The sequence below is a fragment of the Paenarthrobacter aurescens genome, assembly GCF_041549525.1.
GTDB classification, from domain to species: domain Bacteria; phylum Actinomycetota; class Actinomycetes; order Actinomycetales; family Micrococcaceae; genus Arthrobacter; species Arthrobacter aurescens.
The window spans coordinates 284058-508569 of record NZ_CP157456.1; the positions used below are offsets into that span (position 1 = coordinate 284058).

The window sequence follows — 224512 nt, forward strand, 5'->3', positions numbered from 1 at the left end:
GCGTGGCCGTGTACCCGGGAAACATGGTGGTGAACCTGAACCCGCCCAATTTCTGCCTGCTCCTTCTGGGTATCTCCCAAGCCGCGACACTCCAAATACTCCGCAACAGCATCAGGGGGATTGCAGAGGCCCGCTGGGTTCAGACGGTCATTGCTGTGGCGGGACGGCGATCCATGACCGTCTACCTGTGGCACCTTCCGCTTTTGGTGGGCATGTCCGGGCTGTTGTTGCTGACCGATGTACCCAAACCACTTGCCGGGTCTGTTGAGTGGTGGTGGGCGCGGATACCTGTCTTCTGCGCGGTGGTCATCCTGTTGATCCCTGTGGCGTGGCTTTTTGGCCGCTTGGAGAACCGTCCGACGGCGGCCAGCCACGCCCGGGGTCCCTCGCGTGCCGCCGTGGTGACCGCCGTCGTCGTGGTTTTGGTCCCGGTGGCTGATGCCGCTTTCAACGGTTTAACGCTGGCGCTGTTGGGTGGGGGAGCGGCGTGCTTCGCCCTGGCGGTCCTTCTGCTGGGCAGGGTTCCGACGCCGGTGCTGCCGCCGCCGGTGGTCGAGGGGGCCGAACTTCGCGCTGGACAGCGGCCGACGTTGCCAGAGCCGGATTTACGTGCCAATCTCGAAACATGACCGAGTACACGGATTCACTGGCAGAGTCTTTCCGCCCTGGCGTCACCACAGTGCGAAATGACAAATTTCACCGCTACGAGTTGCATGTGGACGGGGAGTTGGCTGTGATTTCCCAGTTCATGGACAAGCCCGGTCACATCGATTTCATTCACACGGAAACAAAGCCCGGGTTCGAAGGGCAGGGCCTGGCACAGGTGTTGGCCCACTTCGCTTTGGATGACGTGGTGGCATCCGGAAAACGCATCATTCCGCATTGCCCGTACATTGCCGCGTACTTGAAGAAGCACGAGGGCTACGAACAAGACGTGGATTGGCCCGCTGAGAGGCCTGTAGGCCAAGCGAACAACGACTAGTCGGTCAGCTGTTCTTGCGCTGCCGGGAGGTGGCCTCAAACAGCCAATCCCGCCGTGTTCCGCTGAGTGAGACCAAGGCGTCGTGCTCATCCGAGATCTTCTGCCCCCGGCATATGGCGCTGACCCTCATGGCGCTGACCAGGCTCCCCCCGTGAAGGTGATCGGAGTCCGTCACAAGGTAGGAGAAGGTCCGCATGACTGACTGACCGGGCGCCAGGAGGGCAATCTCAAGGTCCCTCTGCACAGGTTCCGCTGTGTACTGGAGCGTCTCCATGCCCTCGTTGGTGAAGGAACGGGGAATCAGTGCCACATCCCTCAGGTAGCTGCCCGAGTCATTGGTGATCCACGCCGTGAAAATGACGGTATCGCCCGGAATGGCCCACGATCTGTCCGCTCCGTAGACCAACGTGACATGTCCGGAGTTCTTCTTCCGGACCAGCAGGGCGGAGCGCCAGTTCGGCAGGCCCCGGAACACCACGCCTTGGCTCAGGGGTGCTTTTTGATGGAGAGCGCGCGTCAATTTCAGGAGGGGGCGGGGGCGCCGGATGTCCATGATTCCTCGAATCGCTCCAGGGGGTGGGAAGTTCACGCCTGTCTAGTACCGCGAAGTGGGGAATCGTGATGCGAAGGATGCAAAAAGAAAAGTTGTCTACAGGTATGAAGAGGCCGATTCAAGTCACGCGGCATCTGATGTCACACTACTGTTTATGGATCAAGTATTTTCGGTAAAGGGCCATGGGGCTTCCCCAACCCTGGCGATGGCCGCTGAAAGCGATCCCCAGATCATTTCCATGGTGCGGCAGGGTGTCACGGAGGCCTTCGACGTGCTGTATGAGCGGCACGTGAAGATCGCTCTCTACCTAGCCCGTTCCCAGGCGGACAATCCCAGCGATGCCGATGATGTGGTGGCTGAGTCTTTCGCCGCCATTTTCCAGTTGTTGATCGAGGGCAAGGGGCCGAAGGAGTTCTTCCGCTCCTATCTCCTCACTGTGGTGCGCCGAACGGCCCACGACCGCAACCGCAAGGCCCGCCGAACGCCGATTGCTGCCGACGATTCCGTCCTGGATTCCGCTGTCCTGGACAACGATCCCGTCCTGAGCCATCTCGAGTCGAGCATCATGGCGAAGGCGTTCAAGTCCTTGCCCCAACGTTGGCAAGCAGTTCTCTGGCACCTGGACATTGAGGGCCTGAAGCCGGCAGCGGCGGCCCCTTTGGTGGGCCTCACACCCAACGGCGTCTCCTCATTGGCCCTGCGTGCGCGGGAAGGACTGCGTCAGGCATACCTTCAGCAGCACATCAGCCAGACGGTGGGCGATGGCTGTGAAGAGTTCGCCAGCCAGTTGGGAAAGTACGCCCGGAACGCCCTGAAGCGCACCTCGGAGGAGAGGGTCAACGCCCACTTGGATGGCTGTGCCAAGTGCACCGCTTTGCTGATGGAACTCAATGATGTCCAGGGCGGCATGAGGGCCATCCTGTTCCCGTTGGTGACGGGCATTTCCTTCACCCCCGCTGCGCTGGCCGCGCTGGGGTCATCCGCCACAACAGCAGCAGTGCTGCCGGCTGCAGGAGGGGCTGATGTTGCCGGCCAAACCGGTTCCGTCTTTGCCCGCAGTGCAGGCCAGGCGTGGAAGGTGTCCACCGCGATCATCGTGGGGGTGCTGGCGCTGGCGGGAGTCCTTGCCTGGTTGCTTCAGCCCAATGCCGCCACCGAGTCCGTTGTGGCAGGTGACGCCGGTGAGAAAGTCCCTCCGGTCCATGCGTCCTCTTCGCCTGCCACCCCCGATCCCGGCACAATGACTGCTCCCACCACAGCGCCGGGTTCCAGCGCAGCGCCACCGGATCCCACCCGGGCTTCCCCCAAGGAGGCGCCCGTGCCGGCGGAGACATCACCGGCCGGCGTCGTTATTCCCCCGGCGCAGGAGAAGCGCAGCGCCGTGGTGGTGGACTCCGGACTGGTCTCTGCCACCACGCCGGCAGGGTCCCAGTCAGCGGCCGCGACTCTCACGGTTGACGCTTCTTTCTCTTCGGCTGCCGGTTCAGGGCCGGCAGAACGCGAGCTGCGCGTGGAGTTTTCGCTGGAGGGTGATGGCTCTCCCACCACGGGTGAAGCAGTTTTTACCCTCCCGGACCAGGCAACTTTTGTGGCCGGTAGGACTGTTTCCCCATCCGGTTGGACCTGCACCAGTCCTGCCTCAGACCCGCGGCACGTCCGTTGCGTCACGTCGTCACTGACCGTCCAGGGACTTGCCTTCAAGCTTGGCGTTGCCATGCCGGAGAACGCCGGTAACGGGATGCTGAATTACCGATTCGGCGGCCAGGGCATTGCAGGAACATCGTTCGCCAACGCGTACCACTAGGCGTTTGCTGGTAGCCAAAACTTTCTGACATTTCCGCGTCATGATCCCGCCATCACCCGCACTTAGAGTTCGGGGCCCCTATGTTTTCGGTGCCCTTATTTGGATTAATTGAACTTTCAACCAGTGGAAATAATGGTTGAGTGCACTGAGGATGGCCCATGAAGGACGCACGTCCACGCCAGTTGTTGGCGGCGATGATTGCCACGTCCATTCTGGCGATGGGACTGGCTAACGGCATGGCGCCAGCTGCCGTGGCCCAAGCTCAGAGGACCGGAGCGCCAGCTGCCGTGGCCCAAGCGCCGGGGACACCGGGCATGGCCCAAAGCGGCACCACCGTCTATGGTGAGAGTTTCTCAAACGAGGACGCCACTGCAGGTGCCATCAGCATCCTGGATTACCAGGGCGGTCCTTCAGCGGCCAATGAAACGTACACCGCTGACGAGCCGTACACGCCGGCCGGTGAAGAATGCGATGGGTGGATCCTGAACTCCTCCACGCCTTTGCCGACGTCCGATTCCGGTTGCCTGAGGAACCAGCCGGGCGGTTGGGACCAGGTCCGGCAGATGGCCGTTGCGCTCGGCTTGGCTCAGGGGCAGAGCCCGGCTGAAGCCGCCGGAAACCAGGTGTTGTCCGAGTACACCAACAGTGCCGCCGGAACCATCCCGGCCGGCGTCCAGTTCCGGACCGAATCGAATGCCACTCCTGCCCTGGCCGGCCGTTACTATGCCGTGTCTGCGCACTTTGCCCAAGTGAATTGCCATGCAGCCCATGCAAGCCAGACCTTCAGCCTGCTGGTCAATGGGACCCGGCAGCTCCTCAGCGCCGGACTGGATCCGTGCGGCAGCAGCAACCAGGCCAGCGTTCATGTCACCAAGCTGCAATCCGCTCCTTATCAAGTCCCGTTTGGCACCCCCAACCCCACTCTTGGCTTGGAACTGCGGAATGAGACCACCACCGGCGCCGGCAATGATGTGGCATTCGACCTCCCGCAGATTGTGGACGTTACCCCTCAGCTGGACACAGCGTTCACTCCGTCCCTGGTGGGCCCGGGTGAATCGTCCCGGATGACGCTGACTGTCACTAATACCCGCGAGCTCGCCGCGAAGAACGACTGGTTTCTCACGGAGACCCTCCCCGCCGGAATGGTTGTGGCCGGAACACCCAACATTGGTGGCACGTGTGAGCAATCGCCGGGGACCAGCCCTTTGGTCAGGACTGCGGTGGCCGGAAGCAACACCCTTTCAGTGACTGGCGGGGACGTTGCCCAGGGTATGGCGTCGTGCACCTTCACGGTGGATGTCACTGCTGCTGAGGAGGGAATGTACGTTAGCGGTCCTGCCAACGCGGCCACCAACCTTGCCGCGCCTGCGGATACTGCCCTGACCGTACGCGCCCCGCGTCTTGAACTGAGCATGGCCCTGGACGCCGCCCGGTTGCTGAACACGGACCAGTTCACCCCTGAAATCCGCACAGGTTCCGCCGACGGGCCCGTGGTCAGCAGCAGTGCGAATTCCACCACCATGGGCTCCGGCGCCACCATCAATGCAGGCACGGGCGTGACGGGCGAGTACATTGCCACGGCCGGCACCACGTACTATCTCACCGAATCAGGCGGCAACCTGGGCGGCTATGACATAAGAATCACCTGTACTGACGCCCGCGGGCTCCAGCCGGGCCTGCCCAACGGCACTGCCTTCAGTGGTTCTTTTGCCCTGGTTCCCGTTGCCGGCGCGGACATCAGCTGCGTATTGACCAACACGGCAGATTCCGTGCCGGGCATGGAGTTCAGCTTCTCCGCTGATGCTTCGGGGCTCAGCTCGCCCTCAGTTGTGGGGGACCGGATCAGTTATTCGTTCACGTCGAAGAACACGGGAAACGTGCCGCTGACGGACGTCGTCATTAACAACGCCAAAGCTGGGGTATCGGCCGTGGCCTACACCTGGCCGGGCCTTCCGGGGCAACTTCTTCCAGGCCAGACGCTGACCGCCACGGCGTCGTACGCCATCACTCAAGCGGACCTCGACGCCGGTCATGTGGCCAATCGGGCTTCGAGTACGGGACGTCCTTCCGCAGGTTTGGCACTCGCTCCTTCTTCCCGTGACGTGGACACTCTTTTAGTCACGGCGCCGGCCATGCAGTTCACCAGCTCCTCCCAGAAGCCCTCTCAGGAGGGGTTGTCCGAGGTTGGCGACACCATCACGTACGCCTTCGCCGCGACGAACAGCGGCAATGTCACGCTCAAAGACCTCCGGATCGAGGCTCCGCAGGCCGGGCTTTCCGAGTTGACCTACACCTGGCCGGGCATTCCGGGCGTAGTCCTCCCGGGCCAAACGGTAACGGCTGCAGCAAGCTATCTGACTACCCAAGAGGACATCGACGCCGGCCACGTGGCCCGCCGCGCTACGGCCACCGGTACTGCCCCCACGGGACTTTCCGTAACGCCTCCGCCGAGTGAAACGGACACGCCACTGAACGCGGCTTCAGCTTTGGAGTTCAAGGCCACTGCGGACGCTTCGGATCTCGGCGATCCCACGGCAGTGGGTGAGGTGATCGTCTACAAGTTCACGCTCCGAAACACCGGGAATGTGCCCATGACGGCTGTTGTGGTCAATCACCAGATGCCGGGACTACAGCTTCCCGATTACGCTTGGCCCGGCGCCGAAGGGATCCTGCTTCCCGGTCAAACGGTCACCGCTACGGCGCGTTATGCGATCACCCAGGCTGACGCCGACGCCGGAAGTGTCACCACCTCGGCTACTGCAACAGGTACACCTCCCGGGGGTCCGCCGGTTACCACGCCAACCGCAAGCGTTCTTGTAACCTTTCCAGGCACTGCGGAAGCAGGAGGTGCAGCACCTGGCGCTTCCGATGGGCCCGGAGGCGGCGCGGCGGGTACGTCAGGGGGCTCGGACACCTCCGGTGAACGGAGTACTTCAGAATCGGGAACTTCCGGGTCCGGAAGTGCTGTTTCATCCCACAGCTTGGATTCCCCGGGTCAATCCGAAGGGTTCCTGGCCACCACAGGCGTTGTTCTCACCGTCCTGCCCATCGGCCTCGTGGTGATGGGGTCGGGGCTGCTGATGTTCCTCATGGGACGCCGCAGGAACCACCAGCCTTAAACTAGCCTGGTCTCGCGCTAGCCTTCGGCCCTCTTCTTTTGCCACTGCACCGCATGCCAGAAGAGGAGGGCCGCCGTCAGCAGCAGGCTGCCCAGAAGCACATAGGGTGTGTAGGACATCAGCATGTAGCCCAGCTGCGGCGAGTTGGAGAACTGTGTTGGTGCTGCCATTGCTGCCACTGTTTCATTCAAAGCCCAGATACCGAAAATTATCAACGCCGCATCCAGCACCCACACCGCAATGATGAACGGGTTGATGGCGCCATGCTTCCGTTCGGGGTCCGGCTGCTCGGGCACGTGAGGGCTGACTGCGGGTAATGCGTTGCCGTTCTCATCGATTTCACGGAAACCGATGCGCTCGTGAACATGGTCTTTCATGGGTCCCCCGACTGCTGCCCGCCGATAGTCCTTGCACTCTACTCCTGGACCCGCACATTTCAGTGGCTCAAAAGATGCCATATTTTGCACTGAATGGGGCTCCAAGGAAAGTCAATGACGCAGTACCCGGCGGTAGAAACCCGAGAAAACGCCTTCTAAGCGAAATAGGTCACAAAAGTTTGACGGAAAGGCTTACCTAAGTAAGGCTTGCCTTTGCTAACAAGCGCCCCAACGCAATGGAAGGAAGCTGACGTGACGTCACCTAGTGTCGAAGAGCGGATCGCTCAGGAGCAGGATTTTGGCTCCAAAGTGGAACTGGCCCTCGCTGCCACCAACCAGCTGTTCAACGCACGAAATTCACCCAGTTACGTCGCTCAGGTCCTTCAGGGGGTCAACGCGGTCTCCACCAAGGTCCAACGGACCTCCCAGCCGTTTACCGGCGTCGGGCATGCTGAGCTGAAAGCCAAAGTTGCTGCCGTTGATCTTGAGCGTCCGCTGCCGGACACTGCTGCCGCCCTGGAAGAGCTTGACGGGCTATACCTCAAGGACGCCATCTACTTCCACGATTCCCGCTATGCAGCTCACCTGAACTGCCCGGTGGTCATTCCGGCGCTGGTGGGCGAAGCAATACTTTCGGCCGTGAACTCCTCCATGGACACCTGGGACCAGAGCGCCGGTGCCACCATGATCGAGCGCCGCCTCATCGATTGGACCGCGGAGCGCATCGGTTTCACCGAAGACGCCGATGGCGTGTTCACCTCCGGCGGCAGCCAGTCAAACTTCCAGGCGCTGCTGATTGCCCGCAATCATGCGGTGGCCAAGCTGCGGGCGACGAATGGGGACGCACGCCTGCCGCACCTGCTGGACCGGCTGCGGATCTTCACTTCCGTGGACAGTCACTTCAGCATCCAGAAGTCTGCTTCCATGCTGGGCCTGGGCTTCGACGCCGTCATTGCCGTGCCCACCACCGAAGACCACCGCATGGATCCCACCGCCCTTGCGGCTGCTTTGGCGGAAGCGCACGACGCCGGGCTGGTGCCCATGGCTGTTGTGGCCACTGCCGGGACCACGGACTTCGGATCGGTAGACCCGCTGTCCGAGATGGCCGCCTTGGTTCGGGCTTATGATTCCTGGCTGCACGTGGACGGCGCCTACGGTGGAGGCCTCCTCGTTTCCGGCCGGCACCGTCACCTTTTGAACGGGATTCACTTGGCGGACTCCGTCACCGTTGACTTCCACAAGACCTTCTTCCAGCCCGTCAGTTCCAGTGCAGTCCTGGTCCGCAACGGCGCCATGATGGGTCACGTCACCTACTATGCGGACTACCTGAACCCGGAGAGCGCGGCGAAGGCCGAGATCCCCAACCAGGTGGACAAGAGCATCCAGACAACACGGCGCTTTGATGCTTTGAAGCTGTGGCTGACCCTCCGCATCATGGGCGCCGACGCAATCGGTGCACTCTTTGACGAAGCGATCGACCTCGCCGCCCGGGTGGGAACGTTGCTGGCTGACGACCCCGAATTCGAACTTGCGGCCGAGCCCCAGCTGAGCACGCTCGTATTCCGCTACCGGCCCACGGTTGAGGGCGCACCCTTGGGTGACGATGCTGCGGACGTCCTCAATCCCGCCATCCGCGCCGCAATCTTCGCTTCCGGCGAGGCCGTTGTTGCCGGCACCAAGGTGGCTGGACGCCACTACCTTAAATTCACCCTCCTCAACGCCGAGGCGAGCCTGAGGGATATCCAGGAAATCATCGAACTTATCCGCCGGACAGGCAACGTCCTGCTGGCGAACACCACGGAGGCCGCAGCGTGAGCACCCAAAACAACGGCAGGATTTACGACGTCGCAGGCATCGGCGTCGGGCCTTTCAACCTTGGCCTGGCCGCCCTGAGCGAGCCGGTTGAGGACCTGGACTGCGTGTTCCTGGACCGCCGCGAGTCTTTTGATTGGCACCCGGGCATGATGATGGAGCCGGCGCATCTGCAAGTGCCTTTCATGGCGGACCTTGTGACGCTGGCTGACCCGACGTCGCCATTCTCCTTCCTGAACTTCCTGAAGCAGACCGGCCGCTTGTACCGCTTCTATATCCGGGAAAACTTCTACCCGCTGCGTGCCGAATACAACCAGTACTGCCAGTGGGTGGCCGGCCAGCTCGAATCGGTTCGTTTTAGCACGGATGTGCTGGATGTGAACTACGACGACGGCGTGTACCGGCTTTCCGTCCAAGGCCCGAACGGCGCTGAGGTGCTTCGCGCCCGCAAGCTGGTGCTGGGCACCGGCACCTCCCCGTATGTTCCGGACTCCTGTGCAGGAATAGTCGAAGCCGGTGGACTTGTCCTCCACAACGCCGATTACCTGCCGAGGAAGAGTGAGCTGCAGTCCAAGCGCAGCATCACCATTGTTGGCAGCGGGCAGAGCGCAGCGGAGCTTTACTATGAACTCCTTCAGGAAATTGATGTCTACGGTTACCAGCTCAACTGGGTCACCCGCTCCGGCCGCTTCTTCCCTCTGGAGTACACCAAGCTCACTTTGGAGATGACCTCGCCGGAATACGTGGACTACTTCCACTCGCTCCCGGGTGAGCAGCGCGATTCGCTGATCAAGAGCCAGAAGAACCTGTACAAGGGCATCAACTCGGATCTGATCGACGATATTTACGATCTCCTCTACACCAAGAGCCTCTCCGGCATGGTGGACACCCAGCTGCACACCCACTCTTCGCTCACTGCCGCGGAGTGGGACCCCGCCACGGGCACACACACTCTCCATTTGCACCACGAGGAGCACGGCCGAGACTACTCCCTGGAGTCCGAGGCCGTGGTCCTGGCAACCGGCTACACCTATAAAGAGCCCGCGTTCCTGGCCGGAATCCACCATCGCATCCGCCGTGACTCAAAGGGCCGCTTCGACGTGGAGAGGAACTACGGCACCGGTGTTGTACCCGGCGAAATCTTTGTCCAGAACGCCGAGCTGCACACCCATGGCTTCGTCACCCCGGACCTGGGCATGGCGGCCTACCGCAACTCCTGCATTCTTCGCGAAATTACCGGCCGGGAGGTCTACCCGATCGAGCGCAGCATCGCTTTCCAGCAGTTTGGCGCACCCGCTCCCGCCGTTAATACAGAACCTGCCGGCGTCCCCGAAACCGCTGGAGCAACCGTATGAGCTTCACGTTCCGGCCCGTCCACCCCGTAACAGACGCACCCGTCCTCCACAGCTGGGTCAGTCAAGAGTATGCGCGGTTCTGGGGCATGGTTTCGGCCACTGAGCAGGACGTTGTGGAGGAATACTCCAGGATTGCGGAATCGGGCCATCACCAAGCGTTCATGGGGCTCGACGACGGCGCTCCGGCCTTCCTGATGGAGCGGTACCGGCCCGAGTCGTCGCCGCTGGCGGACGTCTACGAAGTCCAGCACGGTGATGTGGGCATGCACCTTTTGGTGTCGCCGCCCACGGGTGATCCGCAGCGCGGTTTCACCACCGCCGTCATGCAGTCTGTCATGGCCGAACTGTTCGCTGATCCCGCAACCCGGAGGGTGGTGGTGGAGCCTGACGCCCGAAACCACAAAATCCACGTCCTGAATGAAAAAGTGGGCTTCCGTCCGCACGGCGTGGTGACCCTTCCCGCCGTCGATCCCGCCGAAGACCATAAGCAAGGGCTGCTGAGTTTCTGTACCCGCGAGGACTTCCTCGCCACCCTGACCCCGATTCTGGCCGCGCCTGCCGCGGCGACCAGAGGAGAATCCCTGTGACCACAACTGCCGGTACGGCCGAACACGCCGAAACCACCATCAGCGCGGCCGCCGAGCCCGTTTCCCATCTGACCCCGGAACGTTGGGCCATTGCCAACCGGCATCTGGTCCGCAAGGCCATTGCCGAGTTCTCCCACGAGCGCATCCTGGTTCCGGAGTTGATCCGCCAGGAGGCTGCCGGCGTCGGGCTATTCAAGGTAGTAAGCGACGACGACGCTACTGAGTACCGCTTCCGCGCCCGGGTCCTGCAGCTGGAGCACTGGTCCGTAACAAGCGAATCCATTGTTCGGTTGCGCGACGGCCAAGAGCTTCCGGTGGACGCCTTGGATTTCATTGCCGAATTCCACGAGGCTCTGGCCATCCGTCAGGAAATGCTGCCCGTGTATTTGGAAGAGATCAGCAGCACCCTGGCCAGCCACGCGTACAAGCAGGGCAAGCCTTTCAGCTCCGCGGAACTGGCTGCGGGTGTCACGGGCGGGACTGACCGGGCCGCTGACTTCCAGGCCATTGAGCACAGCATGACCGAGGGCCACCCTTGTTTCGTGGCCAACAATGGCCGGCTTGGATTTGGGATCGCGGACTACCACGCGTTCGCACCGGAAACAGGCGCAACCGTGAAACTGCAGTGGATCGCGGTGCACCGCAGCAAGGCAGTGTTCACCTCCAGCGCGGGGCTGGACTACCGCACGCACTTCGAGGCCGAACTCGGGCCTGCCACCCTCGCCTGGTTCAACGCAGAGCTTTCCGCCTCCGGCCTGGATCCTGAGGAATACCTCCTCATGCCGGTCCACCCCTGGCAGTGGGACAACAAGCTGACAGTGACGTTTGCAGCAGAAATCGCCCAGCGCCACATAGTGAACCTTGGCACGGGCGAGGACTCGTACCAGGCACAGCAGTCCATCCGCACCTTCTTTAACACCGATTATCCGGAGAAGGCCTACGTCAAAACGGCCATGTCCGTGCTGAACATGGGGTTCATGCGCGGACTGTCGCCGCAGTACATGAAGGCAACGCCGGCTATTAATGATTGGCTGCAGGAACTGATCAGCAAGGACCAGGAGCTCCAGGACCGGGGCCTGGCCATGATCCGTGAAACCGCGGCGATTGGATACCACAACCACTACTACGAGGCGGCTTCGGCCAAGGGTTCCCCCTACCGGAAGATGCTCTCCGCCCTGTGGAGGGAAAGTCCACTGCCGTTGCTCAAGGACGGTCAGCAGCTGGCTACCATGGCCTCATTGCTGCACGTGGATGGTGCCGGAAACTCCGTGGTATCCGAGCTGATCCGGCGGTCCGGCCTGGCGCCCACCGAGTGGCTTCGCTGCTACTTTGAGGCCTACCTCGTACCGTTGGTCCACTGCCTTTACGAGTACGAGCTCGCGTTCATGCCGCACGGTGAGAATGTCATCCTGATCCTCGAGGACGGCGTCCCGGTCCGCGCGATCATGAAGGATATTGCCGAGGAAATTGTGGTGATGGGGGACCGGCTGGAACTTCCCGAGGAAGTCTCCCGCGTGAAGGCGGAGATTCCGGCCGAGGAGATGGTCCTCGCGATCTTTACTGACGTGTTTGACTGCATCTTCCGCTTCCTGGGGGCCATCCTTGTGGAGGACGGCACCTTGCGGGAGGACGAGTTCTGGGGGACGGCCGCTGCCGTGCTGCGGGAGTACCAGCAACGCCACCCGGAGCTTGCGGATCAGTTCGCCATGCATGATCTCTTTGCTCCGGACTTCGAGCTGTCCTGCCTCAACCGGCTCCAGCTGAGGAACAACCAGCAGATGCTGGACATCTCGGATCCCTCCGGCGGGCTGCAGATGGCAGGCCGTCTGGCCAATCCCTTGGCCAAGTTCGCGTAGCCGCTGGAGATAAATTCGCGTAGCCGCTGGAGATAAAGAAGACCAGCGGAGACACCAGGACCGCAGGAGGCCAGGAGCTTCCTGCGGTCCTTGCGTTTATGCGACACTCCAAGGGTTATTGTCAATCTGACGATAATCCTGCTACAGTCCTAATTGTCAGCTTGATAATAACGATGACAAAGGACAATCATCATGACACTGCTCGACTGGATGAATTCCCCGGCGATTCCCGATCTTTTTGGCAGCCCGGTGAGCTGGATCGAAATCATCGGTTTCGTTACCGGCGCCGCGTGCGTCTACGGTGTGGCCAAGCAGGAGCTGTGGAACTGGCCCATCGGAATCCTCAACAACATTGCATTCACCGTCCTGTTCCTGGGAGCGGGCCTTTATGGTGAAGCTGTCCTGCAGGTCATTTTCGCCGTCGTTGCCGTTTACGGCTGGTACAACTGGATCCGTGGCAAGGCCGGCACCCGGAGCCGGAATGATCTCCCCATCCGTGACGCCGGCTCCAAGGAGATACTCCTCGGCCTGGGAGTCACCGCAGTGGGCACGGCAGCCGTAGCGATGGTCCTCACCCACGGAACCGATTCCCAGGTTCCCTGGCCGGACGCCTTTGTGCTGACCGCGTCCTTGGTGGCCACCTACGGTCAAGCCAGGAAAATCTTCCAGCACTGGTACGTATGGATCTTCATTGATGTGGTTTCCATTCCGCTCTACTTCAGCCGCGGACTGACGTTGACCGCGCTCCTCTACATCGGATTCCTGGCTCTTTGCGTCTACGGACTCATCGATTGGAAGCGAGCACGAAGCGCTGAAACCCCGGCCACCCCCGAAGCCCTGACGGCAGGAGTCTGAGATGTTCAAGCAAGCCATGGTCATCGGCAAGTTCTACCCGCCACACGCAGGCCACGCACATTTGGTGACCACCGCCGCGGCGCAGACCGGGAAGGTGGCGGTCCTGGTGCTGGGCAGCCGTTTCGAGTCCATCACTGTTGATGAGAGGGTCAAGTGGCTGACCGCTGAACTTCATGACGTTGACGGAGTGGAAATCATGGGAATGCGCAACGACTGCCCCGAGGATTACCACTCGGACGAGATCTGGAAAGCTCAAACAGAGCTGATGCGGCTGGCCTTGAAGAGCCATGGCGTGACGAAAGTTGATGCTGTGTTCACTTCTGAGAAATATGGTGCCCGGCTTGCCGAGGCGTTCGGGGCAGAGAGTGTCCTGGTGGACCCCTCCCGGACTGCTTACCCGATCAGCGGCACTCAATGCCGCGAAGACCTCGCTGATGCATGGCCCTCCATCATCGCTCCCGCCCGCCAGGAACTGGCAACACGGATCATCCTGGTGGGCGCCGAATCAACAGGCACCACCACCTTGGCCAAAGCGCTCACTGAGCACTACCGGCCGAGGTTCCCCAGGATTGCCGATGTCCCCGAGTATGGCCGTGAATACACCTATGAAAAGTTCAATAAGCTCCGCTGCGGGACGCCCGGGGCTGGTCTGGAAGACATGGTGTGGACTCCCGAGGACTTCAGCGTGATCGGCGCCCGGCAGAACCAGATGGAAAACGCTGCAGCGGATGCCTGCCCCTTGGTGATAGCAGACACTGATGCGCTGGCCACCACCTTGTGGGAACGGTACTACCTCGGTGACGGAAGCTACGGATCCTTCCACGCAGCAGACGTCCTGCCGCGGAGGGATCTGTACCTGGTAACCGATCACGAGGGTGTGGCTTTTGAAGATGACGGCTGGCGTGAAGGTGAACACCGACGGGCAGAAATGACCGAGTGGTTCAAGGAAACACTGACCGGGGAAGGGCACTCCTGGGTGCTGGTTACCGGTGACCGGGAACGCCGGCTGAAGACCGCCATTGAGATGATTGACCTGATGATTGCCCAGCGGAGTGGGTTTACTTCACCTCCCTGGGCAACCCGAACAGTTGTGGCCAACACCGCCTTGGAAGGAGCGATGGCATGACCCAGGGATCAAAGTCAGCCAGGGAATTTCTGGAAAGCTACAACCCCGGAGATTACCCTTCCATAGCCCTTACTGCGGATCTGGTGGTATTTGCGGTGTCTGCGGGTACGTTGAACGTTGCTTTGGTGCGCCGGGGAGGGCATCCCTTCAAGGGTGCGCTGGCACTGCCCGGTGGATTTGTTGGGCCCGAGGAGTCTGCCGAACAGGCGGCGCGGCGGGAACTCGCCGAAGAGACAGCACTGGACCTGGGGAGCCTGCCGGTCCACCTGGAGCAGTTGGCAACGTACACCCACCCGGACAGGGATCCCCGGATGAGGGTGGTTACAGTGGCGCATCTGGCCCTGCTTGCAACTGACGGAACTGTGCTTCCGGAGATCGCCGCCGGCTCTGACGCCGCAGCTGCCGCGTGGCATCCTGTCCACCACATTCTCAGCAGCAATGAACTGGCCTTCGATCACCAGGCCATCCTGCAGGAGGGCCTGAAGCGGCTGGCCGGAAAAATGGAATACACCACTGTAGCCGCACGCCTGCTGCCGGAGGAGTTCACCCTGACGCAGCTCCGCACGGTCTATGACGCCGTGTGGGACACCGCCTTGCCCGCCGGAAACTTCACCCGCAAGATGATGCCTCACCTGACGGACACTGGCCGGAAAGCGAGGGCCGCTACCGGTGGTGCACCAGCGGCGCTGTTCACCGCCGCTGATCGGCACATTCATCCGCCCCTTGCCAATCCGGGCACCAACCCGGCAGGCAACCAGGCCAGCAAGCCGGCCAGCAAAGTGAAGGGACTAGTCTAGGCGCATGACCACTCGAGCCAATGAACTCACAGCCCTCGTCACCGGGGCCACCGCCGGGCTCGGCGCGGAATTCGCCCGCCAGCTCGCCGAAGCCGGACATCACCTGGTCCTGGTAGCCCGTGATGAACAGCGCTTGAAGGACACCGCGGAGGAACTTGAACGCGACTTCAGTATCTCGGCGGAGGTCCTGCCCGCGGACCTGACCACCGACGTCGGCGTTTCAGCTGTTGCTGACCGCCTGCGGGACGCGGCCCGGCCAGTGGATGTACTGGTCAACAATGCCGGAGTGGGGCTGTTGAAGTCCTTCGAACGAAATGACCTCGAGGAAGAGCGCCGGCACCTGAGGCTCCACGTGCAAACACCCATGGAGCTTAGCCATGCGGCCCTTGAATTCATGCTTGCCCGCGGGAAGGGCCGGATCATTAACGTAGCCAGCGTGGCCGCCTTCGCCAACAGGGGCAGCTACTCGGCGGCCAAAGCCTGGCAGGTGACTTTCAGCCGCTGGGCCAACATCGCCTACGCCGCATCCGGCGTGCAGGTTACAGCGGTTTGCCCCGGTTTCACCCACACCGAATTTCACGATCGCATGGGCATGGACAAAAGCGTGGCTCCGCGCTTCCTTTGGCTGACCGCCGAGCGCGTAGTGCGTGAAGGGCTGGAGGACAACGCCAAAGGCAAGGGTGTCTCCATCCCCACGCGCCGCTACAAGGTGGTCAGCTTCTTCGCCCGGGTACTCCCGGCCAAGCTGACGTCCGGCCCGCCACGGCGCCCAATTGAACGATAAACCAAAATAGTACCCGCGGGTATTCTCTTGTGGAGCTTCCGGCCTTAGGCTAGGGCTGGAGTGTAGCGCCGGGCACGGCTGTTACACGGGGGCTACAGCAGCGTGGCCCCGCAAACAGGGCCCCACAGCGGGGTTCGTTTACCCATGATCTACGCCGTGTCCGAAGCGGGTAGCGCATGGACGGGACAGCTCCAACGGAGGGCACCGGGCAGCAAGGAAAGCACGACGGCGGTTCGGTCGCGGTAGAGGACAGCGACGCACAACTGGTGATGCTGGTCCGGGGCGGCAGCCAGTCTGCGTTCGAGACGCTCTTTGCGCGGCACCGTTCCAGTGCCCGGACCGTGGCTGCAGCGCAACTGGACAACTTTGCCGACGTTGAGGATGTTGTGGCAGACGCATTCACCTCCGTTTACCAGGCCTTGGCCGCCGGGAAGGGACCCGACTCCTTCTTCCGCGCCTACCTTCTGACAACGGTCCGGCGTGTGGCCCACCGAATGAATCGGGATGCCACCCGTATCAGCCCCACGTCCGAGTCCTACATTTTGGATTCCGTGCATGCCCATGATGATCCGGCTATCGCCAAGTTTGAATCCTCAGCCGTGGCCCAGGCTTTCCGTTCCCTGCCCGAACGTTGGCAGGAAGTCCTTTGGTACGTGGACATCGAGGGAATGAAGCCGGCCGCGGCCGCACCACTTCTGGGCCTGAGCCCCAATGGAGTATCCGCCCTGGCCATCCGGGCGCGGGAGCGGCTGCGCCAGGCATACCTCCAGAACCACATCACTTCCTCCGCAGGGGAGGCCTGCGAGGAATACTCAACGCAGCTGGGCGCCTACTCCCGCGAAGGGCTCAGCAGACGCAAGCAAGCTTTGGTACAGGAGCACCTGGAAGGCTGCCCCAAGTGCACCGCCCTGCTCCTGGATCTCAACGACGTCCAAACCGCCATGCGCGCATGGATTTTCCCGCTGGTAGCAGGGGCAGCATTCAGCTCCGTCTTCCCGGCGCTGGCCGGGGCGGGCGACGGCCCTGGAACCCAGGGCACCGGCGGCACCGTGTCACAAGGCATATCATCCAAAGGCATCTCCCTCGCATGGAAAGTGGGCGCCGGTGCCTTAGCCGTTGCCGCTGTTGCAGCGAGTGCCGCCATGGCTTTCGGAGGTGCGGGATCGGACACCTCGGTGCCGCCGAAGGCTGACGCGCCGCCGGCCGTGGACCAGCCCACTGCACCAGAGCTGAAGCCGCCCGCGGTGGAGGACATTTCACAGAAGTATCCACTCTTTCCGGACCTGAGTGATCCGTCCAGCGGGACTCCTGAGAAGCCCGTCCTCTTCCCCTTCCCACCCAGCAGCAAACCAGGCACAGGCCTGCTGCCGAATCCGTGGCCGTCACCCGGGGAACCTCTGCCCCCGACGCTACAACCGCTGCCCACCATCACAGCTTCGGCTCCACCCACCGTTCCAGTACTCCCGCCCGCCTCAAACCCTTCCCCGACGCCCTCCGCAAGCGCCACCCCCTCTCCAAGCACCACAGCAACCGCCGGCCCGAGCCCCAGCCCCACACCGACTCCGAGCCCAGCCCCGAGCGAAACCCAGGCACCCGCTCCTGCGGTAACGGCCACGTTCAGCGCTGAGCAGGGGACAACGGCGTCGGATACCAACGTCACTGTCACCTTCAAACTCAAGGACCAAACGCCGGTGCCCTCCTCGGCCGAGGTGGTGTTCACCATTTCTGCCGGCACGGACATGATCCCGGGCAAACTGACTGCACCGGCGGGATGGAACTGTTCCAAGGAAGCGGCCGTGACCACGCAATTCCGTTGCACCAGCACCGCTGTGAACCCTGGGGAGTTGACCTTCGTCCTCGGAATTTTCAAGCAGGACGCAGGGGAGACGGCCACCCTTGACTATTCATTCAGCGCCGCCGGCATTGAAAAAGTCAGCTTCACCAATACCTTCTAGGGTTTCAGTAACTTGACCAGCCCCACGGGATGAAGCGGGTTACTATGACACTTCACTTGAGCCTGAGGGGGCAGAGCTATGAAAAACACGTCGTTGGCATTGGTAACGGCCATGGTTGTCAGTGGAATGCTGCTGGCCGGCTGTTCGGGAACCGGTACTACGGGCTTCAAAGCGTTGGAACGCGAGGCAACGGAGGCGGACACTCCGCAGCACGATCTTATTCCTGGGGACATCACACTGGAAAAGGTCCTTCTGGTTGCCGAGGCCAACGGGAACAAGTACTACCTGGGGCAAGGCGCGCAGGGCCGCCCGTCATGCCTGCTCGTTGAACATGCCAACCCGTCCTTCTCACACGGCGGCTGCAGCGATTCCCTCCAGGGCGAGATGTTGAGAATCAGTGGCCCCGATCAGAAGTCTGCTGTTCTGATTTCCGATGACTATGACTCCAGGGAACTGGAGTCGAGCGGATTGACCAAAATCCACCCGAACATCCTTGTGGTGACCAACTAACCAGCCGGCGGGCCAACCAGCCCGCCCCGCCGTGACCTCACCAGCACTGCCACGGCGATGCCCACCACGGCTCCCACGAAGGTCTCAATTGCGCGTTCCATGACCAGCACCCCCGGATCCATGGGCGCAGCCAGCTGCGCAATCAGCAGGATGACGGGCGTGAAGAACACCATGGCCCAGCCATAGTGCCTTGCCATGAACAGCTCGGTGGGAAATTGGCAGAGCACCACCAGCACAGCCAGCACCACGGTGGTGTGGCCGGGGAAGTAATGAAGCGGGGAGAGCGGACCGGGAAAAAGCACGACGGCGACTATCCCCAATCCGAGGAAGGTCCCCACGATTCTGTGGATACCCCGGTGGACGCGGCTTGGGAGGTCGGCTCCGGCAAGAGGCACGGCGGCCGCTGCCATGGCCCAATGCGGGTGGCCGCTGCCACTGAGAACTCCAATGGCCCCGGCTGCGCCGACGGCCAACGAATAGCGTGCTGCATGGACTAATGCGGCCTGGCTTTGCGGGCCGCGAAGGGCAGGAACGCCGCGGCCGGCGCCGGCCACCCATGTGCGGGATCGGAACCAGCCGCCGAAACCAACCACCAGGGAGAAGGCCGCCGACCCGGCTCCGATGAGTACCGCCGTCGTCAACGGAACACTGGTGGGCACGGAGGCGCAGGCGCCGAGGGCAAGGATGCCGAAGAAGGGGCCAATGGGCTTGAGCCGAACAGAGTCGGCGTACAAGGAGCCGGCGCCGGCGAACAGCGTGGCCACCAGGACCAACCACCACGAGTGGATGTGGTTGGCGGAAAGGAACACCCCTATGGTCAGGCCGCCCACCAGGAACAGGGCGGCCTGGGCTTGGTGTTTGAGCCTGAGTTGGTGGGTTTCGTTGCGGCCGTACATGCCGGTGAGGGCACCAAAAACCGCGTACATCATGAGGTCCGGGCGGCCGATGAGCAGGAGGAACATCCCGGGTACTGCAACACTGAGGGCCACCCGGACTGCCGAGAGGCGATCGTTGTTGGCGGGGCCCAAACGGTGGAGTTCACGGGCGTGGACCATCAATGCGGGCACGGGGAACACCACCAATCACTCAGGTTGTCCTTGAAAATTAGCAGCATCTCCCCGCACGCTGCCATAAGCCCGGTCACAACCCGTAGCAGAGGTGGGCACGCGCAGAGGCGAAGGTCTGGGAAGATCGAGGTATGCCCGTTGCTTTCGTTTGCCGCACCCGCTCCAGCATGTCACCGCAGGAGCTGTTCGATCTTTCCCGCAACATTGACGCCCATGTGGGCTCCATGACGCACAGCCGCGAGAAGGCAATTGCGGGTGTGACCACCGGACTGATCTCCGAAGGTGAAACTGTCACCTGGCAGGCCTGGCACCTCGGAGTCCGGTTCCGCATGACCAGCCGCATCACGCGGATGGAGGCGCCGTCGTCGTTCTCCGATGAGCAGGTGAAGGGCCCTTTCAAGTACCTCCGCCACACGCACGAGTTCCGGCCCGATGGCAACGGGACCCTCATGGTGGATACCGTGGAATTCGCTGCTCCGTTCGGCCCGCTGGGCAGGCTGGTGGAGAAACTGATCCTTGCCCGTTATTTGCAGAACCTTATTGAGAAACGCAACGGGTTCCTGGTGGCCGAAACCCGGCCCGGAATGGATTCCAGGCAATGATCAGGCTCGCGCGTGCGGACGATCTCCTGATGATGCAGGAGATTGAGCGTGCCGCGGGCGAAGCGTTCCGGGCTTTGGGAATGGACTCGATTGCAGAGGACGAGCCTCTTCCGGTTGATGAGCTGAGCAGCTATGCCGCGGCCGGCCGCGCCTGGGTGTCCGTGGACGGACTCGATTACCCGGTGGCGTACCTGTTGGCGGACGTTGTTGACGGTGACGGTCATGTGGAACAGGTCAGCGTCTACCCGGATCAGGCGCATCAGGGGCTTGGCAGGGAACTGTTGCACGCGGCGCGCGTTTGGACGCGGGGCCACGGAATGCAGCGGCAAACCTTGAGCACTTTCCGGGACGTGCCGTGGAACGCCCCGTACTATCGTCGCCTGGGTTTTGAAGTGCTCGACGCCGGCAGCTGGGGTCCGGAGTTGACCCGCCTCATGCAGCACGAAGCCGCGTTGGGGCTGACCCGTTGGCCGCGGGTGGCCATGTGGCGCCCCGCGGTCCCGCCCACGTAGCCGAGCCGCTAGCCCGCCACCAGCTCCACTTCGTAACTATCGGTGTTGAGCAGGTACGCCGCATAGTGGTCCGGACCTCCGGCGTGCGGATACTTCGACTCGAACATCTCGTACCAGCCCGCGTCCGCACCGAGCGCCCTGATCCGGTCCACATTCTCCCGGGTCCCGGCATGGAACGCCACGTGATTGACTCCGGGATCAGTGCGCCGGTGGGTAGTGGCAGTGGTGGCATCTGTCTGCTCCACCACCACATACGTGCCATCAAGCTTCCAGCTGCACCCTGTGGGCCACTCCTGGAATGGCTGATATCCGAGTTCACCCAGCAGCCAGCCCCACTCCTCCTTTGCCCGCTCAAGGAATGGCACCCAGATCTCAAGGTGGTGGATGGAACCCACAGGGCCGGCGGATTCCGCGGCAATCTCACGCATGGGCCGATTCTACGAGGTCCTGGCCGACTCCACATCGGCTACCCGCGGTGGATGTGGCTCGTCCTTCCTGAGCCTGACGCGAACGGCCGCACCGGCGCAGAAGATCACTGCGAGGCCGCCCGCTACGGTGATCCAGGTGATCGACTCGCTTAACAGCAGGCCTGCCCAGGCGATGCTCATGACCGGTTGGACGAGTTGGATCTGGCTGACCTGCGCCATGGGTCCGATGGCCAGGCCGCGGTACCAGGCGAAGAAGCCCAGGAACATGCTCACCACGCCAAGGTAGGCGAAGGACAACCATTGGAGGGGTGTGGCCGAAGGAATGCCCGGAAGCAGCGAAACCACCGTCAGCACGATCATGAGAGGTGAGGCGACCACCAGCGCCCAGGAAATGGTCTGCCATGCGCCGAGTTCCCGTGCCAGCAAGCCGCCTTCCGCATAGCCAATCGCGGCAGCAACTACTGCGCCGAGGAGCAGGAGGTCGGCCCAGTGCAGCGAACCGAAGCCGCCGGATTGAATCAGGGCGAACGCCACCGCTGCGATCACTCCAACAATGGTCAGTATCCAGAACAGCGGCCTGGGGCGTTCGCGTCCCCTGATCACCGCCGCGGTGGCCGTGGCGGCGGGCAGAAGTGCGATCACCACTGCGCCGTGGCTGGCCGAGGTGCTGGTGAGGGCAAAAGTGGTGAGCAACGGGAATCCGGCCACGATCCCTCCAGCCACCACCGCAAGGCGGATCCACTGAACGCCCTGTGGTAACCGTTGCCGTGTGAACGCCAGAGCCAGCGCTGCAAGAACGGCGGCCACCACGGCCCGTCCGGCGCCAATGAAGAGCGGAGACATGCCCTCCACAGCCACTCGCGTCAGCGGAACAGTGAAGGAGAAAGCGACGACGCCCAAGAGGCCCCACCAGATACCTGTTGATGTACGGGTGGATATCACTGGCTGCAAAAGAGTAGTAGCGCTACTATTAGGACTCATGAATAACGATAGCAGTTCGCGGATTGTCACGCGACTGAAAGACTGGATTGCGGGAGCAGCGCCAGGGGCGAAACTGCCATCAACCCGGCACCTGGTGGCCGAGTACCAAGCCAGCCCAGTCACCGTGCAGAAAGCACTGCGGACCCTCATGGGGCAGGGCCTGATAGAAAGCCGTCCGGGCGTAGGAACATTCGTGCGTGCCTACCGCACCGCCAGACCCTCGGACTACGGCTGGCAAACGGCGGCGTTGCGGGCAGCCCAAACCGCCCGACCCCTCAGCTCGGGGGCCATGCGGAGTGCGCCCAATGACGTCATAGCATTCCACTCGGGGTACCCGGACCGCGAGCTCCTCCCGGAACGCCTCGTCCGCGCAGCCCTCCTGCGGGCCGCCAGGGGAGACGCCGCCATGTCGCGGCCCCCGGCGCAAGGACTTCCCGAGCTTCAGACGTGGTTCGCGCAGGAACTCAGTACCTCAACCCCGGTGGGCGTCACGCCTCCCCAGCCCAGCGACGTCGTGATTCTTCCTGGAAGCCAAAGCGGGCTCAGCTCGATTTTTCGCGGCTTGGTGGGACACGGACAGCCGCTGCTGGTGGAATCGCCCAGTTACTGGGGTGCGCTGCTGGCGGCGGGCCAGGCGGGCGTGACCATGATCCCCGTCCCCAGCGGCCCGGAAGGACCTGACCCGGAAGAGCTGGACCGGGCGTTTGAGGAATCCGGCGCGCGGTTGTTCTACGCCCAACCCAACTTCGCCAATCCCACAGGGGCGCAGTGGTCAGCCGAACGAGGGGAGGAGGTGCTGGAAATCGTCCGGCGTCATGGAGCTTTCCTTGTGGAGGACGACTGGGCGCACGACTTCGGCATCACCGCCTCTTCAGTCCCAATGGCCGCCAAGGAAGACTCGGGTCATGTGGTGTACATCCGTTCACTGACCAAGAGTGTTTCGCCTTCCATCCGCGTTGCGGCCGTCATTGCCCGGGGACCGGCGCGGGAACGCATCATGGGAGCCCAGGCTGCCGAGTCAATGTACGTCAGCGGCGTGCTTCAGGCCGCAGCGCTCGACGTCGTCACCCAGCCCGGGTGGCAAACCCACCTTCGCGGACTCAGCCATCAGCTGCAGTCCCGCCGCGACCTCCTGGTCACCAGCCTCCGCGAACACGTGCCGCAGGCCCACATCAGCCATCTGCCCAAGGGCGGCTTGAACTTGTGGTTGCGGATGCCGGACGGGTTCGACGTGCACCAGCTCACCAGGGATTGTGAGGCCGCCGGGGTGCTGATCGCCGCAGGTACGGAATGGTTCCCCGCGGAACCGGAAGGGCCGCACATCCGGCTCAATTACGCCGGCCCCAACCCGGGCCGCTTCCCGGAAGGCGCACGGATCATCGGCGAGGCAGTCAAAGCGCAGTTGGGCGCTTAACAAGCCGTAGCCACCAACACCAAGGAGAGCGCCTTGGGGCTGGTGGCTACGGTGGGCGGCAAGCTGCCGCGAACTAACTGAATCGCTTGTAATAAGCGCCGCTGTGCAGAAGTTGCAGGCAGTGAGTTCCTAAGCGGGAGTCAGGTCCTTGTTGCCTTTGCCGAACACGGCGTCATCAATGGGCTGGCCGTCGAACGGCATCTCGTCCAGGTTGATGAGCGGGTTGGTGTCCTGCGTTGCTACGAGCTCGCGTGCCTCAGCCTGGGTGTCCACGCTGGGCATGGAGCCGGGCAGGGGACGCTGGGCGGATTCACGCAGGAAGTAGATGGCGATCGCACCAATCACGGACGTAGCCATGAGGTAGTACGCGGGCATCATGTCATCGCCCGTGCCTTCAATGAGGCCCTGAACAATGAACGGCGTGGTTCCGCCGAAGATTGCTACGGAGAAGTTGTAAGCGATGCCCATTCCGCCGTAACGGCTGGACGTCGGGAACAAGGCCGGCAGGGCCGAGGCAAGGTTGGCGATGTAGAACGTCACAGGGAAAGCGATCAGTGCAAGGCCGGCCAGCGTGGACCAGATCTCGCCAATGCCGATCAGCATGAAGGCCGGAACCGAGAAGACAATGGTGCTGCCTGCGCCAACCCACAGCACGGGGCGGCGGCCAATGCGGTCCGAAAGCTTACCGGTCAGCGGGATGCACACGGCCATGATCACCAGGACGGGAATGGTCAGCAGCGTGCCGTGGACGGGATCGTAACCCTTGGAATCAGTGAGGTACGTAGGCATGTACGAGGTCAGTGCGTAACCAACGGTGTTGGCTGCGGCTGCCAGGATCATGGCCAGCACAATCTGGCGCCAGTAGGCCTTCACGATCCCGATTGGTCCCTTGGCGACAGCAGCATCCTGCGAGGCTGCATCCTTGGCAGAGGCTTCCTGCGCGTCCAGGGTTGCCTGGAACTGGGGGGATTCCTCAATCTTGCTACGGAAGTACACGGCGATGAGGCCAAGCGGTCCGGCGATCAGGAACGGAATCCTCCAACCCCATTCCTCCATGGCGGCCTGACCGAGCGTGAGCTGGAGGACCGAGACCAGGGCGGCGCCGAGGGCGAAGCCGATGTAGCTGCCCATGTCCAGGAAGCTGGCGAAGTAGCCGCGGCGCTTATCCGGCGCGTACTCGCTCACGAAGGTAGTGGCACCGGCGTACTCGCCACCGGTGGAGAAGCCCTGGATGAGCTTCAGGATCACCAGCAACGCGGCGGCCCAGATGCCGATCTGCGCGTAGCCGGGAAGGAGGCCGACGGCGAACGTACTTGCCGCCATCAGCATCAGTGTTGCTGCGAGAACCTTCTGGCGGCCAACCTTGTCGCCGAGCCAACCGAACACCACGCCACCGAGGGGGCGTGCGATGAAGGTTGCGGCGAAGGTGCCCAGAAGGAAGAGTGTCTGGACGGACTTGTCTGCTTCCGGGAGGAAGACAGGGCCCATGGTGGTGATGAGGTAGCCGAACACGCCGACGTCGTACCATTCCATGGTGTTGCCGACGATGGTGCCGCCGAGCGCTTTGCGCAGCATCGGCTTGTTCACCACGTTGACGTCGGACTCTTTGAGCCGGCGCTTCGGGCGAAGCTTCGTTTTCTTTACTGCGTTTGTGGCGGCCGGGGTGGGGCCTGCCAATACCTGGTTCCCGGTGGCGTTCCTTGCGCCATCCGGAGAGACGGTGTTGCTTTGGTCTGTGGGCATTTGGGCTTCTCCTAGGGAGGTCATTTGCTTGCGACTTCTGCTGCCCCGCTCTGGGCAGGGTTTCAATTTTACGGGTTTTGGGCGGAAAACCCGAGCTGAGATCCGATTTTTGGCCCCTCAGAGGGTGCAAATTGCCTAGCTGTGTTGCATCTCATTGCCCGCTCTTGCCCTGCGATCATGCGGATCCGGGGCCGTTTTTGCCCTCTGAAGCATGTTGTTACCAAATTGTTTAGCTGAGCCCACGTAACAGGGGAGTTATGGGGCTAAAAGCTGATGGTTTACCCACGGCGGGACCTTGTGGAGGGTAACTCTGAAGAAGCTGCAGGCGAGGGGTTCACAAATCCGGCAGGACTTGGTTAGGGTATGAGGCATGGGAACACTGATTTTTGAGTAGACCGGCCTCTGCCTGAGCAGCACAGCCGAGTTTCACCTGACAAAAATCCACGCCTGTTGAGGCCCTGCCTCCATGCCGTTCCCGTTCTCGACGCCTTTTTCCCGAACCGCAACGATCATGGGATACGTGTCTCTTCAGGACTCACACTTTTAGGAGTCCACATATGACTGCCAACCCTTCCGACAACAAAAAGACTCCCACCGCCGGGGGCATCAAGTCCAAGCTGACCGACGCCCAAAAAGCCATGCTGGCGAGCAAGTCAGGGGGAGGTGCTCCGGCCGGCTGGCAAAGCACCGGCAAGGGGCACAAGCCCACCTCCGCCAGCGGCAAGCAAGCCAAAACCGAGAAGAAAGTCCGCTGGTAAACACTGCGGGCAAACATATTGGCAAGACAGGCACACTGGAAAGGAAGAACCATGACTGCGAATCACGAATCTGAGCGCATCAATCCTGAAGTTGCAAGCCACTTGGTGGAGTCCATGGGCATGGCGCCGATGCCCGAACCAACTACCCTCGCCGCAGCTCTGGGTACCGGGCAGAACCGGCAGTGGCCGGACGGCAACGGTAAACGCCGGCACCCGAAGGAACGCGATCAGGCCCACGGCCGCATGGGCCAGGGAGCAGCTGTAACGGCGATCCACAGGACCAGCCGCCCGCAGATGCCGCACTCCTCCTAACCGCACCACCCGAACCACCCGCGTAGCCAGCCCAACTGAAACCAGCACTTGTGGTTAGTTGGGCTGGCTTACGTCCTCGGGGGACTTGTCCGGACGCCACCCACGCCACACCGGATGACGTAGCCGGCCCGGGCCCGTCCATTCACCAAAAGTCACCTCTGCCACCAGCTCAGGACGCACCCACGTGGCACCGGCCGCGTCCTCCCGGGGTATGTCCGCGAACGGGGACTCGCTCACCACCCGCGGCTCCAAATGCTCCATGACGTCCCGGAGCTGCCAATCTTTGAAACCGGTACCCACCCGGCCCACGTAATGCAGCTTGTCGCCGTCGGGCACGCCCAACAGCAATGCACCGAAAGTCCCGCCGCGGGCCCCCGCGCCAGGCCGCCAACCACCCACCACCACTTCCTGGCTCTGCTCCAGCTTCAGCTTGATCCAGGACCGGCTGCGGCGGCCGATCACATACCGGCTGTCAGCCTTCTTCGCCATGACGCCCTCCAAGCCGAGCTCGCCGGCACTGGCCATCAAGTCCTCAACGTCGTGGTCCAACACCATGGAGAGATGAAGCGGGCACCCTTTTCGCAGGCGATCCGCAAACCCGGAAAGCCTCTCGCGGCGCTCGCGGAACGGCAGTCCGCTCAAGTCCGTTCCGTCGTCGTGCAGAAGGTCGAACAGCATGAGCTGGACCGGAACCGAGGCCCTTGCCCGCTCGATGTCGCCGGCCTTCACCAGGTTCATCCTCTGCTGCAACCGCCCGAAGTCCGGCCTGGACCCCTTGCCCAGCGCAACGATCTCGCCGTCAGCCACAAAGTCCCCGTCCGGCCAGCAACTGCGGTCCGTCAACTCCGGGTAGGTAGCTGTGAGATCGTTCCCGTTGCGGCTCATCAGCCGGATCTTGCCCTCCGTGCCGGTAATGATCGCCCGGATCCCGTCCCATTTCAGCTCGTACAGCCAATCGTCGCCGCGGAGATCGGCGATGGTCCCGGAAGTGGCGAGCATGGGTGTGTAGTTGGGCATAGGGGTGGGAGGAGAGGGCGCCGTTTCAGGGGACGAGGCCTTCGGCGGACTGCCTGGGGACTTCCGCCGCACTCCCGGCTGCTCCTTCATCAGGTGGATGAGCCAGTTCTGTCCCGTATTGATGAGCGCCAACCGCTTGGTGCCGCCCAGCCCACCGCCCGGCTCGCCGGTGAGGGTGGCGATCACTTCCTTGTCATCGCGCCATTTCTCGCAGGTGTACTCGCCGCGGTCCCAGATGGTCATGGTCCCTGCCCCGTACTCACCTTTGGGAATGACTCCCGCGAAGGTGGCGTACTCCATGGGGTGGTCTTCCGTGTGGACGGCCAGGTTGTTGCGCTCGGGGGTTTCCGGGACACCGCGGGGCAATGCCCAGGACGCCAGGACGCCGTTGTGCTCCAGGCGCAGGTCCAAATGGTACCGGCGTGCGTGATGCTCCTGGATGACAAAGATACCGCCGGGAGGTGGGGGGTCGCCCGGCTTCGGCTGCCCGGAGGACGAGCGTCCGGTTTGGGAGGAGGCAGAAACAGCCGACGACGACGGGAACGGCTCCGGGGTTTTGCCCGGATCGCGCATCCCCACGTATTTGGCGAGACGATTCTCCACGGTTACCACCCGCTCACGGGCGTCGCCGTCGTTCTCATCTTCACCGTGTGGGGGCAGATGCCGATCCGAAATGGGCGCGAAATGGTCCTTGCCCGTGGCAACCCGCTTCATCACGGCCAGGTAGTCGAGATGGTCCAGTGAAGGTGAGGCGAGCTCCCGCCAGGTCCGGGGTGCGGCCACCGTGGGGTGGGCTTTCCCGCGCAGTGAATAGGGGACGATAGTGGTTTTGTTGCCGCTGTTCTGGCTCCAGTCCACCAATACCTTGCCGTGGCGGAGGGACTTCTTCATATCACTGACCACCAGGTCAGGGTGGTCCGATTCCAAGGCTCGGGCGAGTTCTTTGGCGAAGGCGGACACTTGTTCGGACTTCAAAGTCCCGTCCAGGCCTGTGTAGAGGTGGATGCCTTTGCTGCCGCTGGTGACAGGCACGGGATCCATGCCCATGTCCTGAAGGATGGACCGGGCGAGTTTGGCCACTTCCACACACTCGGGCAGCCCTGCACCGGGCCCGGGGTCGAGGTCCAGGACAAAGCGGTCAGGGCGGAGCGGCTTCCCGGACGGGTCCACTTGCCACTGCGGCACGTGGATTTCCAGTGACGCAATTTGGGCCATCCAGGTGAGCGTGGCCAGGTTGTTCACCATGGGATAGACGTTGGTGTGGTCCGAATGCTCAATGGCGGCCCGGGGGATCCACTTGGGCGCGGAGTCCTCCAGATTCTTTTGGAAGAACACTTGCCCGGGATGTTCGGCGGTACCCACTCCGTTGACCCATCGCTTACGGGTGACGGGCCGGTTGGCAGCTGCGGGGATGAGGAAAGGAGCAACCGCAGCGTAGTACTCCAACACTTCAGCCTTGGTAGTGCCGGTTTCCGGGTAGATGATTTTGCCCAGATTGGTGAGGGTGAGCTCGTGGCCTTCCACGTTCACGCGCTCCTGTTGCTTGCCTGCCACCTCTTCTCCTCTGCTGTGTTGTGCTGTTGACTGGGTGCATGAGGGCCATTTGGAAGGGATCTATCGCGTTCGGTCTGGTCAACGTACCAGTGAAGCTCTACAGTGCCACGGAGGATCACGATATTGGCCTGCACCAAGTCCACAATAAAGATGGTGGGCGCATCCGGTACCAGCGGAAATGCGAAATTTGCGGTGAAGTTGTGGCGTACGAGGATATTGATAAAGCCTACGAAGAAGAAGGCCGCACAGTTGTCCTGACGTCCGCGGAATTGAAATCTTTGCCGGAGGAGAACAGCCGCGAAATTGAGGTGGTGGAGTTTATCCCCGCCGAGCAGTTGGACCCCATTATGTACGAGCGGAGCTACTTCCTGGAGCCGGATTCCAAGTCCCCCAAGGCGTACATGTTGCTGAGGCAAACCTTGGAGGACACGGACAGGATCGCCATTGTCCAGTACGCCTTGCGGCAGAAGACCCGTCTGGGGGCGCTGCGGGTACGCGGGGATGTGCTGTTGCTGCAGGCGCTGTTGTGGGGTGATGAGGTCCGGGAGGCCAAGTTCCCGTCCTTGGAGACCGACATCAAAATTTCGGACAAGGAATTGGAAATGTCCTCCGCTTTGGTGGAGTCCATGGCGCACGACTTTGACCCGGACGAATACACCGATGATTATCAAGCGCAGCTCCGGACCTTGATCGAGGCAAAACTGGAAAAGGGCGAGGCCCTGGATACCGAGGCTACTTTCGGTGCCACGGAAGGCGAAGGGGAAGGTGGCGACGTCATCGATCTCATGGAGGCCCTCAAGCGCAGTCTGGACAAGAAGCGGGGCAAGGAAAAAGCGGACGACGACGCTGCTGCCGCCAGCAAAACTGCCGGCAAGCCCAAGGCGCGGGCCAAGAAAAAGGCATAAACCGGCGTCGACCTTTGTTCAGCCACATTCTGCGAAAGCAGCGGCCGCCATCCGTGCTGCCGCTGCTTTTTCATTTCTTCCTTAGGTTTCAGTGGTTCCGCAGCATGTTGATGAGTTCGGATTTCTTTTTGTCCGAGTAACCTTTCAGGCCCAGTTCCTTGGCGCGGGATTTCAGTTTGTCCACGGTCCAATCGTCGTAATCGCCGGACTTTCCTCCCTTGCGTCCTACCTCCTTGCGGCCCTTGGCTGCGGCGGCGTTGGAGACGCGTGCAGCTTTTTCCTTGGACGCGCCGTCTTGGCGAAGTTCCTCGTAAAGATCCGGGTCCTTCAAACTGGAGTTTTTCTTGCCTGGCATGGTGTGGTCCTTTCTCTCTTAAGGGGCTAGGCGCCCGTTTCATAGTGTGGTTCTGCCACCGGCTTGGACTCCGGAGAGCCCCTCTCACGGAGGTACACAGAGGCTCCTACCAGGACGGCTACGGCAAGGAATTCACTTTGCCAGTTTTGGAAGGACTCGAACCAGAACTGGCTGGATCGGACGTACTCCCAGGTAGAGACCTCCGGAAGGCCATGGCTGAGCTGTTCCTCGTTGTGGGCGGCGGTGCCGCCGAACGCGTGCAGGGTGAAGGAGAGCAGGAAAAGCAGGGCCAGCAGGCCGGACAACGAATGCTCATAGACCTTCAGCACCCAGCCTCCACGCCTGACCGGCCAGGGGGTCTTGGCTGTCTTCCTGGCATCACGGGGATCTTCATCCTGGGGTGCGTCCTTGTCCACAGGTTTGGATTCGGATGAGCCTCGTTGGAACAGAAAGACGGTCAGGACCACGTACATGGCCATCTGAAGGAATTCAGACTCCCAGTTCTCAAAGACGGCTTCCCAGAAATTTCCTGACGTCAGGAAGTCGCCAAGGCCGGTTGCCGGTTGGCCGTGTGCTTGTTGTTCCTCGCTGTAATTGGCGGCCCCTGAAAAGATCATTCCGCCGAGGAACACCACAAACAGGCCCGCATTGACCAACAGCAAGCCGTGGTCCTTCACCCAGCTGCGCTTTTTGTCCTTGCCGGGTGCCTTGTGATGTTGAGTGGGTCGCAGCACCTGTTCACCCCTCCTTCGCATCTTCCTGGTCACGGTGTTCGTTCCCGACGCCGTTGCGGTAGCCATTGCCGTTGCCGTTGCCGTTGCCGTTCCGGATGGCGCGGCGGTGAAGCCACAGGGGCGTGCCCACCACCAGGAGCAGCAGCATCAGGATGATGAATCCACCGGCAACAATTCCCGCGGTCCGGCCTGCAACGAAGTCGAACACCAAAGTGGCCGAACCCACAATCAGGAGTGCCACGCCGCCTAACGCCCACTTGGTGACCACGTCGGCGCTGGACACGAGGGTTGCCTTGAGTCCCCTGCGGAACAAGCGGCGGTGAACGCTGACAGGAAGCACTATGAGCACAGTGGTCAGCGCCGCCACCATCACGTTGAAGAGGTAGAGGCTCCGTTGCCAATCGTCCAACTCTTCAAAGCGTTCCTGAAACGGCAGCGTCAGCAGGAAACCGCCCAGAATCTGGACGCCGGTCTGGAGCACCCGTAATTCCTGGATCAGTTCCATCCAGTTGCGGTCCATGCGCTCCTCGAGGGATTCATTGCGACCGGTTCTGGGAGCCTGCTCCGGCTCTACCATCTGTGCACCTCCGTGTGGGTTGGACGACCAATGTGATGTGGCGGACCAATATTTTGGTGAGCGCATGTATTGAGGGTGGCCCGTATTTCTGTGGACGGCGACCATACACGGGACTACGGTCGAACTGTCAGCACTCCTCGATTTCCCATCGGGGCCTCATCGCCATTTCCAAGGAGGAAGCAATGAGCCAGGACGAACACCGCGTAGATCCGGAGAGTGAACCCGGCGGCTACGGTACCCCCACACCTGAGCAGGAAATGCCTGGTCAGGGTGATGAACGCGAGACTCCGGAACGGCCGGCTCAGGGTGTCCCGGACGCTCCGGGTGATGAGTTCCCCACACCGCGGGATCCGGACGCTGCCCCACCACCCTCGGCCACCGGTAACGCCTCGGGCGGAGGATGATGTGCCGGAGGGCTGCTCCCGCCGCACTTGCAGCGGTGGGAACAGCCCTCGCGGCCTGTAAGTGCTTAAGGCCTGCCCGGTGATGGTCGGGTGGGGTCCGGATCTATACCGTGTGGCCTCTGCGGCCGGACATAAAGCTCAGCAACCAGCCGATGGCGGCGATGACGAGGAGGATGACGCCTACCCAGAGCAACCAGCTGAGGGCTTCGGTGAAACCGCCTACCAAGAGAAGAACAATTGCTACTACACCAGCAATGATCAGAAGCGTATTCATGGTCAGCACATTCCTTTCCGGGGAATCTTTGATGAATCGCCGATTCCCGTCCATGCATTCCGGTTTACTTCGATTTAGTTATGCCGGTACTTGGAGGCGTTCAGCGGCCTCAAAGTGCCTTTTCATGTATCACGTACCGGGCCTCGCCTTGAGGAGAAGTTCGCCAGTCGTGAACAGTAACACTCCTCATTGTACTACTAAGCATCCTTATGAAAGGCTTATTGCAGTCGTCACTTGATGATTGGGCAGTTGCCGCAGAAATCTTGCGGCGCATTTTTGGCTCACATGAACGTCCATGAGAGGAACACATGAAAGCGTCACAGCAGCTTGCAGACAACCTTCAGATTGTCCTGACAGACCTTATTGAGCTACAGCTCCAGGGAAAGCAGGCGCACTGGAACATTGTGGGTCCGAACTTCCGCGACCTTCACCTCCAGTTGGACGAGCTTGTCCTCGCCACGCGCCAGTTCGCTGACGATACCGCCGAGCGCATGCGTGCACTCCATGCCCTGCCCGACGGCCGCAGTGCCACCATTGCCAAGGGCACGCGCCTGGAAGAGTTCCCCGCCGGGCTGGTCAACACCAAGAACGCCGTCAAGCTCGTCACCGACCGCGTGGAACGTGCCGTCCAGACCATGCGCGATGTCCATGACGAAGTTGATGAGGAAGATCCCACCACTGCGGACCTGCTCCACGCTTTCATTTCCCGCCTTGAGCAGCTGGTGTGGATGATCAACGCGGAGATCATGAACGCCGGTGCTGCTGTGACGGACCCGGACGAGGCCTAGAGCTCACCGGACCGGCTCCATCACCAGTAGGGCAGAAGAACCATGCCCCGGCTTAAGCGCACTGACCTGTCCAAGCCCGGCATCGTCCGCCGCAAGGTAGGAAAAGGGTTCAGCTACAGGCACCCGGACGGGAGCCTGGTCAGCAAAGAGGATCGCCAGCGCATCAACGCGCTGGCGATCCCGCCTGCGTGGACCGACGTGTGGATCAGTCCTTTCGACAATGGGCACATCCTTGCCACCGGCGTGGATGGCGCCGGACGCAGCCAGTACATTTACCATCCCACGTGGCGGGAGCGTAAGGACACGGAGAAGTTCATTCGCGCCGCGAAGCTTGGGCTGGTGCTGCCGTCCATCCGCCGCAATGTCACCGTGCATCTGCAGAACTCCGATGATCCCCGGCAACAGACTCTGGCCGCTGCGGTCCGGTTCATGGATCTTGGTGCGCTCCGTGTGGGGTCCGAGGTCTACATGAAGCAGAACGGGTCTTACGGGCTCACAACGCTTCGGTGCCGGCATGCCCGGGTGGAAGGGAAGGACGTGTTCCTGAAGTTCCCCGGCAAGAGCGGCCAATTGTGGGACACCTCCATCCACGATCCCGGACTTGCAGCCTTCCTGGAGCCCCTTGCGCAGCGGCCCGGCAAAGAGCGTCTGCTGGCGTATCAAGCGGATGGGTCCTGGGTCAGCGTGGACGCATCCATGATCAATGAATATTTGCGCAGCATCGCCGGTGAGGCATACACCTCCAAGGATTTCCGTACGTGGAAGGGCACAGCGGCAGCGGCTCTTTCCCTGATCAAGTCCGGCCATGAAGGTACGCCGCGCCAAGCCATAGTCCGTGCCATCAAGGAAGCCTCGGAGCTGTTGGGCAATACTCCCTCGGTAGCACGCTCCTCCTATGTGGATCCGCGGATCATCGAGGCCTACCTCTCAGGCAAACTGGCCGACGTGAAGCCCACCGAGGCTTCTGTTGCAGCATTCCTGAACGGTGATAAGTCCTAGCTGGAAACAAAACCGGACTACAAAAAGAGCCTGGCGACACCCGCATTCGGGAGTCGCCAGGCTTTTTGTGGCGCCGGCCTGCTTAGGCGTCGTGGTCCGTTTCGAGGATTTTCACCAGGCTGTCCAAGGCGGCATCTGCACCTTCGCCTTCGGCGCGCAGCACCACTACATCGCCGTGGGAAGCGCCCAGGCTCATGAGGGACAAGATGCTGGCGGCGTCCATGGCGTCGTCGGCGGGTTCACCCTGACGCGCGATGGTGACGTCGATGTCCAGGTCTCCTGCTGCCTCGGCGAAGATGGCTGCCGGGCGGGCGTGGAGGCCTACGCGGCTGGCAATGGTGGCTGTACGTTCTGGCATTGGTGCTCCTTTTCATGAAGGGTGGCGGTTAGGGAGGTGGCTTTGTGGGAAGTCTAGACGTTTGACCTGAGAAGCTAGACGCTGACGGTGGCCGGGGCGGCTTCCGCTTCGACCGGCTTCTTGACTGCAAAGCGCTTCAGGGCGATGACGGCCAGCGCGCTGACCACCATTCCGGCGACGATGGCGATGATGAACATGGGCAGGTTGCCAATGGCGAAGAAGACGAAGAAGCCGCCGTGGGGAGCCTGGGAGGTGACCCCGGTAGCCATGCAGAGGGCGCCTGTCAGTGCGCCGCCCACCATGCTGGCCGGGATGACGCGCAGCGGGTCGGCTGCGGCGAAGGGGATGGCGCCTTCTGAGATGAAGGAGGCTCCCAGCAACCAGGCGGCCTTGCCGTTTTCGCGCTCGTTGAGGGTGAACAGCTTCTTGTTCAGGACGGTTGCAAGGGCCATGGCCAGCGGCGGAACCATTCCCGCAGCCATGACGGTGCCCATGATGAGCCACGGTGCCTGGTTGTCAGCGCTGCCGGCGCTCAGGCCAGCCACTGCGAAGGCGTAGGCAACCTTGTTGACCGGGCCGCCGAGGTCGAAGCACATCATGAGGCCCAGGATGATGCCGAGGACTACGGCGGAGGCGCCGCTCATGCCCGTCAGCCAACCATTCAGTGCCGCTGTAAGGCCTGCAATAGGTCCACCCAGAACCAAGAACATCAATCCTGAAGCAACAATTGAACCGAGCAACGGAATGATCACCACGGGCATGAGGCCGCGAAGCCAGCGGGGTACCTGCCACGTTCCAATGAGGTACGCAATGTAGCCCGCCAGCAAGCCTCCAATGATGCCGCCGAGGAAGCCTGCATCCATGAAATGGGCCACGGCTCCGGCAACAAAGCCGGGCGCAATGCCCGGCCGGTCGGCAATGGCGTAGGCGATGTACCCGGCCAATGCAGGAACCAGGAAGTACATGGACAGGGCACCGATCTTGAACGCTACAGCTCCAAGATAAATCGACAGACCGCCTTCAGGCAGGTTGCCGAAGTTGTTCTCCAACACCACCTTGTCCGCAACCTCAGTGATGTCGTAGCCGCCCAGCAGGAATCCAAGGGCAATCAGCAGACCGCCGCCGGCCACGAACGGAATCATGTAGCTCACGCCGGTGAGGAGTGCGCGCTTCAGCTTCTGGCCGATGTGCTCGCCCTTCTCTTCCTCTGCGCGCTCAGCCTGCTCTTCGGCACCGAAGTGCGGAACACGGCGTGCGTGCGGGTCATCCGCGGCTGCGAGTGCTTCCTGGACCATCTTGGTGGGCTCGTCGATGCCGCGCTTGACGGGCGCGTTGATGACCGGTTTGCCAGCGAAGCGTTCCTTGCCGCGGACATCGACGTCTACGGCGAAGATCACCGCGTCAGCTGCCGCAATCACTGCCGGGTCCAACGGCTTTGCGCCCGAGGAACCCTGGGTCTCGACCTGCAGATCCACGCCCATTTCCTTGGCAGCGGCAACAAGCGAGTCGGCCGCCATGTACGTGTGCGCAATGCCGGTGGGGCAAGCTGTCACGGCCACGATCCGCTTGGGCGCGGCAACCGGCGTCGTGCTGGCGGCGGCAGCGGCGGGTGCAGCGTCTGCAGGTGCTGCGGCAGAAGCGGGAGCAGCAGCCGGCTTATCGGCCAGCGCGCCATCCACGAGGTCCACAATGTCCTGCTCGGTTTCAGCCGCACGCAGTGCCGCGGTGAAGTCCTTTTTGATCAGCGAACGGGCCAGTTTGGACAGGAGCTTGAGGTGCTCCTGGTCCGCGCCGTCCGGGGCTGCGATGAAGAAGATGAGGTCAGCGGGCCCGTCCTTGGCGCCGAAGTCCACCTTGTGGGACAGACGCGCCATGGCCAGGGCCGGTTCCTGGACTGCAGCGGAGCGGCAGTGCGGGATGGCGATGCCGCCCGGGACCCCGGTTGCGGTTTTCTGCTCGCGGGCAAAGGCATCGGCAAAGAGGCCTTCAACCTCGGAAGCACGGCCGGTGGCGGCAACTTTGCCGGCCAGGACGCGGATGACGTCGGCAGGGGAGTCGCCCAGGTTTTGGTCGAGGGTGACCAATTGGGTTGTGATCAGCTGGGTCACTGTGAGTCCTTCTGGAGGGCCGTGATGGTTACGGCATGGGGGGTTGTCTGGTGGACTGCCGGGACAGTGGAGCCCGGCAGCGAAGCAGCAGCGGCACCATGTGCCACGGCTTGACGAAGGCAGTCCTGCGCAGAGCCGCCTTGGGTTGAAGCCAGCAAATAGCCGGCCAGTGAGGAGTCCCCTGCGCCCACCGTGCTGACGGCTTTGATGGGCGGATGCGTGGCAAGCCACGCTCCGTCCGCCGTCACCAGGACTGCTCCCTTGGAACCGAGTGTTGCCAGAACGGCGCCTACACCGCTGGCGACGACGGCGGCTGCGGCTTCGGCCGCTTTGGCCGGATCCGCCTCCAGTTCGTCAGCCGTGGAGACGTTGGTGAATCCGGCGGCGGCTGCGAGCTCGGCGAGCTCTTCCGCGTTCGGCTTGAGGAGGTCCGGCTTCCCTGCGGCATCGCCTGCCAAGGCGGCCGCGAGGGGCGCCCCGGAAGAGTCAATGGCGATGTTTGGGGAGGCCGTCCCGTCCGCGCTCGACCGAAGCCGGCGAGCGATGGTGGCGTAGAAATCCGCGGGGACTCCTGGTGGGAGCGATCCTGCGAGGACCACCCAGCTGGCGCCACGGGAGCGTTCCAGCAGCAGCCCGATCAGGGCTTCCTGCTGTTCACCGCTCAGCTCCGGGCCGGGTTCGTTGATCTTGGTGGTGACGCCGTCCGGTTCGGTGAGCGTGACATTGCTGCGCAATGCCTGACCTATGGGTAAGGCAGCGAACGGTACACCGGCGTCGTGCAGGCCCGAAAGAACCGGGTCCGAGTCCGCCCCTGGAAGGACTGCAAGGGTGTCCAGGCCGGAGGCCACGAGGGCGCGGGAGACGTTTACTCCCTTTCCGCCGGATTCCTGGTGAACGGCTACCGCGCGCTGAACTTCACCGCGGGCCAACGCCCCGGGAAGTTCAACCGTGCGGTCCAGGCTGGGGTTGGCTGTCAGGGTGACAATCATGCGATCACCACGTCAACGCCGGCATCAGCCAAAGCTGCTGCGAGCTCCGTGGACGGTTCGCTGTCTGTAATCAAGGTGTCTACATCTTTCAGGGTGGCGAACTGGACCAGGGTTTCGGCGTCCAGCTTGGAGGAGTCAGCCAGTGCCACCACTCGGCGCGCTGAGGTGACAAAAGCGGCTTTTACCGCTGCTTCCTCCGGATCCGGGGTACTGAGCCCGAACGTTGCGTGGATGCCGTTGGCTCCCACGAAGGCGATGTCCGGGCGAAGTTTGTGGGCTGCATCAACCGTGGATTGCCCCACGGCAGCTTGCGTTAGCCCGCGCACACGGCCCCCCAGGATTTGCAGTGCGATGCCCTGGGTGGAGGAGAGCTTTCCGGCGATGGGAATGGCATGGGTGATGACCACAAGTTCATCGGTTCCGGTGGCCGGTGGCGTCCGCTGGGCCAAAAGATCAGCGAGGGTTTCCGTGGTGGAACCCGCATCCAGGAGGACACTGCCCGTGGTGAGCTGGGGTATGAGGGAGAGTGCTGCGTTGGCGATGCGGAGTTTCTCCACCTGACGCTGGACGGCCCGCTCCAGGATGCTTTCTTCCCGGGTGCTCAGGCGATCTGAAGGGACAGCGCCGCCATGTACGCGCCTGAGGTTGCCGGAGACCTCAAGTGCCGCGAGGTCGCGGCGGATGGTTTCAGTGGTGATGCTGAAACGGTCGGCGAGGTCCGTGACACTCACCCGTCCGCGCTCCGCGACGAGTGCGGAGATCAGTTGCTGGCGCTCTTCGGCGAACACTTACCCTCCATTGGTCAAGCTGCTAAGTAGTGCATCCCGCCAAGTAGTCCATCCTGCTCGGCAGTGCAGCCACATCAGTGACTGCTGTCACAACGATGTGGAATTGCTTGACTCTATCTTTGATTATGTGGGTAAGTCAATAGAAAACAACACAAACAAAGATGTGGAACTGGGAACGGAAGCAGCGCAGCAACGGAACGCGGCAACACGGGCACGTCTAAACGGGCGCAGCAAAAAGGGCATGCCGCGCTCCCTGTAGCGCGGCATGCCCTTCGTTCGGATCCCAACTGGGGGAATTATGGGACCCGGTCTGAGGGGTGAATCGGGTTGCTGGCCGATTCAGCCTGAGTGATTACGTCAGAGGCCCGGCGGCCCTCCCGGCGACGGCTGCCCTGGTGTCGGCTGCTCTGGCGTCGGTGAGGGAACCTCAGGCCCGGGAGTGGGTTCCGGGACGGGCGGAGGTCCGGGTTCCGGCAAGGGAACCGGCTCGGGCGTGGGACCAGGCTCACGGGTGGGATCGGGATGTGAGGGGTCCGGCGGGAACTCGCTCATCATCAAGCGCTTCGCCGGTGCGGGGAGTGCTGGGGCCGAAGGCTTCCGGGGACAGTGGAGGGGTACCTGCTGGAATCCCATCCCGTACCGAGGTAATCGATAGGCAGGTTGTCCGGATCCGGCGGATCAGGAAGGCTGCGCTTGCCTGCTGTCCCAGGCTTTCCGCCTGGTTTTTCTGCTGTGGCTGAAGGCCCTCTGTGTTGAGATTCCGTGTGCATGCTATCCCTTCCGGTAGCTCCAGAATTCCTGGTGTAGCTCATCGTGCCTGGTCTCCTCGGCCACCTGGTCTCCTCAAGGCGTCCCGGTCCTAATCCGGGATTTCCATGCGGAATCCGCAATGACATCCGAGGATGCGTGTGTTGATCAGTACTTCGTACATCCGCAGCTGCGCACCCGGAGTCAGCACCAGGGGTGCCTGAAACCTGCGCAACTCGCAGCTTTTGGTTTTCATCGGCTCCCCGCAGTGCAGATATTGCCCGCCGAACTGGAGCACGCCCTGGGGGACGCCGGGGCGGTTCAGGACCGCAGCCACTCGTCGGACCGAGGCCACGTGGTCGTAGGAGTACTTGCAGGCATGGCATTCGTAGGAAACGTTCACCATGTTGGGCGCGGGCGGGTAGTGCGACTGGATTGAATTCACCAGAAGGTGCTGGTCCGTGTTGCAGCGCGAGCACCACAATGGTTCGTCTGGCGGTTGATGTGCTTCGTCCGGGACTCTGGACGCTGGCTGAGCCGGCATGGGTCTGTACCTCTGCATCAAAAAATGCGGGAAGCCCGTCTGCATGAGCTGGAAAGCCTGGGTCCTGTGATGGGGACTATACGATGATTGTGCACATAGGTGCACCACAGATGCAAGGATTCTGATTCCGTCGCCAAAAGGGTGACCAGCAGGCTCCGGGCCACCGTAAAATGAGGCATGGACGAAATGAACGTTGATTTTGCGGCGCCTGATGCTGTCTCTGCGCCTGACGATGTTTCGGTGCCTGAGCAACTGCAGGACCTGGTGATAGACAGCGAGGACGTGGGTGGTTTCCTGCACGAACTGGCCGTATTCTCGGCTTCCGCCGTGTCACAGGCCGTCGGCATGGATGTGCTCTGCGGCATCACCCTTAGTCGTCGCCGACGCACTGCAACGGTGGCCGGAAGCACCCACGAGGCCCGGCTGATCGATGAAGTTCAGCAGGCGTACGGCGACGGTCCCTGCCTGGAGGCCATGCGCAGTCACGGTACCCAGCATGTTCCAGACACGTCCATCGAAGAGCGGTGGAGCGAGTACTGCACTGTCATTGCCGAGCGTGGGCATCTTTCCGCACTCTGCGTGCCCCTGGAATTGGATGAAGGAGCCACGGCTGCCCTGAACTTCTTCGCACCACAGGCCCACGCCTTTGATGAGTCCACCATTCGCAATTGCGAACTCTATGCAAGCCAGGCCGAGCGGTCACTGCGGCTGGCCGTGCGGATCGGCGTGAAGCAGCAGCATGCCGATGACCTCCAGGAAGCCATGCAGACCCGCACGGTGATCGACCTCGCCAGCGGAATCATTATGGGGCAAAACCGGTGTACGCAGGAGGAAGCTTTCCAGATCCTGAAGAAGGCCTCCAGCACCCGCAACCAGAAGCTGCGGGATGTTGCGGAATCCCTCGTCAAGACGGTGGCCAAGCAAGCGCCCGTGGCCCATTTCGAAGCCTAAGGCCCGCTGGCCAGGGAATCATCAGCAGCCTCATCACTTGTGACGGCCGCCACTGGTGAACTACATTCATACTTGGGTTAAGCAGATAGCCCTTGGAGCCTCATGAGTTGGAACCATCCGAGATGGTCCAAGAACTGCACCTTTTTAGCCGTGGCCTTCTTCGGCCGGCTCACAGCGTGCCTCCATGCAGGCTCCTTGAAGGAGTAAAAGGAGAATGGCAATGACGCTTGGATCCCCGATTCCCGCCCCGCAGCCTGCAGATGGGCGGGCACCTGCAACTGCCGATACCGGAGCGCGCCCTTGGTGCTCCGTTTGCAATACCGATTCCTACATTTTTGTTGAGACAGTTGTGGAAGCAGCACCGAACCAGTCGGAGATCGTCGAAGTCAGCTACACCTGTAGCGAGTGCGATACGTTTTACGCCCACGCTGTCCGCCTCGATGCCCTGGTGCCAGCCATCCAGAGCGAATTTCTCTCCACATCCGCAGCCGGACTCTGGTTCAGCTGCACCCATTGCGGGGATCCCATGACCTTGGGCCGCCCCACCGAACGCATTATTGAGGCTCCCCGGACCACGGACGATCCGGAAAGTCCCAGCCTGCTTGAGGTGTATCTGCAGACCCAGGTGCTTCATTGCCGTTGCGGTTTCCAAATGGAGGTTCCACGCCACGTGGGATGACTGCCGTCTCTAAATAAGTAAACGGTGGGGAGGGGTGGCTGTGCGTACATTCGGCGTCGAAGAGGAATTGCTGATCGCTGATCCCGGGGACGGACTGCCGTTGCCCCTGGCCTCGGGGCTCTTGGATGCGGTGGCGCCGACCGAAGCTGAAGATGGCGCAGGCCCTGCTCTGAAGTCCGAGTTCAAGCAGGAACAGATTGAGGTCAACTCCCGTCCTTGCAGGACCGCGAAGGAACTCCGCGCCGAGATCCGGGCGGGCCGGGAGCTGGCCGATTCCGCCGCCCGGGCGGTGGGTGCACGCGTTGCCGCGTTGGCCACGCCCCCTGTTTTTCATGCCACACCCACCGCGGGCAACCGGCGCTACGCCACCATGGGCGAGGAATTCGGCTTGATTTCCCGTGAGCAACTCACCTGCGGCTTCCACGTCCACGTGTCCATAGAGTCCCCGGATGAGGGCGTGGCAGTGTTGGACCGGATGCGTCATTGGCTGCCGGTCCTGCTGGCGTTGAGTGCCAACTCCCCGTTCTGGATGGGAGCGGACACCGGATTCGCCAGCTACCGGACCCAGATCTGGAACCGGTGGCCCACCGCCGGCCCCATGGACGTTTTTGGCTCGGCTGAGGGGTACAAAGCCGTGTTGGAAGAGTTGCTTTCCACGGGGGTGCCACTGGATGAAGGCATGATCTATTTCGACGCCCGCCTTTCCCGCGGGCACCCAACCGTGGAGCTCCGGATCGCCGACGTCTGCCTTTATGCCGAAGACGCCCTGACCATTGCCGTCATCGCGCGTGCCCTGGTGGAAACGTCGGCGAGCCAATGGCGCAAGGGGGAGCCGCCGTCGGACATTCTGACTCCGGTGATCCGCATGGCCAACTGGAAAGCCAGCCGCTTCGGGGTCAACAACCAACTCCTGCACCCAATGGAGCAGGCACCCTATCCTGCGGCTGATGTAGCCGGCGCGCTGCTCCGGCACATCCGTGGCGCCCTCACGGCATCGGGGGACCTCGCGCTGGCCAGAAGCGGAGTGGCGAACATCCTCCGGCGCGGGTCCGGCGAGCGGCTGCAGCGGCAGGCTTACGGCCAACGGCGCCGGTTGTCCGACGTCGTCTCTGCCGCCATTGCCTCTACCCACAACTACGGCGAGCGAACCGACGCCGGACTCTTGAGTCGCTGAGAAGTACGGTCTTGTTCAGCCCTGATTGATGCGGATCATGTTGCCGGAGGGGTCGCGGAAAGCACAGTCGCGCGGTCCCCACGGCTGCTCGATCGGTTCCTGAAGCACTTCGGCGCCTGACGCGCGGAGCTTCTCGAAGGTGGTGTCAAGATCGTCCGTGGTGAACACGAGCATCGGCATGACGCCCTTAGTCAGGAGTTCCTGGATGGCGTCGCCGTCCGCTTGTGAACGTCCGGCGTGAGGCGGCGAAAGGACCAGTTCAAGATCGGGTTGGGCGTCGCTGCCGATGGTGACCCAGCGCTGGCCGTCGGAGCCGACGTCGTTCCGGACTTCAAAGCCCATGGCGTCCCGGTAGAAGGCGAGCGACTCATCGAGATCGTTGACGGTGACGTGTGCGTACTTCAGTGAAATGTTCATGCATCACACGCTATGGCAGCTATGACGCGGGCGCTTCTTCAATCCTGCTCAAGTTCCTGCTGGCCGTTCTTTCCGGACGAGTGTGCTGTTTGGCGATGCAGCTGGGCATGGCCTTGACGGCGTGGTGCTCGCGGGCGCGGTATTCGCTGGGGTTGATGCCTACGATCTCGGTGAACCGGCTGCTGAAGGATCCCAACGAGGTACAGCCGACTTCCATGCAGGCGTCCGTGACGGAGGTTCCTGCCCTGAGCAGGGCCATGGCCCGTTCTATCCGCCGGGTCATGAGGTAGTTGTAGGGCGATTCGCCGTAGGCGGCCTTGAACTGGCGGGAGAAATGCGCGGGGGACATCAACGCACCGGCGGCCATGGTGGGCACATCCAAGGGGCGCGCATATTCGCGGTCAATGAAATCGCGGGCGCGCCGTAGATGGGCCAGGTTGGCCAGTTCCTGCGGAGTCATGGCCACAGTCTACGGAGTCATGGGCGCGGTCTACTAGGCTCGTGCCCATGGAATCAGTGGTGTGGTCAAAGCCCGAAAACCAGCGAAAGGGCACTCCTTTGCTGGTGATGATGCACGGTTACGGCACCAGTGAGCAGCGGATGGTGAACCTGTTTCCGCACCTGCCCGGGGAGTTCAGCTGCGCGGCTCTGCGCGGCCCAAAAGTCATTGGCGATGACTACGGCTGGTTCCTGCTGGACTACTTCCTGACCAACGACTTCTCGGACGTCATTGCGTCCACAAATTCGGTGTTCAACTGGATCAACTCCGTCAAGGACAATCACAGCAGCGTCAGTCTGCTGGGATACTCGCAGGGCATGGCCATGGCAAGTACCCTCCTTCGCCTGCGACCCCATGCATTCAAGGCAACGGTGGGTCTGTCCGGCTTTGTCCTGGACAACGATCTCCTGGCCCTGAGCGAGTCCTTTGACACCCCTCCACCCTTCTTTTGGGGGCGGGACAAAGCGGATCCGGTGATCAATGAGGACGCCATAGCCCACACCGAGGAGTGGCTGAACGCCAACGTCGCCCTGACGGCGCGGACTTATCCGGGGATGGGTCACCGGATTGAGCCGCCCGAGCTGGTGGACGTCAGCGCCTTCCTGAAGTACTACGTGCTTGGGCCTTGAGTATCGGGACCAGAGCCTTGAATTAGAAGACATCCACCGCTTGAAATCAAGCCCTTAGTGAGATTCGCGTCACAATTTGGCCTTCGAGTGCACTCTATTGAATGACAAAATTGTAAGCGCTTACACTTTTGGCTGGTGCCCGGCGAGGGGCACGCGCCAAGGCGTCAGTCGAGGATGGAAAGGGTTGAGGCCGTGTTGCATGGTTAGGACTCACAGGGTGACAATCCAGGACGTGGCCGTCCTGTCCGGACTGTCCATTTGCACGGTGTCACGGGCCTTGAGAAATCTCCCCAACGTTTCTGACAAGGCTCAGCAACAAGTGACCGAAGCCGCCAGCAAACTTGGCTATAAGGCCTCAGCTGCTGCGTCCAGGCTCGCCGGTGGCAGCACGGGCTCGGTGGCAATCGTTGCCCCCACAGCTACAGCGTGGTTTTTTGCGCAGGCTGTGGAAGCCGCAGAAGAAGTCTTCGCCGACAGCGGCTATGACACAGTGTTGATTTGCCTTCGCAACAAGGCCGGTGTGAGGCAAAAGTTCTTTGCGGACCTAGAAAACCTCCCGCAAAGAGTGGATGGGCTGCTTCTGCTTAATGTTGACCTCACGCCACAAGAGGTGGAAGCGTTGGAATCCTGCGGGCTGGCTGTAGCCAGCGTGGGCATGGGAAATGTTCCGTGGGACAATGTAGGTATCGATGACGAACACGCGGCCTGGCAGGCTACCCAACACCTGCTGGGGCTGGGCCATTGGAACTTGGCCGTTCTCTCGAGCGATGAACACCCCGTTGTGACTGAGACTCCACGGTTCCGCGGCTTCAGGCGTGCTCTGGATGAACACCACCTCACCGTCCACCCGGACCTTGTGGTGGGAACCGGGCCAAGCATCGAGGACGGCAGGCGGGCCATGACTGAACTCATGACCCGCGGCGGTAGGCCCACAGCAGTGTTCGCGCACTGCGATGAGGCCGCGTTCGGTGCCTTGACGGCGCTCCGCGAACACGGCCTTTCCGTGCCCAAGAACGTGTCAGTGATCGGGATAGACGATCACCCCATGAGTTGGTTCCTTGGCCTGAGCACCGTGGCGCAACCCGTTGCCGACCAAGGCGCCTTCGCAGCAAACCTGCTGTGTGAACGCCTGCTGAATACTGAATTCCCCCATCAACCCTCCAACCACCTGCTCGATACCAAGCTCATCGAACGCAAGACCACGCGCCACAAGCGCTGAACGGAACAATGCACATGACTGATCTTCGTAATGCCTGGACCGGCGCTTCCGCGCTGTTGTTCGACCTCGACGGCGTGCTGACGCCCACTGCCGTGGTGCATGAGCAGGCGTGGCAGGAACTTTTCGATGGCTACCTGTCCGAGGCCGGTCACCCCCAGGGCTACCAGGAGAGCGACTACTTCGACCATATTGATGGGAAGCCGCGCTTTGATGGCGTTCGGGATTTCCTGGGCTCCCGCGGAATCACTCTGCCCGAAGGCCCCGTGAATGATCACCCGGACAGCGGAACGGTGCAGGGCCTGGGCAACCGGAAGAACGCCATTTTCAATGAGATTGTGAACTCCCGCGGTGTTGAGCCGTACGAGGGTTCGGTCAAGTTCATCAATGCGGCCGTAGAGCTGGGATTGAAAGTGGCGGTGGTGTCCTCATCCCGCAACGCCCCCGCGGTACTGAAGGCCGCAGGCCTTGACCACCACTTCGAGGTGGTGGTCGACGGCCAGGTGGCTGCCGGCGTCGGACTTCCCGGTAAGCCGGACCCGGCCACCTACGTCTACGGAGCAAGCCTCCTGGGCGTACCCGTGGAGGAATGCATCGTGGTTGAAGATGCAGTGTCCGGCGTCCAAGCCGGAGCCGGCGCGAATTTTTACGCCGTGATTGGCGTGGACCGCGGAGCAGGCCGCCAAACCCTGCTGGACGCCGGCGCCACGCTGGTGGTGGACGACCTCAACGATCTTCTCTAACCCTACTTTTTAGAAGGACTTCAACAGCCCATGGCACTCATCAGCTCCGATCGGCTTCGCTTCCCCTGCGAGCCCTGGAAGCTCGTGGAGAATATTCACGTCCCCGGTGACGAGGGAACGCTGGAAACGCTGTTCGCGCTTGGCAACGGACACCTCGGCATCCGTGGCTCTCATTCCACGGCGGGCGACGGCGAGCTTCCCGGCACGTTCATTAACGGTTTCCATGAGATCTGGGACATCAAGCACGCCGAGAATGCCTACGGTTTTGCCCGGACCGGCCAGAGGATCGTCTACGTGCCGGACGCCAATAATTTCACCGTTTCCATCGACGGTGAAGCTCTGAGCCTGGCCGAATCCACCGTGCTGGATTACCACCGCAGCGTGGATTTTTCCACGGGCATCTACGAGGAAACCATTACGTGGGCATGCCGCTCCGGGGCTACCGTCACCACGGCTGAGCGACGCGCGGTGGGCTTCGATGCCCGCGGATGTCTTGGCTTGGAACTGTCGCTGACAGCTGACCGGGACGTGTCCGCGGACATCACTTCCGGCGTCGTGAACCGCCAGGACCAGCCTGTAGAGGACCACTCGGTCCATGACCCGCGCCGCTCCGGCCGGCACGCGGGCCGGGTTCTGCTGCCGCTGCACCTCCACGGTGCGGACGGCTCGCTTCGCCTCGCTTGGGAGACCTCCGAGTCCCGCCAGCGCGTGGCCATGGCGGTAGACCACTGGATTTCCGCCGAAGGCCAACCGTTTGAGACGTTGGTGGCTGAGGACGACTCGTCCGTCCGCTACGTTCTGGCCATTCACGACGGCGATACTTTCCGTTTGGAGAAGTCGGTCAGCTATGTGGTGGCCGGCTCCTCGGACGCCGAAGACCGCGGGGAGAGCCTCGCGGCCGAAGCCGAAGCGAACCTGGTGTCCTTCGGAGAGATCCTGGCCCAGAGCAAGGCACACTACGAGCAATACTGGACCACGGCAGATATTTACATCGGCGGCCAGCCGGAGATGCAGCAGGCCGTGCGGTGGGGTCTGTTCCAGTTGGCGCAGGCCACCGCCCGCGCCGGCGTGGCGGGTATCCCGGCCAAGGGTGTGAGCGGTTCGGGCTACGAGGGCCACTATTTCTGGGATCAGGAGGTCTACCTCCTCCCGTACCTGACCTATACCAACCCCTGCGGTGCCAGGAAGGTGCTGGAGTCGCGGCACGCGATGCTTCCCGACGCCCGGGTCCGTGCCAAAGAACTCAGTGTGGACGGGGCCCTGTTCCCATGGCGGACCATTAACGGCTTGGAAGCAAGCGCCTACTACGCGGCTGGGACCGCCCAGTTCCACATAGCCGCCGCCATCGCCTTTGCGGCAAACCGTTACCAGTGGGCCAGTGGTGATCAGAGCTTCAACGCCGAACTCGGCGCCGATCTCCTCATTGAGACAGCACGCATGTGGGCCTCGCTGGGCTTCTTCGGCAAAGACGGACTGTTCCACATCCACGGCGTCACCGGACCGGATGAATACACGGCTGTGGTCAATGACAACCTCTATACCAACGTCATGGCACGCTTCAATCTGCGTGCCGCTGCCGCCCTGGAACACGAAGGTATCGCCGAGACGGAACGCATGGTGTGGCGGCAGGCGGCTGAGCGGATGTCCCTTCCCTACGACCCCCACCTCCAGGTCTTCAGCCAGGACAACGACTTCATGACGCTGGAGCCTTGGGACTGGAACACCCCCAAGTCCAAGTACCCGTTGCTGCTGAACTTCCACCCTCTGGTGATCTACCGGCACCAGGTCCTCAAGCAGGCCGACACCGTGCTGGCGATGTTCCTCCAGTGGCAGGACTTCACCGCCGAGGAAAAGCAGCGCGCCTTCGACTTCTACGATCCCATCACCACCGGTGACTCCACCCTTTCCGCTTGCGTGCAGGGCATCATGGCGGCCGAGGTTGGATACGGCGACGTCGCATTGCAGCACTTCACCGAGGCACTGTTCATTGACCTGGACAACTCGCACGGAAATACCATCGACGGCGTCCACATCGCCTCCACCGGCGGTATCTGGAGCTCCTTGGTGTGCGGTTTTGCCGGTATGCGGGACCAGGGCGAAGTGCTGCGCTTCGATCCCCGCCTCCCCACGGAATGGGAAGGCCTGTCCTTCCGGCTCAAGGTGCAGGGACGCCTGTTGGCTGTTGATCTCGCCCAGGGTTCCATCGCCCTGACGCTCGTCGCCGGGGAGGACTACAGTGACCAGCCGCTGCCCGTCGATGTCCGTGGTGATGAGGTCACTGTGGGGACGGACACGGTAACGGTGCCGCTGGAGACCGTGCCCGTCCCGCCCCCGTCGATCTTCCCCAGCGTCTTCCCGACGGCGGGACTTCCGATCATCCGGTAGGTCACCACGGGAGTTTCTTACTTGGACGCGAGGTCCATGGTGGTCAGGCGCAGCCACAACCACAGCCGTTTCTGCGGATCCGCCAGGTCCAGGTTGAAATCCCCGGCCAGGCGGGTCACGCGGTACCGGACGGTGTTGTTGTGTACATGGAGTTGGGCTGCCATGGCTGAGATGTTTCCGTTGGAGGCAAGGTAGGCGCGGAGGGTCTCCAGGTAATCGGTTTGCTGCTCAGCATCCCGGGCTTGGATCCTGGCGATCTCATCCGCGCCGCCCATCCCGTTGTCCTCAATGAACCCACCAATTTTCAAGAGGTTCAGCGGGATTTGGAAGTCCTCGTAGAGTGCCACGCCCTGCACTTTTCCCACGCCCTGCACTTTCTTCCGCAGGTAGTGCAAAGTTTGGATGGCCTCGGACCTGGACCGGGGCAGGTTTTCAATGTCGGAGGCAATACCGCCCACTGTTGCAATCACAGGGAATGGGCTGATGGTGTGCGAGTACGCCTCGATTTCCTGGATGATGCGCCCGTGCACGGCTCGTGGGGACGCCCCGTTGCAGGGCAGCAGCGCATAAACCACTGATCCGATCAGTGCGCTGTGGCTGGTTCCAAACTGCACGTTGCACACTGTGGTCACCAAATGCAGCAGCCGGTGGATGTCACGCACGGATTCCAGGCTCCCGGTCTCCGGCCGCACTATGGAAAAAGCTGCCACGGCCAGTCCGTTGGCCGTATCCAGCCCCAGTTGGGCAGCCGCGAACGAGGCATGCGGGGTGTCCTCCATCAAGGTGCGGATGAGGTCTGCATTGCGTCGTTCTCCGAAGTCGGAGGCAGAGCGGGCATGGAGCATGTGCAGCCCGGCCAAAGGCGCCATCCTGTCCAGGGCGTTCAACGCCGTGGCGCGTTTTTCCTCGCCAGGGTCAATGATCCAGATGGAACCCAGCAGCTCACCTCCAGCGCGGACGGCCAGCGCAAGGCGGGCCATGCCGTCGTCCAGCGCCGGGACCATCACCGCCCCAGGTGCGGCGTAGACAATCCTGAAGTCCTGATCGAAGGCCGGTTGGGTGGTTTCCTGCAGAGTGAGGGTAGTGATGCGGCGGAGTTCATCAATGGGTTGGCCCGGGAGCGTGGAGTAGCCAAGGATGCGGCCGAGGGGATCCACAATGCTCGCCGCGCCGTTGGTGATGGATGCTGCTGCATTGGCGAAGGCGTAGAGGTCTCCAAGGCGTACGCCGGACACGGAATCCGCCGCCGCACCCATCACTGAGGCACGGGCCAAAGCCACCAGCCGCGTCCAGTCGGCATTGTCCGGTGCCACCAGCACAGAGAGGCTGTATCCCACTGCTGCCGAACGCAACTGCTCCATTTTGGCGCCGTGGGCTTTAACGATCACTGCCGCCGCGTTGCTGTTGGCTGCCCTGTGGAGCAGCTGATCAAAATCAGGGGATCCGTACGTGCAGCCCACGGCAAGGATGATGCGGTTGTCAACGCTGGACCAGTTGTCCAGGGGATCGTACATCAGGACGTCGGAGACCGGATGCCCCAGGTTCTCCGGTGTGGGGTTGGCGTGGACCAGATCTGCCTGCATGAGCTGGATGCAGTCGGACAAGCGCACCGTGGATTGCTGCATTCCTGATTGGGAAAGTTCCGCCTGTTGGGCCTCTGGAAGCGACGCTGCTGTGTCCATAGCTGGACGTTATCACAAGCAGTTGAGGCATCTTGTAGAGGAATTCACATATAGAGCGGGAGAGATCTAGGTCACTATTGGGACAGGAGCTGGGCGGGTAACCCCAGCAGAACGTAGAGGACACACCATGAAACTCAAGGACATCAAGGCGCTCGCCTCGGTGCAGGGGCCGGCCCGATCCGTCCCGGAACGACTCTCACGCAGCTGCTACAGCATCGAAGACATGCGAAAGCTTGCAGCCAAACGCCTCCCCAAGAGCATCTTCGAATACATTGAAGGCGGCGGCGAAGACGAGGTTTCACTGCGCCGCAACCGGTCCTCTTTTGATGATTGGTCCTTCCTCCCCAAATGGGGCTCCGTGGACAACCTCGAGCTCAGCTCAATGCTTCTGGGCGGCCCCGTTTCCATGCCCGTGACGCTCTCTCCCACCGGCGGGACCAGGCTGTTCCACCCCCAAGGTGAGTCCGCTGTTGCCCGCGCCGCGCTCGCTGCCGGTATTCCGTACGGGCTGGCGCACCTCAGCACTACCACCATGGAGGACGTGAGTGCGGCCGCACCGGGACTGCGCCGGTGGTTCAACCTGGAGCCCACCTCGGACAAGGGCCTCCTGCAGGCAGTTCTGGACAGGGTGTCCAACGCAGGCTACGAAGCCCTGTTGGTCAACGTGGACTGCCGGGCAATCGGTCACCGCGAGCGCGACTACCGCAACGGCTTCACAGCGCCACCTTCCATCAAGCCGAAGACCGTTGTTGAGGGAATGTTGCACCCCTCATGGGCTTTGGGGTTCCTGGCCAATGACGCCATCGCTTTCCCCAACCTGGACGCGGAGGTTCCCGAGGGTCCTTTGGCCAGCTCTCCGGACATGTGGCGGACGCTGCTGGCGGGAGCCTATGAACCTACTGACTGGGACGATATCCGCGATCTGCGTGAGCGTTGGAACGGTCCGATCATCCTGAAAGGAGTGGTCAACCCCAACGATGCCGCACTTGCAGCGGCTATTGGGATAGATGCCATTCAGGTCAGCAACCACGGCGGACGGCAGCTGGACCACATGGCTGCACCGTTGGATGTCCTTGGGGACATCGTGGAAAGGACCTCTGGCCGCATGGAAATCATCGTCGACGGCGGCATCCGCCGGGGCTCCGACGTCGTCAAGGCATTGGCTCTGGGTGCGGACGCCTGCTCCATCGGCCGGCCGTACCTGTACGGGCTGGCTGCCGCCAGCGAAGCCGGCGTTGCCCACGTCCTGAAATTGTTCCGGGCAGAAATGACCCGCACCATGATGCTCCTTGGAGTATCCACCATTGAGGAACTGCGTACCGAAGGCCGGGGTTTGCTCCGGCACCGCAATGAAGCGTTCAACCGTACCGATCCCACCGTTATCCCTGAGGCCCCTTTGGGCTTTGAAGAAATGAGGACCCCCTGATGAGGAAGTTACCCGTGAAATGCATACCCGGCAGCCAACGCGCCAGGCCCGGCGTACCCGCGCTGGTTGTTACGGCAGCACTGTTGCTGTCCGTGACGGCTTGCAGCCCTGCCGGCAACGCATCGACGTCGAACCCGTCCGGCGACGCTGCCGGACCGGGCACCGGGGTTCCTGCGCTGGAAGTCAACCAGGCCGCCGTCGATCTTCTCCCGGAGTCCATCAAGGCCTCCAAAGTGTTGCGGGTTGCCATTCCCACCAATGAGCCGCCGACGCAGTTTTACCGGGAAGGCACTCAGGAAATGACCGGCACCAACCCGGACGTGGCCCGTCTCATTGGTGAAGCCCTTGGTGTTGAAGTGGACATTCAGGTGGCCAACTTCGACTCGATTATTCCCGGGCTCGCCGCAGACCGTTATGACATGACTGTCTCCTCCATGACGCCTACGGAAAAGCGCATGGAGGTCCTGGACTTTGTTGACTACCTGCAGGTTGGCAACGCGATCGCCGTCCCGAAGGGCAACCCCGCGGGCATCAAGGATGAGAACGCCCTGTGCGGGAAGAAGGTAGGCCTCCTGACTGGCTCCTACCAGCTGACCGTGAACGTCCCCCTCTATGACGAGGCGTGCGTGGCTGCGGGCAAGGACTCGATTCAGAAGAGTGAATTCCAGGACACCCGGCAGGCCATCTCGGCACTGACCAGCGGACGCTTGGAGGCAGTGCTGGCCGACTCGCCCATCCTGGATTACGCAGCAACCCAGAACCCGCAGATTGAGGTTGCAACCTCGTTCGAGTTTGCGCCTGTAGGCGTTGGGGTGCCCAAGGATTCCGGCTTGGTGAAGGCTGTATCCGCCGCGCTGGATGCGGTGATCAAGAGCGAGTCCTACGTCAAGGTTCTGGGCAAGTACGGACTTGAATCCAGTGCCGTCACCGACGCCCGCGTCAATTTTGCCCAGTAGGGGATCCCGGTAATGAAAGAGGTGACGGCTATGCATAAGCAACCATTAACGCCTGACACCAAGGAACCGGCCACAGCTGCTGGTGATTCGATCCCCGTGGTGCCGCTGAAGCACCCGGTCCGTTTGGCCTTGGCGATTGTCCTCATTCTGGTGGCGCTGGGCGCAGCCTGGGATGTTGCAGTGAACGAACGGTACCGGTGGGACGTTGTGTTGTCCTACCTTTTCGCGCCGCAGATTCTTGCCGGCGCCGGGCTGACGCTCCTGTTGACCGTGGTGTCCATGACCGTAGGTATTGCGCTGGGCACTTTGCTGGCGATCATGCGTCTCTCCGACAACCCGATCCTGAGCACCATCAGCCGCGGCTACATCTGGTTCTTCCGGGGAACGCCACTGCTGGTCCAGCTGATTTTCTGGTACAACATTGCGGCCCTCTACCCGGTGATTGCCTTCGGCCTTCCCTTTGGGGGACCGTCCATGGTTCTGGGCTCCGCCAACGTCCTGATTTCCCCCTTGGGCGCAGCGCTTCTGGGTTTGTCTTTGAACGAAGCCGCCTATATGGCAGAGATCATCCGTGGGGGCATCGGGTCCGTGGACAAGGGCCAGTACGATGCTGCCCGTGCTTTGGGCATGAGCGGTGGCAAGCTGATGAACCGGGTGATCCTGCCCCAGGCCATGCGCGTGGTGCTTCCGCCCACTGGCAACCAGGTCATTTCCATGCTGAAGGGCACGTCCCTAGTGAGTGTCCTGGCGATCTCGGACCTGCTGTACTCCGCCCAGATCATCTATGCGAACAACTACCAAACCATTCCGCTGCTGATTGTGGCCAGCCTCTGGTACCTGCTGATGACCAGCATTCTGAGCTTCTTCCAAAACAAACTTGAACGCAGGTACGGGCGCGGTTTCGACTCAGCACCGCGACGCCTCCGCAAGCCTAAGACAAGGACAGTATGATGACTACCGCCATGGTGGAAGCCCGGGGAGTCCGGAAAAACTTCGGCGTGATCGAAATCCTGAAAGGCATTGACCTCAGGGTTGAGAAGGGATCGGTGACGTGCCTGATTGGCCCGTCCGGTTCCGGCAAGACCACCTTCCTGCGCTGCATCAATCACCTTGAAAAAGTGGACGCCGGCCGGCTCTACGTCGATGAGCACCTGGTGGGTTACACCGAACGCAACGGGAAGCTCTATGAGATGAAGGAACGCCAGACTGCCCGCTCAAGGCTCAACGCAGGCATGGTTTTCCAGCGCTTCAACCTTTTCCCGCACATGACTGTGCTGGAGAACATCATTGAAGCACCCGTGCACGTGCTTGGACGTCCCCGCAAGGAAGTTGTTGCCGAGGCCCAGACCCTCTTGGACCGGGTTGGCCTGGGCAACCGCGGCCACTCCTACCCGCAGGAACTCTCCGGCGGGCAGCAGCAGCGGATCGCGATCGCCAGGGCGCTGGCCATGAAGCCCAAGCTGATGCTCTTCGATGAGCCCACATCCGCTCTGGACCCCGAACTGGTTGGCGAGGTCCTGGACGTCATGAAATCACTGGCTGAGGCCGGCATGACCATGGTTGTGGTAACCCATGAGCTCGGTTTTGCCCGCCAGGTGGCCGATCAAGTGGTGTTCATGGACGGCGGCGTGGTGGTGGAAAGCGGTCCGCCCGAGCAAGTACTGGGCAGCCCCCGGCATGAGCGCACCAAGGCTTTCCTGTCCAAGGTTTTGTAGCAGCCGTCCGCACCCGTGGCATCCCAAAAAGAAACGTCAAAGACACCCCGAAAGGTATTGATCACCATGACCCGACATCAAGTCACTACAGACCTTGCACCCAGCCCGGCCGGCCCCTATTCGCAGGCTGTGGTGGCCAACGGATTCCTTTTTTCGGCAGGACAAACGCCCCATCATCCCGCAACAGGCGAGCGCGTTGGGATCACCATCGAGGAGCAGACCATTCAGGCCATGAAGAACCTGAGCCAGGTTCTGGGCGCCCACGGTTTGGACTTCTCCCACGTAGTGAAGGCGACAGTGCACCTGCATCACCCGGGCAGGGACTTTGATGGCTTCAACGCCATTTACGAGCAGTATGTGGTGGCCCCTTACCCGGCGCGCACCACGGTGGGTTCGTTTCTGGGCGATTTCCTGGTGGAGATCGACGTCGTCGCTGTTGTTCCGTAGGCGCATCCAGGCACAGACGGCTGCCGTGTCAGGACGTCCGCGACGTGTGGTCCTCAATCAGCCCGCTCGCCGCGATCTCCCGTAGCGAGTAGATGGCTTTGGCTGCTGAGTCCTTGTCCTGGAAGCAGATGGAGAGAGCAAGTTCCGTTCCGTCACCATCGACGAGGCGGACCCGGCAATCACCTCCGGATTCTTCAAACAGCTCAAAATGGCCGGCCATCTAAGCGGCGCCCCGTTGCGGAGCGTTCGCAGGCATCTTCGCCTCCGGGGTCCGTTGCGGAGCGGCAGCGTTTCGACGCCGTTCCAACTCACAGTTGATCAACTCCAGCAGCGCCTGGGCAGGCTCGGACAGATGGTGGGTGTCGGGAGAGCCCAGTTGATCGCAGTGCAGGAGGACGTGGCGGATCCGTTCCAGTTCGCGGGACGGTACCAGCGGCCAGCGGTGAAACAACTGCCTGACGGCTATGGCTCCAAGGAGGGCATCGGGTTTGTTGGCTACTGCGTGGCTTCCATGGTTTGCGGCTGCTCGTCGTCGAGCAACGCTGGCCGCCGATGTTGCGACGCCATGGGCCAGGAGTAGTTCTGACTTGAGGGAATTGGGGGCCATGCGGACCTCCCTGATGAGTACTGAGGAAGCCGGCTGCGTGACTATGAAATTAGCTTACAGAATGTGAGTTATGTCATGTCAATCATTACGCGGCGGAACCGTCGTCGTGATTTATGCTTTGGCGCTCCTTGCAAAAGTGCCGCCCAATCCGGAGGGGTGGGCGGCACTTGCGCGGTTATCCGAGGTGGACGTGCGGGGTGTCCCCGCTGCCGCTGAAGGTTTTGCGGTCGATCCTGATGAGAAGCAAAGCGATGGGGGTGATCAGTATGGCCACAGCCGATGCCCACAGGAACACGAGCGAGTAGCCCGCGGTCAGCGCGTTCAGTGTCCTGCCGCCGGCTGCAGCGGTGGCCGCGGCCGCGATGGTGCTGAAGAGCGCGATGCCCAGTGAGCCGCCAATCTGCTGTGAAGCGTTGACCAGTGCGCTCGCCACTCCGGCGTCGTCCTTGTCCACCCCGAAGAGTGCCAGGTTCTGCATGGGAACGAAGACCATTCCCAGCCCGACGCCCATGAGAATCAGCGCGGGGAGCATGTTGACGGCGTAGCTGCCCTCGGGTGTGACCTGCGTGAGCCAGATCATTGCTGCAGCCACGAATACAGGTCCCAGCGCGCTGGGGATTCTCGCTCCCAGTTTGGGCAGGTTCTTCGCAACCAGGCCGGCGGTGATAATCAGCACCACGGTCATGGGCAGGGATGCAATTCCGGCAGCAAACGGAGCGAACCCCAGGACGATCTGGAGGTAGAAGTTGATGAACAGGATGCCACCAATGAGGACCGCTCCGGCCAGGAATGATGCCAGGAAGGCGGCGGCGCGGTTGCGTTCGGTGGCCACGCGCAACGGCAGCAGCGGGTTCTTGACCTTGCGTTCGACGGCGACGAACAGGACCAGCAGAACTACGCCCAGCGCTATGAAGCCCCAGGACTCGATTGCGGCCCAACCGTGTTCGGCATTGGCGAATCCATACACCAGCGAGCCCAGTCCCAACGCGGCAAGAGCGACGCCGGGCCAGTCGTACTTGGTGGAGCCGCCAGCTTTGCTTTCCCTCACCAAAGTCCAAACGCCAACGAGGGCGATCAAGGCAATGGGAACGTTGACGAAGAAGCACCAGCGCCACGAAACGAACTCGGTAAGGAACCCGCCCAGCAGCACGCCCGCGGCCGCGCCAATGCCGCTGATGGAACCGAAAACAGCGAACGCGGTGCCGCGATCCTTGCCGCCCGGGAAGGCGACCGTCAAAAGCGCCAGTGCTGCCGGGGCGAGCAACGCGGCAAAGACGCCCTGCAGTGCCCGTGCGCCGATCAACTCCCATGGCTGCTGCGCGAGTCCGCCCACCAGCGAGGCCACCGCGAAACCGGCTGAGGCTGTGATGAAGGTTCGCTTCCGTCCCCAGAAGTCCGAGATCCGGCCACCGAGCAGCAGGAAAGCACCGAAGACCAAGGCGTAGGCGGTAACCACCCATGCCCGCGTGGAGTCGCTGATGCCCATCTCCATCTGGAGGCGGGGCAGCGCCAAATTCACGATGGTGCCGTCCAGGACAACCATGAACTGGGCGAGGGCCAGGAAAGGCAGGGCCCGCCAACCTATGCCCTTTTTGTTGTTGTTGTTCCCCTCGCCGGTCAGGCTCGGGGAGCCGGACGTTTCGAGTAGTCGTGATGCCACGCGTCACCCATTCCCATCAGTAGTAATACTTATGAAAGTATAAGTACTTGAGGGTGTCTATGTAAGCGGCGAAGGAGTGACGTTCGTCCTAGTGGTGTTCAGAAGCCGGGGGCCGGGCCTGGTCCGGCGCCTTTTCGGGTTCCGCCAGGAAAGAGGCCAGCCGCTCCAGCGCAGGCAGGCTGGCCGCGATCTGATCCCGTTCTTCAGGGGAGAGGCGCTCGCTGGCTTTCGTCAGCGCATCGGCCCAGGCGCCTTCCAAAAGCGATTTGATGCGCCTGGATTCGTCCGTGGGGTGGAGGGAGACGTAGCGCTTGTCTGCTGCATCTTTGACCCGGGTTACGAGGCCGGAGGCCACCAGCTCACGCAACTGCATGCTCACATTGCTCAGTTGACGACCCAAACGGGTGGCCACCTCCGCCACCGTGACGCCAGGGTGGCTTTCAACAACCCGGAGGATCTCAAGCACTCCGTTGGAGATGGGGCGGATGCCTGTTTCGTTGAGCGACTTGCGCCGGATGTCAGACGAAATATCGATCATGCAGACGGCCAACGCCACATGGTCCACTGGCTTTTCTCCCATCCGTCAAGCATAGGTGGGTGGCATAGTGGAACCAGCAATATCTGCTGGGACATACACTCGCGGTAACGCGGGGCTTTTTGGGGGAAGTAATGAAGTTTGCCGTTCGGTCCGTCCTGCTCGCGGTAGTGATCACTACCGGGCTGGTTTCCTGCTCAACGCCGCAGTCCACGGAGGCCGCGCCCACACCGGTACCCTCAGCAACCGCGGTTCCTGCCGCCGTCGAAAAAGGCCCCCTCACGGGTGCCAAGGTCACCGACTCCTTTGGGAATGTGAACTTTTATACTGCGGTGGACGGCGACACTCTGACGGATGTAGCAGAGGCCTTTGACCTCTCCACGGGGAAGATCCTGCAATTCAACGAGCTCGCCATTGGAACGGCGCTACGGCCGGGAACCAAACTCCGCCTGATTCCGGCATCAGGTCCGGTCGTCGGGGCAAGCGGAGAGGCCACCGAGGATGCGAATGGCATTCCCACCAGCTACCGGATTGTGGAGGACGACACCCTGGCCGGAATCGCCTACAGGTTTGGAATCACCGGGAAACAGTTGGCGGAAGCAAACAAGGTCCCTTACGTCCACGAGCAAGGCAACAGCTATTTCATGCAGACCGGGCGCCTGATCCAATTGCAGAGAAACCCTGTGGACAGCAGGTCCGGCACTGGCGAAGCGGTCTACAATTCGTTCGGGCAGCCGATCTTTTATACAACCGTGGACGGCGACTCTTTCGACAGCCTCGGCTACAAATTCCGGTCCACCACCGAGCAATTGCTGATGTACAACCCAGCCCTTTCGGCTGCAAACCCCATCCCTGCCGGCACCAGGATCCGCTTGATACCGGGGGAGATGCCCATCGAGGGAGCGCGGGGAAGCTTCACCGCTGACGCTGACGGCACACCGCTGACCTACACGACGGCGGCGGGAGACACGGAGAGCCAGGTGGCCTTCCGCTTCAGTGTTGTGGACATTCGTTCTGCCAACTGGCCGCTTACTGGCGGCGCGGGATCCTGGTACGAGCTGACGGATGCCCCCACCGGGGAGTTGGTGCCCGGCCAGACCATCAGCATTGCCCTGGACCACCCGATCAACAGGTAGTCCCTGGTGAGGGCGTCAGGCTTCCTGTCCAGTCTCGTTTTCTGTCCAGTCACGTTTCCTGTCCAAGCGCGCAGTAGGCGGGTATAGTCAGCCCATGCTCTCCATGCGCCGATTTACTTGCCCCCGACCGGTCTCCGGTCGCGAGGGCTGGTTGGCGCGCGCCTAGGTCCTGGCACTGGAGTGAGTCGGGGGAGGAATGCCCCCTTCCGTTCCAAACCAAGGACCCGCAATGCCCTCTTATCTCACCCCCTTAGAGCTTCACGATGCCTTGAGCGTCAGGGATCTCTCCAACCCCGATCACGGCCCACACGCAATGCAGTCCCTCCTGGGCGGCGTGGTGCAGAACCTGCGCCAACACTGGGATGTGCCAGCAAGGATGGTGCGTCACAGCCCGCTGGTCAGCGTGGCCGACAATTATGACCGGCTGGGATTCAGCGCCGCCGATGTCACTCGCGATCAAAGGTACTCCCGTTACATCAGCCTCACCGTCATGCTGCGCAGCCACACCTCCGCTTCCATCCCATCCCTGCTGCGCTCATTGGATCCGGAGGAGCTATTGGACGAGCTGTGGGTCATTCCGGGCTTGGTCTACCGGCGCGACTCCATTGACCGAACCCACGTAGGAACGCCGCATCAGGTGGACCTCTGGCGGGTCTGCTCCACAAAGACGCTGGACTCCAGGCACCTGAAGGAAATGATTAATTCCTTGGTGGATGCCGTGCTTCCCGCCGCCCAATGGCGTGCTGTCCCGGCCACCCATCCCTATACCAAGGAAGGCATGCAGATTGATGTCAGGATGAACAATGAGTGGCTTGAGCTGGCCGAATGCGGGCTCATGGCGCCTCAACTTTTCCTCGATGCCGGTTTGGATCCTGGCGCTTGGTCCGGGCTTGCCCTTGGGATGGGACTGGACCGTGCACTCATGCTTCGCAAGGGCGTTCCGGACATCAGGTTGCTCAGCTCCGCCGATGCGCGGATTCAACGGCAGATGATGGACCTATCAACTGTCCCCGTGGAAATCGGTGTCCCATATGCCATCCATCCGCAGGGATTTGTCCATTGTGGTAGCGGAGGATGTGGACGCAGAACTGCTTGGCGACAGGGTCCGGACAGTCTTGGCGGGCCGGGCCAATGACTTGGAAAGCGTCGAGTTACTGGCTTTGACCACCTGTAACCAGCTTCCGGCGGCAGCGCGGCACCGGCTTCGCATCCGTGCCGGGCAGGCTAACGCCCTGATACGGCTGGTACTGCGCCCTCTTGGCAGGACAATGACCGATTCTGAGGCCAATCAGATTCGGGACGACGTCTACCTGGCTCTGCACGAAGGGCCGGTCAAGGATCTCATTGTGAAATGACATGCGGTTAGTCCAGCGCAGTTCGGTTGCTAGGCTGGACGTATGACCCGTCGCCTCGCAGCTCTGTCCGCCGTCCCCCTGTTGTTGCTGCTGGTCGGCTGCGGCGCTGTGGAGGAAGCTGCGACAACCGCTGCCAGCGACGCTGCGTCCAAGGTGGCATCGGCAGCCGCCGATGAAGTAACCAAGCAGGTCTGCGCCGTGGTCCAGGATGGCTTGGTCAGCGTTCAAGACAAGCAGGTACTGGCCGGCTTGGTCTCGGCCGCAAGCGCTGCCGGCGTTCCCGCAGAAATCACGACGCCGTTGAACCAGATCGCGGAGGCCGGAGACGAAGTGCCGGCGGAGTCGGTTCAGGCCCTGAAGGACGCCTGCGCGCCGTAGTTGACGAAGGTATCCGCGCCGTCGCTGACGAAGGTCTCGGAGGCCCACCAGAGGTACCCGCGGCGCTGATCGTGGCTAGGTTGGGGCCGAATGCTTTGTTGGTCCCGCCCGATGACCGGGGAGTGGCGGAGGCTTCGATCGGTAGCGGTGACCGGTGGGAGTACCAACTTCCATGGTGTGAATCTCGCCGGTGATCGTACTGCCCGTAGCGCCGGTGGTGCCCGTATCTTCCGATGTTCCCGAAGTACCCGTTGTGGCGGTCCACCCGGGGTGTTCTTTGGTGTGGTTGCAGGCTTCGCATAGCCCTGCACCGTTCGCGGGGTTCGTTTTCCCGCCGGAATGCCAGGACACCACATGGTCAATATGCCGGATGGGCGCATCACAATACGGCGTCCGGCACGTGTGGTCCCGGGTCTCGATGAACCGCCTCAGCTGGCCGGTGAAAAGCCGGGCCTTCGAATCCGTAGCAAGCAACTCACCCGTACCCGGCGCCGTGTAAAGCCGACGAAGCCACACATCGAATTCCTTATCAGGCAATGGTTGCGCCGCCTGCGCCTGATCCCGTCCGGCGGGTGCCCGCCCCGCAGTTGCTTTTCCGGCGTTTGCCCGCCCGGCGTTTGCCCGTCCGGAGTTGGCTGCCGGCCGTGAGTTTACGGCTTGCCCCAGTCGGAGGAGCTCCCGTGCCCATTCCGCCGGGACGATCCCGTACCCTCGAAGCCGTGCCGGTTCACTATCGCCCTGGAACAGGGTCCGGTCCGTCATGACCAGATCCAGGTTGATTCCCGAAAACCCGCCCGGGGTCCCGGTGATGCGTTCGACGAGGGTGTCGGCCATGACCTGGCCGCGGGTCGGGACAGCACTACCTGAACCGGAAGCACCACCCGAACCAGCGTCACCGCTGGAACGGGCCGAATCAGCCGCTTGGGTCAGTGCTTTATAGACCGCCACACCCTGGGCCACCGGCAACAGCGCCGTCAAATACGTCATGGTGTCCGGCGCCGGACGCAAACTCACCATCCGCTCAGACGCCGCACGGGCAGCACGCCCCGCCACCGACCGCGGATCACGACGATACGCAGCAGCCTTCGCCGCCGCCACAATCGCCCTGTCGCCCTTCCCATCAAAAGTCCCCGTATCCGCGGCGAGTTCCTCATCAACCGCAGCCCGATCCTCAACACTCAGGCAGGCCGTCTCCTTCACCAGCAGCGTGGCCCGCCACTCATTCAACAGCCCGGCCTGCAACGCCGCCAACGTCCGCGGCATCTCCACCACCAAAGCCTTAGCCAAACCCAACAACCGCGACCCACGATTCGGGGATTCCCGACGCGCCAACGCCACCTGCGCACCCACCCCTTGGCCACGCTCAGCCGCAGGAACACCAGCCTCGGCCTGCTCAACCCGCTGAGCAAGATCAAAAGCCACAGCCGCCCGGGCCTGCAGAGCAACAATCGCCGATTTCAGGTTTTCCAGTCCGTGGATCTGATCGATCAACCCACCATCTTCAGTGCTCAGACGGATGGAGCCCAGCAGGGAGATCAGGTCCGAAATCCGTGGCTCACGCGGGCCGCCCTCTGCTTTCGGAGCATGCAGAAGCGCCACGGTATCCGTAGCCACGCCCTCCACAATCTGCTCCATGCCCGCTACTCTTCCAGCGAGCAAAGCTCGCCAGAAGACGGCAATCCTCCTATGTGGAAAACCCCCCGGCATTAGGCAAAGCGCCAGCTAGCGTCGTGCCAGCACCGTCCGCGTCCGCACTGCAATTGCGGCACCGAGGACCAAGGCTGCAGCGACTGCCGCTGCGATAGCCGTGGGGAATGACTCGGGGGCATCCGCGCTGCGGCCGACAGTGATCCACACAAGGCCCCACGCGATAGCGGCTGCGAGTGCCAGCCGGCCGTGCCCTTTGATGGCCAAGGAAACGCCCACAACGGCTACCACCACCAGGACGCCCACGGACCAGATTTCGGGACGCAGGCCCAGCCCGGAGAAGCCGGAAGCCTTGAGCGCCGCTGCAATGTTTGCGCACACGGCCACGCTGGTCCAGCCCAGGTACAGCCCCAGAGTCCCATCAACAACAACAGCTTCAACCCAGGAATCCGCTCGGCTTTGGCTGTAGCGCAGGAAGGCGGTCACCAGCGTCACGAGCAAGGCAAGGATCACCACAACGCTGACCAGAAGAAGGCCTGCCTGAACGGACAGGATCCAGGCGGCGTTGAGGATCATGGACACAGCAACGATCCACCCGAGCGAGCGCTGCCGGGGATTGGCCCGCTGGGACGGCAGCCATTGCCACACCGTGAAGGCGAACAACCCGGTGTACACCACGGACCAGATGGAGAAAGCGGGTGTGGCGGGCGCCAGAAGTGTTGAGTCGGCGGCCAACGCTCCGCCGGCTGCCTGCGCGATGGGCGTCCCGCCAAAGACTCCGACGCCGATCATGGAACCGACGATGCACACCACCAAGCTCACGGTGACCGTTATCTGCCGCATGAGATCCGGGCTTTGAGTTTTCATGTGCTGAGCCTCTTCCTGGTGGGATGTGCGGGTGGGAAGTGCGGGGTCATGCATTCCGGGGGCAGGTGACTTAGTATCAAATTGCTAGCGAAACGAGCTTTACGCTTATCGAAGGAACATCGGATGGACGCGAATGGCCACGCAAAGGGCTATTGGTACGGCAAAGACCCAGGTCAGAAGGCCATAGCCATTGAGGTCTTGAACGCCCTGCGGGATTACCGCGCCTCCGAGCAAGCCATGCGACGCCGGACCCGTTCGTCCATGGGCATGGGCGAGAAGGACCTGTTGGCTCTGCGCTACCTGTTTGAAGCCGAGGCCTCCGGCAAAGTGATGAAGCCGAAGGATCTGGGTGACAAGCTGGGCATAACGTCCGCTTCCATGACAACACTGATTGACCGCCTGGTGGAGTCCGGCCATATTCGCCGCGAACCCCACCCCACTGATCGCCGCGCACTGATCCTGAAGGCCACTCCGGGCTCGGACCAGGAAGTTCGGCACACTTTGGGTGGGATGCACCGCCGGATGCTTGATGCGGCCTGCGCTTTGAATCCCGAGGAATCCAGGGTAGTGGTGGGCTTCCTGCAGCACATGCGCGAAGCCCTGGACACCATCGATGAAGAACCGGCCGACCCGGAAGAACCTTCAGACGCCCAGCACCCCACAGCATCATGAGGTGAGGCTCCACTGCAGGATGAAAATAAGCGTCACCAGGAATCCTGAACCATAGTTGAGCCAGATAAACCGCCGCCAGGCCACATTGGTGCGCGCCGCCGTCGTATCCGTCACGTTCCAGTACGGTGCGCAGTTGATGATGTACGGGATGGCGATGATGGCCGCGAGCGGCCCGGGCCACGGGGTGGCCAGCATGGCCAGGCCCGCAACAAGCCAGAGTCCGACGGCGAGCCTCACCGTCCGGCGGGCACCGATCACAGTTGCTATGGAACCGATTCCGGCCTGCCGGTCCGGTTCGATGTCCTGGACCGCGCCAAACGCGTGCGCAGCCATGCCCCAGAGGAAGAACGCGGCCAGGAGGATCAGCAGCCCGGGCGTCACATTCGTCCCGGCCAGCGCCAAACCGACGACGGCGGGACTGACAAAGTGCGTACTGGAGGTCAACGAGTCCAAGACCGGGCGTTCCTTGAAGCGGAGGCCAGCCACGGAGTAGGCCACCACGGCGAAGGCGCTCACCGCCAGGCTGATCCATGCCGCAGGCCCGCCCGCGAACGCCAGCACCAGCAGGAACGGGATGTTGGTGATGGCCGCGAGCCACAGCATGGGCCGGTGCAGGTGCGGTTGAAGCAGGGCGCCTTCCATGCCGCCCTTACGCGGGTTCTTGAGGTCCGACTCATAGTCGAAGACGTCGTTGATACCGTACATGGCCAGGTTGTAGGGGATCAGGAAGTAGAAGGTGCCCACAATCAGCACCCAGTCGATTTCCCGGGTGGTGAGCAGCATGGCCGCGGCAAAGGGGTAGGCGGTGTTGATCCAGCTGACAGGGCGCGACGCGAGGAGGGCCTGGGGGACGAGGCCCTTGAGACTGCCCGCCGGCTTGGAGCTCCGCTTGCGCGTGAGCCACATCCACAGGCCTGGCAGCGCAACAACGCCCGCCAACGGGTAGGCGAAGTCCTCGATGGGTGCCAGGCCGATCCTGAACCCGAGGATGTGTGAGGCGTCGTAGTGGAAGAGTTCCATGCCGATCATGACCGAATCGAACACAGCCGTGAGGACAGCCAAGGCCGCGAACGCGAGCCCAACGGCCTTCCAATGCTTGGCGGCTTCGCCGGACCGGGCACCCGACCGCGCACCCTGTCGGGCAAAGATCACTCCGGCCACCACGGCAGCGGCAATGAACGCGAGCGCGAGCCACAAATATGTCATACGTGCTCCCGCACTTTCTCATGGCGTTTAGCCGGGACGGCGTCCAGCAGCCGCCGTGCGCCTGTGTAGAGAACCATGGTGCACAGCACCAGGAATAGCAGGAAGACGGGTTCTTCGATGGGCAATTCGGGTGCGAGCAGGAGCCCGGTGGCTATGGTGCCTTCGCCGCGCAGGAAGATCCCCAGCCCGATTCCGGCCAGGTCCCAGCCGAGCAGGAACAAAACCCCGACGGCGGTCACTATCGCCGCTGCTTTGCCGTCCCGCCAGAAGAACAGACGGAAACGGTGATCGAGCAGGAGCATGCAGGCGATGCCCAGAAGCAGCGAGGCCAAGTAGAGAACACCCATTAGCCAATCCTGCTAGCTACAGGCCTCACAGTGGTAGGGCCGGTGCTGTGATCGCCGCGGATCCGCTTCAACACAAGCTCGGCGCTGATAAGGCACATGGGCACGCCAACGCCTGGAGCCGTGGTGGCGCCGGCGTAGTAGAGACCGCGGACACGTTTGGAGGCGTTTTGGGCCCGGAACATGGCGCTCTGCTTCAGAGTGTGCGCCGGTCCCAGCATGCCTCCGCGCCAGGAGTTGTAGTCACGTGCGAAGTCGGCCGGGCCGATGGTGTGCCGTGCAACCACGCGCTCGCGGAGGTCCGGGATGTTGGCCCACCGGGCGATCTGGTCAATGGCGGCGTCGGCTGTCCGTTCTATCAGCTCATCACCGCTGCCTTCCGGCCCGCCGGAGCCCAGTGAGGGATCGGCGGGGATGGGGACCAGGACAAAGAGATTCTCGTGGCCTGTGGGTGCGACGCCGGGATCGGTGGCGCTGGGTTTGCAGACGTAGATGGAAGCGGGGTCCGGAATGCTTGGATCTTCACCGAAGATGGAGGCGAAGTTGGCCTCCCAATCGCGGGTGAAGAACAGGGAGTGGTGGGGAAGGTCCGGCAGGGAACCCTTCACCCCCAGCATCACCAGGACGGCGCCGGGTCCGCTGGTTCGGCTCTGCCAGTACTTTTTGTTGTAGCTCCGGTCCCTGACGCCGAGCAGCTGTGTTTCGGTGTGATGGAGGTCCGCGCCGGAAACCACCTGATCGGCCACGCTGTAGTGCTCAACTCCGGAGTGGTCGCGCCACTTGACGCCGGTGACTTCCCGGCTGTCCTTGCCGGTAAACCATGAGGGAAGGTTCAGGCAGTCCAAGCGCCCGATTTTCTTGGGGTGGGCCGCTTCGCGGGTGGTGATCTTCAGGGCTTCGGCACCTGTATGGATCCTCACGCCGGCCTCGATCGCCAAGGCTTCCAGGCGTTCAACCAAGGCCCAAAAACCGCCCATGGGGTACTGCACGCCCTCGCCCAGGTCCAAGGCGCTCATCAGGTGGTACATGGCAGGAGCGGCGGATGGGCTGGTGCCAAGGAAAACTGCCGGATACCCCAGCACTTGCCGAAGCACCGGATGCTGGAAGCGCTGGGAAACGTATTTGTCCAGGGGGGTCAGGAGCAGTTGGGCCAGCCTGGGCAGGCTGCGCACTACCTCTGGTTGAAACAGTGCCTGCAGCTTGGTGAACGGGTTGTAAAGGAAGAACCGCTCGGCCATCTCCGTAGTGTGCTGTGCTGAGGCCAGGTAGGAGCGGAGCTCTTTGGCACTGCCTGGCTCAAGGTGTTCGAAGGTGTCCAAAACCTGATCGCTGCCAAGCGGGATGGTCAACGGGTCCGGCCTGACGCCGTCGTGGTTTGGTTCGCTGAAGACGCGGTACGCAGGGCTGAGCGTGCGCAGGTCCAGTTGTTCAGCGGTGCTGGTGCCGAGCAGTTCAAAGAAGTGGTCGAACACCCCTGGCATGAGGTACCAGGATGGTCCGGTGTCCCAGCGGAATCCACCGCGTTCCAGGCTGCCGGCGCGGCCGCCCACTTGTGCGCGCTGTTCGAGCAGCTGGACCTCGTGTCCTTCATGGGCGAGGAGGGCGGCGGTGGCAAGCCCAGCGATGCCACCGCCGATCACTACTGTGCGGGTCATTTGTGCAGCTCCATCCAGGTTGAGGCCACGGCGCGGGCCGCGAGCCCGGCTTTTACTGCATCCGGTACACGGACGCGGGAGCGGTAGAGCTCGTCCACGGTGGTCTGTTCAATGCGGTCCGTGAGCGCCTGGAACAGTGCCGAGGCGCTGCGCACGGCAGCCCGGGCGTCACGGGGCAGCAGGGGGATGACGGCGTTGGCGTCGGCCAGCTGGGCCCGGATGGTACGGACCCATTCCATACGGTCCTGGTCCTCCAGGTGGTCTGAGGTGCCTAGGTAGCTGCGGCCCAGGCGGGTGGTGTCATCGGCCAGGTCCCTGAGGAAGTTGATGTTCTGGAAAGCAGCGCCCAACCTGCTGGCGCCGTATTCCAAAGCCGCGGCGTCGCCGTCGTCGATTTTCTCATCCCGCATGAAGACCCGCAGGCACATCAACCCCACCACCTCCGCGGAACCGTGAACGTAACCGTCGTGGGCGTCAGCGTCAAAACGACGCAGCGGTGCGGACTGTGGCGCGGCTTCAGTCTGCTCGCCAAGGTCCATGCGCATGGAGTCAAAGAACGGATCAATGAGCGATTGGTCGATCCTGGCGGCGCGGGCAGTCTGGGCGAAGGCATGAATGATGAGGTCGCTGCTGTAGCCGAGCTGTACGGCCCTGTGGGTCTCGTCAATGAAGTGGGTCAGTGCCTCGCACTGTTCCTGGTAGCTGAGGCCCGCCTCGGCCGTCACTCCGTCAACGAGTTCGTCGGCCACCCGCACCAGGGCGTAGATGTTGCGGACGTGTTGGCGGTGCCGGGAGCCCAGCAAGCGGCACGCCAGGCCGAACGAGGTGGAGTAGGCGGAAATGACTTGGTTGGCGGCACGTTCTGCCGTGCGCGTGAAATGTGTAAACGAGGTATCCGTGGCCACGCTCATGACTGCCGTCCCTCCAGCTGTCCGGCGAGATCGAGCATCACGTTGCGCACGCTGGCCGGGATGGTGCTGGTCAGTTGATTGTTGAATGCCTGCATTTGTTCCTCGATGAGGCCTTGGACAAATGCTTCGGCCCCGCAGTCGCTCAGATGCCTGCGCACATGCTCGCCGTCTCCGACGCTCAGCTCAGGCCTGCCAAAAAACGGCTCAATGTCCGGCCACGCCATGGTGGTCCGTGCGTGGGCGATGATGGCCGTTTCCTTTCCCTCGCGGAGGTCGGAAAAGGGATCCTTGCCGTGGCGGCGAGGATCCCCGAAAGTGGACAGGAGGTCGTCCTGGAGTTGAAAGGCCAGGCCAAGATGCCTGCCGGCTGTTGCGAGCGCATTTTCGACGGCGAAGTCGGCGCCTGCCAGCGTTGCGGCGGCACGCAGGGGGAGTTCAAAAGTGTAGGTAGCCGTCTTGTAGCCACACATCACCAGGATTGTCTGAAGGTCCGGGGCAATAATGCCGTCGCCCAGGCCTACATCCAATTGTTCGCCTGCAACGGTCTCGTTGATGGTGTGTTCCAGGAGGTCCAGGAGCCTGAGCCGGAGCCCGTGCGGGAGGTCTGCCCGGGCGAAGGACTGATGCGTGGCGGCGAGCAGCATGTCGCCCATGAGGATTCCGCCGGTCTGGGCCCAGTGGAGGCCGCTGCCGGCGCGGGCGTTTTCGCCTGCTTCCGCGAGGAGGGATCCGATCAGGTTGGGGTGCCCGCGGCGGACGAGGTCGCCGTCGATCACGTCATCGTGGAGGAGGAAGGCGTAGTGCAGGAGTTCGATGGCTGCGGCGATGCTGATGGCGGTTTCGCGGCGGCGCGGTTCCTGAGCCTGGTGCAGGGCATCGTAGGTTTCCATCAGCAGCAGAGGCCGGACAAACTTACCGCCAAGGACGTTCTGGCCGGCGAGAGCCCACAGCCTGGCGAAGTCCGGGCCGTAGGCTGTCGCGGCGCTGGCCCGTTTGCCGATCAGCCCGCTGAGCTCGTTTTCGATCGCGGTGCAGAGCTCGGTCCGGCCGCGGACGGTGCTTGAGGTGATGGTCATGCTTCGGCCCCGGCCTGGAGTGGCAGGGCACCGGCCTCGAGCAGCTCGGGGAACTGGAGCCCAAGCCAGGGGCTGAACGCGGAAGGCGTGTGTTCCAGGGCGTCGGCGAGCAGTGCGGGGGAGATCCAGGCCCAATCGGCAACTTCTGCGGGGTTTGGCTTCAGGACGCCGGTGATGCGGGCTACGTAGACGGGGCAAATTTCATTCTCCACGATCCCGGTGGGGTCTACCGCCCTGTATCGGAAGCGGGGGAGGACCAGTTCTATCCTGGTGGCGTCCACGCCGAGCTCGAATTGTGCCCGCCGGAGGACGGCATCCTCAGAATCTTCGCCGGGGCCGGGATGGCCGCAGAAGCTGTTGGTCCATACCCCGGGCCAGGTCTTTTTCTCGGGAGAGCGGCGGGTCAGGAGAACTTCCCCGACGTCGTTGAGCAGGTAGCAGGAGAAGGCGAGGTGCAGGGGAGTGTCCAGTGTGTGGACTCCTGCCTTGGGCGCCTCCCCAATGGGCGTTCCGGCGTCGTCAAGGAGGACCACCATTTCTGTCGCGTTCATCTTGCGCCTACCTCCACACCTTGATTCTGCCCGAAACCCAATATTGCTAGACAAGCTAGAAGAAAGGCTACCATGTAGGAAGTTGGGTGTAACATACCAAACATGTCCAGATCCGAAGAGATACCAGAAGAAGCCGGGACCCCGGTTTCCGCCGGCATCTATCATCTGGACGCCAACGATCCCCATCAGGAACTGGTGGACCGCTCAGGCCTCTCCGGGGCTGACGTTGAGCAAATCAGCGAGCTCATGGCAGCCCTTGGACGGCTGCGCGAAGCAGAAGAGCGCCTCTCCGAAGCCTCACTGCGGTATATGAAACTCAACCAATCAGACATGCGCGCACTGCACTACCTGATTGTCTGCGCCAACCATGGCGTCATTGCAACACCCGGCGCAATAGCCTCCCGGCTGCATATTTCGACGGCGTCAACCACCAAGCTGCTCGACCGGCTGGAACGCGCGGGTCACGTCACACGGCATGCCCACCCCTCCGACCGCCGCGCACTCGCCATCGGCATAACCCCCGAAACGCACGCAGCCGCCATGAAGACCGTTGGCCGGCAGCAGGCCAAGCGGTTCCTGGCGGCAGCACGCCTCACTCCCGCTGAACGGGAAACGGTGATGCGCTTCCTTGATGACATGGCGCGGGAAATTGAGGTTACTGATGAGGCGTGGGCTGCTTCCGGGACATAGCCCGTACTGGCCCAGCACAGCACTGGCCCAGCACAGCTCAATACAGCACTGGCCCGGTACAGCGCAGCACAGCTCAATACAGGAAGATCGGCAGCCAGTCCCTGTTGTGCGCATGAACCAGTGCCAGGAACAGGACAAAGTCGAAGAGCAGGTGCACGGACACCACGTACGTAAACGACTTGGTGAGCTTGAACGTGTAGCCCTGCAGCAGCGCAAAGGGGAAGGTCAGCAGCGGGCCCCAGGACTGGTAGCCGATCTCCCAAAGGAATGAGGAGAACACCACTGCCTGCAGGAGGTTGGCCAGCCAGTCCGGAAAATGCTGGCGCAACAGGGTAAATGTGGTGCAGATGAAGAACAGCTCGTCCCAGATTCCCACCGCATTGACGCCCAGGAAGAGCCGCCAGAAGATCTCCGGATCCGAGGCATCCGGCCAGTTTTGGTAAACGCCCGTTCGGATCAGGTAGACCGGCAGGATGAAGTATCCCAGCGCAACAACGCCTATCAGGTACAGCTTCGCGGCCAACGGCCACTTACGGCCTGTGTTCACGGGAAACCTGATGATGTCCTCACGGTAAGCGAACCGCGAAACCAGCCATGGCACCAGAACAGCCAAGGCCAAGGCACCGCCCATGAGGGCCATGTGTTCGGTGCTGAGGTCAGCGTTGAGGGGCACCAGGCTGAAGATGGTCATGCCCGCGGCGATCAGGGCCAGGTGCCGCATGAGCCGGTGGTCAATGAACGCCGCAGACACCACACTGGCCGCCAGCAGGCCGTAGCCCAGCAGCCCGTTGCCCACGGCGAAAAGCGGCACACCGGACAAGGAGAGCAGTGCCGCCGGCAGAAGCTTCCAACTCAGTGCGGTACGGGCTGGTTCCGTTGACGTGGATGTCACCCCTCCAGCATCTCAGGGTCCGACGTCCGGCAACATGTTTTCCCTTGTCAGAAGTCATGCCGGTGTCTCAGAGGGCCCTGTTATCTGTAAGATTCGTGACAGGGCCCACACCTGATGGGCTATGGCATGGCTGGCTTCTGCCAGTGGGGGACACACAAAGGAATACTTAATGGCTCAAGACGCGGGCTCTTATGAACCGGAAAGCGGCAGCTCACCTGCGGAAAGCGGCAGCTCACCGACGGACAGCGCTGCGGAACCGCCGGCGGGCGAAAAGATGACCATGCGCGAACAAGTGCTGGACATCATTGAATCAATCCTTGCCGATGACGATTCCAAGAGCGAAAAGGTCAGGAAGAATCTTCGCGCAAGGCTTGATGCACGTCCCGATGACCCCGAGCGGGTTCTGCTGGAACACCTGCTGGAGACCCGCCAGGCGCCGGGCTCAGCTCCCAAGGTCCCCGTTCAGCGTGAAGCTGCCAGCCTGCACTTGGAGTCTCCGGATATCGCCCGGACCGTATCGGTCCCCGTCAGCCATGAGGTACGGGAGGGAATCCAGACCGTCCTTGCGGACAAGCTCCTGCTCACGGCCTTCCAGCCTGTCCATGCGCTGCCTGGCGGCGAAGTGGTGGGCGTGGAAGCGTTGACCAGGTTCGTCGGTGAAGATGGTGCCGGGGCCGATGTGTGGTTCAACGAGGCTGCGGCAGCCGGCCTCGGCACGGAACTGGAAATTGCGGCACTCCATTGCGCCCTGACGGCTGCACACGAGGTGCCGGACAACATGTCCGTGGCGCTGAACCTCACCCCCGCAACGTCCAGCGACCCCCGCGTGCGGAACCTCTTGGCCGCGGCGGCACTCGCCCCGGACAGAATTATTGTTGAACTGACGGGCAGCTTGGACGGCGTTGAAGGACAAACCGGCGACCACGGTTTGGGGCCGCTCCGATCCCTGGGCTTGCGGCTGGCCATCAGCGCCTCCGGAGCCGCATTGGTGTCCATGGAGCGGATTGAACAGCTGCGCCCGGACATCATCAAGCTGGACCGGCACTTAATTGAAGGAATCGAAAGCAACGACGGACAAAAAATCCGGGCCCGGGCCATCGTGGAGCTCGCCCGCGAAATTGGGGCGGACATCATTGCCGAAGGCATCGAAACAGCGGCAGAACTTGATGAAGTGACCGCACTGAAAGTCACTGCAGCGCAGGGATACCTCTTGGGCCGCCCCTCCGTGCACCCCCTGGATTGGTCCGCATGGAGCATCCGGGCGCAATCGGAAGCCCAGCCCGCCGGCTAGCCAACTCTCCGGCATTTGGGTGACTCGCGTAAAGTGGCATGCGGGGGTTTTTCGGTCCCAAGAAAATCGGGGACTGCTGAGGCAGGGACCCACCTAGCCAGGAAGTTCTTCGTTGATGGACAGTTTTTTCAGTATGCTCGCGGATCTTCGCGATAAAACAATCCCAGCGAGGTTGTCGGCCCGGATGAACTCCCCGCGCGGCCTTTTGTGGGGCTTCGTAGTGATTCACCTGGTCTTCCTGGTCTTCGCAGCGGTGCTCTCCTCACGCGGAGAAGCCTTCAGCGACACCTTCATCTACCGTGAGTGGGCGCTCGCAGGGTTCAACGACGCCAACCTGACCGGTGGACCCAGCCCCTGGGTGTACCCCATCCTGGCGCTGATTCCCATGGGCCTGGCAGCAGTTGCCGGCCCTGGCCCCTTCTTCTTCCTGTGGGTCTTGCTCACCACGCTCCTGAACGGGTGGGCGGTGCTGAAACTCACCGACCGCGGGCGTCGGCAGGAAGCAATCCCGGCTGCTTGGTGGTGGCTGGTTTTCGTTTTCCTCATGGGCTGGTTGGGGTTCGCCCGCGTTGACGGGCTGACTGCCCCCATAGTCCTTGTTGCGCTGGTCTACGGCGTTACCCGGCCCTTCGTGGCATCGGTCCTCCTGAGCATCGCCACCTGGGTGAAGGTTTGGCCCGCAGCGGTCATGCTGGCGCTGTTCGCCGTGGTCAGGAAACGCCTGCACGTTGTGGCGGCGGGCATTGCGACGACGGCGGTGGTGGTTGCGCTGGCTGCGGCAGTTGGTGCCGTACCCAAGTTGCTGAACTTCCTGACCCAGCAGGGTGACCGTGGCATGCAGCTCGAAGCGACGTTCACTACGCCTTGGCTGTGGTTGTCTGTCCTCGGCGTGGGGGATTCGCGCATGTACATGAACACGGACATCAACTCCATGCAGGTTGACGGACCCGGTACGGCAGTCATGTCCGTGCTCATGCAGCCGCTGCTGCTCCTGGCTGCTGCCGCGGTCGCCGGTTTGACCTTCTGGGCGCTGCACCAAGGCAAGCTCAACGGAGGCGTGGACCGCACCGAACTCCTTCTTTCCGGCGCCCTCACCCTGGTAACCGCCTTCATCGTTTTCAACAAAGTGGGTTCACCACAGTTCATGGTGTGGCTCGCGCCGGCCGTTGCCGTGGGACTTGCGCACAACTGGAAAGAGTGGCGTGTCCCGGCCACCATGCTGATAGTGATCGCGGTGGCCACCTACTTTATCTACCCGCTCTTCTACGATGCGTTGAGCCACAACAATCCTTGGATGGCCCTGGTCCTGACCATTCGCAATGTCCTGCTGGTGGTTCTCTTCTTCTGGTCGGCGCGCCGCTTGTACTCACTGGGCCGTAAGCCCTCCGTAGTCAGCGCCCCAGCGGGCAAGGAGCAGTAAGATTTCCGCGACGTTCTTTGACCGGCTGGTCCGTATCCGCACCCGGGTCCTTCCACCTGCAGTTGTAGCGTGGTTCGCCCGCCCTTCCAGCGTGTGGTGGGGATTCGCTGCGGTCCATTTCTACTTCCTGTGCTGGATGGCGTCCTTCTTCCTCAGCGGCAACACGTTCAGCGACACCGAGCAATACCGTCAATGGGCCATGGAGGGTTACAACCCGGAGAACCTCACCGGGAAAATCAGTCCCTGGGTCTACCCCGTGCTGGCCCAGATTCCCATCTTCCTGGCCGGGATCGCCGGCCCGGACCTCTACCTGCTGATGTGGACCTTGGGCATCACCGCCCTTAATGCGCTGGGCCTCTGGTACCTGACTCGCGGCCCCCGGCGGGTCACGGGGATCGCGCCTGCCTGGTGGTGGCTGTTCTTCACCGTGTTCATGGGGTATCTCAGCTTTGCCCGCGTTGAGGGCATCACAGCCCCGATCGTGTTGATTGCGTTGATCTGTGCGGCCCATAGGCCCGTTGTTGCCTCCATCCTTCTGAGCATCGCAACATGGATCAAAGTGTGGCCCGCAGCAGTCCTGGCACCCATGATTATTGCCTCGAAGAATCGCTTGCAGATGGTCGCTGCCGGGGTGGGCGTCACCGCCGTCGTAGCTTTTGGAACGTACCTTACCGGTGGCTTCAGCCACATCCTGGACTTCCTGATCAACCAAGGCGAACGCGGCATGCAGCTGGAAGCCACGTTCTCCACGCCGTGGGTGTGGCTGAGCGTCTTCAACATTGCCGGCTCCAAAATGGCGGACAACACTGCCATCAACTCCACGGAGGTCTACGGACCCGGTGCCGAGGTTGCCGCCTTCCTGATGCAGCCGCTGCTGATTGTTGCTGCGATCGCGGCAGCAGTGCTCCTGATCCGTGCGCTCAGGCGTGGGGCGGAGCGGGAGGAACTGTTCCTCGAGGGCGCGTTGATGATGACTACGGCGTTCATTGTGTTCAACAAAGTTGGCTCGCCGCAGTTCATTATCTGGCTGGCCCCGGTGATCATTGCGGGCCTGACCCACGACTGGAACCGTTGGAAGGTGCCGGCCGCTTTGCTGATGGCCATCGCCATGACAACGTTCGTGATCTATCCGCTGTTCTACACCCCGCTCATCCACGCCCACCCCGTGATGGCGGCAGTGCTGACAACCCGGAATGTCCTGCTGGTGGTTTTGCTGTGGTGGTCGGTGCAGCGGACCATCGAACTGGGACGGCGAGTGAACCAGGGCGAGGCCCCGGTGGTCCCGAAAGCGCTTTAGCGGATAGTTGGAGGGCGGTGGAGCAGGCGACGGTCAGTCTGCCCCACCCAGCGCGATAACTTGCCCTGAACCAGCAACCTGCGGGTATGGATGTCCAGGAACACCAAGTAGAACGCGAACAGCAGGGCAATGGCGAACGCCAACGAGGACAGGTCCACTGAGACCTCCACGAAGGACCACACCGAGAGTTGGTCCTGCGCACCGAAGACCACAAAGAACGTCACGCCCACGTAGAGGCAGCGCATCTGCCAATCGTCCCGGATCCCTGTTACGGCCAGGAAGGGAACAAACCACAGGATGTACCAGGGCTGGATGATGGGGGAGAGCAGCACGATCGCCGCGAAGGCAAGGGCCATTCTGCGGACCACACGGGAATGGTCTCCGCGGAACATCAGCACCAGGACCAGAGCCACGGCGCCCCACTTCATGACAGCCCGCAGGATGTCCGCCATCGCATTGCCGGGCAACCCCAGGGCGTTGCCCAGGAACTCGATCTGCTGGCCCAGGAAGCCTGACGGTGAGTAGCCTGTGAAGCCGGGGGTGGGGTCTGTGATGGCCCACGCCCAACCAAGCCCCAGGCCGTAAGGGATGCCGCTGACCACCAGAATGGCAAAGCTGATGCTTGCGGTGGCTGCCCAAATTCCAAACTTGCGCGGCCAGGACGCACCGGCGCCCGCCCACATCAGGCCAATAAACGGCAGCAACAAAACAGTGGCTGGTTTGATCCCGATGGAGAGCGTCACCAGCAGGATGCCAAGAAGCGGACGCTTTGTTGCTGCAAAGTAGGTTCCCGCAACGGCGAAGCCCACCATGATGGCGTCGTTGTGTGCGCTTGCCACGAAGCTGATGAGGAACAACGGGTTGGCCACCGCAATCCACAAGGCACGGGCACCGTTGATCCCGTGAAGCTCCGCGAGCTTGGGCACATACACAACGCACAGCAGCACCCCGGCTGCGGCCAGCAGGCGGAACAGCAGGACTGATACGTCCGGTTGGGCCCCGGTGATGGCAACCACCGCGTGGGCCATCCACAGGAAGTAGGGCCCGTACGGGGTACGGGCTTCCGCCCATGCCGGGTCCGCGCCCAAGGCGAACCAGTTGTTCAAAGCCGAAATGCCGACGTCGTAAGGGTCCTGGCCCTCCATCATCAGCCGGCCTTGGCCTATGTAGGCGTAGACGTCACGCGAATAGACAGGAACAGCGAAGAGCAAAGGCAGCGACCACGCTCCGATCGCGGCGACGATCGGTTTGAGGGAGTTGCCTTCCCAGGTGCCCATCCGTTGGCCCAGCCTCAGCCAGGACCGGACCAGCAGCATGGCACCCACGGTCAGGAGGACGGCGGAAACCGTGACGCCCCAACCCTCCGTGCGCAGGGCAATGACTATGGGGTGCCGGATCATGGGGGACCCGTTGGCGATCCAGCCGATGCCAATGGACCCGGCAAACATGAAAAGTGAACCGAGGAAGCCCTGCAAAATTGCGGGGTACGCTACGGGCTTTGTTGCCGGGGTTGGCGCTGGTGTTGGTTTGGGCGCCTTGGTAGGAAGTGGACCGGGGGTACTGCCTGTCGTCATGACTGGTCTGTTCCCCACTCACGGTATGGCGCTTCCAGGAAATGAAACGCGGATTGAAGCCGAAGAGCTTGTACTTGCGGCAAGTGAAATTTTAGCGTCGATCCAGCCAACACCACCACAGGCGCGGCAAAGGGTGACCGACTCCATAATCACGTGCTGCATCGGTGCCGGGTATTCCCCGCGATTCCTCACCGGTCCGGAGTACTTCCGAGGTCCCGACCTGTATATGCCCCTTAAGGCATGCTTGTTCCGAACACGGGGCCGGGCTCCGGCCGCTTAGGGTGCCTGCCGTCGTCGGCGTTACGCTGTGTCAGGCGACGCACCACCCACGGGAACAGATGCTCCCGGGCCCAAATGATGTCTCCCACCCGTGCTGCACGCCAACTGCGCTCCGGAAGGGGCTTGGGTGTCAGCGGCTCCAGGGAATGCGGGACGTTCAGGGTGTCCAGCACCATGATGGCCACGGTGTGTTGGCCCAGCGCTGAAAAATGAAGCCGGTCCGGGTCCCACATCCGCGGATCCGTTAGCTGCCGGAGCGCCCAAAGATCGGCGATCACCGCGTCATGGCGGGCGGCAACCACCCGAATGTTCTCGTTGTAGATGGCCACCTTGCCACGGGTACGGCCCAGCACCGGGGTGGCGCCCCAATCCGGTCCCGTGAAGAGCACAATGGTGGCACCGGTGGCGGCCAGCCTTGCCACTCCGTCGTCCAGTTCCAAGGCAAGCTTGTCCGGATCGCTCCTATGGAAAAGCAGGTCATTCCCGCCGGCATTAAGGGTGATCAGGTCAGGCTGCAGCTCAACAGCCGGGCCCACCTGCTCTTCGAGTATCTGGTGCAGCAACCGCCCACTGATGGCCAGGTTGGCGTAAGCAAAATCCTCATGGCCGGTGCTCAACTCTTCCGCTACCCGGTCCGCCCAACCACGGAGACCGCCGGGGCTCCTCGGTTCGGGATCACCCAAACCTTCGGTGAACGAGTCGCCCAAAGCTACGTAGCGGCTCCACGGATGCAGGCCAGCGGTCATGCCTCCATAGTGCGCTCACTGCCCGTGCGGCGCCAGAGTCGGCGCCAATGACCTCAGTTACCCATCAACCGCCGCATCTGCTCCCCGGCGTCGCTCCCTGGCGCCGGTGTATAGACCACTATGTGCAGGTCCGGCCTGTCCGAGGGCGAGACCTGGTGGTGCTCCATGTGCAGCACGCCCACTGCGGGGTGGTGGAACTGGCGCTCCCGGGACTCGAAACCCAGGATGTCGTACCTGTCCCAGCTCTCCTGGAATTCGGGGCTGGCATCCTTGAGCCTTTGCACCTGGTACTCCACATCCGGATCGCCCAGGCGCTGCCCGGTTTCGGCCCTGAACTCAGCCAGGAATCGCTTGCTGGTGACGTCCCAATCAGGCAGGAGGTTGCGGATGAAGGGGTCGGTGAAGACCAGCCACAAAAGGTTCCTGTCGGCGGCGTCGAAGGTGCCGATGTTGGGGTACAGCGCCTCATAAGCGCGATTCCAGCCTGCGATGCCCCAGTCCGGTGACAGTGCATAGGAAGGATTGGGGTCCAGGGCGTCCAACAGGCGCTGCACATGGGCTGGAGCATCGGCCGCCACCGGGCCCTTCGGCGGAGCGGACGAGTAGCCGCCCAAGGAAAGCACATAGCTCAACCCGGTGTCCGAGAGGTGCAATGTGCGGGCCACCGCCTCAAGGACCTGACGCGACGGGCTGATGTCCCGGCCCTGCTCCAGCCAGGTGTACCAGGTGACGCTCACTCCGGAGAGGAATGCGATCTCTTCCCGCCGGAGGCCGCGATCACGGGAACGGCCCACGGGCGGCAGGCCGTAGTCGGAGCGAAGGGCCTGGTTCCGTCGCGTCCTGAGGAAAAGTCCCAGTTCCTTGCGTCTTTCATCTTTCACTGTCCTAACACTATTACTCTGGTACTTTCACTACTAGTAGCAGCACCGTCTTCCACCCGCTGTAGAACAACAGCAGGATGGTATTCATGCCTGCACTTCGCTCCAGAACAGTTACCCACGGCCGGAACATGGCCGGAGCCCGCGCACTGCTGCGTGCCTCCGGTGTTGCCAACACGGACATCGGCAAGCCGATTATTGCCGTGGCCAACTCCTTCACTGAGTTCGTCCCCGGCCACACCCACCTCGCTCCCGTGGGCCGGATTGTGTCCGACGCGATCCTGGCCGCAGGCGCTGTGCCCCGTGAATTCAACACCATCGCCGTGGACGACGGCATTGCCATGGGCCACTCCGGCATGCTGTACTCCCTGCCGTCCCGCGACCTCATTGCCGACTCCGTGGAATACATGGTCAACGCGCACTGCGCCGACGCCTTGGTGTGCATCTCCAACTGCGACAAGATCACCCCGGGCATGCTCATGGCAGCGCTGCGACTGAACATCCCCGTGGTGTTCGTCTCCGGCGGTCCCATGGAAGCCGGCCGCGTAACGCTGACTGACGGCTCTGTCCGTTCCCTGGACCTGGTGAACGCAATAGCCGACGCTGTGGACGAATCCATCTCCGATGAAGACATCAACCTCATTGAAGAGAACGCCTGCCCCACCTGCGGTTCCTGCTCGGGCATGTTTACCGCGAACTCCATGAACTGCCTGGCCGAGGCAATCGGGTTGGCACTGCCAGGCAACGGCTCCGTGCTGGCCACCCACACCGCCCGCAAGGCGCTGTACGAGAAAGCCGGCGCCACCGTCGTCGAGCTTGTAAAGCGCTATTACGACGACGACGACCACTCCGTTTTGCCGCGCTCCATTGCCACCGCTGAGGCATTCGACAACGCCATGGCCTTGGACATTTCCATGGGCGGCTCCACCAACACCATCCTGCACCTGCTGGCCGCAGCCCAGGAAGCAGGTGTGGAATACGGCCTGGCCGAGATGGACGCCAAGTCCCGCCAGGTGCCGTGCCTGGCCAAAGTGGCCCCCAACGTTGCCGGGGACAAAACCTACTACATGGAAGATGTGCACCGCGCCGGCGGCATCCCCGCCCTGCTGGGGGAGCTGAACCGCGGCGGCCTGCTGCACAAGAACGTCCACTCCGTACACTCCAACGACCTTGACGGTTGGCTGGACGATTGGGACATCCGCGGCGGCAAAGCCACCGAGGAAGCCCAGGCCTTGTGGCACGCTGCTCCCGGCGGCGTCCGTTCCTCCACAGCGTTCTCGCAGTCGAACCAGTGGACCTCCCTGGATACTGATGCCGAGGGCGGCTGCATTCGCTCCGTGGAGCACGCCTACTCCAAGGACGGAGGCCTGGCTGTGCTCCGCGGCAACGTGGCTGTGGACGGCGCCGTAGTGAAGACCGCAGGCGTTGACGAGTCCATCTGGACCTTCGAAGGCCCGGCCGTTGTGTGCGAATCACAGGACGAAGCTGTGGAGAAGATCCTGAACAAGACCATCAAGGAAGGCGACGTAGTGGTTATCCGCTACGAAGGCCCCCGAGGCGGCCCCGGCATGCAGGAAATGCTGTACCCCACCTCGTTCCTCAAGGGCCGCGGTTTGGGCAAGAAGTGCGCGCTCATCACCGACGGACGCTTCTCAGGCGGTACCTCAGGCTTGTCGATCGGGCACATCTCGCCCGAGGCTGCTTCCGGGGGCGCCATCGCCTTGGTGGAGAACGGGGATGTCATCAGCATCGACATCACCCGGCGCTCCCTCCAGTTGCAGGTCTCGGACGAGATCCTCGCCGAGCGACGCGAGAAGCTCCTTGTCAACGGCGGCTACAAGCCCAAGGACCGCGAACGGCACGTCTCGCCCGCGCTCCGGGCCTATGCGGCCATGGCGCTCTCCGCTGACAAGGGTGCCGTCCGTGATGTCTCGCTGGTGGAAAACCTCTAAAGTCCGGAGCTAGTTGATGGCTGCCTTCAGTTCCTTGGCGGCCAGCTCGGGGTCTGCAGCGCCGTATATGGCGCTGCCTGCAACGGCGACGTCGGCGCCCGCCAGCTGGACCGCTGCAATGGTCCCGGCATTCACGCCGCCTGCCACCGAGAACGGGACACGGGCTTCCTCGCCTGCATTGAGCAGGGTACGCAAGTTGTAACCAGGCTGTGCCTGCTCATCCAGGCCGGCGTGGAACTCCACGAACTTGGCACCAAGCGAACGGGCTTCCTTGGCGCGGGATACTTTGTCCGCCACGCCTATCAGGTCCACCACGATTCCCTTGTTGTGCGCTTTGGCGGCCTTGACTGCGCCGGCAATGGTGGAGTCATCTGCGGTGCCCAGGACCGACACCAGGTCAGCTCCCGCTTTGAAAGCGATGTCGGCTTCGAGTTCTCCGGCATCCATGGTCTTCATGTCAGCGAAGACGATCTTGGTGGGGTGGGCGTCCTTGATGGCGGTGACGGCGGAGAGGCCGGCAGCCTTGATCAGCGGGGTGCCAAGTTCAATGATGTCCACGTGCTCGGCCACTTTGTGGGCCAGTTCAAGGGCGTCCTCGACGGTGAGGAGATCCAGTGCTACCTGAAGTTTCATGGGGTTCTTCTTTCTTGTGGAAGGTTTGGTTGGTGCGGGTTCAGATGGGTTACTCGAGGTTGGCGTGCCGCAGCCAAAGCTGTTCGGCAGGCTCATCGGTGCTCTCCCAGAGGGTTTGGAACACTGCTTCGGTTGCCAGGAAGAGGGATTGCTCGAACAGGCTGCCGGAGTACTGGCGGGAAAGGCTGGAGCCGTGATCGGTCTTCTGCGCGGCGGGAATGATTACCAGCGCATCGGCCAATCCGGCCAGGGGTGAGCCCGCATTGGTGGTCACCGCAGCGACGTCCGCGCCGGCGGCGACTGCTGTTTCCGCCGCCTTGACCACGCCCGAGGTAGTTCCTGAGCCGGACGCGACCAGCAGGAGGTCACCGGCGGTGATGGCCGGCGTCGTGGTGTCCCCGGCAATATGGACCGTCAGGCCGAGGTGCATGAGGCGCATTGCTGCCATGCGAAGAACCAGTCCGCTCCGACCTGCGCCGGACAAAAAGACCCGTTCTGCTCCCCGGATCCTCTCTGCGAGGTCTGCCAGCTGGCGGACATCGATCGCGTTGGTGGTGCCCGCTGTTTCATTCTGGATCAGTGACAGGTTGAGGGCCGCCCGGGCTGCTGTTTCGCTCAGGGAGGACCGTTCCGCAACGGCGTCCATATTCACTCCTTTACGTGCCGTTCTTTTGGTTCCCTTCCACCTTGGTGCAGTTTCCGGGTAGGTGGAACGCCTTTTTGTGACGGCATTTACTACCCCATTGGGTAGTTCCTCTCCTGGGAGGCACGTACTCTGACTGAATGCAGAACTGGACACTCCTCCACGCCGTCAGCGATCTTGCTGCGGCGCCGCTGAACCGCATTGCCGAAGTCCTCCGCGACGCCACACTCCCGTTTGTCCAGGCCAGCGCCTTGATCATCTTCACCGAGGAATGCACTGGCCGGCCCCAGAAAAAGGCGGGTGATGAAGGCGTGGTCAGCCGGGTGTCCATCACCGAACTGGACAGACTGGGATCGGCCTTGCCGGGCGAGGGCCCATGGCGAACTTCTGCGGTTATCGCCGGGCAGGAGAGGGAAGTCCTTGCCCTTGGTTTCGCACCCAGCCAAGCGCTGCTGGTGCTGACCGATCCCTCCGTTGCCGGGGGATCCGAAGGTGAAGAGGCTCTTCGCCTTCTCGACTACCTTTGGCGATTAACCGCAAGACGCATCCAGGAGAAAGTAACTGACGCGCCGCCGTCGTACCTGTTGGAATCGCGGGCAGCGTCCGCCGAGCGGATCCGTGTAACTGCCGAGCTGATCGACCAACACTCCACCACGCTTGAAACGCTGCTTGCGGCCCTGCGGTCCACCTCCATGAACGACGCCGCGGCGCGCGCCTCGGTGACGGACCTCGCTGTTAAAGCCCTGGTGGACTTGCGGACGGTCAGCGACCGCACCAGCGATCTGGTGGAGGAGCCGGTGGCGACGGCGTTCGAACGGCTTCGTGAGGACCTTCGGCCCCTGATGCACTTCAGCAATATCGATATGCAATTCATCGAGCCGCCCGCCAACGGGCGTGCACTCCCCGGCGAAGTTGCCCATGCTGCACGTGCTGTTGTTCGTGGCCTGGTCCTGGCCATCGCGGAGCAACCGGACGTCCGCCGGGTGCGGGCCCAGTGGGACTGCGACGGTGAGAACCTGCTGATCAATGTGCGCGACGACGGTCTGGGTGCACTTACGCCGGACTCGCCCAGCATCGCCCGGTTGCAGCAGCGGGTGCAGGCCGTTGACGGGCGGATGTCCCTTGAGGTGATGCAGGGCTGGGGTGCGGATATTTCCGTGGTGTTGCCCTTGGATCCACCGGCTTCGCCCGCAGGCGACGTCGCCGCGTGGGACCTGGCGCCGAGGGAACTGGAAGTCCTGCAGCTGCTCACCGCCGGGCAACGGAACCGGAGCATCGCAGGGGCGCTCCACATCAGCGAAAATACGGTGAAATTCCACGTCCGCAACCTCTTCCGGAAACTGAACGTGCGTTCCAGGACTGAGGCGATCGCCTTGGCGCACTCGGCCGGGCTCAGGTAGGTCTTCAGGAAATCCGGGCCGCCGCCGGCTCTTCGCCGCGCTTAGAGTGGCACGCTCAGAGCGGCGCGTCTATGCCCAGGTCTTCGAGTGCCCAAGACAGGATCCGCAGTTCGAAAGGATGGCGCTCCTGGATCTCGAAGACGTACGCATCGAGTTCAAAGACGGGAGCATTTCCACCGTGGGACCAGTAGCGGATCCACAGGTCTTCAAGATCGATGGTCCCGTGCTGAATGAGGGTTCGAGCTGTCCGGCGTGGATCTTCCATAACTGGTATCCCGTTGTAAGCGGCGGGTCGCTCTGGGAGCGAATTGATCAGGTTACTTATTTTTGAACTGTACCTTCTGCTCGGTTTCAGCGGCAAGAGGTGACGGGAAGCCCAAGTGTTCCTACGATTAGGCTCATGGAACCCACCAGAAGTGCCGAACACATCAGAAGCCTGCATGAACTGGTGGTCGGTAGTTCCGACATCCACGGAATCCTCAACGGGGTGACCGGCTTCGCCAGCGATGCCATGAGTAAGGTGGCCGGTGAGAATATTGACTGTGCCCTGACCTTGCGGCGCCGCAAGCGTACCGCCACTGTAGCGGGCAGCAGCGAGCGGGCCGTGTTCCTGGACAAAATAGAACAGGAACTCAAGCAGGGTCCCTGCTTGGAAGCCTTGGATGCCGGGCGTCCCGTACTGCTGGCTGACGTTGCCACGGATACCAACTGGCCGCTTTACAGCAGCGCTCTGGCAGCTGAGGGCGTCCACAGCGCATTGGGTGTGCCCATGGACCTGGGGGATACTTCTCAAGCGGTCATCAACTTCTTCGCACCTACGGCGGGGACCTTCACGGATGCTGTGATTGCCGAAGCTGCCGCCTTCGCAGATGTTGCGGGCAGTACCTTGCGCCTGGCCATCAGGGTGGAAACCGTGGAGCAGCTCAACGCCGACCTCAAGACTGCCATGTCCTCCAGGACGGTCATTGACCTTGCCTGCGGCGTCATCATGGCCCAAAACCGTTGCAGCCAGGAAGAGGCGTTCAATGTGCTGACCAAAGCTTCAAGCCATCGAAACCAGAAACTGCATGCCGTCGCGTCGGAAATCATCGCAAACCTCAGCGGAAGCAGTGACAGCCAACTGCACTTCGAGGACTAGGTTCCTGGATCGTCTGATTCCCGGCGGACCTAAGCGGCGTGGTCACCGCCGTTGAATGACGACGGCGGGGGCCGCCCGGCGTCGGGCTCTTCGGCATGGTGCCCGGGAACCGCGGTGACCCTCCGGGACCTGCTGCGCCCCACAAAGAGCATGGCCAGTGGTGCGAGCACCAGGAGCAGGCTCACTGTGCCCACACCGACGATGCCGGCAACGGCGACCAAGCCAACCATGAACAGAAGGTGGATGTCAGGAGCATCCGTGACCGACCATGTGGTGACGAATGCCGGACCTTGGGATAACTTCATGTTTTGCTCCACGGGGCGTCAGCTGCTCATTTTTCCTACTGCCTTTTAGTGTGCCGGGAAGCCAAAAAGTGTTGGTGAAAATCTTTTTCTTTTAGTACGCGTCACGTTTCCGCAGGTCAGAGCACATAACCATTGCCCATGTCGTTGAACCGCGTACTGCGCCGTTGCCCTTTTCGGCCGCGTTGCGTTTCACCGGCATCGTTAGCAGTGGTGGGTGTGGCGGGTTCTGGGGCCCGCCCGGGGCGCCATCACTGCGTAAACCGGGCTAGTGCGGTCGGTCGTCTGAGTCGCGACCGACCGCACGATCCCCGGTAGACGGCCGGGGTGCGTAAACCTAGACTGACCGCATGGCGCAGCCCAGGAACCGCATCTTCCGTTCTGTTTTCCCTGCATTGCTTGCAGCGGCCTTGATGGCAGGCTGCGCAGGAAGCGGCAACGGCCCCTTTGTAGGTGTGTGGGGTGATACCAGCGACGCCAAACAACCCTCCTTGGACCTGAAGTCCGATGGCACTGCCACCGGAACGGATGGTTGCAACAGGCTCACGGGCTCTTGGAAAGAGGACGGCAAGACCATCTCCTTCGGCGGTTTCGCGTCCACCCGGATGGCCTGCGAAGGCGTTGACACCTGGCTTTCAAACGCGGCCACAGCCAAGATCCAGGAAGACGGGAAGCTGGCAGTGTTCGGCCAAGGCGGGGATGAGATCGGCACCCTAACCCCCGGCAAATAGGGGATCCTGTTGTTTCAACGATCGTTGGGGGGAAACCGTGGTGGAAACAAACGTTGAGGGCGTCAAGCAGGCCGTTTCCACCGGAACCCTACCCGGATGGGACCAGGTTGACTCGCTGGTAGCGGCATCCCATGAGCGGAACCGTGCATGCAAGGACGGTGCCGTGGCTGACTACATTCCCGTTCTTGCGCAAGCGGACCCGAATCTGTTCGGCGTCTGTGTGGTGGAAGTCGACGGCGGAGTCCACGTCGCCGGCGAGGCCGATGCTGAGTTCTCCATCCAGTCCATCTCCAAAGCCTTCGTGTACGCCTTGGTGTGCCAGGACCTCGGCCATGCGGCCATGGCGGACCTTGTAGGAGTGAACAACACCGGGCTTGCCTTCAACTCCGTGATGGCCATTGAACTCAACCACGGCCACCCCATGAATCCCATGGTCAACGCCGGCGCGCTGGCCACCACGGCACTCATGCCCGGCAGGACACCGGATGAACAATGGGCTGCCATCCACTCCGGGCTGTCCGCCTTCGCAGGCCGGGACCTGGTGCTGGACCAAGAGGTCTATCGCTCCGAGATGGGTACCAACACCAGAAACCGTGCCATTGCCAGGCTCTTGGAAAGTTACGGCAGGATGGGGCGCGATCCTCTCGAAGTGGTGGATGTGTACACCAAGCACTCCTCCCTGCGGGTCAGCGCCCGCGACCTCGCCATCATGGGTGCCACGCTGGCCGATGGCGGGGTCAACCCGGTGACGGGACAGCGCGTGGTTTCAGCGGAGGTATGCCGGGACACCCTGGCGATCCTCGCCTCCAACGGCCTGTACGAAAGGTCCGGGGAATGGCTGTTCGAGATCGGGCTCCCAGGAAAGTCCGGGTGTCCGGTGGACTGCTCACGGTCTCACCTGGCAAAGCCGGAATCGGAACCTTCTCCCCACGGTTGGACGCCGCAGGCAACAGCGTGCGCGGCCAACAAGCCACGGCATATCTATCCCGGGTGCTGGGATTGAACATTTTCGCGTCCCACGCCTACGCACCAGGCGGAGGGTCCAGGAAGCATGGCGATCTCAGCGGCTGACGGATCCCGTTGAGCTGGACGTCAGCGGATTGGCGATCTCATCGGACATCATGCGTGCTGCAAAGAGTGCCACGAATGCCATGATGGGGCACACCAAGCCGGCAACGAAAAAGATGAGCCACAAGGGAACCACCTCCGCCAAAGGTCCGGCGAGCGCCATGGATACCGGCATCAGGGCCAAGGAAACGAAGAAGTCCAGGCTGGATATCCGGCCCAGCAGATGCCGTGGCACGCGCCGTTGCAACAGCGTGCCCCAGATGACCATTCCAACTCCCTCGGTGGCACCGAAAATCAGCATGGCAGCCCCGAGCACCCAGAAATTGTCCATGAACCCTATGGCAGCTACCGGCAGGCTTCCCAGCCCCCACGTCACCACCATCACGGTCAGGTATCGCCGGGGAAGCCGGAACGTTGCCGTGGCCAGGGCGGCAGCGGCACTCCCAACTCCCATGACTGCCAACAGGAAGCCGAACGTTCGTGAATCGCCGCCCAGTTGATCCCGGACGACGAACGGCAGCAGGACCTCGATGGGGCCGATCAGGAAAAGCACGGACAGGCAGGCCCAGATCAGGGTCCACAAGAGCCACGGCGTACGGATGGTGTAGCTGAATCCCTCCTGGAGGTCCTTGAAAAGGGAGGACTTGGCAGTTGTGGATGTCCCCGGACTTGCGGCGGCCGCACCGCCACCGCCCGGGCGCCGGCTCAGGAGGTTCACGATCCCAAACGCCAGCAAGTGGCAAACGGCCACTCCAGCCACGGCATGGGCCGGGGACAATACCGCCACCAGAATTCCTGCGATTGCCGGGCCCGCCGCCTGCTGCAGAACCGGCCGCACCGTTCCTTCCAACCCGTTGGCAGCCAAAAGATCATCGGCGGGCAGGATGCGAGGCAGCATGGCCGAATACGCCGGAAAGAAGAATGCCTGTCCCACGCCTATGACAAACGCACCCACGGCCAAATGCCACAGCTGAAGGACGTTGAACAAGGCGAGTGCTGTAATGGTGGCAATGACGGCCAGGTTGGCGCCTTCCACAGCGATGATCAGGAGCCGCTGAGGGAACCGGTCCGCCGCAATGCCGCCCGCCAACACAAAGCCCACCAGTCCGATGCTGGCTGCGGTTGCAACCAAGGACAGCTCAAGCGGGCCGCCGCCAAGGTGGATCACCTCATAGACCATCGCCACAGCCCACATGCCCGATCCGAAAATGGAAATGGACAGCGCGGAAATCAACACCCGGAATTCCCGGTGCGCAAAGGGACGCAGCGCTCGCAGCGAGGCCATCCCACTAGCCTAAGCCTGAGCGTTGAACCTGTGGAAGGCGCACTGATGGTGCGGTTGGCGGGCCTTCAGTTATGAAGCGCCCGACGGCGGGGCGTCGTCGTCCGTGTCCGCACCTTCTGCTTCCTGTCCTTGCTTGGACTGCTTCCGTGAGTGCACCCCAGTTTACGCCGGAGGATGGCCGGATTGGGGTCCGCTCTGCGCTGAATACTGTCCACATACGGCACCCTGCTGTCCACATACGGCACTCTGCTCTCCACATACGGCACCAGGCGGCTCTCGCATACCGAAGCCGTGACATAGGCTGAGGACAGCAGTTCCCCGTGAAACGACTAACTGCCAAGGAGAGGTGAAGATGCCCAAGCGCCCCAACCCGGCGGTGAAGATCGCCCAGGAAACAGCCCACAATGCAGTGTTTGATGCCCAAGGCAATGCCAAGCCCGGAGTGCACAACGTGCTGCTGAAAGCCGTGGAAGTCCAACGGCCCTTGGTGCTGGCAAACCTCCGCCGGCTCCAACGCCGCCACCCCAATGACTCCCCGGCTCAACTGGCCGCTAAATTGGAACGCCACTACCTGCTGGCCATTTCAGGCGGGGGTGCAGCGGTGGGTGCCACCGCCGTCGTGCCTGGTATTGGAACCGCGGCGTCGCTGGGACTATCCGCGCTCGCAACCGTGGGCTTCCTGGAAACCACAGCACTCTACGCCTCGTCCTTGGCCGAACTGCACGGGATCCGGCTGACTGATCCCGAGCGTGCACAGACCATGGTCATGGCCATCATGCTGGGAGAAGAAGGCACGTCCATGCTGGGCGCCCTCAGCGGCCAGTCGCTGGGCCGTGGCAAAGGAGTGACCAACGCATGGGGCCGGACGCTGACCAAGAAGATTCCAGGCAGTGGATTCGGCGTCATCCGCGACTCCATCCAGCGTGCGTTCCTGAAGAACCTCCTGAAACGGCAAGGTACCGCGTTCCTCGGACGCGCCCTGCCGTTCGGCGTGGGCGCTGTGGTAGGTGGGGCAGGCAACCTGATGATGGGCCGGGCCGTGGTGTCCACAGCCAAGGAAGCATTCGGTCCGCTCCCGGATACCGTACCCGGCGAGCTGCTCCCGAACGCGCCAAAGAATGCCCTGAACACAACGCTGGAAGGCGGTAGCAGTGGATCTGAACGCTGACCTCGGGGAGTCTTTTGGCTCCTGGACCATGGGAGATGACGCCTCGATGTTCCGCATCGTGAGCAGCGCCAACGTGGCCTGCGGCTTCCACGCGGGTGATCCCCTCACCATGCTGGACAGCTGCCGTGCAGCATTCGAGCTGGATGTCCGCGTCGGTGCCCACGTGGGGTACAGAGATCTGGCGGGCTTCGGCCGGCGTTCCCTGGATATGACCTTCGACGAGTTGTTCGGTGATGTCCTGTACCAACTGGGCGCCTTGGACGGCATGGCCCACGCGGTGGGAGCTTCAGTGGATTACGTGAAGCCCCATGGCGCGCTGTACAACAGGATCGTTCGCGACGCTGAGCAGGCCGAGGCAGTAGTGGCTGCCGTCCACGCCTATGATCCAGGCCTGCCGGTGCTGGGTTTGCCGGGGTCGGCGTGGCTGACTCTCGCTGAGGAATCCGGCCACCCGGTGTTCCGCGAAGCATTCGTGGACCGCGCCTACTTGCCGGATGGAACGTTGGTGCCGCGCACCCAGGAAGGTTCCGTCCTGCACGACCCCGAGGCCGTTGTAGCTCAGGCCGTGCGGCTCGCAACGCGCAAGGAAGTGCTGGCCATAGACGGAACCGTGGTGCCAGTGCAGGCCGATTCGCTGTGCATCCACGGCGATACGCCCGGTGCGGTGAACATGGCTGCTGCGGTTCGGGAGGGCTTGGAGAAGGCCGGCGTTGAGATTGAAGCATTCGCATAAATCCGTGTCCGTAAACCTGTGACCGGGGAGGCCTCGTGGGTGCGGTAGTAGTGGAGCCGGGACCGGGCACCATGGTTCTGAGCCCTGGGCAAGTACTGGACCGGGCCTCCATGCATTTGGCAAATACCCTGCTGGGTAACCCTGACTCTGCTGCCGGCCTTGAGGTGCTGCTGGGTGGGCTGAAGTTGCGGTTCGTCACGGGGTCGGCCGTGGCAGTTACTGGTGCCGAGGGCATGGTGACCCTCAACGGCAACGAACTGCCTTTGAACAAGGCGGTTCGGGTGGCGCCCGGGGCAGTGCTTGAGTTTGGCCGTGCCCTGTTTGGCCTCCGGTACTACGTGGGGATTCAGGGCGGAATTTCGGCACAGGATGAGCCGGCGCAAGAGAAGGCGCTACCCGCTGGTGCGGCTCTGACGTTCGGGCGGCCGCTTGGCCATGGTTTCCCCGAGGTGAACCATCCCGCCCGGCGTGCTGTGGATCCGGAACGCCCGGTGGTGGTCAGGGTTTCGCGCGGGCCTCAGGCAGCGAAGTTCGACGCCGGCACGTGGCTGCGCTTGACCAGTGAACCTTGGATTCTCTCGCCGGAATCGGATCGAGTAGGTGCGCGACTCGCTGGCCGACCCCTTGACGGTGCTGCTGCTTCCCTGGATGCCGCCGCCGAAGAACCCCAGCACCAACCGTTGGCATCGGGCTCAGTCCTGTTGCCGCCGTCGGGCCTTCCGGTGATCGCGCTTGCTGGCCACCCGGCAACGGCCCAATCCCCGGTCATCGCAGTGGTCCGGGAGGAGGACCTGGACCTGATCGGCCAAGCGCGGCCGGGCCAAATGGTGCATCTCTTGGGTTGAGCGGCTCTTGGGTTGAGTTCTACGCTGTACCTGTTCACACCTCAAAGGGGAGGCTGCCATGGCACAGGATCCAAGGCCCAGGTTGGAGCAACTGAACATCCTCGTGGGCGGATGGGACACGTCAGTACCGGGATTGGACGTCCCCGGCCATACACGTTTCGAGTGGCTGGAAGACGGAGGCTTCCTCATCCAACGTTCCACAGTAGAGCGGCCCGAGTACCCCAACGCGGTGAGCATCATTGGGGCCACCGGATCCGATGGCGCCTTCCAGCAGCACTATTTTGATTCCCGCGGCGTCGCCCGGATCTACGACATGACGCTCAAGGACAATGTGTGGACCCTCTTCCGGGATGGGCCTGACTGGCCCCAGCGTTTTGTGGGCCGCTTCAGCGCTGACGGCAACACCATCCACGCACGGTTGGAACGGGGAACGTACCCGGGAGGCCCAATGGAACATGACTTTGACATGGTTTACACCCGCGTTCAGGCCCATTAAGCGCGGGGATGGAGTCACAAAAGAGAGCCTTTGCAGCGTTTCTTGACCCAGTGAGCATAAAACGGGGATCTCTACCGTAATCTCAGGATCATGCCTCGTTTACTGCCCTCTATTGTGGCCACAACTGCGATCCTTGTTGCGTGTTCCGCGCTCTCTCCGTTCAATGGTCCGGCCCATGCCGCGCCGGACTTGCCAGCCACGATACAAACAGGCAGCAAGCCCCAGGCAGTGGCAGTTAACGAGAAGACCAACAAGATTTATGTAGCAAATTCCGGTGACAGCTCCATCACGGTCATTGATGGGTCCACAAATAGCACTACGGCTGTGAGTGCCGGTGCCAGACCATTCGCCCTCGCAGTCAACGCCGTCACGAATAAAACGTACGTGACAAACAACGACGGTAATTCGGTGACTGTGATCGATGGTGCAACAAATGCCACCGTCACCGTTCCGGTAGGCACTCAGCCTGGTGACATTGCTGTCAATACCAAGACGAACAAGGTGTACGTGACCCATGCCGGGGCCGGTTTGGTAACAGTCCTTGATGGTCTCACCCACGCAACCACCACTGTTGCTACCGGCTATATGCCCACGGATGTGGTGGTCAATGATGTGACCAATAAGGTCTACGTTACAAACCACTACTCCAACAGTGTGACGGTCATCGACGGACTCTCAAATGGAACCGTTACAGTCCCCACGGGAGAAGGTCCCAGGGACCTCGCGGTTAATGTTGTTACCAACAAGGTGTACGTACCCAACAGCTACGGCGGATCCTTGACTGTGATCGAGGGCGCCTCAAACACAACGTCAACCATCAGCCTTCCGGTTCCCCCGTGGTCACTCGCCCTGAATTCAACCACCAATAAGATATTCGCCGCCAACTACCTTGATGTAGGCGCCATTATCGACGGCACGTCTCACTCTGTGGTGGAAAAGAGTTTCGGCTCTTCAGCGATGGACATGGTTGTCAATGAATCCACCAACCAGCTTTTCGCCGTAAATCTTCCCACGAACACGGTCACGGTGCTGGATGGTGTCAGCAACACCACCAAGACGATCCCCGTTGGGGCAGGTCCCATTGCGCTGGCCCTCAACAAGGACACGGGCATTGTCTATGTGGCGAACTCCGAGAGCAATTCTGTTTCAGCCCTCCACGTTGAGCCCGGACCAGGTACGGAGAAAAATGACTTCAACGGTGATGGTCATTCTGATGTGTTGGCCCGTGATTCTTCGGGTGCGTTGTGGCTTTACCCGGGTAACGGTACTGGTGGTTGGCTTGCGCGTGTTCAGGTGGGTCAGGGTTGGAATGTGATGACGTCTATTACGGGCCCGGGTGATTTCAATGGTGATGGGCGTTCGGATGTTCTGGCCCGTGACGCCTCCGGGACGTTGTGGTTGTATCCGGGTAATGGCATGGGTGGTTGGCTTGCGCGTGTTCAGGTGGGCCTGGGTTGGAATGTGATGACGTCCATTACTGGTCCGGGTGATTTCAATGGTGATGGGCGTTCGGATGTTCTGGCCCGGGACACTTCCGGGACCCTGTGGTTGTATCCGGGTAATGGCATGGGTGGTTGGCTTGCGCGTGTTCAGGTGGGTCAGGGTTGGAATGTGATGACGTCCATTACTGGTCCGGGTGATTTCAATGGTGATGGGCGTTCGGATGTTCTGGCCCGGGACACTTCCGGGACCCTGTGGTTGTATCCGGGTAACGGCAGTGGTGGTTGGCTTGCGCGTGTTCAGGTGGGTCAGGGTTGGAATGTGATGACGTCCATTACTGGTCCGGGTGATTTCAATGGTGATGGGCGTTCGGATGTCCTGGCCCGCGATAACTCCGGGACCCTGTGGCTTTACCCGGGTAACGGCAGTGGTGGTTGGCTTGCGCGTGTTCAGGCCGGCCAAGGCTGGAACATCATGACTGCTGTGGTGTAAACGCACGGCAAACAACACAGCGCCTGAAGCAGGACTCCGCTGTCCTACAGTTTCTGCGCCAGCATGACCAGAATCCCGCTGGGACCGCGAAGATACGTCAGCTTGTAGACGTCCTGGTAGTTGGCCACTCCACGTAAGGGATGGCAGCCGTGCTTTGCGGCGATTTCCAAGGCGTGGTCAATGTCGTCAACGGAGAAGGCTACGCGGTGCATCCCAATCTCGTTGGGAAGAGTGGGGCCCGTCTCAATCGCATCAGGGTGGAGGTACTCGAACAGCTCGAGTTGGCCGTTGCCGTCCGGCGTCTGGAGCACTGCAATCTTTGCGTGGTTACGTCCAAGCCAACCGCGGTATCGGCCCACTCACCGCTGACCGTGTCCCGGCCCTGCACTGTGAGGCCGAGATCTGTGAAGAAGGCGATTGTTTCTTCAAGATCCCGGACCGCTATACCGACGTTCTCAAGTTTGATGGGCATGCGTTGAAGCTACCAAGACGGGCTGGATAGCTCCAGAGCTTTACCCAAACAGCAGGTGCGCCACCGTGAAGATCGCCAAGCCGGCCAGGGCACCCACCACGGTTCCGTTGATGCGGATGTACTGGAGGTCCTTACCCACCTGAAGCTCGATCTTTTGCGATGTTTCCTCGGCATCCCAGCGGGCCACGGTATCGGAAATGACGCCGGCGATGTCCGAACGGTACGTGTTCACCAGATAACCGGCAGCATCGCCGATCCAGGTATTGACCTTGCCCGCCAGTTCGTCGTCGTTGACCAGCCGGTTGCCGAAATCGCGGACGGCGCTTTTGAAGCGCTGGCTCAGCTCGCTGTCGGGATCGTCGACGGCGTTGAGCAGCGCGGTTTTCACGGTTCCCCAGGTGCGGGACGCCAGTTCACGGACCTCGGGGTCGCCGAGGATCTGAGCCTTGATGGATTCGGCGCGCTCGATCATGGCGGGATCGTGTTGCAGGTCCTGGGCAAGATCTGCGAGGTAGGCGTCGATCGACTGCCGTACCTGGTGGTTCTGGTCTGCCTGTACTGCGCGAACAAACTTTGCGAGTTCCACATACACGCGGTCGCCCACTAAACCGTCAACAAACGTTGGCACCCACAGCGGGGATCGATCCGAGACGAGCCTGTTCACTGTTGCGTGGTTGGCGTCCACCCAGTCGGCGGCACGGTCAACCAGGAGGTCAACCAAGGTGTGGTGGTGGCCATCAGCGAAGATGCGCTCGGCCATCCGGCCCACGGGCGGTCCCCAAGGCGGGGTGAGCAGGTGCTTGCGGACCATGCCCTCGATCACTGCCTGCACGTCGTCGTCGTTCAACACGGTGAAGGCACCCCGGATCACCGCGCCGCCTTCCTTGGCTACGCGCTCTGCACCGCCAGGTGCTGACAACCAGGTGCCTGCCTTGCGGGCAATGTCGATGCTGGCCAACTTCTCCTGCACAACCTCTTGGGACAGGAAGTTGCTCTCGACGAAGTCGCTGAGCGATTCACCGATTTGATCCTTGCGGCGCGGAATGATGGCGGTGTGCGGGATTTTCAGGCCCATGGGGTACTTGAACAGTGCCGTGACCGCGAACCAGTCGGCCAGCGCACCCACCATGCCGCCTTCGGCCGCCGCACGGACGTATTCAAGCCACGGGTACTGTTTCTGGAACGCGAACGCCACCGTGAAGATCACCGCCATGGCGATCAGCAGCGCCAAGGCCAGCCGTTTCATGCGGAGCAACGCAGCGGCCTTCTCAAGGTCGCCAGCGGAAAGTTCGACGACGGCGGAACGGCCGCGTGCGGGGGCGGAACCTGCCGCCGGTGTTGGCTTGGTGAGGTCTTCGGCTGGGATTTGTTCAGAGTTCACCTGCATTAGCCCAGCGTAGCCCCCGGGCGTGCATTGCCGTGGGCTAACGTGTCTGCATGACTAGCGACGACTTCGCCCCAAGCCGGCCCAAGGTCTATGCCCACCGAGGTGCCAGTGCCGCCTTTGCCGAGCACACCCGGGCCGCCTATCTCAGGGCCATTGCCGATGGCGCCGACGGTGTGGAATGCGACGTCCACCTGACCCGGGACCAACATGTTGTGCTGCTGCACGACGCGAACCTGGACCGGACGTCCACTGGCACGGGCCCGGTTGGTGAGCACACCCTGGAGCAGCTGCGTGCGTTGGACTTCTCGTCGTGGAAGGGTGCGCGGATTCCGGACGCCTACGGGGGAGTGTCCGATCAATTCCTGACGTTGCCGGAGCTGCTGGATATCCTCCGCGCTGCAGGGCGTGACATTGGTTTGGCCATTGAGCTCAAGCACCCCAGCCCGTACGGACTAAAGCTGGAGGACCGTGTTCTTGCCCTGTTGGAAGAAGAGGGCTGGACACCGGAGGAGTCCCGGTTGGAGAACATCCGGATCTCTTTCATGAGTTTTGATACTGATTCTGTTCAACGGCTGCTCCACAGCGTTCCCAAGGAATTCATCTGCCAATTGGTGGATGACTTTACGGTCAAGGAGATCCGCCAGGAGCTCGGTTTGGGCTTCCTGACCGGTGGAGCGGTGGCCAACGTCATGCGGGCTACGCAGCTCGAGGCCGAGAGGGTCCTCGACGCCGGTGAAGTGGGTATGGCCGGCCCGGGTATTGACTACGTCCGGGAGCACGCGCGAAACGTTCAGCGCTGGTTGGAGGCGGGACGGGTCTTCCGGGTGTGGACCGTCGACTCGGAGAAGGACGTGGCCCTGTGCCAGGGCCTTGGCATCCATGAAATCACCACCAACAAGCCGGCGCAGGTTCTCGCCCAGCTGATGGTCGGTTCCGGCTTTGGAGGTAACCCTGCTTGTGATTGAGTGGTCTCATGCCTTTTCGCTGGTCAGCCCAAGCAACCCGAACCACCTCTGCAGTAGCTCTGAGCGCACTGCTCCTGACCAGCGCCGCGAAGCATTTCCGCACGCCTAAGTTCTATTACCCGGTGGTGCCTGGGTACTTGTGCCGAAGGGATGAGCCCGGAAGCCGCCCCAACGGGCCCTTGGCAGTTATGTCCCGTGAGGAATGGGTTGCGGCATCGGGCCTGCTTGAGGTGACTGCCGCCGTCGGACTTTTGATCCCTGCCACGCGCCGGGTGGCCGCAGACGCCACCACTGCGATGTTCACCGCATTCCTTGCCGGGCATATAGATGCACTTCGGCGCGCCTATGGTCCGAAAGGAACAGCTGCCGAGCGGCGTATCCATACCGTGCGCCTGCCCCTGCAGATTCCGCTCATCCTGTGGTCGTGGAGCCTTCGGAAATGAGTACCAGCCCGGCTTCCATGAAGCTCAGGGAATCTCCTGCTTTTAAAGTTGCAGTGTCCCTGAGCATCGCCACTGGCTTGTATGGGGTGTCCTTCGGTGCCTTGGCAGTGGCATCGGGGTTCGATTTCTGGCAGACCATGGTGCTGAGCCTCCTGCTGTTCAGCGGAGGTTCGCAGTTCGCCTTCATCGGCGTCGTTGCCGGCGGTGGATCCGGGGTGGCCGCCATGACAGCCAGTGCGCTGCTGGGTCTTCGCAACGGCATTTACGGGATGCAGATCAACGCGATGCTCCGCCCTGGCGGGTGGAAGCGTTATGTTTCCGCGCACGTGACCATCGATGAATCAACGGCGACGGCGTCCGGCCAGTCGGATCCGGACGAGCAACGACGCGGGTTTTGGACAGCCGGCATTGGCATATTCATCCTGTGGAATATCTTTACGGCAATTGGTGCGCTGGCCGGTGACGCCATGGGCGATCCCAAACAATGGGGCTTGGACGGTGCTGCGGTTGCGGCGTTCCTGGCTCTGCTGTGGCCACGCTTGAAGGGCCGCGAACCCTGGGCGATTGCCGCCGCCTGTGCACTAGCCACCATCCTGGCCGTGCCGTTCGTTCCGTCGGGTGTTCCCATCCTGGTGGCGGCAGTAGTGGCCGGCGTGATCGGCTGGTTCAGCCACGCACGCATGGATGAAGGATTGGAACCGGACCTGGATCCCTATGCGGAGAAGCACCAGCGCGAACACGGGGGCAGGAAATGAACCTCTGGCTGTGGATCCTCATTGCCTGTGCTCTGGCGTACCTGACCAAGCTGGTGGGCTACTTCGTCCCTGCCAAGCTGCTGGAGAGCCCGCGGATCATGCACGTTGCCGGCACCATGACCATTGGCCTGCTGGCATCCCTCACCGTGGTGAACGCCGTGGCGTCAGGACAAGGCCTGGTCCTCGATGCCCGTGTGGGCGCCTTGGTTGCCGCGGCCGTTGCGCTGTGGCTGCGCGCGCCGTTCCTTGTAGTGGTGATTTCAGGCGCAGGAGCCGCAGCATTGCTGCGGCTCCTGGGTTGGAGCTAATTACCTGGCTGAGGTTAGCGGTACTGCTGACCACTGGGCTGTTGCACCGGCGGTTGCTGTACAGGCGGCTGCTGCATCGGCGTCTGGGCGTAGCCTTGCGGGTACGGCTGCGCATATCCCTGCGGGTAAGCCACGAATTGCTGTCCGGCAGCGGGTCCGAGGTAGCGCGCGGAGCCGTACGAAAGCATGGGCACGAAAACCACCGGCAACAGGACCAGGCCAACGGTGTATCCGGCGTCTTTTCCGAATGATTTGGCGAGGTCGTTCATGGACACGATGCTGAAGTAGATGCCTGCGAACGGGATGAAGAAGAGCAGGTACCAGTACCAGGGGCGGCCTGCGATTTCCAAGAGCTTTATTCCGTTGTAGACCGGCACGAAGGCACCCCACGCAGGCCGGCCGGACTTGGTGAAGATTCCCATGTAGAGCACGCCGACGATTGCGAAAATCACCGCAAAGTAGATCACCATGAACAGCAGGCCAAGGCCGACCGCGAGAGCGGAATCGGCTCCGCTGGAAGAGTATGAGCTCAGGGGAATATTCATACAACCGACCCTACGGTGCCCGTAGCTGGCCCGCCATGGGCAGGACTCACCATGGGCAGCTATCGGGCAGGGCGTTGGTGCCTAGACAGCCTCAGAAAAGGTCATCCCCGGGATACCCGACTGTTCCGGCAGCGGCCGGGACGGGCGCTCCGTGCGGATGGCGTCCTCGATCAACGCCACAGGACGCTTCCAGGCTTCGGACCCCGGCTCCATGGTGTCCACCGCGCCGATCAGCATGGCCACCAAGCGGACCATATCCTCGATGGTGATATCGCGTCGCAGGGAACCCTGCCCCTGGCCACGCTCCAAAAGAACGTTCATGGACCCGATCAGTCCACCGGTAATGCCTACGAGGAGCCCGCGCCTGCCGGCAACCGCGTCCAGGAGGTTTGCGTCGTCGCTGGCGACTTTCACCACGGCGTCGATCACGTTAATGAGCCCCTCGGCGGCGTCCATGCCGTCCAGGGCAGCCTCTGCTACGGGATCCACGTGCAATCTGAGTTGCCGTGACAGGGCTGCGAGAACCAGTTGCTCTTTGTCCGAGAAATTGCGGAACAGTGTTGCGGGGCCAACTCCAGCGGTGGCCGCGATGGTCTGGAGGGGTACTTCGGGGCCGTGTTCCCGGAAGCACTGCCGGGCGGCGGTAATGATCTTGTCCACATTGCGTGCGGCGTCGGCCCTGAGGGGCTTGCGTTCAGAGGGCTGTTCCATGCTTGTCAGGGTAGCAACGGAGCGCCGCCGCTCTGTTGTTACGCGGGAGTACGTTCTTATATGACAAACCGGTACGTGAAACACTGGATTTTATGTTGCTTGCATTCTCAGTCGCCCCTTCGGGCCAGCCCGCTTCCGCCGCCAACGGGGGACCAACCCCTGACGCTTCCGTGCACGACGCCGTCGCTGCCGCCGTCAAGATCGTCCGTGAATCCGGACTGCCCAACCAGACGGACTCCATGTTCACCACCATCGAGGGCGAATGGGACGAGGTGTTTGACGTGGTCAAACGCGCTACGGAGGCAGTTGGCCGCTACGGCAGCCGGGTGTCACTGGTGATCAAGGCGGACATCCGCCCCGGGTACAGCGGCGAGCTGACCGGCAAGGTTGAACGCCTCGAAGACGCCATTTCCGCCACGGACTAGATCCTTCCCCCGCGCTGCGGCGGGTGCCAGACTGGGGGCCATGATTGAACACGTTACCGAGCCTGGTTGGGTGGACGTAGAGCACTACCTCACGGACGTCCTCGTGCGCCCGGAACCTGCCCATAAGCGCGCCCTGACCTCCGCCGTCGAGGCCGGCATGCCGGCGATCGAAGTAGCCCCCAACGCGGGCAAGCTGCTCCGGATGCTGGTGCAGATGTCCGGGGCAAGGCGGGTGCTGGAGATCGGTACCCTGGCCGGATTCAGCAGCATCTGGATGGCACAAGGACTGCCCGACGACGGCAGGATAGTGACGTGCGAATTCCTCCAAAAGCATGCGGACCTCGCACGGGCCAATCTTGACGCCGCCGGAGTTGGGCACAAGGTGGACATCCGGGTGGGTGCTGCCTTGGACACGCTTCCCGCGTTGGCAGGCCAGGAGTCGTTCGACTTCGTTTTCATTGACGCAGACAAGGAAAATGATGCGAACTACCTCGACTGGGCCATCCGGCTGGGGCACCCCGGCACGGTGATAGTGGTGGACAACGTCATCTGGGACGGCGCCATCCTGGAGCCCGAAAGGGACCACGTGAATGCACCCGGTATTGTGGCTGCGCTGGAAAAGATGGGCCAGGATCCACGCCTGGATGCCACGGCCATCCAGACCGTGGGCAGCAAGGGATGGGACGGTTTTGCCATAGCGAGGGTGCGGTAAATGGATTTCACGATTCGCCAGGCTACGGTGGACGATGCCGGGGCCATGGCCCTGATGCACGTCCAGTCGTGGAAAGAGGCTTACGGTCACCTGCTCCCTCCGGAGTTCTTCGCGAAACAGGAAGCAGCCCTGCCCCGCAGGATCGAGCGGTACCGGGAATTCATTGCTGCAGGCCACACCCGGATGCTTGCCCATGATCCCGACGGTCAACTGGTGGGCCTCGGCGCAGCAGGTCCCGGTCAGGACGAAGACGGTCCCTGTGAGCGTGAGCTTTTCATGCTCTACACCCTGGAACGCATCCATGGCAGGGGAGTGGGCCAAGCCTTGGTTGATGCCCTGATCGGCGACGGTCCGGCGTACTTATGGGTGCTGGATGATAATCCCCGTGCCCAGGCTTTTTACCGGCGCAACGGTTTTGTGCCGGACGGTAAACGGCAGCTCTGCGACCCATCCTGGTACTCGCTGCCGGAACATCGCATGGTGCGTCCTGGCGTCGGGCCTTAGCAGGCTCAAAATGCGCGCAAGCTGTTCCCACCGCTGACCCATATGGATATGGTGATCACGGGCGGTGCGGCTGAAGATCGCCCGGGTTGAAATCGGGCGCCGAAACCGGAGCCTGAGTACGCCATTCGATTCTCGGGAGGAAGCATGTCTGATCCAGAGCAGGATCCAAACCAGCAGGAGGGCCCCGCGGACGGTGGGGCTTCCGGTGTTCCAGGTACTCACGACGGCGGTGCTGACGGTGGTGCCGATGGCGGCGCTGATGGTGGTGCCGAAGGTCCCGCGGACGGTGGGGCTTCCGGTGTTCCGGGCACTCACGACGGCGGTGCTGACGGTGGTGCCGATGGCGGCGCTGATGGTGGTGCTGAAGGTCCCGCGGACGGTGGGGCTTCCGGTGTTCCAGGTACTCACGACGGCGGTGCTGACGGTGGTGCCGATGGTGGCGCTGACGGTGGTGCCGATGGCGGCGCCGGACAACAAGGCAGCTGAGTTTGAGCTCTGCCAGCACTGATTTCCAGGACCCGGGCGCAGTGAAGAGCGCCGGGGTCCTGGAAACACGACTGATTGACATTGCACGGGAGAGGTTTGCCGGCGAGGTCTGGGGGCGCACTGCGCTGCTGAGCCGCGGAGTCAGCGACTTCTCCGATGTGTTCTCTGCCGGCGCGGTTGACGAGCTGGTTTCGCGCCGCGGTCTGCGCACCCCTTTCCTTCGCGTGGCCAAGGGCGGCTCCACCCTTCCGGAGTCCTCATTCACTTCCCCGGCAGGTGTTGGTGCCACCATCCCGGATCAGCTGGACGACACCGCACTGTGGCGCAAATTCGCCGACGGCGCCACCCTCGTCCTGCAGGCACTGCACCGCACGTGGGACCCGGTGGCGGGTTTCACCAGCCGGCTGAGCTCCGAGCTCGGACATCCTGTGCAGGCCAATGCGTACATCACCCCTCCTCAGAACCGCGGTTTCGACGATCACTACGATGTCCACGACGTCTTCGTTCTGCAGATCGAAGGAACCAAGCGCTGGATCATCCACGAGCCTGTGCACGTGGACCCGCTGCGAAGCCAGCCGTGGACAGATCACCGCTCCGAGGTAGCCGAGGCAGCCCAAGGCCAGGCCTACATAGACACTGTCCTGGAGCCAGGCGATGTCCTGTACCTGCCCCGTGGTTGGCTGCACGCCGCCCAGGCGCAAGGTGAAGTCTCCATCCATCTCACGTTGGGAGTGCACAACTGGACCCGGCACGCACTGGCCGAACAGCTCGCGCAGGCCGCGTTGGCAGCCCTTTGTGAGGACCCCGTGATGCGCGGATCCCTGCCGTTGGGTGTGGATGGGCCTGAGGAGGAACTCGCGGTGATCCGTGAGCGCCTTGCCGCTGCCGTCCTGCAGGCTGACACCACCTCGGCGTTCCAACGCTCAAGGAGAGGCCAGGCGCGCCCGGCCCCTCTTGGCCCGGTGGCGCAGCTCGCGGCCGTACAGGGCCTGGGGCCAGGCTCCTTGGTGAGGCTCCGGGATGCCTTGGAAGCCCGGTTGGAGGGCTCGCGCCTGTCCACCCGCGTTGGTTGGCTGGATTTCCCCGCAACAGACTTGCCGTCCGTGGAGCGACTGCTGGATGGAGGGGAACACCTTGCAAACGATCTTGGGATTGAACTTGTGGAAAGGCTGTTGCGCGCAGGAGTTCTCCTCCCCGCCGGGAACTGACAGTGCCGGGCAGTGACGCGGCTGCCGCCAGGGCGTTTTTCTGCTCCGATGACGCCCGGGTGCGGGGCGACTCCATGGCCGGAACGGCGTCACCGGGACTGGTGTGGGTCCTTATAGAGCACCGGGGCGGGTGGCCGCCCAGTGGCTTCGACGGCCTTGATCTTGAAAGCAGCACCAAAGCCCTGGTGTCCTCGGCAGCACGGGCGGCGGGTGCCCGCGTCCTCCTGGTGCGGCGTCCCGGTCCTCGCCCGCGCCATGGTCCCAAACGCTGGGCCGTCCTTCGCTATCAAAGCTCCGGTGCTTATCAACAGCTCTGGGGCGTGTGGGAGCGGGACGAGGACCTTTCAGGAATTGTTTCAGCGCTGGCATCCCCTGGAGAGACGGGCCTTCCGCCGGTCATCCTGATCTGCGCGCATGGCCGGCATGACCCGTGCTGCGCAGTGCGTGGCCGGCCGGTGGGACGTGCCCTGGGCGAGCGTTGGCCGGAGCTCGTTTGGGAGTGTTCCCATGTGGGCGGTGACAGGTTTGCCGCCAACGCCGTGGTGGTTCCGGACGGCGTGTACTACGGAGGGCTCGACGCCGGGTCATCCCTCACCACGATCGAGGCCCACCTTGCTGGCCGGGTTCACGCCGAATATCTGCGCGGATATACGGACCTTTCCCCGCTGCAGCAAGCGGCCATTGCGGCGGTGCTCGCCCGCTTCGGGCCAGCCGGCAGGCACGATTACCAGGTGACCGAGACCGTGCAGGAGGGCGGGCAGTGGCGCGTCCACGTCACCGGCAGTCCACCCCACCCGGCGCATATTGATGTGGAATTGAAGACCAACCGCTCAGCTCCGTGCCAGCTCACGTGCCTGGCGCCGTCCGTTGGCTCGGTGATGATCTACCAGTCGGCATCCATCCGAAGCAGCGTGCTTCAGCGGGGTTCCGAGTCCTCCGGCTGATCCAGATCCAGCGGCGATACGTCCTGCGGGGAGTCGAGGAGGCTCGGGGGTTTGGGCACGCGCGCCAGGAGGAGGCAGACGACTGTCAGCCAGGCGACCGCCACCGTCAACACCTCCGCCCACACGGATGCTCCTAGTTCCATGTAGAGATCATATGGCCGTTGATGGCAAAACTGTAAGTAGCCTTACTTTATTTGTGACTAACCTGGGTCATGCAGTGCTCCACTAGGCTTGGAGCATGACTCAGGCAGGGCGGAAGTAGTGGCGAAACGCGCTAAGGCGGGCAGGTCCCAGAGGTCGACGGCGGGAGTGGTGGAGGTGCCTGCCGGCACCCGCATTGACGGTCCGGCGGCTGGCGTCTACTACATCGATACCGGCGATTGCGAGTTGATCCAGGACCAGGACAACTCCAACGGCTGGCTGCTCAAGATCAACGGCGTCATGAGCTCCCACATTGATCTCGCGGACCCGCTTCTCCTCGAATTTGAGTACATGCGCTGGATTGCCGCGCTGGTGGAATCCCGATGGCCGCGGGAACTGAAGCCCAAACTCCGGGCCCTTCATTTGGGCGGAGGAGCGTGCTCCATGGCACGGTACTTCCATGCCGGATATCCGGAGGCGCGTCAGGTGGTGGTTGAGCTGGACGGGAAGCTGGCCGACTACGTTCGCGGCTGGTTCGACCTCCCCAAAGCGCCCCTGTTGCGGATCCGTGTGGGTGAGGCCCGGCAGGTTACGGAGTCGCTTAGCCCGGACAGCCGTGACCTCATTATTCGGGATGTTTTTGCCGGAGCCTTCACGCCACAGGCTTTGACCACGCGGGAGTTCACCGCCCATGCGGACTCCGTGCTTGCCCCCGATGGCCTGTACATAGTGAACTCCGGGGACGCCCCGGATCTGAAGAACGCCCGGGCCGACGCCGCCACCATCGCGGACACGTTTGAGCACACCATGATCATTGCCGATCCCGCCATGCTTAAGGGGCGGCGCTACGGCAACATGATCATGGCCGGCAGCCACGCACCTTTCGGCAACGATCCCACTCTTGCCCGCAGGCTTCTGGGTGGTGGCGTCCCGGCCCACATTTGGGACGATGCCAAGGTGCGTGCTTTCGCCAAAGGAACCCCGGTGCGGCACGATCCCCCGGTGGAGACGCCGGGGGAGGGCCCTTCAGCTTCGGCTGAGTGAGCTGTTCCAGGCTTCCCACAAATGGGCGTAGCGGCCCTCGGCTGCCAACAGTTCCTGATGAGAACCGGACTCCACAATGCGCCCCTGCTCCATGACCACCACGGTGTCCGCCGAGGTTGCCTGGGAGAGCCGGTGTGCGATCACCACTGAAGTCCGGCCCGCCAAAGCGGCCTCCGCAGCCTGGTCCAACATGGTGGCAGAACCCGTTCCGGCTTCTGCTGTGGCTTCATCGAGGACTGCGATGGGAGGGTCCTTGAGCATGAGCCGGGCCAAAGCAAGCTGTTGCGCCTGTTCGGGCGTGAGCTGGTGGCCGCCGGCACCTACGGAAGTGTCCAGTCCGTCGTCGAGCGCTGCAACCCAATCAGCTCCAACGGCCTGCAGGGCGTTCGAGAGCTGCTCCGCGGAAGCGTCCGGTTTGGCAAGCCGAAGGTCCTCGGCAAGTGTGCCGGAGAAGACGTGCACCTCCTGGCTGACCATCGCGATCCTCGAGTGCAGGTCCGCCGGCGCCGCGGAAGCAGAGTCCAGCCCGCCCACCCAGGCAGTCCCACTGCCAGGATGTTCCAGGCCCATGATGACCTTGGCGAGGGTAGTCTTCCCGGCGCCCGAAGTGCCCACAATGGCTACCCGCTCAGCCGGACGCACCGTCAGTGAGACGCCGCGGAGTGCAGGGCGCTGGCCGGGGTAGGCGAAGGTGACGTGGTCCAGGACGATTCCAGCTTCGCCGGCGGCCGAGGAGGCCTTGGACGCAGCAGCCGGCTCCGCGTACATGGTCAGTCCGAACATGCGTCCCAATCCTGCCGCAGCCTTCTGCAGTTCATCGAACTGCCCCAGGACCAGCCCGATCGGATCGAACAGCCGGTAGAAATACAGGGCGGCAGCAGTGGCCGCGCCGATCGTCACGGCGCCCTCGGAATGGAGCCAGAAGCCCACTAGCAGCACAGCGGAGAGACCAATCAGCTCCGCAAGATTGAGGCGGTTGTAGAAGCGGGTTAGGTAACCCACGCCACGCAGTGAGTGTCCGATGTTCTCCCGCGAAGCCGCCGCCACCAGATCTGCGTGGCGCGATCCAAGTCCCAGAGCCAGCACGGACGGTGATCCGTGAACGGTCTCAATAATCTGCTCGGTCCGGTTGGCCTCCGTGATCCTCACGGTGCGGTAAATGGGGGCGGTCCGCTTGAGGAACCATCGGAGGGTGAAGATCTGCAACGGGGCTGCAATCAGGACGGCCACCGCGAAGCGCCAATCGATCACTCCCAGGCCCAGCAGGGTCACGCCGATGGTGAAAGCTGCGCTGGTAAACGCCGGAAGAACCCCCGAGATTGCCTCGCTGACGGCTTCGACATCGCCGGACACGCGGGCCACGACGTCGCCGATCCCCGCCTTTTCGAGCTGATTCAGCGGTTTCCGGACGGCGGCGGCGAACACTTCTTCGCGCAGGCCGGCAAGGGCTTCCTCACAGATGCGCGCCAACAGGTTCTGGCCCAGGACTCCCAACAGCGCGCCGAGTCCACCGGCCAACAGCAGCCCGATCGCCAGCCACAGCAAGGACATGACATCCCCGCCGGTAGCTGCAATGTTGACCATCAGGCCCAGAATTGCCGGGGCGGCCAAACCGCAGCAGGAAGCAGCCAGCAGCACAAAAATGGTCAAGGTCAGCTTGCCCGGGCGCTGCGCCAACAGGCGCCACATGGCCTTCCGGGTTTGGCGGGGCGTGGCAATGGGCAGAATGTCCGCACTCACGAGCCCACCACCTCGCGGTAGCCGGCTGACGCCGCCAGAAGCTCGCGGTGCGTCCCTGTTTCCGGTGGCCCGTCCACTCCGCCCACCACCACCCGGTGACAAATGGCCAGCAACGTTGGGCTTGTGGTCACCAGAACAACGGCCTTGTCAGGGAAGTTGCGCAGGCCATCGGCGATCACCGCTTCGGTGGCGGTGTCGACGGCGGTAGTGGGGTCGTGCAGGACCAGCACAGGTTGGCGTTGGTGCAGCGAGCGCCCAAGAACCAGCCGCTGCCGCTGGCCGCCGGAAAGGCCCTGGCCATGGCCGGTAAGAACAGTTTCCGTGCCCTGGGGCAATTGCGAAATAAAATCCCCGACGGCGGCAGCGGCCATGGCGCGCTCGTCCAGCGGGGCCTCGGCTACTGACATATTGGTTTGGACGCTGCCCCGGAACAGGACGGCATCATGGGTGTCGGCAAAGACCCTGGAGCGGACCTGCAGGGGATCGAGCAGGGCGGCGTCCCGGCCATCAATGGAGATCAGGCCCGCGGGAGCGGGGATGCGGAAGCCGAGGGTATCAACCAGCTGACGCGCCTGGGTGCTGTCGGGAAGAACCACTCCTACGATTTCACCGATTGATGCGGTGAAAGGCGGGAAATCAACTCCTTCAGCGTCTGGCCGGAGCTCCAGCAGCGGAGCTGGACCACCTGTCAAGGCGAGGTCCGCCGCAGAAGCAGCTGCCGCCGTCGGACGTTCTTCCGCTTCCGGCGCGGGCACCGCCTCCGGTTCCTCCAACAGGACTGCGATCCGTGCCGCCGAGGCGCGTTTGCGCGCAAGCTCAACGCTGAGGAAACCCAGCCACGTCATGGGTCCTTGAACAAACTGTGCAACACCAACAACGGCCACCAACTGCCCCACAGTAATGGTGCCCTGGACTGCGAACCATGCTGCGAAGAACGCGATGCCGGCCAGGAAAGCGGCAGAAAGGGCGGTGCTCGCTCCCGTGTAGGCCGATTTGGCGCGGATGGCTTTCAGGGCAGATGCCAGTGAGGCGCGGCTCGCGGCACGGTAGCGGGCGATTGCTGCATCCTCGGCACCAAGGCCCTTGAGGGGGCGGGATCCTGTGATGAAATCGGTGGCCAGAGCACCGGCGCGGGCGGCCGTGGATTGTTCAACGTCGCTCCGGCTCTCCAGCGGTTTGGTGAGCCGGTGCATCACCAGCAGCATGATGGGGGTTGCCAGGAGGACGGCCAGCCCCAAGGGGACCGAAATCAGCAGGAGGGTCACCGCTGAGGTGATCACGCCCGCCGCCGCAGCCAGGCCGCCGCTGATCAGCCAGGAGAGTCCCGCAACCCTGTCCGCGTCCGAGGAGGCTATGGCCACGATTTCTCCGGGTGCACGTTTGGCGGCCATGCCACGCGGATGAAGTGTCCGCTCCACCACCAGTTGGCGGAGGTCATGTGAGCCGAAATTGAAGGATCTCTCAATGGCCAAGGTTCCGAATCTCCACGACAGGGCCAGCACCACGAACACAACTGCCAAGGCGCCGAGCCATCCAAGGAGGGCGCCGGCGTCGTTCGGTTCAATGGCGTTGTCCACGGCGGCACCGATGGTTGCCGGCACCAGAGCCTCACTGACCTGGTGCAGGGAGAGCCCTGCACAGCCTGCCACTAACAGCTTCCAGCGTCCGTTGGCGAACAACGTGAAGCTGAAGAGCCGGGAGACCTTCCAGGGTTGCTTGGTACGCCCGGGCGGGCAGGGCGGAGTGGCGGAACTGGAAGGCATGCTTAACATAGTAAGGCTCACCTAACTTTGAGAAGGCCAGATGACCCGCCAAGCTATATCGCAATCCGGACAGACCGTGGCAAACACCGAAGTGCTGCCGGACGCCCCCTCTGAGGGCGAGGCGATGTGGCCGGACTACGGCGTCTACACGGGTTATTTCGAGTGTGCGACGCCCGCAACCTGGACTGAACACGTCCACGATACTCATGAGCTGCTCTGGGGCGCCCGCGGCGTGCTGACGGTGGAGGCCGACGGCGGCTTCTTTGCCGTTCCTGCAACCTTGGGGCTCTGGATTCCTGCGGGTGTGATGCATGCGGTCAAGTCCACGCAGGGGACAGGGTTCTACTGTTCACACATTGATGTCCGGCTCGCCCCGGAACTGGCGCGCAGAACTGTCGCTGTGACTGTCCCTGCTGCCGCTCAGGAACTGCTGCGCCATATGAGCAACTTCGACATGGATGACTCCATTCGGAAATCTTCGGAGCAAGTGGTTCTGGGGCTGTTGGACGTTGTGGATGCCAGGCCGATGCTGTTGCCGATGCCCACCGACCCCCGCTTGGAGCTCATTGCCCGGGCGCTCCTGGATGATCCCGCCCTGGACCGTTCACTGGAGGAATGGAGCGTCCAGGTGTCCATCAGTGTCCGTAACCTGTCCCGCCTCTTCCATAAGGAAACGGGGATGACGTTTGCCCAATGGCGCATCCATGCCCGGGTGCGGGTTGCCCTGGGTTTACTGGCGGCCGGCTACCCGGTTTCCTCGGTCAGCAGGAGGGTGGGTTACAACAACCCGAGTGCCTTCGTTCAAGTGTTCAGAAAGGTCATGGGGCACACTCCGGGCTGGTATGTGGCCTCCCTTAAGGCCGGAAACCATCACTCTTTGGCCGGTTCTGAATAGAATCCAGCGGTTTTTCAGCTCATTGCGTTGTTAGGGTAGGTATACCTAACTTCGGCGGCCCGATTGAATACCTACAGCCGCTACCGGGAGCTCTCCGTCTCCCCTGAGAATCAAGAGGACCGCAGTGATTTCACGCTCTAAAACCATGTCTGCCGCCGTTGCGGCCATGGCATCCGCAGCCCTTCTTCTAAGCGGCTGCGCCACCACTGGTGCCAGCGCCACCGCCACATCCGAGACGCGGACGGTCCACAGTGAGGTCAAGGAAGTAGTCATGCCGGCCGAGCCCAAGAAGGCCCTGGGCATGTACACCACGGATTTGGACATGCTCATTACGCTCGGCATTCCGCTCGCCAGCCAGCAGCCCATCCGTGACAGCGGCTACTCGAGCTTCCCGTACTTCTTCGACCAGGACGCCCTCAACGGCATCACGCCGTTCACCAACTACCCGGAATTCAACTTCGAGGCCATCCTCAAAGCACAGCCGGACGTCATCCTGAACGGTCTGGGCTACGACAAGGAATTGGACGGGAAGCTCTCCGACATCGCCCCCACCTATACCTTCAACGGCTTTGACGGGAGCGACTGGCGTACCAAGTTCAAGACCGTGGCCGAGGCTTTCGGCAAGACGGAGCAGTACCAGGCGTGGATGGACAAGTACCAAGCCAAGGTGGACGACGTAAAGAAGCGCTTGGCTGAGGCCGGCAAGAGCAACCTGGTAATCGGCCCCGTGGACTACTACGAGGACCAGGTCTCGGTCAGCTGCTACGGAACGCCCTGCCTGGTCATCAGGGACCTCGGCTTGAAGGTTTCCCCGCTGGCTGACGGCGAAGGCGTCAAGCTCAGTGCCGAGCAGCTCGAACAGCTCAACGGAATCGACGCCATCATCACCACCGAGGTTCCAGAGAAGGACGGAGCCAACCCGGATGCCTTCGCTCCGCTGGCCAACAACAAGCTGTGGACTTCACTGCCCTTCGTGGCCAACAAGCAGATCCACACCTATGACCTCGAAATGATTTACGGCTCGCCGAGTGGCCAGTACGCCTTGCTGGAGAAGTTCGAAAAGGCGCTCCTGTCATGATGAGCATCTACCGGGCCGAGGTCATTTCCACACGTCTGTTGACCCCGGGAATGGTCCGGATAACCTTCGGCGGTCCCGGCCTGGCCGGATTTGAGACCACCGGTGTGGGCGACGAATACCTCCGGGTGTTCCTTCCTGATCCGGGCACCCATGAGGCGCGGCTGCCCATCTCAACCGGAGATTCCTGGGACTGGTCCAAAGACATCGAGCCGTCCGCCATGCGGACGTACACGGTCCGCGGTGTGGACGCCTCGGCCGGGACTGTGGACATTGACTTCGTAGTGCACGACGGCGGATTGGCAGCTTCCTGGGCGCAGCGCGCCAAGGTGGGTGACGTCGTCGGGCTCAACTCGCCCACTGGACTGTATGAACCTCCGGCCGGGCTGCAGTGGCAGATCCTGCTGGCTGATGCCACCGGGCTGCCCGCCGTGGCGCGGTTGGTGGAGCAGACCCCGCCCGGTGTTCGCACCCGTGTACTGATCGAGGTGGAGGATCCATCGCACCAACAGGAACTGACCCTCGGCGCCGGAACCGAAGTCGCCTGGATTTACGGCGGGAACGGCCACAGCCAGTCCCGATTGGGTGAGGTCCTGCGCTCCATGGAGTTCCCCGGCGGGGTGGGATACATCTGGGTGGCCGGCGAAACCAAGGTGCTGCGGGGAATCCGCAAGTACCTCCGGCATGAGAAGAAGCTCACGCCCGAGTCCTACAAGCTGATCGGCTACTGGACGGACAAGAGCGAGGCTTGGGAAGAGCGTTGGGAAAACCTCGACGCCGAAACCCGCCGCTGGTTTGACGAACTGTGGTCCAACGAGAAGCGCGATCGCGAGGAAATCGTGGACCTGCAGGACGCCAAGTTCGAATTGCTGGGCCTCTAAATGGCATCCGGAACCATGGCGCTGAGTTCCATAGCCGAAGCCTCAGCGGCTGACGTGCAGGACGCGGTGCCGGCTTCACCTGCTGGCGCGCGCCCTGCGGGCCTCGCCTCAGTGAACCGGTACCGCCTTCTGGGATTGCTCGCAGCAATTGGCGCTTTGGCCGTGGTTCTCTGGTTGAGCCTGGTAGTGGGCTCAAAGGACATTGACCTGGCCGCTCTCTGGCCCGCCATCACGGCCTACGATGCCTCGCCGGAACACGTGATCATCCACGATCTCCGCCTGCCCCGAACCGTCACCGGATTGGCGGTTGGTGTTGCCCTGGGCCTGTCCGGGGCGCTCATCCAGGCCCTGACACGCAACCCGTTGGCGGACCCCGGCATCCTGGGCGTCAACGCCGGTGCCGGGTTCTTCGTGGTCCTGGGTGTTGCGATCTTCGGAGTCACCACCATCCAGGAGTACATCTGGTTCTCCTTCCTCGGAGCTGTGGTTGCCACGGTTGCCGTGTACCTCATCGGGTCACGGGGGAGGGGCGGCACCACCCCGCTCCGGCTAACGCTGGCCGGCGTTGCACTCGGGGCAGTGCTGGGCGGAATCTCGTCCGGGATCACGCTGCTGCGCCCGGCCGTATTCGACAGCATGCGCAGCTGGAGCGCCGGAACGCTGAGCAACCGCACCTGGGAGATTTTCACTACCGTGGCGCCGTTCATTCTTGCGGGGACATTCATCGCCCTCGCCATGGCCCGGCCACTCAACGCGGTGGCTATGGGCGAAGACACTGCCAAGGCCCTCGGCGCCAACATTGCCGGCACCAGAGTGTGGACCATCATCGCAGTGACTTTGCTGTGCGGCGCCGCCACAGCCGCCGCAGGCCCCATCGGATTCGTGGGCCTCATGGTCCCGCACGTGGCCCGATGGTTCGTTGGCCCGGACCAACGCTGGATCCTGGCCTACACCCTGGTGCTCTCGCCAGTACTGCTCTTGGTGTCCGACATTGTGGGCCGCATTGTTCTCCGCCCCGGCGAAATGCAGGTAGGAATCATCACCGCATTCGTAGGCGCACCCGTCCTCATCTGGCTCATTCGACGCCGGAAAGTGAGCACTCTATGATGCGCACCGATCTCGCGACCCCCGTCCGGCAGGCACCAGCCATCGACTTCGGCCGGCGAACCCTCGCCGTCCGACGCTTTGGCGGACGCGTTTCCCTTCGCTTCGACGTCCGCACCCTGGTTGTCACCGCCGTCCTCGTCACCGCCGCCCTGGCGCTCGCCGTCGTCGCCCTCGGCCTGGGTGAGTTCAGCGTTGCGGTACCGGACGTAGTTTCGGCGCTGCTGGGCCAATCCAGCGGCGCCGTGCACATGGTGGTGGTGGAGTGGAGATTGCCCCGCGTACTCCTGGCCCTGTTATTGGGGGCGGCCATGGGTGTCAGCGGGGCAATCTTCCAGTCGCTGACCCGCAACGCGCTGGGCAGCCCGGATGTGATCGGCTTCAACACCGGCGCCTACACGGGCGCGCTGGTGGTCATCCTGCTGATGGGTGGCAGCTACTTTGCAGTGTCTGCCGGTGCGCTGGTGGGTGGACTGGTGACGGCGGCCTTGGTCTATTTGTTCGCCTACAAAAAGGGCATCCAGGGTTTTCGGCTCATCATTGCCGGCATCGCCGTGAGTGCCATGTTGGCTTCGGTGAACACCTACTTGATCCTCAAGGCATCTTTGGAGCAGGCCATGTCCGCTGCCGTGTGGGGTGCCGGTTCGCTCAATAAGGTCTCGTGGGATCAGGTGCTGCCGGTCGTGACCGTTTTTGTGGTTCTGCTGGTTGCGCTGTCTTTGTACGGCAGGCGGTTGGGGCTCTTGGAAATGGGCGACGACGCCGCCCGCGCCTTGGGTGTTCGGCTGGAAGGTTCCAGGCTGGTCCTGGCAGTTGTTGGAGTGGCCTTGACCGCCATGGTCACCGCAGCTGCCGGGCCGATCGCGTTTGTTTCATTGGCAGCCCCGCAACTGGCGCGGCGACTGACCAGGTCCGCTTCGGTGGGTATGGTTCCGTCGGGTGCCATGGGCGCGTTCCTTTTGGTGGCCAGCGACATCGTGGCGCAGAACCTCTTCGCGCCCATCCAACTACCTGTTGGGGTGGTGACCGTCAGCATTGGCGGCTGCTACCTCGTGTGGCTCCTTGCCCGTGAAGCGAAGCGGCAATGAGTGAAGAACTGAAGGAGATTGCTGTGACTGATGTGGTGGCTGCTGCTTTTGGTGCGTTGTCCGGGCCCGTCCGAGGAATCGGTTCGCGGCTCCACGCCGAGAATGTGAGCCTTGGCTACTCCGGCCGCACGGTGTCACAGGCGCTTGATGTGCGCATTCCCGATGGTGAGTTCACGGTGATCGTGGGCCCGAATGCCTGCGGAAAGTCGACGCTCCTGCGCGCGCTGTCACGGCTGCTGGAGCCCACATCGGGGTCTGTGCTTTTGGACGGCAAAAGCATCTCAGCCTACGGGGCCAAGGAAGTAGCCCGACGGTTGGGACTCCTGCCGCAAACCTCCATAGCGCCCGACGGAATTACCGTGGCGGACCTGGTTGCCCGGGGGCGCTACCCGCACCAGAAATTGCTTCGTCAGTGGTCCGAGGCTGATGAGGCCGCAGTAGTTGATGCGCTGGAGGCCACCAACGTGACTTCACTGTCCGGCCGCTTGGTGGATGAGCTCTCCGGAGGTCAGCGGCAACGCGTGTGGGTGGCCATGGTTCTTGCCCAGCAAACCCCATTGCTGCTTTTGGATGAACCCACCACATTCCTGGATATCGCGCACCAGATTGAGCTCCTGGAACTGTTCCGGCGGCTCAATCGCGAAGGCAACACCCTGGTGGCCGTGCTCCACGATCTCAACCATGCCTGCCGCTACGCCACGCACCTGATTGCCATGAAGGACGGGGCGGTGGTCGCGGAGGGTCGCCCAGCCGATGTAGTCACGGCCGAGTTGGTGGAGCACGTGTTCGGCTTGCCGTGCATCGTGATCGAGGACCCCGTGAGCCACACACCGCTGGTGATCCCGCTGGGGACTTGATTCCCTGCGAGGTGGTCTAGGCGCTACTTCGCCCCCAGCAACTCCTCCCGACTCCGCTCCGTTTCCTCCCGCAGGCCCTGCACGACGGCGGCTACCGCGGGGCGGCGCATGGAGTCCGGGCGGAGGACCATCCAGTAGGGGAGGAGCTCGGCGAAGTCGGCTGGCAGGAGGCGCACCAGATCCGGGTGCCGGTCGGCCATGAAGCACGGCAGGAACCCCACTCCTGCGCCGGCGCGGGTGGCTTCCACATGGACGAACACGTTGGTTGAACTCAGTCCGTCGCGCATGGTGGGGACCAGCCTGCGGGGAGCATCGAGGTCATCTACCTGGAGCATCGAATCCACGAAGTACACGAGCTGATGCTGCGTGAGTTCCTCGATGCTGGCCGGTGTTCCGTTGTCAGCCAGGTAGGCCCGTGAGGCGTACATTCCCAAACGGTACTCACCCAGGCGGATCGCTTCGGCCCGGTGCACCTGCGGCGTCCCTACCACCACTTCGATGTCCAGGCCCGAGCGCTGTTGCAAGGCCCTGCGCGTCACGGTGACAATCTCCACGCTGAGGCCAGGGTGCTCGCGTCGAAGCCGTGCCACGGCCGGTGCCGCGATGTAGGCGCTGAAACCATCGGTTGCGGTCATGCGAACGACGCCGGTAATCGGGTCTGGTGCGCGGTCGCTCGGCCCCAGCGCACCCACCGCAGCTTCGATCCGTTCCGCGACCAACACGGCTTCCGCACCCAATTCCGTCACTTCCCAACCACCGGCGGCACGTGCGAGGACCCGGCCTCCCAAGGACTTCTCCAGTGCCGCTATCCTGCGCGAAACGGTGGTGTGGTTCAGTCCCAAGGCTTGTGCCGCCGTCGTGAATTTTCCTGAACGTGACACGGCGAGCAAGATGAGGAGGTCATCGGGGTTCGGTTTCATATCTGCAATTCTGCACACGTAGGGTGCCGCTTTGGTCATTGAGCGCAAAAGAATCTGCAGCAATACTCAGTGGAGCATTTCGTGTTGTGGATCACATCACGTTCACAAGGGTCGAAGAGGACACTGAGGAGATGGATATGAGCGTAGAGCAGCGCTCCGCATCAAAAGCAGGGAAAGCCGGCGAAGGTTCCGGACTCAAGAAAATTGTGGCTGCCTCCATGGTGGGCACCGTAGTGGAGTGGTACGAGTTCTTCCTCTACGCCACGGCCGCCACCTTGGTTTTCGGCAAGTACTTCTTCCCCAGCACAGGCAATGAACTGGACGGCATCATCCAGGCCTTCATCACCTACGCCGTGGGCTTCGTTGCCCGGCCGCTGGGCGGAATCGTCTTCGGCCAGATCGGCGACAAGCTGGGTCGCAAGCCCACGCTGCAGCTGACAATCGTGATCGTCGGCGTCTCCACCTTCCTGATGGGCTGCCTCCCCGGCTTCATGGACATCGGCTACTGGGCCCCGGCCATGCTGGTGGCCCTGCGCTTCATCCAGGGCTTCGCCCTCGGTGGCGAATGGGGCGGCGCTGTCCTCCTCGTGGCAGAACACAGCCCCAACAAGTCGCGCGGGTTCTGGTCCTCATGGCCCCAAGCCGCCGTGCCGGTGGGCAACCTCCTGGCCACGCTGGTCCTGTTCGTCATGTCCAGCACCCTCAGCAGCGAAGCGTTCCTCGGCTGGGGTTGGCGCGTCGCGTTCTGGCTCTCCGCAGTGATCGTGTTCGTTGGGTACTACATCCGCACCCACGTCACCGAAGCCCCCATTTTCCTCGAAGCCAAGGCACAGGTGGAGGAGTCCAAAGCCATCAGCTACGGAGTTGGCGAGGTCATCCGCAAGTACCCCAAGGGCATCCTGCAGGCGATGGGTCTGCGCTTCGCGGAGAACATCATGTACTACCTCGTGGTGAGCTTCGCGATCGTCTACCTCAAGAGCGTCCACAAATACGACACCTCCTCGCTCCTGCTGGCTCTCCTGATCGCCCACGTCATCCACTTCCTCGTCATCCCGCAGGTGGGACGGCTGGTGGACTCGTGGGGACGCAAACCCGTGTACCTCGTGGGCGCAATCACCGGCGCAACCTGGCCGTTCTTCGCCTTCCCCATGTTCGACACCAAGAACGCCGTGATCATCGTCCTCGCCGTCACCATCGGCCTCTGCCTGCACGCCTTCATGTACGCCGGTCAGCCCGCCATTATGTCCGAGCTCTTCCCCACCCGCATGCGGTACTCCGGTGTTTCGCTCGGCTCGCAGGTCACCTCCATCTTCGCCGGCTCGCTCGCACCGCTGCTGGCAACCCAGTGGCTCAAAGACACCGGATCCTGGGTTCCCACAGCCATCTACCTCGTGGTCGCCTGCGCCATCACGGTGGTCGCTGTCATCTCACTGAAGGAAACCAAGGGCATCGCGCTGCAGGACGTGGACCAGGCCGACGCCATCCGCCACGGACTGACCACTGCCTCGAAAGGCTGAAACTGATGGACAACTCCTTGAACGGACGCAAAGCATTGATAACCGGCGGGGCGAGCGGAATCGGTGCCGCCTGTGCCCGGGCGCTCGCCGCCCGCGGGGCCAAAGTAGTAGTGGCCGACGTCGATGCCTCCGGAGCTGCGGCCCTCGCCGATGAGCTGGGCGGCACAGCCTGGACGGTGGATCTGCTGGACGTCGATGCCTTGGCCACCCTCAGTCTCGACTGCGACATCCTGGTCAACAACGCCGGCATCCAGAAAGTTGCGCCGATCGAGGAGTTCGAGCCCGCGGAGTTCCGCCGGATCCTGGCCCTGATGTTGGAGGCTCCGTTCCTCCTTATCAGGGCCGCACTCCCGCACATGTACGCCAATGGGTTCGGCCGGATCATCAACATCTCCTCGGTCCATGGGCTCCGGGCCTCCGCCTACAAGAGCGCATATGTCTCCGCTAAGCACGGGCTGGAGGGGCTCAGCAAAGTCACCGCCTTGGAGGGCGGCCAACGCGGTGTCACGTCCAACTGCATTAACCCCGGGTACGTCCGGACGCCACTCGTTGAGAAGCAGATCGCCGATCAGGCCCGGCTTCACGGCATCCCTGAGGCCGAGGTCCTGGCCAAGGTGATGCTCACTGAGTCCGCCGTGAAACGGCTTGTGGAGGTGGAGGAAGTGGCGTCGTTGGCTGCCTGGATGGCCTCCGACGACGCCGGTATGGTCACCGGCGCGAGCTACACCATGGACGGCGGCTGGTCGGCCAGGTAAGGCTCCGCCGTGTTCAGGGCCCGGCAGCTTAGAGTGTGGCATGGCTAAAGTAATGTCCTTGCGGGGCAAGCGTGCTGTGGCGACCGTGGTGAACCTTGCGGCTGTGGCAGCGTTCACGGTGATGCTGGTGGTCACCGGAGAGCAGTTGCACTGGGCAGTCATCATTGCTGTTGTTGGGGTCTTCGCTTCATATGTCGTCCTGTTATTTGACCCGGTCTTAGCAAGGCTGCGCTTCCAACGTTTGCTCCGACGCGGCCTTCTGGAGTGTTGGATCCGTTGCCATGAACCACAAGAAAACGGCCGGTTGGTGGGCTGGGAGCGCGGGCTGGTGTCGTTTCGGGCCCCAGCGGTGGACTTCGTCAGAACGGGACCCACCAAGCCGTCTCAAAAGGGGCTCTTCACCTTCCTGGTCAGCGGGAAGGCGGAGCCAAATCTCTGGGACCCTCACCCGAACGATGCACGATTTCTTGGCCGGGGTGTCCGCTCAATTCAGCTGGATACAACGTGGGGCGTCATTGACATGGCCGCTTTCCCCGAGGCCATGGAGCGGATAGATCGAGTGCTGTTCAGCCCCGAACCGGTGAGGTGACAGGCTTGAGACAATGTGAAGGTTGTCCACATAGACAACTTTGGCTCTGATGCTGGTTCGGAGGCGCTGGCAGAGTGGCTCTATGGACAGAATGCAGGGATCGCAGCACGTATCAGTGGCTTCGCCGCCGGATCTGCCTGCCGGTATCCCGGTTTCCTCGCCTGTAGCTCCTGAAATGGCTGTTGGCGCTTTGGGCGTTCGCGGACTCAGGCTTGCACTGCTGTCGCTTCCCATGAGCGCCGGCTCTTCTGAGCTGATAGATGAGATGCGCCATCTTGAGGAGCTGAAGTCTGCTGTTTCCGCCCGGCAGGCCCGGGCTGCGGTGGCGCTCGATCTTGCGCAGCGAGCCGGGCAAGCCCACGCGGGGGTGCCAGATTCAAAGTGCGACACAGGGGTTGCTGCACAGGTGGCGCTGGCACGGCGGGAGTCACCCAACAAAGGATCAAGGCTTTTTGGTCTTGCCAAAACGCTGGTCATGGAGATGCCGCGGACCATGGCAGCGCTGGAGTCGGGGCAAATAAACGAGTGGCGGGCCACGCTGCTGGTGAAGGAAACAGCCTGCCTGTCCGTCGAGGACCGGGCCGCAGTGGACGAGGAACTTGCCCCTGACTCCGGAACCTTCGACGGAGCCGGAGACAAAGCCATCATCGCCGCCGCAAAAGCAGCCGCATATCGTCGCGATCCCCGGTCAGTGGCCCAGCGGGCCAGTCACGCCGCCACGGAACGGACCGTCAGCCTACGTCCCGCACCGGACACCATGACGTACCTGACGGCGCTTCTCCCCGTTGCCCAGGGCGTAGCCGTCTATGCCGCGCTCAACCGGACGGCCGACTCCATGCGCTCCAGCGGAGACGCCCGGACCCGTGGGCAGGTCATGGCAGACACCCTGATCGAACGCGTTACCGGAACGCCGGGAGGTGTCTCAGGTATCAACCTCAACCTTGTGATGACCGATCGCGCGCTCTTCCAAGGCGACTCTGAGCCTGCCCGGCTGGAAGGCTATGGAATCGTACCCTCGGAATGGGCCAGGGCGCTTCTGGTTGAGGATCAATGCGGCTCTGAGGATCAGCCCCAGCCTGACCAGGAGCCAACGGATCGCAGCGGGTTCGCAGTGCTGCTCCGCCGCCTCTACACCGCTCCCGGCAGCGGTGAGCTCCTTACGATGGACTCAAAAGCACGCTTCTTCCCCCAACAGTTGAGGCGCTTCATCCGCATCCGGGACCACACGTGCCGTACGCCTTACTGCGACGCGCCCATCCGACACATCGACCACGTCATTCCTTGGCATTCAGAAGGCAGCACCAACCTCCACAATGGGGCCGGGCTTTGTGAAGCCTGCAACCACACAAAGGAAAATCCTGGCTGGTCCGCAAAGAGCATGCCCGGTGACGTGCACACGATCCGTGTCAGCACCCCCACCGGGCATAGCTACAAATCCAAAGCGCCACCGCTTCCGGGGCATAAGTCCACGCGTCTGAGAAACTAGCGCGCCTTCACAACCGGCATTTGCGCGGTCTCGTCCACCAGCTCAGCCCGGCGAAGGCCGCCCCCGCGAACCCACAGCTTGTAGGCAACGAACAGGAGGAGAAGCCAAGTGCCACCCACGTACAAGGCAACACGGGTGTCTTCGAAGACGCCCAGAATCACAATCACCATGGCCATGAACGCCATGGTCAGGATGGATGCAATGGGCCATAGCGGCGAACCGAATTCCGACTCCGGCAGTCCCTTGCGCTTGATCTCCCGCTTCATGGCCACATGCGAAGCGAGGATCATCACCCAAACCCAGACCGTAGCGAAGGTAGCGATTGAAGCGATGAGCACAAACACATCCTCCGGAATGACCGCGTTCAACACCACGCCCACCAGGAGGATGCCGCCCATCATCACCACGGTCATCCACGGAACGCCGTGCCGGGAGATCTTGCTGAAGCTCTTGGGTGCGTGCCCTTGCTGGGCCAACCCGAAGAGAATGCGTCCGGCCCCAAAGATGTCGCTGTTGATGGCAGAAAGCGCGGCCGTGATGACCACGGCATTGAGGATGTGCGGTGCGGCAGGGATCCCCAGACCATCGAAAATCTGCACAAACGGACTTCCGCTGCTGCCGATCTCGTTCCAGGGGAAGATGCTCATCAGCACGCCCAACGTCAATACGTAGAAGAGCAGCACGCGGACCGGCACAGTATTAACTGCCTGCGGGATCACCTTCTTGGGGTTCGTGGCCTCGCCTGCCGTGATGCCGATCGTCTCGATGCCGCCAAAGGCAAACATGACGACGGCGAACGCGGCCAGTAGCCCCTCAAAACCGTTCGGGAACAAACCGCCGTGATTCACCAGGTTCCCCAGTCCCGGTGCCACGCCACCGCCGTCCCCCGTTTGGAAACCGAAGACGATGATCGCTGCTCCGCCGACGATCATTGCAATGATCGCCACCACCTTGATGAGCGAGAACCAGAACTCAAGCTCCCCGAACACTTTCACGCTGAGCAGGTTCATGGCACCCAGGAACAGGATGATGGCCAGCACCCAAATCCATCTGTCCACCTGGGGGAACCAGAACCCCATGTAAATACTGAAGGCCGTGACGTCGGCGATAGCTACGATCGCCATCTCGAACACGTAGGTCCATCCGGTCACGAAGCCCGCGAATGGTCCCAGGTACTTGGACGCGTACTGGCCGAAGGAGCCGGATACCGGGTGTCGGACAGCCATTTCGCCCAGCGCACGCATCACCATGAACACGGCAGCGCCGCCGATGATGTAGGCCAGCAGGACGGCGGGTCCTGCTTTCTGGATGGCGGAGGCGGAGCCGTAGAAAAGGCCGGTGCCGATCGCGGATCCGAGCGCCATGAAGCGAATGTGACGGACGTTGAGGCCTCGGCTGAGCGCCGTACCCGCGGCTTGGAGGACAGAGCTCTCCGCAGCCAGCTTGGTTTGTTGCATAGTAAAACCTTCTCGTCTTTGGGAGGGGATCGCTATCCAGCAGATCACTTTTGACGCCCTTGTGATGGGACTCACGGGGGTTTGGTGTCTTTGATCGCAGACAGTCTCATGACTCTGTTTTTAGGAGTGGTAAAAGTCATAGTCCGTAGTCGGATATGATGACCGCGGACAGCTCGTCACAGGTCAGGCATCCCTCGCATCCGCGTCGCCCCCATTGAACTCCGTGCTGCCAATCGCATTCGTTACTTGGGGGACCCTTGTTATCTTCATTCCGCGCTACCCGGCGCCGTGTTACTGCTGCCCTGATTGCCGTTGCAGCTGGGGCTTCTCTGCTCTTCGCTGCTCCAGCCCAGGCCTACGACATTCCCACCTTTGAGGTGCCGCACGCCGCTCAGGCTCCTGTCCCGTTCGTGGAGCGGGCCACTGATACTGCCGGCGTTGTTGAGCTGTGGAAGACAGGTGGCCCTGCAACCCGCGCCGCTGCTGCGACCGCGCTGGTGGGTGGCGCCGATGCGCTTCAGGCATTCCTCGACGCCGGACAGGACGTCACGCTCGCCGCGGACCGCAAGCAGCTGGTCACCGAGCTGACGACGCGGGGAAGTGCGCATGTTCGCTCAACTGCGCAAAAGATCCTGGCGGCGAATGACCCCGCGACGATCGATGCGTTCCTTGCTACGGGCTGGGCCGAGACGTGGAAGGGTGACCTCAGAGTCGCTGCTACGTTCTTTCAGGAGTACGGCAATGTCCATGTTGAACGCGCCGCGGCCGAGAGTCTGGACAAGGGCGATGGGGCTATTGAGAAGTTTGTCCTTGAGGGCTGGCGCGCCAAGGTCTGGATGACGGACCGCATGGCGGCTTATGCGGTGTTGGCTTCCGAGAATCCTGCAGTCTCTGCCGCTGCGGAGGCCGCGCTGAAAACCGAAAACGGGGATGTGGTGGCCGATTTCCTTCGCTACGGCCAGTTTGTGGTTGCCGGTCACGACGCTGAGTTGAGGACAGTGTCCGGGCTGCTCCAGCAGGTCAAGGCCGATGTCGCAGCCAACCCCAACGGCACCGCAGCTGTTGCTGATCGCGCGAAGGCCGCCATAGAGAAAGCCAAAAATGCGGCATCAGCTGCGAGGGAAGCAGACACCGCCAGATTGATGGCCGATTGGAAATTCCAGTCCGCGCAGGCACTCCCACGTGCTGTTATCGACGGCGCAAGCATGATCACTGAGAAGCCACTACGGGAAGCCTTTGCCAAGGCAGCCAAAGAAGTGCCCGGTCTACTCGCAACCCTGACGGCCCCCGGTGCCGACCTCAACACCCTGATCAACGAAGCACGCCAAGCCACCTTGGACCTTGGGCTGGTAGGTACACCGGAGGTTCGGAAAGCCGCGGAGGCCGCGCTGCTGGGTGGCGACGCCGCGATCAAGGACTTCATCACCGTCGGGCACGATGCTGCAGAAACGTTGGATGGCACCGTCATGCTCAACGAGAGGCAGCGCGTTGCCCAGCTCCACGCTACGGGCGGCGAATACGTTCGCAAGGCGGCCTCGATAGCCGGAAAGTCCTGGAGTCACCCGGATACCCGCTACTTCCTTGAGTACGGATTGGCTCAGGCGCAGGAGCTCGACAACCGCATCCTCGCCTACCAGAAGCTGGACGATGCAGATCTGGAACTGCGGGTTGCCGCCAATATAGCCCTGGAAGGTAGCCGGGCAGACGCGCAAGCATTCGCTACGGTCTGGCAGTTTGCAGCCGCCGATCGAGACGCGGCAACCACTGCCCACGTTGCCTCTATCGACGCCATGATCGCCGAGCTTGTTGGGCTTGCAGACACAGCAGCCGTCGACGCCGGTAAGGCGGCCGACGCTGCCAAGGCCGCGGAAGAGGCACGCCAAGCGGAAGAGGCACGCCAAGCCGAAGCCGCACGCCAAGCGGAAGCCGCCGCGGAAGCTGCACGCCAGGCCGAAGCTGCCGCGGCCGCTGCTGGTGGACAGCCCGGCCAGGCTGGAGCCGGACAGGTTGATGTTTCACAGCACTCCGGTGCCGGAGCAGCCCCAGTGATCGTTCCTTGGCCCCGCGACTACGCTCCCGCCGTCGGACTTGCTGAAACAGGTACCCCGGCCGAGGCGGCCGCAACACCTGCCGCCACTCCGTCGCCCGCGCCGAGCATTTCGGTGCCGCCGGCCGCTTCAGCTGCCAAGGATTCCGCGTCGGTTGATTCCCAGTCCCAAGAGGCGGCCACCCCGCTGGCCGCTTCCTCTGCGGGGATGAGCGGATGGACTATTGGGCTGATCGTGGCGCTGGTCCTGGCTGCGGCGGGAGCCATTACGTTCCTGCTTCGGCGTAAGGGCGCAGCGTCAGCGTGAGGGAAGTAAGTCCACCGCTTAGAGGTTAAGGCTCAATGGGACGTGCCGGTCTGTAATCCGGGCGTCGAATTCCTGATGGCACTCGGATTACAGCGTCTGGATTCTGAGGTCAATCTCCGTTGCTGAGCCTTCCACCCGGAACGTGGTTCGGTATCCGCGGTGTCCCTCGGTCTTGGTCATGAGTAAGCGTGGCGTGAATTCGGTCGAGGTTAGACCCGAGATGATCTTATTGAACGTGGGCTCGGATCGGTCTTGGGTGATGATCTCAACGCTGAGTCGGTCGGGCCTCGTTGACCATAAGTCGATGCTGTCGGCGTTGCTGGCGAGAAAGATTCCAGCGCGACGGATGATCGCACTCACGGCCAAGTCTGATTCGTGTCCCTCGGGCCTGGTAGAAAGCGCCTCGACACGGTGGAGATATTGTTCTGTTCGGGCTCCCTGGAGCTCATCGTTTAAATTCGGGTGGCATGCTTCCTCGAATGCTGCGACGCTGATGCCCCTGACGATTACTGAGCATGGCCTAGCTAGGACATAGAACTCGATTCCCTGCGCTTGAGGCAAGGGTCGGTATCTTAGGCCCGGGTACCCATTCGCCAAGACTTGCTCGCCGGCATACCAGGATGGCAAAGAGTTGGCGAGCCTAGAGATCCGGTAGCGGGGCATGTTCGAAAAAGAGATTTCGAGTGATTCCTTGCCGGGGCAGATCCTAGTGATTCTCATGCCGTCTTGATGCCTGTCGGCGATGTGAAAGTAGCCTAGCTGCCGAAAAACTTGTCCTTCGAGGCGGCGTTGCCAAGCCCCGGCAGGAACAGTTACCGGATCACGGCTGGAGATTGCCAACAGGTGAGCGTGCGCTAGACGATGGGGCTCTTGAAGGGCTTGTGAACGGAGCCGTGCGCGACGAGTCAGCAGATGATGGGTAGACATGTTTTCCCTTGAGCGCACCGACCTGCGCCGTTGTAGGGAGCCAAAGCCCAACCTGCAAAGTTCTGAATGTCAGCGGCGTCCAAGACTGCTTAGCCGTCGGGTCACTGGTCGGAGCGTACCCAGGCGAGGGCGGCTGACCGCCCGCGACTGAGTGTACCGGATTCTGCCCACCACCTGGGGTCGCCTAGACTCAAGAAAAAAATAACCCCGGCCGCATCATGGCTCTGGTCCAGAGAGGCGGGTCCGGGGACTTCGGGATCAATCCTATCAAGGAGCCAGCTCGTGTCCAACTCCCAGCTGTGGTCGAACGGGGCGCACAACAGAGCTCTGGACGAGGCAGTCACACCCATTCGAATGGGAACGTATTTGGCTGCGGCCGGGCAAGACGTGAGCCTGGCGCGAAAACTCTACGTCTGGGACCGGGACATATCAGCGGCTGTGCTTGCTGATGTTGCGATTATCGAAGTGGCCCTGAGGAACTCAATGGCAAAGCAACTCCACTCGGCTTATGGGTTTGACTGGTACAAGCAGGACATTGGCCTTGACGGCCCAAGCCGAAGCAAATTGGCGGAAGCATGGGGCAGGTTGCCGCAAGGACGCAAAACGCCCGGGCACTTGGTTGCAGGACTGATGTTTGGCTTTTGGAAGGGTCTCCTGGAGCCCGGAGGCTACGTAGGAAAGGAGCCCCAGAGGTTTCACGTCTCTCACGACCAACTCTGGATAAACGGACTCTCGAAGTCGTTTCGAGGCGCCCGAGCCATTGCAGCGGCCGACAAAGTGAAATTCACTCGATCATGGACTCACGGGATCGTTGCCGTTGTCCATGCGGCCAGGAACCGCGCCGCTCACCACGAGCCGTTCGTGTCCGGATTTCCGCTTCCTGGACAGAGCACCAGGCTCACGGTTCAGGACGGACATGCCGCCTGCCTTAAACTTGCCGCGATGCTTGACCGGGATCTTGCGGACTGGCTCAAAACCACGACAAACGTATCCCAACTCATCGCCAACCGCCCGAAGTAGCGCGACTCCCGACGCCACGTGTCCGGCATTCCAGACACGCATGCGCGCTCAGTTCTGGCGATTGCCCTGCGCAGGGTGCACGCTTGAGTACGGGATACCGGACAGCCGTGTCCGGGATCCCGTACTACGTCAGAGCAGCGAGGAATAATGACAACGACGCCAACCGCCCATGGCAAAGCCACGTCCAAGGTCCCGGCCGCTGAGAATACCCTGCGCATTTTGAAACTGTTGGCCTCGCGACGCGGCCCCATGGCGGCGTCGAACATTGCAACAGCCCTCGGCTTGCCACGCTCCAGCGTGTACCACCTGCTGGGTGTGATGGAAGCGAATGGGTTCGTCCTGCACCTGCATGAAGAGCAGCGCTACGGGCTGGGTATCAGCGCTTTCGAGCTCAGCTCTGCGTACTCGCGTCAGGAACCCCTGTCCCGGCTGGGACGTCCCATGCTCGCTTCCCTGGTGGACGTGATCGGTGAGAGCGCGCACTTGGCGGTGCTTCACGGCCGGGATGTTCTCTACATCGTGGAGGAGCGGGCCAAGAACCGCCCCAGCCTGGTAACTGACGTCGGTGTCCGCCTGCCCAGCCACCTCACGGCGTCGGGCCGCGCGATTCTTGCCGCGCTGCCAAAGTCGCAAGTCCGCGCCCTGTATCCAAATGCGGCCGCCTTCACCTCACGGCATGAAGTTGAGTTCCCCATCATGAAGTACTCCGCGCTGTCATCGCATCTGGATCAAGTGCGGCAGCGCGGCTACGCCACGGAAAACGGCGAAATCACGCCGGGGTTCGGCTCAATCGCCGCCGCTGTGACGGACCATGTTGGATGGCCGACGGCGGCAGTCGCCGTCACGTTCTTGGAGGACAAAGTGCCTGCTGAGCAGTGGCCGGTTCTGGCCGCCCGCATCCGGAAAGCGGCGGACGAACTGTCGGTGCGAATCCACGGACGGCCCGGGGCCTGACGTGGCGCTCAGTCTCGACCGCTGGCTTCCTTCTCGACGAGTTTCCTGAAGGTCTCCAGCTCGCCTTGAAAGCTGCCTTTGTAAGAGCCCAGGGCGAAGAGCCGGCCAAAAATCCCGGCGATGAATCCGCGGGTGACGAATTCTTGGTGGATGCGTGTGCCCTGGCCCTCGGCCGTAAATCTCACATCTGACTCACCCTTCAGGATCGCGTTGCCGAAGCGGGTGCGGATGTGCCGTGGCGGCTCTGCGGCAAGGATTTGGGTGGGGCTTGCCATGCGTCCAAACCACACTGTATAGCGGCTGCCGGCCTGGTTGGGTGGGCCGGTGCGATCGGTGACGCGGGTGACTCCTCCGATCCATTCGGAGAACCGATCCAGGTCCGTCCACATCGCGAAGACGCGCTGGGGCGGCGCCGCGACGAGGGTTGTCACCCGGTACGTTGCCATGGGTCCAGCATGCGCTCATTGCCGAGTAAATGCGAGGGGTTGATCATGTCTGTAATCCCGGACAGCACCGCCTCAAAAGCCGTTCCGGCCGCACGGTAAAGGGGCTTTAGTAGAAGCAGAAGATCTTTCCTCCACCTACTTCCCACAGACGAAGGAGTCACCATGGCACCCGCCGATTTCACTTCTGGTGCCCGTCCGGTTAAGGCCGCCCGGGGTACCGAGCTCACTGCCAAGTCGTGGCAGACCGAAGCGCCGTTGCGCATGTTGATGAACAACCTGGATCCGGAGGTTGCTGAGCGTCCGGATGATCTGGTGGTTTACGGTGGCACGGGCCGTGCTGTGCGTAGTTGGGCTGCTTTTGATGCGATTACCCGGACTCTGGAAACCATGGAGAAGGACGAAACTCTTTTGGTGCAGTCGGGCAAGCCGGTGGGTGTGTTCCGCACCCATGAGTGGGCTCCGCGGGTGTTGCTGGCGAACTCGAATCTGGTGGGGGACTGGGCAACGTGGCCTGAGTTCCGCCGGCTCGAGGCTGAGGGTTTGATGATGTACGGCCAGATGACGGCCGGGTCCTGGATCTACATCGGTACCCAGGGCATCCTGCAGGGCACGTACGAGACTTTTGCCGCGGTCGGGAACAAGCTCTCTGCTGTCAGGCAGAACACCGCACGTCACCCGGCACCGGCAGCGGAGGGCTCCACCGAGGGGCCTTTGGCGGGGACCCTGACGTTGACGGGTGGGTGTGGTGGCATGGGCGGGGCCCAGCCGTTGGCTGTGACCCTGAACGATGGTGCGTGCTTGATTGTTGACGTGGACGAGACCCGTCTGCGCCGCCGCGCCGGGAAGCGGTACCTGGACGAGGTGGAAACGGATCTGGACGCCGCGATCAAGAAGGTCCAGAAGGCCAAGGATGAGCGTCGCGGCTGGTCCGTAGGGTATGTGGGCAACGCCGCCGAAGTGTTCCCGGAACTGCTGGCCCGTCACAAGGCCGGGGAGATCACCTTTGATGTGGTCACCGATCAGACCTCCGCGCACGATCCGTTGTCGTACCTGCCCGAGGGCATCAGCGTGGCCGAGTGGCATACCGAGGCTGAGGCTGACCCGGAAGGGTTCACGAAGAAGGCCCAGGCGTCCATGGCCCGCCAGGTCCAGGCAATGGTGGAGTTCCAGGACGCCGGGGCTGAGGTGTTCGATTACGGCAACTCCATCCGTGATGAGGCACGCAAGGGCGGGTACACCCGGGCGTTTGAGTTCCCGGGCTTCGTTCCGGCGTATATCCGTCCGTTGTTCTGCGAGGGCCTGGGCCCGTTCCGCTGGGTTGCCCTGTCCGGGGATCCGGAAGACATCGCCGTCACCGACAAAGCGATCAAAGAGCTCTTCCCGGAGAACAAGCACCTGCACAAGTGGCTCGACGCCGCCGCGGACCGGGTGGAGTTCGAGGGCCTGCCGGCACGCATTTGTTGGCTCGGCTACGGCGAACGCGCCAAGGCCGGGTTGTTGTTCAACCAGTTGGTGAAGGAGGGCAAGGTCAAGGCCCCGATCGTGATCGGCCGTGACCACCTGGACTCGGGGTCGGTGGCGTCCCCGTACCGGGAGACCGAGTCCATGGCTGATGGTTCGGATGCGATTGCTGACTGGCCGTTGCTCAACGCCCTGATCAACACCTCCTCCGGTGCCACCTGGGTCTCCATCCACCACGGCGGCGGTGTCGGTATCGGCCGGTCACTGCACGCCGGACAGGTCTCCGTCGCCGACGGCACCGACCTCGCCGCGGAGAAGCTCGAACGGCTCCTGACCAACGATCCCGGCATGGGCGTCATCCGCCACGTCGACGCCGGCTACGACCGCGCCGTCGAGGTCGCCAACGAACGCGGCGTCCGCATCCCCATGAACGAATCCCCAGAGAGCAAGTAAAAGTGACCATCCTCCCCACGAACCCCCTAACCTCGCAAGCTCGGCCAGGGAACCCTGTCCGCGTGGCCCCATCCAACGAACAGCTCACCGTCACCCTCGGCTCCAGTGGCGTCACCCCGGAAGACGTCGTCGCCGTCGCACGCCACGACGCCAAGGTGACCATCTCCCAGGAAGCCTTGGACAACGTTGCCAAGGTCCGTGCCCACATTGACGATCTGGCCACCAGTGACGTTCCTGCGTACGGCATTTCCACGGGCTTCGGCGCACTGGCCAACCGCCACATCCCCAACGACCTCCGCACGCAGCTGCAGAAGTCGCTCATCCGCAGCCACGCAGCCGGCATGGGCCCGGCAGTGGAACGCGAAGTGGTTCGCGGCATCATGTTCCTCCGCGCCAAGACGCTGGCATCGGGACGCACCGGCGTCCGCCCCGTGGTTTTGCAGACCATGGTGGACGTCCTCAACGCGGGGATCACCCCGCTGGTCCGCGAGTTCGGTTCGCTGGGCTGCTCGGGCGACCTCGCTCCGTTGTCCCATTGCGCATTAGTCCTCATGGGCGAAGGTGAAGCTATGGGTCCCGACGGCGAACTGTACGGAACCGCTGGCCAGCCGCCGGTTGCTGAGCTTCTTGCGCAGCATGGGATCGAGCCGGTCACCCTCGCCGAGAAGGAGGGCCTGGCCCTCGTCAACGGTACCGAGGGAATGCTCGGCATGCTGCTGATGGCCATTGCTGACATTCGTTTGTTGCTTGCGACGGCGGACGTCACCGCGGCGCTCAGTGTCGAGGCCCTGTTGGGTACCGACCAGGTGTTCCTGCCGGAGCTTCACGCTGCACTGCGGCCGCACCCGGGCCAGGCAGCCAGCGCCGACAACATGCTCCGCGTGCTGTCCAACTCGCCCATCGTTGCTTCCCACCGGATCAATGACACCAAGGTCCAGGACGCTTACTCGCTGCGTTGCGCACCGCAGGTTGCCGGTGCTGTCCGCGACACCGTGGACCATGCAGCGCTGGTCGCTTCCCGCGAACTCGCCGCAGCGATCGACAACCCGGTGGTCCTCCCGGACGGCCGCGTGACCTCCAACGGCAACTTCCACGGTGCCCCTGTGGCTTACGTTCTGGACTTCCTGGCCATCGCGGTGGCGGACCTCAGCTCAATTGCCGAGCGACGCACGGACCGCATGCTGGACCCTGCCCGCTCACACGGTCTGCCGGCGTTCCTCGCTGGCGACCCCGGTGTGGACTCCGGCCTCATGATCGCCCAGTACACCCAGGCCGGCCTCGTCTCTGACAACAAGCGGCTGGCTGTCCCGGCGTCAGTGGACTCCATCCCGAGTTCGGCCATGCAGGAAGATCACGTATCCATGGGCTGGCACGCTGCCCGGAAGCTGCGCAAGGCCGTGGAGAACCTTCGCCGCGTGCTCGCCGTCGAGCTGGTCACCAGCGCCCGCGCCATTGATATGCGGACGCAAATGTCCGACGGCGAACTCACCCCGGGTCCGGCCGGGACGGCGGTGCTTGAGGTGCTTCGCGAAGTGGTCCAGGGCCCGGGCGCTGACCGGTTCCTGTCGCCGGAACTGGAAGCGGCTGACCGTCTGGTTGGCTCCGGCGCGGTCCGTGCGGCCGCCGAATCCGCCGTCGGGATTTTGGCCTGACGTCGAATAAAACGCTCATTTGATGGGCATATTTGTCACGCCCCGGTCTTTGTTCGCAACGCAAGCACCGGGGCGTGGCAAATGTAGTAGAACTTATGGTGTACGTCACGTCCACAACAACGGTGTTGTGGGCTTGACGGTCAACCGTTCAACACAACTCAATACACAACAGAGAACATCCACAAAGGGGTAGAAGTTCAATGAAGGCACGCGGAGCAGTCCTGTCCAGGCGAAGCGCTCACACGGCTGTGGTAACCGACTGGAAGACGCTGAAGGTGGGCGAGAGGGTGGAAGTTGTCAAATACGCCCACGTGATCGCCACCGGTCTGATCGAGGAAGTCTCCGGCAGCGGGAACGTGGTGTGGCTTGAGCATTCGGGCCCGGGCGTTACCGAGGAGGGCAAGGAATTGTTCATGAAGTCCGACGGCGTGACTCTCCGCCGGGCGTAGGCGGTAGTTCGCTGAGGCAGAAGTTAAACAGAAACCGGGGCTCGTTCCCTTCCGCGGGTAGTAGATGCGGAAAGGAACGGGCCCCGGTTTTTGGCGTCGCTGCCGAAAAATACGTTGGGGTATCAGGCAGCGAGTACTTCGCGGGTCTGACCGAAGGGAACGGATTCGTCCAGAGCCACGGTGTAGGTGCCGGGCTCGTGCCGGGTCACCAGAATGCCGCAGTTAGCATCAGCTGCTGCGCTTTCGATCAGGGCGTCCACGGCGCGGTCGAGTCCGTCGTGGATTTCGTCCGCCCTTGAAAAGGACAGGCGGATTTCGCGTTCTGCAACCATTGCAGGGGTCATCGGGGGGCCTCCTATTACGTGTCGCATGCGAGGGCGACCCATCAATCATAGTGGGCCGTCCCGAAGATTTGTAAGATGACCGGCAGCCCAGTGATCCGGGTCTCATCTGCGGGTTGATGCAGGAAGGCCGATTGCGCGCACGGGAAGTGGGTCCGGCCGCTGGGGCCCAGTGGACGTGGTGGCGGGATTCGAACCCGCGTGCGCTGCTTTGCAGGCAGCTCCCTGGCCTCTTGGGTACACCACGTGCAAACCACACTAGGAGGCCTTCCTCCCGCCTCCCAAAGTTGGTTTCCCCGGCTTTCGCAGCGCTACGCGAGGTGTCCCTGAGCTACGGGAAGGTTGCCCCGCATTTCCTGCGATGACGGGTGTTGAGGGCTCGGGCGCCGGAGGGTCAGCCGCTTGTTTGTTGGGTTCTGCGTTCAGCTTTGGCCGCTTTGGATACTCCTGCAGCAACAACCAGCGTGAGAATCGCCGCAGCCATGTGGGTGTAGAGCAGCAGATGGATGTCACCGGCTGGCGCGGCTCCCTCAGCCTGGATGCCTTCGGTGGCCGTCTTCGGCGCGGGCTGACCGCCGTGCAAGTGCTCCAGCCCGGTGCCCGCGAAGTAGCCCCCAAAAGCGTCGAACCCCATGTGCAGCAGTTGCTGTGCCACCCCGGAAACCAGCAGCAAGAGCAGTGGCCCGTTGATCCAACGGGCAAGCAATTGAGCCGCCAGGCACGCGAGGGCGGCGAAAGCCAGGAGGACGGGTACGGCAGGGGCGCTGCCGCCGGCCACCAGGTGTGCGAGCAGACCCAGGGTAACGGCCACCAGGCCGGTCACCCATGCCCACTTGTCCTCCACAGACGTTGCACGCATCCTTATCCTCTCCTCCACACAGGCTATGCGGAGGAAGTTCCCGGGAACAGGCCCAACTAAACACAAGCGGCGCGCTTGAACAGGCGCGCTTGTGCTGGAACAGGCGCCCGGCTATGCCAGCAGCGTGTTCAACAGCCGGGCCGCCACTTTGGCAGTCCGGGAGTCGATGTCGAACTCAGGATTCAGCTCGGCCACGTCCACATGCAGCAACTTGCCGCTGGCTGCCACTTGCCGGCAGATGGCGCTGATCACCGGCAGCGGCACACCATAGGCGGCGGGCGCACTCACACCGGGTGCCACGGACGCCGGCATCACGTCCAGATCTATGGTCAAGTACAGAACGTCCACGCCGGCCAGGAAGTCAGCAACAAACACTTCCGCAGCTTCCGGAGTGCACAGCTCATCCAGGAGGTATTTCACGCCCAAACGCCGGGCCGTGGTGAAGAGCGACTGAGTGTTGTTGGGCTCTGAGATGCCGACGACGGCGTACTGCAGTTCGCGCCCAGCGGCGGCTTCCGCCTCGGCCATCTGCAGGAACGGAGTGCCGGAGCTGGGAATCGGTTCATCCCGGAGGTCAAAGTGGGCGTCCAGGTTCAGCACGCCCAGCCGCTTACCGCGGACGGCGTCCGAACCGGCAACACCCAGGTAGCTGGCAAACGCGGTCTCGTGGCCTCCGCCCAACACAACAGTGAGGTTACCGGCGTCGAGCAGTGCCGAGATGGCGAGCCCGGCGCGCTCTTGGCCCGCTTCCAGTGAGCCGCCCTCCACCACCACATCACCGGCGTCGAACACGTCACGGTCAAGATGAAAAGCCAGCGGACCCAGCGCAGAGCGGATAGCCGCAGGCGCTGCCGCTGCACCCACGCGCCCCTTGTTCCGCAGAACTCCGGCGTCGCTGCAGAAACCAATCACGACGGCGGGGCGCTGGGAGGCCGCCGCGCCGGAGACCGTGTGGGGTGCTACGGCTTGCCACCAGCGGCGATGCTCACTGCCCTCGCCGTCAAAGCGACCGGTCCATGGGGTGGGTGAGGCATCTACGCTGAGGGGGCTGGTTTCCATGCTTCAAGCACACCTGAACACGCAGGCCGAAACCAGCGATTCCGGGTGGGGGGTGTCTGAAATGCCGGACTCTCCTACTTGACGCCCAGCAGCTCTTCTACTGTTCCAATGCCGAAGAACAGCAGGAACGCCCCAGCCACAGCCCACATGAGCGGGTGGACTTCGCGGGCTCGGCCCTGGAAAGTGCGGATCAGGACAAAGGAGATAAAGCCTGCGCCGAGGCCGTTGGCAATGGAGTACGTGAACGGCATGAGGGCAATGGTCAGGAACGCGGGGATTCCCACTCCCCAGTCCTGCCAGTCGATCTTGCCCACCTGGGAGACCATCATGAAGCCCACCACCACAAGGGCGGGTGCCACGGCCTCAAACGGAACCAGGTTGATGAGGGGAGTGAAGAACATGGCCACCAGGAAAAGCGCGCCGGTAACGATCGAGGCGAGCCCGGTGCGTGCGCCTTCGCCAATGCCGGCGCCGGATTCAACAAAGATCTGGTTGGAGGAAACGGAGGCTCCGCCGCCCACGATCGCGCCGAGGGCGTCCACTTGGAGGACCCGGTCCACGTTGGGGATGTTCCCGTCCTTGTCCACGGTTCCGGCCTCGTTGGCCAGGCCAACCATGGTGCCCATGGCGTCGAAGAAGATGCTGAGGAGGATCACGAACGCCAGCAAAGCCGCAGCAATGAAACCGAGGTGCTCAAAGGCGCCGATCGGATTGGCCTTGCCAATCAGGGACAGGTCCGGGGCGCCCCATTCGCTGAGCTTGGGGGCCACCAGGGACCAGCCACGGGGATTGACGTTGGTGCCATCAAAGCTTGGGCCGATGTGAAGTGTGAATTCCAGGATCGCGGCCAGGGCAGTGGAAACCACAATGCCAATCAGGATGGCGCCGCGGACTTTGCGGACCACCAAGGCGATGGTCAGGATCAGGCCAACGGCGAACACCAGCGTGGGCCAGCCAAGGAGCTTGCCGTCCACACCCAGGCCCAGCGGAACGGTGGTTCCGGCGGCATCGGGGATGCGGCGGACGAAGCCGGCGTTGACCAGGCCAATGAGGGCGATGAAAAGGCCGATGCCCACAACAATGGCGGTCTTGAGCGCTTCAGGCACCGCTTTGAAGACCGCAGTCCGGAAACCGGTCAGCACCAGGATCAGCATGGTGATGCCGGACAACACCACGAGCCCCATCATGTCCGGCCACGTTAGGCCGGGGTGGGAGGCAACCGTGACCGCTACGAAGGCGTTGACGCCCAGGCCTGTGGCCACGGCGAACGGATGCTTGGCCCAGGCACCCATGAGGATGGTCAGGATGCCAGCAACGAATGCGGTGGTGGCTGCCACGGCGGTGAAGCCCAGCGAAGCACCGGTTGAGTCAGGTCCGGAGAGGATCAGCGGATTCAGCACCACGATGTAGCTCATGGCGAAGAAGGTCGCGAAGCCGCCACGGATTTCCCGCGAATAGGTGGATCCACGTTCGGAAATCTTGAAGTAACGGTCGACTGCAGAACCTTGTTTCAGCATGAAGGTCTCCGGGGATCGAGGGGAGTTTGCTCTCAAATCCTATGTTGTCCGGTGCGGGCCCTCCGCACGATTCGCCTAGTCTGTAAGGAAGCCAACACTAGGAGAAACCGCCCCATGCGTACCATCCGCCCGCTTCTGGCCGCCGTCGTCGCTGCTCTTGCTTTCGCTTCAGCCCTGCTGTTTTCGGCGGTGCCGGCTTCCGCGCACGATGTCGCCGAGTCAACCACGCCGGCTAACGGTGCCAGCGTGGCTGTTGTCCCGGCGTCGGTCTCCATCACGTTCAACAACCGCCCCTTGGCGATCGGTTCCGGTGTTACGGTGACTGCAGGTGGCGAGAATTGGGCTGACGGACCGGTGGAAATCATCGATAACCAGGCTGTTCAGAAGCTTCGCGAGGGCGCCCCCGCCGGCGAGTTCACGGTCACATGGCGCGTGGTCAGCTCCGATTCGCACCCTATTGAGGGCACCTTCACGTTCACGGCCGCCGCAGGAGGCTCGACGACGGCCAGTGGTACGGCGGGCGCCTCACCAGCGGCTACGGCTTCCTCCGCCGCGGTACCCACCGCAGGTACGGCTGCGCCCGGAACCGCTGCCAACAATGAACCGGCCGCCGATGCCTCCGAGCCTTTCCCGTGGAGCATCGTGGGCTTGGCTGTTGTAGCAGTTGGCCTTGTTATTTATCTCGCTGTTACCGCGCGGAGAAAATTGGCGGCGTCGAACGACTCAGATGGCGGCACTCCCGCGGAATAGCGGGGTTTTCTACGTAGCTGCGAATATCTCGGATCGGTTACCGCGACACGCCAGAAGGGCACTTCCCGTTACTTAAATGTGACTTCGCGGGAATCATCGCGTACGGTAGTACCTGTGCCTGTTCCACGTAGCGGGCACTTCCGGTCTGATTGCCTAGCTCTGCCGCAGTCCGGAATCCGTTCGCAGACAAACCTACGGCAGAGACGGGGAACCCAATTTAGGCCGCTTTCGAGCGCGCCTTGGGGTGAAGTCACGAAGCTTCCGCTCAACAGCGGGGGATAGTGGCCGGGTGACTCCCATCCGAATCCGACAGCTAACCTCGCAGGCATCGGGAGAGGCTCTTTCATGTCTTCACGCATTCTTCGCGGCCGTCGTAAGGCGGACAGCGTACGTCCTAATCCGTTCATCTCCATCTCGAAGGCAGTAGCCAGCAACGCTTCCGGCGCTGGCCGTCAGGCCGCTGTTATCGCAGCAGCCTCGGGCCTCGTTTTGACCGGCTCCATTGCTGCTCACGCAGCTGAGACCCCGGTTCAGCGCGATTCCAGCCCCGCAACGGTCGCCGAGACCGTTTCCGAGGCACCCACCAAAGTTGTTACCGCTCTGGCTACGGCTACCGTCAACTTCGAGCGCCCGGCAGTTGCTTCCGTAGCAGCCCCGGTCATCGAGAAGCCGGCTCCCGTTGTTGAGGCACCTGTAGCCAAGAAGGCAGCCGTCACCACCGCTGCAGCAACGGCCCCCGTTGCCGCTCAGGCTGCAGTTGCTGCTGCACCTGTAGCTGCCGCACCGGCTGCTCCGGCTCCCGCTCCCGTAGCTGCTGCTCCCGCCGTTGGCGGAGTCAACGCAGCCATGGTTGCTTCGGCTTACGCCCAGATCGGCGTGTTCCAGGACTGCACCGCCATGGTCGAAAAGGCCCTCGGCTCCGCAGGTATCCCGGTTGGCGACCTCGGTCCCATGCAGTTCATGAACTACGGCCGGGTTGTCAGCGATCCCCAGCCCGGCGACATGATCGTCCAGTCCGGCCACGTTGCTATCTACATCGGCAACGGCCAGGCAATCAGCGGCGGCATCAACGGCAACCAGACGGGCATCCACCCGATCAGCTGGTTGACCGCTACGGGTCCCCTGACCTACGTACGCGCTGGCGCATAAAGCCCCACGCTTCAGTTCAAAGGCCGGCACCTTTGAAGACATACGTCTTCGAGGGTGCCGGCCTTTGGCGTTAAGTTCTGTTCGGAAAAGTTCAGTACAGTAAGTCCGGCTCAGCGCAGTAAGTCCGGCTCAGCGCAGTAAGTCCGACGGCGGATGGCGCAGCTGTGCTGGCTGGCCTGGTTAGTGGGTGCTGCTAGGCGATGGCGATGCCGGGAACGGACGGCAGGGCAACCTTGGCGGAAATCGCTTGGCCCACTGCCTTGGCTTGCCGCAGCACTTCCTTGGGGGAAGGCGTGATGAGGTCACCTACGCCCACAAGGTGCATTCCGAGGGCCCTCATGGCCGCGGCGAAATTCTGTCCCACAGCTATGCCAAGCTCGGCCAGCATGCGCCGCAGCTGGCTTTGGGCGCAGCGCGTCACCACCACGTGGTCTGCCAGGAGCACGCCGTGTGCCGTATGGACCGCCCATTGCCGCGGGGTTGATTCCAGGGGGCCGGACGCGTGGAGTCCGGTCCTGAGGCCTGCTGTAGTCATGCTTGCGGCAAGCCCGTACCCGATTTGCCGGGAGGGGTCCGAGCCCAGGAAATCAAGGCGGACGGCGCGGGTGGTATTGCGAACATCCAGATGATGGTTGGCGGCGTAGTTCCGCAAGTGCCGGAGGATTTCGTTGCGTTCCTGCAGTGATGCGGGATCTGCGGCGTCGGTGCGTTGGAGCATGCCTGTATGGACGGACGGTCCTGTGGCGGACAGCGCCCCGAAACCGTCCACAACGATTGAACCCACGCCGTAGCGGCTGAGTTCGCTGGCAACTGCCAAGCCGGACAAGCCGGCTCCGATGACCACGGTGGTGGTGCGTTCCGTGCCGGAATCAGGCGTGAGTGACACTGCTTGGTTCCTCCTTGACGTGTGTGCCTTACGGCATCGCGTGGGATCGCGTCCGAGTTCCCCAAGCGGCCGCAAACAAATGACCGGGCGTGTGGTGTGAAACACGTTTGCCGGTCATTCGGTGACTCGAACACTACCGAACTTTTTCGGCCATGGATAGCCTCTTCGACGGCGCGTTTTGTCTGTTCGTCGGGAGCGCAATATGGACAGCCGGGAACCGAGCCCTGACCGTTATGCACATAGCCCAATGTCGTCTTGATTCGCCACTGCTGACCGAGAATAGTGGGCATTGGGAGGAGGAATTTTTCGAGTTTCTCCTGCCCCGGCCATTGACAATGAAACAGTCATGAAGTTCCACGGATGGAACCTCTGGCAGAATAGCCGGAACATCAAGCAGTAGGTGGAGAGGCAGGCCCCCATGGACCAGCACGGCAGACACAATGAAGAGTCGCAGGACGGCCAGGACCAGGTTGTGGAACCGGGCGGCATCGTCGTAGGAGTGGACGGTTCAGAGCACGGTCAGTGTGCCTTGGTGTGGGCCGCACGGGAAGCGGAGCGCCGCCAACTGCCCCTGCACATTGTCACGGCATATTCCGTGCCCATTTTTGCGGCTTCCGGCTTGGACGGCGGCTATGCAACAGTTGATGATTCCGTGATCCGCGATGGCGCTGACGCGATCGTTCGCCAGGCGCTGGACAAGGTCTCCGGATACGCCATTGACGTTGATGCTTCAGTGGAGAACGGCGATGCCGCCGGCGTCCTGCTGGACCTCTCCGAGGACGCCGCGCTGCTTGTCTTTGGCAGCCGTGGCCGTGGTGGATTCGTCGGCCGTCTGCTGGGCTCGGTGAGTAGTGCCTTGCCCGCGCACGCCAAATGCCCCACGGTGACGGTTCCGCTTTATTGCGCGGACCGGCTGGGCGAGAACACCGAGGACAAGCACATCAAGGCCGAGCACGCCAAGACGGGCCCGCGGAAGGTGGAAAACGTTGTTGCGGTAGGCGTTGACGGTTCGGAACAGGCGCGCGTTGCCGTGCTTGAAGCTGCCGAGGAAGCCCAACGCATGGGAGCCACGCTCCGCGTCATCTGTGCTGTCCCGCAGTACAGCGGTTCCCTGGCCTGGGTTCCGGCTCCGCTGGATCGCGATGCACTCTTTGCGGACATCAGGGTCCAGCTCGACGCTGGTGTTGCGTGGCTCAGAAGCCACTTCCCATCGTTGGCCATAGAGACAGAACTCCGTGACGGCTCCCCGGTTGATGTACTGGTGGAAACGAGCCGGACCGTGGAACTGGTGGTTTTGGGTACGCGTGGCCGCGGCGGGTTCGCGGGGATGCTGCTGGGTTCAACATCTGACGGCGTCCTGCACCACGCCAAGGGGCCGGTTCTGGTTGTTCCGGACCGGGAGGACCCGCGGCTGGCTGACCGTCACAAGTTCGGGCCCATGCTCGGCGCTGCCTAAGCCGTCCAATGCTCGTCATGGACCTCGCCGAGATCCGTGGAACCATGCTGCCGAATGTCGGTGGCAAGGCAGCGAATCTCGGCGAGCTGGCATTGGCAGGTCTGCCGGTGCCAACCGGCTTTTGCCTCACAACGGCTGCATACCGGCAGGCACTGGCGGGGGCGGGCCTGGAGATCGTCCTGAAAGAACAGGGGGATGCCAGTGCATCGGGCGTGGAACACCTCAATGATCTTGCCGCCCGTGCCAGGTCTTTGGTGCTCCAGGCAGGGGTGCCGGACGCAATTGCTGAAGCGGTCAGGTCAGCTTATGAAGCGCTGGGGGACAACGTTCCCGTAGCTGTGAGGTCCTCTGCCACGGCTGAGGACCTGCCGTTCGCGAGCTTCGCCGGGCAACAGGACACTTTCCTGAACGTTGTGGGCGTAGACCCGGTCCTGGACGCTGTAAGCCGCTGCTGGGCCTCACTATGGACTGACCGTGCTGTGAACTACCGGACCAGCAACGGAATCGATCATGCAACTGTGGCACTCGCCGTGGTGGTTCAGGAAATGGTGGACTCCACAACGGCGGGAGTCATGTTTACCGCCAATCCCGTAACGGGGAACCGCCATGAAACCGTCATTGATGCCAGCCCCGGACTGGGTGAAGCAGTAGTTTCCGGCGCCGTAAATCCGGATCACTACGTTGTGGACACCTTGCAGGGTCGGATTCTGAGCAGGACCCTGGGGGACAGGCAGGTTCAGATCCGGGCACTCCCCGGCGGTGGGACGGAACGTCTTGAGCGGCGCCATCAGGCCATGCCGGATGACTCGCTTCCGCAGCCTTGCCTCAGCGATGCCCAGGTCCTCGCGCTCGCCGCACTGGGCAGTGAGGTCCAGGAGCTTTACGGTGCCCCACAGGACACCGAGTGGGCTATGGACGCTGCAGGAAAGCTGTGGCTCACCCAAGCCAGGCCCATCACCACGCTGTACCCGCCAACCACCCGAAAACCGCCTGTGCCGGGCGAACACGCTTTCCTGAACTTCACCCTTGCGCAGGGCCTCACGCGGCCGCTGACGCCCATGGGGTTGGCTGGCATCCGTCTCATCGCATCATGTGTGGCAAGGACTGCTGCCTTCGAAGTTCCTGACCCCCGGTCCGGACCTTCACCTTATTACGAGGCCGGTCAGCGCATCTTTTTCGATCTCACTGCGGTGCTGCGCAGCCGGGTGGGGCGGGCGATCGTTCCGAGGGTTTTCGACGTCATGGAAGCCCGCTCAGCGGCCCTGATGCGTGGACTCTTTGATGATCCCCGCTTCACCGTGTCCACCAAAACGCCGCTGAAACTCATTCGCCACCTTGCACCCGTGGCGGCCAAATATGGTGTTCCCCGGACGCTGGTTCGAGCCCTGTTCCGCCCAACAGCGTCCATGAATCGTGTTGAGGCGCTCTCCAAGGAACTGCGCCAGGCCCTTGCAGTGCCTCCGGAAGCCACACCCCAGCAGCGGCTGGGTCACGTCCAAAGAATCCTCGGAGAGGAAGTCTTCGCCACCGTGCCCCAGGTGCTGCCCCTTCCGGCGCTCGGTTTCGCCATGCTGGTGGTGGTGAGGCGCCTCCTTGGCGGGCAGGCACCCCTTAACGAACTCCAAACAGTGCTGCGAGGACTGCCCAACAACGTCACCACGGAGATGGACCTGGCTTTATGGCAGCTCGCCTCCAGTATCCGTAAGGATCCCGACGCCGTTGCCTCCATGAGCGGCCGGGCTCCGGCGGAGCTGGCCGAACAGTATCGGAACGGCGGCCTGCCGGAAGTTGCCCGGACCGGCCTGGAAGAGTTCCTCAGTACCTATGGGCACCGGGCCGTAGCCGAGATCGACCTCGGTATGCCGCGCTGGTCAAATGACCCTACGCATATCCTCGGTGTGGTGGCCAACTATCTGCTCCTCGCTGATGGTGCAGAAGCCCCGGATCAACAGTTCGTTCGGGCGGCCCGTGAAGCTGAGGAGCAGGTGGCCCGCTTGGTGGCCCGCGCCAGGACAAAGAGTCCGCTGCATAAAGCGGTGGTAAAGATCGCTTTGGACCGAACACGCCGGTTTGCCGGCTTGCGGGAGTTGCCCAAATACAACCTGGTGCTGGGGTTGTCCGCGGCCCGGGAGCAGTTGCTCCTGATCGGGAACCAACTTGCTGCGGAGCATCGGATCGAACGTGCTGAGGACGTCTTCTTCCTGGACCTCGACGACGTCGAGGTTGCCCTTGCGGGGGATGATCTCCGCGGAGTAATCGCCGAGCGTCGTGCAGCCTATGATCAGGAGCTCCGCCGCAGGCACATCCCCCGAATGCTGTTGTCTGACGGCACGGAACCCGAGGCTACGGCCGCCGCAGGCCGGGGCCTGCAGCGCCCAGGCACTTTGTCCGGCAGTCCGGCGTCGGCGGGTACTGTGTCCGCACGTGCCCGGGTCATCATGGATCCGGTGGGCGCCCGCCTGGAGCCCGGGGAGATCCTGGTAGCGCCTTCAACGGACCCTGGCTGGACACCGCTTTTCCTCACCGCCGGTGGGCTGGTCATGGAGATGGGAGGAGCCAACTCCCACGGCGCTGTGGTGGCCCGTGAATACGGCATACCTGCGGTGGTGGGTGTTCCTGAGGCAACCTCGCGCATCAGCACAGGTCAGCAGATCACCGTGGACGGCGCCGCTGGGACGGTGGACACGGAGAAGGTGGACACGGAGAAGCCGTAGCCCGGTAAGCCTCAGGCGTGCTGGTGGGACTCGTGCTCGGAGTGGCTCACTGGCTCCAGCTGGAAAGTGCAGTGCTCAGTGTCGAAGTGCCGGCCAAGGCAGGAGCCCAGTTGGTCAAGGATGCTGTCCGCCCCGGAAGCGTTGAGGACCTCGTCTTCCACCACCACGTGAGCTGAGAACACGGGCACCCCGGACGTGATGGTCCAGATGTGGATGTCGTGGGCGTCCACCACACCATCCACGGCAACAATGTGCTCCCGGATCATGTTCACGTCAACGCCCTTGGGGGTGGCCTCCAGGAGCACGTCCACCACATCACGGAGCAGGTGCCAGGCCCGCGGAATGATCATCAGGGCAATCAGCATGGAAGCCAGCGGATCAGCGGCACTGAATCCGGTGGTCATGATCACCACGGCCGCAACAATGACGGCGATCGAGCCAAGGAGATCACCGAGGACTTCCAGGTAGGCGCCGCGAACATTGAGGCTTTCCTTCTGCGCCCCCTGGAGGATCAGCAGGGAAATGAGGTTGGCCACGGCACCCAAGATCGCTGCCCAGAGCATGATGTCCGTCTGAATTTCGGCGGGTTCACCAAAGCGGCGGATGGCCTCGATCATGATCACCACGGCGATCACAATCAGGATCAGGGCGTTGGCCAGGGCGGCCAGAACCTCGGCCCTTTGGTACCCGTACGTCCGCTGGTCGCTTGCCGGCCGGGTAGCAATCCACGCCGCCATCAGGGCGATGAACACCCCGGCGGCGTCAGAAAGCATGTGTCCGGCGTCAGCGAGCAACGCCAGGGATCCGGATGCGACGGCGCCAACCACCTGAATGCCCACCACACCTAAGGTGATGGCCAGGACGGCAATAAGCCGCTTTCGGTGCTTGCCGGTTGCTGTGACTCCGTGGGAGTGGTTGTGGTCGTGCCCCATGCCTATAAGGCTAGCCCCAGCCGAGCTCATGCAAGCGGTCGTCATCTATTCCGAAATGGTGAGCTATCTCATGCACCACGGTAATGGCTACTTCGTCGATCACTTCTTCACGGGTGCTGCAGATGTTCAGGATGGGTTGGCGGAAGATGGTGATCCGGTCCGGGAGGGATCCTGCTTCCCACCATGAGTCGCGTTCGGTCAGCGGGACTCCCTCATAGAGGCCCAACAACACGGTGTCCGGATCTTCGCCGGGCTGAGGCGTGTAATCGTCTTCAATGAAGATCGCAACATTGTCCATTGCGCGGGCAGCCTTGGGCGGAATCAGCTGCAGGGCATCACTCACGGCTTCTTCAAAATCTTCCGGCGACATCTCGTAAGGACCTGAAATGTGGGCCTCATCAACAGGGTTGTTCTCCACAGGACTGTGCACCGCGTTCCGTTCCCGCAGCGGCGAGGATGGGCGATCGCCGTCGGGAACTATGGGCAGGCCGGGAGGAAGATTCGCGGGCATGTTTCGACTTTAGCCGCCCGCGCAGCTATGGCGCAGTGCGTGATGGGAGATACTGAACTCAATCCTCCTTTTCGACAGACACAGGAACCGCATGACCGGCACCGCTTCCCACGCACCTGAGCCCCTCGACGTCGTCGTTGTTGGTGAGGCACTGATCGACATTGTCCAGTCGGCCGACGGGCAGAAGGAATACCCTGGCGGATCGCCGGCCAATGTCTCCTACGGTCTTGGCCTGTTGGACGTGAAGACGGGCATTCTGACGGCGATCGGCCGGGACAAAAGGGGTGATGCGATCGCTGCGCACCTACAACGCGCAGGGGTGGTGTTATTGCCCGGGTCCATGTCCGCAGGTAAAACCGCCACAGCCACGGCCCGGATAACCGCCGACGGTTCCGCGGATTACACCTTCGACATCGACTGGGAGCTCGCGCCGCTCGCATTGCCCTACGCGCCCAGAATCCTGCACACAGGCTCCATCGCCACATTCCTGGAACCCGGTGCAAGCGTGGTCCGGAGCTTGCTGGAACAAGCCCAAGGCGGGTGCATGGTCACCTACGACCCCAACATCCGCCCCGACCTCCTGGGAAGTCACCGCGAGGCACTTTCACTGTTTGAGGAAATAGTGCCACTGACCGACGTGGTCAAACTCAGCGGCACCGACGCCCGCTGGCTCTATCCCGGCAAGGCGCCGGAGGATACGGCCAGGCACTTGTTGTCCCTTGGCACGGGGCTTGTTGTGGTGACCCAGGGCGTCAAGGGCTCACTCATGGCCACCCGGCACATACAGCTCACCGTTCCGGCGGTCCCGGCAACAGTTGCGGACACCATCGGTGCCGGCGACTCCTACACGGCGGCGCTCATCATGGGGTTGCTGCTGCGCGGCAGCGACGGGATGGCGCCCACCGTGCTGGAACGGATCGGCACCATCGCTTCCATGGCTGCTTCCATCGCCGTGGGCCGGCCAGGAGCCAACCCGCCCACGCACCGCGAACTGCTGATGGGCATGGCCCGCTAACTGCGGGGTCCGCGGCTCCTGCGTCGCGTCAAGCCGACGCCGATCAGGCAGACTACGCCGCCGATCAAGCCCCAGATGGTGGGGATCTCCTGAAGTACCGCCCAAGAAATGAGGATGGTGGTGCCAGGGACAAGGTAGGTAGTGGCGGCAAGCTTACCGGCCGAGATCAGGGACAGTGCATACGCCCACGTGGTGAAGGCGATCGCCGTGGGGAAGATGCCCAAATACACCAGGCCCAGCGTGGCCGGGAGCGGTGCCGCCTGGACTTCGGAGATCAGTTGGCCTGTCCAGGGCAGGCAGCAGATGGCACCCACCATGATGCCGAACCAGGTGGCCTGTCCTGCTGTGAACTTCCGGAGCACGGGTTTCTGCAGGATCGCGCTCACCGAGGCGAGCACAGCGGCAAGCAAGCACAACAGCACACCGGCCACATCCGCCGTCGAGCGCTGTCCGGAACCCAACGCAATCATTGCCACGCCGCAGAAGGCCACGCCGCTGCCGATCAGCAGCCACCGCGGGAAGCCCTCCTTGAGGAAGATTCCGGCAAGAATGGCGATGAGGATGGGGGAGACGTTGATGAGCATGGCGCTGGTTCCGGCGTCGAGCATGTGTTCCGCGGCGTTCAGCGCCACGTTGTAGCCGCCGAACCACATCACCCCGTACGCCACAATCGGCAACCACTCGCGGCCGCTCGGCCACACCTTCAGGGTTGGCAGCACCACGATTCCAAGCACGACGGCGGCAACCGCCAACCGTCCCAGCGTCAAGGAACCGGGGGAGAAACTGGGACCCACTGCGCGGATGCCCACGAAGGCAGAGGCCCAAAGGACCACCGTAATGATGACGGCGGCGATGCCGGATTTGCTGATGGCTGCTCCCGGCGCAGGGGTGGTGCGCGGGGACACGTCCGGAGAAGGCTGGCCGGGTTCGGCCGGGGTGGTGGTTGTCATGAGCCAAATCTATCCGCCAGGCTCCTGGCGCGGCTGGCGGTTTTCGGACGCGTCAGGACAAGATCCTGCCAAAGTTTGGCAAGGCCCCTCCGGGCGTCTGTTTTGTGGCCCGGGACACTCTTTGGAGCTCGATTTGGGAATATCGCCATCTATGCTCTAAAGTTTTAGAGTCCAGTTCGGACGAGCGAGACACGGAAAGAACGCGTAAAGCGTCCCTTTTCTTTGCGAAATCCGAATTGAGTTCAGGCCCCCATCGTCTAGCGGCCTAGGACACCGCCCTTTCACGGCGGCGGCACGGGTTCGAATCCCGTTGGGGGTACGCAAGGAAGTGGTAAACCGGATGAAAAAAGTCTGGTAAGCTAGAAGCCTTGAAAAAAACGCGGTAGAGATACTGCAAACGCAAGGCCCTGTAGCGCAGTTGGTTAGCGCGCCGCCCTGTCACGGCGGAGGTCGCGGGTTCAAGTCCCGTCAGGGTCGCTCTGAGCGCCGAAGAAATTCGGTTCTCAAGGTGACATGTCACCTAGGCTCTGTAGCTCAGTTGGTAGAGCGTTCGACTGAAAATCGAAAGGTCACCGGATCGACGCCGGTCGGAGCCACCACTGGGAAGCATCAGTTCTTCGGAGCTGGTGCTTTTCTTCTTAACGCGGATGGCAGGGTATTCGCTGTCCATTAGCCGCTCCGGGTATTAGAGGAAGCAGAAGTTGTGGGGAAACTTACCGATGGCCCCCTTTGGGCTCTTGTTCATGCTGAGCGGGCCGCGCTGGTGGAGGACCTGACTGGCCTAAGCGCCGAACAATGGCGTTACCGGACACTGTGTGGGCGCTGGGATGTAGAAGAAGTCCTCGCGCACCTAACGGCAGCGGCGAGCCTAAACCGGTGGCAGTGGCTTCGCAGCATGCTCGCTGCGCGTTTCCGTCCGGACGTGCACAACCAGCGCAGACTGGAGGAGCACCGTGGCAGAACACCGGCTGAGACCCTGGAACGGTTCCGCACCGTCATTCACAGCAGAACCGCACCTTCCTCCGATACTCCTGCATACCTGGGAGAGGTCGTAGTGCACGCCCAGGACATTCGCCGGCCGCTGGGGGTTACGCGTACGCCGAACATTGACGCGTTGACGCCCGTAGCGGAGTTCTACGCAGGCCGCGACTTCGCGGTTGCCAGCCGTACGCGCGCTGAGGGACTGGAGTTACGAGCCAATGACGGGCCCTTCATCGCCGGCACAGGACCGCTGGTTACGGGTACCACCCTCGCTCTCGTGATGGCCATGGCCGGACGCATCTCCTACCTTGAGGACCTCCAGGGTCCTGGTGTACCTACCCTTCGCTCACGCCTCGACGTCTCGGCCGCGAACCAGGTTTAGTGTCCCGCTTCCAAGGAAGTGGGACTGTTGACTGGTGGCGTTGAGGGCCCCTTCCCCCGGACGTCCCGGTCCCAACTAAAGAGATCGGGGAGGCGCGTTCAGGCGTCAGCTGAGCTGCGAGAGGAGACGACGCTCGACACGTTCCATGACGCCTGGAAACGTAGTTTCGTCGGCGTAGGCGCGGGTAATGATGAGTCCACCCTGGATCACGGCAACGGCGTCCAGCGCGTTCTCGTGGGCATCCTCAAGGTCAAGTCCTCCGCGGTGCAGCAGCGCGGCCAGCGCGTCGACCCAGTCTGCGAAGTATGTCTTGACCTCGCCGGCGAACGTTTCCTTCTCCTCGCCTAGTGTCATTGCGGCGAACAGGCAGACATTCTCGCGGGAGACGAAGTAGTCAGAGACTGCCTTCGTCATCGCTGAGACCGCGTCAGCGGCGTCAGTCGCGGAACGGAGTGGCGCGAAAACCTCATCCTCGAACCAGTCACTCACTTGGTCAAGCACGGCCCTGGCCATGTCTGTCTTCCCGTGTGGAAAGAAGTGGTACAGGCTGCCGCGACCGATGCCGGCCTCCTGCTGGATCACGGAAAGGGAGCTGCTCTCAAACCCTCGCCGGCGGAAAACGCCGGCGAGGGCGTGGACTGCGTCAGATCGTTCGAGAAGGGTGCGTGGCATTACAGTCCGAGGTCGCTCAAGCCGGGGTGATCCGCTGGACGAGGCCCGGAGGTATCCCAGAAGAACTTACGGTCGGCCTCGTCGATGGCGAGGTCGTTGATACTCGCGTGGCGGTGTGTCATGAGTCCTTCCTTGTCGAAGTGCCAGTTCTCGTTGCCGTAAGCGCGGAACCACTGGCCCGCTGCGTCATGGTACTCGTAGGCGAAGCGAACAGCAATGACGTCATCGGTGTAGGCCCACAGTTCCTTGATGAGCCGGTAGTCGAGCTCCCGTTCCCACTTATCGGCGAGAAACTCGACAATGGCGGCGCGACCCTGAACAAACGTCGAGCGATTGCGCCACCAGCTGTTCTCGCTGTACGCGAGGGAGATGCGCTCGGGGTCACGAGTATTCCAGCCGTCCTCGGCTGCACGCACCTTCTGAATGGCGGTCGCTTCGGTGTACGGGGGGAAGGGGGGACGAGACATTATGCGCTCCTTGATAATTAGCCTGTACCGAATAGTACAAGTTGTACTAAACGGTACAACTTTGAGCAGCCGCCGTCAACCCGTTTCTTGACGCTCTATGTGTGGGGGGAGAGTGATTTGTTGCCTGACTTCGACGGGGCCCGAGTGGCTTCCCTCCACCTGAACAGCGCCAGACATTGGGGCCGCCTGGAATATCGGCAGCCCGTCCGTCCCAGATGCACACCGTGAGCGGGCTGGGGACAGGATGTGAGAATTTCGGATCGATCTGCATGGCCGGAGCGCCGTTAGGCACTGAGGCATCGAGGGCATGTTGTTTCCACATGTAGCTGCAGAGGGCTAAGGCGTCTTTTATAGCTACGGCTGGAGGCGCGTCGTTGGTTTGGTCTGTGGTGCCCTGTGGTGCCCTGTGGCCTGCTCAGCATTTGCCGTAGCGGAGCTTGGAGCGCAGATGATCCCTGGCCACATTGTTGGCAGTGACGAGGAGCCACCCGCTGACCAGCAACCCCCTCAACAGGGAAATTGCCTGCAGATTTGTGCGACACGTTCTGCCGGGAGCGGGCACTTAGCTGATGCATATGCGTAGAAACGATCTACGCATCCAGTATCCAAGGAGACTGCAATGAGTCGTATTCGAACGAAACTCGCCACAAGCATCGCGGCGGCAGCCATCATCGGGATGTCGCTGGTCGGCGCTCCCGCAGCCAATGCCGAAACGATTGGTGACGGCACCACAGCCCCCACTCACGATTCCGGAACAGCTGTCATCCCGCTGTGCAATCCCTTCAGCGTGATCAAGTGGCTGACCGTGAACTTCACAGATCACGGCCGAGACATCGCGAATTACGAATTCACGCTGCAGACACCACTTGAAGTCGTTCAGTACGCAGGTGCCGACGCTTTGTTCCACATCCCTATGACGCTCTTCTCCCTCGGCGGCTTTACCAGCCCCACCACCTACTGCACGGTCGGGTACGAGCCCACAACCGGTATCTGAGTTCATGCAGAACGATGTCAAGGGCACCCACCCATCGAGACGATCCGTGCTGGCAGCGGGAATAGGTGCTGCGGCTGTGGCTACCTGGTCTCAAGTTGGCGTCATGCCTCGGGCCGCAGCGGCTCCAAGCGAGGTTCCGATCGGGTTTCCGGAGGGTATTGACCTTTATCGTCGAGTCTTCAGGAACTGGGATACCACCATTGAGACTGAAGGCCTCTGGACCTGCAAACCTCGGAATCCTGCAGAAGTTGTCGCCGCGGTTAATTGGGCCGCCAATGCCGGGTACAGGGTCCGGCCTCAAGGATTCGGTCACAGTTGGTCGCCCATAGTCGTCGGTGACCGCACATCCGCAGACTCGAAGATCGTTCTGGTCGACACCTCGGAACTCAACAATATGAGCATCGAAGGTACCGATAAGTTACGTGTGCAAGCTGGGGCAGAGATGCAAACGGTACTTGCGTTCCTCGCTCGGATCGACCGCTGCTTCATCGGGGCCCCGGCGCCCGGCAATATCAGTGTCGGTGGCGCTCTCGCCATCAACGGTCATGGCACCAACCTCCCGGGCCCGGGGGAAGACGTGCCTGAAAATTCAACCTACGGCACTCTCAGCAACACTGTGATTGAACTGACTGCCGTCGTTTGGGACGAGGTCGGACAGGCCTACGCACTGCGCACCTACGAGCGCACCGACGCCGACATCTCCGCTCTGCTGGTGAGCCTGGGTAGGACGTTTATCACTGAAGTCGTCATGCAAACCGTCGCGAATTACTATATTCGCTGCCGTAATTCAACGTCGATCCACCGCAAAGAACTGTTTGCCCCGCCGTCGTCTGCTGACGGCCGTACACTCAGCTCCTTGCTGGATCGGCATGGCCGCGTCGGCATCATCTGGTTTGCCATGACCGACTACCCGTGGATTCAAACCTGGGACGTCACGCCAAATCGTCCGCTCCTGAGTCGACAAACCTGGGGGCCCTACAATTACCCGTTCGCCGATAATCTGCCGGATAGTGCTGCATCTCTTGTCTCGCAAATAACTCGTGGTGCCTGGCATTTGACACCTGCCGCAACGGGCGCGCAGCTGGCTGCTGTGGTTGCCGGATTGACGGCTTTCGGGGCCCGCGACATGTGGGGTGAAGCCAAGAACTTCATTCACTTCGTTAAACCCACAACGCTTCGCGTCTCTGCCGGTAGCCACGTCGTCATAACGCGACGTGACATGGTCCAGCAGGTGGTGCACGACTTCACAGAGCATTACCTGAAACTCATTGAGGATCACCGGCGCGAGGGCGATTACCCGGCGAACAATACATGTGAGATCAGAGTGACGGGCTTGGACTATCCAGAAGATACGGGGATCCCGGGCGCACGGACGGCAACTTTGTCCGGCGCCGCGCCGGTTCCGGGTCGCCCTGATCTGGATACGGCTGTCTGGCTCGATGTGTTGAATTTGCCGGGAACTCCGAAGTCTGATGAGTTTTTCATGGGACTGGAGTCATGGTTCATCAATTTGCCGGTCGAGATCGGCGTAGCTCGACCAGAGTGGGCCAAGCGTTTTGCCACCTCCGCTGCCGGCCCGTGGACAGAGGTTGATCATCTGGAACGATGGATTCCTCAGCAAGTGGCAGGGTGGAGTGAAGCCATGGCAACGCTTGATCGACTCGATGCAAGAGGTGTCTTCCGTGCCGAAATTCATGATCGCTTGATGCCACGGACCAGACGCTGACTCTGCGGCATTTCAGCACCGCCTAAAAAGTGTCGGCCACCCGCCCTGAGCTGATTCACCAGCTCAGGGCGGGCGTCGAGGGCAGATGCGCTGGGGCGGCATAGCGGGCACCTTGACGTTGCGCTGCCCCCGGCAACTTTCCTTCGCTCAAAACCTCCGGCAGAAAGACTATTGACGCCTCCAATTCCTCATGACACGATGATGACCACAAGTTGATACCGGTATCAACTTGTTTCAAAGCCCAAAGGTTGTCATACGAAAGGACCGTCCGTGCTTGGCTTCAAAGAAGAGGAATTCCTCACCCAGACCCGCAGCGCACTGGCACTGCAGGGGCAGATCGAATCGGTGGTCAGCACCATCCAGGAGCGGGAACTGACCAATCTGTTCCTCATCGGAGCCGGTGGAACCTACGCCGCGATGCTGCCCTACGAGCACTTCATCCGGTCCCGCTCCACCCTGCCCGTCCGTGCTTCCATCGGCAAAGAGCTGATGCTCACCGGGGATCCCACCTTCGGCCCCGGCTCGGTGGCAGTTTTTGCCTCGGTTTCGGGAACCACTGAGGACGTCATTGAGGCCATCGAGTTCGCCAAGGCCAAGGGCGCCTACACCATCGGCTTCACAGGTTTCGGTGACAGCCCATTCGCCAAAGCCCTGGACGTTGCCCTGGTAACAGAACCCAAAACCTGGCCGTTCGATATCCCCATGATCCTGTTGAGCACCCGTCTGCTCGCCGCGAGAGGCGAATTTGAAGGATACGAAGAACTGGCGGCAGAACTGCAGACCGTTCCTGAGAGCCTGGTGGGCGTCGCACAACAAGCAGAGTCCGTGGCAGAAGCGTTTGCCGAGAAGAACAAGGACGCTGACTACCACTTCCTGGTGGGCACCGGAAACCTTTGGGGCCTCACCTACCTCTATTCCATGTGCATCCTGGAAGAGATGCAGTGGCTCCGAACCACCCGTGTGCACGGCGCCGAGTTCTTCCACGGGTCCCTCGAACTGATCGAGGAAGACACCAGCCTCCTGTTGCTGGTGGGCGAGGATGAAACACGCCCGCTGATGGATCGTGTGGCTAAGTTCGCCGAAAACTACAACAAGAACACCACCTTGCTGGACAGCAAGGACTACGAACTTCCGGGCGTTAGCCCTCGGTTCCGCGCGCTGCTGTCCCCGCTGATTCTGGATACCGTCCTTGACCGGTTCAGCAAACACCTTGAGCGCGTACGCAACCACTCCCTGGATCTCCGCCGCTACTACCGGGTGGTCGAATACTGACCAAAACCAAGCCCGCGAAGGCATCAGGCCGCGCTGCGGGTCCGGCTCGGCCCGGGCCCGCAGATTCGAGACAGGAAGAGCATGAAAATAATCGGGTTCGGGGACAACATTGTGGACCGTTTTCTCGACCGCAAAGTGATGTACCCCGGGGGGAACTGCGTAAATGTCGCGGTATTCGCCCGTCGGCTCGGTATCGAGTCCGCCTACCTCGGGGTATTCGGCTCGGATCCCTTGGGCGTCTTTGTCCGCGACGCCATTGATGCCGAGGGCGTTGACACCAGCAAATGCATCGTCCGCGACGGCCTCAACGGGGTCACTGAAATCAAGGTAGTGGACGGGGACCGCATCTTCCTGGGCTGGAATGAAGGGGGCGTCACCATAAGTGATCCCTTCATCCTGAATGAGGAACACCTGAAGTATCTGGCCTCAGCCGATCTGGTGCATTCGAGTGTCTATTCTGCGTCGGAAGACCAGCTGCCTGCCGTTCGAAGCACTGGAGCCCTGGTCAGTTTTGACTACTCGTCTGAGCCGGAACGCCGAACAGATTCCTACGTGATGCGGACGGCGCCCTACGTGGACCTGGCGCTGTTGTCGTGCGGAAACGCGACCGTTGCCGCCGTCGAGCATGACCTCAAACGCGTGCACGCGGCGGGCGTTTCGCTCGCGGTGGGGACGCGCGGCCAGGCAGGGGCAATGATGTACGACGGCGAACACTTCCTCACGCAGTCGGCCGCCCCTACCGATCCGCTCCGGTTTGCCGACACGATGGGTTGCGGCGATGCCTTCCTGTCCGGCCTCGTGGTCAGTTTGCTTGGCTCCGGTTGGAGCCGAACGTACCGGCCGCCGGCTGACGCTTTGCAGAGGGCGCTGGCCCAAGGGTCCGAATATGCAGCGGAGCAATGTTATGTGGAGGGCGCTTTCGGTTACGGCCGGGCGGTCGAAGTAGCGGCCGGGCCCTCGCGGTAGCAGCCCTGCCCTCGCGCCAGCAGCCCTGCCCTCGCGCCAGCAACTAGGATCTGATGCAGAGATAAATCAACGGACGGAACCGCGGAAGCGAATTCCACAACTGAAGGGGGCCGGATGGCGGCGGATCATCAGAACCACCCGGCTGCCCCCACCATTACCGAGGTGGCAGCAGCTGCCGGAGTAGGGAGGGCCACGGTTGCCAGAACGCTCGGCAACTATGGATCGGTGAGTGAAGCCACCCGTGCCAAGGTGATGCGGGCGGCCGAGAAACTTGGTTACCAGCCCAACACTTTGGCCCGAAGCATGACCACCGGGGTTACCAAAACCCTGGGGATTGTGCTGGCGGACGTAGCTAACCCCTTCTTCTCAGGGGTGCTCAAGGGCATCTCGGAAACCGCCAAATCTGCTGGATATGACGCCATCATCCTGAGCACTGACGAGAAGCTTGAGCTGGAGCGGGATGCAATCGCCGTGCTTCTGGCCAAGCAAGTAGATGGCCTGGTGGTCGCGTCCGCTGCGGGTCGAAGCGATGATGTTTCGCATCTTTCCAATGCCATGGACCGGGGGACTCCTGTAGTTCTCATAGACCGTTTGGTGGACAAGCTGGAAACCGATTCGGTGGTGATCGATAACCGGGAGGCTGCGAGGTCTGCCGTGGCCTCGCTCATTCAGCATGGTCACCGGCGGATCGCGTTTGCCTGGGGTCCTGTCACTTTGAGTCCGGCCACGGATTTGAAACAAATGCACAGCATCCTTGATGAAGCGCTGTGGAGTGATGGTGAGCGGTTGAGGGGGTACCTTGACGCGTTGGAGGAAGCCGGGATTCCTTTCGACACCGCTCTCATCACCCACGTTTTGAAGAATGAGGGCCAGGCAACGCGGGCTGTCAGCGGAATGCTGGCTCTTGCGGACCCACCCACCGCCATTTTCACCACTGAAACCGAGGCGACGGTGGGGGCTCTGCATTCCTTGCGCGCCAAAAACCTTCGCGTTTTGAAGGACGTTTCCCTCATCGGTTTTGACGACAGCCCCTGGGCCGCGGTCATGGAACCCCCGCTGACCATGATCCAGCAACCCATGCGACAAATGGGCGTGGTTGCCTCCCAGCAGCTCATCGCAAGGATTGACGGCGATACTTCTGCTCCGAAGAAGCACGTCCTGCCGTCACAGCTCGTGGCCCGGTCCTCGGACGGACCTGTGCGCGCTGCCCGCGGCAACTAGCAAATTCCCTTCTGTAATTTCCCTTGGATCTCTTCCGTGTTGATCTAAATCATGATTCACTGTGGTACCGGTATCACAAGTTCCAAACCCTCCCCACGTTCAATCTCAGTAGTTACCCCCTTCAGCCCGTCCGCGGTGAAGTGCACCCAACGGCGGGCCTGACTTCCCACTCCCACTGGGACTTAAGGCTGATGGGCCCTTCGACCGAAAGAAGACATGATGCGTAAAAGCACCCAATCACTGATGGCATTGCTGGCCGGCGCCGCTCTGGCGCTCACGGCATGTTCCGACGGCGGCAGCCAGCCGGCCGCAGCTCTCGACCCCAATGCGGAACCACAGTACACAGGAACCCTCAGCATCCTCACCAAGTTTGGCGGAGACCCGCTGGAACCGTATTTTGAGGACCTCGCGGCAGAGTACAAGAAGCTGCACCCGGAAGTGTCCTTCGAGCTCATTCAGGAGACGGACCAGAGCATCAAGGACAAGACCAAGACGCTCACGGCATCCCAGGCCATGCCTGACATCTATTTCACCTGGGCAGGCAGCTGGGCCAACAACTTCATTGACGGTGGGCTCGCAGCAGACCTCACACCGGTCATAGCCCCCGGTACCGAGTGGGGCAACAACTTCGGCGAATCCGCGCTCAAGGCATTCTACAAAGACGGCAAATACTTCGCAGTTCCGCTCTACAACAACGGCAAGTTCATGGGCTACAACCAGAGGGTCTTCAAGGAACTGGGCCTAACCCCGCCGTCCACTTTTGATGAACTCATTTCATCCTGCTCCGTGCTCAAGGGAGCTGGCTACGAGCCGATCTCGTTCGGAAACAAGGACGGGTGGCCCGGACTCCACTATCTACAGCAGCTCTTCGCTTACGAGGTACCGGCAGAAACACTGCAAGCCGACTTCAGTCCGGCAACGGCCAAGCTGGAGGACAAGGGTTACCTCAAGGCCATGGAGCAGTTCACCACTTTGGTCAATGAGTGCACCGGCAGCGGCAAGGACTCCAACGGTGTCCTCTACACCACCGCACAGCAGGCTTTGGCTGAGGGCAAATCGGGCATGTACTACCAGGAGATCCTTGAATTCGACTCCACTGCCTCCGCTGATTCGAAGCTGAAGGTGGACGGGCTGGGCATCTTCAAACTCCCGGCGGCTGCGGACGCCAAGGGAGACAAAAATGCGATCGAAGGGTCCCCTGAGGGCTACATCATCAACGCCCGCTCCAAGAACGCCGCGCTTGCAGCTGATTTCATGAAGTTCGCAACCAATACGCAGAACGCGGCCAAGCTCTCTGCACCGCCGTATGGCCAGCCCAGCGCGGTCAAAGGCGCAGTTTCCACCGAGAACTCTTCCGCACCTGTGATCGAAGGCATCAAGCAAGTCAACGAAGCATCTGCGGCCATCACCTGGCTGGACTCCGTTACTGTTCCTGCGGTTGCTGATGCATGGTTGGCCGGTGGCGAAGCCCTGGTGGCCGGAACTCAGACCCCGGATCAGGTTCTTGCCTCCGTCCGGGCTGCTTCCAGTGCAGCTAAGTAGCAGGGCACGCCATGACTGTTTCCGATACCGCATGGAAGCCCACGGCACCGCCTCCGGCACCTGTTTCCACCAAACCGCCTAAAAGACGATCCGCCAAGTCTGGCCGAAACCTCCGCTGGCGCAATATTGTGTGGGTGCTGCCGGCAGTCCTTCTGTTGGGAGTCTTCGCTTATCTTCCACTGGTACAGAACCTGGGGTTCAGCTTCCTCAAGTGGGACATCTACAGTGGTCGCCAAACCTTTGTAGGGGCGGACAACTACGTCCGCATGTTCAACGACCCCATTTTTTGGAAGTCACTCCTTAACAACACTCTGTACGCCATCATCTCCATTGCTTTCCAAGTGTTCGGGGCGATGATCCTGGCGGCGATGATCGAGGGCCTTCGAAGCCAGAGATGGAAGGGAATCCTTCGGGCCGTCTACTTTGTACCCTCCGCGATCTCCATCACCGTGGCCGGTCTCCTGTTCTACTTCATCTACGAGCCCGAGATGGGCATCCTGAACGCTGCGCTGGATTTCCTGGGTCTGGGGGACTTCACCCAGGCATGGTTGGGGCAGGAAAACACGGCGATTTTTGCCATCATCGCCATGAGCCAGTGGCAAGGATTCGGGTACTGCACCCTTCTCTTTTCCGTAGCACTGCAGCGCATCCCGTCTGAACTGTATGAAGCGGCGTCCATTGACGGCGTCGGGCCTTTCCAGCGCTTCTTTTCAATTTCCCTGCCACTGGTCAGAGAAATGACCGGCCTGATGATGATTGTCACCGTTTCCGGGGCCTTTCAAGTGTTCAACGAAGTGATGGTGATGACCAGCGGAGGCCCCAACAACTCAAGCCAGGTCCTTGGCACGTGGCTCTACAGAAGCGGATTTGTACGGAATGACTTTGGCTACGCGGCCGCCGTCGCCACTGCCGTCTTCATCATCACGCTGGTCCTGGCCGTCATTCAGCTTCGAATCTCCAAGAAAAGGAGGGTCCAATGGTGACGCGCTCAGCTGTGTTGCTGGTACTCGGACGTGTCCTCATCAAGGCGTTCCTGATTGCCCTGGCCGTGGTGGTCATCTATCCCTTGGTTTGGATGCTGCTCAACGGCGTAAAGTCCAACTCTGAACTCTTCTCCAACCCCTTTGCCCTGCCCGTTGCGTGGAAATGGGACAACTACGTCACGGCCTGGAACCGCGGGGTGGGCGACTATCTCACCACCAGCGTCCTGGTCACCGTTGCTTCCACCATCGCCACAGTATTCATCAGTGCGTGGGCAGCATACGGCCTGACCCGGGTGAACATCCCCTTCAACAAGGCGGTGCTGATCCTCATCCTTGGCGGACTGATGCTCGCTCCCACGGTTGCACTGATCCCGCTGGTCAAGATGTTCCAGAGTTTGGGGCTGTACAACAACCTGTGGGCACTGCTGATTCTGTACACGGCCTTCCGTGTCCCTTTCACGACGTTCCTTATCCGGGCTTACATGATGGACCTGCCCGCCGAGGTGGATGAGGCGGCATCAGTAGACGGGGCATCCAAAGCCCGGGCGTTCTGGCAGGTCATCTTGCCCATGTGCAAGCCCATCCTGGTCTCCACTGTCCTGCTGAACATTCTTTTCACCTGGAATGAATACCTGTTCGCCATGGTGTTCACCAGCGGGGGAGCCCTGCAAACCCTCCCGGTGGGGTTGACCAATCTGATGTCCAAGCACGGCACGGATTACCCCGTGGTGTTCGCCGGCATGGCCATCGCGGCAATCCCTGTGATTGTTCTGTTCTTTGCGGGGCAGCGGTACTTCATCCGTGGACTCGCAGACGGAGTTGGCAAGTAGACGTGGGGGTACTGAGCCTGGAGCAGGTGAGCGGCTCCAATTTTGCTTACCAGCACCACACCCTGGAGCGCTGCCTCGATGACATGGCACAACTGGGAAGGAGCGCAGTGGAGCTGTGGGGCATTGCCCCGCACCTCCACATACCCCAAGCCGATTCGGCGCACCTGCGAAAAGTCAGAGGACAACTTTTGGAACGGGGCCTCTCAGCCTCCTGCCTAACCCCTGAACAGGTTGCCTACCCCGTGAACATTGCCTCGGGGGAGGAGTGGCTCAGGGACCAAAGCCTGCAGTTCTTCCTGCGGGCCGCCGAGGTGTGCAGCGAGCTTGAGTCACCCCTCCTGTTCCTCACTGCAGGGCGAGGATATGAGGACCAACCAGCTGAGGTGGCCTGGGCGAGGTCCGTCGACGCCCTCCGCACCATCACGCAGCGGGCTGCCGAACTAGGCGTCGGCTGTGTCCTTGAGCCTCTTCAACGTGTGGAGTCGAATCTGGTCACTGATTCGGGCTCGCTCCGGCTCATGCTCGACGACGTCGGATCCTCAACTCTGGGGGTGGTGATTGACACGGTTGCCATGGCGGCAGCGGACGAGCAGATCAGCCACTATGCCAAGGCTTTTGGCGAGTCCATCCGGCACGTTCACCTCATTGACGGAGCACCCACCGGGCACCTGGCATGGGGAGACGGGTTTCTGGACCTTCAAGAGATTCTGTGGGAACTGGGTCAGCTCAACTACAGCGGAGCCCTGACTTTTGAACTCTTTGGGGACGGCTCCTATTCGTTAAACCCCCGCGCTGCCGTGACCCAATGCTTGAATGCCGTTCATGCCAGTCTGGCGCGCATCGCGTCCTAGCCGGTGTTGGTGCCGGGGCAGCCCCAGGAGTTGGGGTTTTCCTGGCATGTGTCGGCGACGAGTGCTTTTTCGGTTTTCCAGACGTGGATGGTTGTTGGTGGTGTGGTGATGTTGAGGTTTCCGTTGATGGGTAGTGGTGGGCCGTTGTTGACGGAGTAGGTGCCGGTGAAGCTGGTGGTGACGGTGGCCGGGTAGTTGCCGGTGTTTGTGTAGTTGTGGCTGGTGCGGGTTTGGTTGGTGAGCCATTCGGTTTGGGGGATGGAGTAGCCGGCGGCGGGTGTTGGTCCCAGGGTGGTGCCGTCTCCGAAGGCGTAGGTGTAGTTGGTGGGTGTGGCGGTGAGGTGGACTTTTTGGCCGAGGATGGTGAGGTCGAAGGTTTGTTCCCCGGTGGTGGTGTAGAAGTTGGTGGGTCCGCCTTTGAGGGTGTGGGGGAAGGGTTGGGCTTGGAGGGTTCCGGGGTTGATCGGGAGTTGTTGGAAGTCGGTGAGGATCCGGGCGGCGATGTCTTCGAGCACGTTCCCGGGCTCGGCGGCGTAGAGGCAGGTGGGGCCGCTGAGCGGGATCCAGTCGGTCCAGCCCGGGTTGGTGATCGCTTTGGGTGCTTCTTTCCAGATGACCGGTGTGCCTTCTTCACCGCCGGTTGCGGTGGCCGGGCATTCCAGTGCGTCGCAGCCGGGATCCCTCGTATCAGGTCCGTCGTCCCGGCAATGGGTATCGGCCATGTACTGGGTGGGGTCCTCGGCTGCGGGGGATGTCGACGTTCCACCGAGGTTCGGTGCCAGCTGTCCGCTGACGGGGTCGATTCTGAACTTGGCGCCGACGGTGATCGAGCGATCACTGAAGCCGGTACCGGGACTTGGCGTTGATGCCGCCCAGGAAGGCCCGGGATTGAATATCGCAGATGCGAGTAGAAAACCGACGGCCACAAAACGGACAGAACGGAACCTCATCTGATGACGCCAAGATCAGTTGTGGACCAAGCTCCGTTGGAGTACTCAGCAAAGAAGGCTGCCGCGTCATTTATTGCAGGCGCCGGTTCTCGCCCGTTCGAACCATCCGCGTTTAGGTACAGGATTTGCTGTTGCAGCACCTGAACTTTTGCTGTTTGCGCTTTGGCGGAGGGCTCCCAAAGAACTTCGATTACGGGTGTCTGATACTGCCCACCTACCAGCCACCGTCCCTCCGTGTAGTTCGTCGCAACCCCCGATACGAGGTCCATACAGAGAATGCAGCTCTCGCTGGACAGCTCTTTTGACTTGGCAGTTTCGCCGGTTTCGTATGCATAACTGAGTAACTGAAACCAATACCCAATAAACGCCTCCAGCCCGGCCTTCGAGTTCTCTTTCGCCAGCTCGGGCATCACGGGAGCGGGCACGTTCTCCGCTTTTCCCGTGGCATCAGCTGGTTTGTACACGGCAGGGGTTGTCCCCGTGGCCGGGGTGGGGATCTCTGATGGGGTACCGGGCGCCGCGACGCTTGAGGTGGGCGTGGCCGTCGTCGTGCCTGTTTGGGAAGCTGAATTGACCGGCGTGGAGCCGCTCTGGCAACCGCTCAGAAGCACCGCAAGGGCGAGAGCCGCTACCGTTGGCCGGGCGCGAACAAAAGATAAAGACACGAACGGGTGGCGTGGCATGACGAGGCTCCCCAGCAGCTGTTTCAGTGATGTGTCCGCCAGTCTAGGTTGGGCAAACAACCGCGGCACAGTCGGAAATTGGTCCTTGTGGATAACTTGCCCGTGGTCGCACGAAAGTCCCTGGCAGGAGAGGCGCGTCCCCTTCCCCCCGATGGTTCTCCCAAAGCGTCGGAGCTAGACGCTAGGGTGGTACTCAAGAGAAGGGGAGTGCTCCATGGAAGACCAGAATGTGCAGCTTGATCCCGTGCCCGGGGGCGAAATCCCTGGTACCGGACGCACCATCATCTCCGAGGCGGCCGTCGCCAAAGTCGCGGGCATCGCTGCCCGCACAGTGCCCGGCGTCTACTCCTTGGGTTCCGCTCCGTCCCGCGCGCTGGGTGCTATTCGCGACGCCGTCGGAAGCTCGGACCACGCAGCCGGCGTCCGCGCTGAGGTGGGAGAGACCCAAGTGGCAGTGGACATCACCTTGGTTGCGCTTTACGGTCATCCCCTGCACGGCGTCGCCAACCAGGTCCGCGCCGCTGTTTACCGCGCCGTGGAGGAACTCGTTGGTCTTCAAGTAATTGAGGTCAACATTGAGATCACGGATGTCTTCATTGCACCGCCGGCAAAACCCGCCGGAAGCAAGGCAGTGGTAGTGGATAGGGAGGCACTTCAATGAGCATGACAGTGGTGGGAATCGCTATTGGCGCTTTCGTGGCTTTCATGTCCTTCTCGTTCGGGCTATGGGGCTTCCTGATCTCGCTGCTCTTCATGGGCGTGGGCGCCCTGTTGGGCCGCGCGGCTGAGGGCAAGCTGGATCTTCGCAGTGTGCTGGATGCCATTACGGGCCGGCGCTCTTCGTCATGAGCGTGGCTGAGGCTGTGGAGTACACCACCAGCCTGGCCGGCCATAACCGGATCAGTACCCAGGCATTGACATCGTTGGCTCGGGCCGCCGCATCGCAGGCGCTCGGCGTTGACGCCAGCCACATCCGCGCTGATTGGGCGGACGACGACGGCCTGCTGGCTTTGTCAATCGTGGCACCCATCAGCGTCCCGGCGTTGACCGAGGTGCTGCGTGATCCGCAGCGTGTCCAAGGCTTCGGTGGTTCCATCTGGGACCGCGCGGTTGCCGCCAAGGCGTTCGTTCTTGATACCGTCACCCGTCTCAGTGGTTCCCAACTCAGCAGGGTGGACATCAGGATCAGCGGAGCACACGTCACTGAGGGAGGCCGTGTCCAATGACCCAGGATCAGGAAACACAGCAAGTGAACACAGTGGGCTCCAACACCGGTGCCAGCCCGGTGGCCGGGGAAGACCCGGCCATGAGCCGTATCCTGCGCCGTGAAACGCATTCGTCCCGCGCGGGAGCGTCCGTCATCGCGGCCGTCCTGGTAATCGTCCTCTGCGGCTACGCCTTGCTCGAAGCAGGGGTCCGCGCAATCGGGCAGCCGCCGTGGCTGATTGATCCCACAACTGCCGCCGAACGCATCATCGCCCTCCCTGATGGCATCTCACCTTTGCTGCTCGGCGCGAGCGGCGCCGTCATCGCAATGGTGGGGCTCTTTTTCCTGCTGCACTCTGTCCTTCCGGGCAGGCGCGCGCGCCACTTACTCAGGGACCCGCGCACCGCCGTCGTGGTTGATGACGAAGTCCTGGCCTCCGCGCTGGCGCGTCGTGCACGAACCGCCGCGAACGTCACCCAGGAGCAGGTCATGGTGGTTGTCTCGCGGCAATTGGTTGTTGTGAATGTGAGGCCTACGTCCGGGAGCAGGGTCAGCGAAGAAGCGGTACTCACGGCAGTGCAGGCCGAACTTGAAGAAATGTCACCGGTTCCCATGCCTGCTGTCAGAGTCAATCTGGCGTCGTCGGGGGTGATCGGAGCGTGAACGGGACACCGCGGGCCCTCAACCGCATACTCCTCTTCATCATAGGAGCGAAGCTGCTGGCGGTCGGAGTGCTTCTGGTGCTCCTGGCCACCGTTCCCGCAGTCGCCTCATGGTGGCATGGTTGGTCAGCTTCAATGTGGGCAGGGGCCGAAAATGCCTTCAGGCAGACTCACCTGCCCGGACGCGAAGAAAGCTGGCTGTGGATTGTGGCCGGTGTGATCCTGGTGGCCATCATCATTGCGATGATCGCTTGGCTGTCCCAACAAGGTAAAGGCCGGGCCAACCTTCTGGTGGCCAGCGACGACGACAGCGCCGTGGACGGCGAAGTCCGGATCGGCGGTGGCGTGGCCGAGCAAGCCCTCAGGGCAGCACTTTCTGAAAGGACCGATCTGGCCGGTGCTTCTGTTGCCACCCTGGAAGTGAAGGGCCAGCCGGGACTGCGCATTCGCATCCAGCCCCGGCATGGCGTGGCGCCGCACATCCTTGCTGCGGAAGTGTCGCAACTGGTTGAAGCATTGGATCTTGTGATCGGACAGAAGACTCCCGTTTTGGTGCACATGGTTTCCGGGGCCAGGGCAAGGTTTACCAAGGCCGAAAGGGTCCGCTGAGAGCAACCTGACTTCCTCTGCCCGCCAAAAGAAATTCCACAAATAAATACAGCGCATCCGCATCCATACCCTGCCTGACGGCGGTAGTAGGGGTATCAGCAAAATCCCCGCACGATCGGGCCGATTTGAGGAGAAGGACATGCGCAACAGAATTCTTACGGCAGGAGCAGGAGCCAGCGCCGCAGCACTGGCAGCAGCAATCGTCTTGGCTGTCCCCGCGCAGGCGGCGGAGGGCGATGCCCAGCTCTCTGTACTGCACGGTGTTCCCGGGTTGACCGTTGACGTCTGGGTCAACGGCGCACGGACCCTGGACGATTTCACTCCCGGCACTCTGGCCGGGCCGTTGGCACTTCCGCCCGGTGCTTACGATCTTGCCATTACCGCCTCCGACGCCGCCGATGCTTCCGCCCCGGTGATAGGGCCGGTGACCGTGACCTTGGCTGCGAACGGCAACTACACCGCTGTCGCCAACCTTGATGCGGCCGGCAAGCCAACAGCGAACTTCTTCACCAACGACGTCTCGCGGATCGATGCCGGCAAGGGCAAGCTGACCGTCCGCCACACAGCCGCGGCACCAGCCGTGGACGTTCTGGCCGGCGGCACAGCTGTGGTGACCAATCTGGCCAATCCCAACGAGCAAACCCTTACCCTTGACCCCGGAACGATTTCGGCCGCCGTCGCCGCAGCAGGCACCACGGCACCTGTGATTGGCCCGGCAGATGTAACGGTGGCCGAAGGCACGCACACCATCGTCTACGCCTGGGGAAGCCTCACAGACAAGAACCTTCAACTGGCGGTTCAATCCATTGAAGGACTGCACTCGGCTCCAGGGTCCGTACCCGGTGCCCTGGACGGTCAATCGGGCGGTGTCTCTACAGAACAGATGGTCCTGGGCGGTGGGCTCGCTGCGGCAGCACTGCTGCTGATCGCCTTCGGCGCCGCCAGGGCCCGCACTGTCACCTCTGCGCGAAAGTCCTGAAACCAAGCAACAGCATGAGATAAAAGCGGATCATGTCCTGGCTGTCCGATAACGACAGCCAGGACACACCCGCATCAACCACGGCAGCTGAAGCATCCTGCCGGGAACCGCCAGGAAGCGCCATGACATCAAGTGAGCCAAGAAGCCGACGGTCGTTTGTCCTTGCCGCTATGGGAGTGCTGATTCTCACGGCGTGCGGAACCGCGACGCCGACCACCGGCAGCAGTGTTTCACGTGCTGCCGGAGGGGCCAGCGGCCCGGACTCCAGCGTGCAGCAAACGCAACTGTCCCCGCCTGCAGTGCCCTCACCACCCGCACTGTCCTCCCCGCTTGGAGTGCCCTCCTCACCTGCCGCAGTCCCCTTACGTGGCACAACTCCCACACAGCCCGCAGCGGCTCCACCACCTGCCACCCTCCAAGTGGCCGGGACGTCCATTGACATGCCCGTCATCCCCGTGGGCGTGGCACCCGGCGGGGCAATGGAGATACCGGAGACCTTTTACCAGGCAGGGTGGTACAGGTTTGGACCGGCCCCCGGAGCCGCGGAAGGCACAGCTGTCCTGGCTGGTCACATTGACACCACCTCGGACCAAGCACCGTTCTCCCAGTTGAAATCGTTGCCCGCCGGAACCTTGATTACGGTAGGGCGACAGGGCGCTCCCGCACTGAACTACCGCGTTGTTTCCGTCACGCTGATGGCCAAGGACGCCTTCGACGGCGAATCGCTGTTCCGCCGGGCCGGGCCACACGAACTCAAGGTGGTTACCTGCGGAGGCAGATGGCTGGACGAACGAATGGACTACAGCGACAATGTGATTGTCACCGCGGTCCTTGAATAAGCATCCCAGCCCGGCCGTGGTCCTCGTCGCTGACGCCGGGAAGGAGTCTCCTTTGGTATCCCCAAACGAGGTTCCCTCCGCCTGGGACGATACTTTGACTGCCTCATTCATGGCGGGGGATGAGTCCGCTCTTGTGGCTGCTTACAGGGAGTTTGCGCCGCTGGTGCACGCGCTCGCCTTGAGGTCCCTGAGAGACCGTGCAGCGGCCGATGACGCCACGCAAGAGGTCTTCATCCGCGTTTGGCGTTCCCGGGACACCTTCAACCCCGAGGTGGCACGGCTGCCTGCATGGATAGTAGGCATCACGCGCCACGTCATTGCTGACGCCCACTCTGCCTCAAACCGGGAGGTTCGCAGAGTCCTTGCCGTGGCCCAGGTCCACGACGCCGGCGGCGAAGACCCCTCGGAGGAAGCTGTGGAGGTGCTGGCCGACAGGCTGCTCCTGGACGGCGAACTGGACCGGCTCGGTGAACCGCAGGGTGCCATCATGAAACTGGCGTTCTACGAAGACCTGACGCACGAGCAAATTTCCCGCAGGCTTGAACTACCGCTTGGTACGGTCAAGAGCCACATTCGACGCAGCTTGATCCATCTAAGAAGCAGATTGGAGGTTGACCATGCCGCATATTGATCCGGAAGAGTTGAGCCTCCTTGCCCTGTACGGTGATTGGCTCGATGAGGAAGGCCGCCAGCACCTGAGAAGCTGCGATGCGTGCTCCGCGGAATACGCCGCACTTCGCCGCGCCGTGGACGCCATGAAAACGACGCCGGACAGCAGCAGCTTTGAGTCGCCCGGCCCCAACGTGTGGGCTGGTATTCACCGCGAACTGGGTTTGTCCGAAGCGAACCGGGACGATCCGCTGGGCCCGGCAACGGAAGCTGAAGCCAGCACGCCCGCCCCTGCCGGTCCGCCCGAAACGGGGCAACCCTCGGAGCCACCCACAGACATACGTTCACGTGGGAAGCGCCGCCAACCGTGGCAACGCCGTGGGACCTGGCTGGCGGTTGCCGCAGCAGGAGCATTGGTGATTGCCGGCGCAACCCTGTGGAATATCAACCAGGCGCCAACACCCTTGGCGCGAGCGGAGTTGTCGCCACTTGCCCAGCACACTGCCACAGGATCAGCAAAGGTCCTCGAGGGCGCGGACGGATCACGAACCCTGGAAGTCTCCCTCAGCAAGGACGAAGCACAGGGCTACCAGGAAGTATGGCTTATTGGCTCGGACCTCAAGCGGTTGATCAGTCTGGGAATCATGAAGTCTGATTCGGGTACTTTCCCGCTTCCTGCGGGCCTGGATCTGGCTGATTTCCCCATTGTGGATGTTTCGGATGAGCCACTGGACGGCAATCCCGGCCACTCCAGTGTGAGCATTGTCCGGGGATCGCTCAGCAGCGGGTAGCCTGATCCCCATACCCGAAGGACAGGAGGCCACAGTGGCTAAAACGACGGTGGCTAAAACGACAGTGGCTAAAACGACCACGACGGCGGCTGGAGAGTCTTCGCTCCGGACCACAGTGTCCGGGCTCATGGGCGAACTGGCTGCACTGGAAGAACCCCGGGCCCGCGAAGTGAATGAGAAACACGGCGATGACCACGGGGTCAATCTCAGCAAGCTCCGCGCCATAGCAAAGAGGCTGAAGACCCAGCAGGATCTTTCCCGCGAGCTGTGGGGTACGGGTGACACTGCGGCCAGGCTGCTGGCTCTCCTTATCTGCCGGCCCAAGGCCTTTGAACGTGATGAGCTGGACAGCATGTTGCGGGAAGCCCGGACACCCAAGGTGCAGGACTGGCTGGTCAATTACGTGGTCAAGAAGAGCCCGCACTCCGAAGAGCTGCGGATGGCCTGGTTTTCGGACCCGGATCCTGTGGTGGCCAGTGCCGGCTGGGCTCTGACCTCAGAGCGTGTTGTCAAAAAGCCCGAGGGCTTGGACCTGGCGCATTTGCTGGACATCATCGAGGCCGGGATGAAGGAAGCACCGGACCGTCTTCAGTGGGCCATGAACCATTGCCTGGCGCAGATCGGGATCGAGTTCCCGGAGTACAGGGCCAGGGCGCTGGATATTGGAGAGCGCCTGGAGGTGCTGAAGGACTACCCTACGCCGCCCAACTGCACCTCGCCGTTCGCGCCGGCCTGGATCAACGAAATGGTGCGGCGCCAGGCTGTGCAGGTCTAACGCAGCGAATCCAACGCAGCGAGGGAAGGCCTGATCAGCCTCTGTTGCGGTGCATCATCCGGTAGGTGAGCTCGGCAAGGAGCTCTTCGTCGGAGAGGTGCGAAGCCCTGGCGATCGGGGCGATTGGAACGGTAACGCGGGGCGGTCCCTGCCGTGATTCGTCCCCGGACCGCATATCGTCGGGAGTGATCATTTCCGGGGCAAAGTTGGACTTGCCCTTCAGGACCTCGGACACTGAACCGGCCCTCCATCCCAAGGCGTGCTCAAGCTTGCGTTGGTTGATTTCTTGCGTGCGCCTTGTCCCGGATTCCAGTGTGCGGACGGTTTTGATGGCTGTTCCAGCCTGCTTGGCCAGCTGAACCTGGCTCAACCCTTGCGCCAGGCGTTCTTCCTTGATCAAGCGGCCTATGGTTTGCAGTGCTTCAAGTTCATCCACGATTCCCAGTTTTCCATAGGCAATAGTAGGCAATCAAATCCGTGCGGCAAATACGCCGCAATGAGCCGTTCCACACCGCCCCGCGATAGCCCCTCGAATTCGCTGGAGCAAGAAAACGTCAGGCTACTTGGTATCAATGCGATCACGTTATGTGTAAGCGCTTGCATTCTGATGAGGATGGTAGTTAGTGTGAGCGTCACCACATCAATTGCGCCGCCGAATCTTTGTACTCAGCGAGGAGTCTTTAGCATGAAGAAAACCAAGTACCTGCTACCGGTCGCAGCCGCCGGTGTCCTGGCACTTACCCTTTCCGCCTGTAGCGGAGATGGTGGCGGCGGTGGATCCACCGCCGGCTCGGATGATTGCTCCGCCTACGAAAGCTATGGCAAGCATGACGGCAAGACCGTCTCCGTCTACTCCACCATCGTGGATATCGAAGCAACCAACCTCGAGGAATCCTGGTCGCAGTTCGAGAACTGCACCGGCATCACCGTCAAGTATGAGGGCAGCAAGGAATTCGAAACGCAGATCGGCGTCCGTGCCCAGTCCGGCACCGCCCCCGACGTAGCGATCTTCCCGCAGCCAGGCCTTCTTGCCACCCAGGCACGTGCCGGATACCTGAAGCCCGCTCCGAAGACCGTCTCCGATCTGGTGGACAAGAACTGGTCGCCGGACTGGAAGAAGTACGGCACCGTGGACGGCACGTACTACGCCGCACCGATGCTCGCCAACGTCAAGGGCTTTGTTTGGTACGCGCCCAAGACCTTCAAGGACAAGGGCTGGGAAGTCCCCAAGACGTGGGACGAAATGATTGAACTGTCCAAGAAGATCGCGGCTGACGATCCCAACATGAAGCCGTGGTGTGCAGGCTTCGAATCCGGTGAAGCAACCGGCTGGCCAGGCACCGACTGGATCGAGGACGTTGTCCTCCGTGCCCACGGACCCGAGGTCTATGACCAGTGGGTGGCACACCAGATCCCGTTCAACGACCCCAAGATTGTTGATTCCTTCAACAAGGCCGGCGACATCCTGCTCAACCCGGACATGGTGAACGGCGGCTTCGGTGACGTCCGCACCATCCTGAGCACCGGTTTCGCCCAGGCCGGCCAGCCGGTCCTGGATGGCACCTGCGCCATGCACCACCAGGCCAACTTCCAGGCTGCCAACTGGCCTGCAGGAACCAACGTTGCCGAGGATGGCGATGTATGGGCCTTCATCACCCCGCCGATTGACGAGAGCAAGGGCAAGGCAGTCACCGGTGGCGGCGAAATGGTTGGCGCTTACAAGGACACCCCCGAAGTTCAGTCCTTCCTGGCCTACCTGGCCAGCGCCGACTTCGCCAACAACCGCGTCAAGCTTGGCGGCGTAGTCAGTGCAAACAAGGGCCTGGATCCCAACAACGCCCAGTCTGACCTGGACAAGCTGACCGTCCAGATCCTTCAGGACCCGGAGACTGTGTTCCGGTTTGACGGCTCTGACCTGATGCCCAGTGCAGTTGGCTCCAACTCTTTCTGGAAGGGCATTGTGCAGTGGATCAACGGCACCTCCTCCCAGGATGTTGCCAACAGCATCGAGTCCAGCTGGCCTAAGAGCTAACTCCCAAAGTGCTGCCTCCCCTGACTGGAACCCCCAGCCGGGGAGGCAGTGCTTTTCCCGGAACTTAGTGATTCACTCACGCCCCGGAGGTTGGGTATGGAATTCGTTGGAGAGAAACTCCTTCAAGTAGTGATAGCCCTGGCAATATTCGCCGCGGTTATTGGCATCATCATGCTGGTGGTGGACAGGGCCCCTAAATCCATCAAGGACAAAGTAACCGTTGCGGGCTTCCTTGCCCCCGCGGCCATCCTGATGCTGGTTGGCCTGGTCTATCCGGCCGTCCGCACGTCAATGCTGGCGTTCACCGATGCCGGCGGCAACGCCAACGGCTTCGACAACTTTGTATGGATGTTCACGCAGCCCGAGGCTCTGACCACGCTGCGGAACACCGTCATTTGGACAGTCCTGGTGCCATTGCTGTCCACTGGCTTTGGACTTGCCTACGCAGTGTTCATTGACAAAGCCCGCGGAGAGCGGGTCCTGAAGTCGCTCGTGTTTATGCCGATGGCCATCTCCTTTGTGGGCGCCGGCATCATCTGGAAGCTTGTTTATGACTACCGTGGCCCGAACATCGAGCAGACCGGCGTCATCAACTTCTTCCGGGACGCCTTGGGCATGGATCCCAAGCAGTTCCTTCTGGATGCCCCGGAGAACACTTTCTTCCTGATCATCGTGATGGTCTGGATCCAGACTGGCTTTGCCATGGTGATTCTCTCTGCGGCCATCAAGGGTGTGCCCGTGGAACTCATCGAGGCAGCCCGTCTTGACGGTGCCAACGCCTGGCAGCAGTTCCGCAATGTCACGGTCCCCGGCATCCGTGGAGCCCTGGTGGTGGTGCTGACAACCATCACCATTGCCACCCTGAAGGTGTTCGACATTGTCCGAACCATGACAGCAGGCAATTACGACACCTCCGTGGTGGCCAACGAAATGTACACACAGGCCTTCCGTGCCGGTGAACCGGGACGTGGTGCCGCTCTGGCCCTGGTCCTGTTCCTCATGGTGCTGCCGATCGTCGTGTACAACGCTCGAGTCCTTCGCAAGCAAAGGGAGATCCATTGACAGCCACGCCAGCCCCGAAAGAGGCCTCCAAGGCCACCCGGCAGCGTCCTGGATCCGATCCCACGGAGGACGCCCAGCCGATCATGCGCCGGGTCAAGACGAAGCTCACCTCCAAGTGGGCAACAGCGGCAGCCATCATCATCGCCGTCGTATGGTCCGTACCAACGGTGGGGCTCTTCATTACCTCGCTCCGTCCCGCCGCCAAGCAGGTGGGTCCCCGCTCCAATGGCTGGTGGAATGCCTTTGTTGATTGGGACTTCACGCTCAAGAACTACGTGGATGTGCTGACTCCCGCGGGCTCCCAATCAGCGAACCTCTCGCAGTACTTTGTGAACTCCATCGCGATTGTCATCCCCGTCACGATCTTCGTGCTGGTGCTGGCGTCCATGGCTGCTTACGTTTTCGCGTGGGGCAAGTTCAAGGGCCGCGACGCACTCTTCATTTTCGTCTTTGCCCTGCAGATCATCCCGCTCCAGATGGCACTGATTCCGCTGCTGCAGTTCTTCACGCAGACGCTCAACCTGCCGGCCGGTTCTTACGCGCAGCTGTGGATTGCCCACACCATGTTCGGTCTTCCGCTGGGCATTTTCCTCCTCCACAACTTCATCTCCGAAATTCCCGGTGAAGTCATCGAGGCGGCAAGGGTGGACGGCGCCGGGCACAGCACCATCTTCTGGCGGATCATCCTGCCGCTCTCCGTTCCGGCACTCGCTTCGCTGGCGATCTTCCAGTTCCTCTGGGTGTGGAATGACCTGCTGGTGGCTCTGGTGTTCTCCGGCGGTACGGCAGACGTTGCTCCCATTACGCAGCGGCTGGCGGAGATCTCCGGTACCCGTGGTGCCAGGGATTACCTGAACCCCGCGGCAGCGTTCGTCTCCATCATCATCCCGCTCCTGGTGTTCTTCGGACTGCAGCGCTACTTCGTGCGCGGCCTGCTTTCCGGCGGCCTCAAGGGCTAGGAATTGCGGCCCCCGGTTACGCAGCGCGTTACGTGGCTGCGTAACCGAGGGCCGCGATCCACAACTACAGACTTAAGGTGTGAAGGCGGAGCAACGGCGGCCGGAGAGGGGAGCCTGTGTCAAAAATTACGGGTAGGTCCCAACGCGGCGGCCATACCGGCGTCAGTATCGAAGACGTCGCCGCAGCTGCCGGAGTTTCCACCGCTACCGTTTCACGGGCCGTGCGGGGGTTGCCGCGGGTTTCTCCTGCCACGCGCGAAAAAATCCTCGAGGTAGCCAGTTCCCTGGGGTATGTGGCGTCGTCGTCCGCATCTGGCCTGGCAACCGGCCGGACGCGCACCATCGGTGTCCTGGCCCCTTTCGTCAGCAGATGGTTCTTCTCCAAGGCGATCGAGGGCGCAGACCGGGAACTGCATTCACGCAAATACAACCTCTCCCTGTTCAATCTGGGCGGCCACGGCAGCAACCGGGAGCGGCTCTTCAGCTCCACCATGGTTTACAAGCAGATCGACGCCCTGCTGGTGCTGTGCATGTCCTTGACCGAGGAAGAGCTGGAACACCTCCACAAGATTGACATCCCGCTGGTAGTGGTGGGTGGCCACGTTGAGGATTGCCCGTATATAGGCATCAATGATTACGACGCCGCGTCCACCGCCGTGCGCCACCTGCTGGAGCTGGGACACACGGACATTGCGCTGCTCCACGGCGACGACGAAACGGACCTGAACTTCGACGTACCCCGCGTGCGTATCCGCGCCTTCCAGGAAGTGATGACCGACGCCGGACTGGAAGTCCGCCCCGAATGGGACCAGTGGGGTGACTTCACTGTTGCCAGCGGGCAGCAGGCTTTCAACCGGCTCTGGGGCCAGCCCGGCCGGAAACCCACCGCCATCTTCTGTTCTTCGGACGAGATGGCCATGGGCGTCATTTTCGAGGCGGGACGGCACGGCGTCAGGGTGCCCCAGGACCTCTCAGTCATAGGGATCGACGATCACGACTTCTCAGCCTCAATCGGGCTTACCACCGTGGGCCAGCGTCCGGACAACCAAGCAGAGCTGGCCACCAAGATGCTGCTGGACGAACTGGACGGCAACCCGGGAGCGGTCCGTTCCGAGGTAGCCCCGCACAAGCTGATCGTCCGGGAAACCACGGCCCCGCCCACCAAGTAGTGAGGCTAGGAGGCCCGCGCCAGTTGCCGGATGGGGATCCACCGCGAAGCGAGCCTGCGGTAGGCAGCGGCCGCGCCGGTCATGTCCCCTTCGGCCAGGCACTCAATACCCAGCCGGACATCCATGGGGGACTCGTCCGGGTACACCTTGTCAGCCACAGCACCATAGTCCAGCTCCACCATGGACTGAACGTGGAAAAGTTCCAGCCATTCCGTGAGCTGCGTCAGGTCATCCAGCATGTCCAGATCCGGCGCAGCCAAGGCCAGGTGGGCAACAGCAAACCGTGCCCGGTCCAAAGCTTCGGTGAGCGGCGTCCACACGCGGACGGTGAGGATACGCCCTTCGGCCTCCACCACGTCCTTCCTGTCCGATTCGTTGAAGAGCGAGAACCAGCTGAACGGGATGCCCCACGTGGAAGCACGGGTATGGACGCGTTTTGCTTCCTCCCCGGCGTTGATGCGATCGATCCGGGCTTGGTGCTTGTCCCGTTGTGAAACCGGGATGAGGAGATCTGCCAGGGGACTGTGCACACCGTCCATGAGCGCGTTGGCTGCCAAACCGGCCCGAATCACCAGTTGGCTGGGGCAGTAAAGCAGCCGTCCGGCGTCGTGATCTTCCGGGCCCTGCGGAGCAGCGTGCCGCCCTGTGGGCACGCGCGTCATGCGCACCAGATCCGTGCGGCCCGTGGGGAAAGGATCACCGCCGGAGCGCGTAATACGACCCAGCGAGGCTTGCAGCTCCGCATTCTCGACGGCGGCCCGGGAACCGGCCTTGCCTCCCTCCGCCACGAGCTGGCGCTGCTGCTCGGGCGGGAAGGCCTCAAGGGGTTCGTAAATGCGCAACGACGAAGAGAAGGGCAGACCTGCCTGGCCCCGGTACAGGTTTCCAGTCATGTCTTCCGCCCCTTTCGTCAGTGAGCTTGTACGTTGCCTGTGCTGGGTTAGTCTGCGAGCTCCACAATCACCGGAGCGTGGTCCGAGGCACCCTTGCCCTTGCGTTCCTCGCGGTCAATCGAAGCGCCAGTGACCCGCGATGCCAGCGCCGGGGAAGCCAGGCAGAAGTCGATGCGCATTCCTTCTTTCTTGGGGAAGCGCAGCTGCGTGTAATCCCAGTAGGTGTAGACGCCGGGACCCGGAGTATAGGGCCGGACGACGTCGGTAAAACCGGCGGTTTCGAAGGCATGGAATGCCGCGCGCTCGGGTTCGCTGACGTGGGTGTAGTTGTTGTTGCGGAAAAGTTCGATGTCCCACACGTCGTCATCGAACGGGGCGATGTTCCAGTCACCCATGAGGGCGATCTGTGCGGTGGGATCGGACTTGACCCATTCGGCTGCGTGGCCCTGAAGGACATCAAGCCATTTGATCTTGTACGGCATGTGTTCGTCATCCAGCGAGCGGCCGTTGGGAACGTAGAGGCTCCAGATGCGGATGCCGCCACATGTGGCTGCGATGGCGCGGGCTTCCTGCGCCGGATCCTTGCCGGCCTTGCCGAATGCCGGCTGGTCCAGGAAGGTGCGCTGGACGTCCTCCAGGCCAACGCGTGAAGCGATTGCTACACCGTTCCACTGGTTCACACCGAAGTGCGCCACCTCGTAACCCATGCGCTCAAAAAGCTCCCACGGGAAGTTCTCGTCCTTGCATTTGGTTTCCTGGATGGCCAGGACATCACAGTCGCTGCGCTCAAGCCAGGCTTCAACGCGGTCTGCACGGGCGCGGAGGGAGTTCACATTCCAGGTAGCTATCTTCACAGCCACTAACTTACCGAACTTGGCGCCCAGCGCATCCCCTGACGGGTTTTTACCTCGACGAACTAGCGGACGTACAACGCAGAGGTAGAGGTGAGTTTACGCAGACCGATGCCCGAGGCAATCAGGAGCAACCCGGTGACCATCGCGAATCCAGCCAGCATCCACACCACGCCCAGGAGTCCGAGCCCGGGATTGACCAACACCACAATCCCGAACACAGTGGTGATCAAGCCGGTCAGGAACCAAATGCCCCAACCCTGCACGAAGGTCCGCGCAGCAAGGGACAGGACTATTTGGGAAAGACCAAGAACAAGGGCCCACAATCCGATGAGCACGCCTATTGCGGCCGTCGTAATTCCGGGCAGGGCAATGGCCACAATTCCGGCTGCAATGGAGACGAAACCACCCACTATGGTCCAGCGTGAGCGGCCGGCGGGATCGTAGAAATAATGGGCCACGCTGGTAATGCCGTCAATGATCGCGAAAACACCGAACATCACAACCACCACCAAAGCTGTGGCGCTGGGCAAAACAAAGATCAACAGGCCAAAAACAATGGCGAGGACACCCCGGACCAGCAATGCAGTTCCCGGGTTTTTGAACATTTTACGATCCGCTGCCTCGTGCATACGCCTCAGCGTAACCAACCTCGTGCCTTTACCGCATCCCCTCACGCCGGATAGCTGTGGCAATTGCTGCCGCACGTGTTTCGACGCCAAGTTTTGCGTAGATGTGGGCGAGGTGGGTTTTGACTGTGGCCTCGGAAATAAACAGCCGCTTTCCAAGATCCCGGTTACTGAGGCCCTCTGTCAGGAGGCTGAGCAGCTCGGCTTCGCGGGGGGTAAGAATTTCATCCGGATTCCGCAGTTGCTGGAAGAGCCGTGAGGCCACAGGGGCACTCATCACACTTTTCCCCTGCACCGCCCCGCGAACTGCTGCGAAAATCTCCTCCGGCGCGGCGTCCTTAAGTAAATACCCCATGGCACCGGCATCCACGGCCCGCACAATGTCGGCGTCCGAATCGTAGGTGGTGAACACAATAATTGCCTGCTTGGGGTTCCTTTGCCGGAGTTTCCTAGTGGCTTCGATGCCGTCCATTCCGGCACCCATTGCCAGGTCCATGAGGATCACAGCAGGCGAATGCTCCCGCGCAGCGTCCAGCGCTTCCTCGCCGGAAGATGCTTCCCCGACGACGGCGATATCGGCTTGGGTGCCCAGGAGCGCCCTAAGTCCGCTCCGGACCACCGTATGGTCATCCACCAGGAGCACGGAGATGGTGTTCACAGGGCCTCCTTCAGGGCGTTTTCCGGATCGGTAACCCGGGCCAGCGGGAATTGCGCGGCGATAATGGTTCCTTCACCGGGAGAGCTCTCCACGGACAATACTCCGCCCAACTGTTCAACGCGCTGCCGCATGGCTCTGAGTCCGTATCCTCCGTTGACCGACGCCGGAGGTACCGTTGCCGGATCAAAGCCGCGGCCGTCGTCGAATACGTCCAAGGTGACCGCATCCGGAAGGTAACCAAGGGTCACGCTGGCGTTGGCGGCGTGGGCGTGGAGTTTGATGTTGGCCACGGCGCTCTGCGTTACGCGGATCAGGGCGTGCCGCACCTCGGACGGCAGGTTCCGGGGCTCGCCTGTGACCTGGACGCGGATGGTTTCCACGTACTGCCGGGCGGCATGCTCCAGAGCCTCCGGGAGTGGGCCGGTCTCAAGGCCGGGCGCGGAGAGCTCGTGCACCAGGCCGCGGGTGTCCGCCAGGTTTCGCCTGAGCAGGCCAGTGGCCTTGCGAACGTCCTGGTGGGCGGTTTCTGCCGGCCAGGAGCGTTGTGCGGCCTCAAGGAGGAGCAAGCTGCTGGCCAGGCCTTGGGTGACGGTGTCGTGGATTTCGCGTGAGACGCGCTCGCGTTCGGTGGCAATTCCGGCTTCACGCTGCTTCGCGGCGAGTTGCTCCTGGGCTTGGGTGACATCATCCAAAAGCCTGCGTTGCAGTGCCGCATCGCGCTCAATTTTGTCGTAGATCAGAGTAAGGAGCGCGCCCGCAGCCAGCGGGCCGAGCAGCATGGCAATGTCCGTCCAGCCACTCATCCGGAAGAGCCCCACGGCGGTAGCGGCCGCCGTCGCACCGCCCGCCACGTAGCCGGCCCAACCGCGGAAAGCGGTGCGTGTGAGGAAGAAGATGGCGAAGGAACACCAGGCGAAGCTCGGGGCGACCACCACCAACGCGGCCCACGCTGCCACCAAAGCCACCATCCATGGAATCCATGGTTGCTGGGTGCGCTGACCCCGCGGTTGGCGGTGGGCCAGCACCGCAGTAACCGCGTAAAGTGCGCACACGGCAACGGCCAGTGCAACGGTCCAGAGGTTATCCGCGGGGGAGTGGCGCATGACATACCGGACTGCGGAGGCGACCATCAGCACGGCAAACCCCAAGTGCACCACAACATCAATGCGGCCATCAATCCGGCTGCTGGTTCCGTTGCCGGGCTGGTTGCCGGGTTCCGGCCGTAGTGGAGCAGTTGCCATGGGTGGTTCCCGTTCGGGGTGTGGAGGAAGGCGTTCTTTCCATGCTAGGTCCGTTGTGGCCATTGGTCTCTCCACCTTTTGGCTGATACCGGTGGCGGAAAGGCTGACCCCGGGAACGGCGCCCGGCCGATGTGGAGTGGGACGGTTCGCGAAAGCATGGAGACGTACCCGATGCTTATTACGAGGAGAACCCTGTGAAGAAGTCCAACAAGATGATCGCCGCCGCCGCTGCCGGAGCATTGTTGCTCACCGGCGGTGTGACTGCCGTGGCCAACGCAGTGTCACCCGCAGCCGCGCCGGCCGCCCCCGTCAAAGTGGCTGCAGAGGTTCAGCCGGCACCGGAAAACGTCGTGGCCCAGAACCGCATCTCCGTGGGCGCCTCCAGCGCAGCCGTCAACGCCGCGCTCGCCAAGTGCCAGGCGGACAAACTGCCGTTCGTCACCGTGGCACTGGTTGACCGTTTCGGCACAGTCCAGGCTCTCCTTCGCGGGGACAACGCAGCGGAGCACACCATCGAAGCGGCCAAGCAGAAGGCCTACACGGCCGCAGCCTTCGGTGCTCCCACCAGCGAGCTCGCCAAGCGCATCAACGGCAACGGGCCCTCCATTGCCGACCTCCCGGGCACCCTGTTCCTGCCCGGCGGCGTTCCCTTGAAGGTCAACGGTGTTTCCGTTGCAGGGATCGGCGTTGGTGGCGCTCCCGACGGTGCCCTGGATGAAGCCTGCGCAACCGCCGGCGCCGATGCCTTGGCCGTGGCAGCGAAGTAGCCATGAACCCCCTTGGAGTTTTTGTACAGATGATGCCCTTATGGGAGCGTTTTAGGGGCGTTATCTGTACAAAAACGCGGGTGGTGGGGGCGGGCGTGCTGGTGCTCGGGCTGCTGTCCGGATGCACGACGGCGGCGTCCCCGCCTTCCAGCCCGGCTGCGACTGCCAGCCCGGCGCCGACTCAAGCAGCCCCCACGCAAGCCGCGCCGTCGAGCGTAAGTCCCGTCCCGTCGTCGTCGGCTGTGCCGTCCAAAGACACAGAGCCGTCCAATGTCGCAGCGCCGTCCAAAGTCTCAGCGCCGCCCAAACTCTCACCGGAGGCCCAACTGGAAACAGACCGACTCCTGATCCTCGCCGCGAAAGCCAACGACGCGGCGAAGGTACGCGAGCTGATCGCGGCGGGAGGCAACGTGAACGCCAAGGACGAAATCCAGGACTCGGCGTTTCTCTATGCCGGCGCAGAGGGCTTCAACGAGGTCCTGCAATTGACGTTGGCTGCGGGCGCGGATGTCCGCAGCATCAACCGGTATGGCGGCACGGCCCTGATCCCGGCGAGCGAGCACGGGCACACGGAAACTGTCCGGATTCTGATCGCAGCGGGTGTGCCGGTGGACCACGTCAACAACCTGGGCTGGACCGCCATGCAGGAAGCCATCCTGCTCAATAATGGCGGACCCAAGCAGCAGGACGTGGTCCGGCAACTGCTCGCGGCGGGAGCCGACCCGGACATCCGCGACCCCCAAGGCCGAACCGCCCTGCAGAATGCAGAGCGGCTCGGATTCACGGAGATCGCGGCCCTGATCCGGGCACGCTAGCTACAGCGCTTCCAGCACGCTCACGTAGTTGGCGATGCCCACACCGCCCATGTTCTGCACCACGCCACGGCGGGCCGCGGGCAACTGCATGCTGCCCGCGGTCCCGCTGAGCTGCATCGCGGCGATGACGTGCTGCGATACTCCAGTGGCACCCACCGGGTGGCCCTTCGCCTTGAGTCCGCCGGAGACGTTGACGGGAAGCTTGCCGTCCTTATATACCCACCCCTCCTGAATGGCTCGCGCACCTTCGCCGCGGGGCGTGAGGCCCATGGCCTCGTACATGATGAGCTCGGCGATAGTGAAGCAATCGTGCACCTCGGCGAAGTCCAGGCCGTCCAGCCCAACACCGGCCATGGTCAAAGCCCGTTCCCAGGATGCCCTGGTGGCTGCGAACTCTGTGGGATCCCGCTTCTCCGCGGGGAAGAAATCGTTCGCGTGGCCGAAACCAGCCAGGCGCACCGGCGCGGTTGCGCCTCCGGTAGCGGACGTGGAAAGCACGACGGCGGCAGCACCGTCCGAGACCGGCGAACAGTCCGTGCGGCGCAGCGGTTCGGCCACCATGGGGTTCTTCTCGGAAATGGTCCGGCAGAACTCCTCGCCGAAGTCCCTGTGCATTTGGGCGTACGGGTTGTCCATGCCGTTGCGGTGGTTCTTTGCGGCGATGGATCCGAGGACGTCACCCAGGCCCTCTTCGAATCCTGGCCGGCTGATTCCGGCGCCGTAGCGCTTCCCGTAGTGCTTGGCCACCTCTGCGAACAAGCCTGTGAAGCCCGTGGTGGAAGGCTTTCCGGCCATCTCATATGAGGCTCCCAGCAGCCCTGCCCCCACAACGTCCGCGCCGGCGTCGGTCATCTTCTCGGCCCCGATCACCAGGACGTTCCGCGCGGTTCCGGCCAGGACTGCCTTGACGCCCTGCTGGAAAGCCGCCGACCCCGACGCGCAGGCATTCTCAGTGCGCGTCGCGGGAACATTGGCAAGGTCCGCGGACAACTGAAGCGCCAGCGATGACGTGAAACCCAGGGGCTGCATGCCGGAGTTGAACTGCCCGAGGTAGATCTCGTCAATGTCCCTGGGTTCCAGCCCCGAGTTCTTGATGGCTTCGCCGGCCACCTGGACGATCAGCGACTCCAGCGTGTCATCGGTCAGCTTGCCGAACTTAGTGTGGCCCCACCCCGTGAGCAGGATGTCTTTGCCGAATTGCTCTTTCAGGGTCATGCGTGTGCTCCTTCAAGCGTGTGTTCCTCGGGAGTGGGTTCTTCAGACGCCGGTTCCCCGCCGGCGAGGGCAACCGCAAACTCAGCCTCGGTCTTGCTACGGATCTCTTCCACCGTGACGCCCGGGGCGAGTCGGGTCAGCAGCAGCCGGGTGCCGCCGTCGTGCTTCTCTGGATCCGGAACTACATCGAAAACGGCCAGGTCCGTGATGATCCGGTCAACGCACCTCAGGCCGGTGAGCGGGAGTGTGCATTGTTTGACGATCTTGGCCGAGCCGTCCTTGGCGTTGTGCTCGGTCAGCACCACCACCCGCGGCGTCCCTGCCACCAAATCCATGGCACCACCCATACCCTTGACCATCTTGCGCGGGATGGTCCAATTGGCCAGATCCCCTGAACCGGACACCTGCATAGCGCCCAGGATTGCCACCTTCACATGTCCGCCACGGATCATGCCGAACGATGTTGCGGAGTCGAAAATGCTGCCGCCTGGGGTGATGGTGACCGTTTGCTTGCCCGCGTTAATAAGGTCCGCGTCCTCTTCGCCCTCATAAGGGAAGGGACCCATGCCCAGCAGGCCGTTCTCGCTCTGCAGGACCACCCGCACGCCGTCGGGCAGGTTGTTTGCCACCAGCGTGGGGATGCCGATGCCGAGGTTGACGTAGTCGCCGTCGTTGAGTTCTTCGGCCGCGATGGCGGCCATATTGTCACGTGTCCATGCCATGGTGATGTGCTCCTTGTTCTTTAGACCGTGAGTGCTTCGGGGCGCAGTGCTTCAGCGCGCTGCCGGACTGTGCGCTGTTCGATGTCCTTGACCCTGTCCGTCGCCTGAACCAGCCGCTGCACATACACGCCAGGGGTGACGATGTGGTTGGGATCCAACTCGCCCGGCTGCACAATGACCTCGGCCTCGGCGATGGTTACTGCGCCTGCAGTAGCCACCACGGGGTTGAAGTTCCGTGCCGTGTAGCGGTAGATCAGGTTGCCGTCGGTATCGGCGGTGTGGGCATGGACCAGGGCGACGTCGGCGGTGATGGCGCGCTCGCGGACGAACGTCACGCCGTCGAACTCTTCCAGCGGCTTGCCTTCGGCAACCAACGTTCCCACCCCCGTGCGGGTGTAGAACGCGGGGATGCCGGCGCCGCCTGCCCGGAGACGTTCGGCGAGCGTGCCCTGAGGTGTGAACTCGACCTCCAACTGGCCGGCGAGGTACTGCTCGGCGAAGAGCTTGTTCTCGCCCACGTAGGAAGCGATGACCTTCCGGACCTGACCCGCCTCAATCAGGACGCCAAGACCCTTGCCGTCCACGCCCATGTTGTTGGACACGATGGTGAGGTCCTTCGCGCCCGAGTCCCTGACGGCCTCAATCAAGTCCGCAGGGATCCCGCTCAGGCCAAAACCGCCGACGGCGATGGTGAGGCCGTCTGCCACCAGGTCATGGAGCGCTTGGGCTGCGCTTTGTTGGATCTTGGCCATGCTGTGCTCCTCTTTGAGTTTGCTTCCGGGGTATCCACTTTGTGGAACTGCCCGACTTCTGAGAAGCAGCCTAGAATTTAGGGGTTTACGGGTCAATGCCTTGGTACCTGAGATACTCAGGGTGTGGACGCCACGATAGAAGGCGTCCACAATATGGACGAAACTTCTTCAGGAGGATGTTGTGGTTGTTCAGGGAGCGCAAGTGGTGGGCCGGGTTGCCCTGCTGCTTCGGCTGGTGGGACGCAAACCCGAGGGCACCTCATTGGCGGGCCTGGTACGCGATTCCGGGCTGACCCGGCCCACCGTCCATCGCCTGCTGACATCCTTGGCCGCAGAGGGTTTGCTGGAACACGATTCCGCCTCGGGGAAGTGGGTCCTGGGGCCGGAAGTCTTCCTGCTGGGCTCGGTTGCGGCTGCACGTTTCCCCATGGAGGACATCGCCCGGCCCTCGCTGCGGAGGTTGGCTGCAGAGACGGGGGAGAGCGCCTTCTTCTCCATCCGCCGTGGCAACGAGACCGTCTGCGTGCTGCGCGAAGAGGGCTCGTTCCCCGTGCGCTCTTTCGTGCTGCATGAAGGCGTCCGTTTCCCCCTTGGCGTGGCATCCGCCGGGACCGCCATCATGGCTTTCCTGCCCCCTGGGGAACAGGACCCGCTGCTGGACCACTGGGCTGAGCATGCCGGAGAGTTTGCCGAGGGACATCCAGTTGACGTGGTGCGGAAAAATCTGGAACGCACACGTCTTGCGGGCTACTCCGTCAATCCGGGGCTGATCCTGGAAGGCAGCTGGGGCATGGGGGCGGCGGTATTTGACCAGCAGGGGCGGCCGGCTTGGGCTCTTTCCTTGACGGGAATTGAGCCCAGGTTCCGGCCGGACCGCCAGGAATTTCTGGGCAAGCTGTTACTCGAGGAAGCGCACCGGATGACGGCACGCCTGCAAGGGGCCTGAGCTGCCGCCTAGTTGGGGGTGCCCAGGTCCAAACGCATCAGCACCCGCGGGAAACCGTTGAGCACTGAGGTGGTTTCGGCAACTTTCTTGAAGCCAGCCTTTTCGAAGAGCCTCCGCGTGCCCACATAAGCCATGGTCAGGTCAACCTTGCCGCCCTTGTTGTCCACGGGGTAGCCCTCAATGGCGGGCGCTCCGTGGCTTTTGGCGAAGGCGATGGCCCCGCGCAGGAGCTCATGGGAGATTCCCTTGCCGCGATGCCCGGGCCTGACCCGAATGCACCAGACGGACCACACCTTCGCGTCGTCCACCTGCGGAATTTTCCGGTTTTTCGCAAAAGTGGTGTCCGCGCGCGGGTGGACCGCAGCCCACCCAACTACTTCGTCGCCGTCGTACGCCAAAACGCCGGGAGGCGGGTCCTCGGAAACCAGTTTCTTAACGTAATTTCCGCGTTCCTGCTTTTGAAGCTCCTGGTTCAGCTTGGACGGGATCCGGTAGCTCAGGCACCAGCACACATTGGAGTCGGGGCTCTTGGGCCCAACCATGGTTTTCACGTCATCGAACTCGGTTGCGGGTCGGACCTCGATAGCCATGCGGACCATCCTGTCATTGGGGTGAGCCCCTCCGCCAGCACAAAGCCGGGGGAGACCCGCACTTGTTCGTTGTCCTCGCCGTACTGCGGTGAGGAGGGCAAACAACGGCGGGATTCCCGGGTTTAAAAAACTTTTTCAATCCGCACCCATCCACCCCGTCCCGTCCTCCGAATAGATGGTGAGACACAAACCGCAGGTGAAGCAAAAGCAACACCTGCAACCCGAGTCCCACCAACCAATGGATCCAACGCCCTGGTTCCAAAAACAAGGAGAATGACATGTTGTCCACAAAGCGCCCCGCCCTCGCCTTCGTTGGCCTCACTGCAGCCGCCCTTCTCGGACTCACCGCCTGTGGTGGTTCAAGCACCACCAGCACCCCGGCTGCTTCCTCTGCTGCTCCGGAGACCTCCATGGCGGCACCGTCGCCGTCTTCCTCCCCCATGAGCAGCGCTGCAATGGATCCGGCCGCTAACCTCGTAGGCCCCGGCTGCGCCGGTTACGCCGCACAGGTTCCGGACGGTGCCGGTTCAGTGGCCGGCATGGCCCTGGACCCGGTAGCCGTAGCAGCGTCCAACAACCCGCTGCTCAAGACCCTGACCGCCGCTGTTTCCGGCAAGCTCAACCCCAAGGTTGACCTCGTGTCCACCCTGAACGGCAGCGAATTCACGGTCTTCGCACCGGTTGACGATGCTTTCGCAAAGATCGACCCCGCAACAATCGAGACGCTCAAGACGGACGATGCCCTGCTGAGCAAGATTCTCACCTACCACGTAGTCCCCGGCCAGCTGAGCCCGGACCAGATCGTCGGCACCCACAAGACTGTCCAGGGTGGCGAAGTGACGGTTGGCGGCACCAAGGATGCCCTCACGGTTGACGGAGCTTCCAATGTGGTCTGCGGTGGCGTCAAGACCGCCAACGCCACGGTTTACCTGATCGACTCGGTGCTGATGCCCAAATAGGCCTTAGCTCCCACCAGCATTAACAACGAAGCAGGCGCCGGAAACCCGGCGCCTGCTTTACTGTGTGTTGCTTTAGTGTGTGTTGCTGTTTTAGCGGCTGAAGTCAGTATCCACGTATGAGCCGGGCCGGTTATGTTCGGAACCGCAGGGGCAGTGGTCGACCTCAATCCGGATGGTCGTTGGCTTGGATGAGTCCAGGGTAAGAGTCACATCCTTGCCTGTCTGGGCGCCGGACTGGGTGTTGAGGCGAAGGGTGCCCTGGGTAGCTGTTTTGGACATGGTGAACCTTCCTGATGTCTGAAGAGAGGGTCAGTTGAAGCCGGACTATTTGTCGTCTGATTCCAGCTGGGGTTTGCCCACCAGGGGAATGGTTCCCGTGGGTGTTGCTCCGGCGCAATCGGAGTCCGTGCACTTCTCAGCGCACTCGTGCCTGGTGACCAGATCGAACTGAACGCCGCCATGCTGCTCAACGCCTGTCCGTATGGCCCGGTCAACCACTGAAGTAGCCAGGCGTTTGTGCAATTGCAGCGGATCGCGGCGAAGGTCCTTCACCAGTGCGAAGCACAGCAGCAGCATGACGATCACAAACGGCAGGGCCGCCACGATTGTCACTCTTTGCAGGCCGGACAACGCTTCGGATGGTTTATCGCCACCGGCAAGCAACATGACTGCTGCCACTGCGCCGGTGAGGCTTCCCCAGAAAATCACCACTCCGCGCCGCGGGTGCTCGGCGCCGTTGGAGCTGAGGGATCCCATAACGATGGAGGCTGCATCGGCGCCGGTGACGAAGAAGATGGCCACCAGCACCATGGCCAGGACAATGACGGCCGCGGTGAGCCAGCCCGGCATGCCCAGGTTCTTCACAAGATCGAAGAGGGCGCCATCAAAGTTGATGGAGGGAGCGCCGTCCACCATGGTCACCAGACCGGGTGTGCCGGCCTTGTCCGCTTCCTGCTGGACGTGGAAGGCAGCACCGCCGAAGATGCCGAACCAAATCACGCTGACAACGCTGGGGACCAGCAGCACGCCGGTGACGAACTGGCGGATGGTGCGGCCACGGCTGATGCGGGCGATGAACATTCCTACGAAGGGCGTCCAGGAGATCCACCATGCCCAGTAGAAGATGGTCCAGCTGGTCATCCAGCTGCGCAGGGAGTCATCTCCCACGGCTTCGGTGCGTGAGGACATTTCCGCCAGATCCCGTGCGTAGTCTCCTACGGCGGAAGGAATCAGGTTCAGGATGAACAGGGTGGGGCCCGCAACGAACACAATGAGGGCCAGGACAACGGCCAGGACCATGTTGATGTTGGACAGCCACTGAATGCCGCGGCTGATGCCTGAAACAGCTGATGCTACGAAGCAGAACGTCAGGATTGCCACGATGACCACCAGCACGGGTGTGCCGATCTCACCCAGCCAGCCGTTGGAGGTCATGCCGCTGCCGATCTGCAGGGCGCCGAGGCCCAGTGAGGCGGCGGTACCGAAGAGCGTGGCGAAGATGGCCAGGATGTTGATGAACTTGCCGATCGGTCCTTCCACCATGCGGATGCCGAACAGTGAGGTGAAAGCTGCTGACACCAGTTGCTTGCGGCCGAGGCGGTAGGTGCCGTAAGCCATGGCTATGCCGACTACGGCGTACATGGCCCACGGGTGCAGGGTCCAGTGGAAAATGGAGGTGGCCATGGCGGTCTGGATAGCTGCCGGGGTGCGGCCGTCCACCGTTCCCGGCGGTGGCGAGATGTAGTGGTACAGCGGTTCGGCAACACCGTAGAACATGAGCCCGATGCCCATGCCGGCGGCGAACATCATGGCCACCCAGGATACGGTCCGGAACTCGGGCTTCTCGCCGTCTTTGCCCAACGGGATGTTTCCGAACTTGCCCAGGGCAAGCCAGAGGACAAAGACGACGAACAATGAGGCGAGGACCATGAAGAGCCAGCCCGTGTACTCCATGACCCAGTTCAGGGCACCTTTGGAGGTATCGGACAGGCTGTCCCGTCCAACAAAGCCCCAGACCACGAAGGCGACGGCGATGGCGCCCGTGATTCCGAAGGTGACTTTGTCGAGGGTAAGTTTGCGGTTCCGGCGGGCCGAAACGGCCTGCTCGGTCTTGGCGTGGCGCAGCTCTTCCATGATCTGTTCGTGTTCTTCGGAATCCAGAAGGGGTTCTGCACCTCCGTCCTCAGCGTCGAGGGCAGCCAAAGTGGTGTTGTTGGGGGAGACGCTGATGACTTCAGGCTTCTCCGCGTGGGAAGGGGTTGTTGGTGATGAGCTACCCGCCACAGGATCGTCGGCAGGTAACTCTTCGGGTGTTAAGGGTTTTGTGTCGCTGTTTATAGCCATGAGCGGGTCCTTTGCTCGGCGAGTCATGGGTTTGCGTTTATACATGGCCCTGGATGGTGAGGCCGCAGGAAAGGCTGGGGGGCTTCCCTGCTAACCATGTTTTGCTGTCTCCTATCCCCAAATCAGGGGCGTGGGCAGGCAATTTCACGGTGTACCTCGTTGGTAGGACTGGTTGGTTGAACGCCGGCTCGAGGAACCTGACAGGCGTTCCGCATGAATCAACAACATTCGCGCTAAGCAACAGAGTGCGCCCCGTCACACCCAAAGTCAAGGGTTTTCGGCTCTTTGACGCAACTTGATATATCAATTGGCCTTGAGGGCTGAGGTTGCGCTTAAAGGTTGCTGTTGCGCTTGTATCTGGTGTAAATGGGGGCTAGCGGTGCCGGTAACCCATCCGGGCACTGATGGTCAGCCCGGCCTCCCGGAGCCCCTCAATGAGCCCCGGCTGGTCCTCCGGAGAGAAACGGAACGCGGGGCCGGAAATGCTGACCGCTGCGATCACGCTTCCAGCGTGGTTGAAGATAGGTACGGCAACGGCGGTCAAGCCGATTTCAAACTCTTCGTGGACTGTGGCGTACCCCTTACGGGCCACCTCCAGGAGCTGCTTTTCCAGCTCGCCCCGATTGGTAATGGTGCGGGGCGTTCGCGCGGGCATGCCCACTGCTTTAAGGACCTGGGTCCGCTCGTCAGCCGTGAGGGCCGCCAGCAGCACCTTGCCGCTGGAGGTGGCATGCAACGGCGTCAGGCTACCCACCCAGTCATAGGTGGCCAAGGTGGAGGGTCCCATCGCCTGATCCACGTTGACGGCATAGTTGGACCGAAGAACGGCGAGGTTGACCGTCTCCTTGTATTCGGCGGCCAGCGACTCCAAGACCTGACGTGCCTCATGCACCACACTCAGCCTCCCGGGAATGGAAGATGCCAGGCGAAGGATCCCAAAACCCAGTTGGTACTTTCCGCGTTCGCTGTTCTGCCGGACGATGTCACGGTTCACCAAGGAGCCCACCAGGCGCGACACCGTGGACTTATGGACACCCATCTCCTCAGCGATCTCACTGACGCCGGCATCACCTTCGCGCGCCAGAATCTCCAGGATTTGGAGCGCGCGGTCCACTGATTGGACGCCACCACCTTGGGCGTCCACGTCCTTGTCAGGGTCCGGGTTACTGCTTGCGGCCATGATGCCTCGTGTGTTGTTGTCCAAGCAGGCCGCCCTGAGCCGGTAGCCATGTTCGGCCTGCACCCTCGTCTTTCCTCATCCTAGACGGAGTTTTGCACGGACCCTTTCACACCATGGGATTCAAAGCGGCTAAGTCCACGGCAGCGGCAGCACCGGAACGGGTGAGCCGGCTGCAACGCCTTCAGGGGGCACCGCCATGTAACCGTTTGCCCAGGCCAGCCCACGCATCATTCCCGGACCCGTGTGCGAGGCCGGGAACACCAGGTCATGGATCACCGTGCAGGGAACAAGCCGTGTCCGCCGCGGGTCCGGTTCCATGTCAGCCCCGGAGGTCATCAGGCTGGCTTCGGTGAGGGGCCTGTCTGCCAGGGCGGCCAGCAGGGGCTCGCCAAGGGTCATGAGCGCCATGATGGCAGCGAGCGGATTCCCCGGAAGTCCAATGATGAAACGGCCATCAGGAAGTTCGGCCAGTACGGCAGGATGTCCCGGCCGCATGGCGATCCCGTCCAGGAGGAGCCTGCCACCCAGCGCGGCAACAGCATCGCGGAAGTGGTCCGTGCCGGATTTACCTGTTCCGCCGGTGGTAACCGTGACGTCCGGCAGGTCGGCGTCGGGAACTGACCCTTCAACGCCGCCCAATGCCGCCAGCCACTGGTCATAGGAGTCGCCGATCCTGAGTTGTCCGCAGGGCTCCCCGCCCAGTTGCGAAATGACAGTATCCAACTGCGGGCCGAAGGCGTCGCGGACCTGCCCGGGTGCAGGCTCACCTGAGGTGACTACTTCGGAACCGGTCAGTACGACGGCGACCCTGGGCTTGCGCTGTATCTGAACGTGATCGTGGCCTGCTACAGAGGCCAGGGCGATGTGCGCCGGGTTGAGGAGAGTTCCGGCGGGAATAAGGACATCGCCGGCCGCAGCTTCTTCTCCGGCCGGGCGGATGTGCCGGCCCGGCATTGTCTCGTGCGGCTTTGCATCGTGCTTCAGCGTCAGGGACCCGTCCGCGGAAACACAGCCGCTCTCCTTGCGCAGAATTGCAGTGGCACCACTGGGGACGAGCCCTCCGGTGGCGATCACACTCGCCTGTCCCGGCGCCAGCGGCAGGCCGGACGCCGTCATCAGCCATGGCCCGGTGCAAATGCCGTGGGCGGTGCTGTTGCCGGTGCTGTTAACAGCCCACCCGTCCATGGCTGATGAAGCATAGTGGGGGAGATCCTGCCGGGCGGTGACGGGGCTGGTCAGCGTGCCGCCTATTGCTTCCCGGAGGGTGACTGCCGTGGAGGGCAGCGGCCTGGCGCATTGGTAGGCCAGCTGCCGCGCTTGGGCCCAGGTGGGAGCCTGGGTGCATGTGGCTTGTGCAAGCATTGATGCCCGCTTCCTGAGGTGGGTATGACGCAGATACCGGGGACTGCACGGCCTTCCCGTAATTCTTGCCGCGCAGTCCCCGGTATCAGTTGATGCGTACTGAGTTGATGTATCAGGCCTTGACGTAGCCGTTGGGGTTCAGTACAAACTTTGTTGCCGCCCCGGCGTCGAATTCGGCGTAGCCGCGCGGAGCGTCTTCCAGCGGTATGGCCTGGGCGTTGACGGCCTTGGCAATCTGGACCTTGTCATGGAGGATGGCCATCATCAGCTGACGGTTGTACTTCATAACAGGGCACTGGCCGGTGGTGAAGGACAAGGACTTTGCCCAGCCCGTACCAAGGGACAGTGAGAGTGAGCCGTGCTTGGCTGCCTCGTCGATTCCACCAGGATCGCCGGTGACGTACAGGCCCGGGATGCCCAGGGAGCCGCCGGCGGCAGTGATGTCCATAAGGGAGTTCAGCACCGTGGCGGGAGCCTCGTGGGAGGCATCCTTGCCGTGGCCGCGGGCCTCGAAACCAACAGCGTCCACACCACAGTCCACCTCGGGTACACCCAGGATCTGCTCGATCTGGTCCTTGGGATCGCCGTTGGAAACATTGACGGTCTCGCAGCCGAAGGAACGGGCCTGGGCCAAGCGGTCCTCGTTCATGTCGCCCACAATAACCACCGCGGCACCCAGCAGCTGCGCGCCCACGGCGGCAGCGATGCCCACGGGGCCGGCGCCTGCAACGTAAACGGTGGATCCCACGCCAACACCGGCTGTGACAGCGCCGTGGAAGCCGGTGGGGAAAATATCCGAGAGCATGGTCAAGTCCATGATCTTTTCCAGGGCCTGGTCCCGGTCCGGGAAGCGCAGGAGGTTCCAGTCAGCGTAGGGGACCAGGACAAACTCGGCCTGGCCGCCAACCCAGCCGCCCATGTCCACGTACCCGTAGGCGCTGCCGGGACGGTCAGGGTTCACATTGAGGCAGATGCCGGTCTTCTGTTCCTTACAGTTGCGGCAACGGCCACAGGAGATGTTGAACGGCACCGAGACGATGTCGCCAACCTTGATGAATTCGACGTCGGGTCCCACCTCCACCACTTCGCCGGTGATTTCGTGGCCGAGGACCAAATCCTTGGGAGCTGTGGTGCGGCCACGGACCATGTGCTGGTCCGAGCCGCAGATGTTGGTGGTTACTGTCCGCAGGATGACGCCGTGGGGCACCTTCCGGCCAACGTTGGCCGGGTTGACGCCCGGTCCGTCCTTGAGCTCAAACGTGGGGTAGTCAGTGTTGATGATTTCAACGACACCGGGTTCCTTGTAGGCGACTGCTCTGTTTCCTGACATGGTCACTCCCTATTCTTTGGCTGTTACTGAAAATGCTGTCCAATGATCCGTAAGCGGTGCTTCGATGAGGAAATACCTCCCCAGGTTTCAGGCACCGAAGCACCAATTACGGCCCACCGGACGGGTAAAAACTGACGGGTAAAACTCCGGACAAATGGAACTCTGTTGTTTGACCTACGCTTTCTCCAGCCGGACGATCACCGATTTTGAGGTGGGCGTTCCGCTGGTATCCGCTACGGAGTCCAAGGGCACCAGGACGTTGGTTTCGGGGTAGTACGCGGCGGCGCACCCCTTGGGGGTGGAGTAGGACACGATCCGGAAGTTCTCGGCCCGCCGGTCCGTTCCCTGGAATTCAGAAATCAGGTGGACCATGTCGCCGTCGGCGAATCCCAGCTCTGTGATGTCCTCAGCGTTGATCAGCACCACGCGCCGGCCGCCATGGATGCCGCGGTAGCGGTCGTCCTTGCCGTAGATAGTGGTGTTGTACTGGTCGTGTGAGCGCAGGGTTTGAAGGACCAAGCGGCCGGGCGGGATCTTGATGAATTCCAGCTCGTTGCCCGTGAAGTGTGCTTTTCCGGATGCGGTGTCAAACTTCCTGGCATCCCGCGGCGGGTGCGGCAGCACGAACCCGCCAGGATGCTGGATGCGTGCTTCAAAGTCCTCAAAACCATCGAAGACGGCCTCAATGTGCTTCCGGATCAGCGTGTAGTCGTCCCTCATGGCCAGCCAGGCGGCCTGGGGTGTGTTGGGCAGGCGGCTGTGGCCATCGGTGAACAGGCGGTGTGCGAGGTTGCAAACGATCGCCACCTCGGAGTGGAGGTGTTCGCTGGCCGGTTTGAGGCGTCCACGGGAGGCGTGGACGGCGCTCATGGAGTCTTCCACGGTGACCCGCTGATCGCCGGTGCGCTGGGTGTCCTTCTCGGTGCGTCCGAGGGTGGGCAGGATCAGCGCACGTCGGCCGGTGGACAGGTGCGAGTGATTGAGTTTTGTGGAGATCTGCACGCTCAACCGGGTGTTGGCCAGGGCCAGTTCGGTCACGTCCGAATCAGGGGCAGCGCGGACGAAGTTGCCGCCCATGCCCATAAAGAACCGGACTTTCCCGTCCCGCATGGCCCGGATGGCCGCCACGGTGTCGTAGCCGTGCTCGCGGGGAGAGCGGAACTCGAATTCGTGGTCCAGCCGGTCATGGAAGGTTTCCGGCATCTTTTCGAAGATGCCCATGGTGCGGTCACCCTGGACATTGGAGTGGCCGCGCACGGGGCAGACGCCGGCGCCGGGCTTGCCGATGTTGCCTTGCAGCAGCAGGACATTGACTACATCGCGGAGGGTTGGAACGGAATGCTTGTGCTGGGTCAGTCCCATGGCCCAGCACACGATGGTGGCGTTGGATGCGAGCATCCGTTCTCCGGTTGCCTGGATCTGCTCCAGGGTCAGGCCGCTTGCCTCCACAATGTCATCCCACTCCACCTTTTCCAGGAAACGCAGGTAGTCGTTGAGACCCACCGTGTGGTTTTCAATGAAGCTGTGGTCCAGCACGGTTTCCAGCCCCGGAGTGTTCCGTCCGGCAGCTTCGGCTTCAAGCAGATATTTGCCCAGGCCCTGGAAGAGGGCCTGGTCCCCGCCTGCGCGGATCTGCAGGAAGTCATCGGTGAGCTGGGTTCCCTGAATCATGCCGGCCACGTGCTGAGGGTTCTCAAAGTGCAGGAGGCCGGCCTCGGGGAGGGGATTCACGGACACTATGACCGCGCCGTTTTTCTTGGCCTTCTCCAGGGCGCTGAGCATGCGCGGGTGGTTGGTACCGGGGTTCTGGCCCGCCACGAAGATCAGCGACGCCGTTTCCAGGTCCGTCAGGCTGACCGAACCCTTACCAATGCCAATGGTTTCCACCAGCGCCGAACCGGAGGATTCGTGGCACATGTTGGAGCAGTCCGGGAGGTTGTTGGTCCCCAGGCCGCGAACCAGCAACTGGTACACAAAAGCTGCTTCATTGGAGGTGCGGCCGGAGGTGTAGAACACCGCCTGGTCGGGGTGTTCCAATCCCCGAAGCTCCTCGGCCATGAGGTCATATGCCTCGTCCCAGCCAATGGGTTTGTAGTGCGTTGCGCCTTCATCGAGGAACATGGGGTGGGTGAGCCGGCCTTGCTGGCCCAGCCAGAAGTCATCGCGGGTTTTGAGATCGGCAATGGAGTGTTGGGCGAAGAACTCCGGCGTGACGCGGCGGCGCGTGGCTTCCTCGGCAACGGCTTTGGCGCCATTCTCGCAGAACTCGGCAGCATTGCGTTTCTCGTGCTCTGGCCAGGCGCATCCCATGCAGTCGAACCCGTCCAGCTGGTTCACTGCCAAAAGTGTCTGGACGCTGCGCAGCGGCCCCATTTGTTCCAGCGATATTTTCAGGGCGTTGGCAACAGCGGGGATGCCCACAGCCTTGGTTTTGGGTTTGCTGACGGTCAGCTTTGACTCATCAATGTTCTCGCGGGGAGCTTTGGCATGCATGGGTGAACCCTTCAGATCCGGGAAGTGGAAGCTGTGAGCAGCGTGGCGTGGGACTGCTGCCGGGCCGCTTCAACGGTGTGCAGAAGCAACAGGGCGGTGGTCACTGACCCTACGCCGCCCGGGACCGGGCTCAGCCCGGCTGCCACTCCGGTGACACTGGCTTCGTCCACATCGCCCACCAGTGAACCGTCGGGCAGGACGTTCGTTCCGACGTCGATCACTACCGCATTGGCCGAGACGTGGCTGCCCTTCAGCAGCCCGGTCCGCCCGGCGGCAACAACCACGACGTCGGCTGGCCGGGTATAGCGCTCCAATTCCCCTGACTTGGAATGGCATATTGTTACGGTCGCATCTTTTTCCAGGAGCAGCAAGGACAGCGGCTTGCCCACCACGGCAGAACGCCCGACGACGGTCACGTTCCGTCCCGCGACGGGAACCTCGAAATGCTCCAGCAGTTCCACCACGGCCTGCGCGGTAGCGGGTGCGAAGGCGGGTTGCCCCACAGCCAGGCGGCCGAGGCTGAGGGGATTGGCGCCGTCGATGTCCTTTTCAGGAGCGATGAGGCCCACCAGCCGGTCCGCGTGGACGGAGGCCGGCAAGGGAGTTTGGAGGATGATGCCGTGAACGCCGGGTTCGGCGCTGAGGTCCGTCAGGACACTGGCCAGCACTTGTTCGGTGGCGTCGTGGCCCAGATCAATGATCCGGCAACCGATTCCCGCGCGTCCTGCGGCACGTTCAATGGACCGGACGTACCAGTGCGTGGATTCATCATCCGTTGCAACAACAACAGCCAGGACCGGGCGGAGGCCCTGGTCATCCAGGAGGGCGGTCTGATCGTGGGCGCGCTGCTGGATGAGGGCAGCCAGAGGCTTGCCGGAAAGGACTTCGGTGTCACCGCGGACTTCGGTGTTCATGAGAGGATCCTTTCGCGGACGCGCTTGACCAAAGCATCGGCGGCGAGAACAACTTTGTCCTCAATTCCGTCCGTCTGCTCCGACAAACGCGAGCGGGCTTCACCGTGTTTGATGGCTACAACGTTGATGTCTATGTTGACCCGCGCCGTAGTGGCAGCTGCGCGCGCTGCGTCGGCGGCAGCGGCGACGTCGCTGATGACGTTGGGGTTGGCCACCTCAAAGAGTTCGGCGGCAAGGTCCACCACTTCGCCGGCAACCTTGATCAGCTGCGCGGGAGTCTGGGCCGCCTGAACCAGTGCTTCCTGGATGGCTGCCGTTTTTACGGCTTTGAGCTCGTCCGTTTCGGACGGGAGTTTGTAGGAGTCGATCACGGCCTGGAAAGCGCGCTCATCGGCGTCCGCCAGAGCCAAGGACTCAACGATCAGGTGATCGGCGGCGCTGGTGATGCGGTTTACCAGTGCGGCATGTTGCTCATACTTTGCCCCGGTGGTGTACCTGGCAACCATGGCAACCAGGGCAGCACCCTGGGCGGCGTGCAGGGCTGCGGCCGCGCCCCCGCCGGGAGTGGGCTGACGTGAAGCAAGCCTGGAGAGGTAATCGTTGATGGTTTCTGAACTGATCATGGGTCTTCCTGGCTGACTGAAGAAGAAGGCTGACTGAAGGAGCGGGAAAGCAACGGCCCGGACCCTCTCATTGCGAGGGGGGAAGGTCCGGGCCGTGTGCCCTTGTTGGCTACGCAGGCCGTGCGGCCTGCGGGGGGTGTTAGCCCCGGAGCCGGCTCATGGTGGGGTCGTACAGCGGATCTTCGGTGACGGTGGCCTGGATGCGACGTCCGAAGTATTCGATTTCCACGGAGTCGCCCAAGGAAACTGCCGAGGGCAGGTAGGCGTAGGCAATCGGCTTGCGGACCGAGTAGCCGTAGGCGGCGCTGGTGACGTAACCCACGGCCTGGTCCTTGTAGAACACCGGTTCCTTGCCCAGCACCAGGCTCCGGCCATCGTCCACCGTCAAGCAGCGCAGGCGACGTGCCGAGCCTTCCTCGGTGCGGCCTTCCAAAGCGGCCTTACCGACGAAGTTCTCCTTGGTCATTTTCACGGCAAACCCGAGGCCGGCCTCGAAGGGATCGTGCTCGGTGGTCATGTCCGTGCCCCAGGAGCGGTAGCCCTTCTCCAGACGCAGCGCACTGAAGGCAGCACGGCCCGCGGCGATGACGCCGAACGGCTGGCCGGCCTTCCACAGGGCGTCCCAAAGGCGCTGCCCGTTGTCTGCACTGGTGTAGAGCTCCCAGCCGAGTTCGCCCACGTAGGACAGGCGCATGGCGGTGACGGTGACGCCGCCGATGGTGACCTTCTTGGAACGGAAGTACTTCAGGCCGTCATTGCTGAAGTCATCGCTGCTGACCGTGCTGATGAGGTCGCGGGCCAGCGGACCCCACAGGCCGATGCAGCAGGTGCCGCCCGTGGTGTCGCGGACCTGAACCCAGTCGCCGGCGTCGCCGTTGGCGGTTTGCTGCCGGGCGGCACGCTCAAAGTAGGCGGTGTCAATGTTGCCGTTGGCGCCCAGCTGGAAGGTGTCTTCGCTGAGGCGGGCCACGGTGATGTCGCTTCGGATGCCGCCGGCTTCGTCCAGGAGGAGCGTGTAGGTCACAGCGCCGGGCTTCTTGGACATGTCACCGGTGGTCAGTTCCTGCAGCAACTTCTGGGCTCCCGGGCCGGAAACCTCAAGGCGCTTCAGCGGCGTCATGTCATACATGGCAACAGCCGTGCGGGTCTTCCATGCCTCAGCTGCGGCGATGGGAGAGCTGAACATGCCGGACCAGGCGTCACGGGCAGGGGGCTGCCAGTCGTCCGGCATTTCCTTAAGGAGTTCAGCGTTGGCTTCGAACCAGTAGGGGCGCTCCCAGCCGGCGCCTTCCAGGAAGTAGCCGCCCAGCTGCTTGTGGCGGGCGTGGAAGGGGCTGACTCGAAGGTTGCGGGGAGAGAGCTTGGGCTGGAGCGGGTGCAGGACATCGTAGATTTCCACAAAGTTCTGCTGGGAGGTTTCGCTGACGTATTCGGGGGTCAGCTGGACCTCCTCGAAACGGTGGATATCGCAGTCGCCCAGATCAATCTGGGACTTGCCGGTGGTGAGCAGCTCAGCCACGGCGCGTGCGATGCCGGCGGAGTGGGTAACCCACACGGCCTCGGCCACGAAGAAGCCATCGACTTCCTTGGACTCGCCAACCAGCGAGCCACCGTCCGGGGTGAAGGAGAAGATGCCGTTGAAGCCATCCTCAATTTCGCTTTCGCGGAGGGCCGGCAGGATCTGCTTGGTGGCTTCCCAGGCGGGGAGGAAGTCTTCCAAGGTGAAGTCCAGGCGCGAGGGCATGTTGTGTTCGGTGATGCTGCTGGGCTCGTAGCTGCCCAGTTCATCAAGGTCCACGGGCATGGGACGGTGTGCGTAAGAGCCAATGCCGTAACGCTCGCCGTGCTCACGGTAGTACAGGTCCTGGTCCTGGTGGCGCAGGATGGGCAGCTGGGCGCCGTTGGGGAGCTCGTTCTTGCCCTTCTGCGCGGGAACGGGCGTGGTCTTTACATACTGGTGTGCCAGCGGGAGGAGCGGAACGGACATGCCGATCAGCTCGCCCACCTTGGCGCCCCAGAAACCGGCGCAGGAAACCACAATGTCAGCCGGGATCACGCCGTCGGCGGTTTCTACGCCGGTCACGCGGTGGTTGGACTGCTCAATTCCTGTCACTTCGGTGTTGCCGATGTACTTCACACCGGCGGCTTCGGTGCGCTTGATCAGCAACTGCACGGCACGGGCTGCAAGCGCCAGGCCATCGGTGGGGACGTGAAGGCCACCGAGGATGTCTTCCTCGTTGATCAGCGGGTAGAGCTCCTTGCACTCCTCGCGGGAGAGGATCTTGCCATCGATGCCCCAGGACTGTGCGTAACCGAGCTTGCGCTTGAGGTCAGCCAGCCGGGTTTCCGTGGTGGCAACTTCCAGGCCGCCCACCTGGTTGAAGCAGCTCTGGCCATCCTCAGTGAGGGAAAGCAGCTTTTCCACCGTGTACTTGGCAAAGAGGGCCATGGACTTGGAAGGGTTGGTCTGGAAAACCAGGCCCGGTGCGTGTGACGTGGAGCCACCGGGCATGTTCAGGGGTCCTTGGTCCAGGACGGTGATGTTGTTCCAACCGCGGGTGACCAGTTCGTCGGCGAGGTTGGTGCCAACAATCCCAGCTCCGATGATGACAATGCGAGGCGTGGATGCCATTGGGGGTTCTCCTGCTGAAGTTAAAAGGGGTGAGTCTGCTGGTGTTCTGGTGCTTGGCTTAGCGGAAAACCACTGTGCTGGTCTGATCCAGCAGCACGCGGTGCTCGCAGTGCCACCTGACGGCGCGGGACAAAGCCAGAGCCTCTGCGTCCTGGCCCACGGTTGAAAGCGTGGTGGGACCGTAGCTGTGATCGACGCGGATGACTTCCTGCTCGATGATCGGTCCCTCGTCCAGATCTGCGGTGACGTAGTGGGCGGTTGCACCCACCAGCTTCACGCCGCGGTCATAGGCCTGGTGGTAGGGGCGGGCACCCTTGAATCCCGGAAGGAAGGAGTGATGGATGTTGATGGCGCGTCCTTCAAGGGCGCGGCACAGATCGTCCGAGAGTACCTGCATGTAACGTGCCAGGACTACGAGGTCCACGTTGTACTCTTCCACCAGGTCCAGGAGCCGCTGCTCGGCCTCTGCCTTGGTATCCGGGGTGACGGGAATGTAGACGAAGGGCAGTCCGGCTGCTTCTGCCATGGCACGGTGCGTCTCATGGTTTGAAGCCACCACAACGAGGTCGCCGCCAAGGCTGCCTCCCCGCCAGCGGAAGATGAGATCGTTCAGGCAGTGCCCAAACTTTGAGACCATCACCAGAACCCTCTTCTTGGTTTGGTCATGGAAGCTGAACTTCATTTCGAAACGGTCAGCAATTGCGCTGAATTCCTCTTCGAGCCGCTCCGGTGAGTAGGACAGCGGGCCGGAGAACGCAGTCCGCAGGTGAAGCGTCTGGCGGAGGCCGTCGTCGAACTGCTGGTGCTCTTCAATATTGAAGCCGCGCTCGTAAAGGAAGGTGGTAACCGCCTGAACAATCCCGGCGCGTTCTACGCACGACAATGTGAGTACGAACTTCTGTGCTTGCTCTTCTTTGAGCAATTCGGGCTTCGGCAGAGTGCTTACCGGTGAGTCTGTAGCCACGAGGGTCATGTCTCCTCCTTTAGATATATTCCTGGGTCCTGAACTGATATATTAGGATTGTGATTCAGCGTATACTGGTCACTCAGGCAGGTCAATAGATTTTTTGGTTGTGAAGAAGGGGATGGGCGCTGTGGCTTTTGGAACTCTGGCAATCGCAGGTGAAGACACGAAGAAGTCTTTGGCTGACCTCGCCTACGAACGCCTCCGGGACCGGCTCCTGATGCTTGAGATCAAACCCGGCGACCTCCTCAATGATGATCAGTTGGCCAAGGACCTTGAGATTGGCCGTACGCCGGTCCGTGAGGCACTCAAACGCCTGGAGCTGGATCGGCTGGTGATTACGTATCCGAGGCGGGGAACGTTTGCCACCCGCGTGGAAGTCACCGACCTCGCCTTCATCTCCGAGATTCGCGCGCAACTCGAACCCCTCGCAGCGGCCAGGGCGGCCCGTGTTGCATCTGCTGCCACCAAGGAACATCTGCGGGAAGTGATGCGCGCGGTGGAGGGCTTTGATGTCAGCGCGGCCTCTGTGGTTGAAACCTTGCGGCTCGACGCCAGTGTTCATCAGGGCATCTATGCAGCGGCGGCCAATCCGCACCTCGAGGACATCCTGATTCGCTACGACAACCTGGCTACCCGCATCTGGTGCATGGTCCTGGACCGGCTGCCGGAGCTTGAGCACCATGTGCGTGAGCACCTGGATCTGCTGCGGGCGGTCATTGACGGCGAAGAGGATAGGGCTGCCGAGTTGGCGCGCGTCCACGTCAGCGGCTTCGAGCAGGCTGTGCGCCAGGCGCTTTTCGCGGCCTAGTCTCAGCCTGTTTGCTCAGCTCCAAGGCTGTTGACTCAGCGCAGCGCTGATTGCATACTGAAGACTCCATCTAATATATCACCCGGATATCAGGCGCCTTCTGTGTTCTGACTTCGGGCGCTCGTGATGCAATCACAGCCTTCAGCCCTTGGAGTATCCCGTGTCTACAAGACCCCACCTTTTCGACCATATTCCGCTGACGGGCAGCAGCCGTGTTAAGCGGGGCATGGCGGAGATGCTCAAGGGCGGCGTCATCATGGACGTCGTTAACGTCGAGCAGGCCCGCATCGCCGAGGATGCCGGTGCTGTTGCCGTCATGGCGCTCGAGCGTGTCCCGGCCGATATCCGCGCCCAGGGCGGGGTGTCCCGCATGTCGGATCCGGACATGATCGATGCGATCATTGCTGCCGTGTCCATCCCGGTCATGGCGAAGGCCCGCATCGGGCACTTCGTCGAAGCCCAGGTCCTGCAGTCCCTCGGTGTTGACTACATCGACGAGTCCGAGGTCCTGACCCCGGCCGACTACATCAACCACATTGATAAGTGGAACTTCACCGTTCCCTTCGTCTGTGGTGCCACCAACCTTGGTGAGGCGCTGCGCCGCATCAACGAGGGTGCGGCGATGATCCGTTCCAAGGGCGAGGCCGGCACCGGTGATGTTTCCAACGCCACCGGGCACATGCGCAAGATCCGTGCCGAGATCGCCAAGCTCGCCGCCCTCCCGGAGGATGAGCTGTACGTTGCGGCCAAGGAACTCCAGGCCCCGTACGAGCTGGTCAAGGAAGTTGCCGCCACCGGCAAGCTCCCCGTTGTCCTGTTCACCGCTGGCGGTATTGCTACCCCGGCTGATGCTGCGATGATGATGCAGCTCGGCGCTGACGGCGTGTTCGTTGGCTCGGGCATCTTCAAGTCCGGCAACCCCGCAGAGCGCGCCGCCGCCGTCGTGAACGCTACTGCCTACTACGACGATCCGGACGTGATCGCCAAGGTCTCCCGCGGCCTCGGCGAAGCCATGGTGGGCATCAACGTGGACGACATCCCGCAACCGCACCGCCTCGCAGAGCGCGGCTGGTGAGAAAAATGACGGATCTCGCTCTCGTCAAAACAGTTAATGGCCGCGGCCTCCGCAACGATTGGGCCCAACTGGTGGGCCACACGGTAGAGGTGTGGCTGTTGGACCGCCACGTTCTTACCGGAGTGGTGGAGCAGGCCTCCGACGACGATTCGGTGCTCTGGATAGCGGCGGAAGGCCTCTCCACCAGGAGGCTGTTCGACAAGCCCACGGGCTATCAAATCTGGGCCTGAGCAGCCGTCACCTATTGAGTCTCAGTGCTCGTCTTCCGGCCGTGCCGTGAGGATCCGGTGTGCGCTTTCCTGCAGGATGGCCAGTGACTCCTGGATCAGTGGCGAGGCGATGCTGCCCCTGCGCACGGCCGCCACAATGCGCCGAGCGGGCTTGCCTTTGCCGGTGATGCGCAGCCGGACCACGTTCTCGGCGTTATGCAAGGGTGCGAGCCGGGGCAGCAGGCCAACGCCCAGCCCGGCGCCCACAAAGGCGATTTGGGTTTCCCATTCAACGGCCTCGTGGGCTATTCGCGGCGTTACCCCCACAGCCGTAAAGGCCGCTGTGAAGAGGGCGTGGTACGTGGAGCCGGCGGCTTCGGTGATCCATGGTTCCGAGGCAAGCTCGTCCAATGTGACGCTCTCCCGCGATGCCAGCCTGTGGTCGGCGGGAATGATGACGTCCAGGGGATCATCGAGCAGAACTGTTTGTTCGAACCGGGGATCGTCCTCAACGTAGGTGTCTGACTGCATGGCAACAATCACTGCAAGGTCTATTCGCTCTGCCACCAGCAAATCGAAGCAGCGGGCCGGATTTGCCTCAAGGACCTGCACCTCCAGCTGGGGACGCGTGGTGCGCAAGGTGGCGGCCAGAGGCGCCAGCAACTGGGCGGCCGCCGTCGAGAATCCGCCCAGCCCGAAGTGCGACTGCACCTGGTCGCCGGCCTTCATGGCCGCTGCGCGCAGGCTTTCCCACTCGGCAATGAGCGCATCCGAGCCGGCCACCAGAAAGCGGCCTGTGGACGTCAGCCGCACGCCTCGTCCGTCCTTGGTCAGCAGCTGCATTCCCAGCATGCGCTGGAGCTCCCGCAGCTGTGCAGAGACGGCGGAAGGGGAGTACCCGGTGAGCTCCGCCGTGCCTCCTACGGTGCCGCAGCGGGCAAACACTCGAAGGGTTATCAGCCGTGGATCGATCATGCACCCATCATGCACCGAATGCGCATGGTTTTCTCCAAAATATTGCGCTTTTGTTGCAGGCCATTCATCCCTAATCTCGTACTACGAAGACTTCGATAACGCCGGTTGCAATGATGCACTGCGATCCCCAATGAATCACACACTTACCCACGCCTCCCGGGAGGAAACATATGTCTGCTCCAGTCTTGCCCCTCAACTCACGCGGAAAACTTTCTTCATCCTTGCCTGCTGAGCAGTTGGCAGAAATCAGCGCGTTGTTCGAGTTCCGGCGCAAGGGTTACTCCCTCGACGCGCCCTTCTACACCGACGCCACGATCTTCAAGATCGACATGGAAGCCATTTTCGGCCAGCACTGGATCTTTGCCGGAAGCATTGCCGAACTGCCGGAGCCAGGCGACTACATCACCGTTGACTACGGCCCCTACTCCCTGATTGTGCTGCGCAATGACGACGGCGGCGTGAACGTCCTTCACAACGTCTGCCGCCACCGCGGTGCCCGCGTCCTGACCGAATCCGCCGGGTCCACAGGCAACCTGGTGTGCGGTTACCACTCCTGGACCTACTCTCCGGAAGGCAACCTGATCCACGCCTCGGCGCCGGGAGAGACCAAGTTCGACAAGAGCTGCTTCGGCCTCAAGAAGGCCCAAAGCCGCGTGGTGGCCGGTCTGATCTTCGTGTGCGTTGCCGACGAGCCGCCCACGGATTTTGATGAAACGTCCAAGATCTTCGAGCCCTACCTGGCACCCCACGATCTCTCCAAGACGAAGATTGCCTACCAGCAGAACATCATCGAAGAGGGCAACTGGAAGCTCGTCATGGAGAACAACCGTGAGTGCTACCACTGCGACGGCCACCCTGAGCTCGCCTGCTCCCTGTTCCCCACCTGGGGCCTGACGGAAGGGCTGATCCCGGCCCACCTTGAAGAAGTATGGGATCGCAACAAGGAAGCACAGGCCTCCCTTGAGGAGCGCTGCCGCCGCTACGGCCTTCCCTATGAAGTAGTGGAAGAGCTCGATACCCGCATTGCCGGTATCCGCATCTCCCGTGAATCGCTGGACGGCGAAGGCGAATCCTTCTCGGCAGATGGCCGCAGGCTCTCCAAGAAGCTGCTCGGCGACTTGCGCGACTTCCGCCTGGGCCGCTGCTCCATGCACCTGCAGCCCAACAGCTGGTTCCACTTCCAGAGCGACCACGTCATTACGTTCGGCGTCTTCCCCATCAACGAACACCAGTCCCTGGTGCGCACCACCTGGCTGGTAGCCGACGACGCCGTGGAAGGCGTTGACTACGACCTCGAGAAGCTCACCTACACCTGGAAGCAGACCAACCTGCAGGACAAGGCGTTCGTGGAGCTGTGCCAGACCGGTGCCGGCAGCCCTGCCTACGAGCCCGGCCCGTACATGAAGAGCGAGTACCAGGTGGAGGCCTTCATCAACTGGTACGTACAGCGTGTCCAGGAGCACTTGGCATGACCGAACTCCTCACTGAGCCGCTGGTCCACGAGCCACATCGCATTCGCGGCCTTGAAATGCCGTGGAACAGGGTGATGGGAAGCACCGAGGGCCCTGCCAGCGCAGCCCGCGCCCTGGGTCCCTGGCATCCGCAGGAGTTCATGGCCGAATGCGTGGAGATTGTTCCCGAAGTGGGCGGCATGATGACTTTCGTGTTCCGCCGCTGCGACGGTGCGCCCCTGGCGTTCCGGGCCGGCCAGTACGTGAATGTGGCCTTCCCCGTAAACGGGGAAGATCAGGATCCGGCGGACCGAAGCTACTCGCTGTCCAGCGCCCCCACCAAGCCCTGGACTTTTGACATCACGGTAAAACGCGATCCCACCGGCCTGGTTTCACCGTGGGTGCACGAGAACATCAAGCCCGGGACCGTCCTTGAAATGCTGGGGCCTGTGGGGGCCTTCCACCTGCCCGACGCCGACCGGCGGGCGCGGTATCTCCTGCTGGCTGCCGGGGCGGGCATCACCCCCATCATGTCCATGGTGCGGACCATCCACTCCCTCCCGGGACAGGCCGACGTTGTAGTGCTGTACCACGGTGCGGCGGACGAGGGTTTTGCCTTTAACAAGGAGCTCGCCTACATCGCCTCGGTGGACTCGCGCATCAAGGTGTTCTACTCCTTGGGCGACCGGGCCAAGCCTGCGGACTGGGAAGGGCTGAGCGGAAGGCTCACCGCAGCCATGCTGGAACAGGTGGCCCCGGATGCCAACGGCCGCCAGGTTTACGCCTGTGGTCCCGAGGGCTACTTGAACACCGCCACTGAGCTCCTGGGGAAGGTGGGCGTAGACGATACCTCCATCCACATGGAGTTCTTCACCGGTGATCGCCAGACCATCCTTGAATACCAGGCAGAGCTCGCGCACGCAGCGGACATTGCGGAGGAAATCGCTGAGGAAATAGCGGAATCCGCAGAGGACTACTACGAAAGCCAGCCCGCAGCGTTTGGGCTCTACGAGCCAGGTTACGACGCCGAGGGGACCCTGAAGGCGACGGGCCTGGAACTGGAGTCCGCCGAGCCGGATTTGGCCGATCCCGAAGCTTCCGGCGCCGGTGCAGACGTGGAGCAGGAAGTTGCCACACCTGACGCCTCGAGCTTTGAGACGGTGGGAACCGGCAGCCTCACCCTGTCCTTCATGCGCACGGGCATCAATGTGCGCATTGACCCCAGCGAGCACATCCTGGGCCCGGCCCAGCGTGCCGGCGTCAGGATCGGTGCCAACTGCAAGGAGGGCATGTGTGGTTCCTGCAAGGTGGTCAAGCTGTCCGGCGACATTGAGATGAACCACCAAGGTGGCATCCGTGCACGTGAGATTGACGCAGGAAAGTTCCTTCCCTGCTGCTCCACCGCAAAGACCGATATGGTGATCGACGCCTAGCGGCCAGGATCGGCACGCCTCAGTTCGGCCTTTTCCACGAGTTCGGTAATCCACGGCCGCTGCGCACGGTGGAGAGTCAGTCCATCCGGAAGACCTTGGACGTGGGCTGAGGAACCAGCCACGTCAATGGTGATCCGGCCGCTTCCCATGGGGGCGTTGCTGATGTGCAGGTCTCCGTAAGACTCCGGCAATACCGGATCGAGCCAGACCCCGCCCAAGGAAATATGGGCGTCGTAGCGCATGAGTCCGGTGATCAGCTGGATGGGAGTGGTGGCAGCCCAGGCCTGTGGAGAGCAGGCAGTTGGATACGGTACAGGCTCCCTGAATTGTTCGCGGGGGAAACCGCAGAACAGTTCGGGGAGCCTTCCGCCTGAAAACTCGGCAGCTTCAAGCAGGGCAGTGGCAATTCGCTGTGCCTCCTCCACGAAGCCGTACCGGAGCAACCCGGCCGCTATCAAAGCGTTGTCATGGGGCCACACCGATCCGTTGTGGTAGCTGGCGGGGTTGTAGGCGCCCATATCGCTGGCCAATGTCCGCACGCCCCAGCCGCTGAACATTTCCGGAGACATCAGCCGCTCCACCACAAAGGGCGCCTTGTCCTCATCCACCAGCCCGAACCACAGGCAGTGCCCCATATTTGAGGCACACGCGTCCACGGGGCGCTTGTCCTTGTCCAAAGCAACCGCGTAGTAGCCCTTGTCCGGAAGCCAGAACTCTTCATTGAATTTCTTTTTCAGGCGGGCAGCACGTTCCCTGAGTTCCGCTGCCAAGGTGAGATCGCCGTCGTCGTACGCCATCCAGGCGCGCGCCATATAGGCGCCGTGCACGTATGCCTGGACTTCGCACAGCGCCAACGGAGGCTCGGCAATGGTGCCGTCGGCAAAGTTGATACCGTCCCAAGAGTCCTTCCAGCCCTGGTTGATGAGACCGTGCTCGTTGGGACGCCCGTACTCCACAAAGCCGTCGCCGTCCCTGTCCCCGTAGTCCCGGATCCACTCGAGCGCGCGGTCCGCGTTGGGGAGGAGCTCTGAAATGACGTCCTTGGCGAAACCCCAGCGGCTCACTGATCCCAGCACAATGACAAAGAGGGGAGTGGCGTCCACGCTGCCGTAGTACGCAGATTTTCCGCCCAGAGCCAGTCCGCTGGAGACATCCAGCCGGACTTCATGCAGGATCTTGCCCGGTTCTTCCTCGCTGGTGGTGTCCACCACCGTTCCCTGACGGTCAGCCAGTGTGCGCAGCGTTCCCAGAGCCAAAGACGGATCAACAGGCAACGCCATTTCTGAGGCCCACAAGGAGTCCCGGCCGAACAACGTCATGAACCATGGCGCTCCGGCGGCCACAACCACCCTGTTTGGATGGTCCGGATCCTGGATCCGCAAAGCACCAAGATCCTCGTAACTGCGCCTCAGAGTGCGCTCGATGGAGCGGTTCCCTACCTGCAGCCGGGGGATCTTGGCTACCCATTCCTCCCGGCGACGATCACTGGGAGACAACTCGCCGCGGGACGGATGTGCGAAAGGCGCCCGTGCCGTTCCAAGGGAAGCACCTGCGCCGTCAGTGGGCACCACGCTCACCCGGGTGCTCCAGCTGCCGGAAGGTTCAATTTTGGCGGTGAAGCCCAACGCCCTGGCCCCTGCGCCGGCGCCCTCGGCCCTGATGACCACACTCTTGCGGATGCCCTCCCACTTTCCGCGGATTTCCAGGGAATCGCCCTCCGGTACGCGGGTCTCGGTCCACTGCCGCGTAATGCGGGCTTCCTTCACTTCAAAAAGGTCGGCGAAATCGGACTCAGCCGTCAGCAGGATCCGGCACTCCACGGGATGTTTGGAGTAGTTCCGGACCGTAATCTCTTCCAGGATTCCCGCTCCGACTTCCCGGAGCCGCTCCACCAGCAAGGGGCTGTCCGCGTACCCATCCGAGCGAGGTACCCGGCCAGCGAACAGGGCCCGGTAGGGTTCACGGGTTTCAGCTGCCAGCGGTTCGATCACCAGGCCGTTGACGGTCAGTTCCCATCGGGACAGAATCCGGGTGTCCAGATGAAAGACGCCGTGGGGAAGTCCCGGATGGATGTCGCCGTTGGCCGCGGAAATACAAAAGGACGAGCCTTCCACCAACGTGACCGTTCCGGAGCCCAGTGGCCCCGCTGCCGTGTCAGCATTCCATCCGGCCACAACATGTTCCTTTACCACTAAGCGTGCGGATCGCTTGAGCCTGACTGCCGTCCAGCGGCAGCCTCCTGCAAGGATGTATCCGACGCTACGCCGGAGAGCGTCAAGGCACCAGAGCCAAGCGGAATCCCGGCATTTGCGGAGCCTGCAACTTGTGCCTGCAACCCAGAGTTAATCTCGATTCCTCGTCCGAGCACCCGGAACAGGTCTATAGTGAGGGAACAGGACATTCGCTGATGCAGCCCGGCGGCCCCAATATTCTTCCGACGCCGGAGGCCCCGTAATGACCGACACCCAAATTGGCAGCTTTATTCGAGACTGTGTGGTGTTTGAGGACGACACTGAGAACGGCTTGGACTTTGACACTTTCTATGGCCTGTACATCAGCTGGTGCGTTCTTGGACGCAAAATCCCCATTCCCGACTCCGCTTTCAAGACTGCCCTTGAGCTCGAGGGCCACAAGCCCATCAAAGAAAATGGCCGGAGAATTTACGCCGGCATGAGCATGGTTGGTCCGGCCGCCAGGGACTACGTGGTGAACAGTGTTCCCATGTGGAGCGAAACAGCTACCGACCTCCCGGTTGCTGAGATCCGCCAGCAGGCCGTGGCTTCCATCGCCTGATCCATACCAGCGAGCTCACAGCCCATGCCCCTAGGATTCTTAGGGGGCATGGGCTGTTCCTGTTTTTCGGAAGTTCTCGCTGAAAGGTACTCATGAAGCCGTCCATCGTATGGTTCCGGGATGATCTGCGGGTGGCCGATAACCCGGCCTTGCGTGCCGCCGTCGACGACGGCGCTGCCGTAGCCCTGTACGTCCTGGACGAAGAATCGCCAGGCATCCGCCCTCATGGCGGCGCCGCGCGGTGGTGGCTCCACCATTCGCTGACCCGCCTCCGTGAGGACCTGGACAAACTCGGTGTCCCGTTGCTCCTCCGCCGGGGGCCGGCAGCTGACGTCGTTCAGAAGACTACGACGGCGATTGGCGCCGGCGGGCTGTATTGGAACCGGCGGTACGGTTCCGCTGAGCGGACGGTCGACGCCGGCATCAAGGCTTGGGCGGGCGAGGCCGGACTTCATGTTTCGAGTTTTCAGGCTTCTCTGCTCCATGAGCCGTGGGAAGTGACCACCAAAACGGGCGGACAATACAAGGTATTCACCCCTTTCTGGCGGACAATTTCTGCCCAGGACTTCCGTGAACCGCTGGCAGTGCCCGAGGCGGGCCACGGTTTTTCGGGAAAGCTGCCTGCGTATGACCAACTGGAATCGTGGCACCTGCTGCCCACAAAGCCGGACTGGTCCGGGGGACTGGCAGAGATGTGGACCCCGGGCGCTGAGGCCGGGCACAAGAGGCTCGCCAGGTTCGTAGCGAACGGCCTGTCCAACTACAGCGAGGGCCGCAACCGGCCGGACACGGATGGGAGCAGCTGCCTCTCACCGTACCTGCGGTGGGGTGAGCTCAGTCCATTTGAGGTGTGGCACGCTTTGGGTTCCAAACGGTCCGAAAGTGCCTCGATTTACGCTTCCGAGTTGGGCTGGCGCGAATTCTGCTGGCATCAGTATTTCCACAACCCGGACCTTGCAACGGCAAACCTTCGCCCTGAGTTTGATCGATTCCCGTGGGCGTGGCCGGGTAGTAGGAACACCGGCAGTGACAGTAGCGGCAACGGCAAGCATCCGGGCCATGAATCCGCTCCGGAGGAGTTCCGGGCCTGGCAGCAAGGGCGTACCGGTTTCCCCATGGTGGATGCCGGGCAGCGGCAACTCTGGCATACAGGATGGATGCACAACCGCGTCCGCATGGTTGCGGCCAGTTTCCTGGTGAAGAACCTCGGCATCCACTGGCAGCTGGGGGAGCAGTGGTTCTGGGACACCTTGGTGGATGCCGATCCTGCATCGAACCCCGCCAACTGGCAGTGGGTGGCAGGTTCCGGGGCGGATGCGTCGCCGTTCTTCAGGATCTTCAACCCCGAGGCCCAGCGGGTGAAGTTCGATCCTCAGGGGAAATACATTGCCCACTGGATTCCGGAGTTCGGGACACCGGAGTACGCCGAGGAGATTGTGGACTTGAAGACCACCCGGGCGGAGGCGCTGGAGGCGTACAAGGAGATGAGAGAGGTCCACTGAGGGCTTCCCAAGAGTCTGCCGGGGCCGACTATAGGCTGGGTCCATGTCAACGGAATCCATCCTCAAGGTCCTCATCATGGTGTTTGTGGCCATGTTCATCGCCGCCATTGCCTGGTGGGCGCGGAAGCACCCCAACAGGTCCAAGGAGTACCCGGAGCAGGTCCGCATGCCCAAGATTGTTCCGATGGTGGGCTGGCTTTTCCTGAGCGTGGGTCTTCTCATGAGCCTGGTCTCGTTCAGCTATGATCGTTCCCCTGTGGGCGCCCGAATCGCTGCGGTCGCCATCTTCCTGGGCGGCCTGGCTTTCGTGCTCATGTATCGCAACTTTTACGTGGCACCACGCGATTTTGAGGTGGCCTTCCGGAGTGTGTTCGGCAAAGAGCACCTTGTGCCCTACAGCGACATCACCCACTACAGTTTCCAGACCATGAAGGGGCAGCCGTACTTGACGGTGAAGTCGGTGGACGGCGCCAAGCTCAGCCTGAATATCAGGGCCTATGACATGACGCCGCTCCTGCGGGCCATCGATTTCCACAAGGTCACAGGCCACTGGCCCGCCCGGACGGACGTTCCCGGCGGAGGCTATGGGGCGGAAAAACACCACTCTGGAAATTAGTAGGAAGTCCGAGTATATTCGGATTCAGAGATGACCTGGATCACAGTTGGTCACGTGTTCCGCAACGGTCACAGCACCCGGCGGCACGGCAGTCATTCACCGATGCAAAGGAGCATTTCACCATGGTGCGCGAGCTTTCCCACTACGTAGACGGCCAGAGGATGGACGGCACGTCCGGCCGGTTCAGTGATGTCTACGATCCCTGCACGGGCGAAGTCCAGGCGCGGCTTCCGCTGGCCAGCGCGGATGAGGTTCGCAACGCCGTCGCAAACGCCGAGAAAGGCCAGCTCGAATGGGCGGCCATGAACCCGCAGCGCCGCGGCCGCATCCTGCTCAAGTTCGTGGATCTGGTCAACGAAAACATGGACGAACTCGCCAAACTCCTGTCCTCCGAACACGGCAAGACCTTCGCGGACGCCAAAGGCGATATCCAGCGCGGAATAGAGGTGGTGGAATTCTCCGCCGGGGCGCCGCACCTGCTCAAAGGCGAATTCTCGGACAACGCAGGCCAAGGAATTGACGTCCACTCGCTCCGCCAGCCGCTGGGCGTCGTCGCAGGAATCACACCCTTCAACTTCCCGGCCATGATCCCGCTGTGGAAGTCCGGTCCGGCGCTCGCAGCCGGCAACGCGTTCATCCTTAAGCCCTCGGAACGGGACCCCTCCGTTCCGCTGCGCCTGGCCGAGCTGTACAGCGAGGCCGGCGTACCCAATGGCGTCTTCAACGTCATCAATGGGGACAAGGAAGCCGTGGATGCGTTGCTTGAGGATCCGCGGGTGAAGGCCATCGGCTTTGTGGGCTCTACGCCCATTGCCCAGTACATTTACGCCACCGCGGCTGCCCACGGCAAACGCGCGCAGTGCTTCGGCGGGGCGAAGAACCACATGGTGATCATGCCCGACGCCGATCTTGACATGGCAGCCGACGCCCTCATCGGTGCCGGGTATGGTTCCGCCGGTGAACGCTGCATGGCGATCTCCGTTGCCGTGCCCGTGGGTCAGGAAACCGCTGACGCGCTGGTGGCCAAGCTGACCGAACGCGTCAAGGACCTCAAAGTGGGCCACAGCATGGACAAGGACTCGGATTTTGGCCCGGTGGTGGCAGCTTCGGCCAAGGAGCGGATTGAGGGCTACATCCAGTCCGGCGTGGACGAAGGCGCAACGTTGGTTACCGATGGCCGCGGCCTCACCGTGGACGGTTATGACGGCGGCTTCTGGGTTGGGCCCACCCTCTTCGACAACGTCACCAAGGACATGAAGATCTATAAGGAAGAGATCTTCGGGCCGGTCCTTAGCGTGCTGCGCGCGGCTGACTATGATGAAGCGCTCAGGCTCTGCAGCGAGCACGAGTTCGGCAACGGCGTCGCAATTTTCACCCGCGACGGCGACTCCGCCCGCGACTTTGCCAGCCGCGTGGAGGTGGGCATGGTGGGCATCAACGTTCCCATCCCCGTGCCGATCGCGTACTACACGTTTGGCGGGTGGAAGGCGTCCGGCTTCGGGGACCTCAACCAGCATGGTGCCGATGCCTTCCGCTTCTACACCAAGACCAAGACCGTGACGTCGCGGTGGCCCTCGGGCATTCGCCAGGGCGCCAGCTTCATCATGCCGGCAGGCAGCTGATGGGGGCTGAAGGCGTAGAAGAAGAAGTCCTGTTTGAGCGTCGCGGCCACCTTGGCATCGTGACCCTCAACCGTCCGAAAGCAGTCAATGCGCTGAATCACGGGATGGTCCAAGCCATGCTGGGACAGCTCTCAGCCTGGGCTGACGACGACGCCGTTGCCACCGTTGTGCTGCGCGGTGCCGGCGACCGCGGGCTATGCGCCGGCGGTGACATTGTGGCCATTTATAAGGACATGCTGCACGGCGGCACGGAGACCGCGGAGTTCTGGGCTGACGAATACCGGCTCAACGCGCTGATCTCCCACTACCCCAAACCGTACGTGGCGTTCATGGATGGACTTGTCCTCGGAGGCGGTGTGGGCGTTTCGGCGCACGGCTCCGTTCGCGTGGTCACCGAGCGGACGCGTACCGGCATGCCGGAAACCACCATTGGATTCGTCCCCGACGTCGGCGGCACCCTTCTGCTTTCACGCTCACCCGGGGAGGCGGGCACGCACGCAGCCCTGACCGGGGCTCACCTGTCCGGCGCGGACGCCTTGTTCCTGGGGCTCGCGGACCACTTCGTTCCGTCCCAAAGCCTGCCCGCACTGGCGGAAGCGCTGGAAAGCTCGACGGCGGAGGCCGCCGTCGGGCGCTTCGCCCAAGCCGCACCGGACTCGGCCCTGGCGGCGCAACTCGAGTGGATCGATGCCGCGTATGCGCGGGAGGACGCGGAGGAGATCGTCCGGAGCCTTCGCACCTTGGGCGACGAGGCAGCTGCTGCTGCCGACACCATCGAGGCCAAATCACCGACGTCGGTCAAGGTCACGTTGGAATCGTTGCGACGCGTCCGCGGGCTCTCCTTGGAGGAAGCGCTGGACCAGGAATACCGCGTGGGCCTGCGATGCCTGGCCGGGCCCGATTTCCGGGAGGGCATCCGCGCGCAAGTGGTGGACAAGGACCGCAACCCGCAATGGAAGCCGCCAAGTCTCGCCGAAGTCCGGGAGTCCGACGTCGAGGGCTACTTTGCGCCGCTCGGCGAGCGGGAGCTGGGACTTTCAGCCGCTCCAGTCCAGTCGAACTAGAGGAGACGATCATGACAGAGAATGCAGCAGCAACCGGCCTCATCGCTTTCCTTGGCCTGGGCCATATGGGTGGGCCCATGGCGGCCAACCTGATCAAAGCCGGGCATGATGTGATCGGCTACGATCCCGTGCCCGCAGCAGTTGAGGCCGCATTGGCTCACGGTATTCCCATGGCTTCCACGGCACACGAAGCTGCAGCGGAAGCGGCCGTGGTGCTGACCATGCTGCCCAGCGGCAAGCATGTTCTGGACGCATACCAAGGCGTGGATGGGCCGGGGCTGCTTTCCATCGCGAAGCCGAACACGCTGTTCCTGGACTGTTCCACCATCAATGTGGACGAGGCCCGGGAGGCGGCAGCTCTGGCCGTGGCGGCGGGTCACCGATCCGTGGACGCTCCCGTGTCCGGTGGCGTGGTGGGAGCCGAAGCCGGCACCTTGACCTTCATGGTGGGTGCTTTGCCGGAGGACTTCGAGACGGTGAAGCCCGTTCTGGAGCTCATGGGCAAGAGGATCGTCCACTGCGGTGATCACGGCGCAGGGCAAGCCGCCAAGGTTTGCAACAACATGATCCTGGGTGTGTCCATGATTGCCGTTGCCGAGGCTTTCGTGCTCGGCGAGAAGCTTGGGCTCACGCACCAGGCCTTGTTCGACGTTGCCTCCAACGCGTCGGGTCAGTGCTGGGCTCTGACCACTAATTGTCCTGTTCCGGGGCCGGTGCCCACCAGCCCCGCCAACCGCGACTATCTGCCGGGCTTTGCCGGTGCGTTGATGGCCAAGGATCTGCGTCTGGCCCTGAACGCGCTGGAAAGCACGGGGGTCGCTGCGGAAATGGGTCCCCTGGCTTCGCGCATCTACGACGCCTTTGCCGCCGGGGACGGGGCCGGAAGGGACTTCTCGGGGATCATCACGGAGATCCGCGATAAGTCCGTGTGAGAGGTTTGAACTGAACTTATGACCAGCGTTGCGGAGAGGGAGAGCATGACGGAGCAGTACCAGAACATTGTGGTGGAGCGTCGGGGACGGGTTGGTTTGGTGACACTGAACCGGCCGGAGGCGCTGAATGCCTTGAACACTGCACTCATGAACGAGCTCGTGGACGCTGTGACCGCGATGGACACTGACCCGGACGTTGGAGCCGTGGTGATCACGGGATCGGCCAAGGCGTTTGCTGCCGGCGCTGACATCAAGGAAATGTCCTCCAACAGCTACATGGACATGTACGCGGCGGACTGGTTCCGGCGTTGGGAGGACCTTACCCGCCTGCGCATCCCTGTTGTGGCTGCTGTGTCTGGTTTCGCCTTGGGAGGTGGCTGCGAGCTGGCCATGATGGCGGACTTCATCATTGCGGGGGACAACGCCAAGTTTGGCCAGCCCGAGATCAACCTGGGAGTGATCCCCGGTATGGGCGGCTCCCAGCGGCTCACCCGGGCCGTGGGCAAAGCGAAAGCCATGGACATGGTCCTGACAGGCCGGTTCATGGATGCCGAAGAGGCCGAACGCTCCGGCCTGGTGTCCCGCGTTGTTCCTGCGGCCGAGGTGATCGAGGAAGCTCTCAAGGCCGCCGAAGTCATTGCCTCCAAATCCAAACCCGCCGCGATGGTGGCCAAGGAGGTCGTGAACGCAGCCTTCGAGATGGGCCTGTCACAGGGTGTGCTGTTTGAGCGCAGGGTGTTCCACTCGCTCTTTGCCACCGAGGACCAGAAGGAAGGCATGGCCGCGTTCAGCGAGAAGCGCCAGCCGGAGTTCAAACACAGGTAGCTTTCGGTATTGCAGCACTGGTGTCTACGGCAGCGGTCTCAATACTTCATTGTCACGGGCTCCGTGCCGGGAGGAGACTTGAGGTGACGGCATCCCATCTCGTGCCGGCTGCGGAGCCACCCGGCTGCGGGGCCTCGCAGCACCCTGTAGCGGCTTGGTGGATCGATGAGCTCCATGAGACCCCTCGAACTGGCCGCTCAGCGTTCGCGCCATCTCTGGCCCTTGGTGACTATCGCACTGATTGGATGTCTCGGAGGGTGCGAGTATGAATCCAACGACGTTCCCCTCCCGCCCGCCAGTTCTCCGGTTTCGGAGGCTCACACGGTCCCAACGCTGCCGGAGAGTCGCGACAGCCGCACGGTCTCATCGCTGCCCGAGAGTGGCGATATCGACGCCGGCACATACCTGGTCCCCGTCGCCGGCCACAAGGAGCCTTTCGAGATCACCGTCCCAGGCGGCTGGTTTGCGCTCGACGGCAATAGCCTGGCCAAGGATGACCCGGCCCACCCGGCTGAATGGGCCGTCTACCTGACTCTTGGATCCCCGGACTATGTGTCGAAGGACGCATGCAACTGGAGAGGCGCCCTTGCCGATGTCGGTCCTGCGGACTGGGCCTTCATCAGGGCTATGGCGGCGCAATCGTCAACGGCAAGCACTCCTCCCGTCAAGGTCATGGTGGGCGATTACCCCGGCTTCGAGTTCCACCACTCCGTCGAGGGCGACGTGGACGTCAACGCCTGCGACGGCGGCCAGTTATGCATCCATGCTCGACATACTCAGGGCTGCTCACGCTTGTACTCAACTCAGAATGAACACGAGACTTACCGGGTGGTCGACCTGAACGGCAAGCGGGCTTTCGTCGCGGTGGGCTATATCGACGCATCAATCAATCCGGAGCTGATGAGAGAGGCACACGCCGTCTTCGACTCGATGAGGTTCGGGTCCGCCAAATGACCAGCTGGTGCGTACCAGTTTCGTCCAGTCAGACACGTGGGGTTTTTCGCGTCACGTTTTCGACCAGTCACCACTTAGCTAATGAACAACCCGCAACCGCTAGTCCGCGTAACTAGAAGGCCCGTAACGCGACGATGAGGAAATCAATGGCTGCGCAATTCTGCGATAACGATGACTGCCCGGATATTTGGCACTGGTTGGACCTGCACTGTACGGACGTACCGACCACGCCCGAAAGTTGCCGGGATACCCCCGAGGAGGAAGCCCGGGAAGGGCTTGTGGGCTCATTCTTCGCGGCGTAGGATCCTGCGGGCCATCACCGGATCGAGGAGTAGCCCATGGGACAGCTGATCGTCCAGGATTTTGTTACTGCCGACGGATACGCCGCCGACACCAATAACGAGTTCAAGGCCTACGAACTCTTGGAAGGGGGTACGGCCGAGTTTGACCGTGCCCAGCTTGAGTGGCTCGGCAGTGTTGAAGCCATGGTTTTGGGCGCCAACACCTACAGCTATTTCGTTGAATTTTGGCCCACGCCTGCATCCGACGGCGAGATCATTGCTCCTGCACTCAACGGCCTTCGACGTCACGTTTTTTCACGCCACCTAGAGGAGGCCCCCTGGGGTGACTTCCCGCCGTCGACCGTTGAATCCGGCGACGCGATTCAGGCGATCCGTCGCATCAAGCGCGAGTCCACCAAAGACATCGTGCTGTGGGGCAGCCTGTCCCTCGGCCAGACGTTCTTCGCCGCCGGAGAAGTGGATGCCGTGCGGCTGGTAGTGATGCCGGTGGGCCAGGGCTCAGGCAGGGGCGTGTTTCCGGCGGGACATGACCCTGCCCTGTTGAAGCTTGAGGACGTGAAAAGCTACGACCAAGGCCTTGTGGAGCTGAGCTACTCAGTCCGGAAACGGCCCTAAACCGAAGCGTCCGCGGGCACCAGCGCAGCGTCAAAGAACGCGCGCTCCAGCCGCACGGCCTCCGCGAAGGTCGCCGCAACGCCCTGTCGTTCCGCACCGTCAACAGGCTCGACGGCGTCGAATTCGTCGCGTAGCCACGTCACCCACGCGTTGTATTCGGGGTTGTTGTGGAGGCGGATCCATTCGGCGTGCTTCGCGTGGACGGGCCATTGTGTGGGGTCGCCGGCGCGGGCAGCCCAGTCTCCGTAGAGCCACTCGGCAACCAACAGCACGGCCAGGACCTCCGGGTAGGACCGGGTGGCGAGGGCGCTGCGCATCAGGTTATCGAAGTCCCGGGTGGCGGATCCCAGCGCGGGCGCTGTTCGATCCGCCTCGGGAACGTCGAGTTCGTTGAAGCAGTCCTGGAAGTAGGTATTCTCGTCCGAAGCGAAGGCCCCCAGAACCCCGGCAAACACCAGACGCGAAGGCAGCGAAGGTGCCGATGCCACCGCTTGGCCCAGCAGGGCTGTGAAGGCATCGCAGAACTGGTAATCCTGCACGAGGTAGCGGCGCAGGTTCTCATCGGAGAGAGAACCATCCAGCAGTTGGTCAACGAACGAATGGTTGACGGCGGCATCCCAGTCCTCGGCGTACTGGTTCCTGAGTTCATTGGCAAAGCCCACGGTGTTTCCTCCTGAGGTGTCAGCATTCGGAGCCTAGCAGTGGACTCCGACAGGCAGGCGCTCGTTACGCTATGGTGCCGGTCCCGGCGCCAGCGTAGGCTCTGGCCATGACGAACGCGTCGAACACTATCGTGGTTGGCTTTGACGGATCCGAAGAAGCACACCGCGCCGTCCAATGGGCCGCAAAGCACGCGATCCTGCGGAACTGTTCCCTCCACGTTGTGCATTGTTCCTTGTGGGTCCTGTTGTCCCACAACAGGGGCCCCGTTCCTGGAGTTGCTGACAGCGGCTTGGAACGGGCCGCCCAAAAAGTCCTCGAAGAGGGGGTGGTACTCGCCAAGGAGACCGTCCCCGACCTTGAAGTCCACAGTACCTTGCTCCACGGAATGCCCCGCGACCATCTGGCCCACGTTTCGGCCGGTGCCCAGATGTTGGTGCTGGGAAGCCGGGGTCTTGGCGGATTCATGGGCTTGCTGGTGGGGTCCGTGAGTTTGGAGATGGCAGCAACAGCAGAATGCCCGGTGGCAGTGATTCGGGCCGATGACCACCCGGAGGGTCCAGTGCTGCTGGCCGTTGATGACTCGGGATCACCGGCAGCCCTTGACGATGCTTGCCTTTTCGCAGCCGCAACGGGTGCCGAGCTCAGGATCGTTCATGTCCTGCACGAACCCGAAGGCTACCGGCGTTTGCGCGAGCCGGTGGAATCATATCCGGACGCTGAAGCGATGCTTGATGCAGTGCTGAGCCGGGCCCGCCACAAAGCCCCCGGGATCACGGTGAGCGGAGAGCTGCTGGTGGATGCTTCGTTCTCCCGTGCCGTAGTCAAGGCTTCACAAGCGGCACGCATCACGGTGGTGGGAACCAAGGGACATGGACTGATAAAGGGCACCATAGGCTCCACGGCACATGCTGTGCTCCACCATGCGCACAGTCCTGTGTTGGTTTCCCGTCGCACGGCCACATCCAAGGTCATGTAGGCGGGCTTTCCGCGAGAGGACGGGACTATCCTTTCGGAGGCCCTCACAGGGACTCCCTCCGGCAATGAACCGGATCTATGGTGGAGGGCATGGATAATCGGGCGGAAGTACGCGAATTTCTGATCTCCCGTCGTGCCCATGTGGCCCCTGAGCAAGTGGGGCTGCCTACGGGATCCAACCGGCGGGTCAAGGGGCTGCGCCGAAGCGAAGTGGCCACTCTTGCCGGGTTGAGCGTTGAGTACTACACGCGACTGGAACGCGGCGCCATCAGTGGCGCCTCCCCGCAAGTCCTTGAGAGCATTGCCCGCGCGCTGAACCTGGATGACGCTGAGCGCGCCCACTTGTTCGATCTCGCGCACGCCGCCAGTCCAATTGCCAGACCACCGCGGCGCCGGAACTCGAAATCCTATGTTCCCCACCAGAGCCTGCAGTGGGCGCTGGACGCTGTCACGGCCGGACCCGCGTTTGTCCGGAACGGCCGGATGGATCTGCTGGCCGTGAACCCCTTGGCGAGGGCGTTCTATATGGACTGCTATGACATGCCGGGCCAAGCGCCCAACATCGCCAGATTCACGTTCCTGGACCAACGCGCGTATGAGTTCTACCCGGACTGGGACGCTTTTGCGGAGGTCACTGTTTCCATTCTTCGCACGGAGGCCGGACGCGACCCGCACAACAAGGAACTGCACGATCTCATTGGCGAACTCAGCACCCGCAGCGAGGAATTCCGCACTCGCTGGGGCGCACATAACGTCCGGCACCACGGCACGGGTTTCAAGACGTTCAATCACCCGGTGGTGGGCGAGATGACTCTCGCCTTCGAAGGCTTGGAAATGGCCGCAGAACCTGGATTGACTCTGACCATCTACGCGGCGGAACCCGGTTCGCCGTCGGCCGAGCGCCTTCAACTGTTGGCCTCCTGGGCGGCCAGCGAATACGGTGTTCAGCCGGCGTCGGAAAAGACGCGAACGGACGGCTGACCGCCGGACAGCTCACGACGGCGGCGCTGCCGCTACTCAGCGAGGCTGGCTTGCTTCCCATCCTTGAGCATCAAGAGTGTGAGAGGTAGGAAGTAGAGCGCGGCGATACTTGCCCCCACCAGCACGGGACCCGTGGCTCCAAGTGCGGACTCCAAGGCGTAACCGGCAATCCACGATCCCACGGCCGTGCCGAGGTTGAACGCTGAGGTGCTGAGAGCCGAGGCCAAGGTGGGTGCGTGCCCCGCGTAACCTACGGCTTTGCCGATCAGAATCGGGTTGGTTGCCATGCCGAACAGCCCCAGCAGGAAGATCAGGACCACAGTCACCACGGCGTAGTGGGAGAAGAGGGAAAGAGCGCCCAGTACCAGGAAGGTTATTCCCGCCGAGACGAACAGCGCTGGATAGGGGTGGTGAGAGCCGAAATGACCGCCCAGATTGGAGCCAATGAAGGCGCCCACACCGTACGCCACCAGAACCAACGGCACCACGGAAGCGGCCATTCCCGTGTTCTCAGTGAGTAGCGGTGAGATGAAGCTGTAAGCAGCCAAGGATGATCCGCACACGATCGCGCAGCCAGCCAGGACAAGCCAAACCCTCATATCACGCATGCTGGCAAGCTCAGCGCGCACGGACGGGGTGGGCCCGGATTCCGGCCCCACCGGGACTAGCCGGTACACCACAACAGCCCCCGCCAGCGCCAGAACAGCCAAAGCCCAGAAGGGGCCACGCCAACCGATCACCTGTCCGGCAAACGCACCCAGCGGCACACCAACAACATTTGCGAGCATGCCACCGCCCAACACCACGCCCAGCGCCCGCGACGCTGAGGCTGCACCTGCGGCTTTGGCACCCACGACGGCGGCTACCGCCCAAAAAGCGCCCGTCGCCAAAGCCGTGAGGAAACGTGCGCCAAGAATGAGGGTGAAGTCAGAAGTGAGCGCCACGACGACGTGACCAGCCGCAAAGACCACCAGTGCGAGGCTCAGCGTCAGTCGCCGCGGCAGCTTCAGCGTCAGGATGGACATGGTGGGGGTGCCCACGATCATGCCCACCGCGACGACCGTAATCATGAGGCCGGCACTTGCCACGGACACCTCAAGATCGCCCGCAATCTCAGGCAAAATCCCCGCCACGATGAATTCGGTGGTTCCCATGAGGAACACCCCCGCGGCTAGAACCTACGTCACTAGTGGCAAACGCCGGGTCTTGGTTGTGGAAATCGTGGAGGTCATGACTTCAGAACATCAGGTCCTCGGAGTGTTAGGGAGTCCCGCTTAAGGGAGGTCCTCTGAGGGACTCCTTCGGTGCGCTGCCCCAACTGGGGCGCCCGGGCGATCAACGACGTTATATTGTCGGTGCCTGCTGACATGGTTAGGTCATGGAGCGGATTGGGGAAAGTCGAGTGGGTACGGCGCTATCCGATGCCCTTGTTCCTGTCTCCCCTGCGACCCTTCAGCTCGCGGCTCAGTCCAGCACCGTCAGCAGTGATTTGATCGAGCAGTTGCGGGTGCTGGAGGAGATGAAGTCGGCGATCACCGCTTTGCAGGCGCGGGTTGCGGTGGCTTTTGATCTTGCCCAGCGCGCCGAGCAGGCCGAAGCCGGAGTTCCCGCGTCAGAACGCGGCCAGGGGGTGGGGGCTCAGGTGGCGTTGGCGCGTCGGGAGTCCCCGAACCGTGGCTCGAGGTTGCTTGGGTTTGCCAAAGCTCTTGTTGCGGAGATGCCACATACGTTGGCGGCCTTGCGGGCCGGGCTCTTGAATGAATGGCGGGCCACCCTGCTCGTGAAGGAAACTGCGTGCTTGTCTGTTGAGGACCGGACTGCGGTGGACGAGGAGTTGGCTGCGGATACCGGAACCTTTGATGGCAAGGGCGACAGGGCCATTGTTGCGGCGGTGAAGGCTGCTGCGTATCGGCGTGATCCGCGCTCGGTGGCGGGTCGTGCGGCCCGTGCTGCCGCGGAGCGGACGGTGAGTCTGCGTCCGGCGCCGGATACCATGACGTATTTGACGGCGCTGTTGCCGGTCGCCCAAGGGGTGGCGGTTTATGCCGCGTTGACCCGGGCCGCTGATTCGGCCCGTTCCAGCGGTGACGCAGGCTCCGGCGGGGATGCAACCACTGGCGGGGTTGTCCCGACACGCGGCCAGGTCATGGCCGACACCCTCGTTGAACGCGTCACCGGGACACCGGCCGGGTTTTCGGGGATCAACCTGGACCTTGTCATGACCGACCGGACCCTGTTTCAGGGAGACAGCGAACCGGCGCGGTTGAAGGGGTACGGGATCGTCCCGGCCGAGTGGGGGAGAACTGTTGTTGCGGAGCCGGCAACGCCGGATGCGGAGCTCACCGTGTGGCTTCGTCGGCTGTACACGGCGCCGGGTACGGGTGAGTTGCTTGCTACGGATTCGAAGGCCCGGCTTTTCACGGGCCGGTTGAGGCGGTTCATCGAGACCAGGGATGCGACGTGCCGCACCCCGTATTGCGACGCGCCCATCCGGCACATCGACCATGTGGTTCCGTGGCATTCCGGCGGGAAAACGAACCCTTCAAACGGGGCAGGGCTGTGCGAAGCGTGCAACCACACCAAAGAACACCCCGGCTGGGCGGTCACGACGCTCCATGGGAAATCACACGCGGACGCTCACGGCGCGCACACCCTGGAAATCACCACCCCCACAGGCCACACCTACCAATCCAAAGCCCCACCCCTACCAGGACACAGCCCCTCCAGAACGTAGGGAGCTTATTCCTCCGTGAAGTCCCCGGCATCCCTGCGGAAAGTGCCCAAAACGCGGATGAGGTGATCGACGTCGTCGGGCCCAAAACCTGACTTGCCGAAAACTTCGGAGTTGAGCGCCGCCGTCGCCTTTTTGGCCACGGTGCGTCCCTCTGCTGTGAGCTCGATCAGGGTGGTGCGTCCGTCAGTCGGGTGCGGGGATCGTGCCACCAGAGCGGCCTTTTCCAAGCGGTCCACGGCGTTGGTCACCGAGGTGGGATGGACCTGCAGGAGCGCGCTGGCTTTATTCATGGGCAGGGCGCCGCTGCGGGCGAAACTCAGGAGCGCAAGCAACTCGTAACGTGCGAAGGTCAGCCCAAAAGGCTTCAGCACCGTTTCGATGCGTGCCAGCAGGATCTGCTGGGTGCGCATGATCGCGGTGATGGCAGCCATGGGCGCAGCGACATCGCCCCAGCCATGCCGTTCCCAGTTGCGCTGGGCATCGGCAATGGGGTCGCGGGGGAGCGGGGTGCCCATGGTCCTCCTCGTGTGCTTGATCGGCCTGATGTCCGGGTGGCTATTCTTTCAGATTCGGGAACTCTTCCTCGGTGTATTCCACGCCCAAACCGGAGGGCAGAGGACCTTCGCCGTGCCGGGCAACCTCGGTGCCGCGCAGCTCCACACGCCTGATTTTGCCAGATATGGTCTTGGGCAGTTCTCCGAATTCCAGGCGCCGGATGCGCTTGAACGGTGCCAGATGCTCACGGCAATACTTGAGGATGTCTTCGGCAACCGCAGGTCCGGCCTCATAGCCGGCAGCCAAAACAACGAACGCTTTGGGAACTGACAGTTTCACGGCATCAGGAGAAGGCACGACGGCGGCCTCGGCCACAGCGGGGTGTTCGATCAGGACGCTTTCCAGTTCGAAAGGCGACAACCGGTAGTCGGAGGACTTGAAGACGTCGTCATCCCGGCCGACGTAGGTGATGACGCCGTCGGAGTCCCTGCTGGCCATGTCACCGGTGTGATAGTAGCCGTCGCGGAAGGCCTCGGCGGTCTTGGCCTCGTCGCCGAAGTAGCTCTTCATAAGTCCCACGGGCCGGGGGTCCAAGCGTAAGCAGAGCTCGCCGTCGTCGGCTTCTTTCCCGGTGACCGGGTCAACCAGAACAACGTCGTACCCGGGCAGCGGCCTGCCCATGGAACCGATCTTCACAGGTTGGGCGGGCGTATTGGCGATCTGCACTGTGGATTCGGTTTGGCCGAAGCCATCCCGGATGGTGACTCCCCATGCCTTCTCCACTTGCCCGATGACCTCGGCGTTGAGTGGTTCACCGGCTGAAACAACTTTGCGTGGCGGGGTGGTGAGCTGGGTGAGGTCCGCTTGGATGAGCATGCGCCAAACGGTGGGTGGGGCGCAGAAGCTGGTGACCCCTTCCCGGCCCATCTGGTCCATGAGGGCGGCGGCGTCGAAGCGCTGGTAGTTGTAGATGAAAACAGTGGCTTCGGCGATCCACGGTGTGAAGACGTTGGACCAAGCGTGCTTCGCCCAGCCGGGGGAGGCGACGTTGAGGTGCACGTCTCCTGGTTCCAGGCCGATCCAGTACATGGTGGACAAGTGACCTACCGGGTACGAGGTGTGGGTGTGTTCCACCAGTTTGGCGCGCGAGGTGGTGCCGGAGGTGAAGTAGAGGAGCAGTGTCTCGTCCGCGCGTGTGGGGGCGTCGGGCGTGAAGTCCGTGCCGGCGTCGTAGGAATCTGAGTACTGTTTCGCGTCTGCGTTGGTGCGTTCCGCGCCCACCTCAATGAGTGTGTATTTGCCCTCGACGTCGGCGAACTTGCCAATATTGGAAGTTCCGACCGCCACCCATGTTGCACCTCCGCGTTCCACCCGGTCCTGAAGATCGCGGGCGCCCATAAGTGTGGTGGTGGGAATCATGACGATGCCCAGTTTGATGCCGGCCAGCATGAGTTCCCACAGTTCAACCTGGTTGCCCAGCATGATGATCATGTGGTGGCCGCGTTTGACGCCTTGTTCCCTGAGCCAGTTGGCGAGCTGGGAGGAGCGCTGGGAGAGGTCCTTGAACGTGCGCCGCGTTGAGCTTCCGTCCTGTTCCACGATCACCAGGGCGGGCTGGTTGCCTCGGGTCTCATCTGCCGCTATTTGGTCGAACCAGTCCAGGGCGAAGTTGAACTCTTCAAAGCGGGGCCATTGAAACTCGGAATGGGCCAGTTTGTAGTCCTCGCGCAATTCCAGCAGCCGGTCGCGGGCCGCACGGAAGTCTTCTGTGACTGTCATAGTCCGCCTCTCGGATTGGGTATGCGTAGGCGTCGTCGCCAAAGCACCCCGCCTAGTGATCCACATCACCTTGCAATATACTAGGACATCCAAGGGTTTGGAAGAGCCCATGCGGGACATGACGAAGGGGTCTAATGCTCGACGAAAAAGCTGCCGGCACCGTTACCAGCGGTGCGGCACCAGAACGCGTCCTGCCTCCCTACCCGGAGGCAGACCTGATGCACGTTATTGACCTCCTCCCGGCAGAGGAGCGCGCGAGGTATCTCGAGATCAGGGAGTTCCTTCAAACGCGTATTCGGGCCGCGAGCATTGACTACTGGAACCGGGAGGAGTTCCCCTTCGGGCTGCTGGCAGACATGGCCAAATACGGGCTGGGTGGGCTGCAAACGGACGGTTCCTCCAAGCTGTTCAAGGGCCTCATGTACACCGAGGTGGCCCGGGCGGATGTGTCCCTTTCGGCGCTGGTGGGAATCCACAATGAGCTGATCGTGGGCATGATTGACGAGCTCGGTTCGCCCGAGCAAAAGCGCAAGTGGTTGCCCGGGCTGGAGGCTTTTACCCAGCTCGGTGCGTTCGCCCTCACTGAACCGGACCACGGCTCGGACATCGCCGGAGGACTTTCGACGACGGCGCGACGCGACGGCGGCGAATGGGTCATCAGCGGTGCCAAGCGCTGGATAGGTGCGGCGACGATCGCCGACTTTGCCCTGGTATGGGCCCGGGACGAAGCCGACGGGCACATCAAGGGCTTCATTGTGGAGAGCGACCGCCCCGGGTACACGGCCACCAAGATTTCGAACAAGATCGGCCTTCGCATCATGCAGAATGCGGACATCGTCTTGGACGAGGTCCGCATTCCGGAGGAGAACCTCCTGCCAGGTGCCGCGGAGTTCTCCCGCGCCAACGATCTTTTGCGCGATTCCCGGGCGTGGGTGGGGTGGCAGGCTGCAGGAATTCAGTTGGCAGCCTTTGATATTGCCCGTTCCTACTCCTTGGAACGCCGGCAATTCGGCAAGGAGTTGGCCCGATTCCAGCTGGTGCAACAGCAGCTCGCCGATATTTTGGGTAACGCCAACGCTTCGCTGTCCATGATGGTTGAGTTGGCGCGGATCCAACAGGCCGGGAAGCTCCAGATGGTTCAGGCTGCCATGTGCAAAGCCACCACCACCCGCCTGGCCAGATCGTCAGTGGCGATGGGCCGTTCCCTGCTGGGAGGGAACGGCATCACCACGGACTACGAGATGGCCAAGCTGTTTGGTGATGCCGAGATTCTGTACACCTATGAGGGCAGCTACGAGATCAACTCGATGATTGTGGCCCGCGCAGTGACAGGGAAATCGGCGTTCGTCTAGGTCCTGACTACTTGGGCGGGGTCTTCTTGGGCCGGGTCCGGTGACGGTGCCAGGGCTGCGTGCTCTGCCAGGACTCCGGTGTGGTGCCTGATGCGAAGGCGGTAGAGCAGCGTTCCGCCGATGATGACCGTGGCCACAAAGATAACGCCGCCCCATTGCAGGTACCACTCGAACGGCGGCACTGAGTTGTAAATTTCCGGCCGCGGCCACACCAGGTTCAGCGTCATGGCACCGCCCCACAGCACGGCCAGGATGTTGACGGGGAGCCCCCATTTGCCGAGGCTGAATCCCGATTCGGATCCATCGTCCTTCAGAGGCCACTTCTTCAGGAACCTCCGCCGCAGCATGGGAACGGTCACCAGCAGGTAGGACAGGTAGATCAGGACAATGCTGATGCTGGAGAGGATGGTGAAGATGGCCGGCTGTGAGATGTTGACGATCAGCGGAATAACGGCCACCACACCGATCACGATCGCCGCCACCGTGGGGGTTTTCCGTGTGGGGTGTACCTTGCTGAGCTGACGGCTGAAGGGCAGGTTGTTATCCCTTGCCATGGCAAACATCATCCGGATGGCGGCGGCGTGAACGGCCAGCGTGCACACCACAACAGCCACCACGATGCACGCCAGGAATGCCTTGCCGAAGGGACCGCCCAGCACCGAAAGCACAATGTACTGCAACCCGCCATCAGCGGCTCCGAGCTTGGGATCGGAAAGATCCGGTGCGGCCAGGATTCCGCCCAGGAGGAGCAGCCCTCCCAGGAGGAAGGAAGCCGTAACAGCGCGCAGGATCGCCCTGGGAGCCGTCTTCTTGGGGTCCTTGGTTTCTTCACCCAGGGAACTGGCGGTATCGAATCCGTACATGACGTAACCGGAAGCCATGGCGGCAATGAGGAACACTCCGAAGAAGCCCAGAGGATGTTCTTCACCGAATCCGGCGGTATCCAGGAGGACCTCCGGGCCGCGTACAGAGTGCCAGATCAGCGCGGCTATGAGCAGGACGGCTGCAACCAGTTCCACAAACACGCCCACGCTGTTGATCATGGTCATGAGTTTCACGCCGAACGCGTTGATGAGCGTGGAAATGCCGATCATGATGCTCGCCAGGATGACCCCGTTGACTGCGAAGTCATAGGGACCCGTGCCATCGCCCACCAACTGGAAGCCGTCCCAGATCTGCGGCAAAGTGATTTGAAGGGCCAAGGCAACGGACCCCAGGGCCATGATGGAGGAGAGCAGCAACAGCCAGCCAGCCAACCAGGCCCACGTTCCGGTGGAGAGCCTCTTGGCCCAGTTATAGACCGATCCTGCTACGGGGTAGCGGCCGGCCAGTTCCGCAAAACACAGGGCAACCATGAGCTGGCCGACAAAAACGATGGGCCACGACCACGCATAGGCGGGTCCCGCCGTCGAAAATCCGAAGTAAAACAGTTGAAAAACGCCGGTGAGGATGGAGATGTAACTGACGCCGGCGGCGAAGCTGGCAAACTTACCGATGCTGCGGTCCAGGGTTTGGGCATAGCCAAACTCGTCCATGCCGCTTGCATCGCTCTTGCGGGGTCCTGATTTACTGGGTTCTAACATTCGAACTCCTAATTCAGACATGCATGAATGGTGATAGCCCGCGGCCGCCATTGGACGCAGTGGATATCAAAAGCCGGGCACCACGGTGTGCCTACGGCCGTTTCCCCCATTTTTTGTTGCGTGGGTCTAAAAGCAGGGTGCCTGTTCAGGCGTGGGACAAGCTGAAGTCCGCCTCCGTCGTCGTGGTTTCCTCCACCCGGCTGGCACCCAGCCGGGCTTTGATGAGATCAGCACAGCGCTCGCCGATCATCATCACGGTGATGTTGGGGTTCACTGTGACGTGTTCGGGCATCACGGAGGCGTCTGCCACCCGTAGGCCGCTGACGCCTTTGACACGCAGCTCCGGATCCAAGGGAGACATGGGGTCCTCCACCGGGCCCATGCGGACGGTACCGACGGGGTGGTAGACGGTGTTGTGGGTTTTGCGGATGTAGTCCTGAAGCTCCTCATCAGTCTGGGCCTCGATTCCGGGGGAGAGCTCCCGTCCGGTCCACTCGGCCATGGCCGGCTGAGCCGCGATTTCCCGGGCCTTGCGGATGCCGGCCACCATGACGCGCATGTCGTGCCCCTCGGGATCGGTGAAGTACCGCGGGTCCACCATGGGCTTGTCGCGGAAGTCCCTGCTGCGCAAACGGACGGTCCCGCGGGAACGGGCGTGCGTGACGTTCGGGGTAAGGCTGAAGCCGTTCTCCGTGGTGGGGTAACCGTAGCGGAGGGTGTTCATGTCGAACGGCACGGAGCCGTAGTGCATCATCAGGTCCGGGCGGTCCAGTCCCTCCTCGGTGGGAGTGAAGATGCCGATCTCCCACCATTGGGTGGACGACTGAACCATGGGCTGCTTGGCCTCGAACTGCACCACGCCCTCCGGGTGGTCCTGCAGATGCTCGCCAACACCGGGGGAGTCCACCACCACCTCGATGCCATGTTGAGCCAGGTGCTCGGCCGGGCCGATTCCGGAAAGCATGAGCAGCTTGGGGGAATCAATGGCGCCCGTGGAGAGGATGACCTCGCGCTGCGCGGTGAGCCTGTGTGTCCTGCCGAAGGCAGAGTCAACGACGTCGACGCCGGTGCAACGCTTGTCCGCGTCGAACACCAGTTGGCGGGCACGCAGGCCGGTCAACAGCGTGAAGTTTTCGCGAGCCATGATGGGGTGAATGTAGGAAACAGAACTGGAGGAACGCGTACCGTCCGAACGGCGGTTGATCTGGAAGAAATTAGCGCCGTTGATCACTGTGGTGCCGTCGTTGAACTTTGCCCGGGGAATGCCGCTCTGCTCACAGGCGTCCAGGAGCGCAACCCCGGCCGGATCATTCGGAGGAACGTTCATCAGGTGCACCGGACCATCATGGCCGTGATGTGGGGCATCCGGGCCAGCGTCCTCGTTGCTTTCCAAGCGCTGATACAAAGGCCAGGCCGCGGCAGCGTTCCAACCGGTGGCACCGTACTTGGACTCCCACTCATCCAGGTCCTCCCGGGGAGCCCAGAAAGCGATGCAGGAATTGTGGCTGGAACAGCCGCCCATCACCTTGGCGCGGGCGTGGCGCATGAATGAGTTGCCGTTCTCCTGCGGTTCCACCGGGTAGTCCCAGTCGTACCCCGATTCCAGCAGTTCCATCCACCGGTCCAATTGCAGGATTTCCGGGAGGTTCCGGTCATCCGGGCCGGCTTCCACCAGGGCAACGGTAACGGCGGGGTCCTCGCTCAGCCGGGCGGCGACGGCAGCCCCGGCAGATCCTCCGCCGATGACGATGTAATCGAACCCGCGCTCGCTGAGGTTCTCAATATTGTCGACGTGCATCTAGTTCTCCTTGCCGTGGTCTGCGAACCAGCCGGTCACCTGGGGGCTGGTGTTCTGGTAGATGTGCTTGGCTTCCTGGTATTCACCGAGGCCGGTGGGGCCGAGTTCACGGCCGACGCCGGACTGGCCAAAGCCGCCCCACTCGGCCTGCGGGAGGTAGGGATGGTAGTCGTTGATCCACACCGTGCCGTGCCGCAAACGGCCCGCAACCCGCTGGGCCTTGCCGGCATCCTGGGTCCAGACCGCGCCCGCGAGTCCGTAGATGGTGTCGTTGGCGGTGGCTACGGCTTCGTCTTCCGTGCGGAAGGTTTCCACCGTTACTACCGGACCAAAGGCTTCGTCGATCACCACCGACATTCCCCGGGTCACGCGGTCCAGGACGGTGGGCTGGTAGTAGAAACCGGCGTCGAAGTTTTCGCCTTGAGGCGCCGCGCCACCACACCGCAGCCGGGCACCTTCGGCAATGCCGCGCTGGACGTAGGCATCCACTTTCTCCCGGTGGGCAGC

At 62.3% G+C, this 224512-nt stretch carries 221 protein-coding genes, 4 tRNA genes, 3 pseudogenes and 1 riboswitch (2 of these 229 only partly in view); of the genes and pseudogenes, 136 read left to right on the forward strand and 92 right to left on the reverse strand.

All coding sequences use genetic code 11. The features are described 5' to 3' along the window. Both ABI796_RS01410 and ABI796_RS01415 read left to right on the forward strand, forming a co-directional pair. On the forward strand, positions 1–629 hold the 3' end of the coding sequence (locus ABI796_RS01410) for an acyltransferase family protein (RefSeq protein WP_141283421.1). 727 nt of this gene lie to the left of the window's left edge; the window shows 629 of its 1356 coding nt (coding positions 728–1356); the start codon falls outside the window, past its left edge; its stop codon occupies positions 627–629. Then, positions 626–982, forward strand: a complete 357-nt coding sequence (locus ABI796_RS01415; protein ID WP_141283422.1) for a GNAT family N-acetyltransferase — start codon at positions 626–628, stop codon at positions 980–982. Before ABI796_RS01410 ends, ABI796_RS01415 begins: the two co-directional genes overlap by 4 nt. Positions 983–986: 4 nt before the next feature. On the opposite strand, the gene ABI796_RS01420 is transcribed toward ABI796_RS01415, so the two are convergent. Then, positions 987–1535: a hypothetical protein gene (locus ABI796_RS01420; protein ID WP_141283423.1), complete on the reverse strand. Its 549-nt coding sequence runs from the start codon at positions 1533–1535 to the stop codon at positions 987–989. A 154-nt stretch (positions 1536–1689) separates the two neighbouring features. Between ABI796_RS01420 and ABI796_RS01425 the strand changes: the two genes are divergently transcribed. Together ABI796_RS01425 and ABI796_RS01430 are read left to right on the forward strand one after the other, a co-directional pair. Further along, positions 1690–3339 (forward strand): sigma-70 family RNA polymerase sigma factor, encoded by a 1650-nt coding sequence (locus ABI796_RS01425; RefSeq protein WP_141283424.1) that lies wholly within the window; start codon positions 1690–1692, stop codon positions 3337–3339. 158 nt (positions 3340–3497) lie between these two features. Beyond that, a complete protein-coding gene (locus ABI796_RS01430; RefSeq protein ID WP_141283425.1) occupies positions 3498–6458 on the forward strand; it encodes a DUF1573 domain-containing protein in 2961 nt (986 codons plus the stop codon). Positions 6459–6475: 17 nt separating this feature from the next. On the opposite strand, the gene ABI796_RS01435 is transcribed toward ABI796_RS01430, so the two are convergent. Next, complete coding sequence (locus ABI796_RS01435) at positions 6476–6835, reverse strand: hypothetical protein (RefSeq protein WP_141283426.1); 360 nt, start codon at positions 6833–6835, stop codon at positions 6476–6478. Positions 6836–7087: 252 nt separating this feature from the next. On the opposite strand from ABI796_RS01435, the gene ABI796_RS01440 reads away from it, so the two are divergent. From ABI796_RS01440 to ABI796_RS01485, 10 genes are all read left to right on the forward strand, one after another. Next, complete coding sequence (locus ABI796_RS01440; protein ID WP_141283427.1) at positions 7088–8650, forward strand: aspartate aminotransferase family protein; 1563 nt, start codon at positions 7088–7090, stop codon at positions 8648–8650. Further along, on the forward strand, positions 8647–10002 hold the full coding sequence (locus ABI796_RS01445) for a lysine N(6)-hydroxylase/L-ornithine N(5)-oxygenase family protein (RefSeq protein ID WP_141283428.1): 1356 nt from the start codon (positions 8647–8649) through the stop codon (positions 10000–10002). The genes ABI796_RS01440 and ABI796_RS01445 overlap by 4 nt, the downstream gene beginning before the upstream one ends. Next, positions 9999–10589 carry a GNAT family N-acetyltransferase gene (locus ABI796_RS01450; protein WP_141283429.1) on the forward strand — a complete coding sequence of 197 codons (591 nt, stop codon included), beginning with the start codon at positions 9999–10001 and terminating at the stop codon, positions 10587–10589. Before ABI796_RS01445 ends, ABI796_RS01450 begins: the two co-directional genes overlap by 4 nt. Beyond that, positions 10586–12445 (forward strand): IucA/IucC family siderophore biosynthesis protein, encoded by a 1860-nt coding sequence (locus ABI796_RS01455; protein ID WP_373092146.1) that lies wholly within the window; start codon positions 10586–10588, stop codon positions 12443–12445. The genes ABI796_RS01450 and ABI796_RS01455 overlap by 4 nt, the downstream gene beginning before the upstream one ends. A 192-nt stretch (positions 12446–12637) precedes the next feature. Beyond that, positions 12638–13300, forward strand: coding sequence for a nicotinamide riboside transporter PnuC (gene pnuC / locus ABI796_RS01460; protein ID WP_141283430.1), 663 nt, complete (start codon positions 12638–12640; stop codon positions 13298–13300). Between the two features lies 1 nt (position 13301). After that, entirely contained in the window at positions 13302–14426 is a 1125-nt protein-coding gene (locus ABI796_RS01465) for an AAA family ATPase (protein WP_141283431.1), read from the forward strand. Continuing rightward, positions 14423–15223: an NUDIX hydrolase gene (locus ABI796_RS01470; protein ID WP_141283432.1), complete on the forward strand. Its 801-nt coding sequence runs from the start codon at positions 14423–14425 to the stop codon at positions 15221–15223. Before ABI796_RS01465 ends, ABI796_RS01470 begins: the two co-directional genes overlap by 4 nt. 4 nt (positions 15224–15227) lie before the next feature. Then, positions 15228–16007, forward strand: a complete 780-nt coding sequence (locus tag ABI796_RS01475) for an SDR family oxidoreductase (protein WP_141283433.1) — start codon at positions 15228–15230, stop codon at positions 16005–16007. A 176-nt stretch (positions 16008–16183) separates the two neighbouring features. Beyond that, positions 16184–17962 carry a sigma-70 family RNA polymerase sigma factor gene (locus ABI796_RS01480; protein WP_141283434.1) on the forward strand — a complete coding sequence of 593 codons (1779 nt, stop codon included), beginning with the start codon at positions 16184–16186 and terminating at the stop codon, positions 17960–17962. A 78-nt stretch (positions 17963–18040) separates the two neighbouring features. Further along, positions 18041–18472: a hypothetical protein gene (locus ABI796_RS01485; RefSeq protein ID WP_141283435.1), complete on the forward strand. Its 432-nt coding sequence runs from the start codon at positions 18041–18043 to the stop codon at positions 18470–18472. Here the strand turns inward: ABI796_RS01485 and ABI796_RS01490 are convergent. After that, entirely contained in the window at positions 18469–19539 is a 1071-nt protein-coding gene (locus tag ABI796_RS01490) for an FUSC family protein (RefSeq protein WP_246095770.1), read from the reverse strand. The two genes, ABI796_RS01485 and ABI796_RS01490, sit on opposite strands and share 4 nt — an antisense overlap. Positions 19540–19670: 131 nt before the next feature. Between ABI796_RS01490 and ABI796_RS01495 the strand changes: the two genes are divergently transcribed. Together ABI796_RS01495 and ABI796_RS01500 are read left to right on the forward strand one after the other, a co-directional pair. Beyond that, positions 19671–20141 carry an SRPBCC family protein gene (locus ABI796_RS01495; RefSeq protein ID WP_141283436.1) on the forward strand — a complete coding sequence of 157 codons (471 nt, stop codon included), beginning with the start codon at positions 19671–19673 and terminating at the stop codon, positions 20139–20141. After that, positions 20138–20653 carry a GNAT family N-acetyltransferase gene (locus ABI796_RS01500; RefSeq protein WP_141283437.1) on the forward strand — a complete coding sequence of 172 codons (516 nt, stop codon included), beginning with the start codon at positions 20138–20140 and terminating at the stop codon, positions 20651–20653. Before ABI796_RS01495 ends, ABI796_RS01500 begins: the two co-directional genes overlap by 4 nt. Positions 20654–20661: 8 nt before the next feature. Here the strand turns inward: ABI796_RS01500 and ABI796_RS01505 are convergent, their stop codons facing one another. Both ABI796_RS01505 and ABI796_RS01510 read right to left on the reverse strand, forming a co-directional pair. Continuing rightward, complete coding sequence (locus ABI796_RS01505; RefSeq protein ID WP_141283438.1) at positions 20662–21081, reverse strand: VOC family protein; 420 nt, start codon at positions 21079–21081, stop codon at positions 20662–20664. Between the two features lie 9 nt (positions 21082–21090). After that, positions 21091–22062, reverse strand: a complete 972-nt coding sequence (locus ABI796_RS01510; RefSeq protein ID WP_141283439.1) for a DMT family transporter — start codon at positions 22060–22062, stop codon at positions 21091–21093. Here ABI796_RS01510 and ABI796_RS01515 point away from each other — a divergent pair. Continuing rightward, positions 22061–23476 (forward strand): PLP-dependent aminotransferase family protein, encoded by a 1416-nt coding sequence (locus tag ABI796_RS01515; protein WP_141283440.1) that lies wholly within the window; start codon positions 22061–22063, stop codon positions 23474–23476. The genes ABI796_RS01510 and ABI796_RS01515 overlap by 2 nt on opposite strands. A 129-nt stretch (positions 23477–23605) precedes the next feature. Here the strand turns inward: ABI796_RS01515 and ABI796_RS01520 are convergent, their stop codons facing one another. Then, positions 23606–25219: an MFS transporter gene (locus tag ABI796_RS01520; RefSeq protein WP_141283441.1), complete on the reverse strand. Its 1614-nt coding sequence runs from the start codon at positions 25217–25219 to the stop codon at positions 23606–23608. Positions 25220–25776: 557 nt separating this feature from the next. Between ABI796_RS01520 and ABI796_RS01525 the strand changes: the two genes are divergently transcribed. After that, a complete protein-coding gene (locus tag ABI796_RS01525; protein ID WP_141283442.1) occupies positions 25777–25977 on the forward strand; it encodes a hypothetical protein in 201 nt (66 codons plus the stop codon). 51 nt (positions 25978–26028) lie between these two features. After that, positions 26029–26289: a hypothetical protein gene (locus ABI796_RS01530; protein WP_141283443.1), complete on the forward strand. Its 261-nt coding sequence runs from the start codon at positions 26029–26031 to the stop codon at positions 26287–26289. A gap of 54 nt (positions 26290–26343) precedes the next feature. On the opposite strand, the gene ABI796_RS01535 is transcribed toward ABI796_RS01530, so the two are convergent. Then, a complete protein-coding gene (locus ABI796_RS01535; RefSeq protein WP_141283444.1) occupies positions 26344–28860 on the reverse strand; it encodes an ATP-dependent DNA ligase in 2517 nt (838 codons plus the stop codon). 38 nt (positions 28861–28898) lie between these two features. Between ABI796_RS01535 and ABI796_RS01540 the strand changes: the two genes are divergently transcribed. Beyond that, complete coding sequence (locus ABI796_RS01540; RefSeq protein WP_141283445.1) at positions 28899–29765, forward strand: Ku protein; 867 nt, start codon at positions 28899–28901, stop codon at positions 29763–29765. Positions 29766–29853: 88 nt separating this feature from the next. Here the strand turns inward: ABI796_RS01540 and ABI796_RS01545 are convergent, their stop codons facing one another. Genes ABI796_RS01545 through ABI796_RS01555 form a run of 3 tightly spaced genes read right to left on the reverse strand, consistent with a single transcriptional unit; the run spans position 29854 to position 31374 of the window. Continuing rightward, positions 29854–30120, reverse strand: a complete 267-nt coding sequence (locus tag ABI796_RS01545) for a Rho termination factor N-terminal domain-containing protein (RefSeq protein WP_141283446.1) — start codon at positions 30118–30120, stop codon at positions 29854–29856. 26 nt (positions 30121–30146) lie between these two features. Beyond that, on the reverse strand, positions 30147–30854 hold the full coding sequence (locus ABI796_RS01550; RefSeq protein ID WP_141283447.1) for a DUF6766 family protein: 708 nt from the start codon (positions 30852–30854) through the stop codon (positions 30147–30149). Between the two features lie 4 nt (positions 30855–30858). Further along, complete coding sequence (locus ABI796_RS01555) at positions 30859–31374, reverse strand: DUF6328 family protein (protein WP_373092154.1); 516 nt, start codon at positions 31372–31374, stop codon at positions 30859–30861. Between the two features lie 239 nt (positions 31375–31613). On the opposite strand from ABI796_RS01555, the gene ABI796_RS01560 reads away from it, so the two are divergent. Beyond that, on the forward strand, positions 31614–31835 hold the full coding sequence (locus tag ABI796_RS01560; RefSeq protein ID WP_141283448.1) for a hypothetical protein: 222 nt from the start codon (positions 31614–31616) through the stop codon (positions 31833–31835). Between the two features lie 103 nt (positions 31836–31938). Here the strand turns inward: ABI796_RS01560 and ABI796_RS01565 are convergent, their stop codons facing one another. Then, complete coding sequence (locus ABI796_RS01565) at positions 31939–32109, reverse strand: hypothetical protein (protein WP_017197102.1); 171 nt, start codon at positions 32107–32109, stop codon at positions 31939–31941. Positions 32110–32417: 308 nt separating this feature from the next. On the opposite strand from ABI796_RS01565, the gene ABI796_RS01570 reads away from it, so the two are divergent. Both ABI796_RS01570 and ABI796_RS01575 read left to right on the forward strand, forming a co-directional pair. Continuing rightward, positions 32418–32897: a Dps family protein gene (locus tag ABI796_RS01570; protein WP_141283449.1), complete on the forward strand. Its 480-nt coding sequence runs from the start codon at positions 32418–32420 to the stop codon at positions 32895–32897. A gap of 42 nt (positions 32898–32939) precedes the next feature. Beyond that, positions 32940–33896 (forward strand): DNA topoisomerase IB, encoded by a 957-nt coding sequence (locus tag ABI796_RS01575; RefSeq protein WP_141283450.1) that lies wholly within the window; start codon positions 32940–32942, stop codon positions 33894–33896. Positions 33897–33978: 82 nt separating this feature from the next. Here ABI796_RS01575 and ABI796_RS01580 read toward each other — a convergent pair whose 3' ends face one another. From ABI796_RS01580 to ABI796_RS01600, 5 genes are all read right to left on the reverse strand, one after another. Continuing rightward, on the reverse strand, positions 33979–34254 hold the full coding sequence (locus tag ABI796_RS01580; protein WP_014920471.1) for an HPr family phosphocarrier protein: 276 nt from the start codon (positions 34252–34254) through the stop codon (positions 33979–33981). Positions 34255–34328: 74 nt separating this feature from the next. Beyond that, the gene (locus ABI796_RS01585; RefSeq protein WP_141283451.1) at positions 34329–36362 is read right to left on the reverse strand and encodes a fructose-specific PTS transporter subunit EIIC; all 2034 of its coding nucleotides are present in this window, start codon (positions 36360–36362) and stop codon (positions 34329–34331) included. Then, entirely contained in the window at positions 36359–37351 is a 993-nt protein-coding gene (locus ABI796_RS01590; RefSeq protein WP_141283452.1) for a 1-phosphofructokinase family hexose kinase, read from the reverse strand. The genes ABI796_RS01585 and ABI796_RS01590 overlap by 4 nt, the downstream gene beginning before the upstream one ends. After that, positions 37348–38139: a DeoR/GlpR family DNA-binding transcription regulator gene (locus ABI796_RS01595; protein WP_141283453.1), complete on the reverse strand. Its 792-nt coding sequence runs from the start codon at positions 38137–38139 to the stop codon at positions 37348–37350. Before ABI796_RS01595 ends, ABI796_RS01590 begins: the two co-directional genes overlap by 4 nt. Positions 38140–38998: 859 nt before the next feature. Continuing rightward, positions 38999–39331, reverse strand: a complete 333-nt coding sequence (locus tag ABI796_RS01600; protein ID WP_246095772.1) for a hypothetical protein — start codon at positions 39329–39331, stop codon at positions 38999–39001. 276 nt (positions 39332–39607) lie between these two features. On the opposite strand from ABI796_RS01600, the gene ABI796_RS01605 reads away from it, so the two are divergent. From ABI796_RS01605 to ABI796_RS01615, 3 genes are all read left to right on the forward strand, one after another. Beyond that, a complete protein-coding gene (locus ABI796_RS01605; RefSeq protein ID WP_141283455.1) occupies positions 39608–40381 on the forward strand; it encodes a GAF and ANTAR domain-containing protein in 774 nt (257 codons plus the stop codon). A gap of 220 nt (positions 40382–40601) precedes the next feature. Beyond that, positions 40602–41060 (forward strand): hypothetical protein, encoded by a 459-nt coding sequence (locus ABI796_RS01610; protein WP_141283456.1) that lies wholly within the window; start codon positions 40602–40604, stop codon positions 41058–41060. Between the two features lie 34 nt (positions 41061–41094). Beyond that, positions 41095–42234 carry a glutamate--cysteine ligase gene (locus ABI796_RS01615; protein ID WP_141283457.1) on the forward strand — a complete coding sequence of 380 codons (1140 nt, stop codon included), beginning with the start codon at positions 41095–41097 and terminating at the stop codon, positions 42232–42234. A 15-nt stretch (positions 42235–42249) separates the two neighbouring features. Here ABI796_RS01615 and ABI796_RS01620 read toward each other — a convergent pair whose 3' ends face one another. Both ABI796_RS01620 and ABI796_RS01625 read right to left on the reverse strand, forming a co-directional pair. Next, positions 42250–42651: a VOC family protein gene (locus ABI796_RS01620; RefSeq protein ID WP_141283458.1), complete on the reverse strand. Its 402-nt coding sequence runs from the start codon at positions 42649–42651 to the stop codon at positions 42250–42252. A gap of 19 nt (positions 42652–42670) precedes the next feature. Then, entirely contained in the window at positions 42671–43111 is a 441-nt protein-coding gene (locus ABI796_RS01625) for a helix-turn-helix transcriptional regulator (RefSeq protein WP_141283459.1), read from the reverse strand. Positions 43112–43158: 47 nt separating this feature from the next. Between ABI796_RS01625 and ABI796_RS01630 the strand changes: the two genes are divergently transcribed. From ABI796_RS01630 to ABI796_RS01645, 4 genes are all read left to right on the forward strand, one after another. Then, on the forward strand, positions 43159–43779 hold the full coding sequence (locus ABI796_RS01630; protein WP_141283460.1) for an alpha/beta hydrolase: 621 nt from the start codon (positions 43159–43161) through the stop codon (positions 43777–43779). 217 nt (positions 43780–43996) lie between these two features. Then, positions 43997–44998 carry a LacI family DNA-binding transcriptional regulator gene (locus ABI796_RS01635; protein ID WP_246095773.1) on the forward strand — a complete coding sequence of 334 codons (1002 nt, stop codon included), beginning with the start codon at positions 43997–43999 and terminating at the stop codon, positions 44996–44998. 8 nt (positions 44999–45006) lie between these two features. Beyond that, positions 45007–45738, forward strand: a complete 732-nt coding sequence (locus ABI796_RS01640; protein WP_141283462.1) for an HAD family hydrolase — start codon at positions 45007–45009, stop codon at positions 45736–45738. Between the two features lie 30 nt (positions 45739–45768). Beyond that, a complete protein-coding gene (locus tag ABI796_RS01645; protein WP_141283463.1) occupies positions 45769–48123 on the forward strand; it encodes a glycoside hydrolase family 65 protein in 2355 nt (784 codons plus the stop codon). A gap of 17 nt (positions 48124–48140) precedes the next feature. Here the strand turns inward: ABI796_RS01645 and ABI796_RS01650 are convergent, their stop codons facing one another. Then, a complete protein-coding gene (locus ABI796_RS01650; protein WP_246095774.1) occupies positions 48141–49805 on the reverse strand; it encodes a CdaR family transcriptional regulator in 1665 nt (554 codons plus the stop codon). 127 nt (positions 49806–49932) lie between these two features. Between ABI796_RS01650 and ABI796_RS01655 the strand changes: the two genes are divergently transcribed. The 5 genes from ABI796_RS01655 (at position 49933) to ABI796_RS01675 (ending at position 54349) form a co-directional block, all read left to right on the forward strand. Beyond that, on the forward strand, positions 49933–51231 hold the full coding sequence (locus ABI796_RS01655; protein WP_141283464.1) for an alpha-hydroxy acid oxidase: 1299 nt from the start codon (positions 49933–49935) through the stop codon (positions 51229–51231). 14 nt (positions 51232–51245) lie between these two features. After that, the gene (locus tag ABI796_RS01660) at positions 51246–52187 is read left to right on the forward strand and encodes an ABC transporter substrate-binding protein (protein WP_246095775.1); all 942 of its coding nucleotides are present in this window, start codon (positions 51246–51248) and stop codon (positions 52185–52187) included. Between the two features lie 30 nt (positions 52188–52217). Next, the gene (locus ABI796_RS01665) at positions 52218–53138 is read left to right on the forward strand and encodes an amino acid ABC transporter permease (RefSeq protein ID WP_141283466.1); all 921 of its coding nucleotides are present in this window, start codon (positions 52218–52220) and stop codon (positions 53136–53138) included. Then, entirely contained in the window at positions 53138–53902 is a 765-nt protein-coding gene (locus tag ABI796_RS01670) for an amino acid ABC transporter ATP-binding protein (RefSeq protein ID WP_281283980.1), read from the forward strand. Before ABI796_RS01665 ends, ABI796_RS01670 begins: the two co-directional genes overlap by 1 nt. A gap of 66 nt (positions 53903–53968) precedes the next feature. Further along, the gene (locus tag ABI796_RS01675) at positions 53969–54349 is read left to right on the forward strand and encodes a RidA family protein (RefSeq protein WP_141283467.1); all 381 of its coding nucleotides are present in this window, start codon (positions 53969–53971) and stop codon (positions 54347–54349) included. 28 nt (positions 54350–54377) lie between these two features. Here ABI796_RS01675 and ABI796_RS01680 read toward each other — a convergent pair whose 3' ends face one another. The 4 genes from ABI796_RS01680 to ABI796_RS01695 form a co-directional block, all read right to left on the reverse strand. Beyond that, on the reverse strand, positions 54378–54569 hold the full coding sequence (locus ABI796_RS01680) for a hypothetical protein (RefSeq protein WP_141283468.1): 192 nt from the start codon (positions 54567–54569) through the stop codon (positions 54378–54380). Continuing rightward, positions 54570–54956 (reverse strand): hypothetical protein, encoded by a 387-nt coding sequence (locus tag ABI796_RS01685; RefSeq protein WP_141283469.1) that lies wholly within the window; start codon positions 54954–54956, stop codon positions 54570–54572. It lies immediately after the preceding gene. 175 nt (positions 54957–55131) lie between these two features. Further along, a complete protein-coding gene (locus tag ABI796_RS01690; protein ID WP_141283470.1) occupies positions 55132–56616 on the reverse strand; it encodes an MFS transporter in 1485 nt (494 codons plus the stop codon). Positions 56617–56704: 88 nt separating this feature from the next. Next, on the reverse strand, positions 56705–57196 hold the full coding sequence (locus ABI796_RS01695) for a MarR family winged helix-turn-helix transcriptional regulator (protein ID WP_141283471.1): 492 nt from the start codon (positions 57194–57196) through the stop codon (positions 56705–56707). Positions 57197–57285: 89 nt separating this feature from the next. On the opposite strand from ABI796_RS01695, the gene ABI796_RS01700 reads away from it, so the two are divergent. From ABI796_RS01700 to ABI796_RS01715, 4 genes are all read left to right on the forward strand, one after another. Next, on the forward strand, positions 57286–58287 hold the full coding sequence (locus tag ABI796_RS01700; protein ID WP_141283472.1) for a LysM peptidoglycan-binding domain-containing protein: 1002 nt from the start codon (positions 57286–57288) through the stop codon (positions 58285–58287). A gap of 229 nt (positions 58288–58516) precedes the next feature. Beyond that, the gene (locus tag ABI796_RS01705; RefSeq protein WP_246095776.1) at positions 58517–59422 is read left to right on the forward strand and encodes a hypothetical protein; all 906 of its coding nucleotides are present in this window, start codon (positions 58517–58519) and stop codon (positions 59420–59422) included. 25 nt (positions 59423–59447) lie between these two features. After that, positions 59448–59642 carry a hypothetical protein gene (locus tag ABI796_RS01710; RefSeq protein ID WP_246095777.1) on the forward strand — a complete coding sequence of 65 codons (195 nt, stop codon included), beginning with the start codon at positions 59448–59450 and terminating at the stop codon, positions 59640–59642. A gap of 42 nt (positions 59643–59684) precedes the next feature. After that, the gene (locus ABI796_RS01715) at positions 59685–60020 is read left to right on the forward strand and encodes a hypothetical protein (protein WP_141283473.1); all 336 of its coding nucleotides are present in this window, start codon (positions 59685–59687) and stop codon (positions 60018–60020) included. Between the two features lie 75 nt (positions 60021–60095). Here ABI796_RS01715 and ABI796_RS01720 read toward each other — a convergent pair whose 3' ends face one another. Beyond that, complete coding sequence (locus ABI796_RS01720) at positions 60096–61655, reverse strand: HNH endonuclease signature motif containing protein (protein WP_303446692.1); 1560 nt, start codon at positions 61653–61655, stop codon at positions 60096–60098. A gap of 87 nt (positions 61656–61742) precedes the next feature. Then, positions 61743–62534, reverse strand: coding sequence for a tryptophan-rich sensory protein (locus tag ABI796_RS01725; RefSeq protein ID WP_141286266.1), 792 nt, complete (start codon positions 62532–62534; stop codon positions 61743–61745). 123 nt (positions 62535–62657) lie between these two features. Between ABI796_RS01725 and ABI796_RS01730 the strand changes: the two genes are divergently transcribed. Next, entirely contained in the window at positions 62658–63206 is a 549-nt protein-coding gene (locus tag ABI796_RS01730; protein WP_174754620.1) for a MarR family winged helix-turn-helix transcriptional regulator, read from the forward strand. On the opposite strand, the gene ABI796_RS01735 is transcribed toward ABI796_RS01730, so the two are convergent. From ABI796_RS01735 to idi, 6 genes are read right to left on the reverse strand one after another with little or no spacing between them, the layout of a single operon-like run. Beyond that, complete coding sequence (locus tag ABI796_RS01735; protein ID WP_141286262.1) at positions 63201–64412, reverse strand: prenyltransferase; 1212 nt, start codon at positions 64410–64412, stop codon at positions 63201–63203. The two genes, ABI796_RS01730 and ABI796_RS01735, sit on opposite strands and share 6 nt — an antisense overlap. Then, positions 64409–64759, reverse strand: a complete 351-nt coding sequence (locus ABI796_RS01740) for a lycopene cyclase domain-containing protein (RefSeq protein WP_141286260.1) — start codon at positions 64757–64759, stop codon at positions 64409–64411. Before ABI796_RS01740 ends, ABI796_RS01735 begins: the two co-directional genes overlap by 4 nt. Beyond that, a complete protein-coding gene (crtI, locus tag ABI796_RS01745) occupies positions 64759–66411 on the reverse strand; it encodes a phytoene desaturase family protein (protein WP_141286258.1) in 1653 nt (550 codons plus the stop codon). Before crtI ends, ABI796_RS01740 begins: the two co-directional genes overlap by 1 nt. Continuing rightward, positions 66408–67322 carry a squalene/phytoene synthase family protein gene (locus tag ABI796_RS01750; RefSeq protein ID WP_141286256.1) on the reverse strand — a complete coding sequence of 305 codons (915 nt, stop codon included), beginning with the start codon at positions 67320–67322 and terminating at the stop codon, positions 66408–66410. The genes crtI and ABI796_RS01750 overlap by 4 nt, the downstream gene beginning before the upstream one ends. Next, a complete protein-coding gene (locus ABI796_RS01755) occupies positions 67319–68398 on the reverse strand; it encodes a polyprenyl synthetase family protein (RefSeq protein ID WP_141286254.1) in 1080 nt (359 codons plus the stop codon). Before ABI796_RS01755 ends, ABI796_RS01750 begins: the two co-directional genes overlap by 4 nt. After that, entirely contained in the window at positions 68395–68949 is a 555-nt protein-coding gene (gene idi, locus ABI796_RS01760) for an isopentenyl-diphosphate Delta-isomerase (protein WP_141286252.1), read from the reverse strand. The genes ABI796_RS01755 and idi overlap by 4 nt, the downstream gene beginning before the upstream one ends. A gap of 102 nt (positions 68950–69051) precedes the next feature. Here idi and ABI796_RS01765 point away from each other — a divergent pair, with 102 nt between their 5' ends. Next, a complete protein-coding gene (locus ABI796_RS01765; RefSeq protein ID WP_141286250.1) occupies positions 69052–69639 on the forward strand; it encodes a MarR family winged helix-turn-helix transcriptional regulator in 588 nt (195 codons plus the stop codon). 73 nt (positions 69640–69712) lie between these two features. On the opposite strand, the gene ABI796_RS01770 is transcribed toward ABI796_RS01765, so the two are convergent. Continuing rightward, positions 69713–70531: a CPBP family intramembrane glutamic endopeptidase gene (locus ABI796_RS01770; protein ID WP_246095894.1), complete on the reverse strand. Its 819-nt coding sequence runs from the start codon at positions 70529–70531 to the stop codon at positions 69713–69715. Positions 70532–70700: 169 nt separating this feature from the next. On the opposite strand from ABI796_RS01770, the gene ABI796_RS01775 reads away from it, so the two are divergent. The 3 genes from ABI796_RS01775 to ABI796_RS01785 all read left to right on the forward strand — a co-directional run bounded on the left by ABI796_RS01775 (position 70701) and on the right by ABI796_RS01785 (position 74539). After that, a complete protein-coding gene (locus ABI796_RS01775; RefSeq protein ID WP_141286248.1) occupies positions 70701–71822 on the forward strand; it encodes an EAL domain-containing protein in 1122 nt (373 codons plus the stop codon). Between the two features lie 115 nt (positions 71823–71937). Beyond that, the gene (locus ABI796_RS01780) at positions 71938–73242 is read left to right on the forward strand and encodes a glycosyltransferase family 87 protein (RefSeq protein WP_141286246.1); all 1305 of its coding nucleotides are present in this window, start codon (positions 71938–71940) and stop codon (positions 73240–73242) included. Between the two features lie 136 nt (positions 73243–73378). Continuing rightward, entirely contained in the window at positions 73379–74539 is a 1161-nt protein-coding gene (locus tag ABI796_RS01785; protein ID WP_303409102.1) for a glycosyltransferase 87 family protein, read from the forward strand. Here the strand turns inward: ABI796_RS01785 and mptB are convergent. The 3 genes from mptB to ABI796_RS01800 all read right to left on the reverse strand — a co-directional run bounded on the left by mptB (position 74536) and on the right by ABI796_RS01800 (position 78019). Next, the gene (gene mptB / locus ABI796_RS01790) at positions 74536–76113 is read right to left on the reverse strand and encodes a polyprenol phosphomannose-dependent alpha 1,6 mannosyltransferase MptB (RefSeq protein ID WP_141286242.1); all 1578 of its coding nucleotides are present in this window, start codon (positions 76111–76113) and stop codon (positions 74536–74538) included. The two genes, ABI796_RS01785 and mptB, sit on opposite strands and share 4 nt — an antisense overlap. Before the next feature lie 233 nt (positions 76114–76346). Further along, the gene (locus ABI796_RS01795) at positions 76347–77138 is read right to left on the reverse strand and encodes a GDSL-type esterase/lipase family protein (RefSeq protein WP_141286240.1); all 792 of its coding nucleotides are present in this window, start codon (positions 77136–77138) and stop codon (positions 76347–76349) included. Between the two features lie 53 nt (positions 77139–77191). Continuing rightward, positions 77192–78019 (reverse strand): helix-turn-helix transcriptional regulator, encoded by an 828-nt coding sequence (locus ABI796_RS01800; RefSeq protein ID WP_141286238.1) that lies wholly within the window; start codon positions 78017–78019, stop codon positions 77192–77194. A gap of 86 nt (positions 78020–78105) precedes the next feature. On the opposite strand from ABI796_RS01800, the gene ilvD reads away from it, so the two are divergent. Further along, the gene (ilvD, locus tag ABI796_RS01805) at positions 78106–79968 is read left to right on the forward strand and encodes a dihydroxy-acid dehydratase (protein ID WP_141286236.1); all 1863 of its coding nucleotides are present in this window, start codon (positions 78106–78108) and stop codon (positions 79966–79968) included. 9 nt (positions 79969–79977) lie between these two features. On the opposite strand, the gene hxlA is transcribed toward ilvD, so the two are convergent. Both hxlA and hxlB read right to left on the reverse strand, forming a co-directional pair. Then, positions 79978–80601 (reverse strand): 3-hexulose-6-phosphate synthase, encoded by a 624-nt coding sequence (hxlA, locus tag ABI796_RS01810; RefSeq protein ID WP_141286235.1) that lies wholly within the window; start codon positions 80599–80601, stop codon positions 79978–79980. A gap of 49 nt (positions 80602–80650) precedes the next feature. After that, the gene (gene hxlB, locus ABI796_RS01815; RefSeq protein ID WP_141286233.1) at positions 80651–81247 is read right to left on the reverse strand and encodes a 6-phospho-3-hexuloisomerase; all 597 of its coding nucleotides are present in this window, start codon (positions 81245–81247) and stop codon (positions 80651–80653) included. A 137-nt stretch (positions 81248–81384) separates the two neighbouring features. On the opposite strand from hxlB, the gene ABI796_RS01820 reads away from it, so the two are divergent. Then, positions 81385–82644, forward strand: coding sequence for a response regulator transcription factor family protein (locus ABI796_RS01820; RefSeq protein ID WP_141286231.1), 1260 nt, complete (start codon positions 81385–81387; stop codon positions 82642–82644). Positions 82645–82699: 55 nt separating this feature from the next. Here the strand turns inward: ABI796_RS01820 and ABI796_RS01825 are convergent, their stop codons facing one another. Further along, positions 82700–82909: a hypothetical protein gene (locus ABI796_RS01825; RefSeq protein WP_141286229.1), complete on the reverse strand. Its 210-nt coding sequence runs from the start codon at positions 82907–82909 to the stop codon at positions 82700–82702. 135 nt (positions 82910–83044) lie between these two features. On the opposite strand from ABI796_RS01825, the gene ABI796_RS01830 reads away from it, so the two are divergent. Continuing rightward, positions 83045–83782, forward strand: a complete 738-nt coding sequence (locus ABI796_RS01830; RefSeq protein ID WP_141286227.1) for a GAF and ANTAR domain-containing protein — start codon at positions 83045–83047, stop codon at positions 83780–83782. Between the two features lie 29 nt (positions 83783–83811). Here ABI796_RS01830 and ABI796_RS01835 read toward each other — a convergent pair whose 3' ends face one another. After that, a complete protein-coding gene (locus ABI796_RS01835) occupies positions 83812–84087 on the reverse strand; it encodes a hypothetical protein (RefSeq protein WP_141286225.1) in 276 nt (91 codons plus the stop codon). A 347-nt stretch (positions 84088–84434) separates the two neighbouring features. Between ABI796_RS01835 and ABI796_RS01840 the strand changes: the two genes are divergently transcribed. After that, positions 84435–84815, forward strand: coding sequence for an META domain-containing protein (locus ABI796_RS01840; RefSeq protein WP_141286222.1), 381 nt, complete (start codon positions 84435–84437; stop codon positions 84813–84815). A gap of 175 nt (positions 84816–84990) precedes the next feature. After that, positions 84991–85886 (forward strand): annotated as a pseudogene (gene glsA / locus ABI796_RS01845) (glutaminase A). Here the strand turns inward: glsA and ABI796_RS01850 are convergent. Then, positions 85876–87168, reverse strand: a complete 1293-nt coding sequence (locus tag ABI796_RS01850) for an MFS transporter (RefSeq protein WP_141286220.1) — start codon at positions 87166–87168, stop codon at positions 85876–85878. The pseudogene glsA and the gene ABI796_RS01850 sit on opposite strands and share 11 nt — an antisense overlap. Positions 87169–87520: 352 nt before the next feature. Between ABI796_RS01850 and ABI796_RS01855 the strand changes: the two genes are divergently transcribed. The 6 genes and pseudogenes from ABI796_RS01855 to ABI796_RS01880 all read left to right on the forward strand — a co-directional run bounded on the left by ABI796_RS01855 (position 87521) and on the right by ABI796_RS01880 (position 92342). Then, positions 87521–88336, forward strand: coding sequence for a hypothetical protein (locus ABI796_RS01855; RefSeq protein WP_141286218.1), 816 nt, complete (start codon positions 87521–87523; stop codon positions 88334–88336). After that, positions 88320–89069 carry a LamB/YcsF family protein gene (locus tag ABI796_RS01860; protein ID WP_141286216.1) on the forward strand — a complete coding sequence of 250 codons (750 nt, stop codon included), beginning with the start codon at positions 88320–88322 and terminating at the stop codon, positions 89067–89069. The genes ABI796_RS01855 and ABI796_RS01860 overlap by 17 nt, the downstream gene beginning before the upstream one ends. A gap of 35 nt (positions 89070–89104) precedes the next feature. Next, on the forward strand, positions 89105–89914 hold the full coding sequence (locus tag ABI796_RS01865; RefSeq protein ID WP_141286214.1) for a biotin-dependent carboxyltransferase family protein: 810 nt from the start codon (positions 89105–89107) through the stop codon (positions 89912–89914). 58 nt (positions 89915–89972) lie between these two features. Next, positions 89973–90410: a hypothetical protein gene (locus tag ABI796_RS01870; protein ID WP_141286212.1), complete on the forward strand. Its 438-nt coding sequence runs from the start codon at positions 89973–89975 to the stop codon at positions 90408–90410. 90 nt (positions 90411–90500) lie between these two features. Continuing rightward, positions 90501–90761, forward strand: a pseudogene (locus ABI796_RS01875) (YncE family protein); the annotation flags it as partial. A 33-nt stretch (positions 90762–90794) separates the two neighbouring features. Continuing rightward, a complete protein-coding gene (locus tag ABI796_RS01880; protein WP_344762189.1) occupies positions 90795–92342 on the forward strand; it encodes an FG-GAP-like repeat-containing protein in 1548 nt (515 codons plus the stop codon). A gap of 44 nt (positions 92343–92386) precedes the next feature. Here the strand turns inward: ABI796_RS01880 and ABI796_RS01885 are convergent. Both ABI796_RS01885 and ABI796_RS01890 read right to left on the reverse strand, forming a co-directional pair. Next, positions 92387–92814, reverse strand: a pseudogene (locus ABI796_RS01885) (VOC family protein). Between the two features lie 40 nt (positions 92815–92854). Next, complete coding sequence (locus ABI796_RS01890) at positions 92855–94201, reverse strand: DUF445 domain-containing protein (RefSeq protein WP_141286701.1); 1347 nt, start codon at positions 94199–94201, stop codon at positions 92855–92857. 50 nt (positions 94202–94251) lie between these two features. Between ABI796_RS01890 and ABI796_RS01895 the strand changes: the two genes are divergently transcribed. From ABI796_RS01895 to ABI796_RS01910, 4 genes are read left to right on the forward strand one after another with little or no spacing between them, the layout of a single operon-like run. Further along, a complete protein-coding gene (locus ABI796_RS01895) occupies positions 94252–95166 on the forward strand; it encodes a glycerophosphodiester phosphodiesterase family protein (protein WP_141286699.1) in 915 nt (304 codons plus the stop codon). Between the two features lie 8 nt (positions 95167–95174). Then, positions 95175–95609, forward strand: a complete 435-nt coding sequence (locus ABI796_RS01900; RefSeq protein WP_141286697.1) for a hypothetical protein — start codon at positions 95175–95177, stop codon at positions 95607–95609. After that, positions 95606–96364, forward strand: coding sequence for an AzlC family ABC transporter permease (locus ABI796_RS01905; protein WP_141286695.1), 759 nt, complete (start codon positions 95606–95608; stop codon positions 96362–96364). Before ABI796_RS01900 ends, ABI796_RS01905 begins: the two co-directional genes overlap by 4 nt. After that, positions 96361–96672 (forward strand): AzlD domain-containing protein, encoded by a 312-nt coding sequence (locus ABI796_RS01910; RefSeq protein WP_141286693.1) that lies wholly within the window; start codon positions 96361–96363, stop codon positions 96670–96672. The genes ABI796_RS01905 and ABI796_RS01910 overlap by 4 nt, the downstream gene beginning before the upstream one ends. A gap of 14 nt (positions 96673–96686) precedes the next feature. Here the strand turns inward: ABI796_RS01910 and ABI796_RS01915 are convergent, their stop codons facing one another. Both ABI796_RS01915 and ABI796_RS01920 read right to left on the reverse strand, forming a co-directional pair. Next, positions 96687–97217 carry a DUF5684 domain-containing protein gene (locus ABI796_RS01915; protein WP_141286691.1) on the reverse strand — a complete coding sequence of 177 codons (531 nt, stop codon included), beginning with the start codon at positions 97215–97217 and terminating at the stop codon, positions 96687–96689. Between the two features lie 81 nt (positions 97218–97298). Beyond that, the gene (locus tag ABI796_RS01920; protein ID WP_141286689.1) at positions 97299–97928 is read right to left on the reverse strand and encodes a TetR/AcrR family transcriptional regulator; all 630 of its coding nucleotides are present in this window, start codon (positions 97926–97928) and stop codon (positions 97299–97301) included. Between the two features lie 92 nt (positions 97929–98020). Between ABI796_RS01920 and ABI796_RS01925 the strand changes: the two genes are divergently transcribed. From ABI796_RS01925 to ABI796_RS01950, 6 genes are all read left to right on the forward strand, one after another. Next, positions 98021–98353, forward strand: a complete 333-nt coding sequence (locus ABI796_RS01925) for a thiamine-binding protein (protein ID WP_024819214.1) — start codon at positions 98021–98023, stop codon at positions 98351–98353. A 40-nt stretch (positions 98354–98393) separates the two neighbouring features. Beyond that, positions 98394–99065, forward strand: coding sequence for an O-methyltransferase (locus ABI796_RS01930; protein WP_141286687.1), 672 nt, complete (start codon positions 98394–98396; stop codon positions 99063–99065). Further along, a complete protein-coding gene (locus ABI796_RS01935; protein WP_141286685.1) occupies positions 99066–99569 on the forward strand; it encodes a GNAT family N-acetyltransferase in 504 nt (167 codons plus the stop codon). A gap of 205 nt (positions 99570–99774) precedes the next feature. Next, positions 99775–100077: a hypothetical protein gene (locus ABI796_RS01940; protein WP_303409105.1), complete on the forward strand. Its 303-nt coding sequence runs from the start codon at positions 99775–99777 to the stop codon at positions 100075–100077. Further along, on the forward strand, positions 100058–101263 hold the full coding sequence (locus tag ABI796_RS01945) for a cupin domain-containing protein (protein ID WP_373092180.1): 1206 nt from the start codon (positions 100058–100060) through the stop codon (positions 101261–101263). The genes ABI796_RS01940 and ABI796_RS01945 overlap by 20 nt, the downstream gene beginning before the upstream one ends. A 2-nt stretch (positions 101264–101265) precedes the next feature. After that, a complete protein-coding gene (locus tag ABI796_RS01950) occupies positions 101266–102207 on the forward strand; it encodes a sucrase ferredoxin (protein ID WP_246095899.1) in 942 nt (313 codons plus the stop codon). On the opposite strand, the gene ABI796_RS01955 is transcribed toward ABI796_RS01950, so the two are convergent. Then, positions 102180–102350: a hypothetical protein gene (locus ABI796_RS01955; protein ID WP_170224985.1), complete on the reverse strand. Its 171-nt coding sequence runs from the start codon at positions 102348–102350 to the stop codon at positions 102180–102182. The genes ABI796_RS01950 and ABI796_RS01955 overlap by 28 nt on opposite strands. A gap of 118 nt (positions 102351–102468) precedes the next feature. On the opposite strand from ABI796_RS01955, the gene ABI796_RS01960 reads away from it, so the two are divergent. Further along, positions 102469–103392 (forward strand): spermidine synthase, encoded by a 924-nt coding sequence (locus tag ABI796_RS01960; RefSeq protein ID WP_141286373.1) that lies wholly within the window; start codon positions 102469–102471, stop codon positions 103390–103392. Here the strand turns inward: ABI796_RS01960 and ABI796_RS01965 are convergent. After that, the gene (locus ABI796_RS01965) at positions 103375–105132 is read right to left on the reverse strand and encodes an ABC transporter ATP-binding protein (RefSeq protein ID WP_141286375.1); all 1758 of its coding nucleotides are present in this window, start codon (positions 105130–105132) and stop codon (positions 103375–103377) included. The two genes, ABI796_RS01960 and ABI796_RS01965, sit on opposite strands and share 18 nt — an antisense overlap. Further along, positions 105129–106895, reverse strand: coding sequence for an ABC transporter ATP-binding protein (locus ABI796_RS01970; protein WP_246095900.1), 1767 nt, complete (start codon positions 106893–106895; stop codon positions 105129–105131). The genes ABI796_RS01965 and ABI796_RS01970 overlap by 4 nt, the downstream gene beginning before the upstream one ends. A gap of 40 nt (positions 106896–106935) precedes the next feature. Between ABI796_RS01970 and ABI796_RS01975 the strand changes: the two genes are divergently transcribed. From ABI796_RS01975 to ABI796_RS02000, 6 genes are all read left to right on the forward strand, one after another. Further along, positions 106936–107790, forward strand: coding sequence for a helix-turn-helix domain-containing protein (locus tag ABI796_RS01975; RefSeq protein ID WP_246095901.1), 855 nt, complete (start codon positions 106936–106938; stop codon positions 107788–107790). A 145-nt stretch (positions 107791–107935) separates the two neighbouring features. Beyond that, entirely contained in the window at positions 107936–108868 is a 933-nt protein-coding gene (locus tag ABI796_RS01980) for an ABC transporter substrate-binding protein (protein WP_141286379.1), read from the forward strand. Next, a complete protein-coding gene (locus ABI796_RS01985) occupies positions 108865–109746 on the forward strand; it encodes a siderophore-interacting protein (protein WP_141286381.1) in 882 nt (293 codons plus the stop codon). The genes ABI796_RS01980 and ABI796_RS01985 overlap by 4 nt, the downstream gene beginning before the upstream one ends. Beyond that, positions 109747–110853 carry a Fe(3+)-siderophore ABC transporter permease gene (locus ABI796_RS01990; RefSeq protein WP_141286383.1) on the forward strand — a complete coding sequence of 369 codons (1107 nt, stop codon included), beginning with the start codon at positions 109747–109749 and terminating at the stop codon, positions 110851–110853. After that, positions 110850–111938, forward strand: coding sequence for an iron chelate uptake ABC transporter family permease subunit (locus ABI796_RS01995; RefSeq protein ID WP_141286385.1), 1089 nt, complete (start codon positions 110850–110852; stop codon positions 111936–111938). Before ABI796_RS01990 ends, ABI796_RS01995 begins: the two co-directional genes overlap by 4 nt. Beyond that, positions 111935–112795, forward strand: coding sequence for an ABC transporter ATP-binding protein (locus ABI796_RS02000; RefSeq protein ID WP_246095902.1), 861 nt, complete (start codon positions 111935–111937; stop codon positions 112793–112795). The genes ABI796_RS01995 and ABI796_RS02000 overlap by 4 nt, the downstream gene beginning before the upstream one ends. 23 nt (positions 112796–112818) lie before the next feature. Here the strand turns inward: ABI796_RS02000 and ABI796_RS02005 are convergent, their stop codons facing one another. Next, positions 112819–113715 carry a LysR family transcriptional regulator gene (locus tag ABI796_RS02005; protein WP_174754624.1) on the reverse strand — a complete coding sequence of 299 codons (897 nt, stop codon included), beginning with the start codon at positions 113713–113715 and terminating at the stop codon, positions 112819–112821. Positions 113716–113852: 137 nt separating this feature from the next. Here ABI796_RS02005 and ABI796_RS02010 point away from each other — a divergent pair, with 137 nt between their 5' ends. The 4 genes from ABI796_RS02010 (at position 113853) to ABI796_RS02025 (ending at position 118062) form a co-directional block, all read left to right on the forward strand. Continuing rightward, entirely contained in the window at positions 113853–115232 is a 1380-nt protein-coding gene (locus tag ABI796_RS02010) for an MFS transporter (RefSeq protein WP_141286387.1), read from the forward strand. A gap of 5 nt (positions 115233–115237) precedes the next feature. Continuing rightward, entirely contained in the window at positions 115238–115987 is a 750-nt protein-coding gene (locus ABI796_RS02015; protein ID WP_141286389.1) for a 3-hydroxybutyrate dehydrogenase, read from the forward strand. Positions 115988–116027: 40 nt separating this feature from the next. After that, positions 116028–116576, forward strand: a complete 549-nt coding sequence (locus ABI796_RS02020; RefSeq protein WP_141286391.1) for a hypothetical protein — start codon at positions 116028–116030, stop codon at positions 116574–116576. Between the two features lie 82 nt (positions 116577–116658). Next, positions 116659–118062, forward strand: coding sequence for an HNH endonuclease signature motif containing protein (locus ABI796_RS02025; RefSeq protein ID WP_170224986.1), 1404 nt, complete (start codon positions 116659–116661; stop codon positions 118060–118062). On the opposite strand, the gene ABI796_RS02030 is transcribed toward ABI796_RS02025, so the two are convergent. Further along, positions 118059–119519 (reverse strand): amino acid permease, encoded by a 1461-nt coding sequence (locus tag ABI796_RS02030; protein WP_141286395.1) that lies wholly within the window; start codon positions 119517–119519, stop codon positions 118059–118061. The genes ABI796_RS02025 and ABI796_RS02030 overlap by 4 nt on opposite strands. Before the next feature lie 257 nt (positions 119520–119776). Here ABI796_RS02030 and ABI796_RS02035 point away from each other — a divergent pair, with 257 nt between their 5' ends. The 3 genes from ABI796_RS02035 (at position 119777) to ABI796_RS02045 (ending at position 124774) form a co-directional block, all read left to right on the forward strand. Continuing rightward, positions 119777–121873, forward strand: a complete 2097-nt coding sequence (locus tag ABI796_RS02035) for an ALF repeat-containing protein (RefSeq protein WP_141286397.1) — start codon at positions 119777–119779, stop codon at positions 121871–121873. Between the two features lie 1209 nt (positions 121874–123082). Continuing rightward, positions 123083–123820, forward strand: coding sequence for an Abi family protein (locus ABI796_RS02040; RefSeq protein WP_141286401.1), 738 nt, complete (start codon positions 123083–123085; stop codon positions 123818–123820). A gap of 147 nt (positions 123821–123967) precedes the next feature. Further along, positions 123968–124774, forward strand: a complete 807-nt coding sequence (locus ABI796_RS02045; RefSeq protein WP_141286403.1) for an IclR family transcriptional regulator — start codon at positions 123968–123970, stop codon at positions 124772–124774. A gap of 8 nt (positions 124775–124782) precedes the next feature. Here the strand turns inward: ABI796_RS02045 and ABI796_RS02050 are convergent, their stop codons facing one another. After that, positions 124783–125220 (reverse strand): SRPBCC domain-containing protein, encoded by a 438-nt coding sequence (locus ABI796_RS02050; RefSeq protein ID WP_141286405.1) that lies wholly within the window; start codon positions 125218–125220, stop codon positions 124783–124785. A 162-nt stretch (positions 125221–125382) separates the two neighbouring features. Between ABI796_RS02050 and ABI796_RS02055 the strand changes: the two genes are divergently transcribed. The 3 genes from ABI796_RS02055 (at position 125383) to ABI796_RS02065 (ending at position 129235) form a co-directional block, all read left to right on the forward strand. Further along, a complete protein-coding gene (locus ABI796_RS02055; protein WP_373092190.1) occupies positions 125383–127134 on the forward strand; it encodes a urocanate hydratase in 1752 nt (583 codons plus the stop codon). A gap of 62 nt (positions 127135–127196) precedes the next feature. Next, positions 127197–128786, forward strand: a complete 1590-nt coding sequence (hutH, locus tag ABI796_RS02060) for a histidine ammonia-lyase (RefSeq protein ID WP_141286320.1) — start codon at positions 127197–127199, stop codon at positions 128784–128786. Positions 128787–128986: 200 nt separating this feature from the next. Continuing rightward, the gene (locus ABI796_RS02065; RefSeq protein ID WP_141286318.1) at positions 128987–129235 is read left to right on the forward strand and encodes a hypothetical protein; all 249 of its coding nucleotides are present in this window, start codon (positions 128987–128989) and stop codon (positions 129233–129235) included. Between the two features lie 122 nt (positions 129236–129357). Here the strand turns inward: ABI796_RS02065 and ABI796_RS02070 are convergent, their stop codons facing one another. From ABI796_RS02070 to ABI796_RS02090, 5 genes are all read right to left on the reverse strand, one after another. Continuing rightward, entirely contained in the window at positions 129358–129579 is a 222-nt protein-coding gene (locus ABI796_RS02070; RefSeq protein WP_141286316.1) for a hypothetical protein, read from the reverse strand. Positions 129580–129749: 170 nt separating this feature from the next. Further along, positions 129750–129823, reverse strand: a tRNA-Cys gene (locus tag ABI796_RS02075). Positions 129824–129970: 147 nt separating this feature from the next. Then, positions 129971–130435, reverse strand: coding sequence for a hypothetical protein (locus tag ABI796_RS02080; RefSeq protein ID WP_141286314.1), 465 nt, complete (start codon positions 130433–130435; stop codon positions 129971–129973). 111 nt (positions 130436–130546) lie between these two features. Then, the gene (gene hutG, locus ABI796_RS02085; protein ID WP_141286312.1) at positions 130547–131494 is read right to left on the reverse strand and encodes a formimidoylglutamase; all 948 of its coding nucleotides are present in this window, start codon (positions 131492–131494) and stop codon (positions 130547–130549) included. 74 nt (positions 131495–131568) lie between these two features. Then, the gene (locus tag ABI796_RS02090) at positions 131569–133011 is read right to left on the reverse strand and encodes an NCS2 family permease (protein WP_141286310.1); all 1443 of its coding nucleotides are present in this window, start codon (positions 133009–133011) and stop codon (positions 131569–131571) included. A 114-nt stretch (positions 133012–133125) separates the two neighbouring features. Here ABI796_RS02090 and ABI796_RS02095 point away from each other — a divergent pair, with 114 nt between their 5' ends. Next, positions 133126–133761 (forward strand): copper resistance protein CopC, encoded by a 636-nt coding sequence (locus ABI796_RS02095; protein ID WP_141286308.1) that lies wholly within the window; start codon positions 133126–133128, stop codon positions 133759–133761. Positions 133762–133911: 150 nt separating this feature from the next. Next, positions 133912–134103: riboswitch (cyclic di-AMP (ydaO/yuaA leader) on the forward strand. A 3-nt stretch (positions 134104–134106) separates the two neighbouring features. Then, positions 134107–134910, forward strand: a complete 804-nt coding sequence (locus ABI796_RS02100; RefSeq protein ID WP_141286306.1) for an NlpC/P60 family protein — start codon at positions 134107–134109, stop codon at positions 134908–134910. 193 nt (positions 134911–135103) lie between these two features. Here ABI796_RS02100 and ABI796_RS02105 read toward each other — a convergent pair whose 3' ends face one another. Continuing rightward, positions 135104–135796 (reverse strand): FAD-binding protein, encoded by a 693-nt coding sequence (locus ABI796_RS02105; protein ID WP_141286304.1) that lies wholly within the window; start codon positions 135794–135796, stop codon positions 135104–135106. A gap of 418 nt (positions 135797–136214) precedes the next feature. On the opposite strand from ABI796_RS02105, the gene ABI796_RS02110 reads away from it, so the two are divergent. Both ABI796_RS02110 and ABI796_RS02115 read left to right on the forward strand, forming a co-directional pair. Continuing rightward, positions 136215–137252, forward strand: a complete 1038-nt coding sequence (locus tag ABI796_RS02110) for a universal stress protein (RefSeq protein WP_141286302.1) — start codon at positions 136215–136217, stop codon at positions 137250–137252. An 8-nt stretch (positions 137253–137260) separates the two neighbouring features. Then, positions 137261–139966: a PEP/pyruvate-binding domain-containing protein gene (locus ABI796_RS02115; protein WP_141286300.1), complete on the forward strand. Its 2706-nt coding sequence runs from the start codon at positions 137261–137263 to the stop codon at positions 139964–139966. An 11-nt stretch (positions 139967–139977) separates the two neighbouring features. Here the strand turns inward: ABI796_RS02115 and ABI796_RS02120 are convergent, their stop codons facing one another. Together ABI796_RS02120 and ABI796_RS02125 are read right to left on the reverse strand one after the other, a co-directional pair. Next, the gene (locus ABI796_RS02120; protein ID WP_141286298.1) at positions 139978–140898 is read right to left on the reverse strand and encodes a cation diffusion facilitator family transporter; all 921 of its coding nucleotides are present in this window, start codon (positions 140896–140898) and stop codon (positions 139978–139980) included. Between the two features lie 10 nt (positions 140899–140908). Then, positions 140909–141409: a metallopeptidase family protein gene (locus ABI796_RS02125; protein ID WP_141286296.1), complete on the reverse strand. Its 501-nt coding sequence runs from the start codon at positions 141407–141409 to the stop codon at positions 140909–140911. Positions 141410–141500: 91 nt separating this feature from the next. Here ABI796_RS02125 and ABI796_RS02130 point away from each other — a divergent pair, with 91 nt between their 5' ends. Next, positions 141501–142424, forward strand: a complete 924-nt coding sequence (locus ABI796_RS02130; RefSeq protein WP_141286294.1) for a carbohydrate kinase — start codon at positions 141501–141503, stop codon at positions 142422–142424. Here the strand turns inward: ABI796_RS02130 and ABI796_RS02135 are convergent. Beyond that, entirely contained in the window at positions 142421–143374 is a 954-nt protein-coding gene (locus ABI796_RS02135) for a DMT family transporter (protein ID WP_141286292.1), read from the reverse strand. The two genes, ABI796_RS02130 and ABI796_RS02135, sit on opposite strands and share 4 nt — an antisense overlap. 246 nt (positions 143375–143620) lie before the next feature. Here ABI796_RS02135 and ABI796_RS02140 point away from each other — a divergent pair. From ABI796_RS02140 to ABI796_RS02155, 4 genes are all read left to right on the forward strand, one after another. Continuing rightward, a tRNA-Glu gene (locus tag ABI796_RS02140) sits at positions 143621–143693 on the forward strand. Positions 143694–143777: 84 nt separating this feature from the next. Further along, a tRNA-Asp gene (locus ABI796_RS02145) sits at positions 143778–143851 on the forward strand. A gap of 46 nt (positions 143852–143897) precedes the next feature. Further along, positions 143898–143973 (forward strand) — tRNA-Phe (locus ABI796_RS02150). A gap of 104 nt (positions 143974–144077) precedes the next feature. Beyond that, positions 144078–144737 carry a maleylpyruvate isomerase family mycothiol-dependent enzyme gene (locus ABI796_RS02155; RefSeq protein WP_141286290.1) on the forward strand — a complete coding sequence of 220 codons (660 nt, stop codon included), beginning with the start codon at positions 144078–144080 and terminating at the stop codon, positions 144735–144737. A gap of 105 nt (positions 144738–144842) precedes the next feature. On the opposite strand, the gene ABI796_RS02160 is transcribed toward ABI796_RS02155, so the two are convergent. Continuing rightward, positions 144843–145409 carry a TetR/AcrR family transcriptional regulator gene (locus ABI796_RS02160; RefSeq protein ID WP_141286288.1) on the reverse strand — a complete coding sequence of 189 codons (567 nt, stop codon included), beginning with the start codon at positions 145407–145409 and terminating at the stop codon, positions 144843–144845. After that, on the reverse strand, positions 145409–145876 hold the full coding sequence (locus tag ABI796_RS02165) for a nuclear transport factor 2 family protein (RefSeq protein WP_141286286.1): 468 nt from the start codon (positions 145874–145876) through the stop codon (positions 145409–145411). Before ABI796_RS02165 ends, ABI796_RS02160 begins: the two co-directional genes overlap by 1 nt. 619 nt (positions 145877–146495) lie before the next feature. On the opposite strand from ABI796_RS02165, the gene ABI796_RS02170 reads away from it, so the two are divergent. The 9 genes from ABI796_RS02170 to ABI796_RS02210 all read left to right on the forward strand — a co-directional run bounded on the left by ABI796_RS02170 (position 146496) and on the right by ABI796_RS02210 (position 156261). After that, positions 146496–146870, forward strand: coding sequence for a hypothetical protein (locus ABI796_RS02170; protein ID WP_141286284.1), 375 nt, complete (start codon positions 146496–146498; stop codon positions 146868–146870). 4 nt (positions 146871–146874) lie between these two features. After that, on the forward strand, positions 146875–148596 hold the full coding sequence (locus tag ABI796_RS02175) for a cholesterol oxidase substrate-binding domain-containing protein (RefSeq protein ID WP_141286282.1): 1722 nt from the start codon (positions 146875–146877) through the stop codon (positions 148594–148596). A gap of 270 nt (positions 148597–148866) precedes the next feature. Beyond that, entirely contained in the window at positions 148867–149868 is a 1002-nt protein-coding gene (locus ABI796_RS02180; RefSeq protein WP_141286280.1) for an SIS domain-containing protein, read from the forward strand. Between the two features lie 81 nt (positions 149869–149949). Continuing rightward, positions 149950–150834: a PfkB family carbohydrate kinase gene (locus ABI796_RS02185; RefSeq protein ID WP_141286278.1), complete on the forward strand. Its 885-nt coding sequence runs from the start codon at positions 149950–149952 to the stop codon at positions 150832–150834. A 114-nt stretch (positions 150835–150948) separates the two neighbouring features. Then, positions 150949–152055 (forward strand): LacI family DNA-binding transcriptional regulator, encoded by a 1107-nt coding sequence (locus ABI796_RS02190; protein ID WP_141286276.1) that lies wholly within the window; start codon positions 150949–150951, stop codon positions 152053–152055. Between the two features lie 216 nt (positions 152056–152271). Further along, the gene (locus ABI796_RS02195; RefSeq protein WP_246095896.1) at positions 152272–153597 is read left to right on the forward strand and encodes an ABC transporter substrate-binding protein; all 1326 of its coding nucleotides are present in this window, start codon (positions 152272–152274) and stop codon (positions 153595–153597) included. A gap of 11 nt (positions 153598–153608) precedes the next feature. Continuing rightward, positions 153609–154580 (forward strand): carbohydrate ABC transporter permease, encoded by a 972-nt coding sequence (locus ABI796_RS02200; protein WP_141286274.1) that lies wholly within the window; start codon positions 153609–153611, stop codon positions 154578–154580. Then, positions 154574–155410 carry a carbohydrate ABC transporter permease gene (locus tag ABI796_RS02205; protein WP_141286272.1) on the forward strand — a complete coding sequence of 279 codons (837 nt, stop codon included), beginning with the start codon at positions 154574–154576 and terminating at the stop codon, positions 155408–155410. Before ABI796_RS02200 ends, ABI796_RS02205 begins: the two co-directional genes overlap by 7 nt. 2 nt (positions 155411–155412) lie before the next feature. Then, positions 155413–156261 carry a sugar phosphate isomerase/epimerase family protein gene (locus tag ABI796_RS02210; RefSeq protein WP_141286270.1) on the forward strand — a complete coding sequence of 283 codons (849 nt, stop codon included), beginning with the start codon at positions 155413–155415 and terminating at the stop codon, positions 156259–156261. Here the strand turns inward: ABI796_RS02210 and ABI796_RS02215 are convergent. Further along, on the reverse strand, positions 156258–157211 hold the full coding sequence (locus ABI796_RS02215; RefSeq protein ID WP_303446702.1) for a hypothetical protein: 954 nt from the start codon (positions 157209–157211) through the stop codon (positions 156258–156260). The genes ABI796_RS02210 and ABI796_RS02215 overlap by 4 nt on opposite strands. Beyond that, a complete protein-coding gene (locus ABI796_RS02220) occupies positions 157208–157894 on the reverse strand; it encodes a DUF6318 family protein (protein WP_246095891.1) in 687 nt (228 codons plus the stop codon). Before ABI796_RS02220 ends, ABI796_RS02215 begins: the two co-directional genes overlap by 4 nt. A gap of 214 nt (positions 157895–158108) precedes the next feature. Between ABI796_RS02220 and ABI796_RS02225 the strand changes: the two genes are divergently transcribed. The 10 genes from ABI796_RS02225 (at position 158109) to ABI796_RS02270 (ending at position 164365) form a co-directional block, all read left to right on the forward strand. Beyond that, positions 158109–158555, forward strand: a complete 447-nt coding sequence (locus ABI796_RS02225) for an Asp23/Gls24 family envelope stress response protein (RefSeq protein ID WP_141286133.1) — start codon at positions 158109–158111, stop codon at positions 158553–158555. Next, complete coding sequence (locus tag ABI796_RS02230; RefSeq protein WP_141286131.1) at positions 158552–158743, forward strand: hypothetical protein; 192 nt, start codon at positions 158552–158554, stop codon at positions 158741–158743. Before ABI796_RS02225 ends, ABI796_RS02230 begins: the two co-directional genes overlap by 4 nt. Continuing rightward, complete coding sequence (locus ABI796_RS02235; protein WP_141286129.1) at positions 158740–159120, forward strand: hypothetical protein; 381 nt, start codon at positions 158740–158742, stop codon at positions 159118–159120. The genes ABI796_RS02230 and ABI796_RS02235 overlap by 4 nt, the downstream gene beginning before the upstream one ends. Beyond that, entirely contained in the window at positions 159117–159764 is a 648-nt protein-coding gene (locus tag ABI796_RS02240) for a DUF6286 domain-containing protein (RefSeq protein ID WP_141286127.1), read from the forward strand. Before ABI796_RS02235 ends, ABI796_RS02240 begins: the two co-directional genes overlap by 4 nt. Further along, on the forward strand, positions 159761–160372 hold the full coding sequence (locus tag ABI796_RS02245; RefSeq protein WP_141286125.1) for a hypothetical protein: 612 nt from the start codon (positions 159761–159763) through the stop codon (positions 160370–160372). The genes ABI796_RS02240 and ABI796_RS02245 overlap by 4 nt, the downstream gene beginning before the upstream one ends. A 139-nt stretch (positions 160373–160511) precedes the next feature. Beyond that, entirely contained in the window at positions 160512–161351 is an 840-nt protein-coding gene (locus ABI796_RS02250) for a DUF4397 domain-containing protein (RefSeq protein ID WP_141286123.1), read from the forward strand. A gap of 122 nt (positions 161352–161473) precedes the next feature. Further along, the gene (locus ABI796_RS02255) at positions 161474–162190 is read left to right on the forward strand and encodes a class F sortase (protein ID WP_141286121.1); all 717 of its coding nucleotides are present in this window, start codon (positions 161474–161476) and stop codon (positions 162188–162190) included. A gap of 16 nt (positions 162191–162206) precedes the next feature. Further along, positions 162207–162821, forward strand: coding sequence for an RNA polymerase sigma factor (locus ABI796_RS02260; protein WP_141286145.1), 615 nt, complete (start codon positions 162207–162209; stop codon positions 162819–162821). Further along, on the forward strand, positions 162808–163590 hold the full coding sequence (locus ABI796_RS02265) for an anti-sigma factor domain-containing protein (RefSeq protein ID WP_141286119.1): 783 nt from the start codon (positions 162808–162810) through the stop codon (positions 163588–163590). The genes ABI796_RS02260 and ABI796_RS02265 overlap by 14 nt, the downstream gene beginning before the upstream one ends. Before the next feature lie 49 nt (positions 163591–163639). Beyond that, entirely contained in the window at positions 163640–164365 is a 726-nt protein-coding gene (locus ABI796_RS02270; RefSeq protein ID WP_141286143.1) for a DNA alkylation repair protein, read from the forward strand. Positions 164366–164399: 34 nt separating this feature from the next. On the opposite strand, the gene ABI796_RS02275 is transcribed toward ABI796_RS02270, so the two are convergent. Continuing rightward, positions 164400–164834 (reverse strand): helix-turn-helix transcriptional regulator, encoded by a 435-nt coding sequence (locus ABI796_RS02275; protein ID WP_246095890.1) that lies wholly within the window; start codon positions 164832–164834, stop codon positions 164400–164402. A gap of 216 nt (positions 164835–165050) precedes the next feature. On the opposite strand from ABI796_RS02275, the gene ABI796_RS02280 reads away from it, so the two are divergent. From ABI796_RS02280 to ABI796_RS02295, 4 genes are all read left to right on the forward strand, one after another. Further along, on the forward strand, positions 165051–166397 hold the full coding sequence (locus tag ABI796_RS02280; protein WP_141286117.1) for an ABC transporter substrate-binding protein: 1347 nt from the start codon (positions 165051–165053) through the stop codon (positions 166395–166397). Between the two features lie 96 nt (positions 166398–166493). Further along, positions 166494–167459: a carbohydrate ABC transporter permease gene (locus tag ABI796_RS02285; protein ID WP_141286115.1), complete on the forward strand. Its 966-nt coding sequence runs from the start codon at positions 166494–166496 to the stop codon at positions 167457–167459. Beyond that, positions 167456–168418: a carbohydrate ABC transporter permease gene (locus ABI796_RS02290; RefSeq protein ID WP_141286113.1), complete on the forward strand. Its 963-nt coding sequence runs from the start codon at positions 167456–167458 to the stop codon at positions 168416–168418. Before ABI796_RS02285 ends, ABI796_RS02290 begins: the two co-directional genes overlap by 4 nt. A 116-nt stretch (positions 168419–168534) precedes the next feature. Then, the gene (locus tag ABI796_RS02295; RefSeq protein ID WP_141286111.1) at positions 168535–169587 is read left to right on the forward strand and encodes a LacI family DNA-binding transcriptional regulator; all 1053 of its coding nucleotides are present in this window, start codon (positions 168535–168537) and stop codon (positions 169585–169587) included. Positions 169588–169592: 5 nt separating this feature from the next. Here ABI796_RS02295 and ABI796_RS02300 read toward each other — a convergent pair whose 3' ends face one another. The 5 genes from ABI796_RS02300 to ABI796_RS02320 all read right to left on the reverse strand — a co-directional run bounded on the left by ABI796_RS02300 (position 169593) and on the right by ABI796_RS02320 (position 173859). After that, entirely contained in the window at positions 169593–170480 is an 888-nt protein-coding gene (locus ABI796_RS02300) for a hypothetical protein (protein WP_141286109.1), read from the reverse strand. Positions 170481–170527: 47 nt separating this feature from the next. Continuing rightward, complete coding sequence (locus tag ABI796_RS02305) at positions 170528–171334, reverse strand: exodeoxyribonuclease III (RefSeq protein WP_141286107.1); 807 nt, start codon at positions 171332–171334, stop codon at positions 170528–170530. A 62-nt stretch (positions 171335–171396) separates the two neighbouring features. Next, the gene (locus ABI796_RS02310) at positions 171397–171939 is read right to left on the reverse strand and encodes an HdeD family acid-resistance protein (protein ID WP_246095889.1); all 543 of its coding nucleotides are present in this window, start codon (positions 171937–171939) and stop codon (positions 171397–171399) included. Between the two features lie 52 nt (positions 171940–171991). Beyond that, positions 171992–172618: a response regulator transcription factor gene (locus tag ABI796_RS02315; RefSeq protein WP_141286103.1), complete on the reverse strand. Its 627-nt coding sequence runs from the start codon at positions 172616–172618 to the stop codon at positions 171992–171994. Then, on the reverse strand, positions 172615–173859 hold the full coding sequence (locus tag ABI796_RS02320; protein ID WP_141286101.1) for a sensor histidine kinase: 1245 nt from the start codon (positions 173857–173859) through the stop codon (positions 172615–172617). The genes ABI796_RS02315 and ABI796_RS02320 overlap by 4 nt, the downstream gene beginning before the upstream one ends. A 194-nt stretch (positions 173860–174053) precedes the next feature. On the opposite strand from ABI796_RS02320, the gene ABI796_RS02325 reads away from it, so the two are divergent. Both ABI796_RS02325 and ABI796_RS02330 read left to right on the forward strand, forming a co-directional pair. Then, positions 174054–174626, forward strand: a complete 573-nt coding sequence (locus ABI796_RS02325; RefSeq protein WP_174754616.1) for a heme-binding protein — start codon at positions 174054–174056, stop codon at positions 174624–174626. 32 nt (positions 174627–174658) lie between these two features. Beyond that, positions 174659–175441: an ankyrin repeat domain-containing protein gene (locus ABI796_RS02330; protein WP_141286139.1), complete on the forward strand. Its 783-nt coding sequence runs from the start codon at positions 174659–174661 to the stop codon at positions 175439–175441. Here ABI796_RS02330 and ABI796_RS02335 read toward each other — a convergent pair whose 3' ends face one another. The 3 genes from ABI796_RS02335 to ABI796_RS02345 are packed head-to-tail and all read right to left on the reverse strand — an operon-like array spanning position 175442 to position 178130. After that, positions 175442–176656, reverse strand: coding sequence for an acetyl-CoA acetyltransferase (locus ABI796_RS02335; protein ID WP_141286099.1), 1215 nt, complete (start codon positions 176654–176656; stop codon positions 175442–175444). Next, entirely contained in the window at positions 176653–177378 is a 726-nt protein-coding gene (locus tag ABI796_RS02340) for a CoA transferase subunit B (protein WP_141286097.1), read from the reverse strand. The genes ABI796_RS02335 and ABI796_RS02340 overlap by 4 nt, the downstream gene beginning before the upstream one ends. Positions 177379–177398: 20 nt before the next feature. Next, positions 177399–178130, reverse strand: a complete 732-nt coding sequence (locus tag ABI796_RS02345; protein ID WP_141286095.1) for a CoA transferase subunit A — start codon at positions 178128–178130, stop codon at positions 177399–177401. Between the two features lie 181 nt (positions 178131–178311). Here ABI796_RS02345 and ABI796_RS02350 point away from each other — a divergent pair, with 181 nt between their 5' ends. Beyond that, the gene (locus ABI796_RS02350; protein WP_141286093.1) at positions 178312–179076 is read left to right on the forward strand and encodes an IclR family transcriptional regulator; all 765 of its coding nucleotides are present in this window, start codon (positions 178312–178314) and stop codon (positions 179074–179076) included. Between the two features lie 8 nt (positions 179077–179084). Here the strand turns inward: ABI796_RS02350 and ABI796_RS02355 are convergent, their stop codons facing one another. Next, positions 179085–179666 (reverse strand): GNAT family N-acetyltransferase, encoded by a 582-nt coding sequence (locus ABI796_RS02355; protein WP_141286091.1) that lies wholly within the window; start codon positions 179664–179666, stop codon positions 179085–179087. Between the two features lie 278 nt (positions 179667–179944). Here ABI796_RS02355 and ABI796_RS02360 point away from each other — a divergent pair, with 278 nt between their 5' ends. Continuing rightward, positions 179945–180625, forward strand: coding sequence for a fasciclin domain-containing protein (locus ABI796_RS02360; protein ID WP_141286090.1), 681 nt, complete (start codon positions 179945–179947; stop codon positions 180623–180625). Between the two features lie 90 nt (positions 180626–180715). Here ABI796_RS02360 and ABI796_RS02365 read toward each other — a convergent pair whose 3' ends face one another. From ABI796_RS02365 to purU, 10 genes are all read right to left on the reverse strand, one after another. Further along, positions 180716–180904 (reverse strand): hypothetical protein, encoded by a 189-nt coding sequence (locus ABI796_RS02365; protein WP_141286088.1) that lies wholly within the window; start codon positions 180902–180904, stop codon positions 180716–180718. 45 nt (positions 180905–180949) lie between these two features. After that, on the reverse strand, positions 180950–182968 hold the full coding sequence (locus ABI796_RS02370) for a BCCT family transporter (protein ID WP_246095888.1): 2019 nt from the start codon (positions 182966–182968) through the stop codon (positions 180950–180952). Between the two features lie 373 nt (positions 182969–183341). Beyond that, on the reverse strand, positions 183342–184148 hold the full coding sequence (locus ABI796_RS02375; RefSeq protein WP_141286137.1) for an IclR family transcriptional regulator: 807 nt from the start codon (positions 184146–184148) through the stop codon (positions 183342–183344). Between the two features lie 129 nt (positions 184149–184277). Beyond that, entirely contained in the window at positions 184278–185510 is a 1233-nt protein-coding gene (locus ABI796_RS02380) for a molybdopterin molybdotransferase MoeA (protein WP_141286084.1), read from the reverse strand. 112 nt (positions 185511–185622) lie between these two features. Then, positions 185623–186840 carry a formaldehyde dehydrogenase, glutathione-independent gene (gene fdhA / locus ABI796_RS02385; protein ID WP_141286082.1) on the reverse strand — a complete coding sequence of 406 codons (1218 nt, stop codon included), beginning with the start codon at positions 186838–186840 and terminating at the stop codon, positions 185623–185625. A 174-nt stretch (positions 186841–187014) separates the two neighbouring features. Beyond that, entirely contained in the window at positions 187015–189333 is a 2319-nt protein-coding gene (locus tag ABI796_RS02390; RefSeq protein ID WP_141286080.1) for an FdhF/YdeP family oxidoreductase, read from the reverse strand. Between the two features lie 11 nt (positions 189334–189344). Further along, positions 189345–190247, reverse strand: coding sequence for a bifunctional 5,10-methylenetetrahydrofolate dehydrogenase/5,10-methenyltetrahydrofolate cyclohydrolase (locus ABI796_RS02395; RefSeq protein ID WP_141286078.1), 903 nt, complete (start codon positions 190245–190247; stop codon positions 189345–189347). Further along, positions 190244–190870, reverse strand: a complete 627-nt coding sequence (locus tag ABI796_RS02400; protein ID WP_141286076.1) for a cyclodeaminase/cyclohydrolase family protein — start codon at positions 190868–190870, stop codon at positions 190244–190246. Before ABI796_RS02400 ends, ABI796_RS02395 begins: the two co-directional genes overlap by 4 nt. A 139-nt stretch (positions 190871–191009) precedes the next feature. Continuing rightward, complete coding sequence (locus tag ABI796_RS02405) at positions 191010–193502, reverse strand: FAD-dependent oxidoreductase (RefSeq protein WP_141286074.1); 2493 nt, start codon at positions 193500–193502, stop codon at positions 191010–191012. A 58-nt stretch (positions 193503–193560) separates the two neighbouring features. Continuing rightward, the gene (purU, locus tag ABI796_RS02410; protein ID WP_141286072.1) at positions 193561–194475 is read right to left on the reverse strand and encodes a formyltetrahydrofolate deformylase; all 915 of its coding nucleotides are present in this window, start codon (positions 194473–194475) and stop codon (positions 193561–193563) included. Positions 194476–194596: 121 nt separating this feature from the next. Between purU and ABI796_RS02415 the strand changes: the two genes are divergently transcribed. From ABI796_RS02415 to ABI796_RS02425, 3 genes are all read left to right on the forward strand, one after another. Next, positions 194597–195277, forward strand: a complete 681-nt coding sequence (locus ABI796_RS02415) for a GntR family transcriptional regulator (RefSeq protein ID WP_141286070.1) — start codon at positions 194597–194599, stop codon at positions 195275–195277. 160 nt (positions 195278–195437) lie between these two features. Next, on the forward strand, positions 195438–196352 hold the full coding sequence (pdxS, locus tag ABI796_RS02420) for a pyridoxal 5'-phosphate synthase lyase subunit PdxS (protein ID WP_344762231.1): 915 nt from the start codon (positions 195438–195440) through the stop codon (positions 196350–196352). A 5-nt stretch (positions 196353–196357) separates the two neighbouring features. Then, the gene (locus ABI796_RS02425; RefSeq protein ID WP_141284490.1) at positions 196358–196582 is read left to right on the forward strand and encodes a hypothetical protein; all 225 of its coding nucleotides are present in this window, start codon (positions 196358–196360) and stop codon (positions 196580–196582) included. Between the two features lie 21 nt (positions 196583–196603). On the opposite strand, the gene ABI796_RS02430 is transcribed toward ABI796_RS02425, so the two are convergent. After that, positions 196604–197536 (reverse strand): LysR family transcriptional regulator, encoded by a 933-nt coding sequence (locus ABI796_RS02430; protein ID WP_141284492.1) that lies wholly within the window; start codon positions 197534–197536, stop codon positions 196604–196606. A gap of 170 nt (positions 197537–197706) precedes the next feature. Between ABI796_RS02430 and ABI796_RS02435 the strand changes: the two genes are divergently transcribed. After that, entirely contained in the window at positions 197707–199008 is a 1302-nt protein-coding gene (locus ABI796_RS02435) for an SRPBCC family protein (protein ID WP_141284494.1), read from the forward strand. Beyond that, positions 199005–200420, forward strand: coding sequence for a ferredoxin reductase (locus ABI796_RS02440; RefSeq protein WP_141284496.1), 1416 nt, complete (start codon positions 199005–199007; stop codon positions 200418–200420). Before ABI796_RS02435 ends, ABI796_RS02440 begins: the two co-directional genes overlap by 4 nt. Here the strand turns inward: ABI796_RS02440 and ABI796_RS02445 are convergent. Next, a complete protein-coding gene (locus ABI796_RS02445; RefSeq protein ID WP_141284498.1) occupies positions 200417–202594 on the reverse strand; it encodes a glycogen debranching N-terminal domain-containing protein in 2178 nt (725 codons plus the stop codon). The genes ABI796_RS02440 and ABI796_RS02445 overlap by 4 nt on opposite strands. A gap of 280 nt (positions 202595–202874) precedes the next feature. On the opposite strand from ABI796_RS02445, the gene ABI796_RS02450 reads away from it, so the two are divergent. From ABI796_RS02450 to ABI796_RS02490, 9 genes are all read left to right on the forward strand, one after another. After that, positions 202875–203213: a hypothetical protein gene (locus ABI796_RS02450; protein WP_141284500.1), complete on the forward strand. Its 339-nt coding sequence runs from the start codon at positions 202875–202877 to the stop codon at positions 203211–203213. Between the two features lie 92 nt (positions 203214–203305). Continuing rightward, complete coding sequence (locus ABI796_RS02455) at positions 203306–204715, forward strand: cryptochrome/photolyase family protein (protein ID WP_141284502.1); 1410 nt, start codon at positions 203306–203308, stop codon at positions 204713–204715. A 43-nt stretch (positions 204716–204758) separates the two neighbouring features. Next, the gene (locus tag ABI796_RS02460) at positions 204759–205331 is read left to right on the forward strand and encodes a hypothetical protein (protein ID WP_246095841.1); all 573 of its coding nucleotides are present in this window, start codon (positions 204759–204761) and stop codon (positions 205329–205331) included. Between the two features lie 122 nt (positions 205332–205453). Next, positions 205454–206953, forward strand: a complete 1500-nt coding sequence (locus tag ABI796_RS02465; protein ID WP_141284504.1) for a CoA-acylating methylmalonate-semialdehyde dehydrogenase — start codon at positions 205454–205456, stop codon at positions 206951–206953. Continuing rightward, complete coding sequence (locus ABI796_RS02470) at positions 206953–208017, forward strand: enoyl-CoA hydratase/isomerase family protein (RefSeq protein WP_141284506.1); 1065 nt, start codon at positions 206953–206955, stop codon at positions 208015–208017. Before ABI796_RS02465 ends, ABI796_RS02470 begins: the two co-directional genes overlap by 1 nt. Before the next feature lie 11 nt (positions 208018–208028). Further along, positions 208029–208949 (forward strand): 3-hydroxyisobutyrate dehydrogenase, encoded by a 921-nt coding sequence (gene mmsB / locus ABI796_RS02475; protein WP_141284508.1) that lies wholly within the window; start codon positions 208029–208031, stop codon positions 208947–208949. A 45-nt stretch (positions 208950–208994) separates the two neighbouring features. Further along, the gene (locus tag ABI796_RS02480) at positions 208995–209774 is read left to right on the forward strand and encodes an enoyl-CoA hydratase (protein WP_141284671.1); all 780 of its coding nucleotides are present in this window, start codon (positions 208995–208997) and stop codon (positions 209772–209774) included. A 174-nt stretch (positions 209775–209948) separates the two neighbouring features. Further along, positions 209949–210728, forward strand: a complete 780-nt coding sequence (locus ABI796_RS02485; protein ID WP_246095842.1) for a hypothetical protein — start codon at positions 209949–209951, stop codon at positions 210726–210728. A gap of 338 nt (positions 210729–211066) precedes the next feature. Next, positions 211067–211645, forward strand: coding sequence for a dihydrofolate reductase family protein (locus ABI796_RS02490; protein ID WP_141284512.1), 579 nt, complete (start codon positions 211067–211069; stop codon positions 211643–211645). Here ABI796_RS02490 and ABI796_RS02495 read toward each other — a convergent pair. Beyond that, positions 211642–212307: a TenA family protein gene (locus tag ABI796_RS02495; protein ID WP_141284514.1), complete on the reverse strand. Its 666-nt coding sequence runs from the start codon at positions 212305–212307 to the stop codon at positions 211642–211644. The genes ABI796_RS02490 and ABI796_RS02495 overlap by 4 nt on opposite strands. A gap of 107 nt (positions 212308–212414) precedes the next feature. Between ABI796_RS02495 and ABI796_RS02500 the strand changes: the two genes are divergently transcribed. Both ABI796_RS02500 and ABI796_RS02505 read left to right on the forward strand, forming a co-directional pair. Further along, on the forward strand, positions 212415–213284 hold the full coding sequence (locus tag ABI796_RS02500; protein ID WP_141284516.1) for a universal stress protein: 870 nt from the start codon (positions 212415–212417) through the stop codon (positions 213282–213284). 89 nt (positions 213285–213373) lie between these two features. Then, positions 213374–214264, forward strand: a complete 891-nt coding sequence (locus ABI796_RS02505; RefSeq protein ID WP_141284518.1) for a helix-turn-helix transcriptional regulator — start codon at positions 213374–213376, stop codon at positions 214262–214264. 32 nt (positions 214265–214296) lie between these two features. On the opposite strand, the gene ABI796_RS02510 is transcribed toward ABI796_RS02505, so the two are convergent. Beyond that, the gene (locus ABI796_RS02510) at positions 214297–215427 is read right to left on the reverse strand and encodes an MFS transporter (protein ID WP_281283985.1); all 1131 of its coding nucleotides are present in this window, start codon (positions 215425–215427) and stop codon (positions 214297–214299) included. 215 nt (positions 215428–215642) lie between these two features. On the opposite strand from ABI796_RS02510, the gene ABI796_RS02515 reads away from it, so the two are divergent. Next, positions 215643–216998, forward strand: a complete 1356-nt coding sequence (locus ABI796_RS02515) for an HNH endonuclease signature motif containing protein (RefSeq protein WP_141284520.1) — start codon at positions 215643–215645, stop codon at positions 216996–216998. A gap of 5 nt (positions 216999–217003) precedes the next feature. On the opposite strand, the gene ABI796_RS02520 is transcribed toward ABI796_RS02515, so the two are convergent. Together ABI796_RS02520 and ABI796_RS02525 are read right to left on the reverse strand one after the other, a co-directional pair. Beyond that, positions 217004–217513: a MarR family winged helix-turn-helix transcriptional regulator gene (locus ABI796_RS02520; protein WP_141284522.1), complete on the reverse strand. Its 510-nt coding sequence runs from the start codon at positions 217511–217513 to the stop codon at positions 217004–217006. 40 nt (positions 217514–217553) lie between these two features. Continuing rightward, the gene (locus tag ABI796_RS02525) at positions 217554–219272 is read right to left on the reverse strand and encodes an AMP-binding protein (protein ID WP_141284524.1); all 1719 of its coding nucleotides are present in this window, start codon (positions 219270–219272) and stop codon (positions 217554–217556) included. Positions 219273–219406: 134 nt separating this feature from the next. Between ABI796_RS02525 and ABI796_RS02530 the strand changes: the two genes are divergently transcribed. Then, entirely contained in the window at positions 219407–220624 is a 1218-nt protein-coding gene (locus ABI796_RS02530) for an acyl-CoA dehydrogenase family protein (RefSeq protein ID WP_141284526.1), read from the forward strand. On the opposite strand, the gene ABI796_RS02535 is transcribed toward ABI796_RS02530, so the two are convergent. From ABI796_RS02535 to ABI796_RS02545, 3 genes are all read right to left on the reverse strand, one after another. Further along, a complete protein-coding gene (locus ABI796_RS02535; protein ID WP_141284527.1) occupies positions 220621–222207 on the reverse strand; it encodes an APC family permease in 1587 nt (528 codons plus the stop codon). The genes ABI796_RS02530 and ABI796_RS02535 overlap by 4 nt on opposite strands. A gap of 145 nt (positions 222208–222352) precedes the next feature. Then, the gene (locus tag ABI796_RS02540; protein ID WP_141284530.1) at positions 222353–224005 is read right to left on the reverse strand and encodes a GMC family oxidoreductase; all 1653 of its coding nucleotides are present in this window, start codon (positions 224003–224005) and stop codon (positions 222353–222355) included. Next, on the reverse strand, positions 224006–224512 hold the end of the coding sequence (locus tag ABI796_RS02545; RefSeq protein WP_141284532.1) for an aldehyde dehydrogenase family protein. The gene runs 1005 nt beyond the window's last position; only the last 507 of its 1512 coding nucleotides appear in the window; the start codon falls outside the window, past its right edge; its stop codon occupies positions 224006–224008.

Excerpts from the sequence above, each read along its gene's own strand:
- ABI796_RS02205 (WP_141286272.1), top strand. The coding sequence starts at position 154,574 with ATGGTGACGCGCTCAGCTGTGTTGCTGGTACTCGGACGTGTCCTCATC.
- ABI796_RS01415 (WP_141283422.1), top strand. The coding sequence starts at position 626 with ATGACCGAGTACACGGATTCACTGGCAGAGTCTTTCCGCCCTGGCGTC.
- fdhA (WP_141286082.1), bottom strand. The coding sequence starts at position 186,840 with ATGTCAGGAAACAGAGCAGTCGCCTACAAGGAACCCGGTGTCGTTGAA.
- ABI796_RS01505 (WP_141283438.1), bottom strand. The coding sequence starts at position 21,081 with ATGCGTGAGATTGCCGCGGAATCCGCCGGCCCTGTGGGTTCCATCCAC.
- ABI796_RS02450 (WP_141284500.1), top strand. The coding sequence starts at position 202,875 with ATGACCGACACCCAAATTGGCAGCTTTATTCGAGACTGTGTGGTGTTT.
- ABI796_RS02215 (WP_303446702.1), bottom strand. The coding sequence starts at position 157,211 with ATGAGGTTCCGTTCTGTCCGTTTTGTGGCCGTCGGTTTTCTACTCGCA.
- ABI796_RS02100 (WP_141286306.1), top strand. The coding sequence starts at position 134,107 with ATGTCTTCACGCATTCTTCGCGGCCGTCGTAAGGCGGACAGCGTACGT.
- ABI796_RS02405 (WP_141286074.1), bottom strand. The coding sequence starts at position 193,502 with ATGGCATCCACGCCTCGCATTGTCATCATCGGAGCTGGGATTGTTGGC.
- ABI796_RS02225 (WP_141286133.1), top strand. The coding sequence starts at position 158,109 with ATGGAAGACCAGAATGTGCAGCTTGATCCCGTGCCCGGGGGCGAAATC.
- ABI796_RS01435 (WP_141283426.1), bottom strand. The coding sequence starts at position 6,835 with ATGAAAGACCATGTTCACGAGCGCATCGGTTTCCGTGAAATCGATGAG.
- ABI796_RS02505 (WP_141284518.1), top strand. The coding sequence starts at position 213,374 with ATGGATAATCGGGCGGAAGTACGCGAATTTCTGATCTCCCGTCGTGCC.
- ABI796_RS02090 (WP_141286310.1), bottom strand. The coding sequence starts at position 133,011 with ATGCTGAAACAAGGTTCTGCAGTCGACCGTTACTTCAAGATTTCCGAA.
- ABI796_RS01820 (WP_141286231.1), top strand. The coding sequence starts at position 81,385 with ATGCAGAACTGGACACTCCTCCACGCCGTCAGCGATCTTGCTGCGGCG.
- ABI796_RS01980 (WP_141286379.1), top strand. The coding sequence starts at position 107,936 with ATGTCTGCCGCCGTTGCGGCCATGGCATCCGCAGCCCTTCTTCTAAGC.
- ABI796_RS01560 (WP_141283448.1), top strand. The coding sequence starts at position 31,614 with ATGAGCCAGGACGAACACCGCGTAGATCCGGAGAGTGAACCCGGCGGC.
- ABI796_RS01500 (WP_141283437.1), top strand. The coding sequence starts at position 20,138 with ATGATCAGGCTCGCGCGTGCGGACGATCTCCTGATGATGCAGGAGATT.
- idi (WP_141286252.1), bottom strand. The coding sequence starts at position 68,949 with ATGAACGCGACAGAAATGGTGGTCCTCCTTGACGACGCCGGAACGCCC.
- ABI796_RS01680 (WP_141283468.1), bottom strand. The coding sequence starts at position 54,569 with ATGGCCGGCCATTTTGAGCTGTTTGAAGAATCCGGAGGTGATTGCCGG.
- ABI796_RS02365 (WP_141286088.1), bottom strand. The coding sequence starts at position 180,904 with ATGTCCAAAACAGCTACCCAGGGCACCCTTCGCCTCAACACCCAGTCC.
- ABI796_RS02430 (WP_141284492.1), bottom strand. The coding sequence starts at position 197,536 with ATGATCGATCCACGGCTGATAACCCTTCGAGTGTTTGCCCGCTGCGGC.
- ABI796_RS01970 (WP_246095900.1), bottom strand. The coding sequence starts at position 106,895 with ATGCCTTCCAGTTCCGCCACTCCGCCCTGCCCGCCCGGGCGTACCAAG.
- ABI796_RS01675 (WP_141283467.1), top strand. The coding sequence starts at position 53,969 with ATGACCCGACATCAAGTCACTACAGACCTTGCACCCAGCCCGGCCGGC.
- ABI796_RS01900 (WP_141286697.1), top strand. The coding sequence starts at position 95,175 with ATGCCTTTTCGCTGGTCAGCCCAAGCAACCCGAACCACCTCTGCAGTA.
- ABI796_RS02390 (WP_141286080.1), bottom strand. The coding sequence starts at position 189,333 with ATGCATGCCAAAGCTCCCCGCGAGAACATTGATGAGTCAAAGCTGACC.
- ABI796_RS01580 (WP_014920471.1), bottom strand. The coding sequence starts at position 34,254 with ATGCCAGAACGTACAGCCACCATTGCCAGCCGCGTAGGCCTCCACGCC.
- ABI796_RS02285 (WP_141286115.1), top strand. The coding sequence starts at position 166,494 with ATGGAATTCGTTGGAGAGAAACTCCTTCAAGTAGTGATAGCCCTGGCA.
- ABI796_RS01565 (WP_017197102.1), bottom strand. The coding sequence starts at position 32,109 with ATGAATACGCTTCTGATCATTGCTGGTGTAGTAGCAATTGTTCTTCTC.
- ABI796_RS01780 (WP_141286246.1), top strand. The coding sequence starts at position 71,938 with ATGGACAGTTTTTTCAGTATGCTCGCGGATCTTCGCGATAAAACAATC.
- ABI796_RS02170 (WP_141286284.1), top strand. The coding sequence starts at position 146,496 with ATGAGTCGTATTCGAACGAAACTCGCCACAAGCATCGCGGCGGCAGCC.
- ABI796_RS01520 (WP_141283441.1), bottom strand. The coding sequence starts at position 25,219 with ATGCCCACAGACCAAAGCAACACCGTCTCTCCGGATGGCGCAAGGAAC.
- ABI796_RS02340 (WP_141286097.1), bottom strand. The coding sequence starts at position 177,378 with ATGGCATGGACACGTGACAATATGGCCGCCATCGCGGCCGAAGAACTC.
- ABI796_RS01540 (WP_141283445.1), top strand. The coding sequence starts at position 28,899 with ATGAGGGCCATTTGGAAGGGATCTATCGCGTTCGGTCTGGTCAACGTA.
- ABI796_RS01920 (WP_141286689.1), bottom strand. The coding sequence starts at position 97,928 with ATGGAACAGCCCTCTGAACGCAAGCCCCTCAGGGCCGACGCCGCACGC.
- ABI796_RS01450 (WP_141283429.1), top strand. The coding sequence starts at position 9,999 with ATGAGCTTCACGTTCCGGCCCGTCCACCCCGTAACAGACGCACCCGTC.
- ABI796_RS01645 (WP_141283463.1), top strand. The coding sequence starts at position 45,769 with ATGGCACTCATCAGCTCCGATCGGCTTCGCTTCCCCTGCGAGCCCTGG.
- ABI796_RS01655 (WP_141283464.1), top strand. The coding sequence starts at position 49,933 with ATGAAACTCAAGGACATCAAGGCGCTCGCCTCGGTGCAGGGGCCGGCC.
- ABI796_RS01750 (WP_141286256.1), bottom strand. The coding sequence starts at position 67,322 with ATGAGCGTGGCCACGGATACCTCGTTTACACATTTCACGCGCACGGCA.
- ABI796_RS02080 (WP_141286314.1), bottom strand. The coding sequence starts at position 130,435 with ATGCGTGCAACGTCTGTGGAGGACAAGTGGGCATGGGTGACCGGCCTG.
- ABI796_RS01830 (WP_141286227.1), top strand. The coding sequence starts at position 83,045 with ATGGAACCCACCAGAAGTGCCGAACACATCAGAAGCCTGCATGAACTG.
- ABI796_RS01895 (WP_141286699.1), top strand. The coding sequence starts at position 94,252 with ATGACTAGCGACGACTTCGCCCCAAGCCGGCCCAAGGTCTATGCCCAC.
- ABI796_RS02400 (WP_141286076.1), bottom strand. The coding sequence starts at position 190,870 with ATGATCAGTTCAGAAACCATCAACGATTACCTCTCCAGGCTTGCTTCA.
- ABI796_RS02220 (WP_246095891.1), bottom strand. The coding sequence starts at position 157,894 with ATGCCACGCCACCCGTTCGTGTCTTTATCTTTTGTTCGCGCCCGGCCA.
- hxlB (WP_141286233.1), bottom strand. The coding sequence starts at position 81,247 with ATGGACGCCGTTGCGGAACGGTCCTCCCTGAGCGAAACAGCAGCCCGG.
- ABI796_RS02065 (WP_141286318.1), top strand. The coding sequence starts at position 128,987 with ATGAAGGCACGCGGAGCAGTCCTGTCCAGGCGAAGCGCTCACACGGCT.
- ABI796_RS01485 (WP_141283435.1), top strand. The coding sequence starts at position 18,041 with ATGAAAAACACGTCGTTGGCATTGGTAACGGCCATGGTTGTCAGTGGA.
- ABI796_RS01975 (WP_246095901.1), top strand. The coding sequence starts at position 106,936 with ATGACCCGCCAAGCTATATCGCAATCCGGACAGACCGTGGCAAACACC.
- ABI796_RS01740 (WP_141286260.1), bottom strand. The coding sequence starts at position 64,759 with ATGGGTGTTCTCTACTTGGCCTCGCTGCTTCTGGGCATCGCCTGCATG.
- ABI796_RS01650 (WP_246095774.1), bottom strand. The coding sequence starts at position 49,805 with ATGGACACAGCAGCGTCGCTTCCAGAGGCCCAACAGGCGGAACTTTCC.
- ABI796_RS02465 (WP_141284504.1), top strand. The coding sequence starts at position 205,454 with ATGGTGCGCGAGCTTTCCCACTACGTAGACGGCCAGAGGATGGACGGC.
- ABI796_RS01430 (WP_141283425.1), top strand. The coding sequence starts at position 3,498 with ATGAAGGACGCACGTCCACGCCAGTTGTTGGCGGCGATGATTGCCACG.
- ABI796_RS01510 (WP_141283439.1), bottom strand. The coding sequence starts at position 22,062 with ATGAGTCCTAATAGTAGCGCTACTACTCTTTTGCAGCCAGTGATATCC.
- ABI796_RS02255 (WP_141286121.1), top strand. The coding sequence starts at position 161,474 with ATGACATCAAGTGAGCCAAGAAGCCGACGGTCGTTTGTCCTTGCCGCT.
- crtI (WP_141286258.1), bottom strand. The coding sequence starts at position 66,411 with ATGACCCGCACAGTAGTGATCGGCGGTGGCATCGCTGGGCTTGCCACC.
- ABI796_RS02005 (WP_174754624.1), bottom strand. The coding sequence starts at position 113,715 with ATGAAACCGAACCCCGATGACCTCCTCATCTTGCTCGCCGTGTCACGT.
- ABI796_RS02355 (WP_141286091.1), bottom strand. The coding sequence starts at position 179,666 with ATGGCTATCGAGGTCCGACCCGCAACCGAGTTCGATGACGTGAAAACC.
- ABI796_RS02470 (WP_141284506.1), top strand. The coding sequence starts at position 206,953 with ATGGGGGCTGAAGGCGTAGAAGAAGAAGTCCTGTTTGAGCGTCGCGGC.
- ABI796_RS01765 (WP_141286250.1), top strand. The coding sequence starts at position 69,052 with ATGTCCAGATCCGAAGAGATACCAGAAGAAGCCGGGACCCCGGTTTCC.
- ABI796_RS01685 (WP_141283469.1), bottom strand. The coding sequence starts at position 54,956 with ATGGCCCCCAATTCCCTCAAGTCAGAACTACTCCTGGCCCATGGCGTC.
- ABI796_RS02050 (WP_141286405.1), bottom strand. The coding sequence starts at position 125,220 with ATGGCAACGTACCGGGTGACAACCCTCGTCGCGGCGCCGCCCCAGCGC.
- ABI796_RS01870 (WP_141286212.1), top strand. The coding sequence starts at position 89,973 with ATGGCACAGGATCCAAGGCCCAGGTTGGAGCAACTGAACATCCTCGTG.
- ABI796_RS01700 (WP_141283472.1), top strand. The coding sequence starts at position 57,286 with ATGAAGTTTGCCGTTCGGTCCGTCCTGCTCGCGGTAGTGATCACTACC.
- ABI796_RS01640 (WP_141283462.1), top strand. The coding sequence starts at position 45,007 with ATGCACATGACTGATCTTCGTAATGCCTGGACCGGCGCTTCCGCGCTG.
- ABI796_RS02030 (WP_141286395.1), bottom strand. The coding sequence starts at position 119,519 with ATGCAACAAACCAAGCTGGCTGCGGAGAGCTCTGTCCTCCAAGCCGCG.
- ABI796_RS01480 (WP_141283434.1), top strand. The coding sequence starts at position 16,184 with ATGGACGGGACAGCTCCAACGGAGGGCACCGGGCAGCAAGGAAAGCAC.
- ABI796_RS02130 (WP_141286294.1), top strand. The coding sequence starts at position 141,501 with ATGACCGGCACCGCTTCCCACGCACCTGAGCCCCTCGACGTCGTCGTT.
- ilvD (WP_141286236.1), top strand. The coding sequence starts at position 78,106 with ATGCCTGCACTTCGCTCCAGAACAGTTACCCACGGCCGGAACATGGCC.
- ABI796_RS02165 (WP_141286286.1), bottom strand. The coding sequence starts at position 145,876 with ATGTCTCGTCCCCCCTTCCCCCCGTACACCGAAGCGACCGCCATTCAG.
- ABI796_RS02320 (WP_141286101.1), bottom strand. The coding sequence starts at position 173,859 with ATGGCAACTGCTCCACTACGGCCGGAACCCGGCAACCAGCCCGGCAAC.
- ABI796_RS02055 (WP_373092190.1), top strand. The coding sequence starts at position 125,383 with ATGGCACCCGCCGATTTCACTTCTGGTGCCCGTCCGGTTAAGGCCGCC.
- ABI796_RS02525 (WP_141284524.1), bottom strand. The coding sequence starts at position 219,272 with ATGACAGTCACAGAAGACTTCCGTGCGGCCCGCGACCGGCTGCTGGAA.
- ABI796_RS02125 (WP_141286296.1), bottom strand. The coding sequence starts at position 141,409 with ATGCCCGCGAATCTTCCTCCCGGCCTGCCCATAGTTCCCGACGGCGAT.
- ABI796_RS01715 (WP_141283473.1), top strand. The coding sequence starts at position 59,685 with ATGACCCGTCGCCTCGCAGCTCTGTCCGCCGTCCCCCTGTTGTTGCTG.
- ABI796_RS02135 (WP_141286292.1), bottom strand. The coding sequence starts at position 143,374 with ATGACAACCACCACCCCGGCCGAACCCGGCCAGCCTTCTCCGGACGTG.
- ABI796_RS02515 (WP_141284520.1), top strand. The coding sequence starts at position 215,643 with ATGGAGCGGATTGGGGAAAGTCGAGTGGGTACGGCGCTATCCGATGCC.
- ABI796_RS02335 (WP_141286099.1), bottom strand. The coding sequence starts at position 176,656 with ATGACCCTGAAAGAGCAATTCGGCAAAGACATCCTGCTCACGGGGTGG.
- ABI796_RS01425 (WP_141283424.1), top strand. The coding sequence starts at position 1,690 with ATGGATCAAGTATTTTCGGTAAAGGGCCATGGGGCTTCCCCAACCCTG.
- ABI796_RS01910 (WP_141286693.1), top strand. The coding sequence starts at position 96,361 with ATGAACCTCTGGCTGTGGATCCTCATTGCCTGTGCTCTGGCGTACCTG.
- ABI796_RS02095 (WP_141286308.1), top strand. The coding sequence starts at position 133,126 with ATGCGTACCATCCGCCCGCTTCTGGCCGCCGTCGTCGCTGCTCTTGCT.
- ABI796_RS01835 (WP_141286225.1), bottom strand. The coding sequence starts at position 84,087 with ATGAAGTTATCCCAAGGTCCGGCATTCGTCACCACATGGTCGGTCACG.
- ABI796_RS01850 (WP_141286220.1), bottom strand. The coding sequence starts at position 87,168 with ATGGCCTCGCTGCGAGCGCTGCGTCCCTTTGCGCACCGGGAATTCCGG.
- ABI796_RS02520 (WP_141284522.1), bottom strand. The coding sequence starts at position 217,513 with ATGGGCACCCCGCTCCCCCGCGACCCCATTGCCGATGCCCAGCGCAAC.
- ABI796_RS02480 (WP_141284671.1), top strand. The coding sequence starts at position 208,995 with ATGACGGAGCAGTACCAGAACATTGTGGTGGAGCGTCGGGGACGGGTT.
- mptB (WP_141286242.1), bottom strand. The coding sequence starts at position 76,113 with ATGACGACAGGCAGTACCCCCGGTCCACTTCCTACCAAGGCGCCCAAA.
- ABI796_RS02025 (WP_170224986.1), top strand. The coding sequence starts at position 116,659 with ATGGACAGAATGCAGGGATCGCAGCACGTATCAGTGGCTTCGCCGCCG.
- ABI796_RS02200 (WP_141286274.1), top strand. The coding sequence starts at position 153,609 with ATGACTGTTTCCGATACCGCATGGAAGCCCACGGCACCGCCTCCGGCA.
- ABI796_RS01935 (WP_141286685.1), top strand. The coding sequence starts at position 99,066 with ATGGATTTCACGATTCGCCAGGCTACGGTGGACGATGCCGGGGCCATG.
- ABI796_RS01420 (WP_141283423.1), bottom strand. The coding sequence starts at position 1,535 with ATGGACATCCGGCGCCCCCGCCCCCTCCTGAAATTGACGCGCGCTCTC.
- ABI796_RS01730 (WP_174754620.1), top strand. The coding sequence starts at position 62,658 with ATGGACGCGAATGGCCACGCAAAGGGCTATTGGTACGGCAAAGACCCA.
- ABI796_RS01495 (WP_141283436.1), top strand. The coding sequence starts at position 19,671 with ATGCCCGTTGCTTTCGTTTGCCGCACCCGCTCCAGCATGTCACCGCAG.
- ABI796_RS02535 (WP_141284527.1), bottom strand. The coding sequence starts at position 222,207 with ATGTTAGAACCCAGTAAATCAGGACCCCGCAAGAGCGATGCAAGCGGC.
- ABI796_RS01465 (WP_141283431.1), top strand. The coding sequence starts at position 13,302 with ATGTTCAAGCAAGCCATGGTCATCGGCAAGTTCTACCCGCCACACGCA.
- ABI796_RS02500 (WP_141284516.1), top strand. The coding sequence starts at position 212,415 with ATGACGAACGCGTCGAACACTATCGTGGTTGGCTTTGACGGATCCGAA.
- ABI796_RS02185 (WP_141286278.1), top strand. The coding sequence starts at position 149,950 with ATGAAAATAATCGGGTTCGGGGACAACATTGTGGACCGTTTTCTCGAC.
- ABI796_RS01720 (WP_303446692.1), bottom strand. The coding sequence starts at position 61,655 with ATGGAGCAGATTGTGGAGGGCGTGGCTACGGATACCGTGGCGCTTCTG.
- hxlA (WP_141286235.1), bottom strand. The coding sequence starts at position 80,601 with ATGAAACTTCAGGTAGCACTGGATCTCCTCACCGTCGAGGACGCCCTT.
- ABI796_RS02045 (WP_141286403.1), top strand. The coding sequence starts at position 123,968 with ATGACAACGACGCCAACCGCCCATGGCAAAGCCACGTCCAAGGTCCCG.
- ABI796_RS02115 (WP_141286300.1), top strand. The coding sequence starts at position 137,261 with ATGCTCGTCATGGACCTCGCCGAGATCCGTGGAACCATGCTGCCGAAT.
- ABI796_RS01530 (WP_141283443.1), top strand. The coding sequence starts at position 26,029 with ATGACTGCGAATCACGAATCTGAGCGCATCAATCCTGAAGTTGCAAGC.
- ABI796_RS01755 (WP_141286254.1), bottom strand. The coding sequence starts at position 68,398 with ATGACCATCACCTCAAGCACCGTCCGCGGCCGGACCGAGCTCTGCACC.
- ABI796_RS02280 (WP_141286117.1), top strand. The coding sequence starts at position 165,051 with ATGAAGAAAACCAAGTACCTGCTACCGGTCGCAGCCGCCGGTGTCCTG.
- ABI796_RS01925 (WP_024819214.1), top strand. The coding sequence starts at position 98,021 with ATGTTGCTTGCATTCTCAGTCGCCCCTTCGGGCCAGCCCGCTTCCGCC.
- ABI796_RS01630 (WP_141283460.1), top strand. The coding sequence starts at position 43,159 with ATGGAATCAGTGGTGTGGTCAAAGCCCGAAAACCAGCGAAAGGGCACT.
- ABI796_RS02370 (WP_246095888.1), bottom strand. The coding sequence starts at position 182,968 with ATGGCTATAAACAGCGACACAAAACCCTTAACACCCGAAGAGTTACCT.
- ABI796_RS02070 (WP_141286316.1), bottom strand. The coding sequence starts at position 129,579 with ATGACCCCTGCAATGGTTGCAGAACGCGAAATCCGCCTGTCCTTTTCA.
- ABI796_RS01990 (WP_141286383.1), top strand. The coding sequence starts at position 109,747 with ATGGCATCCGGAACCATGGCGCTGAGTTCCATAGCCGAAGCCTCAGCG.
- ABI796_RS02175 (WP_141286282.1), top strand. The coding sequence starts at position 146,875 with ATGCAGAACGATGTCAAGGGCACCCACCCATCGAGACGATCCGTGCTG.
- ABI796_RS01985 (WP_141286381.1), top strand. The coding sequence starts at position 108,865 with ATGATGAGCATCTACCGGGCCGAGGTCATTTCCACACGTCTGTTGACC.
- ABI796_RS01705 (WP_246095776.1), top strand. The coding sequence starts at position 58,517 with ATGCCCTCTTATCTCACCCCCTTAGAGCTTCACGATGCCTTGAGCGTC.
- ABI796_RS01590 (WP_141283452.1), bottom strand. The coding sequence starts at position 37,351 with ATGATTGTCACCCTGACAGCCAACCCCAGCCTGGACCGCACGGTTGAA.
- ABI796_RS02250 (WP_141286123.1), top strand. The coding sequence starts at position 160,512 with ATGCGCAACAGAATTCTTACGGCAGGAGCAGGAGCCAGCGCCGCAGCA.
- ABI796_RS01915 (WP_141286691.1), bottom strand. The coding sequence starts at position 97,217 with ATGAATATTCCCCTGAGCTCATACTCTTCCAGCGGAGCCGATTCCGCT.
- ABI796_RS02330 (WP_141286139.1), top strand. The coding sequence starts at position 174,659 with ATGCCCTTATGGGAGCGTTTTAGGGGCGTTATCTGTACAAAAACGCGG.
- ABI796_RS01570 (WP_141283449.1), top strand. The coding sequence starts at position 32,418 with ATGAAAGCGTCACAGCAGCTTGCAGACAACCTTCAGATTGTCCTGACA.
- mmsB (WP_141284508.1), top strand. The coding sequence starts at position 208,029 with ATGACAGAGAATGCAGCAGCAACCGGCCTCATCGCTTTCCTTGGCCTG.
- ABI796_RS01475 (WP_141283433.1), top strand. The coding sequence starts at position 15,228 with ATGACCACTCGAGCCAATGAACTCACAGCCCTCGTCACCGGGGCCACC.
- ABI796_RS01555 (WP_373092154.1), bottom strand. The coding sequence starts at position 31,374 with ATGGACCGCAACTGGATGGAACTGATCCAGGAATTACGGGTGCTCCAG.
- ABI796_RS02425 (WP_141284490.1), top strand. The coding sequence starts at position 196,358 with ATGACGGATCTCGCTCTCGTCAAAACAGTTAATGGCCGCGGCCTCCGC.
- ABI796_RS01890 (WP_141286701.1), bottom strand. The coding sequence starts at position 94,201 with ATGCAGGTGAACTCTGAACAAATCCCAGCCGAAGACCTCACCAAGCCA.
- pnuC (WP_141283430.1), top strand. The coding sequence starts at position 12,638 with ATGACACTGCTCGACTGGATGAATTCCCCGGCGATTCCCGATCTTTTT.
- ABI796_RS01795 (WP_141286240.1), bottom strand. The coding sequence starts at position 77,138 with ATGACCGCTGGCCTGCATCCGTGGAGCCGCTACGTAGCTTTGGGCGAC.
- ABI796_RS01670 (WP_281283980.1), top strand. The coding sequence starts at position 53,138 with ATGACTACCGCCATGGTGGAAGCCCGGGGAGTCCGGAAAAACTTCGGC.
- ABI796_RS01695 (WP_141283471.1), bottom strand. The coding sequence starts at position 57,196 with ATGGGAGAAAAGCCAGTGGACCATGTGGCGTTGGCCGTCTGCATGATC.
- ABI796_RS02455 (WP_141284502.1), top strand. The coding sequence starts at position 203,306 with ATGAAGCCGTCCATCGTATGGTTCCGGGATGATCTGCGGGTGGCCGAT.
- ABI796_RS01840 (WP_141286222.1), top strand. The coding sequence starts at position 84,435 with ATGGCGCAGCCCAGGAACCGCATCTTCCGTTCTGTTTTCCCTGCATTG.
- ABI796_RS01525 (WP_141283442.1), top strand. The coding sequence starts at position 25,777 with ATGACTGCCAACCCTTCCGACAACAAAAAGACTCCCACCGCCGGGGGC.
- ABI796_RS02540 (WP_141284530.1), bottom strand. The coding sequence starts at position 224,005 with ATGCACGTCGACAATATTGAGAACCTCAGCGAGCGCGGGTTCGATTAC.
- ABI796_RS02110 (WP_141286302.1), top strand. The coding sequence starts at position 136,215 with ATGGACCAGCACGGCAGACACAATGAAGAGTCGCAGGACGGCCAGGAC.
- ABI796_RS01610 (WP_141283456.1), top strand. The coding sequence starts at position 40,602 with ATGACGCTTGGATCCCCGATTCCCGCCCCGCAGCCTGCAGATGGGCGG.
- ABI796_RS02440 (WP_141284496.1), top strand. The coding sequence starts at position 199,005 with ATGACCGAACTCCTCACTGAGCCGCTGGTCCACGAGCCACATCGCATT.
- ABI796_RS02000 (WP_246095902.1), top strand. The coding sequence starts at position 111,935 with ATGAGTGAAGAACTGAAGGAGATTGCTGTGACTGATGTGGTGGCTGCT.
- ABI796_RS02265 (WP_141286119.1), top strand. The coding sequence starts at position 162,808 with ATGCCGCATATTGATCCGGAAGAGTTGAGCCTCCTTGCCCTGTACGGT.
- ABI796_RS02310 (WP_246095889.1), bottom strand. The coding sequence starts at position 171,939 with ATGTTCAAAAACCCGGGAACTGCATTGCTGGTCCGGGGTGTCCTCGCC.
- purU (WP_141286072.1), bottom strand. The coding sequence starts at position 194,475 with ATGACCCTCGTGGCTACAGACTCACCGGTAAGCACTCTGCCGAAGCCC.
- ABI796_RS01855 (WP_141286218.1), top strand. The coding sequence starts at position 87,521 with ATGCCCAAGCGCCCCAACCCGGCGGTGAAGATCGCCCAGGAAACAGCC.
- ABI796_RS02190 (WP_141286276.1), top strand. The coding sequence starts at position 150,949 with ATGGCGGCGGATCATCAGAACCACCCGGCTGCCCCCACCATTACCGAG.
- ABI796_RS02485 (WP_246095842.1), top strand. The coding sequence starts at position 209,949 with ATGAGACCCCTCGAACTGGCCGCTCAGCGTTCGCGCCATCTCTGGCCC.
- ABI796_RS01515 (WP_141283440.1), top strand. The coding sequence starts at position 22,061 with ATGAATAACGATAGCAGTTCGCGGATTGTCACGCGACTGAAAGACTGG.
- ABI796_RS02435 (WP_141284494.1), top strand. The coding sequence starts at position 197,707 with ATGTCTGCTCCAGTCTTGCCCCTCAACTCACGCGGAAAACTTTCTTCA.
- ABI796_RS02395 (WP_141286078.1), bottom strand. The coding sequence starts at position 190,247 with ATGAACACCGAAGTCCGCGGTGACACCGAAGTCCTTTCCGGCAAGCCT.
- ABI796_RS01545 (WP_141283446.1), bottom strand. The coding sequence starts at position 30,120 with ATGCCAGGCAAGAAAAACTCCAGTTTGAAGGACCCGGATCTTTACGAG.
- ABI796_RS02380 (WP_141286084.1), bottom strand. The coding sequence starts at position 185,510 with ATGCTTGCACAAGCCACATGCACCCAGGCTCCCACCTGGGCCCAAGCG.
- ABI796_RS01995 (WP_141286385.1), top strand. The coding sequence starts at position 110,850 with ATGATGCGCACCGATCTCGCGACCCCCGTCCGGCAGGCACCAGCCATC.
- ABI796_RS02015 (WP_141286389.1), top strand. The coding sequence starts at position 115,238 with ATGGACAACTCCTTGAACGGACGCAAAGCATTGATAACCGGCGGGGCG.
- ABI796_RS02490 (WP_141284512.1), top strand. The coding sequence starts at position 211,067 with ATGGGACAGCTGATCGTCCAGGATTTTGTTACTGCCGACGGATACGCC.
- ABI796_RS01725 (WP_141286266.1), bottom strand. The coding sequence starts at position 62,534 with ATGAAAACTCAAAGCCCGGATCTCATGCGGCAGATAACGGTCACCGTG.
- ABI796_RS01955 (WP_170224985.1), bottom strand. The coding sequence starts at position 102,350 with ATGGAACTAGGAGCATCCGTGTGGGCGGAGGTGTTGACGGTGGCGGTC.
- ABI796_RS01930 (WP_141286687.1), top strand. The coding sequence starts at position 98,394 with ATGATTGAACACGTTACCGAGCCTGGTTGGGTGGACGTAGAGCACTAC.
- ABI796_RS02360 (WP_141286090.1), top strand. The coding sequence starts at position 179,945 with ATGTTGTCCACAAAGCGCCCCGCCCTCGCCTTCGTTGGCCTCACTGCA.
- hutG (WP_141286312.1), bottom strand. The coding sequence starts at position 131,494 with ATGGAAACCAGCCCCCTCAGCGTAGATGCCTCACCCACCCCATGGACC.
- ABI796_RS02235 (WP_141286129.1), top strand. The coding sequence starts at position 158,740 with ATGAGCGTGGCTGAGGCTGTGGAGTACACCACCAGCCTGGCCGGCCAT.
- ABI796_RS02195 (WP_246095896.1), top strand. The coding sequence starts at position 152,272 with ATGATGCGTAAAAGCACCCAATCACTGATGGCATTGCTGGCCGGCGCC.
- ABI796_RS01735 (WP_141286262.1), bottom strand. The coding sequence starts at position 64,412 with ATGACATATTTGTGGCTCGCGCTCGCGTTCATTGCCGCTGCCGTGGTG.
- ABI796_RS02020 (WP_141286391.1), top strand. The coding sequence starts at position 116,028 with ATGGCTAAAGTAATGTCCTTGCGGGGCAAGCGTGCTGTGGCGACCGTG.
- ABI796_RS02460 (WP_246095841.1), top strand. The coding sequence starts at position 204,759 with ATGTCAACGGAATCCATCCTCAAGGTCCTCATCATGGTGTTTGTGGCC.
- ABI796_RS01665 (WP_141283466.1), top strand. The coding sequence starts at position 52,218 with ATGCATAAGCAACCATTAACGCCTGACACCAAGGAACCGGCCACAGCT.
- ABI796_RS02530 (WP_141284526.1), top strand. The coding sequence starts at position 219,407 with ATGCTCGACGAAAAAGCTGCCGGCACCGTTACCAGCGGTGCGGCACCA.
- ABI796_RS01575 (WP_141283450.1), top strand. The coding sequence starts at position 32,940 with ATGCCCCGGCTTAAGCGCACTGACCTGTCCAAGCCCGGCATCGTCCGC.
- ABI796_RS02240 (WP_141286127.1), top strand. The coding sequence starts at position 159,117 with ATGACCCAGGATCAGGAAACACAGCAAGTGAACACAGTGGGCTCCAAC.
- ABI796_RS02160 (WP_141286288.1), bottom strand. The coding sequence starts at position 145,409 with ATGCCACGCACCCTTCTCGAACGATCTGACGCAGTCCACGCCCTCGCC.
- ABI796_RS02300 (WP_141286109.1), bottom strand. The coding sequence starts at position 170,480 with ATGACTGGAAACCTGTACCGGGGCCAGGCAGGTCTGCCCTTCTCTTCG.
- ABI796_RS02345 (WP_141286095.1), bottom strand. The coding sequence starts at position 178,130 with ATGGCCAAGATCCAACAAAGCGCAGCCCAAGCGCTCCATGACCTGGTG.
- ABI796_RS01605 (WP_141283455.1), top strand. The coding sequence starts at position 39,608 with ATGGACGAAATGAACGTTGATTTTGCGGCGCCTGATGCTGTCTCTGCG.
- ABI796_RS01825 (WP_141286229.1), bottom strand. The coding sequence starts at position 82,909 with ATGGAAGATCCACGCCGGACAGCTCGAACCCTCATTCAGCACGGGACC.
- ABI796_RS02230 (WP_141286131.1), top strand. The coding sequence starts at position 158,552 with ATGAGCATGACAGTGGTGGGAATCGCTATTGGCGCTTTCGTGGCTTTC.
- ABI796_RS02010 (WP_141286387.1), top strand. The coding sequence starts at position 113,853 with ATGAGCGTAGAGCAGCGCTCCGCATCAAAAGCAGGGAAAGCCGGCGAA.
- ABI796_RS01775 (WP_141286248.1), top strand. The coding sequence starts at position 70,701 with ATGGCTCAAGACGCGGGCTCTTATGAACCGGAAAGCGGCAGCTCACCT.
- ABI796_RS01785 (WP_303409102.1), top strand. The coding sequence starts at position 73,379 with ATGGCGTCCTTCTTCCTCAGCGGCAACACGTTCAGCGACACCGAGCAA.
- ABI796_RS01470 (WP_141283432.1), top strand. The coding sequence starts at position 14,423 with ATGACCCAGGGATCAAAGTCAGCCAGGGAATTTCTGGAAAGCTACAAC.
- ABI796_RS01905 (WP_141286695.1), top strand. The coding sequence starts at position 95,606 with ATGAGTACCAGCCCGGCTTCCATGAAGCTCAGGGAATCTCCTGCTTTT.
- ABI796_RS02375 (WP_141286137.1), bottom strand. The coding sequence starts at position 184,148 with ATGGCCGCAAGCAGTAACCCGGACCCTGACAAGGACGTGGACGCCCAA.
- ABI796_RS02120 (WP_141286298.1), bottom strand. The coding sequence starts at position 140,898 with ATGGGGCACGACCACAACCACTCCCACGGAGTCACAGCAACCGGCAAG.
- ABI796_RS01620 (WP_141283458.1), bottom strand. The coding sequence starts at position 42,651 with ATGAACATTTCACTGAAGTACGCACACGTCACCGTCAACGATCTCGAT.
- ABI796_RS01625 (WP_141283459.1), bottom strand. The coding sequence starts at position 43,111 with ATGACTCCGCAGGAACTGGCCAACCTGGCCCATCTACGGCGCGCCCGC.